This window comes from Micromonospora musae, assembly GCF_003626545.1.
Lineage (GTDB): Bacteria > Actinomycetota > Actinomycetes > Mycobacteriales > Micromonosporaceae > Micromonospora > Micromonospora musae.
Genome location: NZ_RAZS01000003.1, coordinates 573,904 through 802,823, shown reverse-complemented (window position 1 = coordinate 802,823; position 228,920 = coordinate 573,904). Strand labels below are relative to the sequence as shown.

212 protein-coding genes, 1 tRNA gene, 1 pseudogene and 1 riboswitch (2 of these 215 only partly in view) are annotated in these 228,920 nt (G+C 73.0%); of the genes and pseudogenes, 88 read left to right on the top strand and 126 right to left on the bottom strand.

Annotated elements, in window-relative coordinates; translation table 11 throughout:
- Positions 1-45: the beginning of a hypothetical protein gene (locus D7147_RS11765; protein WP_120676616.1), read on the bottom strand. Its footprint begins 1,422 nt before the window's first position; only the first 45 of its 1,467 coding nucleotides appear in the window; it begins with the start codon at positions 43-45; its stop codon lies beyond the left edge, outside the window.
- Positions 46-335: 290 nt separating this feature from the next.
- On the opposite strand from D7147_RS11765, the gene D7147_RS11760 reads away from it, so the two are divergent.
- Positions 336-1,364: an aldo/keto reductase gene (locus tag D7147_RS11760; protein ID WP_120676614.1), complete on the top strand. Its 1,029-nt coding sequence runs from the start codon at positions 336-338 to the stop codon at positions 1,362-1,364.
- 10 nt (positions 1,365-1,374) lie between these two features.
- Here the strand turns inward: D7147_RS11760 and D7147_RS11755 are convergent, their stop codons facing one another.
- From D7147_RS11755 to D7147_RS11745, 3 genes are all read right to left on the bottom strand, one after another.
- Positions 1,375-2,586, bottom strand: a complete 1,212-nt coding sequence (locus D7147_RS11755; protein WP_147437388.1) for a low temperature requirement protein A — start codon at positions 2,584-2,586, stop codon at positions 1,375-1,377.
- A 171-nt stretch (positions 2,587-2,757) separates the two neighbouring features.
- Positions 2,758-4,314: an ArnT family glycosyltransferase gene (locus D7147_RS11750; RefSeq protein ID WP_407663333.1), complete on the bottom strand. Its 1,557-nt coding sequence runs from the start codon at positions 4,312-4,314 to the stop codon at positions 2,758-2,760.
- Between the two features lie 75 nt (positions 4,315-4,389).
- A complete protein-coding gene (locus tag D7147_RS11745) occupies positions 4,390-5,628 on the bottom strand; it encodes an MFS transporter (RefSeq protein WP_120676610.1) in 1,239 nt (412 codons plus the stop codon).
- A gap of 74 nt (positions 5,629-5,702) precedes the next feature.
- Here D7147_RS11745 and D7147_RS11740 point away from each other — a divergent pair, with 74 nt between their 5' ends.
- The 3 genes from D7147_RS11740 to D7147_RS11730 all read left to right on the top strand — a co-directional run bounded on the left by D7147_RS11740 (position 5,703) and on the right by D7147_RS11730 (position 7,332).
- Positions 5,703-6,194: a MarR family winged helix-turn-helix transcriptional regulator gene (locus D7147_RS11740; RefSeq protein ID WP_120676809.1), complete on the top strand. Its 492-nt coding sequence runs from the start codon at positions 5,703-5,705 to the stop codon at positions 6,192-6,194.
- Between the two features lie 57 nt (positions 6,195-6,251).
- A complete protein-coding gene (locus tag D7147_RS11735) occupies positions 6,252-6,767 on the top strand; it encodes a DUF2087 domain-containing protein (protein ID WP_120676807.1) in 516 nt (171 codons plus the stop codon).
- A 139-nt stretch (positions 6,768-6,906) separates the two neighbouring features.
- Positions 6,907-7,332 (top strand): Hsp20/alpha crystallin family protein, encoded by a 426-nt coding sequence (locus D7147_RS11730; protein ID WP_120676608.1) that lies wholly within the window; start codon positions 6,907-6,909, stop codon positions 7,330-7,332.
- A 262-nt stretch (positions 7,333-7,594) separates the two neighbouring features.
- Here the strand turns inward: D7147_RS11730 and D7147_RS11725 are convergent, their stop codons facing one another.
- Positions 7,595-8,578 carry a helix-turn-helix transcriptional regulator gene (locus D7147_RS11725; protein ID WP_120676606.1) on the bottom strand — a complete coding sequence of 328 codons (984 nt, stop codon included), beginning with the start codon at positions 8,576-8,578 and terminating at the stop codon, positions 7,595-7,597.
- 85 nt (positions 8,579-8,663) lie between these two features.
- Between D7147_RS11725 and D7147_RS11720 the strand changes: the two genes are divergently transcribed.
- Positions 8,664-9,662, top strand: a complete 999-nt coding sequence (locus D7147_RS11720) for a tyrosine-type recombinase/integrase (protein WP_120676604.1) — start codon at positions 8,664-8,666, stop codon at positions 9,660-9,662.
- 37 nt (positions 9,663-9,699) lie between these two features.
- On the opposite strand, the gene D7147_RS11715 is transcribed toward D7147_RS11720, so the two are convergent.
- From D7147_RS11715 to D7147_RS11700, 4 genes are read right to left on the bottom strand one after another with little or no spacing between them, the layout of a single operon-like run.
- Entirely contained in the window at positions 9,700-10,071 is a 372-nt protein-coding gene (locus D7147_RS11715) for a VOC family protein (RefSeq protein WP_120676602.1), read from the bottom strand.
- 57 nt (positions 10,072-10,128) lie between these two features.
- Positions 10,129-10,614: a cation:proton antiporter regulatory subunit gene (locus D7147_RS11710; protein ID WP_120676600.1), complete on the bottom strand. Its 486-nt coding sequence runs from the start codon at positions 10,612-10,614 to the stop codon at positions 10,129-10,131.
- On the bottom strand, positions 10,596-12,140 hold the full coding sequence (locus D7147_RS11705; protein WP_120676598.1) for a potassium/proton antiporter: 1,545 nt from the start codon (positions 12,138-12,140) through the stop codon (positions 10,596-10,598). The genes D7147_RS11710 and D7147_RS11705 overlap by 19 nt, the downstream gene beginning before the upstream one ends.
- Before the next feature lie 28 nt (positions 12,141-12,168).
- Positions 12,169-13,461: an ArsB/NhaD family transporter gene (locus tag D7147_RS11700; RefSeq protein ID WP_233563085.1), complete on the bottom strand. Its 1,293-nt coding sequence runs from the start codon at positions 13,459-13,461 to the stop codon at positions 12,169-12,171.
- A 561-nt stretch (positions 13,462-14,022) separates the two neighbouring features.
- Between D7147_RS11700 and D7147_RS11695 the strand changes: the two genes are divergently transcribed.
- Both D7147_RS11695 and D7147_RS11690 read left to right on the top strand, forming a co-directional pair.
- Positions 14,023-14,979: a HAMP domain-containing sensor histidine kinase gene (locus tag D7147_RS11695; RefSeq protein WP_120676594.1), complete on the top strand. Its 957-nt coding sequence runs from the start codon at positions 14,023-14,025 to the stop codon at positions 14,977-14,979.
- Entirely contained in the window at positions 14,976-15,623 is a 648-nt protein-coding gene (locus D7147_RS11690) for a response regulator (protein WP_120676592.1), read from the top strand. The genes D7147_RS11695 and D7147_RS11690 overlap by 4 nt, the downstream gene beginning before the upstream one ends.
- Here the strand turns inward: D7147_RS11690 and D7147_RS11685 are convergent.
- Positions 15,590-16,780: an outer membrane protein assembly factor BamB family protein gene (locus tag D7147_RS11685; protein ID WP_147437387.1), complete on the bottom strand. Its 1,191-nt coding sequence runs from the start codon at positions 16,778-16,780 to the stop codon at positions 15,590-15,592. The genes D7147_RS11690 and D7147_RS11685 overlap by 34 nt on opposite strands.
- 40 nt (positions 16,781-16,820) lie before the next feature.
- Entirely contained in the window at positions 16,821-18,524 is a 1,704-nt protein-coding gene (locus D7147_RS11680) for an acyl-CoA dehydrogenase family protein (protein WP_120676588.1), read from the bottom strand.
- A 113-nt stretch (positions 18,525-18,637) separates the two neighbouring features.
- Here D7147_RS11680 and D7147_RS11675 point away from each other — a divergent pair, with 113 nt between their 5' ends.
- A complete protein-coding gene (locus tag D7147_RS11675; protein ID WP_407663329.1) occupies positions 18,638-19,096 on the top strand; it encodes an Rv0361 family membrane protein in 459 nt (152 codons plus the stop codon).
- Between the two features lie 26 nt (positions 19,097-19,122).
- On the opposite strand, the gene D7147_RS11670 is transcribed toward D7147_RS11675, so the two are convergent.
- The 3 genes from D7147_RS11670 to D7147_RS11660 all read right to left on the bottom strand — a co-directional run bounded on the left by D7147_RS11670 (position 19,123) and on the right by D7147_RS11660 (position 22,089).
- Positions 19,123-19,839: a thymidine kinase gene (locus tag D7147_RS11670; RefSeq protein WP_120676584.1), complete on the bottom strand. Its 717-nt coding sequence runs from the start codon at positions 19,837-19,839 to the stop codon at positions 19,123-19,125.
- Between the two features lie 70 nt (positions 19,840-19,909).
- Complete coding sequence (locus D7147_RS11665) at positions 19,910-21,304, bottom strand: MFS transporter (RefSeq protein WP_120676581.1); 1,395 nt, start codon at positions 21,302-21,304, stop codon at positions 19,910-19,912.
- A gap of 17 nt (positions 21,305-21,321) precedes the next feature.
- Positions 21,322-22,089 (bottom strand): glycerophosphodiester phosphodiesterase, encoded by a 768-nt coding sequence (locus D7147_RS11660; RefSeq protein WP_120676579.1) that lies wholly within the window; start codon positions 22,087-22,089, stop codon positions 21,322-21,324.
- 100 nt (positions 22,090-22,189) lie between these two features.
- Here D7147_RS11660 and D7147_RS11655 point away from each other — a divergent pair, with 100 nt between their 5' ends.
- Entirely contained in the window at positions 22,190-22,645 is a 456-nt protein-coding gene (locus D7147_RS11655; protein WP_233563084.1) for a helix-turn-helix domain-containing protein, read from the top strand.
- Positions 22,638-23,006, top strand: coding sequence for a DUF4180 domain-containing protein (locus tag D7147_RS11650; protein ID WP_120676575.1), 369 nt, complete (start codon positions 22,638-22,640; stop codon positions 23,004-23,006). Before D7147_RS11655 ends, D7147_RS11650 begins: the two co-directional genes overlap by 8 nt.
- A gap of 34 nt (positions 23,007-23,040) precedes the next feature.
- Here D7147_RS11650 and D7147_RS11645 read toward each other — a convergent pair whose 3' ends face one another.
- Together D7147_RS11645 and D7147_RS11640 are read right to left on the bottom strand one after the other, a co-directional pair.
- Positions 23,041-23,625 carry a hypothetical protein gene (locus tag D7147_RS11645; RefSeq protein ID WP_120676573.1) on the bottom strand — a complete coding sequence of 195 codons (585 nt, stop codon included), beginning with the start codon at positions 23,623-23,625 and terminating at the stop codon, positions 23,041-23,043.
- Positions 23,622-24,398, bottom strand: a complete 777-nt coding sequence (locus D7147_RS11640; protein ID WP_120676571.1) for a lysophospholipid acyltransferase family protein — start codon at positions 24,396-24,398, stop codon at positions 23,622-23,624. Before D7147_RS11640 ends, D7147_RS11645 begins: the two co-directional genes overlap by 4 nt.
- 228 nt (positions 24,399-24,626) lie before the next feature.
- On the opposite strand from D7147_RS11640, the gene D7147_RS11635 reads away from it, so the two are divergent.
- The 5 genes from D7147_RS11635 to D7147_RS11615 all read left to right on the top strand — a co-directional run bounded on the left by D7147_RS11635 (position 24,627) and on the right by D7147_RS11615 (position 31,874).
- Positions 24,627-26,042 (top strand): cytochrome ubiquinol oxidase subunit I, encoded by a 1,416-nt coding sequence (locus D7147_RS11635; protein ID WP_120676569.1) that lies wholly within the window; start codon positions 24,627-24,629, stop codon positions 26,040-26,042.
- A gap of 15 nt (positions 26,043-26,057) precedes the next feature.
- Positions 26,058-27,056 carry a cytochrome d ubiquinol oxidase subunit II gene (cydB, locus tag D7147_RS11630; RefSeq protein ID WP_120676566.1) on the top strand — a complete coding sequence of 333 codons (999 nt, stop codon included), beginning with the start codon at positions 26,058-26,060 and terminating at the stop codon, positions 27,054-27,056.
- A gap of 227 nt (positions 27,057-27,283) precedes the next feature.
- Positions 27,284-28,312, top strand: coding sequence for an NAD(P)H-dependent flavin oxidoreductase (locus tag D7147_RS11625; RefSeq protein WP_233563083.1), 1,029 nt, complete (start codon positions 27,284-27,286; stop codon positions 28,310-28,312).
- Between the two features lie 381 nt (positions 28,313-28,693).
- The gene (locus D7147_RS11620; protein ID WP_120676564.1) at positions 28,694-30,931 is read left to right on the top strand and encodes a xanthine dehydrogenase family protein molybdopterin-binding subunit; all 2,238 of its coding nucleotides are present in this window, start codon (positions 28,694-28,696) and stop codon (positions 30,929-30,931) included.
- Positions 30,932-31,028: 97 nt separating this feature from the next.
- The gene (locus tag D7147_RS11615; RefSeq protein ID WP_120676562.1) at positions 31,029-31,874 is read left to right on the top strand and encodes a patatin-like phospholipase family protein; all 846 of its coding nucleotides are present in this window, start codon (positions 31,029-31,031) and stop codon (positions 31,872-31,874) included.
- Positions 31,875-31,946: 72 nt separating this feature from the next.
- Here D7147_RS11615 and D7147_RS11610 read toward each other — a convergent pair whose 3' ends face one another.
- Both D7147_RS11610 and D7147_RS11605 read right to left on the bottom strand, forming a co-directional pair.
- On the bottom strand, positions 31,947-32,648 hold the full coding sequence (locus D7147_RS11610) for a hypothetical protein (protein ID WP_120676560.1): 702 nt from the start codon (positions 32,646-32,648) through the stop codon (positions 31,947-31,949).
- 225 nt (positions 32,649-32,873) lie between these two features.
- Positions 32,874-33,710, bottom strand: coding sequence for a patatin-like phospholipase family protein (locus D7147_RS11605; protein ID WP_120676558.1), 837 nt, complete (start codon positions 33,708-33,710; stop codon positions 32,874-32,876).
- A gap of 75 nt (positions 33,711-33,785) precedes the next feature.
- On the opposite strand from D7147_RS11605, the gene D7147_RS11600 reads away from it, so the two are divergent.
- The gene (locus tag D7147_RS11600; RefSeq protein WP_120676556.1) at positions 33,786-34,514 is read left to right on the top strand and encodes an SDR family oxidoreductase; all 729 of its coding nucleotides are present in this window, start codon (positions 33,786-33,788) and stop codon (positions 34,512-34,514) included.
- A gap of 56 nt (positions 34,515-34,570) precedes the next feature.
- On the opposite strand, the gene D7147_RS33380 is transcribed toward D7147_RS11600, so the two are convergent.
- Together D7147_RS33380 and D7147_RS11595 are read right to left on the bottom strand one after the other, a co-directional pair.
- The gene (locus tag D7147_RS33380) at positions 34,571-34,696 is read right to left on the bottom strand and encodes an MFS transporter small subunit (protein WP_267900760.1); all 126 of its coding nucleotides are present in this window, start codon (positions 34,694-34,696) and stop codon (positions 34,571-34,573) included.
- Positions 34,693-36,114, bottom strand: coding sequence for an OFA family MFS transporter (locus D7147_RS11595; RefSeq protein WP_120676555.1), 1,422 nt, complete (start codon positions 36,112-36,114; stop codon positions 34,693-34,695). Before D7147_RS11595 ends, D7147_RS33380 begins: the two co-directional genes overlap by 4 nt.
- 196 nt (positions 36,115-36,310) lie before the next feature.
- Between D7147_RS11595 and D7147_RS11590 the strand changes: the two genes are divergently transcribed.
- Positions 36,311-37,096, top strand: a complete 786-nt coding sequence (locus D7147_RS11590) for a class I SAM-dependent methyltransferase (protein WP_233563101.1) — start codon at positions 36,311-36,313, stop codon at positions 37,094-37,096.
- Positions 37,097-37,145: 49 nt separating this feature from the next.
- Entirely contained in the window at positions 37,146-38,780 is a 1,635-nt protein-coding gene (locus D7147_RS11585; protein WP_120676551.1) for a beta-N-acetylhexosaminidase, read from the top strand.
- Positions 38,781-38,849: 69 nt separating this feature from the next.
- Here D7147_RS11585 and D7147_RS11580 read toward each other — a convergent pair whose 3' ends face one another.
- From D7147_RS11580 to sigJ, 5 genes are all read right to left on the bottom strand, one after another.
- A complete protein-coding gene (locus D7147_RS11580; RefSeq protein ID WP_147434555.1) occupies positions 38,850-39,707 on the bottom strand; it encodes a hypothetical protein in 858 nt (285 codons plus the stop codon).
- A 361-nt stretch (positions 39,708-40,068) separates the two neighbouring features.
- Positions 40,069-41,070 (bottom strand): hypothetical protein, encoded by a 1,002-nt coding sequence (locus D7147_RS11575; protein ID WP_120676548.1) that lies wholly within the window; start codon positions 41,068-41,070, stop codon positions 40,069-40,071.
- A 210-nt stretch (positions 41,071-41,280) separates the two neighbouring features.
- Positions 41,281-41,739: a carboxymuconolactone decarboxylase family protein gene (locus tag D7147_RS11570; protein ID WP_199734148.1), complete on the bottom strand. Its 459-nt coding sequence runs from the start codon at positions 41,737-41,739 to the stop codon at positions 41,281-41,283.
- A gap of 101 nt (positions 41,740-41,840) precedes the next feature.
- Positions 41,841-42,332, bottom strand: a complete 492-nt coding sequence (locus D7147_RS11565) for a cupin domain-containing protein (RefSeq protein ID WP_120676543.1) — start codon at positions 42,330-42,332, stop codon at positions 41,841-41,843.
- Positions 42,333-42,446: 114 nt separating this feature from the next.
- Complete coding sequence (gene sigJ / locus D7147_RS11560) at positions 42,447-43,337, bottom strand: RNA polymerase sigma factor SigJ (RefSeq protein ID WP_120676541.1); 891 nt, start codon at positions 43,335-43,337, stop codon at positions 42,447-42,449.
- Between the two features lie 374 nt (positions 43,338-43,711).
- Between sigJ and D7147_RS11555 the strand changes: the two genes are divergently transcribed.
- Entirely contained in the window at positions 43,712-44,665 is a 954-nt protein-coding gene (locus D7147_RS11555; RefSeq protein WP_120676539.1) for an NAD(P)-dependent alcohol dehydrogenase, read from the top strand.
- Positions 44,666-44,759: 94 nt separating this feature from the next.
- Here the strand turns inward: D7147_RS11555 and D7147_RS11550 are convergent, their stop codons facing one another.
- A complete protein-coding gene (locus tag D7147_RS11550) occupies positions 44,760-46,304 on the bottom strand; it encodes a M1 family metallopeptidase (RefSeq protein ID WP_158609346.1) in 1,545 nt (514 codons plus the stop codon).
- A 383-nt stretch (positions 46,305-46,687) separates the two neighbouring features.
- The gene (locus D7147_RS11545; protein ID WP_120676535.1) at positions 46,688-47,224 is read right to left on the bottom strand and encodes an AAA family ATPase; all 537 of its coding nucleotides are present in this window, start codon (positions 47,222-47,224) and stop codon (positions 46,688-46,690) included.
- Positions 47,225-47,277: 53 nt separating this feature from the next.
- On the opposite strand from D7147_RS11545, the gene D7147_RS11540 reads away from it, so the two are divergent.
- Positions 47,278-48,309, top strand: coding sequence for a tyrosine-type recombinase/integrase (locus D7147_RS11540; protein ID WP_120676534.1), 1,032 nt, complete (start codon positions 47,278-47,280; stop codon positions 48,307-48,309).
- On the opposite strand, the gene D7147_RS11535 is transcribed toward D7147_RS11540, so the two are convergent.
- From D7147_RS11535 to D7147_RS11525, 3 genes are all read right to left on the bottom strand, one after another.
- Entirely contained in the window at positions 48,268-48,903 is a 636-nt protein-coding gene (locus D7147_RS11535; protein ID WP_120676532.1) for a fasciclin domain-containing protein, read from the bottom strand. The genes D7147_RS11540 and D7147_RS11535 overlap by 42 nt on opposite strands.
- A gap of 81 nt (positions 48,904-48,984) precedes the next feature.
- Positions 48,985-51,081, bottom strand: coding sequence for a M14 family zinc carboxypeptidase (locus D7147_RS11530; RefSeq protein ID WP_120676530.1), 2,097 nt, complete (start codon positions 51,079-51,081; stop codon positions 48,985-48,987).
- 146 nt (positions 51,082-51,227) lie between these two features.
- Positions 51,228-52,013, bottom strand: a complete 786-nt coding sequence (locus tag D7147_RS11525) for an endonuclease/exonuclease/phosphatase family protein (protein ID WP_120676528.1) — start codon at positions 52,011-52,013, stop codon at positions 51,228-51,230.
- 218 nt (positions 52,014-52,231) lie between these two features.
- On the opposite strand from D7147_RS11525, the gene D7147_RS11520 reads away from it, so the two are divergent.
- Both D7147_RS11520 and D7147_RS11515 read left to right on the top strand, forming a co-directional pair.
- Positions 52,232-53,005 (top strand): sulfite exporter TauE/SafE family protein, encoded by a 774-nt coding sequence (locus tag D7147_RS11520; RefSeq protein WP_267900759.1) that lies wholly within the window; start codon positions 52,232-52,234, stop codon positions 53,003-53,005.
- Position 53,006: 1 nt separating this feature from the next.
- Positions 53,007-53,780, top strand: a complete 774-nt coding sequence (locus D7147_RS11515; protein WP_120676526.1) for a GNAT family N-acetyltransferase — start codon at positions 53,007-53,009, stop codon at positions 53,778-53,780.
- A 29-nt stretch (positions 53,781-53,809) separates the two neighbouring features.
- Here the strand turns inward: D7147_RS11515 and def are convergent, their stop codons facing one another.
- Positions 53,810-54,319 (bottom strand): peptide deformylase, encoded by a 510-nt coding sequence (def, locus tag D7147_RS11510; RefSeq protein ID WP_120676525.1) that lies wholly within the window; start codon positions 54,317-54,319, stop codon positions 53,810-53,812.
- A gap of 10 nt (positions 54,320-54,329) precedes the next feature.
- Complete coding sequence (locus D7147_RS11505) at positions 54,330-55,100, bottom strand: TetR/AcrR family transcriptional regulator (RefSeq protein ID WP_120676523.1); 771 nt, start codon at positions 55,098-55,100, stop codon at positions 54,330-54,332.
- Between the two features lie 174 nt (positions 55,101-55,274).
- On the opposite strand from D7147_RS11505, the gene pip reads away from it, so the two are divergent.
- A complete protein-coding gene (gene pip, locus D7147_RS11500) occupies positions 55,275-56,219 on the top strand; it encodes a prolyl aminopeptidase (protein ID WP_120676521.1) in 945 nt (314 codons plus the stop codon).
- 110 nt (positions 56,220-56,329) lie between these two features.
- Here the strand turns inward: pip and D7147_RS11495 are convergent, their stop codons facing one another.
- Positions 56,330-57,499 (bottom strand): chorismate-binding protein, encoded by a 1,170-nt coding sequence (locus D7147_RS11495; protein WP_120676519.1) that lies wholly within the window; start codon positions 57,497-57,499, stop codon positions 56,330-56,332.
- Positions 57,500-57,646: 147 nt separating this feature from the next.
- On the opposite strand from D7147_RS11495, the gene D7147_RS11490 reads away from it, so the two are divergent.
- The gene (locus tag D7147_RS11490; protein ID WP_120676517.1) at positions 57,647-57,847 is read left to right on the top strand and encodes a DUF5999 family protein; all 201 of its coding nucleotides are present in this window, start codon (positions 57,647-57,649) and stop codon (positions 57,845-57,847) included.
- Between the two features lie 115 nt (positions 57,848-57,962).
- Here the strand turns inward: D7147_RS11490 and gcvP are convergent, their stop codons facing one another.
- Positions 57,963-60,782, bottom strand: coding sequence for an aminomethyl-transferring glycine dehydrogenase (gene gcvP / locus D7147_RS11485; protein ID WP_120676515.1), 2,820 nt, complete (start codon positions 60,780-60,782; stop codon positions 57,963-57,965).
- Positions 60,783-60,858: 76 nt separating this feature from the next.
- A riboswitch (glycine riboswitch) is annotated at positions 60,859-60,956 on the bottom strand.
- Between the two features lie 107 nt (positions 60,957-61,063).
- A complete protein-coding gene (locus tag D7147_RS11480) occupies positions 61,064-61,921 on the bottom strand; it encodes an NAD-dependent protein deacetylase (protein ID WP_120676801.1) in 858 nt (285 codons plus the stop codon).
- 66 nt (positions 61,922-61,987) lie between these two features.
- Here D7147_RS11480 and D7147_RS11475 point away from each other — a divergent pair, with 66 nt between their 5' ends.
- Positions 61,988-62,638 (top strand): NAD(P)H-binding protein, encoded by a 651-nt coding sequence (locus tag D7147_RS11475; RefSeq protein ID WP_120676513.1) that lies wholly within the window; start codon positions 61,988-61,990, stop codon positions 62,636-62,638.
- Between the two features lie 16 nt (positions 62,639-62,654).
- Here the strand turns inward: D7147_RS11475 and D7147_RS11470 are convergent, their stop codons facing one another.
- The 15 genes from D7147_RS11470 to D7147_RS11400 all read right to left on the bottom strand — a co-directional run bounded on the left by D7147_RS11470 (position 62,655) and on the right by D7147_RS11400 (position 74,544).
- The gene (locus D7147_RS11470) at positions 62,655-63,338 is read right to left on the bottom strand and encodes a DivIVA domain-containing protein (protein WP_120676511.1); all 684 of its coding nucleotides are present in this window, start codon (positions 63,336-63,338) and stop codon (positions 62,655-62,657) included.
- Between the two features lie 52 nt (positions 63,339-63,390).
- Positions 63,391-64,566: a globin domain-containing protein gene (locus D7147_RS11465; RefSeq protein WP_120676509.1), complete on the bottom strand. Its 1,176-nt coding sequence runs from the start codon at positions 64,564-64,566 to the stop codon at positions 63,391-63,393.
- Between the two features lie 2 nt (positions 64,567-64,568).
- Positions 64,569-64,967: a group I truncated hemoglobin gene (locus tag D7147_RS11460; RefSeq protein WP_120676507.1), complete on the bottom strand. Its 399-nt coding sequence runs from the start codon at positions 64,965-64,967 to the stop codon at positions 64,569-64,571.
- A gap of 581 nt (positions 64,968-65,548) precedes the next feature.
- Positions 65,549-66,145, bottom strand: a complete 597-nt coding sequence (locus D7147_RS11455) for a MerR family transcriptional regulator (RefSeq protein WP_120676505.1) — start codon at positions 66,143-66,145, stop codon at positions 65,549-65,551.
- A gap of 204 nt (positions 66,146-66,349) precedes the next feature.
- The gene (locus tag D7147_RS11450) at positions 66,350-66,814 is read right to left on the bottom strand and encodes a bifunctional nuclease family protein (protein WP_120676503.1); all 465 of its coding nucleotides are present in this window, start codon (positions 66,812-66,814) and stop codon (positions 66,350-66,352) included.
- A gap of 183 nt (positions 66,815-66,997) precedes the next feature.
- Positions 66,998-67,699: a transcriptional regulator FtsR gene (gene ftsR / locus D7147_RS11445; protein ID WP_199716433.1), complete on the bottom strand. Its 702-nt coding sequence runs from the start codon at positions 67,697-67,699 to the stop codon at positions 66,998-67,000.
- Between the two features lie 50 nt (positions 67,700-67,749).
- A complete protein-coding gene (gene odhI / locus D7147_RS11440) occupies positions 67,750-68,202 on the bottom strand; it encodes an oxoglutarate dehydrogenase inhibitor Odhl (protein ID WP_007071101.1) in 453 nt (150 codons plus the stop codon).
- Positions 68,203-68,416: 214 nt separating this feature from the next.
- On the bottom strand, positions 68,417-68,797 hold the full coding sequence (gene gcvH / locus D7147_RS11435; RefSeq protein ID WP_120676499.1) for a glycine cleavage system protein GcvH: 381 nt from the start codon (positions 68,795-68,797) through the stop codon (positions 68,417-68,419).
- A 56-nt stretch (positions 68,798-68,853) separates the two neighbouring features.
- Entirely contained in the window at positions 68,854-69,786 is a 933-nt protein-coding gene (locus D7147_RS11430) for a DUF881 domain-containing protein (RefSeq protein ID WP_120676497.1), read from the bottom strand.
- A 10-nt stretch (positions 69,787-69,796) separates the two neighbouring features.
- Entirely contained in the window at positions 69,797-70,129 is a 333-nt protein-coding gene (locus tag D7147_RS11425; protein ID WP_076471715.1) for a small basic family protein, read from the bottom strand.
- Positions 70,126-71,058: a DUF881 domain-containing protein gene (locus D7147_RS11420; protein ID WP_120676495.1), complete on the bottom strand. Its 933-nt coding sequence runs from the start codon at positions 71,056-71,058 to the stop codon at positions 70,126-70,128. The genes D7147_RS11425 and D7147_RS11420 overlap by 4 nt, the downstream gene beginning before the upstream one ends.
- Positions 71,055-71,684 carry a CDP-alcohol phosphatidyltransferase family protein gene (locus D7147_RS11415; RefSeq protein WP_120676493.1) on the bottom strand — a complete coding sequence of 210 codons (630 nt, stop codon included), beginning with the start codon at positions 71,682-71,684 and terminating at the stop codon, positions 71,055-71,057. The genes D7147_RS11420 and D7147_RS11415 overlap by 4 nt, the downstream gene beginning before the upstream one ends.
- Positions 71,685-72,009: 325 nt before the next feature.
- Positions 72,010-72,480 carry a MarR family winged helix-turn-helix transcriptional regulator gene (locus D7147_RS11410; protein WP_120676491.1) on the bottom strand — a complete coding sequence of 157 codons (471 nt, stop codon included), beginning with the start codon at positions 72,478-72,480 and terminating at the stop codon, positions 72,010-72,012.
- Between the two features lie 49 nt (positions 72,481-72,529).
- The gene (locus tag D7147_RS11405; RefSeq protein WP_120676489.1) at positions 72,530-73,699 is read right to left on the bottom strand and encodes a PP2C family protein-serine/threonine phosphatase; all 1,170 of its coding nucleotides are present in this window, start codon (positions 73,697-73,699) and stop codon (positions 72,530-72,532) included.
- A 98-nt stretch (positions 73,700-73,797) separates the two neighbouring features.
- Complete coding sequence (locus D7147_RS11400; protein WP_120676487.1) at positions 73,798-74,544, bottom strand: SAM-dependent methyltransferase; 747 nt, start codon at positions 74,542-74,544, stop codon at positions 73,798-73,800.
- A gap of 117 nt (positions 74,545-74,661) precedes the next feature.
- On the opposite strand from D7147_RS11400, the gene D7147_RS11395 reads away from it, so the two are divergent.
- From D7147_RS11395 to D7147_RS11385, 3 genes are all read left to right on the top strand, one after another.
- The gene (locus tag D7147_RS11395; RefSeq protein ID WP_120676799.1) at positions 74,662-75,543 is read left to right on the top strand and encodes a universal stress protein; all 882 of its coding nucleotides are present in this window, start codon (positions 74,662-74,664) and stop codon (positions 75,541-75,543) included.
- A 72-nt stretch (positions 75,544-75,615) separates the two neighbouring features.
- Positions 75,616-75,828, top strand: coding sequence for a phosphatidylethanolamine-binding protein (locus D7147_RS11390; protein ID WP_120676485.1), 213 nt, complete (start codon positions 75,616-75,618; stop codon positions 75,826-75,828).
- Positions 75,825-76,289, top strand: coding sequence for a hypothetical protein (locus tag D7147_RS11385; RefSeq protein WP_120676483.1), 465 nt, complete (start codon positions 75,825-75,827; stop codon positions 76,287-76,289). The genes D7147_RS11390 and D7147_RS11385 overlap by 4 nt, the downstream gene beginning before the upstream one ends.
- A gap of 9 nt (positions 76,290-76,298) precedes the next feature.
- Here D7147_RS11385 and D7147_RS11380 read toward each other — a convergent pair whose 3' ends face one another.
- Positions 76,299-76,502: a hypothetical protein gene (locus tag D7147_RS11380; protein ID WP_120676481.1), complete on the bottom strand. Its 204-nt coding sequence runs from the start codon at positions 76,500-76,502 to the stop codon at positions 76,299-76,301.
- Positions 76,503-76,642: 140 nt separating this feature from the next.
- On the opposite strand from D7147_RS11380, the gene D7147_RS11375 reads away from it, so the two are divergent.
- Entirely contained in the window at positions 76,643-77,296 is a 654-nt protein-coding gene (locus D7147_RS11375; protein ID WP_120676797.1) for a hypothetical protein, read from the top strand.
- 6 nt (positions 77,297-77,302) lie between these two features.
- On the opposite strand, the gene D7147_RS11370 is transcribed toward D7147_RS11375, so the two are convergent.
- The 4 genes from D7147_RS11370 to D7147_RS11355 form a co-directional block, all read right to left on the bottom strand.
- Positions 77,303-77,470, bottom strand: a complete 168-nt coding sequence (locus D7147_RS11370) for an amidophosphoribosyltransferase (protein ID WP_187398980.1) — start codon at positions 77,468-77,470, stop codon at positions 77,303-77,305.
- Positions 77,471-77,643: 173 nt separating this feature from the next.
- Complete coding sequence (locus D7147_RS11365) at positions 77,644-78,597, bottom strand: D-2-hydroxyacid dehydrogenase family protein (RefSeq protein WP_120676477.1); 954 nt, start codon at positions 78,595-78,597, stop codon at positions 77,644-77,646.
- 362 nt (positions 78,598-78,959) lie between these two features.
- Positions 78,960-79,937 carry an aldo/keto reductase gene (locus tag D7147_RS11360; protein ID WP_120676475.1) on the bottom strand — a complete coding sequence of 326 codons (978 nt, stop codon included), beginning with the start codon at positions 79,935-79,937 and terminating at the stop codon, positions 78,960-78,962.
- Between the two features lie 70 nt (positions 79,938-80,007).
- Positions 80,008-80,901: an MBL fold metallo-hydrolase gene (locus tag D7147_RS11355; protein WP_120676473.1), complete on the bottom strand. Its 894-nt coding sequence runs from the start codon at positions 80,899-80,901 to the stop codon at positions 80,008-80,010.
- Between the two features lie 109 nt (positions 80,902-81,010).
- Here D7147_RS11355 and D7147_RS11350 point away from each other — a divergent pair, with 109 nt between their 5' ends.
- Positions 81,011-81,436: a MarR family winged helix-turn-helix transcriptional regulator gene (locus D7147_RS11350; protein ID WP_120676471.1), complete on the top strand. Its 426-nt coding sequence runs from the start codon at positions 81,011-81,013 to the stop codon at positions 81,434-81,436.
- 57 nt (positions 81,437-81,493) lie between these two features.
- On the opposite strand, the gene D7147_RS11345 is transcribed toward D7147_RS11350, so the two are convergent.
- The 7 genes from D7147_RS11345 to fdh all read right to left on the bottom strand — a co-directional run bounded on the left by D7147_RS11345 (position 81,494) and on the right by fdh (position 90,401).
- Positions 81,494-81,691 (bottom strand): hypothetical protein, encoded by a 198-nt coding sequence (locus D7147_RS11345; protein ID WP_120331337.1) that lies wholly within the window; start codon positions 81,689-81,691, stop codon positions 81,494-81,496.
- A 49-nt stretch (positions 81,692-81,740) separates the two neighbouring features.
- On the bottom strand, positions 81,741-83,495 hold the full coding sequence (gene selB / locus D7147_RS11340; protein WP_120676470.1) for a selenocysteine-specific translation elongation factor: 1,755 nt from the start codon (positions 83,493-83,495) through the stop codon (positions 81,741-81,743).
- A 1-nt stretch (position 83,496) separates the two neighbouring features.
- A complete protein-coding gene (gene selA / locus D7147_RS11335) occupies positions 83,497-84,801 on the bottom strand; it encodes an L-seryl-tRNA(Sec) selenium transferase (RefSeq protein ID WP_120676468.1) in 1,305 nt (434 codons plus the stop codon).
- Positions 84,802-84,822: 21 nt separating this feature from the next.
- Positions 84,823-84,918 (bottom strand) — tRNA-Sec (locus D7147_RS32415).
- 56 nt (positions 84,919-84,974) lie between these two features.
- Positions 84,975-86,099: an NrfD/PsrC family molybdoenzyme membrane anchor subunit gene (gene nrfD, locus D7147_RS11330; protein WP_120676466.1), complete on the bottom strand. Its 1,125-nt coding sequence runs from the start codon at positions 86,097-86,099 to the stop codon at positions 84,975-84,977.
- Complete coding sequence (locus D7147_RS11325; RefSeq protein ID WP_120676464.1) at positions 86,096-87,142, bottom strand: 4Fe-4S dicluster domain-containing protein; 1,047 nt, start codon at positions 87,140-87,142, stop codon at positions 86,096-86,098. The genes nrfD and D7147_RS11325 overlap by 4 nt, the downstream gene beginning before the upstream one ends.
- On the bottom strand, positions 87,132-90,401 hold the full coding sequence (gene fdh, locus D7147_RS11320) for a formate dehydrogenase (RefSeq protein ID WP_147434557.1): 3,270 nt from the start codon (positions 90,399-90,401) through the stop codon (positions 87,132-87,134). The genes D7147_RS11325 and fdh overlap by 11 nt, the downstream gene beginning before the upstream one ends.
- 189 nt (positions 90,402-90,590) lie before the next feature.
- Between fdh and D7147_RS11310 the strand changes: the two genes are divergently transcribed.
- Both D7147_RS11310 and D7147_RS11305 read left to right on the top strand, forming a co-directional pair.
- Complete coding sequence (locus tag D7147_RS11310) at positions 90,591-90,932, top strand: hypothetical protein (RefSeq protein ID WP_120676458.1); 342 nt, start codon at positions 90,591-90,593, stop codon at positions 90,930-90,932.
- Positions 90,929-91,588, top strand: a complete 660-nt coding sequence (locus tag D7147_RS11305; RefSeq protein ID WP_233563081.1) for a nucleotidyl transferase AbiEii/AbiGii toxin family protein — start codon at positions 90,929-90,931, stop codon at positions 91,586-91,588. Before D7147_RS11310 ends, D7147_RS11305 begins: the two co-directional genes overlap by 4 nt.
- A 170-nt stretch (positions 91,589-91,758) precedes the next feature.
- Here D7147_RS11305 and D7147_RS11300 read toward each other — a convergent pair whose 3' ends face one another.
- A complete protein-coding gene (locus tag D7147_RS11300) occupies positions 91,759-92,661 on the bottom strand; it encodes a glucose 1-dehydrogenase (RefSeq protein ID WP_120676794.1) in 903 nt (300 codons plus the stop codon).
- Between the two features lie 175 nt (positions 92,662-92,836).
- Between D7147_RS11300 and D7147_RS11295 the strand changes: the two genes are divergently transcribed.
- Positions 92,837-94,627: a bifunctional metallophosphatase/5'-nucleotidase gene (locus D7147_RS11295; protein ID WP_120676456.1), complete on the top strand. Its 1,791-nt coding sequence runs from the start codon at positions 92,837-92,839 to the stop codon at positions 94,625-94,627.
- Positions 94,628-94,744: 117 nt separating this feature from the next.
- Here D7147_RS11295 and D7147_RS11290 read toward each other — a convergent pair whose 3' ends face one another.
- Together D7147_RS11290 and D7147_RS11285 are read right to left on the bottom strand one after the other, a co-directional pair.
- On the bottom strand, positions 94,745-94,927 hold the full coding sequence (locus D7147_RS11290; RefSeq protein ID WP_120676454.1) for a hypothetical protein: 183 nt from the start codon (positions 94,925-94,927) through the stop codon (positions 94,745-94,747).
- Positions 94,928-95,227: 300 nt separating this feature from the next.
- Positions 95,228-96,376, bottom strand: coding sequence for a geranylgeranyl reductase family protein (locus D7147_RS11285; RefSeq protein WP_120676452.1), 1,149 nt, complete (start codon positions 96,374-96,376; stop codon positions 95,228-95,230).
- 323 nt (positions 96,377-96,699) lie between these two features.
- Between D7147_RS11285 and D7147_RS11280 the strand changes: the two genes are divergently transcribed.
- Both D7147_RS11280 and D7147_RS11275 read left to right on the top strand, forming a co-directional pair.
- Positions 96,700-96,936: a hypothetical protein gene (locus tag D7147_RS11280; protein ID WP_120676450.1), complete on the top strand. Its 237-nt coding sequence runs from the start codon at positions 96,700-96,702 to the stop codon at positions 96,934-96,936.
- Between the two features lie 83 nt (positions 96,937-97,019).
- On the top strand, positions 97,020-98,462 hold the full coding sequence (locus tag D7147_RS11275; RefSeq protein WP_120676448.1) for an MFS transporter: 1,443 nt from the start codon (positions 97,020-97,022) through the stop codon (positions 98,460-98,462).
- A gap of 142 nt (positions 98,463-98,604) precedes the next feature.
- Here the strand turns inward: D7147_RS11275 and D7147_RS33680 are convergent, their stop codons facing one another.
- From D7147_RS33680 to D7147_RS11245, 5 genes are all read right to left on the bottom strand, one after another.
- Positions 98,605-99,192 carry a MazG-like family protein gene (locus tag D7147_RS33680; protein ID WP_233563080.1) on the bottom strand — a complete coding sequence of 196 codons (588 nt, stop codon included), beginning with the start codon at positions 99,190-99,192 and terminating at the stop codon, positions 98,605-98,607.
- 128 nt (positions 99,193-99,320) lie between these two features.
- Positions 99,321-99,905: a hypothetical protein gene (locus tag D7147_RS11260; RefSeq protein ID WP_120676446.1), complete on the bottom strand. Its 585-nt coding sequence runs from the start codon at positions 99,903-99,905 to the stop codon at positions 99,321-99,323.
- Positions 99,906-100,651: 746 nt separating this feature from the next.
- Entirely contained in the window at positions 100,652-101,356 is a 705-nt protein-coding gene (locus D7147_RS11255) for a hypothetical protein (protein ID WP_120676444.1), read from the bottom strand.
- Positions 101,357-101,943: 587 nt separating this feature from the next.
- Positions 101,944-102,573, bottom strand: a complete 630-nt coding sequence (locus D7147_RS11250) for an MBL fold metallo-hydrolase (RefSeq protein WP_120676442.1) — start codon at positions 102,571-102,573, stop codon at positions 101,944-101,946.
- Positions 102,570-103,658: an S-(hydroxymethyl)mycothiol dehydrogenase gene (locus D7147_RS11245; protein WP_120676440.1), complete on the bottom strand. Its 1,089-nt coding sequence runs from the start codon at positions 103,656-103,658 to the stop codon at positions 102,570-102,572. The genes D7147_RS11250 and D7147_RS11245 overlap by 4 nt, the downstream gene beginning before the upstream one ends.
- A 339-nt stretch (positions 103,659-103,997) precedes the next feature.
- Here D7147_RS11245 and D7147_RS11240 point away from each other — a divergent pair, with 339 nt between their 5' ends.
- A complete protein-coding gene (locus D7147_RS11240) occupies positions 103,998-104,420 on the top strand; it encodes a hypothetical protein (RefSeq protein WP_120676790.1) in 423 nt (140 codons plus the stop codon).
- 45 nt (positions 104,421-104,465) lie between these two features.
- On the opposite strand, the gene D7147_RS11235 is transcribed toward D7147_RS11240, so the two are convergent.
- The 3 genes from D7147_RS11235 to D7147_RS11230 all read right to left on the bottom strand — a co-directional run bounded on the left by D7147_RS11235 (position 104,466) and on the right by D7147_RS11230 (position 108,007).
- Positions 104,466-105,776: an MFS transporter gene (locus D7147_RS11235; protein ID WP_120676438.1), complete on the bottom strand. Its 1,311-nt coding sequence runs from the start codon at positions 105,774-105,776 to the stop codon at positions 104,466-104,468.
- Positions 105,773-105,928 carry a hypothetical protein gene (locus D7147_RS32410; RefSeq protein ID WP_158609345.1) on the bottom strand — a complete coding sequence of 52 codons (156 nt, stop codon included), beginning with the start codon at positions 105,926-105,928 and terminating at the stop codon, positions 105,773-105,775. Before D7147_RS32410 ends, D7147_RS11235 begins: the two co-directional genes overlap by 4 nt.
- 198 nt (positions 105,929-106,126) lie before the next feature.
- Positions 106,127-108,007 carry a Xaa-Pro dipeptidyl-peptidase gene (locus D7147_RS11230; RefSeq protein WP_120676436.1) on the bottom strand — a complete coding sequence of 627 codons (1,881 nt, stop codon included), beginning with the start codon at positions 108,005-108,007 and terminating at the stop codon, positions 106,127-106,129.
- Positions 108,008-108,361: 354 nt separating this feature from the next.
- Here D7147_RS11230 and D7147_RS11225 point away from each other — a divergent pair, with 354 nt between their 5' ends.
- Complete coding sequence (locus D7147_RS11225) at positions 108,362-109,567, top strand: low temperature requirement protein A (RefSeq protein WP_120676434.1); 1,206 nt, start codon at positions 108,362-108,364, stop codon at positions 109,565-109,567.
- A gap of 76 nt (positions 109,568-109,643) precedes the next feature.
- Complete coding sequence (locus D7147_RS11220; protein ID WP_120676432.1) at positions 109,644-111,095, top strand: cryptochrome/photolyase family protein; 1,452 nt, start codon at positions 109,644-109,646, stop codon at positions 111,093-111,095.
- Between the two features lie 65 nt (positions 111,096-111,160).
- Here D7147_RS11220 and D7147_RS11215 read toward each other — a convergent pair whose 3' ends face one another.
- The 3 genes from D7147_RS11215 to D7147_RS11205 are packed head-to-tail and all read right to left on the bottom strand — an operon-like array spanning position 111,161 to position 114,472.
- A complete protein-coding gene (locus D7147_RS11215) occupies positions 111,161-112,060 on the bottom strand; it encodes an alpha/beta fold hydrolase (protein WP_120676430.1) in 900 nt (299 codons plus the stop codon).
- A complete protein-coding gene (locus tag D7147_RS11210; RefSeq protein WP_120676428.1) occupies positions 112,057-112,995 on the bottom strand; it encodes an SDR family NAD(P)-dependent oxidoreductase in 939 nt (312 codons plus the stop codon). The genes D7147_RS11215 and D7147_RS11210 overlap by 4 nt, the downstream gene beginning before the upstream one ends.
- On the bottom strand, positions 112,988-114,472 hold the full coding sequence (locus D7147_RS11205) for a flavin-containing monooxygenase (RefSeq protein ID WP_120676426.1): 1,485 nt from the start codon (positions 114,470-114,472) through the stop codon (positions 112,988-112,990). The genes D7147_RS11210 and D7147_RS11205 overlap by 8 nt, the downstream gene beginning before the upstream one ends.
- Before the next feature lie 108 nt (positions 114,473-114,580).
- Here D7147_RS11205 and D7147_RS11200 point away from each other — a divergent pair, with 108 nt between their 5' ends.
- The gene (locus D7147_RS11200; protein ID WP_120676424.1) at positions 114,581-115,243 is read left to right on the top strand and encodes a TetR/AcrR family transcriptional regulator; all 663 of its coding nucleotides are present in this window, start codon (positions 114,581-114,583) and stop codon (positions 115,241-115,243) included.
- Here D7147_RS11200 and D7147_RS11195 read toward each other — a convergent pair.
- The 3 genes from D7147_RS11195 to D7147_RS11185 are packed head-to-tail and all read right to left on the bottom strand — an operon-like array spanning position 115,213 to position 116,700.
- Complete coding sequence (locus D7147_RS11195) at positions 115,213-115,755, bottom strand: PH domain-containing protein (RefSeq protein ID WP_147434558.1); 543 nt, start codon at positions 115,753-115,755, stop codon at positions 115,213-115,215. The genes D7147_RS11200 and D7147_RS11195 overlap by 31 nt on opposite strands.
- A gap of 10 nt (positions 115,756-115,765) precedes the next feature.
- Positions 115,766-116,227, bottom strand: coding sequence for a hypothetical protein (locus D7147_RS11190; RefSeq protein ID WP_120676420.1), 462 nt, complete (start codon positions 116,225-116,227; stop codon positions 115,766-115,768).
- The gene (locus D7147_RS11185; protein WP_120676418.1) at positions 116,224-116,700 is read right to left on the bottom strand and encodes a hypothetical protein; all 477 of its coding nucleotides are present in this window, start codon (positions 116,698-116,700) and stop codon (positions 116,224-116,226) included. The genes D7147_RS11190 and D7147_RS11185 overlap by 4 nt, the downstream gene beginning before the upstream one ends.
- 44 nt (positions 116,701-116,744) lie before the next feature.
- Here D7147_RS11185 and D7147_RS11180 point away from each other — a divergent pair, with 44 nt between their 5' ends.
- The 6 genes from D7147_RS11180 to D7147_RS11155 all read left to right on the top strand — a co-directional run bounded on the left by D7147_RS11180 (position 116,745) and on the right by D7147_RS11155 (position 124,944).
- Positions 116,745-117,722, top strand: a complete 978-nt coding sequence (locus tag D7147_RS11180; protein ID WP_120676416.1) for a helix-turn-helix transcriptional regulator — start codon at positions 116,745-116,747, stop codon at positions 117,720-117,722.
- 87 nt (positions 117,723-117,809) lie between these two features.
- Entirely contained in the window at positions 117,810-118,436 is a 627-nt protein-coding gene (locus tag D7147_RS11175; protein ID WP_158609344.1) for an ATP-binding cassette domain-containing protein, read from the top strand.
- Positions 118,433-119,710: an ABC transporter substrate-binding protein gene (locus D7147_RS11170; RefSeq protein ID WP_158609343.1), complete on the top strand. Its 1,278-nt coding sequence runs from the start codon at positions 118,433-118,435 to the stop codon at positions 119,708-119,710. The genes D7147_RS11175 and D7147_RS11170 overlap by 4 nt, the downstream gene beginning before the upstream one ends.
- Positions 119,707-121,467, top strand: a complete 1,761-nt coding sequence (locus D7147_RS11165) for an ABC transporter permease (protein ID WP_120676412.1) — start codon at positions 119,707-119,709, stop codon at positions 121,465-121,467. The genes D7147_RS11170 and D7147_RS11165 overlap by 4 nt, the downstream gene beginning before the upstream one ends.
- The gene (locus tag D7147_RS11160; protein WP_120676410.1) at positions 121,464-123,857 is read left to right on the top strand and encodes a tetratricopeptide repeat protein; all 2,394 of its coding nucleotides are present in this window, start codon (positions 121,464-121,466) and stop codon (positions 123,855-123,857) included. The genes D7147_RS11165 and D7147_RS11160 overlap by 4 nt, the downstream gene beginning before the upstream one ends.
- A gap of 274 nt (positions 123,858-124,131) precedes the next feature.
- Positions 124,132-124,944: an alpha/beta fold hydrolase gene (locus D7147_RS11155; protein WP_120676408.1), complete on the top strand. Its 813-nt coding sequence runs from the start codon at positions 124,132-124,134 to the stop codon at positions 124,942-124,944.
- Between the two features lie 100 nt (positions 124,945-125,044).
- Here D7147_RS11155 and D7147_RS11150 read toward each other — a convergent pair whose 3' ends face one another.
- From D7147_RS11150 to pdxR, 3 genes are all read right to left on the bottom strand, one after another.
- Positions 125,045-127,120, bottom strand: a complete 2,076-nt coding sequence (locus D7147_RS11150) for an NPCBM/NEW2 domain-containing protein (RefSeq protein ID WP_120676406.1) — start codon at positions 127,118-127,120, stop codon at positions 125,045-125,047.
- Between the two features lie 190 nt (positions 127,121-127,310).
- Positions 127,311-127,682, bottom strand: a complete 372-nt coding sequence (locus D7147_RS11145) for a nuclear transport factor 2 family protein (RefSeq protein ID WP_120676403.1) — start codon at positions 127,680-127,682, stop codon at positions 127,311-127,313.
- Between the two features lie 156 nt (positions 127,683-127,838).
- Positions 127,839-129,329, bottom strand: a complete 1,491-nt coding sequence (gene pdxR / locus D7147_RS11140; protein WP_120676401.1) for a MocR-like pyridoxine biosynthesis transcription factor PdxR — start codon at positions 129,327-129,329, stop codon at positions 127,839-127,841.
- Positions 129,330-129,402: 73 nt separating this feature from the next.
- On the opposite strand from pdxR, the gene D7147_RS11135 reads away from it, so the two are divergent.
- Both D7147_RS11135 and D7147_RS11130 read left to right on the top strand, forming a co-directional pair.
- A complete protein-coding gene (locus D7147_RS11135; protein ID WP_120676399.1) occupies positions 129,403-130,014 on the top strand; it encodes a LysE family translocator in 612 nt (203 codons plus the stop codon).
- A 9-nt stretch (positions 130,015-130,023) separates the two neighbouring features.
- Positions 130,024-130,806 carry a B3/B4 domain-containing protein gene (locus D7147_RS11130; protein WP_120676397.1) on the top strand — a complete coding sequence of 261 codons (783 nt, stop codon included), beginning with the start codon at positions 130,024-130,026 and terminating at the stop codon, positions 130,804-130,806.
- On the opposite strand, the gene D7147_RS11125 is transcribed toward D7147_RS11130, so the two are convergent.
- The gene (locus tag D7147_RS11125) at positions 130,742-131,344 is read right to left on the bottom strand and encodes an MBL fold metallo-hydrolase (RefSeq protein ID WP_120676395.1); all 603 of its coding nucleotides are present in this window, start codon (positions 131,342-131,344) and stop codon (positions 130,742-130,744) included. The genes D7147_RS11130 and D7147_RS11125 overlap by 65 nt on opposite strands.
- Positions 131,345-131,533: 189 nt before the next feature.
- Between D7147_RS11125 and D7147_RS11120 the strand changes: the two genes are divergently transcribed.
- Entirely contained in the window at positions 131,534-131,962 is a 429-nt protein-coding gene (locus D7147_RS11120) for an archease (protein WP_120676786.1), read from the top strand.
- A 12-nt stretch (positions 131,963-131,974) separates the two neighbouring features.
- Here the strand turns inward: D7147_RS11120 and D7147_RS11115 are convergent, their stop codons facing one another.
- A complete protein-coding gene (locus D7147_RS11115) occupies positions 131,975-133,393 on the bottom strand; it encodes an RtcB family protein (protein ID WP_120676393.1) in 1,419 nt (472 codons plus the stop codon).
- A gap of 121 nt (positions 133,394-133,514) precedes the next feature.
- On the opposite strand from D7147_RS11115, the gene D7147_RS11110 reads away from it, so the two are divergent.
- Entirely contained in the window at positions 133,515-134,330 is an 816-nt protein-coding gene (locus D7147_RS11110; RefSeq protein ID WP_120676391.1) for an SDR family oxidoreductase, read from the top strand.
- A gap of 5 nt (positions 134,331-134,335) precedes the next feature.
- On the opposite strand, the gene D7147_RS11105 is transcribed toward D7147_RS11110, so the two are convergent.
- Positions 134,336-134,941: a hypothetical protein gene (locus D7147_RS11105; protein ID WP_120676389.1), complete on the bottom strand. Its 606-nt coding sequence runs from the start codon at positions 134,939-134,941 to the stop codon at positions 134,336-134,338.
- A gap of 183 nt (positions 134,942-135,124) precedes the next feature.
- Here D7147_RS11105 and D7147_RS11100 point away from each other — a divergent pair, with 183 nt between their 5' ends.
- The 3 genes from D7147_RS11100 (at position 135,125) to D7147_RS11090 (ending at position 137,705) form a co-directional block, all read left to right on the top strand.
- Positions 135,125-136,156, top strand: coding sequence for a DUF5919 domain-containing protein (locus tag D7147_RS11100; RefSeq protein WP_120687686.1), 1,032 nt, complete (start codon positions 135,125-135,127; stop codon positions 136,154-136,156).
- Positions 136,157-136,365: 209 nt separating this feature from the next.
- Entirely contained in the window at positions 136,366-137,262 is an 897-nt protein-coding gene (locus D7147_RS11095; protein WP_120676385.1) for a pentapeptide repeat-containing protein, read from the top strand.
- 206 nt (positions 137,263-137,468) lie between these two features.
- On the top strand, positions 137,469-137,705 hold the full coding sequence (locus D7147_RS11090; RefSeq protein WP_120676383.1) for a preprotein translocase YidC: 237 nt from the start codon (positions 137,469-137,471) through the stop codon (positions 137,703-137,705).
- A 33-nt stretch (positions 137,706-137,738) separates the two neighbouring features.
- Here D7147_RS11090 and rnhA read toward each other — a convergent pair whose 3' ends face one another.
- Genes rnhA through D7147_RS11075 form a run of 3 tightly spaced genes read right to left on the bottom strand, consistent with a single transcriptional unit; the run spans position 137,739 to position 140,001 of the window.
- Complete coding sequence (gene rnhA, locus D7147_RS11085; protein WP_120676381.1) at positions 137,739-138,206, bottom strand: ribonuclease HI; 468 nt, start codon at positions 138,204-138,206, stop codon at positions 137,739-137,741.
- Positions 138,207-138,252: 46 nt separating this feature from the next.
- Positions 138,253-138,708: an ASCH domain-containing protein gene (locus tag D7147_RS11080; protein ID WP_120676379.1), complete on the bottom strand. Its 456-nt coding sequence runs from the start codon at positions 138,706-138,708 to the stop codon at positions 138,253-138,255.
- Positions 138,709-138,759: 51 nt separating this feature from the next.
- The gene (locus D7147_RS11075; RefSeq protein ID WP_120676367.1) at positions 138,760-140,001 is read right to left on the bottom strand and encodes a lycopene cyclase family protein; all 1,242 of its coding nucleotides are present in this window, start codon (positions 139,999-140,001) and stop codon (positions 138,760-138,762) included.
- A gap of 148 nt (positions 140,002-140,149) precedes the next feature.
- Between D7147_RS11075 and D7147_RS11070 the strand changes: the two genes are divergently transcribed.
- The 4 genes from D7147_RS11070 to D7147_RS11055 all read left to right on the top strand — a co-directional run bounded on the left by D7147_RS11070 (position 140,150) and on the right by D7147_RS11055 (position 143,713).
- Entirely contained in the window at positions 140,150-140,974 is an 825-nt protein-coding gene (locus D7147_RS11070; RefSeq protein ID WP_120676365.1) for an ArsR/SmtB family transcription factor, read from the top strand.
- A 303-nt stretch (positions 140,975-141,277) separates the two neighbouring features.
- A complete protein-coding gene (locus D7147_RS11065) occupies positions 141,278-141,763 on the top strand; it encodes a hypothetical protein (RefSeq protein WP_120676363.1) in 486 nt (161 codons plus the stop codon).
- A gap of 84 nt (positions 141,764-141,847) precedes the next feature.
- A complete protein-coding gene (locus tag D7147_RS11060) occupies positions 141,848-142,537 on the top strand; it encodes a class F sortase (RefSeq protein WP_325050646.1) in 690 nt (229 codons plus the stop codon).
- A gap of 114 nt (positions 142,538-142,651) precedes the next feature.
- Entirely contained in the window at positions 142,652-143,713 is a 1,062-nt protein-coding gene (locus D7147_RS11055) for a magnesium and cobalt transport protein CorA (protein WP_120676782.1), read from the top strand.
- Positions 143,714-143,728: 15 nt separating this feature from the next.
- Here the strand turns inward: D7147_RS11055 and D7147_RS11050 are convergent, their stop codons facing one another.
- Positions 143,729-144,436 (bottom strand): MBL fold metallo-hydrolase, encoded by a 708-nt coding sequence (locus tag D7147_RS11050; protein ID WP_120676361.1) that lies wholly within the window; start codon positions 144,434-144,436, stop codon positions 143,729-143,731.
- Between the two features lie 159 nt (positions 144,437-144,595).
- On the opposite strand from D7147_RS11050, the gene D7147_RS11045 reads away from it, so the two are divergent.
- From D7147_RS11045 to D7147_RS11030, 4 genes are all read left to right on the top strand, one after another.
- Positions 144,596-145,363 (top strand): SGNH/GDSL hydrolase family protein, encoded by a 768-nt coding sequence (locus tag D7147_RS11045; RefSeq protein ID WP_120676359.1) that lies wholly within the window; start codon positions 144,596-144,598, stop codon positions 145,361-145,363.
- A gap of 73 nt (positions 145,364-145,436) precedes the next feature.
- Complete coding sequence (locus D7147_RS11040; RefSeq protein ID WP_199734145.1) at positions 145,437-145,856, top strand: YchJ family protein; 420 nt, start codon at positions 145,437-145,439, stop codon at positions 145,854-145,856.
- 208 nt (positions 145,857-146,064) lie between these two features.
- The gene (locus D7147_RS11035) at positions 146,065-146,799 is read left to right on the top strand and encodes a DUF4287 domain-containing protein (protein WP_233563078.1); all 735 of its coding nucleotides are present in this window, start codon (positions 146,065-146,067) and stop codon (positions 146,797-146,799) included.
- The gene (locus D7147_RS11030) at positions 146,796-147,185 is read left to right on the top strand and encodes a VOC family protein (RefSeq protein ID WP_120676355.1); all 390 of its coding nucleotides are present in this window, start codon (positions 146,796-146,798) and stop codon (positions 147,183-147,185) included. Before D7147_RS11035 ends, D7147_RS11030 begins: the two co-directional genes overlap by 4 nt.
- Before the next feature lie 39 nt (positions 147,186-147,224).
- Here the strand turns inward: D7147_RS11030 and D7147_RS11025 are convergent, their stop codons facing one another.
- The 3 genes from D7147_RS11025 to D7147_RS11015 form a co-directional block, all read right to left on the bottom strand.
- Complete coding sequence (locus D7147_RS11025) at positions 147,225-148,508, bottom strand: MFS transporter (RefSeq protein WP_120676353.1); 1,284 nt, start codon at positions 148,506-148,508, stop codon at positions 147,225-147,227.
- A 270-nt stretch (positions 148,509-148,778) separates the two neighbouring features.
- Complete coding sequence (locus D7147_RS11020) at positions 148,779-149,810, bottom strand: mechanosensitive ion channel family protein (protein ID WP_120676351.1); 1,032 nt, start codon at positions 149,808-149,810, stop codon at positions 148,779-148,781.
- 154 nt (positions 149,811-149,964) lie between these two features.
- The gene (locus tag D7147_RS11015; RefSeq protein ID WP_120676349.1) at positions 149,965-150,852 is read right to left on the bottom strand and encodes a slipin family protein; all 888 of its coding nucleotides are present in this window, start codon (positions 150,850-150,852) and stop codon (positions 149,965-149,967) included.
- Between the two features lie 233 nt (positions 150,853-151,085).
- Here D7147_RS11015 and D7147_RS11010 point away from each other — a divergent pair, with 233 nt between their 5' ends.
- The 12 genes from D7147_RS11010 to D7147_RS10955 all read left to right on the top strand — a co-directional run bounded on the left by D7147_RS11010 (position 151,086) and on the right by D7147_RS10955 (position 166,454).
- Positions 151,086-151,778 carry an RraA family protein gene (locus D7147_RS11010; protein WP_120676778.1) on the top strand — a complete coding sequence of 231 codons (693 nt, stop codon included), beginning with the start codon at positions 151,086-151,088 and terminating at the stop codon, positions 151,776-151,778.
- Between the two features lie 130 nt (positions 151,779-151,908).
- Entirely contained in the window at positions 151,909-153,048 is a 1,140-nt protein-coding gene (locus D7147_RS11005; protein WP_120676347.1) for a peptidoglycan recognition protein family protein, read from the top strand.
- 134 nt (positions 153,049-153,182) lie between these two features.
- Positions 153,183-153,596, top strand: a complete 414-nt coding sequence (locus D7147_RS11000; RefSeq protein ID WP_120676345.1) for a VOC family protein — start codon at positions 153,183-153,185, stop codon at positions 153,594-153,596.
- A 94-nt stretch (positions 153,597-153,690) separates the two neighbouring features.
- Positions 153,691-155,268 (top strand): FMN-binding glutamate synthase family protein, encoded by a 1,578-nt coding sequence (locus D7147_RS10995; RefSeq protein ID WP_120676343.1) that lies wholly within the window; start codon positions 153,691-153,693, stop codon positions 155,266-155,268.
- Between the two features lie 79 nt (positions 155,269-155,347).
- Positions 155,348-155,704 carry a hypothetical protein gene (locus D7147_RS10990; protein WP_147437386.1) on the top strand — a complete coding sequence of 119 codons (357 nt, stop codon included), beginning with the start codon at positions 155,348-155,350 and terminating at the stop codon, positions 155,702-155,704.
- 177 nt (positions 155,705-155,881) lie between these two features.
- A complete protein-coding gene (locus D7147_RS10985) occupies positions 155,882-156,406 on the top strand; it encodes a (2Fe-2S)-binding protein (RefSeq protein WP_120676339.1) in 525 nt (174 codons plus the stop codon).
- A 2-nt stretch (positions 156,407-156,408) separates the two neighbouring features.
- The gene (locus D7147_RS10980; protein ID WP_120676337.1) at positions 156,409-157,404 is read left to right on the top strand and encodes an FAD binding domain-containing protein; all 996 of its coding nucleotides are present in this window, start codon (positions 156,409-156,411) and stop codon (positions 157,402-157,404) included.
- On the top strand, positions 157,401-159,608 hold the full coding sequence (locus D7147_RS10975) for a xanthine dehydrogenase family protein molybdopterin-binding subunit (protein WP_120676335.1): 2,208 nt from the start codon (positions 157,401-157,403) through the stop codon (positions 159,606-159,608). Before D7147_RS10980 ends, D7147_RS10975 begins: the two co-directional genes overlap by 4 nt.
- 203 nt (positions 159,609-159,811) lie before the next feature.
- Positions 159,812-160,999, top strand: a complete 1,188-nt coding sequence (gene dinB, locus D7147_RS10970) for a DNA polymerase IV (protein WP_120676776.1) — start codon at positions 159,812-159,814, stop codon at positions 160,997-160,999.
- A 179-nt stretch (positions 161,000-161,178) separates the two neighbouring features.
- Complete coding sequence (locus tag D7147_RS10965; protein WP_120676333.1) at positions 161,179-163,035, top strand: GH39 family glycosyl hydrolase; 1,857 nt, start codon at positions 161,179-161,181, stop codon at positions 163,033-163,035.
- A 3-nt stretch (positions 163,036-163,038) separates the two neighbouring features.
- Positions 163,039-164,925 (top strand): GH39 family glycosyl hydrolase, encoded by a 1,887-nt coding sequence (locus D7147_RS10960; RefSeq protein ID WP_120676331.1) that lies wholly within the window; start codon positions 163,039-163,041, stop codon positions 164,923-164,925.
- Positions 164,922-166,454 (top strand): alpha-amylase family glycosyl hydrolase, encoded by a 1,533-nt coding sequence (locus D7147_RS10955; RefSeq protein ID WP_120676329.1) that lies wholly within the window; start codon positions 164,922-164,924, stop codon positions 166,452-166,454. The genes D7147_RS10960 and D7147_RS10955 overlap by 4 nt, the downstream gene beginning before the upstream one ends.
- Before the next feature lie 115 nt (positions 166,455-166,569).
- On the opposite strand, the gene D7147_RS10950 is transcribed toward D7147_RS10955, so the two are convergent.
- From D7147_RS10950 to D7147_RS10930, 5 genes are all read right to left on the bottom strand, one after another.
- Positions 166,570-168,459, bottom strand: coding sequence for an ABC transporter ATP-binding protein (locus tag D7147_RS10950; RefSeq protein ID WP_120676327.1), 1,890 nt, complete (start codon positions 168,457-168,459; stop codon positions 166,570-166,572).
- A gap of 1 nt (position 168,460) precedes the next feature.
- On the bottom strand, positions 168,461-169,390 hold the full coding sequence (locus D7147_RS10945; protein WP_120676325.1) for an ABC transporter permease: 930 nt from the start codon (positions 169,388-169,390) through the stop codon (positions 168,461-168,463).
- Positions 169,391-169,421: 31 nt separating this feature from the next.
- A complete protein-coding gene (locus tag D7147_RS10940; RefSeq protein ID WP_120676323.1) occupies positions 169,422-170,417 on the bottom strand; it encodes an ABC transporter permease in 996 nt (331 codons plus the stop codon).
- Positions 170,418-170,481: 64 nt separating this feature from the next.
- On the bottom strand, positions 170,482-172,155 hold the full coding sequence (locus D7147_RS10935; protein WP_120676321.1) for an ABC transporter substrate-binding protein: 1,674 nt from the start codon (positions 172,153-172,155) through the stop codon (positions 170,482-170,484).
- Positions 172,152-173,183, bottom strand: a complete 1,032-nt coding sequence (locus D7147_RS10930) for a LacI family DNA-binding transcriptional regulator (RefSeq protein ID WP_120676320.1) — start codon at positions 173,181-173,183, stop codon at positions 172,152-172,154. The genes D7147_RS10935 and D7147_RS10930 overlap by 4 nt, the downstream gene beginning before the upstream one ends.
- Positions 173,184-173,301: 118 nt before the next feature.
- On the opposite strand from D7147_RS10930, the gene D7147_RS10925 reads away from it, so the two are divergent.
- Entirely contained in the window at positions 173,302-175,710 is a 2,409-nt protein-coding gene (locus D7147_RS10925; RefSeq protein ID WP_158609342.1) for a beta-galactosidase, read from the top strand.
- 142 nt (positions 175,711-175,852) lie between these two features.
- On the opposite strand, the gene D7147_RS10920 is transcribed toward D7147_RS10925, so the two are convergent.
- The 3 genes from D7147_RS10920 to D7147_RS10910 form a co-directional block, all read right to left on the bottom strand.
- A complete protein-coding gene (locus D7147_RS10920) occupies positions 175,853-176,629 on the bottom strand; it encodes a nucleotidyltransferase domain-containing protein (protein WP_120676316.1) in 777 nt (258 codons plus the stop codon).
- A gap of 72 nt (positions 176,630-176,701) precedes the next feature.
- Entirely contained in the window at positions 176,702-177,004 is a 303-nt protein-coding gene (locus tag D7147_RS10915; protein WP_120676774.1) for a GNAT family N-acetyltransferase, read from the bottom strand.
- Between the two features lie 74 nt (positions 177,005-177,078).
- Positions 177,079-177,798, bottom strand: coding sequence for a DUF6624 domain-containing protein (locus D7147_RS10910; protein ID WP_120676314.1), 720 nt, complete (start codon positions 177,796-177,798; stop codon positions 177,079-177,081).
- A gap of 154 nt (positions 177,799-177,952) precedes the next feature.
- Here D7147_RS10910 and D7147_RS10905 point away from each other — a divergent pair, with 154 nt between their 5' ends.
- Positions 177,953-178,981, top strand: coding sequence for an aldo/keto reductase family protein (locus tag D7147_RS10905; RefSeq protein WP_120676312.1), 1,029 nt, complete (start codon positions 177,953-177,955; stop codon positions 178,979-178,981).
- Positions 178,982-179,079: 98 nt separating this feature from the next.
- Positions 179,080-180,387, top strand: coding sequence for a glycosyl hydrolase family 18 protein (locus D7147_RS10900; protein WP_120676311.1), 1,308 nt, complete (start codon positions 179,080-179,082; stop codon positions 180,385-180,387).
- On the opposite strand, the gene D7147_RS10895 is transcribed toward D7147_RS10900, so the two are convergent.
- Both D7147_RS10895 and D7147_RS10890 read right to left on the bottom strand, forming a co-directional pair.
- A complete protein-coding gene (locus D7147_RS10895; RefSeq protein WP_120676772.1) occupies positions 180,365-180,886 on the bottom strand; it encodes a molybdenum cofactor biosysynthesis protein in 522 nt (173 codons plus the stop codon). The genes D7147_RS10900 and D7147_RS10895 overlap by 23 nt on opposite strands.
- 118 nt (positions 180,887-181,004) lie before the next feature.
- A complete protein-coding gene (locus D7147_RS10890; protein ID WP_120676308.1) occupies positions 181,005-181,883 on the bottom strand; it encodes an NAD(P)H-binding protein in 879 nt (292 codons plus the stop codon).
- A 106-nt stretch (positions 181,884-181,989) separates the two neighbouring features.
- On the opposite strand from D7147_RS10890, the gene D7147_RS10885 reads away from it, so the two are divergent.
- Positions 181,990-182,412, top strand: a complete 423-nt coding sequence (locus D7147_RS10885; protein ID WP_120676306.1) for a winged helix-turn-helix transcriptional regulator — start codon at positions 181,990-181,992, stop codon at positions 182,410-182,412.
- A 28-nt stretch (positions 182,413-182,440) separates the two neighbouring features.
- Here D7147_RS10885 and D7147_RS10880 read toward each other — a convergent pair whose 3' ends face one another.
- Entirely contained in the window at positions 182,441-183,295 is an 855-nt protein-coding gene (locus D7147_RS10880; RefSeq protein ID WP_147434561.1) for a DMT family transporter, read from the bottom strand.
- A 330-nt stretch (positions 183,296-183,625) separates the two neighbouring features.
- Positions 183,626-184,492: a DMT family protein gene (locus D7147_RS10875; RefSeq protein WP_120676302.1), complete on the bottom strand. Its 867-nt coding sequence runs from the start codon at positions 184,490-184,492 to the stop codon at positions 183,626-183,628.
- Positions 184,493-184,593: 101 nt separating this feature from the next.
- Here D7147_RS10875 and D7147_RS10870 point away from each other — a divergent pair, with 101 nt between their 5' ends.
- Both D7147_RS10870 and D7147_RS10865 read left to right on the top strand, forming a co-directional pair.
- Positions 184,594-187,404, top strand: coding sequence for a wax ester/triacylglycerol synthase domain-containing protein (locus D7147_RS10870; protein WP_120676300.1), 2,811 nt, complete (start codon positions 184,594-184,596; stop codon positions 187,402-187,404).
- Positions 187,395-188,144, top strand: a complete 750-nt coding sequence (locus tag D7147_RS10865) for an SDR family NAD(P)-dependent oxidoreductase (protein ID WP_120676298.1) — start codon at positions 187,395-187,397, stop codon at positions 188,142-188,144. The genes D7147_RS10870 and D7147_RS10865 overlap by 10 nt, the downstream gene beginning before the upstream one ends.
- A gap of 70 nt (positions 188,145-188,214) precedes the next feature.
- Here D7147_RS10865 and hpnH read toward each other — a convergent pair whose 3' ends face one another.
- The 10 genes and pseudogenes from hpnH to D7147_RS10820 all read right to left on the bottom strand — a co-directional run bounded on the left by hpnH (position 188,215) and on the right by D7147_RS10820 (position 199,828).
- On the bottom strand, positions 188,215-189,216 hold the full coding sequence (hpnH, locus tag D7147_RS10860; protein WP_233563099.1) for an adenosyl-hopene transferase HpnH: 1,002 nt from the start codon (positions 189,214-189,216) through the stop codon (positions 188,215-188,217).
- A gap of 2 nt (positions 189,217-189,218) precedes the next feature.
- Positions 189,219-190,148 carry a 4-hydroxy-3-methylbut-2-enyl diphosphate reductase gene (locus D7147_RS33035; RefSeq protein WP_233563098.1) on the bottom strand — a complete coding sequence of 310 codons (930 nt, stop codon included), beginning with the start codon at positions 190,146-190,148 and terminating at the stop codon, positions 189,219-189,221.
- Positions 190,149-190,259: 111 nt separating this feature from the next.
- A pseudogene (locus tag D7147_RS33030) lies at positions 190,260-190,730 on the bottom strand (phosphorylase family protein); the annotation flags it as partial.
- A 47-nt stretch (positions 190,731-190,777) separates the two neighbouring features.
- Positions 190,778-192,727, bottom strand: a complete 1,950-nt coding sequence (shc, locus tag D7147_RS10850; RefSeq protein ID WP_120676292.1) for a squalene--hopene cyclase — start codon at positions 192,725-192,727, stop codon at positions 190,778-190,780.
- Positions 192,727-193,734, bottom strand: a complete 1,008-nt coding sequence (locus D7147_RS10845) for a polyprenyl synthetase family protein (RefSeq protein ID WP_120676290.1) — start codon at positions 193,732-193,734, stop codon at positions 192,727-192,729. The genes shc and D7147_RS10845 overlap by 1 nt, the downstream gene beginning before the upstream one ends.
- The gene (gene hpnE, locus D7147_RS10840; RefSeq protein ID WP_120676770.1) at positions 193,731-195,107 is read right to left on the bottom strand and encodes a hydroxysqualene dehydroxylase HpnE; all 1,377 of its coding nucleotides are present in this window, start codon (positions 195,105-195,107) and stop codon (positions 193,731-193,733) included. Before hpnE ends, D7147_RS10845 begins: the two co-directional genes overlap by 4 nt.
- Positions 195,104-195,976 (bottom strand): presqualene diphosphate synthase HpnD, encoded by an 873-nt coding sequence (hpnD, locus tag D7147_RS10835; RefSeq protein ID WP_120676288.1) that lies wholly within the window; start codon positions 195,974-195,976, stop codon positions 195,104-195,106. Before hpnD ends, hpnE begins: the two co-directional genes overlap by 4 nt.
- Positions 195,973-196,830, bottom strand: coding sequence for a squalene synthase HpnC (gene hpnC / locus D7147_RS10830; RefSeq protein WP_120676286.1), 858 nt, complete (start codon positions 196,828-196,830; stop codon positions 195,973-195,975). Before hpnC ends, hpnD begins: the two co-directional genes overlap by 4 nt.
- 43 nt (positions 196,831-196,873) lie before the next feature.
- Positions 196,874-198,682, bottom strand: a complete 1,809-nt coding sequence (locus D7147_RS10825) for a 1-deoxy-D-xylulose-5-phosphate synthase (RefSeq protein ID WP_120676768.1) — start codon at positions 198,680-198,682, stop codon at positions 196,874-196,876.
- 273 nt (positions 198,683-198,955) lie between these two features.
- Positions 198,956-199,828 carry an NAD(P)-dependent oxidoreductase gene (locus D7147_RS10820; protein WP_158609341.1) on the bottom strand — a complete coding sequence of 291 codons (873 nt, stop codon included), beginning with the start codon at positions 199,826-199,828 and terminating at the stop codon, positions 198,956-198,958.
- A gap of 204 nt (positions 199,829-200,032) precedes the next feature.
- Here D7147_RS10820 and D7147_RS10815 point away from each other — a divergent pair, with 204 nt between their 5' ends.
- A complete protein-coding gene (locus D7147_RS10815) occupies positions 200,033-200,896 on the top strand; it encodes a hypothetical protein (RefSeq protein WP_120676283.1) in 864 nt (287 codons plus the stop codon).
- 57 nt (positions 200,897-200,953) lie between these two features.
- Here the strand turns inward: D7147_RS10815 and D7147_RS10810 are convergent, their stop codons facing one another.
- Positions 200,954-201,661, bottom strand: coding sequence for an HAD family hydrolase (locus D7147_RS10810; protein ID WP_120676281.1), 708 nt, complete (start codon positions 201,659-201,661; stop codon positions 200,954-200,956).
- A 122-nt stretch (positions 201,662-201,783) separates the two neighbouring features.
- Here D7147_RS10810 and D7147_RS10805 point away from each other — a divergent pair, with 122 nt between their 5' ends.
- Together D7147_RS10805 and D7147_RS10800 are read left to right on the top strand one after the other, a co-directional pair.
- Complete coding sequence (locus D7147_RS10805; protein ID WP_120676279.1) at positions 201,784-202,713, top strand: diacylglycerol/lipid kinase family protein; 930 nt, start codon at positions 201,784-201,786, stop codon at positions 202,711-202,713.
- A 92-nt stretch (positions 202,714-202,805) separates the two neighbouring features.
- Complete coding sequence (locus D7147_RS10800) at positions 202,806-204,314, top strand: Nramp family divalent metal transporter (protein WP_120676277.1); 1,509 nt, start codon at positions 202,806-202,808, stop codon at positions 204,312-204,314.
- A 69-nt stretch (positions 204,315-204,383) separates the two neighbouring features.
- On the opposite strand, the gene D7147_RS10795 is transcribed toward D7147_RS10800, so the two are convergent.
- From D7147_RS10795 to aceB, 4 genes are read right to left on the bottom strand one after another with little or no spacing between them, the layout of a single operon-like run.
- A complete protein-coding gene (locus D7147_RS10795) occupies positions 204,384-205,763 on the bottom strand; it encodes a (Fe-S)-binding protein (RefSeq protein ID WP_120676275.1) in 1,380 nt (459 codons plus the stop codon).
- A gap of 2 nt (positions 205,764-205,765) precedes the next feature.
- Positions 205,766-207,022 (bottom strand): FAD-binding oxidoreductase, encoded by a 1,257-nt coding sequence (locus D7147_RS10790; RefSeq protein ID WP_120676273.1) that lies wholly within the window; start codon positions 207,020-207,022, stop codon positions 205,766-205,768.
- Positions 207,022-208,488 carry an FAD-linked oxidase C-terminal domain-containing protein gene (locus D7147_RS10785; RefSeq protein ID WP_120676271.1) on the bottom strand — a complete coding sequence of 489 codons (1,467 nt, stop codon included), beginning with the start codon at positions 208,486-208,488 and terminating at the stop codon, positions 207,022-207,024. The genes D7147_RS10790 and D7147_RS10785 overlap by 1 nt, the downstream gene beginning before the upstream one ends.
- Positions 208,489-208,516: 28 nt before the next feature.
- Positions 208,517-210,100 (bottom strand): malate synthase A, encoded by a 1,584-nt coding sequence (aceB, locus tag D7147_RS10780; protein ID WP_120676269.1) that lies wholly within the window; start codon positions 210,098-210,100, stop codon positions 208,517-208,519.
- 183 nt (positions 210,101-210,283) lie between these two features.
- On the opposite strand from aceB, the gene D7147_RS10775 reads away from it, so the two are divergent.
- Positions 210,284-212,101, top strand: coding sequence for a glycoside hydrolase family 3 protein (locus D7147_RS10775; RefSeq protein WP_120676267.1), 1,818 nt, complete (start codon positions 210,284-210,286; stop codon positions 212,099-212,101).
- A gap of 8 nt (positions 212,102-212,109) precedes the next feature.
- Positions 212,110-213,975: a serine hydrolase domain-containing protein gene (locus tag D7147_RS10770; RefSeq protein WP_120676265.1), complete on the top strand. Its 1,866-nt coding sequence runs from the start codon at positions 212,110-212,112 to the stop codon at positions 213,973-213,975.
- Between the two features lie 33 nt (positions 213,976-214,008).
- Here D7147_RS10770 and D7147_RS33525 read toward each other — a convergent pair whose 3' ends face one another.
- Together D7147_RS33525 and D7147_RS33520 are read right to left on the bottom strand one after the other, a co-directional pair.
- The gene (locus D7147_RS33525) at positions 214,009-214,182 is read right to left on the bottom strand and encodes a hypothetical protein (RefSeq protein ID WP_325050645.1); all 174 of its coding nucleotides are present in this window, start codon (positions 214,180-214,182) and stop codon (positions 214,009-214,011) included.
- A 119-nt stretch (positions 214,183-214,301) separates the two neighbouring features.
- Entirely contained in the window at positions 214,302-214,616 is a 315-nt protein-coding gene (locus D7147_RS33520) for a dihydrofolate reductase family protein (protein ID WP_325050644.1), read from the bottom strand.
- 505 nt (positions 214,617-215,121) lie between these two features.
- Here D7147_RS33520 and D7147_RS10760 point away from each other — a divergent pair.
- Entirely contained in the window at positions 215,122-215,640 is a 519-nt protein-coding gene (locus D7147_RS10760) for a winged helix-turn-helix domain-containing protein (RefSeq protein WP_120676263.1), read from the top strand.
- 299 nt (positions 215,641-215,939) lie between these two features.
- Here the strand turns inward: D7147_RS10760 and D7147_RS10755 are convergent, their stop codons facing one another.
- The gene (locus tag D7147_RS10755) at positions 215,940-220,313 is read right to left on the bottom strand and encodes a S8 family serine peptidase (RefSeq protein WP_233563077.1); all 4,374 of its coding nucleotides are present in this window, start codon (positions 220,311-220,313) and stop codon (positions 215,940-215,942) included.
- 330 nt (positions 220,314-220,643) lie between these two features.
- Here D7147_RS10755 and D7147_RS10750 point away from each other — a divergent pair, with 330 nt between their 5' ends.
- Together D7147_RS10750 and D7147_RS10745 are read left to right on the top strand one after the other, a co-directional pair.
- A complete protein-coding gene (locus D7147_RS10750) occupies positions 220,644-221,195 on the top strand; it encodes a winged helix-turn-helix domain-containing protein (RefSeq protein WP_120676259.1) in 552 nt (183 codons plus the stop codon).
- Positions 221,196-221,553: 358 nt separating this feature from the next.
- Positions 221,554-223,161: a ricin-type beta-trefoil lectin domain protein gene (locus D7147_RS10745; protein ID WP_233563075.1), complete on the top strand. Its 1,608-nt coding sequence runs from the start codon at positions 221,554-221,556 to the stop codon at positions 223,159-223,161.
- A 56-nt stretch (positions 223,162-223,217) separates the two neighbouring features.
- Here the strand turns inward: D7147_RS10745 and D7147_RS10740 are convergent, their stop codons facing one another.
- The 3 genes from D7147_RS10740 to D7147_RS10730 all read right to left on the bottom strand — a co-directional run bounded on the left by D7147_RS10740 (position 223,218) and on the right by D7147_RS10730 (position 224,887).
- Positions 223,218-223,646 carry a hypothetical protein gene (locus D7147_RS10740; RefSeq protein WP_120676257.1) on the bottom strand — a complete coding sequence of 143 codons (429 nt, stop codon included), beginning with the start codon at positions 223,644-223,646 and terminating at the stop codon, positions 223,218-223,220.
- Positions 223,647-223,731: 85 nt separating this feature from the next.
- Positions 223,732-224,100, bottom strand: coding sequence for a MerR family transcriptional regulator (locus tag D7147_RS10735; RefSeq protein WP_120676255.1), 369 nt, complete (start codon positions 224,098-224,100; stop codon positions 223,732-223,734).
- 22 nt (positions 224,101-224,122) lie between these two features.
- A complete protein-coding gene (locus D7147_RS10730) occupies positions 224,123-224,887 on the bottom strand; it encodes an SDR family NAD(P)-dependent oxidoreductase (protein WP_120676253.1) in 765 nt (254 codons plus the stop codon).
- A gap of 171 nt (positions 224,888-225,058) precedes the next feature.
- Between D7147_RS10730 and D7147_RS10725 the strand changes: the two genes are divergently transcribed.
- The gene (locus D7147_RS10725) at positions 225,059-225,949 is read left to right on the top strand and encodes a LysR family transcriptional regulator (protein WP_120676764.1); all 891 of its coding nucleotides are present in this window, start codon (positions 225,059-225,061) and stop codon (positions 225,947-225,949) included.
- Positions 225,950-226,073: 124 nt separating this feature from the next.
- Positions 226,074-228,413, top strand: a complete 2,340-nt coding sequence (locus D7147_RS10720) for an alkaline phosphatase family protein (RefSeq protein ID WP_120676252.1) — start codon at positions 226,074-226,076, stop codon at positions 228,411-228,413.
- Here the strand turns inward: D7147_RS10720 and D7147_RS10715 are convergent.
- A protein-coding gene (locus tag D7147_RS10715; RefSeq protein ID WP_120676250.1) for a DedA family protein crosses the window boundary here: on the bottom strand, positions 228,358-228,920 show its 3' portion. The gene runs 19 nt beyond the window's last position; 563 of the gene's 582 nt are visible here — the last part of the coding sequence; its start codon lies off the right edge, out of view; the stop codon is at positions 228,358-228,360. The two genes, D7147_RS10720 and D7147_RS10715, sit on opposite strands and share 56 nt — an antisense overlap.

Below are 228,920 nucleotides of genomic sequence, written 5' to 3'. Positions count from 1 at the left end.
CTTGCCCCCGGTCACGGGAAAGACCACCCCGGTCGGACCCTCCACGGTCGCTCCTTCCCGTCCCGGCCGTCGCACACCTCCGCGCCACTCTGCCTGATGCCGAGCCGGAGCGCACGGCCGCGTCGATGCGCTCTGCTCGCTAGGGCAGCTCCCTCGGGGCGGTTCGCGCCGCCGACCAGGGCGGGGAGGTCCCGACCGGCCACACGCGACGTTTCGCGCCCGGAGTTCACTGCGCCGTCCCGGCGAGGCCGCGGGAACGGGTCGTACGCCCCGGAGGGTGGGCGCGCGAACTCCGGTGCGAAGATCGGCGCTGTTCCTCGACCGGAAGGAGAGCAATGCGCTACCGGACCCTGGGCGCCACCGGCACGGTGGTGTCGACCCTCTGCCTCGGCACGATGACCTTCGGCTCGGAGACCGACGAGGCGGGCAGCTTCGCCCAGCTGGACCGGTTCGTCGAGGCCGGCGGCACGTTCATCGACACCGCCGACGTCTACTCCGCCGGGATCTCGGAGGAGATCGTCGGTCGGTGGTTGCGGGCGCGGCCCGGCGTGCGCGACCGGGTGGTGCTGGCCACCAAGGGCCGGTTCCCGATGGGTACGGGAGCCAACGACGCCGGCCTGTCCCGGGTGCACCTGACCCGCGCCCTGGACGCGAGCCTGCGGCGGCTCGGGGTGGAGGCCGTCGACCTCTACCAGGCGCACGCCTGGGATCCGCTGACTCCGCTGCCGGAGACGCTGCGCTTCTTCGACGACGCGATCCGCGCCGGCAAGATCCGTTACGCCGGGGTCAGCAACTTCACCGGCTGGCAACTGCAGAAGGCGGCGCTGCTCACCCAGCACCTCAACCTCAACCCGATCGTGACCCTGCAGCCGCAGTACAACCTGCTGGCTCGGGAGATCGAGTTCGAGTTGGTGCCGGTCTGCGAGAACGAGGGCATCGGCATCCTGCCGTGGTCCCCGCTCGGCGGCGGATGGCTGACCGGCAAGTACCGCCGGGACACCCCGCCGACGGGCGCCACCCGGCTCGGCGAGAACCCCGAGCGCGGCGTCGAGGCGTACGCGGGACGCAACGCCGAGGAACGCACCTGGCGGGTGCTCGACGCGGTGCGGCGAATCGCCGACGACCGGGGCGTGTCCATGTCGGCAGTGGCGCTGGCCTGGTTGGCGGCCCGGCCGGCGGTCACCTCGGTGATCCTCGGAGCGCGCACCACCGAGCAGCTGGACGACAACCTCACCGCCGCGGATCTGCTCCTCGACCCGGAGCAGATGCGCCTGTTGGACGAGGCGAGCGCCCCGCCGGTCGGCGACTACCCGTACGGCCTGCCGGGCGTGCAGCAGCGCGGCCGGGACCTGCCGACCGGCTGAGCCGGCCGTTTCACAGCCCGGGGCCGGGCCGGGAGTGCTCGGCCTCGGCCTGGGCCTCGGGGTCGCGGCGTCGCCGCGACCGTGCGACCACGAGGTCGGTGACGACCACGCCGGCGAGCACCGCCACGGCCGCGCCGGCGACCAGCAGCGGGGGCCAGGCCGGGGCGAACGGCATCATGGCGCCCAGCACCGGGATCCAGACCAGCCGGCGCGCGGACGGACCCTCCTGGACCAGGTAGGTGAAGAGGGTCCGTCCGGTGATGAAGAGCACCGGGCCGCCGAGCATCAGCACGACCGCGTGCAGCGGCGTCGTCCCGGTCGGCTGGTGGACGACCCGGTCCGCGCCGGCGGCGACGAGGACCACTCCGACCAGCGTCACCAGGTGGGTGTACGGCGCCAGCCGGGCGGCTCGACCCCGGCGGCGCTTGGTCATCTCCAGGATCGAACCCGACCGGTACACGTAGAGCTGCCAGAGCAGCAGCATCGTCACGAAGGCGATCAGGAAGCCGCCCAGCCGGGAGAGGGCGAAGTCCGAAGAGCTGATCTTCAGGGTGGGCACGAGGATGATGTCGCCGAGCGCCAGGATGACGAACTGCTGGTACCGCTCGCCCAGGTGCTCGGTCACCTTCTCGTACTGGTCGAGTGGCACCCGCCCCAGGAACGGCGTCGGATAGCGTGCCGCCGTCGCCACGTACTCGATGGTCAGGGCGGCGGCCCAGAGCGGCCAGTGCGGCTGGTTGGGCAGCAGCGCCCCGATGATCCACAGGATTCCGGAGACGCTGAACCAGAAGAAGAACCGGGTGGCGCGCTCCTGGGCCTTGTGCCGGTGCCGGTGCAGGATGCCGACCAGGATGATGCCGCGAATCACGTGCGGTGTGACGTACGCCAGGGCGAAGAGCAGTGGGTGCCCGTCGACGGCTCTCGGCACCGTTGCGGCCGTTCCGACGGCACCGAACGCGGTCACCATGAGGATGGCCTGGAGGGGCCGCTGCTCCGGGTCGTAGAAGTCCGTGGTGATCGCGGTGACCGACCAGGTCCACCAGATGGCCATGAACAGCAGGAGCGCGTGTCCGGTGGTGGCCCAGGACTCGCCCTCGGCGATGGTCATCGAGACGAGCGCGATGGCGGCCACGAAGACCACGTCGAAGAGCAGCTCCAGCAGCGTGGCGCGGTTCGACGCGTCCGGCCGGCGCACCAGGCTGGTGGCGCCTCCGGTCGTCATTCCGGCCTCCCGCCCCGTCGCGCCCGGATCGCGGAACTCCCGGCGCCGCCGGGCGCACGGCAGCCGCACGGCGGCGCGGCCGCATCCTGGGAGGAATTATCGATGCGGCCGCGCGGGGTCGTCCCCGGTTCCGGGATTCCGCCGGCCGTCGGGGCTCGGTGGTGTATCCGGTCAGCCGGCGTGGCGTACCTCGGTCTCCCAGATCTGGGCCCACGGCCGCCGCAGCCCGGTGCAGAGCCAGATCGGGCCGCCGTTCTCGTCGTTGTCGACGTCGACCCGTTGGTCTACCCGGCCGGCGAGCGTCACGTTGGTGAACCAGGCGCGCAGCCGGTCGGGGCGTTCCCAGCCGACGGCGATCACCACGTCGGCGTCGGTGGGGGGACGGCCGAAGTCGGCCATGCTGTTGTGGCCGGAGTAGGCCGGCGGCAGTCCCCGGGATGGGCCGTACCGGGCGATCGCGCCCGCCTCGCCGTAGTTCGCGGTCAGGATGACCGCGCGCTGGCGCTGTGGATCGGGCAACGCGCGGTGTACGGCGGCGACGGAGTCGGCGAACTCGGGCCAGCCGATCGTCTCGCCGGCGTCGTAGTTGACGGCGGTCACGAAGCCGGGCAGCCGGTCGGCGGGCAGGGTGGGCAGCAGCAGCACCCCGTTGGGGGCGACGAACAGCAGCGCACCGACGATCAGCAGTACGCGCTTCGGCGTGGTCGCGCCGCGGCGGGCCCAGGCGACGGTGAGTACCGCCCCGGCGGCGGTGAGGACCAGCAGCAGCGGGGCATCGTAGTAGCCCTTGCCTCCGGCGAGCAGCACGACGGCGACCACCACCAGCCAGGCCCAGGCCAGCGTCCGGTAGGCCCGCCACGCCGGCCGGCGCAGCAGGGCGACGAGCCCGGCGATCCAGATCGGCACGGCGTACGGGCTGATGATGACGAACTGGAGGGTGAGCGCGTCGACGCGCCCGCTGTAGGAGCTGTCCCCGTCGGCGATGGCGGCGGCCACGGAGAGCTGCGGGAAGCCGTGCGCGGCCTGCCAGAGCAGCGTGGGCGCGGCGAGCAGCACGGCGAGGCCGGCGGCGGCGAGCACCCACCGGTCGCGCAGCAGCCGGCGCGGCCCGGCGATGGCCACCCCGGCGACGAGCCCGACCGCGAGCAGCGCGGGCAGCAGCTTGTTGAGCATGCCGACGCCGAGGGCCAGCCCGATGCCGATCGTCCACCGAGGGTCGCCGGTGCGCAGCACCCGCACGGCGAACAGCGCCACGACCAGCCAGACGAGCATGTCGACGGTGGTGGTGCTGAGCAGGTGCCCGGTGGCGAGCACCAGCCCGGAGGTGCCGGCGAGCAACGCCGCGAACGCCTGGGCGCCCCGTCCGGCGCCGAACTCGCGGGCGATGGCGGCGACGAGCAGGACGCAGCCGCCGCCGATCAGCGCGGACGGGGTACGCAACGCCACCAGGTTGCCCGGCGCGACCGTGTCGATCAGTCGGGCCAGAGCCGGAACCAGTGGGCCCTGGTCGACGTATCCCCAGTCGAGGTGACGTCCGCACAGCAGGAAGTAGAGCTCGTCGCGGTGGTAGCCGTAGCGGTTGGCGAGGAGCAGCAGCACCACGGTCACCGCGGCGGCGACGAACCAGGGCCCGCGGGCGCGCGGGCCGGGGGCGGGCGGAGCGCCGGACTGGGTGGAGTCGTCGCCACGCGAACGGCTCAGCTCGCTGACGGATTCGGCCACGTCCATATCATGGCGGTCCACGCCTGTCGTGTGCTGTCCCGGTGGCCGTGCGTGTCGTAACGGAACGGCCACGGGACGGCATCACCGAGCGGGCGCGGTGGCGGGAGCGGGTTCCGGTGGCATCGGCGCGGGCCAGTTCAGCCGGCGTACGTCGGGGACCAGCGCGGTGCCGGCGCAGGCCACCAGGACCAGCACACCGGCGACGGCCAGGGGCAGCGGCTCACCCCAATGGCGCGCGGCCAGCGGCGCGAGGAGGTAGCCGAGTGGGGTTGCGCCGAGCGACACCAGCCAGTCGTACGAGGTGACGCGGGCCAGTACCTGCGGTGGGAACTGGCTCTGCACCACGGTCTCCCAGACCGGGTTGAGGAATCCGAGGGCGGCCAGCGCGACGCCGTACGCGACGACGACGGTGGCGGCCGGTGCGGCGACGGCGAGCAGGATCAGCGGCGCGGCGTAGCTGGCCAGGGCCAGATTGGCCGTCAGGACGGGGCGGCGGGGCCGGAACCGGCCGGCGATCAGCGCTCCGGCGACCATGCCGACCGCGCCGGCCTGGAGCATCAGCAGCCAGACTCCTTCGCCACCGAGGCGGTCGACGGCGACGGCCGGGCCGAGGGTGATCAGCACCGCGGCGGCGCCGTTCCACGTTCCGTGGCCGAGCAGGCTGCTCCAGAACCAGGTCCGGGCGCGGACCTCACGCCAGCCGTGCAGCAGGTCGGCGGTGAGCGAGCGGCGCTGCGGCGGCGGGACGTGGCGCACCGCGATGACCGCGAGCAGGGTGGCGCTGACCGCGAAGGAGGCCGCGTCGAGGACGAACGCCCAGCCGGGGCCCGCGGCCCAGATGAGGGCGCCGGCCAGTGCCGGGCCGGCGAGCCGGCTGGCGTTGGCGCTCGCGCCGAGCAGGGCGTTCGCCCGCTGCCGGTGTGCCGCGTCGACGACTCCGGCGACCAGCGGCGACGCGGTGGGCAGGGCGAACGCGGCGGCGGTGCCGCCGACCGCGGACGCGACGGCGAGGTGGGTCAGCGACGGGTCGCCGCCGAGCAGCTCGACGCCGACCACGAGCTGGGTGGCGCACCGGGTGAGGTCGGCGAGGACGGCGACCCGACGGGCGTCGAACCGGTCGGCTGCGACGCCGCCGACGGGGAGCAGGAGGAGCCGGGGGAGCATCGCCGCCGCGAGGACGAGGGCCAGCGCGCTGGTCGAGCCGGTGGCGCGCAGCACGGCGAGGGCGAGCGCGGCGGGGACCACGGCGTCGCCGACGGCGGAGACGGTACGGCCGAGGAAGAGCAGCCGGAAGGCGCGTAGGCGCAGGGGGTGGGTCACCGAGGCAAGATACTTCGACACCGAATATTTCGGCAATGAATATTTTGTTACCGCAGTACTATCGCGCTGTGACGATGCCCGACCGCGCCGACCGGCACGTGCGACGCTGGCTGCCCGTACTGCCCGACCTCGATCCGGACGTGGAGGCCGCGGTGACGCGGATGCAGCTGCTCACCCGGCACCTGCGCGCCGTGAAGGAGCGGGCGCTCGCCGATGTGGACCTGCCGGCGCACGAGTACGACACCCTGCACGCGCTCGCCGGTCGCCAGGGTCGGGCCGCCCCCTCCGAGCTCGCCGAGGACCTCGGCGTCGCACCGGCCTCGATCACCGCTCGCGTGGACTCGCTGGTGCGGCGGGGCTTCGTCGAACGGATCCCCTCCAGCACCGATCGGCGGCGGGTGGACGTGGCGCTCACCGACGCCGGGCGCGCCGCCTGGCGGGGCGCGCTGGACGTCCGAGGCGCCGAGGAGCAGCGGCTGCTCGGCGTGCTCGACCCGGGCGAGCGACGTCTCCTCTCCGACCTGCTGCGCCGCGTCCTGCTCGCCGCCGAGCAGCCGGCCGACTGACCGGCGCGCCAAAAATCGTGTGGCGGGTCACCGGCCACCGCTGGCAGGGTGACCGGCATGACGGCACATGTTCTCGCCGGCGCGCTCGCCGATGACGTACGCCGACGCGTCTTCGCCGCGATCGCGCTGGGCGCGACCGACACGGCCCAGATCGCCGAGCGCGCCGGAGTGCCCGCGCGGGAGGCGGTGACCGCGCTCCGCCGGCTCGCCGCGGCGGGCCTGGTCGTCGACGTCGGTGGCGTGGTCACCCTCGACGAGGCGCGGCTGCGTGAACTGGCCCGCACGCCGCACCCGACCCGCCCCGCGGCGAGTCGTGAGGAGACGGTGCTGCACACCTTCGTCCGCGACGGGGTGCTGGTGGGCCTGCCGGCGCAGCGGGCCCGGCGACGAATCGTGCTTGAACACATCGCGCAGCGGTCGTTCGCGACGGACACCCCGTACCCGGAGAGCGCGGTGAACGATGCCCTGCGCCCGTGGTGCGCCGACGGCGGCTCCGACCATGTCACGCTGCGCCGCTACCTGGTGGACGAGCTGCTGCTCACCCGGCAGCAGGGCGTCTACCACCGACCCTGAGCGGTGATGGTGCGGGCCGTGCGACCCTCTGCTGGCGCAGCGGTTGACGGTGTGGACGGATCGCGGTATCAAAGAAGGCGGAAGTTGAGTCAGGCAGGCTCAACCTGAACCCTTCGGACTGGAGACCGAGGAGACCGACATGCTGATGCGCACCGACCCGTTCCGTGAGATAGACCGGCTCGCCGAGCAGTTCCTCGGCACCACCGCCCGCCCGGCGGTGATGCACATGGACGCCTACCGCGACGGCGACTTCTTCTACGCGGCGTTCGACCTGCCCGGTGTCGACCCGGAGAGCATCGACTGCACGGTGGAGCGCAACGTGTTGACCGTCCGCGCCGAGCGGCGCCGCCCCACCGACGACAAGGTGGAGCTCGTCGCCGCCGAGCGGCCGATGGGGCTCTTCACCCGGCAACTCTTCCTCGGCGACACCCTCGACGCCGACCAGCTCGAGGCGGGCTACGAGAACGGCGTGCTCACGCTGCGGATTCCGGTGGCGGAGCGGGCCAAGCCGCGGCGGGTGCCCGTGGTCTCGCGCGGGGAAGGACACAAGCAGATCAACGCCTGACACAACGCGGGGGCGGGGCGTCCGGTTCGGGCGTTCCGCCCCCGCAGTTCCCCGCCTCCCGGCGCCGAGCATCCGGAGTTCAACTCGCCAGGAACTCCTCGGTCGCGCCGCGGATCGCGGTGACGAACGCGGCCACCGCCGGGTGTCGGCCGTGCCCGTTCGACGCTGACCAGCGGGTCGGCCCGCGCGCGTGCCGGTCAGACGGTTGCGAGCCGCAGGATGTGGGAGGCTCGATCGGCTGGTTCCACCGGGCCTGGTGCCGTCACTGCGGCGGCGCCGGGTAGAGCGCGGCGAGCCGGTGCGCCGTGGCGGTGAACCGCTCGCGCAGCTCCGGTGGGTCGATCACCTCCACCTCGGCGCCGAGCTTGAGCAGCTCGATGTGGCCGTGCTTGACCGACTCGATCGGCACGGTGGTGAGCAGCCATCCGGCGGCGTCCGGTTCGCCGGCCGCCGACCGGGCGGCCCGGCTCATCGCCGGCGGGAAGACGAACGGCATCAGCTCCAGCGCCGCTGCGGTCATCCGGACGCGGGCCTGTGCCCGGTAGACGCCCTGTTCGTAGCGGTCGGCGTGCTCCCGCCAGCAGCGGGCCAGGTCGAATCCGTCCGGCCGGTGCACCGGCTCGTCGAGCGTGACCAGCTCAAGGATCGCCCCGACGCGGTAGGTCCGTACCGCGCCGTCGACGGCGGCGACCAGATACCACCGGCCGGCCTTGAGCACCAGTCCGAACGGGTCGAGGACGCGACTCACCTCTCGCGGCGCCCGCCACCGCCGGTAGCGCACCCGGACCCGGCGGTCCGACCAGACCGCCTCGGCCAGCGCGGGCAGGTGCGGGGTGGGCTCCGGCTCGCGGAACCAGGTCGGCGCGTCCAGGTGGAAGCGTTGCCGGATCCGCCCACCCCGGTCGGAGAGTTCGGCGGGCAGGGCGGCCCGCATCTTCAGCTCGGCGGCGGCGAGCACCGACCCCAGCCCCAGCTCGGCCGCGGGACCGGGCATGCCCGCCAGGAAGAGGGCCTCGACCTCGGCCGGGGTCATCCCGGTCAGCCGGGTGCGGTAGCCGTCGAGCAGCCGGTAACCGCCGGCCGGCCCGCGCTCGGCGTAGACCGGCACCCCGGACGCGCCGAGCGCCTCCACGTCCCGGTAGACGGTCCGCACCGACACCTCCAGCGCGTCGGCCAGCTCCTGCGCCGTCATCCGGCCCCGGGTCTGCAGGAACAGCAGCAGGGACACAAGCCGGCTCGCACGCACCGTCCGACGGTATCCGCCGTCCCCGACAATCTTGTTCGGGCGCGCCTCACCGGCTCACCCATCCGAATCTGAGAACCTTTTTCACATGGTTCTCCCCGAGGCCCCGGCGCTGGCCCGACCGTCGACCAACCCCGCCCTGCCCGCCGGTCCCACGGAGTTCACCGAGGCCTGGCTGCACAACCGTCGACTCTCGGCGCACACCCGCGAGGCGTACCGGCGGGACATCGCCGGCTGGCTCGGCTGGTGCACGGAGCGGGAACTGAATCCGCTGCGGGCGAGCTTCCTGCACGTCAACGAGTACGCCCGGGACCTGGAGAACACCCGCAACGCGCGCACCGGTCGGCCGCTGACCCCGGCCAGCGTGGCCCGCAAGCTCTCCGCCCTCTCCAGCTGGTACGACTTCCTGGCGAAGCTGCGCGCGGTCGACGCGAACCCGGTGGCCGGCGCGGACCGTCCCCGCGTCGACCGGGACCACTCGGCGACGGTCGGGCTCACCCCCGAGGAGGTCGACGCCCTGCTGGCCGCCGCGGAGGCGGAGACCGGCCCCACGGCGTCCCGCAACCGGGCCGCCGTGGCGCTGCTGGCCGATCTCGGCCTGCGGGTGGGCGAACTCGTCTCGCTCGACGTCACCGACCTAGGCGCGGAGCGGGGACACCGCAGCGTGCGGTTCACCGGCAAGGGCGGCCGGCAGCGCCGCCGCGCGCTGACCCCGGGCACCTCCTATGCGGTGGACGACTACCTGGCGCAGCGCGCCGCGGCGACCGGCGTGCCGGTGACGGAGCTGACCGGGCCGCTGCTGGTCACCGGCTCCGGTGGCCGGCTGGACCGGCACGCGGTGTTCCGGCTCGTGCGCCGGCTGGCCCGCGCGGCCGGCATCCCGGCGTGGGCGAAGCTCTCCCCGCACTCGCTGCGGCACGCCTTCGCCACCACGGCCCGCGCCGAGGGGGTGCCGCTGGAGGACGTGCAGGACGCGATGGGGCACGCGGATCCGCGTACCACCCGTCGCTACGACCGGGACCGGCACAACCTCGACCGCGATCCGGCGTACGTCATCTGGGCCGCCCGGTCCCGGCGGCGCGGCTGACCCGGCATCGCGACCGGGTGAGCCGCGCCCGCGGCGGTCAGCCCTGGGGTCGGGGGCAGATGCAGAACGGCTGCCCGATCGGGTCGACGAGCACCACCCACCGCCCGTCGCCGGGCTGGAACTGCGGCTTCGTGGCGCCCGCGGTGACGAACTCCTTCTCGGCCTGGGCGAGGTCGTCGACGTAGACGTCGAGGTGGTAGCGCTTGCCGCTGGTGGTGTCCGGCCAGGATGGCGGCTGGTACGCCTCGACGAGCCCGAAGCCGATGGCCACGCCACCGCCGCTGATCATCGCGTACTCCGGCTGGCTGTGCGTGATCTCCCAACCCAGCACCCGGTGGTAGAAGGCGGCGTGCGCGGCCGGGTCGGAGCTGTCGAGGTTGACCATCGCGAGGTCGGCTTTCACTGTCATGTTCGGCAGCCTGCCGCAGGTACCTGACATCTCCTGTCAGGTACCTGCGGAAGAGGGTCACGGAACTTCCGGGGTGAGTCGGCGGCTCAGCGCGCCGACTCCCTCCGCGGTGCCCGCGACGACCAGGGCGTCGCCGTTGGTGATGCGGTGCTCCGCGCCGGGCGCGGTGGTCGTCCGGCCCGCGGAGAGCACGGCGACCACGGTGACGCCGCGGACGCGCGCGGCCACCTCGCCCAGCGGGCGGCCGACGTACGGCGACGCGGCGGTGACCGGCACGGCGGCCACCGTCAGCGACCCTGCTCCGCGCTCCAGTTCGGGTACGTGCTCGACGGTGGCCACCGGGTGCAGCAGCCCGCCCAGCTCCCGGGCCTCCGCGTCGGTGAGCGCGAGCGACCGCTCCACGGTGTCCGGGTCGCCGGCCGCGTAGAGGAGGAGGTCCCGGCGTCCGCCACGGTGACGTACGACGCCGACGAACTGCCCCTGTGCCGTGCGCAGGGTGTAGCCGACGCCGATGCCGGGCAGCATCACGCGTTCGATGTGCACTGTCGCCTCCTGCCGGTCGGGCTGGTGGGCTCGGGGTCACCGGTCTCGCCGAACCAGCCGGCCAGCCGGCCGCCGCGGGCGACGGCCCGCAGCCGCCGCTCGGTGGCCTCCCGCACCCTCGGGGTGGTGAGCACGACGAGCTGGTCCCCGACTCGCAGCCGGGTGTGCTCGTCGGGCACGAACGTGTCCGGACCGCGCACCACGAGGGTGGTCGCGGCCGGCGGGGGCAGCCGCAGCTCCGGCAGGTACACGCCCTGCAAACGGGATCCGGGCTCGACGGTGACGTGGATCAGGTCGGCGTCCATCGCGTCCAGCGGCGCCAGCTCGACCTGCAGGTCGGGCCCCACGTCGTGCGGGGTGAGCCGCAGCCGCCGCGCCAGCCAGGGCAGCGCCGGCGCCTGGATGACGGTGAAGACGACGACGAGCAGGAACACGATGTTGAACACCCGGTCGCTGCCGGGCGAGCCGGCGACGACCGGAATGGTGGCCAGCACGATCGGCACGGCGCCCCGCAGCCCCGCCCAGGAGAGGAAGACCTGCTCCCGCAGCGGCACGCGGAACGCCGCCAGCGACAGCAGCACCGACGCGGGCCGCGCGAACAGGAGCAGGGCCGCGCCGACCACCAGCGCCGGGACCACGCTCGAGGCGAGCTCGCTCGGCGTGACCAGCAGCCCGAGCATCACGAAGAGCCCGATCTGGGCGATCCAGCCGAGCCCCTCGGCGACCGACCGGGTGGCGCGCCGGTGCGGCAGGCCCGCGTTGCCCAGGACGAGACCGGCCAGGTAGGCGGCGAGGAAGCCGCTGGTCTGCGTCAGCCCGGCGACGGCGTAGGCGAGCACCCCGCAGCCCACGATCGCGATCGGGTGCAGCCCGGAGGTGGGCAGCGTGAGGCGGCGCAGCAGCCACACCCCGGCCGCGCCGACGGCCAGCCCGATCGCCCCACCGGCGGCGAGTTGGAAGATCATGGCGGCGAGCAGCGGCAGCGGCTCGATCGCCTCCAGCCCGGTCGCGCTGAAGGTGAGCACCAGGATGAACGTCGGGGCGTCGTTGAGGCCCGACTCGGCCTCGACGAGGCTGGTCAGCCGCTTGGGTAGCGGTACCGACCGCAGCACCGAGAAGACCGCCGCGGCGTCGGTGGAGGAGACGATCGCGCCGAGCAGCAGCGCCGTCTGCCAGCCGATGTCCAGCAGCAGGTACGCCGCGACCGCGGTGAGCGCCACGCTGACCAGGACGCCCAGGGTGGCCAGCACGGTCGCCGGGGCCAGGACCGGCCGGACGTGCTTGACGTCGGTGGTCAAACCCCCCTCGACCAGGATGACCGCGAGCGCGGCGAGGCCCAGCGCCTGGGCCAGGGCGGCGTCGTCGAACGGCAGGCCGAGCCCGTCCTGGCCCAGCAGCAGACCCACCCCGAGGTACGCCAGCAGCACCGGCATGCCCAGCCGGGTGGCGAGCCGCGCCGCGGTGACGCTGACCAGGACGACGCCGGTGCCGACGGCCAGCACCACGTACAGCTCGGTCAGCGTCACCGTGGCCTCCCTTGCGCCTCCGGCGTCCTCAGGCGAAGTAGCGCAGCCACACGTATCCCCAGGCGATCAGCGTGGTCAGCACCGTGGTGACGATGCCGTACCGGGTGAACTGCCAGAAGCTGATCGGTTGGCCGGCGCGGGCGGCGATGCCCAGCACCACGATGTTCGCGCTGGCCGCGACGGCGGTGCCGTTGCCGCTCAGGTCGGCGCCGAGGGCGAAGGACCACCACAGCGCCTGCCCGGTCTGCGGGTCCGCCCCGGCGACGATGTTCTCCACGATCGGTGCCATCGTCGCCGTGTACGGAATGTTGTCGAAGAACGCGCCGAGCACCGCCGAACCGAAGATGAGGCTTGTCGCTCCGGCGAACCAGCTCTCGCCGACGGCGTCGGTCGCCCACCGCCCGATCTGCTCGATCACCCCGGTCTCGGTGAGACCGGCGACCATGACGAACAGGCCGAGGAAGAACACGAGGGTCGGCCACTCGACCTCCGCCACGTACTTCGCGGTGTCGGCGCGGGTGACGAGGACCATCACGCCGGCGCCGACCAGGGCGATGATCGCCACGCCGACACCGATCACGGTGTGCAGCGCGAAGGCGGCCATCACCAGCACCAGCACGACCAGGCTGCGGGTCAGCATCGCCGGGTCGGTGATCGCGGCGCGGGCGTCCATGTCGCGTACGGCCGCGAACCGCTCCGGGTGGTACTCGAACGACCGGCGGAACATGAACCGCGCCAGTACGAGGAACGCCAGGAACATGAGCAGGGCGACCGGGGCCATGTGCAGCAGGAAGTCGTTGAAGCTCAGCCCGGCGCGGCTGCCGATGATGATGTTCGGCGGGTCACCGATGAGGGTGGAGGCGCCCGCGATGTTCGACGCCAGCACCTCGGCGATCAGGTACGGGACGGCGGAGATGCCGAGCCGGCGGCAGACCGAGATGGTGATCGGCGCGACCAGCATGACCGTCGTGACGTTGTCCAGGACCGGTGAGGCGAGCCCGGTGATCGTCACGAGCAGCACCATCAGCCGGTAGGGCCGGCCCTGCGAGCGTTGCGCCGCCCAGATCGCGAGGAACTCGAAGACGCCGGTTTGTTTGATCACCCCAACGATGATCATCATGCCGAGGAGCAGGAAGATGACGTCCCAGTCGATCCCGGCGTGATGGGAGTAGAAGACCTCCGAGCCCGGCACCAGGCCGAGCAGGGCCATCAGGCCGGCGGCACCCAGCACCACCGCCACCCGATTGATCTTCTCGGTGGCGATGAACAGGAACGCCACCGCGAAGATCACGGTGGCGGCGATTGCGGGCCAGGTACTCACGGGCGCCGACCCGGGGGACCGTGCTCGGCGCCGGGACGCGTCTGCGCGGCTGCGGGCGGACGCGCCGCCGGTACCTGTCGTTTCGATACTGCGATCACGGGGACCTCCGGTGGGGTCGGACCACCAGGGCCCTCCCCGGCGGGCTCGGGACCACCGGGGAGGGCCGTCGGGGTGGCGGCGGGTTACGGACCGGGCGTCACGCCCGGCCTCCTGGTGCAAGTTCATCCGGCCGGGCCGCCGCCCGACATCGGGTCTGACACCCATTTGCCGCCGGTGTTGACCTGCAGATCCGCATTCGGCGAGGCCACGCGGCGCGGCGTCCGGGTGACGGCCCCGTCCGCTGCCCGCCGCAGGTCGTGCCATGCTGGCGGTGCCGGTCGCGTACGGCGAACCGGGCTCGCCGCCGCGCGTGCCCCGCCCGCCGCATTGAATTCGCCGGCACGGGCGAATGGGTGTCGACACGCATTTACACCGGCCCCCGGCGCCGGGAGGGTTGACCGGGATGGTGCCGGAGCGCGAGCGCGGCCCGGCCGACGGCCGGCGGGGGAAGGAGACCTACTGGTGTCGCTGTTCTGGCGGATCTTCCTGCTCAACGCCGCCGTGCTGATCACCGCGACACTGCTGCTGCTCGGCCCGGTCACCGTCTCCACCCCGGTGCTGCTCACCGAGGCGATCGTCCTCACGGTCGGTCTCGCGGCGATGCTGGTCGCCAACGCCGCGCTGCTGCGGGTCGGCCTGGCCCCGCTGCGGCGGCTGGCGCGGGCCATGACCACCATCGACCTGCTCCAGCCCGAGCCGCGCCTGGTCGCCGTCGGTCACGGCGGCACCGCCGAGCTGATCCGCGCGTTCAACGCCATGATCGACCGGCTGGAGGCGGAGCGGGCCGCCAGCGCGGCGGCCGCGCTCTCCGCCCAGGAGGCCGAACGCCGCCGCGTCTCCCAGGAGCTGCACGACGAGGTGGGCCAGACGCTCACGGCGATGCTGCTCGAACTCAAGCAGGTGGCCCGGCACGCCCCGGAACCGATCCGCGCCCAACTCGCCGGGGTGCAGGAGACCACCCGCGACAGCCTCGACGAGATCCGGCGCATCGCCCGGCGCCTGCGCCCCGGGGTGCTGGAGGAGCTGGGGCTGGTCAGCGCCCTGAAGGCGCTCACCAGCGAGGTCACCGGGCACAGCGACCTGGGCGTCGAGCAGCACCTCACCACGGACCTGCCCGCCCTCGGCAACGAGGCCGAGCTGGTCATCTACCGGGTCGCCCAGGAGGCGCTGACCAACACCGTGCGGCACGGCAAGGCCACCGCTGTCGAGCTGTCCCTGGAGCACCCCGGCGGGTCCGTCCGGCTGCGCGTGCGCGACAACGGGCGGGGCATCGGCGGCGCGCCCGAGGGGGCCGGCATCCGCGGCATGCGGGAACGGGCCCTGCTGATCGGCGCGCACCTCAGCGTCGGCCCGGCGCCCGCAGGGGGCACCGAGGTGCGGCTGACCGTACCCGTCGACGGGGCGGTCGACCGCCCGTGACCACCCGCATCCTGCTCGCCGACGACCACGCCCTGGTCCGCCGTGGCGTGCGGCTCATCCTCGACAGCGAACCCGACCTGACCGTGGTGGCGGAGGCGGGCGACGGCGCGGAGGCGGTCAGCCTCGCCGCCGCCGAACGCCCCGACCTGGTCATCCTCGACATCGCCATGCCTCGGATGACCGGCCTGCAGGCCGCTCGGGAGTTGGCCCGGCAGCAGCCGGAGCTGCGCATCCTGATCCTCACCATGTACGACAACGAGCAGTACTTCTTCGAGGCGCTCAAGGCCGGCGCGAACGGGTACGTGCTCAAGTCCGTCGCCGACCGGGATCTGGTGGAGGCCTGCCGGGCCGCCATGCGCGACGAGCCGTTCCTCTACCCCGGCGCGGTCAACGCGTTGATCCGCAACTACCTGGAGCGCAGCGCGCAGGGTGCGGACGCCCCGGCCCGCGCGATAACCGAGCGCGAGGAGGAGATCCTCAAGCTGGTCGCCGAGGGCCACTCCTCGAAGGAGATCGCCCGGCTGCTCTTCATCAGCGTCAAGACGGTCGAGCGGCACCGGGCGAACCTGCTGCAGAAGCTCGGCCTGCGCGACCGGCTCGAACTGACCCGCTACGCGATCCGGGCCGGTCTGATCGAACCGTAGACGGCCCAGACCGTGAGCCGCCCGCCCGGCGTGCGACACGCCAGCGCGCCGGCGACCGCCCGGCAGTCCCGTACGCCCACCGGCAGCACCCCGACCACGACCGGTCCGTCCCGGCCCGCCCGGGCGACCAGTTCGCGCCGGCCGTCCTCGATGGGCCGCAGCAGCAGTGGCGGGCCGCTGTCGTCCCGTCCGCCGGGCACCACCGTCCAGGCGGCGCCGCCCGGCCACGTCCACACCCGCTCCCCGGTGACCGGGTCGAGCGCCCACCGGTCGCGCCCGTCCTGCGCGCAGAGCAGCCCCTGACAGGCGCGGGTCGTCACCTCCCCGCCGTCGATCGGCGCCCGCCAGCGTGCGGTCAGCCCCGGCAGGTCGTAGCCGACCAGTTCGCCGCCGCCGGCCGTGGGGTGACGCAGCACCAGACGGTCCCCGACCACCTGCGGATTGCCGGGCGCGTAGTCGGCGGGCGGCAGCCGCCCCTCGCCGCGCACCGTCGCGTCGCGGACGTCGTACACCCGGGCCAGGCCGTCGTCGCGGACCACCAGCACCGCGCCGGGCATGCCGGGCAGCACCGCCAGCACGGCGGTGGACGGCAACGGCACCGTCCAGCGGGTCGCCCCGGTGGCCGGGTCGACCCCACGCACCGCGCCCTCGATCCGCCGCCCCGGGTCGCTGACGCTACGCACCTCGGTCACCGCCACGGCACCGTCGCCGGCCGGGTACACCCGATCCGTCCGACGCCAACGCGGTGCGCCGGTCTCCGCGGAGCGGGCGGTGGTGCCGCCCGCCCGCCGCGTCGCGTCCCGTTCGGTGACGAGCAGGAGGCCACCGGCGGGCTCGGCGGACCAGCCGGCCGCCGGTGGCACGCTCACCCGCCACCGCGGTGGCCCGTTCGGCGTCGCCGGGTCGTACGCGGTCATCGAGGGCCGGTCGGCGCCGGGCTCGACGACGAGCAGCGACGCGCCTCCGCCGAGCACCACGGAGCGTTCGGGCAGCATCGGTCCAGCCACGGCCGTCAGCCCCGCTGGCGGGGCCGCGCCGCCCAGCAGCGCGCAGAGCAGCAGCAGTGCGCTCACCGGCCACCAGCGAGACGTCGGCGACGTGCGCCGCTCGGTCTGCGGGGCGCCCCGCTCCGCGCCCAACTCGATGACGGACTCCACCGGCACCATCCCCGTCGCTGCGAAAGACCCGAAGCGGCCGTCAGCCGAGCAGCTCCAGGTGGTGGTGGGCGTCGGCGGCGATCTCCTCGTGCCGCAGCCGGCGGCGGGCCCACAGCCGGGCGGCGACCTCGGCCTGCTCGTCGCCCCACGCCGCGTGCTCCACCAGCAGCGCCGTGGTGAGCGCGTGGGCGAGGCGCAGCGCCAGGTCACGCGCCCCGGCGACCGCCGCTGCGGCCTGCGGGTCGGCGGCGACCGCGGCGAGGCGTTCGCGCAGCTCGGCGGTGACGGCGGCGAGCGTGTCGGCCAGCACGGGGGAGAGCGGCCGGGCCAGGTCGGCGGCGGCGTCGAGGCGGCGCAGCAGCGGCGGGCCGGCGTCCTCGCGGCTGACCGCGCGCAGCACGTCCAGGGCGAGCACGTTGGTGGTGCCCTCCCAGATCGGCAGCACCTGCGCGTCGCGCAGCAGCCGGGGTACGCCGGTGTCCTCCACGTAGCCGGCTCCGCCGAAGCTCTCCACGTACTCGGTGGCCGAGCTCACCGCCAGCCGGCCGGTGGCCAGCTTCGCCAGCGGCGCCACGATGCGCAGCTCGGCGGCGGCGGCCGGGTCGGCGCCCACCTCCACCCGGCCGAGCAGCGCGAACGCGTGCCCGGCGAGGACGAACGCGCCGGCCGCGTCGAGCGCGAGGGCGCCGAGGGTGGCCCGGTGCAGCGGGGACGTCGCGAGCGTTCCGCCGGCCACGTGCCGCGCCGAGGCGTACGCCCGCGCGTAGGCCAGCCCGCGGCGCATCCCACCGGCGGCGGCGGCCGCGTTGTGCACCCGGGTCACCACCACCAGGGTCATCGCCCGGACCAGGCCGGGCCGGGTCGGGTCACCCAACGGCAGGGCGTACGCGTCGCGCAGCCCGATCTCGGCGGTCGGCAGCGCCCGCGTACCGAGCTTCTCCTTCAGCCGGTGCACGCTGACCCCCGGCGCCGGGGCGAGCGGCGCGGCGGGACCGGCCAGCGGCGAGTCGGCGGCGTAGCGGGGCACCAGGAACGGGGCGAGCACCCGGCTGCCCCGCCCGGCCCCCTCCGGCCGGGCCAACGCCACCGCCATCGCCGAGTCGGCGGCCGAGCAGAACCACTTCTCCCCGGTCAGCCGCCACGAGCCGTCGGCGGCGGGGCGGCCGATGGTGCTGGACCGGCCCAGGTCGGAGCCGCCCTGCGACTCGGTCATCCACTGCCCGCTGGTGATCGCCGTCTCCGGGTCGGTGGAGAGCAGCCGGGGCAGCCAGGCGTCGCGGACCACCGGGTCGACCTCCGGGAGGCTGAGCAGCGCCGCCGCGCCGTCGGCCATGGCCACCGGGCAGGAGAAGGTGGCCGACTCCGGCCCGTACAGGTGCAGCAGGGCGTGCTGGACGACGCGTGCGGCGGCACCCCAGGTGCCCCGCGCCGACTCCAGGTGGGGCAGCGCCACCACGGCGTGCCGGGCGGCGGCGGCGCGCTGCGCCTGCCAGCCGGGGGACGTGTCGATCCGGTCGACGCGCGCCCCCCACGGGTCGTAACGGACCAGCGTCGGCGGGTGCGCCTCGGCGTCGGCGTGCGCGGCGCGCAGCGGCCCGGTCACGTCGGCGGCCAGGTCGGCGAGCCGGTCCTTGGCGGCGGCGTGCCCCGCGGCGCCGAGCTGCCGTTCCAGCCAGGAACGCAGCAGCGTGTCGCTGCCGTACGGATCGTCGGGGGCGGGTACCGGCTGCACGTAGCGGGTCATGCGCGCTCCTGGCACGGGCGGAGGGTGGTGGCCCGACGGTAGACGATGCGGTGGCGCCGGCGACAGAGGCGAATGCCGCCCGCGGACCCGTTGCGGTTCTCTACCGTCGGGGCGTGGGCGCTGGGCAGTCGTGGAGCAGGCCGGCCCGGCGAAGCCGTCCGATGCGTGCCGGGCTGGTGTTCGCCGGTGTCGGTGTCGTCCTGTGCTGCATCGGGGTGGCCGGCCTCGGGGTGCGCAACCTCCAGGTGGTCACCCAGGCGGCCGGTCCGGTGCGGGAGACCGCCGACGAGTTCCTGCGCGAGGTCGTCCTCGGTGACACCGGCCGCGCCTACGGCCGGCTCTGCGCGGACGCCCGCAAGAAGTGGAGCGAGGGTGGCTTCGAGAGCTGGGTGCGCACCCCGCCGGAGGTCCGGGACTACGAGATCGTGGATGTGTCGGTGACCACCGAGGGTGGCCGCCCGCTCGGCAAGGTGGTCATCGAGTTGACCCGCGCGAGCGGTCTGAGTGAGCAGCGTGAGCTGCCGGTGGTGCAGGAGGACGGTGGCTGGCGGGTCTGCGGTGACCCCCTCTAGGGTCTGCCGGCACCGTCGTCGGCGGGTCAGGGCCGGGGGCCGAGGTCCCCGCTGCGGTAGTGCCGCCGGCACAGCACCTGGTAGCGCACCTCGGCGGTCTCCACGGTGTCGCCGATGACGACCTGCGCGCCCTCGCGGGCCACCCGGCCGTCGACCACCCGCGCGTTGAGCAGCCCTTCCCGTCCGCACCAGCAGAGCACCTCGACCTGGATGCGCGCCACCTCGTCGGCGAGTTCGAAGAGCCGCTGGGCGGCGGGAAAGAGGTGGGAGCGGAAGTCGGTGGCCAGCCCGAACGCGTACACGTCGACGTCGTAGCTGTCGACCAGTTCGGCCATCTGCTCGACGTGCTCGACGGTGTAGAAGCTGGCCTCGTCGCAGATGAGGTAGTCGACGCGGACGCCTTCGTCCCAGCGGCCGCGTACCAGGGCCCGCAGGTCGAGGTCGTCGGTGACCTCGATGGCGGAGTGTGCCAGGCCGATGCGGGTGGTGACCTGCGCACCCATGGACCTGTCGATGCGGGTGGTGACGAGGCCCCGGCGCCCCTGCCGGGCGTGGTTGTAGTTCATCTGCAGCGCCATCGTGGACTTGCCGCAGTCCATGGGTCCCCAGAAGAACTTGAGCGCCGCGGCGTGCAGCGGGCGACCGTTCATGCCGCGCGCCACCGCGCACCCGGCGGGGGCGTCGTCCGGGCCGGTGAAGGGGCGGGCCAGGCAGGTGGGTGCGGCAGCGGCGTCGTCAGTCACGGTCGGGCAGCCTAACCCATCGACCGGCCTGCATCCGGCCGGACGATCATGAACCGCGCGGGCGGGCGTGCTACAGGACCCGGGGCGGCGTGTTCCCGGCGGCCACGATGGCCCGGCGGATCGGCACGGCCAGCAGCAGCAGGAACCCGACCACGAAGAAGATCAGCAGTGAGACCAGCCCCACCCGGTACGAGGACGTCAGCTGGAAGACCAGGCCGAACGCGAGCGGCCCGAGCCAGCTGGTGCCCTTGTCGCTGATCTCGTAGAAGCCGTAGTACTCGCCCTCCTTGCCGGTGGGGATGAGCTGGCTGAACAGTGATCGGCTCAGGGCCTGGCTGCCGCCGAGGACCAGGCCGATCGCGGCGCCGAGAATCATGAACGGCAGCGGCGCCTCGGCGGGCAGCCGGAACGCGGCGATGATCACCGCCGTCCAGAGCACCAGGCTGAGCAGCACCGTCTTCCACGCGCCGACGCGCCGCGCGAGCGCGCCGAGCGACAGCGCCCCGCCGAAGGCGAGGAACTGCACCAGCAGGATGGTGACGATCAGGGTGTCCTGCTCCAGCCGCAGCTCCTCGGTGCCGTACTGGCTGGCGAGGGTGATGACGGTCTGGATGCCGTCGTTGTAGACCAGGAAGGCGAGCAGGAAGAAGAGGGTCAGCGGGTACGCCTTGATCTCCCGCAGGGTGCGGCCGAGCTGCCGGAACCCGTCGGTGAGCACATTGCCGCCCCGGGCCGCGATGGCCGCCGCGGTGGGGTGTTCACGCAGCCAGCGCAGCGGCACCAGGGTGAACACGGCCCACCAAACGCCGGCGGAGACGATCGACCAGCGGGCCAGGTCCAGGGTGCGTTGCGGATTGTCGTCATGGCTGAACATCGTGACCGCGACCAGGTTGAGCGCCAGCAGCAGGCCGCCGCCGAGGTAGCCCAGCGCCCAGCCGCGGCTGGAGATGCCGTCGCGCTCGTCGGGGCCGCCGAGCTGCGGCAGGAAGGAGTTGTAGACCACGATCGCGGCGCCGAAGCTGATGTTGGCGATCAGGAAGAGCGCCCCGCCGAGCAGGTACCGGTCGCCGGTGACGAAGCCCATCGCGATGGTCGCGCCGGCGCCGGTGAAGGCCGCGCCGGCGAGCAGCCGCTTCTTGTGCATCGACCGGTCGGCGATGGCGCCCATCACCGGCAGCACGAAGACGGTGAGGAAGACCGACAGCGAGATGAGGTACGGGTAGTACGAGCCGGCGGCGACCCGGATACCGAGCGGATGCACGTAGCCGTCGCAGCTGTCCGCGCCGAGCTCGCAGCCGGCGGCCAGCTCGGTGACGGTGGTGAGGAACGGACCGAGGAAGACCGTGATGACCGTGGTCTGGAAGGCCGAGTTGGCCCAGTCGTAGGCGTACCAGCCGGTGCGTTCGCGGCGGGTGCTCGCCGGGGGCGGGATGTCGCGCGCCGTGGGGGTCACGGTGTCGGCCATCGGGTCCTCTCGCCGGGTCAGGCGGCCCAGTGGCCGCGGCTGCGGTATACGTCGCGCAGCACGCCGACGTGATCGGTCATGATGCCATCCACACCAAGATCAAGTAAGTCGTGCATCTCGGCGGGTTCGTCGATCGTCCAGACGTGCACCTGCAACCCGATCCGGTGGCAGTAGGCGAGGAATCGCCGATCGACCACCGGGATGCGGCCGTACCGGACGGGGACCTGCGCCGCGACCACTGCCGGGGGCAGCCGCAGCGGCCGCCCGTGCAGCGAGGCCATCCGCAGCCGGGCGACTCCGCGCATGCCGAGGCTGCTGGCGACCTTCGGCCCGGCCAGGGCGCGCAGCCGGGTCAGCCGGGCGTCGCTGAACGAGGCGAGCAGCACCCGGTCGCCGGCCCCGGTGCGGGTGACCGTGTCGACGGTCGGCACGACCCCGCCGTCGGCCTTGACGTCGACGTTGAACCGGACCTCCGGCCAGCCGGCGAGGACCTCGTCGAGGCGGGGTACCACCGCGGCGCCACCGACGCGTACCGAGGCGAGGTCGGCCCAGCGCAGGTCGGCGATGCGGCCCGGCTCGCCGGTCACCCGGCGCAGCGTCGGGTCGTGGAAGATCACCGGCACACCGTCGGCGGTGGCGTGCACATCCGTCTCCACGTACCGGTAGCCGAGCCCGATGGCGCGGGCGAACGCCTCGACGGTGTTCTCGGTCCCGTCGGCCGCGCCGCCGCGGTGCGCGAACGCCAGGGGAGCGGGCGCGTCGAGGTAGGGATGACGCAGGTGCACGATCGGCAGTATGCCGGGCGCGGGTGGCGTTCGGGTGACCGGACGGCATCCCTTCAACGAACTTCCCTATCGCTCCCTATCGTGGCTACTATCGGGAACGATGAGTGATGACATGTACTCGGTCGAGCAGGTTGCTGAGCTGCTCGGCCTGCACGTACGCACCGTGCGCGGCTACATCCGCACCGGCCGTCTGCGTGCGACGCGGATCGGCAAGCAGTACCGGATCTCCCGCGCCGACCTCGACGCGTTGACCGGCCGGCCCGCACCGGGGTCGCCGGCCGGCGCGCCGACGCTGGAGGTGTCCAGCATCGTGCAGGTCGACGGTGTCGACCGGGCGGCGGCCGACCGGCTGGGCACCTTCGTGCTGGCCGGCGTCAACACCCACCACGACCCGGCCCGCCCGCTGCGGGTGCAGACCGTTCACGACGAGGAGCGCCACCGGTTGAAGATCGTGATTCTGGGCGATGCCGCCGGCACCGCCGACCTGCTGCGCCTGGTCGACGCCGTGCTGCACGGCGACAACTTCCTCTCCGCGGGGGAGGCCACCGATGCCTGACGTACTGCAGGAGCGAAACGGCGTGGCCGTCCTGGTCTGCGACCCCGACGGCCCGGTCCTGGCCACCACCGAGGCGGCCCTCGACCTGATCGGCACCGCGGGCTTCGGCGGCGCGGAGTTGGTGGCCGTGCCGGCGGCCCGACTCGACCCGAGTTTCTTCTCCCTCGGCACCCGCTTCGCCGGGGAGATCATGCAGAAGTTCGTCAACTACCGGCTGCGGCTCGCGGTCGTCGGCGACATCTCCGCCCACCTCGCGGCCAGCGGCGCGCTGCGCGCCCTGGTGGCCGAGTCCAACCGGCACGGCCAGGTCTGGTTCGTGCCCGACCTGGCCGCGCTCGACGCCCGGCTCGCCGCCCGCTGACCGTCGAAGCGGGCGCTGCGGCGATTCGACGGCATCAGCTCCAGTCGGTCTGGTAACCGTCGTGGCGTAGCAGCTCCAGCAGTTCGGCGTCGGTGGGCCGGTGCACCCGGTCCAGCGCAGCGCGGAGCACGTCGACCTCGACCGGGTCGGGCCCCTGCACCTCGACCGCCCGCGATCGGTTCGCATCGGTGCGGTAGAGCCCGGTGGAGGGGTCGCTGTTGTCGGTCCGGCGGGTCACGATCAGCGTCTCGCCGCCACCCAGGTCGGTGCAGGTGCGCAACAGTGGCGAGCCGCAGTCGACTCCCTCGGGCAGCCCGGTGCCGGGTTGCGGGACGTGCAGCCCCCACACCACCGGCACGGTACGGCCGTGGCCGACGTCGAGATCGTAGGCGATCTCCAAGCCGCCACGGTGCAGCCAGGCGACGTTGCGCTTGCCGGGACGGGCCACCGCGTCGGGGATCAGCAGCTGCTCCCGCGGCCATGGCGACTGCCGGGTCAAGTCGATCAGGTCACGCTCGTCCTTGGCCCGGTGGTACGCGGTACGTAGCCCGGCGTACCCGGCCCCGCCGAGGACGAGCAGCGCCAGGACGACAAGGGTGAGACGGCGCGGCAGTCTCACCCTTGCCGCCTGCGGCGGTGCGCGCGGCTGGTGTCGACGGGTCTACCGGGGTCGACGTGCCGGGGCCGGTCGGGCTCGTCCGGGCGCAGCGGGACCAGCGCGTCGGTGATGGCGTCGATGATCCGGTCGGTGGCGCGCCGGGCCGCACCGGGTGTCCCCGGGCTCAGCCCGGCGAGGTCGACGGGCTCACCGAAGTGCACCCGGATCACCGGGCGGCGCAGCAGGGCCCGAGCCACGCCTTTCAGCAACCCTCTCGGCGCCCGGTAGGGCAGCACCTCGTGCGAACCCCACTGGGCCACCGGAACGACAGGGGCGCCGCAGGCGAAGGCGAGGCGGGCGGCCCCGGTCTTGCCGCGCTCGGGCCAGAGACCCGGATCCAGGCCGATGCGCCCCTCCGGGTAGACCAGGATCACCGAGCCGGCGGCGACCGCCGCGGCGGCGGCATCGAGCGCCCGGCCGACGGCGGCGGTGCCGCGGTCGACACGGAGGTGTCCGGCGCGGCGCATCAGGGCCCCGATCACCGGCGCGCGGAAGAGTCCGCCGGTGGCCATGATCCGGGGGGCGACCCCGCGGGCCCGGCAGGCGGCGGTGAGCACGATCGGGTCGAAGGGGCTGAGGTGGTTCGCGGCCAGGATCAGCGGCCCCCGCCGCAGCGCCTCGGGCACCGTCCCGCTGACCTCGAGGCGGGCCAGGGGGGCGACGACGCCCCGGGCGAGCAGCTGGGCGGCGCGCCAGAGCGCGGGGGGCTGCCAGGTGGTGCGGGCGGTGTCCATCAGCGGTGAATGCTCCCACGCGCCGGGGTGTCGGTGGGGTGGAGGTCGCCACGTCACCCGCCGGGCGACGGCGAGCCCGCCTTGATCGACAATGGCCTCCTGCGGCCCGGCGAGGGTGACCAGGGTCATCGGTCGCGCGGCGAATCGGGGGCCGGGTCGCCGCCGAATCATCTACGACGGGAAGTAGTATTTACTACGTCCCGTAGTACCGACAGCTGGAGGTTCCCGGTGGACGCGTTGGACGTCGCCCGCTGGCAGTTCGGTGTCACCACCGTCTACCACTTCCTCTTCGTACCGTTGACGATCGGCCTGTCCGTGCTGGTCGCCATCCTCCAGACCATGTGGGTCCGTACCGGCAAGGAGCGGTACCTCAAGCTCACCAAGTTCTACGGCAAGCTCTTCCTGATCAACTTCGCGATGGGTGTGGTCACCGGCATCGTGCAGGAGTTCCAGTTCGGCATGAACTGGAGCGACTACTCCCGCTTCGTCGGCGACGTCTTCGGCGCCCCCCTCGCCATCGAGGCGCTGGTCGCCTTCTTCCTCGAGTCCACCTTCCTCGGGCTGTGGATCTTCGGCTGGGACCGGCTGCCCAAGCGCCTGCACCTGGGCGCCATCTGGGCCGCGGCGATCGGCAGCAACCTGTCCGCGTACTTCATCCTCGCCGCGAACTCGTTCATGCAGAACCCGGTCGGCTACCGGATCAACCCCGACACCGGCCGTGCCGAGCTAACCGACTTCGTCGCGATGCTCACCAACAAGGTCGCGCTGGTCACCTACCCACACACCATCGCCGGCGCGTTCCTGGTGGCCGGCTCACTCATCGTCGCCGTGGCCCTGTGGCACCTCATCCGCAACCGGGACACGACCGACACCCCCACCTACCGCTTCGCCGCCAAGTTCGGCTCCTGGGTCACCCTGATCGCCGCCGCCGGCGTGCTCATCACCGGCGACACCCAAGGCAAGATCATGACCGAGGTGCAGCCGATGAAGATGGCCGCCGCCGAGGGCCTCTACAGCACCGAGAGCCCCGCCTCGTTCTCCGTACTCACCGTCGGCAGCCTCGACGGCAGCCGCGAACTCTTCGCCATCAAGATCCCGTACCTGCTCTCCTACCTCGGCACCGGCGACCTCAACGGCACCGTGCACGGCATCGACGACCTGCAGGCCCAGTACGCCAGCCAGTACGGCCCCGGCAACTACGCGCCCATCATCCCGGTCACCTACTGGAGCTTCCGCTTCATGATCGCCTTCGGGATGACGGCGGCCGCGATCGCCCTGCTGGTGCTCTGGACCCACCGCAAGGGCCGCGCCCCGCGCAGCAAGTGGCTGCTGCGCGCCGGACTGCTCATGCCGCTGCTGCCACTGGCCGCGAACGCCTTCGGCTGGATCTTCACGGAGATGGGCCGCCAGCCGTGGATCGTCTTCGGCGAGATGCTCACCCGCGACGGGGTGTCCCGAAGCGTGTCACTGACCGAGGTGCTCACCTCGTTCACCGCGTTCACCCTGATCTACGCCACCCTCGCCGTGGTCGAGTTCCGACTACTCGTGCGCTACGCCAAGGCCGGCGTCCCCGACCTCACCGAGCAACCCGAGAACGACGACAGCCACGACGACGCCGAGCGCCCGCTCGCGTTCGCCTACTGACCCGGGGAGCGCACCATGGAACTCACCACCATCTGGTTCCTGCTCATCGCCGTGCTCTTCACCGGCTACTTCATCCTGGAGGGCTTCGACTTCGGCGTCGGCATGCTGCTGCCCGTCCTCGGCCGCGACGACCGGGAACGCCGCGTGCTGATCAACACCATCGGCCCGGTCTGGGACGGCAACGAGGTCTGGCTGATCACCGCCGGCGGCGCCATGTTCGCCGCCTTCCCCGAGTGGTACGCCACCATGTTCTCCGGCTTCTACCTGCCGCTGCTGCTGATCCTGCTCGCCCTGATCGCCCGCGGCGTCGCCTTCGAGTACCGGCACAAGCGCCCCGAGCCGTCCTGGAAGCGCCGCTGGGACGCGGCGATCTTCTTCGGCTCACTGGTGCCGGCGCTGCTGTGGGGGGTGGCGTTCGCCAACATCCTGCGCGGCGTACCGCTCTCGGCCGACCACGAGTACGTCGGCGGTCTGCTCGACCTGCTCAACCCGTACGCCCTGCTCGGCGGCGTGACCACCGCCGCGCTCTTCCTCACCCACGGGGCGGTCTTCGTCGCGCTGAAGACCGTCGGCGACATCCGCGAACGCGCCGGGAAGCTCGCCGTGCGGGTGGGCGTCGGCGCGGCCGTGCTGGCGGTGGCGTTCCTGGCCTGGACGCTGAACATCCGCTCCAGCACCACCGCCGTCGCGCTCGCCGCCGCCGCGGCGCTCGCGCTGCTCGGCGGGCTCGCCGCCGCCCGGGCACGGCGGGAGGGCTGGGCGTTCGCCGGCACCGCGGCGGCGATCGGCCTGGCCGTGGCGACCCTCTTCGCGGCGCTCTTCCCGAACGTGCTGCCCTCCACCCTGGACGCGGCCGGCACGCTGACCGCCACCAACGCCGCCTCCACCCCCTACACCCTGAAGATCATGAGCTGGATCGCGGTGGTCTTCACCCCGATCGTGATGGCCTACCAGGGCTGGACGTACTGGGTGTTCCGCAAGCGCATCGGCGTGGCGCACATCCCGCAGCACTGACCACCGCCGGCCCGCCCGTTCCCCGGGGCGGGCCGGCGGTTCCTGCAGCCAGTGCGGTGTCCAGGAACGTTGGCGGTGTCGCGGCGAGGTCCAGGCGGCGGTCCGGCAAGGCGGAGCCTGACCTGGATACCGGTGTTGTATCCAGGTCAGGCTCCAACGCGGCCGGTCGTCGTCTGGGCCCGGCGCGGCCCGGTGAACGTTCCTGGACACCGCACTAAGGTGAGCCGGTGACCGGTGAGCCCTGGACCCGCCTGCTCGAAAGCGCGTCGCCGATCGTCGGCGCGCCGATGGCCGGCGGAGCCAGCACCCCCGCCCTGATCCGGGCCGTCACCGCGGCCGGCGGCTTCGGTTTCCTCCCGGCCGGCTACAAGACCACCGAGGCGCTCGCCGCCGACCTGGCGGCCACCGACACGCCGTGCGGGGTGAACCTCTTCGTGCCCGGGCCACCCGAGATCGACGAGGCCACCTTCCGCGAGTACGCCCGGCGCATCGCCGCCGAAGGTGAGCCGTACGGCCTCGACCTCGCCGACGCGCCGCTCATCCACGACGACGACCACTGGTCCGACAAGATCGACCTACTGGTGCGGCAGCCGGTGCCGGTGGTCAGCTTCACGTTCGGGCTGCCCGACCCGGCTGCGCTGGCCGCGCTGCGTCGCGCCGGCACCCGGACGCTGGTCACCGTCACCTCCGTGGCCGAGGCGCGCGCCGCCCGCGACCTCGACGTCGACGGGCTCATCGCGCAGGGCACCGAGGCCGGCGGGCACAGCGGCGTCCACGACCCCCGCCGGCCGGCCGCGCCGACCTCCACCCGGCCGCTGGTCGCCGACGTGGTCGCCGCCACCGGTCTGCCGGTCCTCGCGGCCGGCGGGGTGGCCGGCCCGGACGACGTCCGCGACCTGATCGAAGCGGGCGCCAGCGCCGTGGTCGTGGGGACCCTGCTGCTGCGCACCGACGAGAGCGGCGCGAACCGGACCCACCGCGACGCCCTCGCCGACCCGGCCCGCGCCAGCACCGTCGTCACCCGCGCCTTCACCGGCCGGCCCGCCCGAGGGCTGCGCAACACGTTCATCGACCGGTACGAGGCGGCCGCGCCGCTCGGCTACCCCGAACTGCACCACCTGACCCGGGGCCTGCGCGCGGCGGCCGCCGCCGCGGGACAGCCGGACCGGGTGCACCTGTGGGCCGGCACCGGCTACCGCAGCGCCACCACCGGCCCCGCGGCCGACGTGATCGACCGCCTCACCTCCGCGCTCTAGCCCGCCCGCGCACGGCCTGCGCGGGTCGGCGGCCGGCGAATCCCGACTCTCCTGCCGCCCTCGAACCGTTCGGCAGCTGATCCGTCGCTTGCCGCACGGCAGCCGCGACGTTATCACCCGATATGTACCCGTTCTCACCTACGCTGGGTGTCACGGAGTTGACAGGGATGATCTGGGCACAACCAGCCGGTGAGCAGAGAGGCGTTTGCGACTGCCCGCCCGCGAGCAGTTGCAGCCCGCCGTCTCGCACGGGACGAACGCATTCAAGATCAAGCTGGCCCGCCGAACGATCGTTCGGGCGCTGGAGACCGTCACCGAGGACGGGTTTGCAGCGGCCCGGCCACATCGGCGGCCAGGTCGGCGCGGGAGAGGGAGGGCGGGATGAGTCCGGCGATCGGTGCCACGCTCAACCGGGTCGACGGTCGGGCCAAGGTCAGCGGTTCGGCGCGCTACACCGCGGAGATCTCACTGCCCGGACTCGCGCACGCTGTGCTGGTCGGGGCCCGGATCGCCAACGGACGGGTCACCCGGATCGACACCGACGCGGCTGTCGGGGCCGCCGGCGTGATCGCCGTGCTGACGCACCTCGACCTGCCCAAGGTCGCGACGCAGCCGAGGCTGTTGCCGTCGCTGTTCGGGCTGGCGGCGCCGGGAGAGAGCTTCTTCCCGATGCAGGACGACGCGGTCCACTACGCGGGGCAGCCGGTCGCCATCGTCCTCGCAAACACGGTCGAACGCGCCGAGCACGCGGCCAGCCTGCTCCGCATCGACTACGCGGAGACGCCGGCCAGCACCGTGCTCGACCAGGTGCGGGAGCAGGCGTACGAGCCGGAAAAAATCTTCGGCGGGCTGGTCCCCGGCCGGAACACCCGCGGCGACGTCGCGGCGGGGCTCCGCGAGGCGGATGTCCAGATCGACCAGACCTACCGCTTCGCCGCCAACCACCAGAACCCGATAGAGGCGTCGGCCACGACCGCCGTGTGGGACGACGTCGGGCGGGTGACACTCTACGACTCGACCCAGGGGCCGACCGCCACCCAGCTCACCGTCGCCACGCTGCTGGGCCTGTCCCCGACCGAGATCAAGGTGATCAGCGAGTTCGTCGGCGGCAGTTTCGGATCCAAGGCGATGGTCTGGCCGCACGCCACGCTGGCGGCGATGGCCGCCCGTCAGATCGGCCGGCCGGTACGGCTCGCGCTCAACCGGGAGCAGATGTTCCATTCCTGCGGCCACCGGGAGGAGCAGGAGCAGCGGATCACCCTCGGTGCCCGGTCGGACGGGCGGCTGCTCGCGTTGCGTCACCACAAACTGGCCATCACCTCGCCCTTCGACGACTGGGCCGAGACGTCGCTGGAATCGCCCGCGATCCTCTATCCGATCCCGAACTACGAGGGCATCTACCGGCTGGCCCGAGGCAACACCATCACACCGACCTTCGTGCGCGGCCCCGGCGAGGCGACCGGAATGTTCGCGTTGGAGAGCGCGATGGACGAACTCGCCCAGCAGCTCGGGATCGACCCGCTCGAGCTGCGCCTGCGCAACCTCGCCGACGTCGACCCGTCCACCGGCCACCCCTGGTCGAGCAACGGGCTGCGGGAGTGCTACCAGCGCGGCGCAGAACTGTTCGGCTGGTCACGACGAGACCACGCCCCGGGTACCCGGCGCGACGGCCACCTGCTGATCGGCACCGGAATGGCCGCCGCCGCGTACCCCCACGTGGCGCCGCCCAGCCCGCAACGCGCCCGGGCCCGGCTCTACAGCGACGGCAGTGCGTTGATCGAGGCGGGTGTCTCCGAGTTCGGCACCGGCGTGATCACCGCGATGACGCAGGTCGGCGCCGACGGCCTCGGGCTGCCGGTGGACCGGGTTCGGTTCGTGGGCGGCAGCAGCGAGATGCCCAACATCGCTGCCGCGGTGGGGTCGGCCGGCGCCGGTGCCGTCAGTGCCGCGGTCCACCTCGCCGCCACGACGCTGCGCGACCAGCTCATCGCCCAGGCGGTCGGCGACGAGAAGTCCCCGTTGCACGGGGCGCATCCTGACGCGGTCACGGTCGAGGACGGCCGGATGCGGCTGCGCGACCGCCCCGACGTCGGCGAGAGCTACGCCGAGATACTGGGCCGCACGTTCACGCCCGATACGGAGGCGATCGGCGTCTGGATGCCGCCGCCGCCGGACCCCGGATACGGCATGCACACTTTCGGTGCGCAGTTCGCCGAGGTCTCCGTGGACGCCGACCTCGGTCTTGTCCGGGTGCGCCGCATGGTCGGGGTCTTCGCTCCTGGCCGGGTCCTCAACCGCAAGACCGCGCACAGCCAGCTGATGGGCGGGATGCTCTGGGGGCTCAGCCAGGCGTTGCTTGAGGCGACGCACATGGATCCGCGTCTCGGCCGCTGGGCCAACCCCAGCTTCAACGACTATCTGGTGCCGGTCAACGCCGACGCGCCCGACGTCGTCGTGGACACCGTCGAGGTGACCGACACGGTGGTCAACCCCCTCGGCGTCAAGGGCGTGGGGGAGATCGGCATCGTCGGTGCCGCCGCGGCGATCGCCAACGCCGTGTACCACGCCACCGGTCGCCGGGTACGCGAGCTGCCGATCACCCTCGAAGATCTCCTCTGACAGACGCAGGCGCCCGGCGGGTCACGGCCGCCCCGGCGCTGGAGACCGCCGCCCTGTCCGCTGATCCGGTGTCGACCCAGGAGAGGGGACGACGGCGATGCGACGGGCACTCGTGCTTGCCGGTGGCGGAGTCGCGGCCATCGCCTGGGAGCTCGGCGTACTGCTCGGCGTTCGGGACGAGGCGCCCAGGCTGGATCCGGACCTGCTGGCCGCAGACGTCATCGTGGGCACCTCCGCCGGGTCCACCGTCGCGGCACAGATCACCAGCGGCGTCGATCTCGCGGCGCTCTACGACCGTCAGCACAGCGAGACGTCCAGCGAGGTCGCGGTGGACGTCGACCTCACGGAGCTGCTCGCGCGGTTCGCGTCGGCGACGGCCGGGGCCAACTCGGCGCCGGAGGCCCGCCGGCGGATCGGCGCGCTGGCCCTGGCCACGCCGACCATCGACGAACCGGTGCGCCGGGCGGCCATCGCGGGCCAACTGCCGTCGCACGTCTGGCCCGACCGACCGGTGCTGGTACCGGCCGTCGACGCCGAGACCGGCGACGTGTCGCTCTTCACCCGTGAGTCCGGCGTGGACCTGGTCGACGCGGTCACCGCGAGCTGTGCCGTGCCGGGAGTGTGGCCACCCGCCACGATCAACGGACGCCGGTACGTCGACGGCAGTGTCCGTTCCGGCAGCAACGCCGACCTCGCGGCCGGCTGCGACCGGGTGCTGGTGCTCACCCCGACGTTGCCCGACGCACCGCAACTTCGGGGCAGCCTCACCGCCGAGATCGAGCGGCTGAACCCGGCGCAGGTACTGGTCTTGTACGCCGACGAGCCGTCGCTCACGGCGTTCGGCACGAACCTGCTCTCCCCGGCCACCCGGCGCCCCGCCGCGCGGGCCGGACGGGCGGTCGGCCGGGACTACGCCGCCGAGGTCACCCGCTTCTGGGCCTGACCGTCGCGCGCAGCTGCGGGTGTACCCGGGAGGACTCTCCCCGGGCACCCGCGGCCGCGCCGACCACGTCGCTCAGTTCGCCTCGCGCAGCTCCGCCAACCGGGCCTCGATCTCCGCCAGCTCGGCGCGCAGCTTCTCCGCCTGCTGCTCCGCCTCGGCGCGCTCGGCCGCGAGGATCTGCTCGACCGCCTCGTGCACCCCCGGCACGTCGACCAGCGCCACCATCCGCAACGCCTCCGCCGGCTTCACCACGTACGGCTTGGCCAGCGCCTTGCTGCCCTGCTGCGCCGCCACCGTCCACTCGCCGTCGGCGTAGGCGAGCGTCACCGTCAACCCGGCCGGCCCCTTCGGCTTCGCCACCTTCGTCGCCCGCCGTGCCGGCTTGGCCGCCTCGACCGTCTCCACCCTCGACTCCTCACGTGGCGCCGGTCGCGGCGCCGGCACCCGGTCCAACACGAACTCCGGCTCCGCCGGCGCGGCGGCCGGCTCCGGTTCCGGCTGCGGTTCCGGCTGCGGCTCGACCGTCTTGCGCCCCGCGCCGCGCGGCGCCACCGCCACGTCGGCGGGGGAGAAGGGCAGCTCGTCGCGGCCGAACCGGACGACGACGAACTCGTCCGACTCGGCCGGATCGGTCAGCTCCACCACCTGACCGACCTGCCCGGCGATCTGCCCCGCCGCGGCGGTGAACACCACCTTCGGCTTACGGCCCGCCGCCAACGCCTCCCGGAAGGCGCGTACGTCGTCTTCGGACAACCCCTGGTCAGCGGCACCCATCAGCAACCTCTCCCGTACACCTGTTTGATTCCTGCCTTGATACCAGCCCACTGCGACAGCGCGAACAGAGGGGACCCACCCGCCCGGGTCGCCTCCACTGTGGACCATGATGATCCGCCCGCTTCGCGGGCCCTCCGTCCCCGCCGAGACCCGCCGTCGGTGGCGTCACCGCACGTCGCGCCGAGGCGCGCCGCGCTCGCCCGAGCCCGTCCGGTCGCGGGCGGGTCAGTCCCGCCAGACGGCCGCCACCTCACCGGCCACCGCGTCGGCCTGCGCCCGGCCGGCCCGCGCCGCCCCGGCCCGGCGCGCCGGATCCAGCACGTTACGCCCGATCGCGGCCCGCGCCGCCGCGTCCGGCGACACCACGGCCACCCGCGCGCCCTGCGACCGCAGCGCCGCCACCTGCGCCGCCAGGCGCGGCATCGGACCGAACGCCGCCGTCGTCGGCGCGAGCACCACCACCCGCCGCGCCCCCACCGCCAGGTCCGCGTTCACCGGTGACCGCATCCCACCGTCGACATAGCGCCGGTCGCCGATCGTCACCGCAGGCCACACCCCGGGCACCGCGCAGCTGGCACCCACCGCGTCCACCAGCGACACCCCGGAGTCGGCGTCGAAGACCACGAACTCACCCGAGCCGGCGTCCACCGCCGTCACCAGCAGCCGCCGCGACGGCCACTCCCGCACCGGCAGCCGAGACTCGATCACCGCACGCCGGGACGCCTCCGACGGGACCCGCGCGGCCAGCGCCATCGCCCCGATCCGCGCCCGCGCCCGCACCGCGTCGCGGGTCCGCGCGCCGGCCCACGCCAGCCGCAGCACCGCCGCCGGCCCGAACCGCGCCGCCACCTCACCCCGCGCCGCGGCGAGCTGCGCCGCGTACGACTCCTGCACCGGCCGGCCCGAGCGCAGCTGCGCGCCGACCACCGACCCCGCCGACGTGCCCACCACGAGATCCGCCTCCGACAGCGGCACCCCGTGCTGCGCCAGCCCGGCCAGCAGCCCCCACTCCCAGGCCACCCCGGTCACCCCGCCGCCGCCCAGCACCAGCGCCCGTTCCATGTGATCATCCCCTCCGTACCGTCCCGCGCCGGCCACGGTAGCGTCGCAGACACCACTGCCGGCAGGGGAGGAACGTTGAACCCGGTCACTGTCATCACCGGCGGCAGCCGCGGTATCGGCGCCGCCACCGCCCGTCGCCTCGCCCTCGCCGGTCACGACATCGCCTTCGCCTACCGGCGTGACCACGACGCGGCGGCCGCCGTCCTCGCCGACATCGAGGCCGCCGGCCGGCGGGGCGTCGCCGTGCCCGCCGACACCACCGACGCCGACGCGGTCACCGCGCTCTTCGATGCCGCGGCCGCCCTCGGTGAGCTCACCGGGCTGGTGAACAACGCCGGTGTGACCAGCCCGATCGGCCCCTTCGTCGACCTCGACCCCGCCGACCTGCGGCGCGTCGTCGACGTCAACCTCATCGGCTACGTGCTCTGCGCCCAGCAGGCGGCCCGCCGGATGGGCCCCGGAGGCGCCGTCGTCAACGTCTCCTCCGCGGCGGCCACCCTCGGCAGCCCGAACGAGTACATCCACTACGCGGCGGTCAAGGCCGCCACCGACACCTTCACCGTCGGGTTGGCCAAGGAGCTCGCCCCCCGCCGGATCCGGGTCAACGCCGTCGCCCCCGGCATCATCCGCACCGACATCCACACCATCTCCGGGGTGCCCGACCGCGCCGACCGCGCCGCCGGTCGGATCCCGCTGGGCCGCGCGGGGGAACCCGACGAGGTTGCCGCCGCCATCGCCTGGCTGCTCGGCCCCGACGCCTCGTACACCACCGGCACGGTGATCCGGGTCTCCGGCGGCCTCTGACCTCGCCCGCCACCACGGGTGGCCCGGGACCGCCCGGCCCCGGACCACCCGTGCGGTCAACTCGTGAACAACTTCGCGGCGGTGATCACCGTCTGCGCGACCCCGTACCCGAGCAGCACCGACACCACCAGCCAGGAGATCCACAGCCGAGCCCGCTGCCCGTGCCCACCGACCTCGTTCATCGCGTGCCACTCCTCTCCGCAACCGCCTGCGCGTCCTGGTCCGGGCCCGCATCCGGGTCCGCTCGTTCGTGGAACCGCTCCGGCACCGGCCGGACCAGCAGGTTCGCGACGAACCCGACGGCCAGCACCCCGACCATCGTGAACAGCGCCGGCCGGTACGCCGCCGCCGTCAACGTGCCCGGCTCGCCCTGCGCGTCGAGGAACCCGTTGACGATCAACGGGCCGGCGACGCCCGCCGCCGACCACGCCGTCAACAGCCGGCCGTGGATGGCGCCCACCTGGAACGTGCCGAACAGGTCACGCAGGTACGCCGGCACGGTGGCGAACCCACCGCCGTAGAACGACAGGATCACGCACGCCAGCAGCACGAACAGCGCCGTCGCCGCGTGCCCCACCACGGCCAGCAGCGTGTACAGCACCATGCCGACCCCCAGGTACAGCAGGTAGATCGGCCGGCGGCCGATCACGTCCGACGTGGAGGACCAGACGAACCGACCCGCCATGTTGAACAGCGACAGCAGACCCACGAAGCCACCCGCCGCGGCGACCGACACCGAGGAGACGCCGCCGTCGCGGAAGAAGTCCTGGATCATCGGGCTCGCCTGCTCGAGGATGCCGATCCCGGCGGTCACATTGCAGAACAACACCACCCACAGCAGCCAGAACGACCTGGTCTTCACCGCGTTCGCCGCGGAGACGTTCGCCGTGGTCACCAGCGGCTTCGCCGCCACCTTCGCCGGGTCGAACCCGGCCGGACGCCACTGCGGCGCCGGCACCCGCACGTTGAACACCCCGAACATCATGATCAGGAAGTAGCCGACGCCGAGCGTGACGAAGAGCCACACCAGCGCGGCCCCGGACGCCGTCGACCCCGCGTTCGACGGGTCGTAACCGCTGTCGTAGAACGACAGCAGCTGCCGGGACAGGGGAGAGGCCACCATCGCCCCGCCACCGAAACCCATGATCGCCAGACCGGTCGCCAGACCCGGCCGGTCCGGGAACCACTTGATCAGCGTGGAGACCGGGGAGATGTAGCCGATGCCCAGACCGATGCCGCCCAGCAGCCCGTACCCCAGGTACAGCAGCCACAACTGCCGCGTCGCGATCCCCAACGAACCGACCAGGAAGCCGGCCGCCCAGAAACACGCCGACACGAACATCGCCTTGCGGGGGCCGTTCGCCTCCACCCACGTGCCCGCCACCGCGGCGGACAGACCCAGCATCACGATCGCGATGCTGAAGATGACCCCGATCGCGGTCTGACTGGTGTCGAAGTGCGCGATGAGGGAGTTCTTGTACACGCTTGTCGCGTAGACCTGCCCGATACAGAGATGGATCGCCAGCGCCGCCGGTGGTATCAGCCAGCGGCTGTAACCCGGCGGCGCGACGGTGTGCCGACGATCGAGTGCGGAGAGCATGCCGCAGCGTCCCTTCGGAAGAAGATGAGATCGCTTCCCTTCATCCCCCCGACGACCGTCCACGGGAAACCGATCATCGCCGGGCGGTCGCTGCGGTGAGCCGAACGGTCGACACACCGGACACCGCCACCCCGGCGACCCTCACTCCACGTCCGTCCACCCGGCCCCGAGCCGTGCCACGATGACGAGCGTGAGCATGCTCTTCGGTCAGGTCGCCGACACCTACGACGACGTACGCCCGGAATACCCCGACGGCATCGCCGAGGTGATCCGCGACTACCACGGCGGCGTCCCGCGGCGCATCGTCGAGGTCGGCGCCGGCACCGGCAAGGGCACCCGCGTCCTGCTCCGCCTCGGCGCGCCGGTCACCTGCCTCGAACCCGACCCGCGAATGGCCGCCCTGCTCACCGCGAACCGGCCCGAGGTGACCGTCCGCGCCGAGACGTTCGAACAGTGGAGAGCACCCGACGGCGGCGTGCCGCTGATCGCCGCCGCCCTCGCCTGGCACTGGCTCGACCCCGCCACCCGCAACCGGCGAGCGCACGACGCGCTCACCCCCGGCGGCACGCTCGCCGTCTTCGCCCACAAGTACGGCTACGCCGACCCCGTCCAGTCCCGCGCCATCGACGCCGCCCTGCGCGCCATCGACCCCGACGTCAAGGACCGGCCCGCCGGCTGGTTCCACCTCGACATCACCGCCAGCGGCCTCTTCACCGACGTACGATCCGACACCGTCGACCGGGACCTGGCCCTCTCCACCGACCGCTACCTGGACCTGGTGCGAACCTTCGGTCCGTTCCGCCAGCACCCCGTCGACCAGCAGGAGCGAGCCCTCACCGCCGTGCGCTCCCTCGTGGACGGCTTCGGCGGTCGCATCGTCCTGCGGCTACGCACCAGCCTGGTACTGGCCCGCCGTCCCCACGACGCCACCCCCGCGACACCACCGAGCCCGCCGGAACAGCGGGGGAGCAACACACGATAAGGAAGGTTTACAGTCCACGGCGGACCCCGGTAGCGTGCGAATCCGATCGATGACCACCGATCACGACGAGCACCAGGAGGTGTCCGTGCGCCACCGCCACACCCTCACCCGGCTCCTCGCCGCAACCGCCCTCGCCCTACCACTGGCCCTGCCCGCAACCCCCGCAGCCGCCGCACCCACCGCAACACCCACCCGTCAACTCGACGACGTGATCCCCGCACCCGTCGAAACCCGCCCCGACCCCCGAGGCACCTTCACCCTCAGCCCGCTGACCGTCATCCGCACCACACCCCACTCGGCCGCCGCCCGCCAGATCGGCAGACAACTCGCCGACACCCTGCGCCCCGCCACCGGCTACCCGCTGCCCGTCCTGCCTGTCCCCGCCACCCCGCTGCCCGAAATCGCCCTGCTCATCGGCGGTGCCGGCAGCCGCGTCGGCCAGGAGGGCTACCAACTCGACGTCACCCGCCACCGCGTGACCATCCGCGCCAACACCCCCGCCGGCCTCTTCGCCGGCACCCAGACCCTGCGCCAACTGCTCCCCGCCCAGATCGAGGCCGCCCAGCGGCAACGCACCACCTGGGCCGTACCCGGCGGACGCATCATCGACTACCCCCGCTTCGCCTACCGCGGCGCCATGCTCGACCTCGCCCGGCACTTCCACACCGTCCCCGAGATCAAGACCTACATCGACCTGCTCAGCCAGTACAAAATCAACTACCTGCACCTGCACCTCAGCGACGACCAGGGCTGGCGCATCCAGATCGACTCCTGGCCGAGACTCACCACCGTCGGCGGCGGCCCTGGCACCGGCGTCGACGGCGTCGGCCCCGGCTACCTCACCAAGGACGACTACAAAGCCGTCACCGCCTACGCCGCCGCCCGGCAGATCACCATCGTCCCCGAGATCGACATGCCCGGGCACACCAACGCCGCCCAGTCCACCTACGCCGAACTGAACTGCGACGGCGTCGCACCGCCACCCCGCACCGACATCGCCGTCGGCTACAGCTCACTCTGCATCGACGACGAACTCACCTACCGCTTCGTCGAAGACGTCATCCGCGAACTCGCCGAGATCACCCCCGGCCCGTACCTGCACGTCGGCGGCGACGAGGCCCACGCCACCACCGACGAGGAGTACGCCACCTTCATGCGGCGCGTACTGCCCCTCGTCAACAAGTACGGCAAACGCGCCTACGGCTGGAACGAGGTCATGCAGGTCGACCCGGCCAGCGACGTCATCGCCCAGTACTGGGGCACCGGCACCACCAACGCCGACCTCGCCGAGGCCGTCGCCCGCGGCAACAAGGTCGTCATGTCACCCGCCAACAAGGCCTACCTCGACATGAAGTACGACCGCAACACCCCGCTCGGCCTCTCCTGGGCCGCCTACATCGAGGTACGCGACGCCTACGACTGGGACCCCGCCCAACGCGTCACCGGCGTCGGTGAGGACGCCCTCCTCGGCGTCGAAGCGCCACTGTGGTCGGAGACCCTGCGCAGCATCGACGACATCGAGTACATGGCCTTCCCGCGGCTACCCGCCATCGCCGAACTCGGCTGGTCGACCGCCGCGAGCCACGACTGGGAGTCCTTCCGCGCCCGACTCGGCGAACAGGCCCCCCGCTGGCGCCTGCAACAGGTCAACTACTACCCGTCCCCGCAGGTGACCTGGTCCTGACCCCACCCACCGCCGCAACGACGGGCGGCCCCCAGGCCCACCGGCCCGGGGGCCGCCCAGCACACTCGCTCAGCAGCCCGTCCACCGCACCGCGGTGACCCGCCCGTCGTTGCGGAAACCCACCACCGTGCCGTCGTCGGCGATCGCCCGCGCACCCACCCCGCGCGCCCCGTCCCGCGGCAACTCCCGGGCCGCAGTGCCCCGCACCACCCAACCCGCGCCGACCGCCACCCCCCGCGCGTTGACGTCGTCGAGCAGCAGAACCTGCCGGGCCAGCGCCGTGTACGTGCCCGTACGCAGGTCCCACCGCACCGCGAACTGGTCACCGTCGACCAGGTCCACCCGGCCGACCGCCCACCGCCCCTCGGCCGCGTCCACCTGCACCGAACGGGCCTGCGGCACACTCAACGCGCCGTAGCCGCCCCCGGGACGCCGCACCCAACCCGTCCAGTCGACCGGGCCGCCCGCCGTACCGACGATGCTGCCGTTGCCGGTGATCCCCGCCGCCATCGCTCCCGCCGGCGCGTCCAGCCGCTCGATCGTCCCCGGCCGCGCCACCGGCCACCGCACCGCGAACGTCGCCTCCGTGGCGCTGTCATAGCCGTAACCCACCACGTCGCCCCGCGCGTTCACCGCGGTAACGAAGACCCCGCCCGGCAACGTCGGCAGCCGGGTGAAGACCCCGTTCCGGTACGTCCACGGCTGGCTCCGGCCCTCCTCCTGCCCGTTGCCGACGACCAGGCCGCGGGAGTTCACGTCCACGACACCCTCACCGAACGGGGACGTGACCGCGCTCAACCGGCCCCGGTCCCAGACCAGCACGACCGACTCGGTGCCCTCCGCCGTCGCCCGCAGACCCCCACCGGCGACGTACCGGCCGCTGCGGTCCACCGCGTACGCCTCGGTGCGCACCAAATCGGCTGGCACCGGCAGCGACTGGATCGTGCAGGGCAGGGTCGGACGGCCGAAGGCGCCGGCCGGGGACGCCGACGCGACGGACACAGCGGCGAGTAGACCGGCGACACCAGCCGCCAGCCGAGCGCGTTCGACGAAACGAGGCATCGATCCTCCAGAGTCCAGGGGTGGGCCCGATGCTCCCACCAGAGGCCCACCCCACGCGCCGGTAGCCGACTGTCGGATCTCGGACGCAACCAGGAGCATCGCGTCAGGCCGCACCGCTCGCCCGGTGGCCGCCCTCGTCGGTGACGATGGTGCGCCGAGCGTGCCGGACGCCCGGCGCACCTTTCCGCTTAAGCCGCTGGCTGGCGACCTACGGCCTCCTGAACGCTCAGCAGCCGGTCCAGCGGACCGGCGTGACCTGACCGTAGGAGTTGCGGAAGCCGACGATGGACCCGTTGTCCGCGATCGCCCGGGTGCCGACGCTCGTCCTCTCCCCGCTGCCCGGCAACACCCGGGAGGTCGCGCCCACGCTGACGCGGTCGCTGCCGACGGCCACCCCGCGGGCGTTCACATCCTCAAGCCACGGCAACTCCGCCGAGAGTTCGCTGTACGACCCGTCCCGGAGGTTCCATCGGATATTGGCCGGGCTCATGCCGCCAAGGTCGGCCTGCCCGACAGCCCACTGACCCGCGGCAGCGGCGGCGAACGCGATCCGGGCACCCGGCACGGTCAGCGGCTCGACCGTGCCATCGGGCCGCCGGAGCCAGGTGGTCCACTCGTCGAAGGCCCCCGCGGTGCCCACGACGGTGCCGTCGTCGTTGATTCCCTCCGCCACCGCATCGGCGGATGCATCGAGCACCTCCACGGTGCCAGGCCGGGCCGCCGGCCACAGCAACGCGACGGTCCCTCCCGTCTGCGGGTCCTGGCCGGTGCCGACGATGTCGCCCGCCCGGTTGATCGCGCTGACCCGGGCACCGCCCGTCGGGGGCAGCGGCAGCGGCTCGACCTTCCCACCGCGATACCGCCACGGCAGACCGGTGCCGTCGCCGTAGCCGTTGCCGATCACCACACCACGGGCGTTGACGTCGGCAACGGTGTCGACGATCGGGGACTCCACCGTGGTGAGCTCGCCCCGCATCCAGATCAGCAGCAGCGGCTGACTGCCGGTGTCGGAGACCCGCAGCCCGGAACCGGCGATGAACCGGCCGGTCGGGTCGATCGCGTCCGCCGTGGCCCGGGAAGCGTCGGCGGGGTACGGCAGCGCGCTGATGCCGCAGAGCGCGGTGGCCCCGTGGGACGCGGCTGCGGCAGGCGTGGCGCCGGCGACCGAGGCGGCCAGCAGACCGGCGGCGGCGCCGGCAACGAGAGTACGTCGAGCGATCCTGTTCATTCTGTCTCCCCGTGTGGGTCGGTTGCCCGTTGTGGACATGCCGTTGACACACCCGGAGCCGGCATCTGGTTGCACCTGTCGGTTCCCCGACCCGCCGACGTGGGGGAGAAGCCACCATCCCGGTACGCAGAACGGGCGCGACAGCGCGCGCTCACCCCAGGTCGCGCGGAGCGACCCGGGGTGAGCGCATGCTGTCACCCACCGCCGACGTCAGTTGCCGACGCGGTACCGGCTGGTGATCGCGACCCGGTTGAAGGCGTTCATCACGGTCACCAGCCAGGCGACAGCCGAGACCTGGTCCGCGGTGAGTACGGCCGCAGCCGCATTGAAATCGTCGTCGCTGACATGGCCCTGCGGCACGAGGGTGATCGCCTCGGCCAGACGCAGAGCGGCCCGGTCGGTCTCGGAGAAGTAGTCGGTCTCCGCCCACGCCGGCAGCACCGCGATCCGGTCAGGGCTCTCACCCTTCTTCAAAGCGGCACGGGTGTGCATGCGCAGGCAGAACGCGCAACCGTTGATCTGGGAGGTGCGCAGTCTCAGCAACTCCACCAGGAGCGGGTCGAGGCCTGCCGCGGCGGCGGCCTCGTCCACCTCCGACGACAGAGCGATGAGGGCCTTGTAGGCCGCCGGGTGCTGCTCGCCGATATTGACACGCTGCATTTCGGTCATGATTCCTTCGATCCGTTCGAGTGATCAGCGCCTCTCGGGCGCCTCTTGGTGGCCCAGAACGCGGCTCCTGCGACGTGACGCCGCCGGCTGCGTGCCCCGCGCTATGGCTTCGGGTCCTCGACCTTGAGCTTGTCCCCGGTGTCGGAGACGAAGACGACCAGGAGCTTGGCCGGCTCGGTCCGGCTGGCGTTCTCGGTGAGGACGTGGTGCGCGCCCGGCCGCTCGAACCAGTTCTCACCCTGCTGGTAGGTGGTCACAGGCTCGTCGTCGAGCTTGCTGCGCACCGTGCCTTCCAGGACGTACGCGTAGACGAACGCCTCGCCGTGCCGGTGCGGCGCCGCGCTCGCGTTCGGCGGAAGTTCGACGACCGCCGAGGTGAACGTCTTGCCCTCCACCCCCGGAAGAGCCTGCTGGAGCAGCGGTTTCAGGGATTCGGCAGGGCGCGCTGACGCCGATGCCGCAGTCGTGGTCGGTCCTCCGGCACGGGCGGGCGGGTCAGAGGCCGAGCAGGCGGTGGCCGTGGTCAGCGCGGCGACAGCCAGCAGACCGGCGGCGACACCGGCGTACCGGCCTCGCACAGTGGTGGCGTGCATACAGGTCCTTAATGGGAGGGGCGACCCGAGCGCCTGGCCGGCTCGCGCGTATTCCTTCGTCGCCCGATTGCGTTCTCATCAGGGAGACGAGGTAGCCCCTCCGGGTGTGACAGCTCAGACGCGCGCGAGTTTGTCCGGGTTCATCACCCTGCGGTACGCGCTGATCAAACCGTCCGTGATCTGCACCGTGTCCACGGACAGGACCCGGCCGTCCCGATGGAACACGAGGGCGAGCTCCCCACCGACCTCGGCGAACTCGATCCGATCCGGGCGCCACAGGCGTCCCGTACGCACCATCACCTCGGCGACGCGCACCCCGCCGCGGATCAGCTTGCGCGCCGCGGACGCCTTGCCGCCGCCGTCGGTGACGTAGACGGCGTCCGGGTGCAGGAGCCGGACCAGGCCGGCCAGATCCCCGGCCTCGTAGGCGGCCCGGAAGACCCGCAGAACACGTTCACGCTCGGCCTTCGACGCCCGCGGCGTGGACTGCTTCGCGCCGGCCACCCGCCGTCGGGCCCGGGAGGCGAGCTGCCGGGCACCGGGGACCGAGACGCCCAGAACCTCGGCGATCCGGCCGAACTCCAGACCGAAGACATCGTGCAGGACGAAGGCCACCCGCTCCGGCGGGCTCAGCTCCTCCATGATCAGCAGCATCGCCGAACTGACGGACTCGTCGACCAGCACCGGCTGCGACGCGTCCGGCCCAGTCAGCAGCGGCTCCGGCAACCACGGCCCGACATAGCTCTCCCGGCGCACCCGCGCACTCTTCAGGATGTCGTACGACCGTCGCGCGGCCACCGTCACCAACCAGGCCCGCAGATCACCGACCGCCCCGAGATCCGCCCCGGCCGCCCGCAGCCACACGTCCTGGGTCACGTCCTCGGCGTCGGCGACACTACCCAGCAGCCGGTAGGCCACCCCGAAGACCGCCGGACGGTGCCGCTCCCACTCGCCTCCGAGCGGGTCCGCCTGCTCCGGCCGTCCGGTCCCGTGCCAGTCGTCCATGCAGCTCGCAGCCTCCTCCAGCTCCCGAATCCAGCGTAACCAGCCGAACTCGCGATCTTCGAAGACAGCTCCGCGGGAGCGAGCCCGCCTCCAACCGTCGCCCCCCCCGGCAACTGAAAGGCCACCTCCGGGCAGCGAACGCGGGGGAGAGGTGCTCAACGGAGGTCGGGAAGCAAATCCCGCCCGCCCTGCGGCACGGCCGACTCCATCGATCCGAATCTGTCCCACCTGGTAGGCGGCGGGCGACGGGGTCGCGTCGCCTCCTTGTCGACCAGCCGCTTGCCCCGCCGTGCTAACTCCGAGACGTAGGCTTTTGGCCCTGTACGCATCGGGTACTGCGGCTGGCCGACTTTCCGAAGGGCTGGTGGTACCAGGTGAGAGCAGTCGTGTACGACCGGTACGGGCCCCCGGACGGGTTGCGGATCGAGAATCTCCCCAAGCCCGTCCCCGCGGCCCGACAGGTGCTCGTCAAGATCGCGGCGACCTCGGTCAATTTGAGCGATTGGGAGACTCTGCAAGGTTCGCCACTGTATTCGCGCATCGGTGGGCTGCGCTCCCCGGCACGCCGGACCCTCGGCTCGGACATCGCCGGATGGGTCGACGCGGTGGGCTCCGCCGTCACTCGGTTCCGACCCGGTGACGAGGTGTACGGCGACAACCTCATGCTCAAGGGCGGTTTCGCCGAGTACGCGATCGCGCCCGAATCGGTCCTGGCCCGCAAGCCCGCCGCCCTGACCTTCGCCGAGGCGTCGGCGATCCCACAGGCGGGCGTGATCGCACAACAGGGCACCGTGGGCGCCGCAGCCGGCAACCGGGTCCTGATCAACGGCGCCGGGGGAGGATCCGGCGCATTCGCGATCCAGCTGGCCAAACGACTCGGCGCCCAGGTAACCGGCGTCGACAACGCGGGCAAGCTCGACTTCATGCGGTCCGTCGGTGCGGACGAGGTGATCGACTACCGCAGCCGGGACTTCACCCGCAGCGGCCCGTACGATCTCATCCTCGATCTGGTCGCGCACCGATCGGTGTTCGCCTACCGCCGGGCACTGGCCCCCGGCGGCCGCTACCGGTGCGTCGGCGGATCGGTCCCGGCGCTGCTGCGCGTCCTGACGATCGGCTCGGTGGCCGGCCGGCTCACCCACCGCCGGCTGGGCGTGCTCGCCGTCCGGGAAGGGCCGACCCACTTCGAACCGGTGGCCGATCTCTGCGTGGCGGGTGACCTCGTCATCCACATCGACCGGGCCTTCACGCTCGACGAGACGCCCGAGGCGTTGGCCCACGTGGGTGAGGGACGCGCCCTTGGAAAGGTCGTCGTGAGCGTCAACTGACCAGCGGACGCAGATTTTCCGCGATCGGCGCCGCGAACAACCGGATCTGCCGATGAGCGGTTGCGTCGGGAGCGGTCGAACAGCGTGTCGGCGATCAGCTGGCCCTCCAGCGGTGGAACACCGGCGCCAGGTCGACCGGGCTGGCCGCCTGCGCCTCGGCGCGGAAGGCGACCGGCGTCGACACGCCGTACCGGTGGGTCGTCGCGTAGTCGCGCAGGAACGCCAGCCACCTGTCCGGACCCATCGTCCGCTCCAGGTCGTGCATCAGACACGACCCGAGAAGGTAGACGACCAGGCTGTAGCCGCCGTTGGCGTTGAAGTAGTCCATCCCACTCGTCACCCTCGCGTCCGGCGACGGCCAGAAGGGATCAGCGCACAGCGGGTTCTCGTCGCCGGTCGCCCGTTGTTTCGCGTACTCGGCGATCGCCTCGTCCAGCCACGGGTCGGCGTACTGGTCGTTGCCGACGAGCCCGTACCACCATTGGTGCGCCAACTCGTGCGCGACCGCAGTGCGGGCCGGATAGGTCACCACGTAGGTGGGGTACTCCATGCTCCCCCAGTCGAAGTGTGACGAGACGAGGTCGACTTCCGGGTACGGGTAGCGACCGAACCAGCCGGCGAAGGTGTCCATGTATTCGACCGCTCCGGCGAGCGTGTCGTCCACCTCCGCCGCGCTCACGTCGTCGGCGAACCACAGCCGGACCAGGACACCGTGGCGGGTCAACGCTTCCCGCTTGCCGAACGGGCCGGCGGCGAATGCGAAGTCCCGGACGCGCTTCGCGGCGATCGTGGTGAGGGTGCGGCCGGGTCTCGCGGGCCTGGCGACCGCGGAACCTGTCGCCGGGATCGCGAGCGCGCGCGGGTGGTCGAGGCGCACGGTCCAGTCGGCGGTCAGCGAGAAGTTGCTTTCCCCGCCGGTGCTGTACGAGTCGAGGTGCCAGCCTTTGCCGTCGTGGACGGCCAGGACCGGCAACGCGTGACCGAGCAGATAGTACGGTCCGTTGTGGCCGAAGCGGGCATCCCGATCGGGTACCGCGATATGGAGGTCGAAGCGCACGAGTGCGGGCTGCCCGGGCCGCAGCGGGTGTGCCATCCGCACCGGCAGGGCCGTGCACCCTACGGCCGGATCGCCCGCCGTGCCGCCGGACAGACGGGTGACGCGCACCGCCGGTGCCGCGCAGCCGTCTTCCCCGTTGCCCCACAGGCGAAGCCAGATCGTGTCCAGCACCACGCCGGTGGTGTTGACGAACCGTACGCTCATGCCGCCGTGCCAACTGCCTCCTGTGTCGTCCGCGGTCAGCCGCACGTCGTAGTTGACAAACCCGGGTCCGCGGGACTCCTGCGGGGAAGCCCGCGGTGCCGTCTGAGTCGGCGCTTGAGCCGACGCCGGGCTGGGTGACACCGACGCGGCCGCCGCCCCCACGAGCAGCAAGAGGGTAAGGGCCCGGGAGAGGTGCCGGTCAGAACGCGAGCGACTCAGCAGCGTCAGGCTCGACATCGATTCTCCCCGTGTCGTCGGCAGACTTCGGTCCATTGACGCTCGTTTGCCATCGCCAGGGTGTCCGCCCCCGTCCGATTTTGCGCGCAGCGGCATATCGATGGGGCCGGTGAACATGAGTGTGGACGTGTCGCGGTTCAACTGGAACGTCTCCGACCCTCGGGCGTCACAGGTGACGCCGCCGGTGCCCACCGCGAACGTGCATCCGGCGCCGCTCGGGGGCGGGGATTTTGACCTCGCGCGTGGGCAGGCGAGAGTGCGGCTGCTCTCCAATCAGGAGTACCGATCAGCCGAGGGGGAGGACAGACAATCCATGCCCGACACGGAGCGTAGGGAATAGGGTCCCCGAGCAGCCCGCGGGTCTCCGCCGTGGCTCAGGTAAGTGAGAAGACTCAGGATGAATGAGAAGGGCAAACAACAACCGTCCACTCGCCGCTCCGGAGGCGCGATCAGGTCCCGGCCCGGACTTGATCGTCCGATTCGATAATGTACATTATGTCAAGTAGTCGGAATTCGACCCTCCCTCAGCAGGGGTCGAGGTGCGCCGCGACGAAGGCGGCGCGCTGTGCCACCGGGGCCGGTGGCACAGCGATCGGCTCGTAGCCGTACTCGGCGTAGACGCGGGCGTGCAGCCGGCCGAACGCCAGCGCTTCGGGCAGGCTGATCCGCCGGGCGGCCGTACGCGTGACGAAGCCGAGCGACCCGACCAGGAACACCGTGCGCTGGTAGATCCGTTCCCGTTCGGCGCGGGCGAGTTCCGCGGCCAGCTCCGGGCCGACCGGGTGCCCCAGATGCTCGGCCAGGGCCAGCGTGCACAGCGGCGAGCGATCGTGCACCTGCACCGGGCCCCGCGTCTCGGCGCTCCGGCGTCGGCGCTGCAGCCGGACGACCGCTGCGACGAATCCCGGCTCGGTCCACGGCTGCGCCACCCCGCGGGCCTGCTCCCCGGCGATCACGTCGGTGGCCGCCTCGTCGACGACCGGATAGCCGCGCTGTCGTAGGGCGCGCGCGATGCTGGTCTTGCCCGCCCCCGGCGCGCCGGTCAGCACGTACCGCCGCATGGTTCCCTCCCCTGGGTTGTCCGGTAATGCGAAATTCATGCATAATATGCCTTATGCATGACAAACAGGATGAATCGGTACAGTCCTGGATCGAGGAGTTCCTGACGGCGCGCGCGACCCGCAAGCCCTCCCCCCACACCCTGGCGGCCTACCGGCGGGATCTCCGCAGCGTCGCGGACCTCGCCGGGGAGACCCTCACCCCTCCCCTCCCCCTCGACGAACTGTCGATCGACGCCCTCTCCCCTCGGCTCATGCGGGCCGCGTTCGCCAAGTTCGCCGCCCCGCGTGCCCCCGCCTCCGTCCACCGCGCCTGGTCCACCTGGAACAACTTCTTCGCGTTCCTGGTCGCCGAGGGGGTCGTACCGGGCAACCCGATGCCGGCGGTCGGGCGCCCGCGCGCGCCGCTCCCCCAGCCGAAGCCACTGCGGGGCGAACAGACCCCGGAGGAGCTGCTGGCCGCCGTCGCCGCGGAGGCGGGGCGGCAGCGCGACCCGTGGCCACAGCGGGATCTGGCGGTGCTCGCGTTGGCGCTCTGCGCCGGGCTGCGCCTGTCGGAGCTGCTCGCGCTGCGCGTGGCGTCGGTGACCGGTCGCGACGGCGAGCGGCGCGTCGAGGTGGCGGGCAAGGGCGGGCGCCCGCGCACGGTGCCGATCGAGGACGCCGTGGACCGGGTGCTCGCCGACTATGTGGAGAGTCGCCGACGCCGGTTCGGGGCGCGCACCGTGCGGCCGGATTCGGCGCTGCTGGTGGATCGGCGGGGTGAGCCGCTGCGCCGGGGTGGGCTGCAGTATCTGGTGGAGTCGTGTTATCGGCGGGCGGGCATCACCGACCGGGTTCCGCGCGGGGCGCGGCTGCACGCGTTGCGGCACACCTTCGCGACGCGGTTGGCGGAGGACGGGGCGGGCGCCGCGGAGATCATGCGGTTGTTGGGGCACGCGTCGTTGACGGCGTCGCAGACGTACATCGAGGTGACTGCGGGTCAGCAGCGGGCGGCGGTGCGGTCCAACCGTACGAACCGGGCGTTGGCCGGTCTGCTGGGTGAGTCAGTGGGCGCGGTGTCCGCTGCCGTCGGCGGTGGTGGGTAGCGGGCCGAGGACGGCGTTGACGAGGTGGATGCGGGCGCCGGCGGCCAGGTAGTCGGCGCAGACGGCGTCGGCGGTGTCGCCGAAGCGGGTGGTGGCGTCGGCGCGGGTGACGGTGAGGGCGGTGCCGTCGACGGTGGTGGTGGTGCCGGCGGCGGCGAGCTCGTCGAGGCTGTGGGTGCCGGCGATGAGATGCGCCTTGAGCAGGGTGCGCAGCTTGTCGTGGTCCTGGGTCATCAGGGTGTCCCAGGTGTCGTCGGAGAACTTCTTGACGAAGGCGTCGTCGGTGGGGGCGAGCAGGGTGAGGCCGTCCTGGTCGAGGTCGGTGAGCAGTCCGCTGGTGCGTAGGGCGGCCTCGAAGGTGGTGAGGGTGGGCATCCAGGTCAGGGCCTGCTCGACGGGGAGGCCGGCGAGGGCCGTGGGGTTGCCGGGTTCGGTGCCGGTGGGCAGGGCCGCGCAGAGTGGTCCGGTGACGGCGACGGCGGCGGTGGCGGGTGCCGGTTCGGAGTGGTCGGTGCAGGCGGTGGTGGCGAGCAGCAGGGCTGCGGCGAGGAGGGCGCCGGCTCGCCGCGGGGTGCGGGTGCGGGGGTTCGACACGTTGGCTCCTCGGGTGTGGGGGGTGGTGTGCCGGCAGGGCGGTGGCGCGTCCGCCCTGCCGGCACGTTCATCGGGTGGGTGTCACAGGGTGGCGCACTGGCCGGCGCGGGGGCCGGTCACGGTGTTGCGGATGTTGAGGTTGGTCGGTGCGGTGGTGTTGCCGGCGCAGGCCAGCGGGCCGGTGACCCGGGTGCCGGCGAGCAGCGGCTGGTTGGTGGTGCGGTTGGCGGAGAGGTCGACCGGGCCGGTGACGTTGAGGTCGATCAGGGAGATCGCGTCGGTGGTGCCGGTGACCCGGAGCGGGCCGGTGATCTTGCTGTTGGCGAGCAGGACGCCGGCGGCGCTGGTGGCGTTGACCGGTCCGGTGATGGTGGTGTCGGTGGCGACGAGCGTCGCGCCGGGGCGGACGGTGACGGGGCCGGTGACGGTGGCGTCGTCCAGGCAGGCGAAGCCGGTGATCGTGAGCGGCCCGGTGTGGCGGCCGGTGCGGGTCGGGTAGACGCGCTCGCCGTCGACGAGGTTCTCCACGCCGACTGCGTCGAGCAGGAGCGGGATCAGGCCTCGTTCGGGCTGGTTGAGGGGGACGTAGTAGCCGTCGGCGGCCTTGACGACCTTCCAGCCGTGGTCGGCGATGCGCTCGGCGGCGGTGGTGACGGCGCCGGTGGGGCCGTCGGTGCGGGGGCCGTGGTACTGCTCCTCGGTGAGCTTGTAGGCGCAGGGGGCGTTGTCGAGGATGAGGTCGGCCGGCGGGGCGTCGATCGGCGGCGGGCTGCTGCCGGGGTGCGGGGCCGGGTGGGCGGCGATGGGTCGGGAGCCGCGGAAGACGAGGCGGCCGGTGTTGGCGGCCTGGAAGGTGATGGCGTCGGCGCGGGCCTGGGTGATGTCGGTCAGCTTGGCGCGGTGGTAGTCGAGGAACTGCTGGAAGGTCCAGAGGGCGGAGAAGGTCTTGCGGCGGCGGTTGTTGGCCGCGTTGCCCTCGTCGGGGCGGGTCTGTCCGCCGGAGCTGCGCAGTTCGAGCAGCGAGTTGACGACGTTCTTGAGGCCGAGGGTGTTGCGGAGGATGGTCTCCTCGCCGAGGCCGACGTTGCCGCCGCCGTCGCAGCCGTAGGGGCAGGGCCACCAGCCGGCTTCGGCGCCTTCGCGGTACATATGGCCTTCGATCATGTCCATGGACTCGTCGAAGATGGGCTGGGCGACGTTCTGGTGGCGCGGGGGCAGCATGGGCAGGTCGCCGGCGCGGGAGTTGCCGTACTCGTGGCCGTCGTAGCCGGCGACGGGCCGGTAGTCGCGGACCATCTTGACGTACGCGGCGGTCTCCGGCTGGCGGATGAGCGAGTAGTCGCGGTTGAGGTCCTGGCCGGTGGAGTTGCCGCGGGTGTTGGCGGCGCGGCCGTCACCGTTGATGGTGGGGACGATCAGGACGGTGGTGTGGCTGAGCAGGTCGGTGACGCGCGGGTCGGTGCTGAAGGCGAGTTGCCGGGCCATGATGAGGCAGGCTTCGCGGTCGCCGGGCTCGTTGCCGTGGACGTTGCAGTTGATGGCCGCGGGTGAGGTGGCGGCGACGGCTTCCGGGGTGGCCGCGGGGGCCGGGTAGCCGATGACGAACATGTTGATCGGCCGGTTCTGGATGGTGCGGCCGATCTCGACGACGCGGACCCGGTCGCTGAGTTCGTCGATGGCGGCGGTGTAGGCGTACTCGTCGGTGTCGCTGGTGTACTGGGCGCCGTGGGTGGTCTCCCACTGGGTGCGCAGCCGCTCGCCGGGGGTGTCGGGGTTGCCCCAGGGGGCGGTGGTGGTGCCGACGACCGCTTCGGAGTAGGGCAGTTCGGTGGTGTCGATGCGGGCGCGTACCCGCCACTGGAACCGGTCGCCGGGGTTGAAGCCGGCGTCGGCGAAGGTGGGTGACTCCTGGTTGATCTGCCGGTTGGGGCGCCAGATCCCGACGATGGTGGGGGTGCCGGTGGGGTTGTCGGCGCTGTCGACGGGGGTGCGTTCGATCTGGTAGTCGGTGGCGCCGTCGACGGGCTGCCAGGCGAGGGTGGTGTAGCCGTCGGCCTGGCGGATGGTGAGGTCGGTGACCTGGTTGGGTTCGGCGGCGTTGGCCGGCCCGGCGATGGTGATGAGGCTGGCGGTGAGGAGTGTGGACAGTGCGATGAGAACAGCGCGGTGGCGTCTCACATGGCCTCCATGGCGATGTACTGGTTGACCGTGTCTGGGTTTGGACCAGCATGATCGTCATGGATTCTCGAATCAACGATCTTGAGGGAATCTTGCGTCTCGATGTGCGGTAAGGGGCCCGCTCCCCTGCTGGCGCTGACGGTTGGTCAGCCGAGGTCGACCAGGAGCGGGCGGTGGTCGGAGATGGTGGACAGCGGGGTGGTGACGGCGGTGACCGGCGGGAGTCGGCGCAGGGCGTGCCGGTCACCGAGGACGTGGTCGAGCTGTACGCGGGGTTCGCCGGCCGGGTAGGTGGGGCGGCGGCCCAGTGGTCGCCAGCCGGAGACGACGCGGACGACGCCCGCGGGCAGGTTGAGGTCGCCGAGCAGGATCCGGGGGGCGGGTAGGGCGCGTAGCGCGCGGACGACCTGGCGGAGTTGGCGCAGGTTCCAGCCGGGCACGAAGGACAGGTGCGTGGCGGCGGCGGTGAGTGGCCCGTACGGGGTGTCGAGGACGGCGGCGAGCACGACGCGGGGTTCGTCGCGGAGCAGGACGAGGCCGGGGCCGCGGCCGGGGCTGGGGACGTGCACGGGTGAGCGTACGGGCGCGGGGGTGAGGCGGGTGACGCGCCATTTGCGGACGGGGTAGCGGCTGATCAGTCCGATGCCGTAGCAGGGTTCGCCGTGTCCGTCGTCGTCGCCGGTGAGGGGGCGGAAGCCTTCGCCGGGGGTGCCGACGAGGGCGCCGGCGAAGCGGTGGTGGGGTGCGTCGAGTGCGCGGGCGGCGATGGCGGTGAGGTCGAGGTTTCCGCTGCGGCTCTGGTCCCGGTCGACTTCCTGCAGGGCGAGCACGTCGGCGTCGAGGGCGGTGACGGCGGCGGTGAGCCGGTCGGGGTCGACGAGCCCGTCGGTCAGTGATCGACCGTGTAGCAGGTTGAACGTGGCCAGGCGCACTCCTGCACCCTACGACGCCGTGGCAGTCTTGCCGGGTGGTCAAGGGTTTGCTGTGTTCGATGTTGGTGTTCGTGGCGGTGGGGGCGCTGGGGTTGTGGGTGCGTCGCCGCCGTGGTCTTTGACCTCCTCGGTGTGGGGTGGCTGCGGCGCGCCGGGTGTGGGTGAGGCTGGACACAGGCGTGGGCGTCGGTGGTGGGTGGCTGGAAACAATGGCGGCCGTGGAGCCCTCGTCGTTGATCACCTTGCTGTCCGCGGCCGCGATGGCCGGCTGGGTGGATGCCGTGGTGGGCGGTGGTGGGCTGCTCCTGTTGCCGGCGTTGCTGGTGGTCGCACCGGGGTTGCCGGTGGCCACGGCGCTGGGTACGAACAAGCTCGCGGCGATCGCCGGTACGGCGACGGCCGCGGCGACGTACGCGCGGCGCACCAAGATTGACTGGACGGTGACGGGGCCCGCTGCCGGGTTGGCGGTGCTCAGCTCCGGGGTGGGTGCGGTGCTGGCCGGTGCGGTGCCGGCGTCGGCGTACCGGCCGGTGGTGCTCGTGGTGTTGCTGTCGGTGGCGTTGTTCGTGGTGCTGCGGCCCCGGTTGGGGGTGGTGTCGCTTCCGCACCGGCGTACTCCGGCCCGGGTGGCCGCGGCGGTGGTGCTCGCCGGTGTCGGCATCGCTCTCTACGACGGGCTGATCGGTCCGGGTACGGGCACGTTCCTGGTGTTGGCGTTCACGGCGCTGGTCGGGGCGGATTTCGTGCACGGGTCGGCGATGGCGAAGGTGGTCAACGCGGGCACGAACCTGGGCGCGCTGGTGGTGTTCGCGGCGACCGGGCACGTGTGGTGGCTGCTGGGGGCGGGGATGGCGGTGTGCAACGTCGTCGGCGCGGCGGTGGGCGCGCGGATGGCGTTGCGTCGTGGGGCCGGGTTCGTGCGGATCGTGTTGCTGGTGGTGGTGTTGGCGCTGGTCGGCAAGCTCGGCTACGACCAGTGGCTGGCCGGCTGAGGTGCCGGTACGCGCCGAACACGACCGGGTGGTGCTGGCCGGGCTGCTCGGCCGGGATCCGGTGCTGCACGCGTATCAGCTCGGTGACCTGGACGACTTCTTCTGGCCGTACACGTCGTGGTTCCGCCGCGGCGACCAGGTGGCGCTGCTGTATCACGGGGTGGAGCCGCCGACGCTGCTCGCGTTCGCCGGGCCGGAGCACGCCGCCGGGTTGGCGGCGCTGCTCGCCGAGCTGGCCCCGCTGCTGCCGGCCCGGTTGTACGCGCACCTCTCCCCCGGTGCGGCGGCGGCGTTGGCGCCCGCGTTCGACCTGGACGGGCCGGCCGCCCACCTGAAGATGGCGTTGACCGATCCGGCGCGCCTGGCCCGGGTCACCCCGGCCGGGGTGCCGCTGGGCGCGGCGGACCTGCCGCAGCTGCGGGCTCTCTACGCACGGGCGTATCCGGGTAACTGGTTCGATCCGCGGATGGTGGAGACCGGGCAGTACGTGGGGATCCGTGACGGTGGCGCGCTGGTCGCCGTGGCCGGGGTGCACGTCTGGTCGCCGGCGTACGGGGTGGCGGCGTTGGGCAATGTCACCACTGATCCTCGGCTGCGGGGTCGTGGTCTGGGCGCGGCGGTGGTGTCCGCGCTCTGCCGGCGGCTGTGCGACAGCGTCGCGCACGTCACGTTGAACGTTCGGGCCGACAACGTGGCGGCGGTGCGGCTGTACGAGCGGTTGGGGTTCACCCGGGTCGCGGACTACGGCGAGTACACGCTGACCGCCCGGCGCTGAGCCGGTGGCGGCGGGCGGTCAGCGGGGGTTCAGCCGCGGCGGCGCGGCGAGTCGAAGCGGCCGGCGCGGATCTCCCGCAGGGCCCGCCGCCGGGTGTCGCCGCTGAGGGTGTCGACGTAGAGCCGGCCGGCGAGGTGGTCGGTCTCGTGTTGCAGGGCGCGGGCGAGGAATCCGCTGCCGGAGATGGTCAGCGGCTCGCCGTGCTGGTCGAAGCCGTGGGCGGTGGCGTGCAGGGCGCGGCGGGTCGGGAAGTACAGGCCGGGGATGGAGAGGCAGCCCTCGTCGTCGACCTCGGTCTCCTCGGAGAGTTCGATCGTCGGGTTGACCAGGTGGCCGCGGTGCCCGTCGGCGTCGTAGACGAACACCTGGGCGTCGACGCCGATCTGCGGGGCGGCGACACCGGCGCGTCCGGGTTCGCCGAGCAGGGTGTCCATCAGGTCGCCGACGAGGGCGCGTAGTTCGGCGTCGAAGCTGGTCACCGGCGCGCACGAGGTGCGCAGCACGGGGTCGCCGATGATCCGGATGGGGCGCATGGTCATGTCGGCAAGATTATCCGGCGGTGCGGCGGCCGCGGATGAGCACCTCGATGCCGTCGAGGATGCGCGCCAGGCCGAACTCGAACGCCCGTACGGGGTCGCCGGCGGCCTGGTACTCCTGGCCGGCGGCCGCGCCGACCCGGGCGGCGAGGGGGAAGCGGTGGGGGTCCATCGCCTTCTCCAGGTAGGGGGCGTGGGCGTGCCACCACTGTTGTTCGGTCAGGCCGGTGCGTTCGGCGGCCTGGGCCTGTTCGACGGCGCCGCGGACGGCGCCGTGGACGAACCCGCCGACGAGGGTGAGCACGGCGTCCATCTCGAGGTCGGTGAGGCCGATGCCGTCCACGGCGCGCAGCTCGCGTTCGTAGCGGGCGATCAGGTTGGGGCCCAGGGGTGGGCGGCTGGTGGCGACCTGCAGCAGCCACGGGTGGCGCAGGTACAGCGCCCAGGTCTGCTGGGCGAGGTCTTCCAGCCGGTCGCGCCAGGTGTCGCCGGTGGGCTCACTGGTGAGGGTCTCGCCATAGGCGGTGTCGAGCATCAGGTCGAGCAGTTCGCCCTTGCCGGGTACGTGCGTGTAGAGCGACATGGTGCCGACGGCGAGGCGTTCGGCGACGCGGCGCATGGACAGCGCGCCGAGCCCTTCGGCGTCGGCCAGGTCGATGGCGGCGCGGATGATCCGCTCGACGCTCAGGTCGGCGCGGCCCTTGCGGCTGGCGGGTTCGCGGGTTCGCCAGAGCAGGGCGAGGCTGCGCGCGGGGTCACCGGTGCCGCTGTACTCCGTGGTCACGTCCGGTGACTCTACCGCCGCCCGGACGTACGCCGTACGGCGCCGGAGGCGGCGGCCTGTGCGGGCGCAGCGCTCGGCGCGCGACGGCGGCCAGGGTGGCCAGGGTGGCCGCAATGACCGGCGTGGAGTGCACACCGCTAACGTAACGCCGCTGTCGTCTCTGGGGAGGGCCGGATGTATCCACTGGTGGAGCCGTACGCCCACGGCATGCTCGACGTCGGCGACGGCCAGCACCTCTACTGGGAGACCTGCGGCAACCCGCAGGGCGTACCGGCGGTGGTGCTGCACGGCGGTCCCGGCTCCGGGGCCACGCCCGGCTGGCGGCGCTACTTCGACCCGGCCCGCTACCGGGTGCTCCTGTTCGACCAGCGGGGCTGCGGACGCAGCCGCCCGGACGCCGCCGACCCGCACGTCGACCTCTCCGTCAACACCACCGCTCACCTGATCGCCGACATCGAACGGCTGCGCGAGCACCTCGACGTGGACCGGTGGCTGGTGCTCGGCGCGTCGTGGGGCTCCACCCTCGCCCTGGCGTACGCCCAGCGTCACCCGGAGCGGGTCAGCGCGATGGTGCTGTTCAGCGTGGTCACCACCAGCCCCGGTGAGGTCGAGTGGATCACGCGGGAGATGGGCCGGATCTTCCCCGCCGAGTGGGCCCGTTTCCGCGACGGCGTGCCGGCGGCCGACCGCGACGGTGACCTGGCCGACGCGTACGCCCGGCTGCTGGCCGACCCCGACCCGGCCGTACGGGAGCGGGCCGCCCGCGACTGGTGCGCCTGGGACGACACCCATGTGCGCACGGTCCCCGGCGCCGGTCCGGACCCCCGCTTCGAGGATCCCGAGTTCCGGATGCGTTCGGCCCGGCTGGTCACCCACTACTGGCGCAACGCCGCGTTCCTGCCCGACGGGCAGCTGCAGCGCGACGCGCACCGGCTGGCAGGGGTGCCCGGGGTGCTGCTGCACGGCCGGTTGGACATCAGCAGCCCGCCGGTCATCGCGTGGCAGCTGGCGCAGGCCTGGCCGGATGCGCGCCTGGAGCTGGTCGAGGCCGCCGGTCACGGCGCCGGACGCGGCATCGGCGAGCGGGTCGTCGCCGCGCTGGACGACTTCGCCCGCTGAGCAACCCACGCTCGACACCGCGACCGCGCGCGGCGGTCGACGCAGGAGCGGCTCGCGCTGCTCCGCAAGGCCGACCTGATCTCCCGGGAACGCAAGGAGGGCGTGCCGGGTCAGCCGGCGAGGGCGGCGCGCACCGGGAGGCTCTTCGCGGCGGCCTCGGCGACCTCCGCCCACGGGTCGCTGTCCCAGGTGATGCCGCCGCCGGCCCACACGTGCAGCCGCTGGCCGTCGGCGGCGGCGGTGCGGATGGTCAGCCCCAGGTCGATCCGGCCGGGGGCCACCCAGCCGAGCGCGCCCATGCCGGCGCCGCGGCCGACGGGTTCCAGGGCGGCGATCTGTTCCAGGGCGGCGCGTTTCGGCGCCCCGGTGACCGACCCGCCGGGGCAGACCGCGCGCAGCAGGTCGGCCAGGCCCAGCCCGTCGGCGACGACCGCGGAGATCGTCGACTCGGCCTGCCACAGGTCGCACCAGCGGCGTACCGCGAAGAGCTGGTCCACCCGCACGCTGCCGGTGCGGGCGACGCGGGCCAGGTCGTTGCGTTCCAGGTCGACGATCATCACGTGTTCGGCGCGTTCCTTCGCGCTGGCCCGCAGCTCCCGCGCGCCGGCGGCGGTGGCCGGGCGGGTGCCCTTGATGGGTCGGGTGACCAGCCGGCCGTCGGTGAGTTCGATGAGCGTCTCCGGGGAAGCGCAGCCGATCGCCCAGCCCGCGCCGGTCAGCGTGCCGCCGTAGCGGGCGCCGGGTAGCGCGCCGAGCCGGGTGAGGGCCGGCAGCGGATCGCCGGTGTAGCGGGCGGCGGCGTGCCCGACCACGTTGACCTGGTAGACGTCGCCGCGGCCGATGGCCTGGCGGACCGCCTCGACGGCTTCGGCGTGCTGCGTCGGGGTCCAGCTCTCCCGCCAGTCGCCGAGCCGCCAGGGTCCGGCGGCCGGCGGCGGTGGTGGTGGCGGTGCGTCGGTGTGGCCGTACACCACCACGGCGATCTCCGGCAGCGCCGGCGAGGGGGTCGGCGCACCGGCCGGCGCGCCGCCGATCAGCGCGCCTGCCGCGGCCGAGACGTAGAGGGCGGCGCCACAGGGACCGTCCGGGTCGTGGTCGGGGGCGGGGCGGGCCAGGTCGTCCAGCGGCAGGCCGTGCGCGGCGAGGAACTCCTGCACGTCGGCGGCGGGGTCACCGCCGTCGCTGGGGCGCCACTGCCAGCGGGCCCGTTCGACCAGGGTACGGCGGCAGCCGGCGGGCGCCGCCGGAACATCGATCGCTGCTACTGAAAGCGTGTCCACGCCGACTGGCCCATTCTTCCTCGTCCGTTCAGCGGATTTCCCGACTCGCCCGCGTGGACCTGCTCGATGCGGACCACTTTCGCTTGGTACTGTGCGTCACTGGTCATGTGAACCATGACACAGTGCCCCCACAGTCCGGAGAACCCGATGTGCCAGCACCAACCCACCTGCCCCTCCGCCGACGCCGTTGATCGGGAAGCCGCCCGGGTCCTCGCCTGCTTCCATGAGCAGGGCTGGAGCCTGCTCTGCAACGGCGTGATCGTCTTCGAGGACACCGGCGAACTGCTCCCCGACGGCAGCTGCATCGCCCCGCACCGCGGCCCCGCCCGACACGCCCTCGTCGCCTGAGCGACCACACAGCGTCACCGCACGTCCGTCGACCAGGCTAGCCCCGATCCGGGGCCGCCGCGGCCGGGTCGACGACGCCGGGGCGGTGCGATCCGACCGCCCCGGCTCGCCGCGATCAGTCCTCGAACGCCTCCGGCGACGGGCACGAGCAGACCAGGTTCCGGTCGCCGTACGCGCCGTCGATGCGCCGCACCGGCGGCCAGTACTTACCGGCCCGGTCCACCCCGGCCGGGTACGCGCCCACCGACCGCGGGTACGGGTGCGGCCACTCGTCACCGGTGACCATCGCCGCGGTGTGCGGCGCGTTGGACAGCGGGTTGTCCCCCGCCGGCCACCGCCCGGCAGCCACCTCGTCGATCTCCGCCCGGATGGCGATCATCGCGTCGCAGAACCGGTCCAGCTCACCCAGGTCCTCGCTCTCGGTGGGCTCCACCATGAGCGTCCCGGCCACCGGGAACGACATCGTGGGCGCGTGGAAGCCGTAGTCGATCAGCCGCTTCGCCACGTCGTCGACGCTTACCCCGGTCGCCTTCGTCAACGGACGCAGGTCGAGGATGCACTCGTGGGCCACCAGGCCCTTGTTGCCGGAGTACAGCACCGGGTAGTGGTTACGCAGCCGCGCCGCCACGTAGTTCGCGGCCAGCACCGCCACCCCGGTGGCCCGCGACAGCCCCTCCGCGCCCATCATCCGCAGGTACGCCCACGGAATCGGCAGGATCCCCGCCGACCCGTACCGGGCCGCCGAGATCGCCGGCGAGCCGTCGGCCCGCTCCCCCGCCGGGTCACCCGGCAGGTACGGGGCCAGGTGCGCGCGCACCGCCACCGGACCCACCCCCGGGCCGCCGCCGCCGTGCGGGATGCAGAACGTCTTGTGCAGGTTCAGGTGCGACACGTCCGCCCCGAACTTCCCCGGCTTCGCGAACCCGACCAGGGCGTTGAGGTTCGCCCCGTCGACGTACACCTGACCGCCCGCGTCGTGGACCTTCGCGCAGAGCTGCGCGATGCCCGTCTCGTACACCCCGTGCGTCGACGGGTACGTCACCATGATCGCGGCGAGCGTCTCCCGATGCTTGTCGATCTTCGCGTCGAGGTCGACCAGGTCGACGTTGCCGTCCTCGTCGCAGGCCACCACGACCACCCGCATCCCGGCCATCACGGCGCTGGCCGCGTTGGTGCCGTGCGCCGACGACGGGATCAGACACACGTCCCGGTGCCCCTCACCCCGGGCCCGGTGGTACGCGCGGATCGCCAGTAGCCCCGCCAGCTCCCCCTGCGAACCGGCGTTGGGCTGCACGCTGACCGCGTCGTAGCCGGTCACCTCGGCCAGCCACCCCTCCAGCTGGCTGATCATCTCCCGGTAGCCGGTGGTCTGCTCCGCCGGCGCGAACGGGTGGATGTGCGCGAACTCGGCCCAGCTGACCGGCTCCATCTCGGTGGTCGCGTTCAGCTTCATCGTGCACGACCCCAGCGGGATCATGCCCCGGTCCAGGGCGTAGTCGAAGTCGGCCAGCCGGCGCAGGTAGCGCAGCATCGCCGTCTCCGAGTGGTGGCTGTTGAACACCGGGTGGGTCAGGAACTCCGAGGTGCGGGCCAGCGCCGCCGGCAGCGCGGCGTCGACGTCCCCGTCGACCCCGGCCACCCCGAACGCCGCCCACACCGCCGCCACGTGCGCGCCGGTGGTCGTCTCGTCGCAGGAGACCCCGACCCGGTCGGCGTCGACCAGCCGCAGGTTCACCCCCCGCTCGGCGGCCGCGGCGACGACCTCGGCGGCCCGGCCGGGCACCGTCGCGGTGACGGTGTCGAAGAACGCGACGTCCGCGACGTCCACCCCGCCGGCGCGCAGGCCGGCCGCGAGCCGGGCCGCCATCTCGTGGGTACGCCGGGCGATGGCCCGCAGCCCGTCCGGGCCGTGGTACACGGCGTACATGCCGGCCATCACGGCGAGCAGCACCTGCGCGGTGCAGATGTTGCTGGTCGCCTTCTCCCGCCGGATGTGCTGCTCCCGGGTCTGCAACGCCAGCCGGTACGCCCGGTTGCCGTCCGCGTCCTTCGACACGCCGACCAGCCGGCCCGGCAGCATCCGCTCCAACCCCGAGCGCACCGCCAGGTAACCGGCGTGCGGGCCACCGAAGCCCATCGGCACACCGAAACGCTGGGTGGTGCCCGCGGCGATGTCCGCGCCGATCTCCCCCGGCGCGCGCAGCAGCGTCAACGCCAGCAGGTCCGCGGCGACGGTCACCACCGCCCCGGCGGCGTGCGCCGCGTCGACCAGCCCCGCGTGGTCGCGCACCGCACCGGACGCCCCCGGGTACTGCAGGTGCAGGCCGAACAGCTCACCCGGCAGGGGTTCGGTCGCCAGGTCCAGCACCCGCACCTCGAGGCCGAGCGGCTCCGCCCGGCTGCTGATCACCGCGATGGTCTGCGGCAGCGCGTCGGCGTCGACCACGTACACGTTGCTCTTGCTCTTCGACGCGCGCCGCGCCAAGGTCATCGCCTCGGCCGCGGCGGTGCCCTCGTCGAGCATCGACGCGTTCGCGGTGGCCAGCCCGGTCAGGTCGGTGACCATGGTCTGGAAGTTCAGCAGCGCCTCCAGCCGGCCCTGGCTGATCTCCGGCTGGTACGGCGTGTACGCCGTGTACCAGGCCGGATCCTCCAGCACGTTACGGCGGATCACACCCGGGGTGTGCGTGCCGTGGTACCCCAGACCGATCATGGAAACGGCGACGGTGTTGCGGGAGGCGAACGCCCGCAGCTCGGCGAGCGCCTCCGCCTCGGTCGCCGGGTCCGGCAGGTCCAGGGTGCCGTGCCAGCGGATCACCTCGGGGATCGCCGCGTCCATCAACTCGTCGATGGAGCTGTGGCCGACGGTCTCCAACATCCGGCGCTCGTCGTCCGGGCCGGGGCCGATGTGACGGGTGGCGAACTCTGCGGTCATGGGCTGCGCTCCCGGGGGGCGAGGTCGAACAGGTCGGCCTCCCCCTCTGTCGCGCCCCGTGCAGCGCTCCACAGTGCCTGCCCACGAGGTCCTTTTGCCTGAGAGGTTCCGGGGAGGATTTGCCCCTTCGGCGCCGCCCGGGTACAGCTGGGCGGTCTCTCCCCCGTGGGTGTTACCGGCATGGTCAACGCTACCAGCGCTCGGGTTTCCGCCAGATTTCGTACCCCGGCCACGTGATCTTGCGCGCGGGTCCGGCCGGTGCCGTCCCGCGCGGGCGGGCCTCAGCCGGCGGCCACCGGCGTGACCGGCGTCACCGCCGCCGCGCCGACCGCCCGATCGGCCAGCGCGGGCAGCACGCGACCCAACGCCGCGTCCACGGTCAACGACGCGTACGCGTCCCCGCGGGTGGCCCCCTGGTTGACGATCACCACGGGGATGCCGAGCTTCGCCGCCCGCAGCACGAACCGCCGCCCCGACATCACCGTCAGTGACGAACCCAGCACCAGCAGCAGCCGGGCCCGCTCCACCAGGGCGAAGCAGCTCGCCACCCGCGGCGCCGGCACCGTCTCCCCGAAGAACACCACGTCCGGCTTCAACGTCCCCCCGCCGCAGACCGTGCAGTCCACCACGTGGAACCCGGCCTCCTGCGCGTCGTCGAGCTCCACGTCACCGTCGGGGTTCACCGCCGCGACCCGCGCCGCGAAATCCGGATTCGCCTCCCGCAGCCGCCGGTCCAGCTCCTCCCGCGAGACCCGGTTGCCGCAGTCCAGGCAGACCACCACGTCCAGACGACCGTGCAGCTCCACCACCTCGCGGCTGCCCGCCGCCGTGTGCAACCCGTCCACGTTCTGCGTGATCACCGCGTCGACCAGGCCGCCGTGCTGCAACCGGGCCACCGCCCGATGCCCGTCGTTCGGCCACGCGCGGGCCATCAGCCGCCACCCCACGTGGCTGCGCGCCCAGTAGCGGCGCCGCGCCAGCGGATCCCCCGTGAACGTCTGATACGTCATCGGGGTGTGCCGGCGCGCCGCCCCGCTGGGCCCCCGGTAGTCCGGGATCCCCGACTCGGTCGACAGCCCCGCCCCGCTCAACACCACGACACCGCCGCCGCTGACCCGCTCGACCAGCGCGTCGATCATCTCCGTCACGCCTCCATGCTGCCTCAGCGTCCACCGCCGCGCCCACCGGCGGCTAGGTTGGAAGGCATGCGCGTCGTCATCGCCGGAGGACACGGGAAGATCGCCCGCCTGCTGGAACGGGAACTCACCGACCGCGGCGACCACGCCGCCGGTCTGATCCGCGACCCCGACCAGTCCGCCGCGCTGACCGCGGCCGGCGCCCAGCCGATCATCTGCGACCTGGAACACGCGGACGTCACCGAGGTCGCCGGGCACCTCGCCGGCGCCGACGCGGTGGTGTTCGCCGCCGGCGCCGGGCCGGGCAGCGGTGCCGCCCGCAAGGACACCGTCGACCGGGCCGCCGCCGTCCTGCTCGCCGACGCCGCGCAGCAGGCCGGCGTCCGCCGCTACCTACTGGTCTCCTCGATGGGCGTGGAAGGTGAGCCGCGGCCCGGCACCGACGCGGTGTTCGCCGCCTACCTGCGGGCCAAGAAAGCCGCCGAGGACGACCTCGCCGCCCGAGACCTGGACTGGACGGTGCTGCGACCCGGCCGACTCACCGACGAGCGGCCCACCGGGCGGGTCACCCTGGCCCGGCGGGTGCCCTCCGGCGCGGTCACCCGCGCCGACGTCGCCGGCGTCCTGGTCGCGCTGCTGCACACCCCGGCCACCGCCGGGGCGATCCTGGAACTCGTCGCCGGCGACACCCCGATCGCCGAGGCGGTGACCGCAGGCTGACCGGCGACGCCGCCGGTCAGCGCTGGTGGTGTCGCGGCAACGCGGTCTGCTGCGCCCCGGCCGCCACGGCCTGCCCGACCAGGCGGTCGACGGTCCGCGCCAACTGCTCACTGCCGTCGTCGAGATGCCGCGCCGCCGCCTGCATGTGCGAGATCATCATCTCGCCGAAGATCCGCAGCGCCTCTCGCGTCGCCACGGAGTCGTCGAAGCTCGGCCCGGCGTTGCTGCGGTACTCGTTCACGGCCCGCTCCGCCTCCTGCCTCGCCTCCTCCACTGCGGCCTGCATGTAGCTCTCGTACTGGGTACGGGCGTACTCGGCGACCCGACGCGCGTAGTCGTGCGCCTGCGCGATGATCTGCTCCGCCTCCCGCTGCGCCGCGGAGAGGAGGTTCACCTCCTTCGCCGCCGGCATCGGAGTCGCCGTGTTCTTGCTCGGGATCACCCCGTGCCGGTGCAACTCCACCCGGTCGTTGAGCCGCTCGTTCTCCGCGCGGAGGGTCGCGAGCTGCGCCGACAACAGGTCGAGCTCGTCGGCGACCTGCATCCGGAACCGGTCCACGTCGGTGTTGTCGTAGCCGCGGCGGGTGAACGACGCCGAGGAGAACTCCCAGCGGCGCACCCGGTCGGCAGTCATCCGCACCTGGACACCGCCGGACACCTGCTGCATCCCGTCGTACCTGCTGATCGGGGTCGCGCTCACCGCACTGACCTTTCGTTAGCGGCCACGGCCGGCACGAGTCGACTCCTCGCGCTCACCGGGCACCTCGGGAGTTGTCAGGCGCGGACGCATCCAGCGCCGTCCGCCACGCCGGCCCGTACCAGTGCTTGCCGAGCCCCTCGTGGTGCAGCTGCCCCGCGTGGTAGCCGGCCCGAGTCAACGTCTGAACGGAGTGACCGACCATCTCGTCGGAACCGCACACGTACACGTGCCGGGACCGCCAGTCACCGTCGGCCAGCGCCCGATCCGCCGCGTGCACGAACTCGCCAGGCCGCTGCGGGTCCGCACCGACCACGTACGTCACCGTCAACCACGGGAACGACGCGGCCAGTTTCTCGATCGCATCCGTGTCGTAGAACTCCAGCCGCGACCGGGCCCCCACGTACAGGTCGACCCGGCGGCCGGAGCCCTCCGCGGCGACCTGCTCCACGATCGACTTCACCGGCGCCCAGCCGGTGCCGCCGGCCAGCAGCAGCAGGTCACTGGCCCCGGCCGAGCGCAACGTCAGCTGGTCGCCCACCGGCGAGGCCAAGTGCAGGTGGTCACCCACCGCCAACCCGTACACCAGGCGGGACGAGACCACGCCGCCGGGCGCGGCCCGCACGTGCAGCTCCAACGTGCCGTCCTGCCGCGGCGCGTTCGCCGGCGAGTAGTACCGCCACGACCGCACCGCCGGGTGCGACACCCCGATCGACTGCCCGGGCATGAACGGCAGCAGGTACTGCGGACGCAACGTCAGCACCGCCACGTCGAACGCCCGCCGCTCGTGCGCCACGACCTCGGCCACCCACCACGGCGGGGCCACCGCCTCCGCCGCCTGCGCGGCGTCGATCATCACCTGCGACACCAGCCCGTACGCGCCCGCCCAGTCCTGGGCCAGCTCGTCGGTCCACTGCTCGCCCAGGAAGTGCTGCAACGTGGCCAGCAGCGCCTCACCGACGGCCGGGTAGTGCTCGGGGCGCACCGCGAACTTCCGGTGGTCGGCGCCGAGGTCCTGCAGGAACCCGACGAGCCGGTCGACCTGGTCGACGTTGGTCACGATGTGCGCCAACGCGGTGACCAGCCGATCCCGCTGACCGGCCATGTTCGTGGGGAACATCTGCCGGGTCTCGGGATGGTTCAGGAACAACGCCGAGTAGAAGTAGAGCGGCACCTGGTCGCCGTGCGCGGCGACCAGGGACCAGCTCTGCTTGAGCCGTGCGACGTCCACGTTCAGGCGCCCGGACGGTTCCCGGTGGCCACCACCTGGTCCTGCACCTCACCGAGCACCGTACGCACGTGCGCCAGCACGTCGGCCGGCACCCCGAGCTGCGTCAGCACCTCGGTCAGGTGGGCACCCACCTTCGCGTAGTGCGCGACGGGGATGTTCATCGGCTGGTGCGCCTCGGCCAGGCCGCGGCCGGTGTACTCGTTCGGACCGCCGAGGACCACGGTCAGCATCAGCGCCAGGTGCCGGCGCTGGCCGGTCATGTCCACGTCGGTGAAGTAGCCGGCGAGCTCCGGGTCGGCGAGGACCCGGTCGTAGAACAGCTCGACAGCGGCCTTCACCGAGCTGGCACCGCCGATCCGCTGGTAGTGCGAGACGGGGGTGGTCTCTGACGTAACCGTCACGGTCTTTCCTTCCGAAGTGGAGGGGTGGCGCGAGGGGCAGGCGGTCCGCCGGCGCGACGGGTGACGCCCGGTGGGGCGACACCCGTATCCGGGCCAACCGCGTCAGGGACCATAGCGCGTCAAGCCGTTCCGGTCATGGCCCCCCTATCAAATTCCTGACACTGTCCACCACGGGCAGTGACGAAAACCGCTACCTCATGATCAACCAGAGGCGACTGTGACAGCACCCTCCGTGACCGGCATGCGCCGGCCGTCCACAACAGAACCCGCCGACAAACCCGCCCCCCACAGCCGCTTTACCCCCGCTGACCACCGCAGACGGCAGCTGCCCGATCGCCTGACCAGGATCATCCATCCCGCCACAACGGGCTCCACCGCCCGTACGACCAACCCCGCCGAACGGCCGACCACCCGACCCCGCCCACACCCATCTATACGCAGAGTCACCATGAAAATTGCAACAACCATCGGCGCGTCGCACACACCCAACGTCACAGAGCCCACCGGCCCAGCCCCGGCGGACACGAAAAAGGCGGGCGCGTCACCCGACGCACCCGCCACGAACCCGCAGCAGAACCCGCTCAGCCCGCCTGTCGACGCGCCCGCCGAGCCGCCAACTCGTCCCCCACCGACTCCGGCGCCACCGCCGGCTCACCGGCCTCCGCAGCCTCCGCGGCCGGCTCCGCCGGCAGATGCGACAGCGAACCCTGGATCTCCTTGAACGCACCACCGATCGCGATGCCGAACACCCCCTGGCCACCCTGCAACAGGTCGACCACCTCTTCCGGGGACCGGCACTCATAGACCGTCGTACCGTCCGAGATCAACGTGATCCCCGCCAGGTCCTCGACACCCCGCGAACGCAGCGCCTCGATCGCCTTACGGATGTTCTGCAACGACACCCCGGCATCCAACAGCCGCTTCACGACCTTCAACACCACCAGGTCGCGGAACGAGTACAACCGCTGCGTACCGGAGCCCGACGCGTCCCGAACACTCGGCACCACCAGACCCGTACGCGCCCAGTAATCCAACTGCCGGTAACTGATACCCACCGCGTGGCAGGCCGTCACACCCCGATAACCCACCGAACCGTCACTATCCGTCGCCGACCACGGCGACGCCACACCCGGCTCGTCCAGCTCCGTACCCGGATCAGAATTCCGCGGCTCGTGCATCCGGACAACCTCCCCGCCCGTGCGGTGCCGCGTCGTTTCCGGGACGCGACCCCTCGACACGGAAACCCTATAGCGACAATCCGGGGTCACCGCGCAGAAACCGTCGCGACACGCCGCGCAGCCAGATAGAAGATCACCACACGAAGCGTGACGTCACCCACCGTGACGTCCGCAGCCGGCGAGCCACAACCGCCCGCCAACCACTCAGCCCGCGAAATCCTCCGGACGCACCTGCTCCAGGAACTCGCGGAACTTCTCCACCTCGTCCTCCTGCTCATCCGGGATCACGATCCCCGCCTCACTGAGGACCTGCTCGGCACAACGAATGGGAGCCCCCACCCGCAACGCCAACGCAATGGAATCGCTCGGCCGGGCCGACACCCGCACCCCGTCCCCGATCAACAGATCGGCGAAGAACACGTTGTCCTTCAACTCAGTGATCTCCACCGCACGCAACGGCGCCTCAAGCGCCGCCAACACATCCCGCAGAAGATCATGCGTCAACGGTCGAGCCGGCTTCACACCCTGCTGCTCGTAAGCGATCGCCGTCGCCTCGACCGCGCCGATCCAAATCGGCAGATAGCGGTCCCCCTCGACCTCCCTGAGCAGGACGATCGGCTGGTTACTGGGCAGCTCCACCCGAACCCCGACCACGCTCAGCTCGCGCACCGCCGCCTCCGTGTCGTTGTCACCTACGCCGCACCGCGCCCTTCCCTGCACGGTACACGGACCGCGACACGGCCGTCCCACGCGCTACCCGCACCACGCCCGCGCCAGAAAGGGGTTACCCCAGCAAGCCTACGACACGCTTCCCGAGAGAGATCTTTCCGCACACCGCCCCGACAACCGGCATCACCGGCCCAACGTCGAACGCAACCCGACCCGCACCAACGCCGCATGCAACTGCTGCGACAACGCCACCAACTCCCGCGCCGTCTCCGCAGCCCGCGCCCGCGCCGCCGGATCACTCTGCCGCACCAACGGCGCCACCAACTGCGCGAACAAACCGACCTCCCGGTCCGCCGCCGTCCGATAACCCCGCAGATGCCGCGGCTCCAAGCCGTACGCCGCCAGACCCGCCACCGCCCCAGCGATGATCAACGCGTCCCCGTCGTACCAACCCGGCGGATCAGACACCACCACACCGAGCCGCTCCAACTCCGCCAGCGTCGACTCGTCCAACCCACTACGAGCCAGCAGATCCGACCGGCCGAGCCGCACCTCCGACGACTCGACCGGCTCATCCGCCTCCCGACCCGGCACCTCACCACCCGGGCCGACCGCCACCAACGTCGGCCGCGACCGACCCGGCACCGCACCACCGGCATCCCACTCGGCCAGCTGCTCCCGAATCACCCGCAACGGCAGATACTGATCCCGCTGCGCGGTCAACACGAACCGCAACCGCGCCACATCGTCCCAGCTGAACTTCCGGTAACCAGCCGCCGTACGCTGCGGCTCGACCAGCCCCTCAGCCTCGAGGAAACGCAACTTCGAAATCGTGACGTCGGGGAAATCCACCCGCAACTGACCCAGCACCTCACCGATGCTCATCAGCGGCTGGGACCGGGCCGCCCCCGGTGACGTGGAGGCCGCAGGCTCGTTCACCCCCGGCCGGCCTCCTCCTCCGGACGCGGACCGGCGATGAACACCACCCGGAACTTCCCGATCTGAACCTCGTCACCATTGCTCAACGTGGCCGCCTCGACCCGCTCCCGGTTCACGTAGGTGCCGTTCAGGCTCCCCACATCACGAACCGTGAACGTCCCACCATCCCGGTGGAACTCCGCGTGCCGCCGCGACACCGTCACGTCGTCGAGGAAGATGTCACTGTCAGGGTGCCGGCCGCTGGTCGTCACATCGTGATCCAACAGGAACCGGGCCCCGGCGTTCGGACCACGACGGACCACCAGCAGCGCCATCCCGGGCGGCAACGAACCGGACATCCGGCTCGGCACCACATCGGTGTCCGGCCCCTCCAGCACTTCGTCGAGCGAACCGAGATTGAGCGTCGAAGTGACGTCGAGCGGGGGGAACTCGTCGTCTGGGCGCGTCATGGGACCACCTCACGGATCTGTTCGGTCGGCGTCGGGTAATGGCGGGTCTGGCCGCCGGGCAGTCGCACACCCGGCGGCTGGCTCCCCGTGCCCGGGAAGGCAATTCCGCAACGCTCAACTATTGGGTTCTCGGTCGACTGGGCGAGCCTAGCCAGCGCCGAAAAGCAGGGCAACCGGACGCGCGGACTCAACAAGCGCACCGGATCAAGCTCACTCAGCTCTCGGTCAACTCGCGGTACGCGCCCGCAGTAAGCAGCCCGTCCACCGCAGTCGGATCATCCGGCGTGATCTCCACCAACCAACCCGCACCGTACGGGTCAGTGTTGATCACCTCCGGGGTGTCGCCGAGCGCCTCGTTGCGCGCGGCCACCGTACCGCTCACCGGGGAGTAGATCTCCGACACGCTCTTCGTCGACTCGATCTCACCCAGCGACTCACCGGCCGCCACCACCGCCCCCGCATCAGGCAGCTGAACGAACACGATGTCACCGAGCGCGTCCTGCGCGAAGTGCGTGATGCCGACCCGGACCACTCCGGTGCCGTCACCCGCCACCCACTCGTGCTCGGCGGTGTATCGCAGGTCATCAGGAATCACAGACGCGTCCTTCATCCATCGCGCCACGGGCACCCGCCCGCAGCGGCCACGCCCGGTCAGGAAACCGGACGGGCGTGTTCCAGCTTGATCGGCGCGTGCAGCGCCGAAACCTCGGCAGCCTCACGATCCTCAACGATCACGTTACCGCCGTCACCCTGGACCGACGCGACCACCCCACCAGGAATGTTCAACGCCGTACGCATCGTCGCCGGATCACCGATCACCGTGATCGTGAACGGACCCGTCAACCGCCGCCCGTCCACCACCAACGAACCGTTCTCCCCGTCCAGGAAGTACGTCGACGCGATGATCCGCACCGAGGCCCGATCCCCACCGGAGATCTGCATCGCCTCCCCGCCGGCGCCCCGCAACTCCTGCACCGCGTCCAACACCCGCGTCGCGGAGATCGGCTTCGCACCCGACTCGAACCGCACCGCCAGACCAGGACCCGTCGCCGGCAACGTACCCGCCAGGATCCCCAGCTCGTCCGCCCGCCGCGTCGCCTCGTCCAACGCCGCCTGCCGACCCTGCTCACCCGAGCGCAACTGCCGCTGACTCTCCTCCAGCCCGGCGATGTCCTGCCGCAACCGGTTCTCCCGAGCGTCCAGATCCGACAGGATCCGCACCAGGTCCTCCTGACGCGTCACACCCGCCGTCGGATCCGTCGACGTCGTCCGCAACTGCACCACCAGGGTGAACCCCAGCAACGCCAACAACGCGGCGATCATCACACTCGCCGTCGACACCCGCGACCGGCCCGCACCGGCCGGAGCCGCCGCACCGTCATCCGGCGACACCGCCGCCGCGCCCTCAGCGGGCTCCACCCCGGCCCCGTCCTCAGCCGGCTCCGTACGCGGAACCAGCGGACTCAACTCGTCCGGATCCGGCGCGTCCGGCCGCGGATCCGGCTCACCACCCGGCCCCGCCGGACGCTCCGGATCCGCCGGCTTCGGCCAACCCGTACCCGTCTCGGTCTGCTCCTCGCTCATCGCTTAGAACCTACGCCCGGAACAGGTGCCGGCGGATCGCCGCCACGTTCCCGAAAATTCGCACCCCGAGCACGACCACCACACCAGTCGACAACTGACCACCCACGCCCAACTGGTCACCCAGATACACGATCAAGGCCGCCACCAACACGTTCGAGATGAACGACACCACGAACTGCTTGTCATCGAAGATCCGGTCGAGCTTCGCCCGCACCCCACCGAAGACCGCGTCCAACGCGGCCACCACCGCGATCGGCAGGTACGGCTGCAACGCCGCGGGCACACTGGGGTCGAGCCACACCCCGAGAACCACACCGGCGAGCAACGCCAGCACCGCGATCATCGACCACCTCCGGAGGGGCTGGGAGACGTCCCTGAGTCGGTCGACCCGGGACCGGCGGACCGGTCACCCGACGGCGAGGCGTTCGGGCTGTCCGATGGTTCCGCGTAGCGTAGCTGCGGCTCAGGAGCGGCCGGCAGAGTGAGGTCGTCGGCCTCGCGGACCCCGAACGACAGCCCCGTCTTCTCGGCCACCTCCCGCATCAACGCGGCGTTGCGGCTCTGCTCGAAACGGCGCTTCATCGACCCCGGCCCGATCGCCGACACCTCGTACGGCCCGGTCACCGGACGGAAATCGACCAGGATCGCCTCACCCGCCGAACGGATCGTCGACGTCGCCGTCAACCGCTGCCCGTTGATCGAGATCGCCTCCGCGCCCGCGCTCCACAGGGCGTTCGCCACCCCCTGCAGATCGCTGTAGAGCACCCGCGGCGGACCCGCGCCCGCACCGGTCACCGCGTCCGCGTCACCAGGCGCGTCCGCCAACCGGACCACCACCCCGTCACCACGAACCCGGCCCAACCCGGTACCCGCCTCCAGGTCACGCAGCCGCGCCGCGGCCGAACCGCTCAGCGCCGCGTCCCGCTGCCGGCCGACCTCCTCGCGCAGCTCGTCGGCGCGCGCGGACAACTCGTCGGTCTCCCGCTCCCGCTCCTTGACCTGCGTCACCAGACCCGAACGCGCCTGGCTGCGCCCCGGCTCGTCCTCCATCGTCTGCCGGTACGCCACCGCCAGCAGGAAGCCGAGCACCACCAGCACCACCACGGTCACCGTCCGGGCCGATCGGCTGTGCCACCTCGACGGCGGATCGACCCGACGGCGCTGCGCCGCGGCCGCGTACCCCGGCTCCAACGGATTACGGAACAGCTCGGTCAGGAAGTCCGGCGCGTAGACGCGGGACGGGCGTTCCCGTTCGTCCCGGCGCACGCTCACGCCGCCGCTCCCGCGCCGCGCGCCGCGCGGACCAGCCGGGCGGCCTGGATCACGTACATGGCGCCGGCCACCCAATACAGCGCCAGGCCCCACCACGCCAGCCCCCAGCCGAGGGCACCGGCCACGTCGGCGGCCCCGGGGACGGCGGCGGCGAGCAGCAGGGTCGGGAACGCGGCGAGCAGGATGAAGGTGGCGGTCTTACCGACGTAGTGCACCGGCGGGGGGCCGTACCCGAACCGGCGCAACACCCCCAGCGAACCGAGCAGCAGCAACTCCCGCGCGAGCAACGCGGCGGTGAACTGCCACGGCACCACCTCGCGGGCGGTGAACCCGGCCAGTGTGGCGAGGATGTAGAGCCGGTCGGCGAGCGGGTCGAGCAACTCCCCCAGCCGGCTCACCTGGCCCAGCCGGCGGGCCACCCAGCCGTCGACCCAGTCGGTGGTGCCGCCGACCGCGAGGACCACGAGCGCGGCGACGTCGGCGTGCGCGCCGAGCAGCAGATAGAGGAAGACGGGCACGCCGATCAGCCGCAGGAAACTGATCAGGTTGGGCACGGTGAGCACTCGTCCGGTGGCCGTGCCGCCGGAGGCTCCTGGTTGCCCTGCCTCAGCCGGCCGACGCGACACCGAACCTCCTTGACGACACGCCCCGGCACCCGGCCGAGGTCGGGCGCTGCGGAGGACGTGCGCGTTGTCGGGCCGGCTACCGCCGGCGCCCTCTGCCGGCCCCGTCGAACGGGACCTTCGCCTGAAGTCGGCCCGCGATCGGTGATCGCGGGCCGAGTGAACTGCGCTGCCACTATATCGGGCTGCTCGCCCGGTCCGACCGCCGTGACTGTCGGCGCTTCGGTTCGTTTCGGTGTGGCGCGTGCCACCACCCGTAAGGCATCCTAGGACACTAGGGGTGGATCGGGCACCCGTTCGGTCGCCGCACCGCCCGCGCCGACGCGGCTCAGGCCGTCCGTACCGTCGCATCCTTCTGCTGCTCGCCCGCCTGGAGCACCGCCGCCTGCTCGAAGGCCAGCAGGCCGAGCAGCAGCTCGCTCTGGGCCCGCACCGGCATCCGGTCGAGCACGGCCTGCACCGCCCGGTGCCGCCGCTCGGTCAGCTCGCGCAGCACCTCCTCTCCCGCGGCGGTGGGCAGCAGACGCACCTCGCGGCGGTCCCGGGGGTCCGCCGCCCGGCGGAGCAGTCCGGTCGCCTCCAACCGGTCACAGAGCCGACTCGCCGACGACGGCACCACGTCCAGCAGCTCGGCCAGGCGGTTGACGTTCGTCTCCGACCTGGCGCAGATCAGCGACAGCACGCGCAGCTGCGTCGGGGAGACCGAGAGCCGGTGCCGGGAGGCGGCGGTGTCCAGCACGTCGACGAGCGCTTCGGCGGCCGCGTCGATCGCCGCGGCGAGATTCGGAGGTCGCTCCATCCGATGTCCCCTGCCATCGTCCCGCTCGCGGCCCGGCCGCGACGGTGCCTCATCCGGCGTCCCGGCCGCGGACACCGTGCCAGTCCAGGCAGACCACGACGGCGTCGTCGCGCAGATCGCTGTCCGCGTGGTAGGCGTGCAGTTCGCGCATCACCGTACCAACTGCCTCGGTCGCCGGCTGCAACCGTGTGGAGCGCATCGCCCGCGCCATCGCGCGCTCGCCGTACGGTTCGCCGCCGGTCGGGCGGGCCGCCCAGACACCGTCGCTGACCACGAAGAGGCGGTCACCAGGGAGCAGCGCGAACTCCTGCAGGTCGTAGCGGGCCTCGGCGAACATGCCCAGCGGCAGCTGCTGGTCCAGCGCGATCGGCTCCACCGTGCCGCCCCGCAACCGCAGTACGTGCGGCGATCCGGCATCCACCGCCCGCACCTCCCCCGTGGCCGCGTCGAGTTCGAGCAGAAGGGTCGAGACGTACCGCCGTCCGCGGTGCTGGTAGTGCAGCGTGTCCGAGGCGAGCTCGGCCTGCTCCGCCAGGCCGCCACCCGAGCGGCGGGCGTTGCGCATCGCGTTGACCGTGGTCACGGTCATCAGCGACGCGGCCAGCCCGGTGCCGTCGCCGTTGAGCACCGTGACGGTCAACCGATCACCGTCCAGGGACCAGTCGAAGTGGTCACCCCCCACGGTGTACGCGGGCTCGAGCTGACCGGCGAGGTGGAACGCGGGGTGCGTGACGCTGCGCCCGGGAAGCAGCTCCCACTGCAGCTCCGCCGCCATGCTCAGCCGTTCGCGTCGGCGTGCCCGGCGGTAGCGGTCCGTCTCCCGGTCGGCGGCGCGCAGCGCCACCGCCAGCGCGCCGGCGATGTCGACGGCCCGCTCCTCGACCTCCGGGCCGGGCGCGCCGGGCAGCTCGATCACGAGCACGCCCACCCGGTCCCCCCACACCGACATCGGCAGGAACACCCGGCACCCGCCCTCGTCGGCGGCGAGGACCGGCCGCTGACTGCTGAAGCAGCGCTGCGCCGCCGCCTCGCCGGCCACGGAGGAGCCGAGCTCCTGGTCGAGCACCGGCCAGAGACCGTTGATCCGGTAGTCGGCGATGAGCACCTCGGTGCGGCTGGCGCCCAGCACGGCGCGGATCGCTTGGTCGGCGGCCTCCACCAGCTGGTCCGGCGGGGCCGCCCGCAGGGCGCGTGACACCGGATCGGGGCCGTCCACCATGGTTGTTCCTCCGGAAAATTTGCTATGGGGCAAGCATCATACGGAGAGCCCACAGCAGCCGGGCGGCCCGGTGGCCCGTCCCGGCGGAGGGAACGTCCTCAGTGGTCCCCGCGTACCGCGACGGCGCCGTAGAAGGCGTCGGGAACCGACGCCGGCCTGCCCTCGGGCCGCCAGTCGCCGACCGCCACGACGCCGTCCTCGGTGGGCGTCCAGCGGCCGAGCAACGCGGGGAAGTCGGCGGGCGGACGCATCCGGAACGCCGGGCCCATCATCGCCAGCGCCTCGGGGTGGCCGGCCAGCTCCTCGCTGTCGAAGTCGACGGCGAGGCAGCTGCCCGGTGCCGCCGCCGCGTAGAGCTCGTCGAGCGTCCGGGCCAACGTCTCGTCGTCGAGGAACGCGGCGAGGCCGAGGAACACCACCCCCACCGGTCTCCTCCCCCACCCCGGCACGAACCGGTGCAGCTGGGCCGGATCGATCGTGCCGATGTCGGTGGCGTCGCCGTACCCGTAGCCGGCCCGGTCGCTGCCGGCGAGGATGCGCTGCCCCAACCGGATGGTGACCGGGTCGACGTCGGTGTAGAGGACCGTCGCCTCCGCCGCCACCTCGTGCACGTTGCCCATGGTCGGCACCCCGGCCCCGAAGACCAGGAAGCCGTCCACGCCGCGCGCGGCGATCGCCCGCACGGACCGGCCGAGGAAGGCCCGCAGCTCGCGGAAGATCTGCGCGCACGGCCCGTACGCCTGCTCGAAGGCGCCGGCCGCGGCCACGTCGACCGGGAAGTGGTGGTCCCCGCCGAGCCAGAAGTCGATCATGCGCCCGGTGCTCGGCTGATCGGGTTCAACCATCGATGACGCTCCCTCCCGCGGTCGTCGCCAGCGTACCGATCGGGCGTCCTGCGCGGTATCGCTCCGCCACCACCACGCCGGCCGGAATACTGACCGGCAGGGGGCGGGAGGTGCATGGTGAACTCGTCGGACGGCGCGGCGGTCGTCGTCGGCGTGGACGGTTCCGAGCCGGCGCTGCACGCCGTGCGCCTCGCCGCCGCCGACGCCGCCCGCCGGCAACGACCGCTGCGGGTGGTCCACGGGTTCATCTGGCCCCTGCTGCACGTACCACTCAACGCGCCGGCCGGCGCCCCACCCGGCGGCGGACTGCGCGACCAGGCGAAGCAGATCGTCGCGGCGGCGGTCGCCGAGGCCGAGACGACCGCACCGGACGTCCGCGTCTCCGGCGAGATCATCGACGGCGAGGCCGCCGCGGTGCTGCTCGGTGAGACGACCACCGCCGCGATGATCGTCCTCGGCGACCGCGGGCTCGGCGGGTTCTCCGCCCTGGTGGTGGGCTCGGTGGCGATCCAGGTCGCCTCGTACGCCGACTGTCCGGTGCTGGTGGCCCGCGGCGCGCCGCGCTCCGTCGGGCCGGTGGTGGTCGGAGTGGACGGTTCCGAGCTCTCCACCCTCGCGCTCGACTTCGCCGCCGACGCCGCCGACGCCCGGCGGACCGACCTGCTGGCGCTGCACGCCTACCGGCACCCCACCTCCAGCGGCCCCGGCGACATGCAGCCCCTCGTGTACGACCAGGGGCTGCTGCACAGCGAGCAGGAGCAGGTGCTCGCCGATTCGGTCGCCGGTCTCACCGAGCGGTACCCGGGGCTGCGCGTCACCCGGCGGGCGGTACGTGCCCGTCCGGGCCGGGCCCTCACCGACGCCTCCCGAACCGCCCAGCTGGTCGTGGTGGGTGGGCAGGGGCGCGGTGAGTTCACCGGGTTGCTGCTGGGATCGGTGAGTCAGTCGGTGCTGCACCACGCGGACTGCCCCGTCGCCGTGGTACGCGCCCCGCACTGAAGCACGGTTGCCGGCCACGGCAACGGGTAAGCGTCGCGGAGCCATCGGCGACAGCGACCGGAGGAGGCAGCGATGCCAGGACCACGGCCCGGCAGTAACGCGTACGACAAACAGCGCGCGCGGATCCGCAACGCGATCGACAACTCCGGGCGGCGCACGTCCGACGGTCGCGCGGACGAGGTCGCGAACCGGATCCTCCAGGAGGACCGGGGGCAGCGGGGCGTGATCCGCGGCGAACGGGTCTACGGGCCCAAGGGCGAACGCGAGCCGGGCGACCCGAAGTGAGGACGAGCGAGCTGACCGACGGCGCCATCGCCGGCGCCGTCGGCAGCACCGTCCTGAACGTGGTGACCTACCTCGACATGGCACTGCGCGGCCGCCCGGCGAGCAGCACGCCGGAGCAGGTGGTGGACCGGGTGGTGGGCGCCACCCACCTCAGCCTGGGCTCGCAGGACCTGGCGGGGAACCGCCGGGCCGGGCTCGGGCCGCTGCTCGGCTACGCGACGGGCGTGGCCGCCGGCGTCGGCTTCGCGCTGGTGACGCGCGGGCGCCGCACCCCTGTCACCTGGGCCAGCGGCCTGCTCGGCGCCGGCGTGATGGCCATGACGGACGGGTCGATCACCGTCCTGAAAGTGTCCGACCCCCGCACCTGGCGGCGCTCCGACTGGCTCGCCGACATCGTTCCGCACCTGGCGTACGGACTGGCGGCCGCAGCCACCTGGAACCGGCTGCGACCGCCCACGTAGGTCGGGTTGTCAGCCCTTGGCGTCGCTCTCGTCCTCGGCCAGCTCACCGCTCGGGCCGTACGGCGAGGCCTGCCCCTTCGGCACCGGCCGCCCCTCGTCGCCCCGCGACGATCCACGGTTGAGGGGGTGGCCGGTCGGCTGCGGGCCCTTGTTGTCCTGGCTCGTCGCGCCCCTGGCGTTGCGGCGGAACTCCTGCTGCTGTGGATTGACCACCGGTCTCTCCTTCCGGCTGGACGGCTCACGGCGTCGACCGCCTCCGCGCTGGGTTACCCGCCGCCGCCAGCGGCATTCGCCGACCGAACGGCGGGCGGTCGCGGGTGCTAGTCGGCCGGCGCAGCGGGTACACCCGCACCGTGGGCGACGAACGGAAGACGACCCGGGTCCTGCTGGACCGAAGCGGACGCACCTACGCCGAGGAGGCCGGCATCCCGCTCGCCGACCGGCCGGCGCCGCTGTACCAGTTGCTCGTGCTCGCCACCCTGCTGAGCACCCGCATCCGGGCCTCGGTGGCGGTGGCCGCCGCCCGGGAACTCTTCGCGGCCGGCTATCGCACCCCGCAGGCGATGGAGCGGGCGAGCTGGCAGCAGCGCGTCGACGCGCTCGGCCGGGGCCACTACCGCCGCTACGACGAGCGGACCGCCACCATGCTCGGCAACGGCGCGCAGCTCTGCCTGGACCGGTGGCGCGGCGACCTGCGGCGGCTGCGCGGCGAGGCGAACGGCGAGCCGGCCGCGCTGCGCCGGCTGCTCACCGAGTTTCCCGGGATCGGACCCACCGGGGCGGACATCTTCCTGCGCGAGGCGCAGGCGGTCTGGGGCGATCTGCGCCCCTTCGCCGACCGGCGGGCACTCGCCGGGGCGAAGCGCGTCGGGCTGCCCACCTCGGCGGAGAAGCTCGCCGGGCTGGTCCGCGGCCCCGACTTCGGCCGGCTCGCCTCGGCCCTGGTGCGGGTGGCGCTCGACAAGGACTCCGCCGACGAGGTCAACCGGGCGGCGCGCGCCCGGTGACCCGTCCTACTTGGCGGCCGGTTTCGGCTTGGTCAGGTGCCACACCAGCAGCGAGGCGAGCAGGGCGAGCAGCACCAGCCCGCCGGTGAGCCCGCGGCCCTCCTCCGGGTCCCGGCCCGAGGTGCCGAAGTAGATCACCGCGAGCCCCGCGAGCACGGTCACAAACGTCCGCAACCCTCGGTCCTTCACAAGTCGGACGATACGGACGACCGGCGCCGGCCGGAGGCGAAACCCTACGTCATTCCCCCGTTCGGGGGGTGCGGCACTTGAGGCCAGTTCGATCTTTAGTGGCTCCGCCAGGTCCGGCGACAGTGGCCGGGGCATGGCTGAGCCACTGCCGGAGTGAGTCAGGCCAACACTCGGATCGGACTGCCGTCGAGGAAGGCGCCGATGTCGTCCACCGCCTCACGGAAGAACATCGCGTAGTTCCGATCGCTGACGTAGCCGAGGTGCGGCGTGGCGAGCACGTTCGGCAGCGTACGGAACTCGTGGCCGACGGGCAGCGGCTCCTTGTCGAACACGTCGAGGCCGGCCCCCGCGATGCGCCCCTCGCGCAGCGCGGCCGCCAGGGCGGACTGGTCGACGATGGCGGCCCGCGAGGTGTTGATCAGGTAAGCGGTGGGCTTCATCAGGGCCAGCTCCCGCGCGCCGACGAGCCCGCGCGTGCGGTCGCCGAGCACGAGGTGAACGGAGATCACGTCGGAATCGGCGAGCAGGCCGTCCAGGCCGGGGGCCAACCGCGCGCCGGCCGTTTCGGCTCGCTCCCGCGTCAGGTTCTGGCTCCAGGCCAGCACGTCCATGCCGAACGCCCGCCCGACCGCGGCCACCTGCGACCCGATCCTGCCCAGGCCGAGCAGCCCGAGGGTACGTCCGTGCAGGTCGGTGCCGACGGTGTGCTGCCAGGGCCCGTCAGCGCGCAGCGCGGTCGCCTCGGGCACCAGCTGGCGGGCCAGGCCGAGCAACAGCGCCCACGTCAACTCGACCGTCGAGGTCCAGCCGCCGCCTGTGCCGCACACCGTGACGCCGTGTGCCCGGGCCGCCTCCAGGTCGATGGCGGCGTTGCTCATGCCGGTCGTGACGAGCAGCCGCAGGTTGGGCAGCTGGTCGAACACCTCGGCGGGGAACGGCGTGCGTTCCCTCATGGCGACCACGATCTCGTAGTCGTAGATGGCCGCCACGAGCTCGTCGGTGCTGGTGAACGGCTCGCGGAAGCTGGTCGTCCGGACCCGGGCCCAGTCCGCCAGCCCGAGTGCCACCCCCTGGTAGTCGTCGAGGACGGCGCAGCGAGGATCAGTTGACATGACGAACAATTCTGCCTTCCAGGTGAATGAGGTGCTCAGCCACGGAGCTGACGGAGCGCATCCAATACTCTCGACCTCGTCTTCGATGCCCCGACCGACGTGATCCGGCACGCGGTGCTGGCCCGGACACGCCCTGCCACATCTGCTCAGCACTGGCACGCCAAGATTTGGCGGCCTCGGGCCGGTGGTGCGCAGCGTGCAGGCGCGATCGCGTATCTGCACGCTGCGCACCGGACCGCTCGACGAGGTCTTCGCCCGGCTCGACAGGCTAGGAACATTGTCGTTCAGAGCTTCTGACAGGGTTCCGATCGTGTGCGAGCAACAAGGGCGCGCCGGTCAGTTGCGGTCAGCGCCGGCTGGGGTCAGCGCTCCAGCAGGCGCAGGGCGGCTTCGTCGTGAGTTTCGCCGACAGCGGGCGGAAGGTTGTCGAGCTTCTCGATCTGCTCGGCGGTCAGCTCCACGGCGTCGGCGGCGCTGTTCTCCTCCACGCGTGCCACGCGCTTGGTGCCGGGGATGGGGGCGATGTCGTCGCCCCTGGTCAGCAGCCAGGCCAGTGCGATCTGCGCCGGGGTGGCACCCGCTTCGGCGGCGATCGCTTCGACCTCGTCCACGAGGCGCAGGTTGCGCTGGAAGTTCTCGCCGGTGAAGCGCGGGTTCTTCTTACGCAGGTCGGTCTCGTCGAAGCCACTGGTCGAGCGGATCTGCCCGGTGAGGAATCCACGCCCCAGCGGCGAGTAGGGCACGAAACCGATGTTCAGCTCGCGCAGCAGGGGCAGCACCGTCGCCTCCGGGTGCCGGGTCCACAGGGAGTACTCCGACTGCACGGCGGCGATCGGATGCACGGCGTGGGCCCGGCGAATCGTCTCCGGTCCGGCCTCGGACAGGCCGATGTGGCGGATCTTGCCTTCGGCGATCAGCTCGGCCAGCGCCCCGATGGTGTCCTCGATGGGCGTGTTCGGGTCGACTCGGTGCTGGTAGTACAGGTCGATGTAGTCGGTGCCCAGCCGCTTGAGCGAGCCGTCGACGGCGGTGCGGATGTTGGCCGGGCTGCTGTCGAGCTGACCCGGCTCGCCGCCCGTGTGCGAGATCATGCCGAACTTCGTCGCCACCACGGCCTGCTCCCGGCGGCCCTTGAGCGCCTTTCCGAGGAGCTCCTCGTTGAGGTACGGGCCGTAGACCTCGGCGGTGTCCAGGAAGGTGGCGCCCAGCTCCAGGGCCCGGTGGATGGCGCGGATCGACTCGGCGTCGTCGGTGCCGGCTCCGGTGTAGGCGTAGGACATCGACACCAGGCCCAGACCGATACGGGAGACGTCCAGGTCCCCCAGCTTTATGTGTTTCATGGCAGTTCTCCGTTACTAGGAATTCGAGCGACTTGCGGTCCGATGGTCGTGGCCGCAGCGGGTGGAACCGTCAGGCGACGGGAATCCAGGTGAACCGGCCGTCGGGGCGCCGCTCGGCGCGGCCGAAGACCACGTCGGCGAAGTGGTTGCCGTAGCCGATGGTGTCGGGGCGGCTCAGCTCCTCGACCAGGCGGTGGCGGTACTCGGCCGCATCGGCCGTGTCGTGGTCGATCCCACAGCCCCATTCGGGGTGGGTGACCTGGACCGGCGCGTGCATCGCGTCGCCGAACGCGATGAGCCGCCGGCCGCCGCCGGTGATGGTGTAGGTGGTGTGGCCGACGGTGTGACCGATCGAGAACGAGGCCCGTACGCCGGGGAAGATCTCCTCGCCGTCCTGGACCGTACGGACGAAGGGTGCGAAGGCGGCCAGGCGTTCCTCAGTCGCCCCGGCCCCGGCGGCCAGGTCGCGCCGCTCCCACTCGGGTGCCGCGACGAAGTGCGGGGCGTGCGCGAACGGCGGCGCATCGCTGCCGGGCTCGTTGCTCCACGCCCAGCCGAGGTGGTCGAGGTGCAGGTGGGTGATGGCGACGGCCTCGATGTCGCGCGGCTCACGGCCCAGCCGCCGCAGACCGTTCAGCAGCTCGCCGCCGTGGATGCCGCCCAGCATGGGGTTGGCCGGGTCGTCGGGGTGGGACTCGGGTCCGAAGCCGGTGTCGATGAGCAACGCCCGGTCACCCTGCTCAACCAGCAGTCCACCGACGGCTGCGGGCAGGAAGCCGCCGTCGTCGAGATGATCGGGATTGGCCGACCAGTCGGCGGCGGTGGCGTCGGGCAGCCAGCCGTGCGGCTTGCACAGGGCCAGCCCGTCCGGAACGTAGGTGATCTTCAGTTCGCCCAGCTGGAGCGAACGGACGCGCGGTGCGCTCGTCAGCCGTGCCCGGTCGAATTCGGATGTTGCGGTCATATGGCCCTACCTCGTGTTCGATGAGGTGCCGCCAGCCGGCGACAGGAGCCAAACGTTAAAGCTAGAACAACTCTAGCTGCAACTATTTGAGTTGTAGTAAACTCGTCACATGGCCGACGAGCGCGAGACCCGCCCCCAAGCTGACCGCCAGCTGTGCGGACTGGTCAGAGATCTGGCCAGCCAGATCGAGGCCCACCTGCGGACCCGAGCGGCCACCCTCGGTCTGACCCCGACACAGGCCACCGCGCTGTGCGAGCTGACCCACCCCATGACCCTGCGCGAACTCGCCGACAGGATGAGCTGCGAGCCTTCCAACATCACCTTCGTCGCCGATCGCCTCGAAGGGCAGGGCTACCTGGAACGGCATCCACACCCCGACGACCGCCGTGCCAAGCAACTCCTCCTGACCCCCGAGGGCTCCGAACTCCGCGGACGCCTCGTCGAGTTGCTCTCCAAGGACTCCCCGCTGGCGCCGCTGGCCACCGAAGAGCAGGACGGACTGCGGCACCTCCTCACCCGCGCCCTCATCCGCTGACCCGTTCCGACGGGCAGCCGTGAGATAGGGACGGGTTCTCCGGAACAGGACGCCGGCTCAGTCGCTCTCCAGGTCGTCCAGCGAGATCGCGTGGGTCATCAGCCACCGCGCCAACGCCGACATCCCGAACAACCACAGCGGCGCGGACTCGGTGGTGCCGTTGGTCGCGAAGATGGCGAACCGCAGATCCGGCGCCCGATACGCCTCGATCCGCCACTTGTGCTGCTTGTCCCGCCAGACCGCGGAAGGGTCCATGGCGTCACCGTAGGTGACGGGCGGACACCCGCACGGCCGGATGACCGGCTCAGCCCACGACGATCCGGGCGTCGTCGGGCAACCGCCGGGTGGCACCCCGGCGATCCAGCAGCTCCAGCAGCGGCACCGCGACCCGCCGGGTCGTCTCCAGCGCCTGCCGCGCCGCGGAGAGAGTGAACGGCTGGGGCAGACCGGCCAGCACCCGTACCGCGTCGTCGAGCACATCGGGCAGCAGCACCACGTTCTCCGCCAGGCGCAGCAGCGCGCCGGCGCGGACCGCCGCCCCGATCTCCCGGGGCCCCAACCCCAGATCGGCCAGGCGGTCGGCCTCCGGCGCCTGGAACGGGCGGTGGCCGTACTCGGCGCGGATGCGCTGCACCGCCCGGGCCACCGGCGCGGGCAGCACGTCGACGGCCGCCGCGGTGACCCGCCCGCCCACCAACCGCAGCGGCGGCCGGACCAGCGCCTCCACCAACGCCCGATCCGGCAGGGCGAGCCGCTGCCGCAGCACCTCCACGGGCGCGCCCGGCTCCAACGGGTGTTCCCGGCCGTGCCGCGCCACCTCCTGCACCAGCCGGACGCCGAGGCCCCGCCAGTGCTCCGGGTCGGCCAGCCAGTCACCAGCGACCAGGGGCACGTCGACCGGCACCCCCATCCGGGTCAGGTCGGCGGCCCGGGCCAGCAGGCGTCGCCGCAGCTCCCCCGCGAGGTCGGCCCGGCCGTCCAGTCCGGCCAGGACGGCCGCGCGAGCCACGGCCGCGCCCCGGCGGACCAGCGGCGGGGGCGCCACGTCGAGCACGGTCACCCCGCCCGCCACGTGGTGGCGGCCCGGGTCGCGCAGCAGCGCCCGATCACCGATGAGCAGCGGCAGCGGCCGGGCCAGCCGCAGCCGGACGGTGTCCGCACCGAGCGGCCGGACCCGCACCGGCACCGCGGCCGAGCCGACGTGCAGGGTGAGGGTGCTCGGCAACTGCGCGGCCTCGTCGCCGGCGACCCGGACGTCCACCACCTCGGTGCGGTGGAACCGGCCCGGACTGAGCAGGGCGTCGCCGCGCGTCAACCGGTCCCGCGCGGTGCCGCGCAGGTTCACCGCCACCCGGGCCACCGCGGTGACCTCGGTGGCGGGCGCCCCGAGCATCTGCAGGCCGCGGACCCGCACCGTCTCGCCGGTTCCGGCGAGCTCCAACTCGTCACCGACACGCAGCCGGCCCGCGCCCAGCGTGCCAGTGACCACGGTGCCGCTGCCCCGGATCGTGAAGCTGCGATCCACCCAGAGCCGCACCGGGCCGCCGTCGCCCGGGGCCGGTAGCCGCGCGGTGAGCCGATCCAGAGCCGCCCGCAGCTGCGGCAGGCCCGCCCCGGTCAGGCCGCTGACCGCGACCGCCTCCACCGCCCCCAGCGAGGTCGCGGCGATCTCCGCGCGGGCCTGGGCCATCGCCGGACCCGGATCGGCCAGGTCCGCGCGGGTCACCGCCAGCAGGCCGTACGGCACGCCGAGGGCGTGCAACGCCGCCAGGTGCTCCGCGGACTGGGGCATCCACCCCTCGTCGGCGGCGACCACCATCAGCGCCGCCGGCGCCGGCCCCACCCCGGCGAGCATGTTCGGCACGAACCGCTCATGCCCGGGCACGTCGACGAACGCGACGGTGCCGCCGGAGGGCAGCGTCGTCCAGGCGAACCCCAGGTCGATGGTCATGCCCCGACGGCGTTCCTCCGCCCACCGGTCGGGCTCCATCCCCGTCAACGCCCGGACCAGCGTGGACTTGCCGTGGTCGACGTGCCCCGCGGTGGCCACCACCCACACGTCAGTCGTCCTCCGGCACGGCCAGCACCGCCGCGCGTACCGCCTCGTCGGCCTCCGGCGGCACGCAGCGCAGATCCAGCAGCAGCCGTCCCCGCACCACCCGGCCGAGCACCGGCGGCTCGCCCGTACGCAGCGGCACCGCATACCACTCGGGCAGGCTCAACGCCCACGACTCCAACTCCACGCCGGGCGCGCCCCCGCCGCCGACCACCGCCACCGACGGCACCACCTCGGCCTTGCGGCCCTCCACGCCGAGCCGCTCCCGCAGCCGCTCGACCCGCGCCCGCAGCGCACCGGGATCGGCGTGCAGGGCGGCCCGGGTCGGCGTGTCGAGCCGGTGCAGGGTGGCTGCCAGCGCCGCCAGGGTCAGCTTGTCCACCCGCAACGCCCGGGCCAGCGGATGCCGGCGCAGCCGCTCGACCAGCTCGACGTCGCCGAGCAGCAGCCCGGCCTGCGGCCCGCCGAGCAGCTTGTCACCGCTCGCGGTCACCAGGTGCGCGCCGGCGCGCAGCGTGCTGGCGGCGTCCGGCTCGTCCGGCAGCAGCGGGTCCGGGACCAGCAACCCGGAACCGATGTCGGCGACCACCGGCGCACCGAGGCCCACCAGCTCACGTACGCCGACCGCGGAGGTGAAGCCGGTGACCCGGAAGTTCGACGGGTGCACCTTGAGCACGAACCCGGTGCGCGGGCCGACCACGGCGGCGTAGTCGGCGAGGGTGGTGCGGTTCGTGGTGCCCACCTCGCGTAGTCGGGCACCCGTGCTGACCAGCAGGTCCGGCAGGCGGAACCCATCGCCGATCTCGACCAGCTCGCCCCGGCTGACCACGATCTCCCGGTCGGCGGCGAGCGCGGTCGCCGCGAGCACGAGCGCGGCGGCGCCGTTGTTCACCACGTGCACGGCGGCAGCCGCGGGCACCGCGGCGGCCAGCGCGGCCAGCGCGTCCCGGCCCCGGCGGGCCCGCCGGCCGGTCGCCAGATCCAGCTCGACGTCGGTGTGCCCGGCCGCGGCGACCAGCGCGTCGACGGCCGGCCGGGACAGCGCCGCCCGGCCCAGATTGGTGTGCAGCACCACCCCGGTGGCGTTGAGCACCGCCCGGGGCGTCGGCGCCGGCAACGCCGCGACGGCCACGTCGCGCACCTCGTCGGGGCGGATCTCCCCCCGCCGGGCACGGTCCTGCGCGGCGGTCACCGCGGCCTTCACCCGATCGCGGCCGAGCACGGCCGTCGCGGCGACCAGCCCGGGGTCGGCGAGCAGCACGTCGGTGCGGGGCACGCGGCGGCGCGGGTCGGTCTGCCCGTCGCGCATCACGTCATCCCCCACAGTGGTTGGCGGAAGCGGACGGGAATCGAACCCGCCTGGCCCGGGTCCCGGACCACACCGGTTTTGAAGACCGGGAGGGGCACCAGCCGCCTGAACGCCTCCACGGAGCATTTGACCACAAGGGCCACGCCGCCGTGCGCGGAGGTCGAAAAGTCTTCTCAGTCGCCGGTCCCGGCGGCGGCCTGCCGCCGACGTTCCAGCCGCTCCCGCTGCGGCACCACCGTGTACCTGGCGTCGCGGGACGAGGCGACGCCGGCGTGGAAGACACCGAAGCGGGTGGCGAGCGAGGCGGCCAGCAGCGCGGCGCCGGAGATCGCCGATACCAGCCGGCTGCGGCGGCCCACCAGCGCGCCGGCGGCACCCGCTACCGTGAGCGCACGGGCGGCGCTCATCAACCGGCCCGGCCGGCCGCTACGGTACGGCTCGGAGAGCAGGCCGAGCCCGGTCTCCACCCGGTGCGCCGCGGCGAGTTCGAGGGCCGCGCCGACCACCGCCATCCGGCGGGCCGGAGCGGCCTGCTCCGGCGGCGCGCCGATCAGCCCCACCGCGGCACCGCTGGCCAGCGCGCTGCCCGCGAAGAGGAACGGCAACTCCCGGTACGCCTCGTGCCACGACGGCACCGCGGTGTCGGAGAGCAGCACGGCGGTGTAGGTGGCCAGCGCCGGCGCGGTCGCCGCCGCAGCCAGCCCCGCCACCTGCCCGACCGGCGGCAGCACCCGCCGGGCCAGCCCGGACACCCCCCGCTCGGGCAGCAGCGGCGCCGCCTCCGCGACCGCGGCTGCGCCGGCGGCCGGACCGAACGCGGCGAGGATCCAGGTGCCCACCGACATCGGCGAGGTCAGCTTCGCCACCCGCAGCATGTGGTGGAACCGGGCCGGACGTCCCAGGTCCTCGATCAGGAAACCGGTGCTGGCCGCGACCGCGGCGAGCGCGGTGACCCGGCCCGCCCGGCGCAGCGCCGGCCGGTCGGTGAGCTGGCCGCCCGCCGCGAGCAACGACGCACCGGCCGCCAACCCGCCGGTGAACAGGTACGCGGCGATGGCCCAGTCCCAGACCGGCGGCTTGAGCACCGGCCGGCCGTAGTACGAGGTGAACTCGGCCTCGGGAACCCGCAGCTCCTCCCCGCCGCCACGGCGGCGCCCGCCGCGGCGACCCGAAGCGGCCGTGAGACCGGCGTCGCTCTGGCCGGAGAGCTGCCCTCCGGGCGCGCCGGAGCGGCCCCCGTCGAGCCGATCACGGAACCGGCGGAACCGGTCGCCGACCGGCTGGTGCTCCGAACTCACGAGGAACCTCCGACGAACGCGGCCACGGCGGCCGCCGCCACGGCCAGCGCCGCCAGGCCGGCCTTCTTCCACATCTTCGGCAGGTCCCGGGTGGTGACCACCGGATCCGGCGGCAACCCGTACACCTCCGGCTCGTCGAGCAGCAGGAAGAACGCGCCGTCGCCGCCGACCCCGTCGGCCGGGTCGTGACCGTAGAGCCGCGCCTCCGGCACACCCCGCTCGTGCAGGGTGGCGACCCGGGCCGCGGCCCGCTCGCGCAGCTCCTCCAGCGGCCCGTACTGGATCGACTCCGTCGGGCAGGCCTGCGCGCACGCCGGGGTCTTCCCGACGCCGATCCGGTCATAGCAGAGCGTGCACTTCCACGCGCGCCCGTCGTCCTGGCGCCGGTCGATCACGCCGTACGGGCAGGCGGAGATGCAGTAGCCGCAGCCGTTGCAGATGTCCTCCTGCACCACCACGGTGCCGAACTCGGTACGGAACAGCGAGCCGGTCGGGCAGACGTCCAGGCAGGCGGCGTGCGTGCAGTGCTTGCACACGTCGGACATCATCAGCCAGCGGAAGTCGGAGCGGCTCTCCGGCCCGGTGGCCCGACCCGGCGGCTGCGTACCGGGCATGCCGAGGAACTCGGGGCCGGCCGCCATCCGGGCCGCCGCCTCCGGCGAACCGGTCGGCTCTCCGGGCTCCGTGCCGACCGGGTTGCCGGTGGTCGCGCCGACCGCCGCCGACGACGGGCTGGTGCTGCCGTCGGTCGGGTTACCGGCGAACGGCGGCGTACGGTGCCCGGCCGGTCGGGGCTGCTCGACGAACGCGACGTGCCGCCACGAATTGGCGGTCAACGCACCGGTGTTGTCGTACGACATGCCGAGCAGGTCCAGGCCCGAGGTGGGCACGTCGTTCCACTCCTTGCACGCCACCTCGCACGCCTTGCAGCCGATGCAGACGCTGGTGTCGGTGAAGAAGCCCATCCGGGGCGGCGCGTCGGACCAACCGGCCTCCGGCGCCGGGTCGAGCGGACCGGCGAGACTGTTCGGATCAGGAAGCATCAGACGTCCCCGGGTCGGGCGGAGTGACCACCGGCGCGTGCCGGTCCGGGCTCATGAAGGCCCGCCGCTGATAGTCCTCGACCATCTCACGCAGGGCCCGGCCGGTGGGCCGGCGGCCGGGCCGGACGTCACAGGTGCCCACCTTGCTCTCCTGGATCAGCACGTTCGGATCGAGGGTGATCCCGATCAGGTCGTTGGCCGAGTCACCGGTGACCAGCCCCTCGTAGCCGAAGTGGTACGGCAGCCACACCTGGTGGATCACCCGTCCCTCCACGCGCAGTGGCGTGAGCCGGTCGGTGACCAGCACCTTCGCCTCGATGGCCGCGCGGCCCGTGATCAGGTGCGCCCAGCCCAGATGCGTCAGCCCCACCTCGGCGGCCAGCTCCGGCGAGACCTCCACGAACATCTCCGGCTGCAACTCCGCGAGCGGACGCACCATCCGGCTCATCCCACCCGCGGTGTGGTGCTCGGTGAGCCGGCTGACCGTGAACACGTACGGGAAGATCTGGGCCTGTTCCTCGGGCGGGCTCGGGTTCACCGAGTTGATCGCATCCGGGTACACCTTGCGGCTCGGGTTCGCCTGCTGCCGGTAGAGCGGGTTGCGCATCGGCGACTCCGCCGGCTCGTAGTGCGTCGGCAAGGGCCCGTCGACGACCCCGCTGGGCGCGTAGAGCCAGGCCTTGCCGTCGGCCTGCATGACGAACGGGTCGTCACCGGCGATCCCCTCGGGGCCGGACGTGCCCGCCTTCGGCCGGTACGACGGCGGCTTCGTCTTCTCGAAGTCCGGCACGTCGTAGCCGGTCCACTCGCCCTTCTCCTCGTCCCACCAGATGTACTTCTTCCGCTCGCTCCACGGGCGCCCGTCAGGGTCGGCCGAGGCGCGGTTGTAGAGGGTGCGCCGGTTCGACGGCCACGCCCAGCCCCACTCGCCGGCCACCCAGTTCTGCTCGTGCCGGGACTTGCGGCGGGCCGCCTGGTTCACCCCGTCGGCGTAGACGCCGCTGTAGATCCAGCAGCCCACCGCGGTGGAGCCGTCGGCGCGCGCCTCGGTGAAGCCGCCCAGGGGGCGGCCGGTGGCCACGTCGAACCCGTTGATCTCACGCAGCACCGCCTCGGCGCTCGGCTCCGCGAGCGGGCCCTGCGTCGGGTAGTCCCAGGCCAGGTCGAGCAGCGCGCGGTCGCGGCGCTTCTCCGACCTGGCCAGCTTCTCCCGCAGCTTGCGCCCCAGGTGGTAGAAGAACCACAGCTCGGAGCGGGCGTCGCCCGGCGGCTCCACGGCCTTCTCGCGCCACTGGAGCATCCGCTGCGTCTGGGTGAAGGTGCCCTCCTTCTCCACGTGGGACGCGGCGGGCAGGAAGAAGACCTCGGTGCGGCACTGCTCCGGCGTGATCTCGCCGGTCTCCACCTCCGGGCCGTTACGCCAGAACGTGGCGCTCTCGATCATGAACAGGTCGCGGACCACGAGCCAGTCCAGGTTGGCCATGCCGAGCCGCTGCGCCCGCCCGTGCGCCGACCCGACGGCCGGGTTCTGCCCGAGCAGGAAGTAGCCCTTCACCTTGCCGTCGATCATGTTCAGCACCTGCTGGTAGGTGCCGTGGTCGCCGGTCATCCGCGGCATGTAGCCATAGCAGAAGTCGTTCTCCGGCGTCGCCGCGTCCCCCCAGTAGGCCTTCAACAGGCTGGCGCAGTACGCCCGCGCGTTGCCCCAGAAGCCCTTCTGCCCCGGGTGGTGGATGCTGTCCGCCCACTCGTCGAACGTCGGGTGCTTGGCGTGGTGCGGCATCGGCAGATAACCCGGCAGCAGGTTGAACAGCGTCGGGATGTCGGTCGAGCCCTGGATGCTCGCGTGCCCGCGCAGCGCCATCACGCCGCCACCGGGACGGCCGATGTTGCCCAGCAACGTCTGGATGATCGCGCCCGTGCGGATGTACTGCACACCGACGCTGTGCTGCGTCCACCCCACCGAGTAGACCAACGCCCCGGTGCGTTCCCGCCCCGAGTTCTCCGTCCAGGCGCGGGCCAGTTCGAGGAACTTCTCCTGCGGGATGCCGCAGACCCGCTCCACCATCTCCGGCGTGTAGCGGGCGTAGTGCCGCTTCAGGATCTGGTAGACGCAGCGTGGATGCTGCAACGACTCGTCCCGCAGGACCTGCCCCGGGATCGGCATGCCGTGCGACTCGTGACGCAGCCCCGCCGCGGTGTCCCGCTCGTCGCTGGTGTCCATCGAGCCGGACTCGCCCTCCTGCCCCGCGTACTGCCAGCTGGTCTGGTCGTACGCGCCGGTCTCCGGGTTGAACCCGGAGAAGAGGCCGTCGCCCTCCTCGGCGTCGACGAACTCCTCACTGATGATCGTCGCCGCGTTGGTGTACGACAGCACGTACTCCCGGAAGTCCAGCCCGTTCTCCAGGATGTAGCGCACGACGCCACCGAGCAGCGCGATGTCGGTGCCCGCCCGGATCGGCAGGTACGTGTCGGCGAGCGCGCTGGTGCGCGTGAACCGCGGGTCGACGTGGAAGACCTTGGCCCCCCGCCGCTTCGCCTCCATCACCCACTGGAAGCCCACCGGGTGGGCCTCGGCCATGTTCGAGCCCTGGATGACGATGACGTCAGCGTTGGCGAGGTTCTGCTGGAAGTCCGTCGCGCCACCGCGACCGAAGCTGGTCCCCAGACCGGGGACGGTGGCGGAGTGTCAAATCCGCGCCTGGTTCTCGATCTGGAGCGCCCCCATCGCCGTGAACAGCTTCTTGATGAGGTAGTTCTCCTCGTTGTCCAGCGTCGCCCCGCCGAGGCTGGAGATGCCCAGCGTGCGGTTGAGTGGCCGGCCCTCGCTGTCGACGTCCTCCCAGGTCTCCTCGCGCGCGGCGAGCACCCGGTCGGCGATCATGTCGAGCGCGACGTCGAGCTCCAGGTCTTCCCACTCCGTCGCGTACGGCCGGCGGTAACGGACCTTCGTCTGCCGCAGCGGGCTGGTCACCAGACTCTTGCTGGCGGCGCCCTTGGGGCAGAGCCGGCCCCGGGAGATCGGGCTGTCCTCGTCGCCCTCGATCTGGGTGACCTGCCCGTCCTTGACGTAGACCCGCTGACCGCAGCCGACGGCGCAGTAGGGGCAGACCGAACGGGCCATGCTGTCGGCCGTCTCCGTACGGGCGGTCAGCTCCGCCGTGCGGGGCGACTGCGCGGCCGCGCCTCGGCCCAACGGGTCGGTGCCGGTGAGCTGCCGGTAGACCGGCCAACCCTCGATGAAGGTCCGGATACCCACTGCGACACCCCCTTCCGAACGCCGAGGCCGACTCCATGAACACTAGGCCAGCCGACGCGCCCGCGCGACCCGAGTCGGCGGAGAACCCCCGCGCGGAACCGGGTACGAACCGCCCGAGAAGGCCCTCTCCAGCACCGAACTCCGTGGTGGAGAGGTGGCCCCCGACGCCGGTCGGGTTACCCTGACAGCATGCAGGGCGCCTCCCCCACCGCGACCGGCGTGGTCCACCTGACCCGCCCGGGCCGCCCTGCCGTGGTCACCCGCACCCTCACCGAGTTGACCGGCCCCACCCGTGGCCTCGTCGAACTGCCGGTACGGCTGATGTGGAACGCCGAACGCACCTTCGACCTCGGCGACCCCGACCAGCTGCTCTGGCTCTACGAGAACGTGCTGCGCGAGACGACCCGAGCCGAAGACCTCCGCCGGCTCGTCAACGGCCGCACGCTGCGCCGGGTGTGGCGCCTGCTCAACCTCCCCCGCGCCGTACGCCAGGCCTGGGAGAGCCGCCACCAGACGCTGCGCACGGCGTGACCACCGCGCACCTGCACGACTTCTACCGCGAGGTGGCCCGGGTGGCGCTCACCGCGGCGGGCCCGCACCGGTTCGTCCTCGGTGGCGGGGTGGCCTGGGCCGCCCACGGGCTCGTCGCCCGCCCCACCGAGGACGTGGATCTGTTCGCCGACGTCGAGGGCGCCGCCGCGGCCGCCGCCGCCGGTGTGCGTACCGCCCTCGAGGAGGCCGGCTTCGCCGTCGACGACGCCGACCCGGACAGCGACCTCGCCGACCTCTTCGACGGCTACGACCGGGACCTGAAGGACTTCGTGGTGAGCCGCGACGGCCGGCAGATCCGGCTGAGCCTGGCCCGGCTCGACCGCCACCGCAGCCCGGTGGTCATGGACCTCGGCCCGGTGATGGACGTCCACGACCTGATGGCCAACAAGATCGCGGCGTTGGTCAACCGGCGGGAGGTCCGCGACTACATCGACGTCTCCGCCGCCCTCGAGCACTACGGCGTGACCGAACTGCTCGAACTCGCCCGGCAGGTCGACCCGGCGCTGGACCCGGAGGACGTCCGCGCCGCCGGCCGCTACCTGGACCGCATCCCCGAACAGCGCTTCGCCCGCTACGGACTGGACGCCACCGCGGTCGCCCTGGTCCGCGACCGGCTCCGCGCCTGGCCCCGCTGAGAGACTGTCGGGAAACCCCCGGGGCGAGCGAGGCGGAGTCCAGGCGCCGATCCGGCAAGGCGGAGAGTCGTCCGGATACCGGTGTTGTATCCGGACGACTCTCCAACGCCGCCGGTCGTCGGCTGGGCCCGCCGCAGCCGCCGCAGGGTTTCCCGACAGTCTCTGAACGCTCAGGTGATCGGGCGACCACCGGTGACGCCGAGGACCTCCCCGGTGACGAAGCTCGACTCCTGGGAGGCGAGGAAGACGTACGCGGGGGCCAGCTCCGCGGGCTGCCCCGGTCGCCCGAGCGGCGAGTTCTGGCCGAACGACTCCACCGCCTCCTGCGGCATGGTGGCCGGGATCAGCGGCGTCCAGACCGCGCCCGGCGCGACCGCGTTCACCCGGATCCCCCGGTCGGCCAGATCCGCGGCGAGCGCCTTGGTGAAGTTCGCGATCCCCGCCTTGGTCGTCGCGTAGTCCAGCAGCTGCGGCGACGGCTCGGCGGCCTGGATCGACGACGTGTTGATGATCGCCGACCCCTCCGGCAGGTGCGGAACCGCCGCCTTGCAGAGCCAGAACATCGCGTAGAGGTTCGTCTTCATCACCCGGTCGAACTGCTCGGTGCTGATCCCGAGAATGCCCTTGTCCTGGGACATCTGGTAACCCGCCACGTTCACCAGCAGGTCCAGGCCGCCGAGCTCGGCCACCGCCCGATCCACCAGTTCCCGGCAGTGCCGCTCCTCGGTGAGGTCGCCCCGGACGGCCAGCCCCCGGCGTCCCGCCTCCTCGATCAGGGCGACCGTGTCCCGCGCGTCCGCGTCCTCCTCCGTACCGAGGTACCCGATCAGCACGTCGGCGCCCTCGCGGGCGAACGCGATCGCGACCGCCCGGCCGATGCCCGAGTCGCCGCCGGTGATGAGGGCCCGCTTGCCGGCGAGCCGGTCGCTGCCCCGGTACGACTGCTCGCCGTGGTCCGGGCGGGGAACCATCCCGGCGGTGGAGCCCGGCGGCGACTGCTGCTGCTTCGGCTGCCCCGACCGCTGCCCGTACTGGCTGGTCGGGTCCTGCCGGGTGTACTGGTCGTCACTCACCGACGTCTCCTCGCGTACCTGATCGGAACCGGTCCCCGGCACCCCTACCCCCGGCGTCGGGGCGGAAACGGTCCCGAGCGGTGACGCCCGGGGCCGTTGTGACAGGAGTGACCAGCTCTGGTTATGGTGCGCTCGGCGCCGATCATGCGCGCCCCCTCCGATGGAAAGGCATGTCATGACCTCTCCCTCCGGCCCCTCGCGCCGGCAGGTGCTCGCGGTCGCGGCCGCGGCGGCCGCCGCCCCGCTGATCGCGGCCACGCCCGCCCGGGCCACCGGCGCGCACCACCCGCGCACCTGGGACCTCACTCTCCTGGGCACGTCGGACACCCACGGCAACGTCTACAACTGGGACTACTACCGCGACGCCGAGTACGACGACAGCAAGCAGAACGACATCGGCGTCGCGAAGCTCGCCACCCTGATCAACCAGATCCGGGCCGAGCGGCGCGGCAAGGCCACCCTCGTGCTCGACGCCGGCGACACCATCCAGGGCACTCCCCTCGCCACCTTCTACGCCAAGCAGGAGCCGATCACCAGCACCGGCGAGAAGCACCCGATGGCGCGGGCGATGAACATCATCGACTACGACGCCGTGACGCTCGGCAACCACGAGTTCAACTACGGCCTGCCGTTGCTGGACCTGTGGATCCGCCAGCTCGGCTTCCCGGCGCTGGCCGCCAACGCCGTCAACGCGCGGACCGGCAAGCCGGCCTTCACGCCGTACGTCATCAAGAAGGTCTCCCTGGGCTTCGCGGCGCCGACGCTGCGGGTCGGCATCCTCGGCCTGACCAACCCCGGCGTGGCGATCTGGGACCGGGGCAACGTCGAGGGGAAGCTGCGCTTCGACGACATGATCGCCACGGCGGCGAAGTACGTGCCGATCATGCGCCAGCGCGGCGCCGACATCATCCTGATCTCGGCGCACGGCGGTGACAGCGGCACCTCCAGCTACGGGCCGGAGCTGCCGAACGAGAACCCGGTCGCCCTCATCGCCGAGCAGGTGCCCGGCATCGACGCGATCCTCTTCGGACACGCACACAACGAGGTCGTCCAGCGCTTCGTGACCAACAAGCAGACCGGCCGGCAGGTCCTGCTCTCCGAGCCCTCCAAGTGGGGCCAGCGCCTCACCCGGATGGACTTCAACCTGGCCCGCGAGCACGGCCGCTGGGCGATCACCCGCTCCTCCGCCACGATGCTGAACACCAACACGGTGGTGGAGGACCCGAAGGTCCTCGCCGCCGTGCGGGCGCAGCACAAGAAGACCGTGGCGTACGTCAACCAGGTCGTGGCGCGGGCCACGGTGGAGATGTCCACCGTGGAGTCGCGGTACAAGGACACCCCGATCCTCGACTTCATCAACCACGTCCAGGCCGAGACGGTCACCACGGCGCTGGCCGGCACGCAGTACGCCGACCTGCCGGTGCTCTCCCAGGCCTCGCCGTTCAGCCGCACCGCGGTCTTCCCGGCCGGCGACGTGAAGATCCGCGACGTGGCGGGGCTCTACGTCTTCGACAACACCCTCGAGGCGGTCGTGCTCACCGGCGCGGAGGTGCGCGCGTACCTGGAGTACTCGGCGAAGTACTTCGTCACCCTCGCACCCGGCGCCCCGGTCGACCCCGAGCAGATCAGCGACCCGTCGGTGCCGGACTACAACTACGACGCGCTCTCCGGCGTCGACTACGACATCGACATCGCCAAGCCGGTGGGCCAGCGGATCACCCGACTGGTGCTGGCCGGCACGGACACCCCGGTGGCCGACGACGCCCAGTTCGTCGTGGCGGTGAACAACTACCGGCGCAGCGGCGGCGGGAACTTCCCCGGCATCGTCAAAACCCAGGTCTACAACGAGCAGCAGGAGATCCGCCAGCTGCTCATCGACTGGGCACAGGCGAAGGGGACGATCGACCCGGCCGACTTCTTCCAGCCGAACTGGCGCCTCGTGCGCGAGGGCGTGCCGGTGTTCTGACCGGAACCGTGCCGACGGGCCGCGGGCGATCTTCGCCTGCGGCCCGTCCGCGTCTTCCGCTCCTGAGCCGCGGCGCGACGCCGGATCACGCTCCCCCGGCCAACGGGTCGGGGCGGTTCAGCCGTGGCGCAGGTCCCAGCGCTCGGGGGCGTTCTCCGGCGCGCCGCGTGCCGGGTCGGTCTCGGTCAGCTCGATCCGATCCTCGGGACGGACCGCCGGCGGCAGCTCGCCGAAGCGCGCGTGTCGGAGGAAGGCGCACTCGTCGTCGGTGAACCGCGGCTCCTCGTTGGTGTCGCTCATTCGGCCACCTCCTTGGCTAGGCCCATTCTCGCCCTGCTCCCCGCCGACGGGGTTCGGCCATCCGTCCGGAGTCCGCCGGCCTGCCGCCCCTGTGTGCCGATACCGGCGTCACATCGCGTAGGGCATCCTAGGATCCTGGGTGGTGAGAAAGGACGGTGCACCCAGCAGCACCTCGACCGGCATCGGGCCCGGCTTTCGCCCTCGGCTCACCGGCCGTCCTGGACGTAAGCGTCGGGGCGCACCCGACACGCGGTCAGGACGCCCGCAGGCGGCGCCGGAGGGGTCGCACCCGGCGGGCCGTCAGGAAGTCGGCACGCGGCGGCGGGAGGCCGGGATCCGGTCCAGCACGGCCAGCAACGCCCGCACCTCGCGCCGGGCCAGCGTCTCGTCGAAGCTCGCCCGGCCCTGGCAGAACCGCACGAACATCCGCCAGCCCGGAGGTGTCGCCACCAGCCCGTGGAAGAGCTCCGGCCGGCGCGAGAAGAGGTCGAGCAGCCGGTAACCGGCGCGCATCGACGGCACCAACCGCTCCCCGACCGCCCGCTCGTAGCCGGCCAGATCCCCCTCGGCGACCGCCGCGCCGGCGAACTCGCCCGAGCGCAGCGCGTAGCTGATCCCCTCCCGGCTCCACGGTTCGAGCAGACCGGCGGCGTCCCCGACGACCAGCACCCGGCCCTGGCGCAGCGGAGAATCGTCCGCCCGGCAGCGGGTCAGGTGCCCGGAGTCGTGCGCCGCCGGGGCGTCGGCCAGACCGAGCCGGTCGACGAAACGACGCAGGTACTCCCGGGTCCGCTCCCCCTCGCCCCGGGCCGCGATCACCCCGACCGTGAGCCGGTCGTCCTTCGGGAAGACCCAGGCGTACGACCCGGGCAGCGGGCCCCAGTCGAGCAGGACCTGCCCGCGCCAGCGCTCCTGCTGCTCCGGCGGCACCTCCAGCTCCACCTCCAGCCCCAGGTCCACCTGCCGGTACCGGACCCCGACGTGCCGGGCGGTCACCCCGGAGGAGCCGTCCGCCCCGATCACCGTCCGGGCCCGCACGGTCGTACCGTCGGCCAGCCGCAGGCTCACGCCGTCCGGGTCCTGTTCGACGGCGCGGACCGGCGCGCGTTCGCGGACCTCCGCCCCGGCGGCCACGGCGGCCGCGCGCAGCCGGTCGTCGAACTCCTCACGGCGCACCATCGTCACCAGGGGCGCCCGGTGCCGGCGGGTGAAGCCGCGCCGCCCGTCCCAGGTGAACGTCACCCGGTCCACCCGGTCGTGCGCGGGCACCTCGATCCGATCCCGCACGGCCGCCAACGACGTGCCGATGAGGCCACCACCGCAGGTCTTGTAACGCGGGTGCGTCGCCCGCTCGAGAACCAGGGTCCGTACGCCCGCGCGGGCGGCGGCGTACGCGGCGGAGAGCCCCGCGGGGCCGGCGCCGACCACGGCGAGATCCCAGACGATCACGGGAGCAGCCTAGGGCACGCGTCGGCGATCCGGCCCGGAGGCCGCGCCGGGTCGGGCCGCGCCAAGCCCGGTCGGTCCGGGCCGGGCCGGGTCGCGTCCAGGCCGGGCCGCGCGGGTCCCGCCGAGCCATCTTCGCCATGGGGCAACTCGTCGGGTCGGGCCGCGCGGATCGGGCTGCGCGGGTCGCGTCGGGGCCACGCCGCGCCGGGCTGGGCCGAACGGGGGTCAACCCCCGATCGGGTGGGCATCTTCACGCGGCCAGGGGGTAACCGGCGCAGCGCAACCGCCTGCACGGAGGCGGACGCGAGCACGAGGAGGAAGCGATGCAGCGGGTGCAACTGTCGGACGTCGAGCAGCGGGTGTACCAGGCGGTCACCGCGCTGGAGGCCCGTGGCCAGGTACCGTACCCCGATCTGATCGGCGAGGAAGCCGGGCTGAGCGCTGAGGAGCTGAACGCTCCGCTGCACCTGCTCACCGAGAAGGGGCTGCTGCACCGGGAGGACTCGCCGATGGCCGGGCTGGACTTCGGCCCAAGGTTCTGCGCGCGCCAAATGGCGTGAGGAAGCGCGTCGCGCGACGATTTGTCCTGCGGTGGCCGGGGTAGCGGTCAGGAGTGCATGATCGACGGTCAACGGAGGGCACGATGAGCGCGGCGGGTAACAAGCCGGCCGACCTCGACCCGGCGGAGAACCGGCGACGCTGGCGGGCTCTCGGAGTCGGCCTCGTCGCCGCCTTCATGACGCTGCTCGACGTCAGCATCGTGAACGTGGCCGTACCCTCGCTGGACCGGGCGCTGCACGCCTCCCCCAGCGATCTGCAGTGGGTGCTCTCCGGGTACGCGCTCACCTTCGGGCTCGCGCTCGTGCCGGCCGGCCGCTTCGGCGACGCCCGGGGTCGACGCAACGCGTTCGTCTTCGGCATCGCGTTGTTCACCATCACCAGCGCGCTCGCCGGGCTCGCCCCCTCCCCTACCTGGCTGGTCATCGCCCGACTCCTCCAGGGCGCCGCCGCCGGCATCGTCAACCCGCAGGTCACCGGCGTCATCCAGGAGATGTTCCACGGGCCCGAACGGGCCCGACCGTTCGGGTTGCTCGGCGCGACCATCGGGATCTCCACCGCCGTCGGGCCGCTGCTCGGCGGTCTGCTCATCGCGCTCGGCGGCGAAAGTCACGGCTGGCGGTACGTCTTCTTCGTGAACGTGCCGGTCGGCATCGTCGCCGTGATCCTGGGCTGGCGGCTGCTGCCCAGCCGGCCGAAGGAGCACGTGGACCGGCGCCGGCTCGATCCGGTCGGGGTGATCCTGCTCGGCGTCGGAGTGCTGCTGGTGCTCCTGCCGCTGGTGCAGGAGCAGCAGTGGCGGACGCCGTGGAAGTGGGTGCTGATCCCCGCCGGCCTGCTGATCCTGCTCGTCTTCGCGCTCTGGGAGCACCGCTACGCCCGGACCCGGCAACCGCTCTTCGATCTGCGGCTGTTCCGGTTCCGGTCGTACACCCTCGGCTCGCTGATCGCCCTGATCTACTTCGGTGGGTTCACCGCGATCTTCTTCATCTTCACGCTCTTCCTGCAGAACGGGCGCGGGTACAGCGCCCTCATCTCGGGCCTGGCCGTCACCCCGTTCGCGCTCGGCTCGGCGGCGGCCTCGGCCGCCGGCGGCCGGTTCGTCAACCGGGTGGGCCGGCCGTTGGTCGCCGTCGGGCTGCTCGGCGTCGTGCTCGGCCTCGCCGGGACGTGGCTGGCGCTGCGCCTCTTCCCGGACCTGCCGGCGCCCTGGGTGACCGCGCCGCCGCTACTGCTCGCCGGGATCGGCAGCGGTCTGGTGATCGCCCCCAACCAGACGCTCACCCTCGCCCAGGTGCCCGTGCCCCAGGCCGGCAGTGGAGCGGGCATGCTCCAGACCGGACAGCGGATCGGGTCGGCCGCCGGTATCGCGGCGGTCGGCTCGGCGTTCTTCGCCTCGCTGGCCAGCAACCACGGCGACTTCACCACCGCGTTCGAACACTCGCTCCTGGTCGCCACCGTGATCATCGCGCTCGGGCTGATCGCCGCGCTGATCGACGTCCTGCTCAACCGGCGTCACCGACATTGACCCGTTCGGATTCTGCCCAGGCCGGAGCCGTCGAGAAGCCTGCTCCCCGGCTCGGTTCGCGACCGACTGCTCGGCAGTCTGGCCGCCGCGGCTGGCGGGGTGCCCGCGGCGCCGTGGGTCTCGAGCCGTGGCCGGCGAGGGGTCAGGACGGCAGCCGGTCGGCGGGGGCGATCCGGGCGTGCACCTTGTCGGCGCAGCCGTCGAGCACCGTACGCGCATCCAGGCCGAGGCTCTCGATGGCGACCAGCGCGGTGAAGGCGACGTCGGCGAGTTCCGCGGCGACGTCGTCGCGGGTGTGCGTCACGCCCTTGCGTGGGTTCTGCCCGAGCAGCCCGATCCACGCGCCCGCCACCTCACCGGCCTCCTCGGTGAGCTTGAGGACGCGGCAGGTGAGTTCGGCGTCCCCGGTGCCGTTCGCCGCGTCCAGCCAGAGGCGGAAGGCCCGCGCCGTGGCCCAGACCCGGCCGTCACCCGCCGCGGCGGCGTCGACCGGGGCGGCGTCTGTCAGGGCGGCGTCGACCGGGGCGGTATCGGCCGGGGCGGCGTCGGCCAGGGCGGCGTCGGCCAGGGCGGCGTCGGCCAGGGCGGCCTTGATCGGGGCGGCATCGGCCGGGGCGGCGTCGGTCGGAGGAAGGCCGCTCTCCAGCGAGGAGTCGCCGCTCTCCGGCGAGGAGCCGGTCGCGGAAGAGCCGTCGGCCGCGAAGGCGTGCGGGGCGGGGTGTGCGGTCACGCGCCCAGTGAACCGGACGGCCTTCGGAGGCCGGTCCCCGGGGCGGTCGCGGGGACGCCGCTGGCCGGCACCCGTGGGTGGGTACCGGCCAGCGGTCAGATCCTGCTCTGCGGTTGTGTGGTGGGGCGTCAGCTGTTCCAGTACTGGCCCACCAGATCGGCGGCCTGCTGCTCCCACTGCGCGTACGCATCCGGGAACGCCGACACCTGCACCGTCTGCGCGGCCTCGGTCAACGGCATGTCCTGCCACCCGTCAACCTGCTTCAAACCCTTCAAGAACGCCATCGTCGAGTACTCCGGATCCGTGATCTGCTCCGGCGTACCCCAACCCGAACTCGGACGCTGCTGGAACAGACCCAACGAGTCATGATCATTGGCGTCACCCAGATGACCCAGGTTCTCCAACTTCGACTCCTGCAGGCTCGTCGCGATCGAGATGACCGCGGCCCGCTCGTCCATGTTCGACTTCTTCGTCGCAGCGATGATCGCCTTCACGTTCGCGACCTGCTCATCATCCAGGTCGATGCGCGACTGCACACCCTGCGTACCGTGCGGAATCAGCTTCGCCGAATCCACACCCGAGGACTGGACCACCGCAACCGGCCGCGCATCCACCGAATGAGCGTGGTGCGCCGCGATCGGACCACCGACCACACCACCAGCGAACGCCAGACCAGCAAGACCAAGCACACCCTTACGCATCAACATGTTCATGACCAAAGCTCCTTCGGGGGTGTGACCCACGCGCGCACAAGGGGGGGGGACGGCACGCACAGGCCAGCGCCACAACCGGCGCTTCGCCAGACAAGGGGAAAAAGTCTCTGACCCGACCACAACACTCGGGGGTCGTGGAACCGGGAGGGGAACCGGCGACCAGGACAAAGGTCGGGGGACCTCACCGCGCCGGAACCGCATTCAACGACCGGCGGCCCGCCATCATTCCCGGGAGCCGTGCCGCACCGGCCCGCTCAGATGAGCTGCCAGCCTGCTACCTCGGCCGTCGCGGATACTCAACGCCCCCGACCCCGCCACGATTCCGCCCCCAGGGTGCCACCGGTCACACCCCATACCCACCCAAACCACCCACCAACCCACAACCACACCCCGACCCGGCCTCCCATAAATCGGACAACCGGCCCGATTCACCCCACCCAGAGCGGTGATCCACACGAGCTCCATGAAGTCGCGGCATCCACCAGCCGGGACACCCCGCCATCAAGGAAACCGAGTCGATCAACCGCGAACGCACACGACGGAGGCGCGACGTCGCCCCGGAGACTCCCCGGCCACCGGCGAGACCCGCCCAAGGTCCACTCAAGGTCCATGAAGTCGCCGCATCCACGCACGCCGGACAGCCCGCCATCACGGAAGCCGAGTCGACCAACCTCCGAAGAGGGGCCGACCCGGATAGACGAGACCGGCCGGCCCCTAAAGGGACCGGCCGGTCTGCGATTTCACACTCAGCCGTACTGCTGGACGATGTCCGCCGCCTGGTCCTCCCACTGCGCGTACGCGAACGGGTAGGCCGAGACCTGGACGGTCTGCGCGGCCTGGGTCAGCGGCAGGTTCTGCCACCCGTCCACGTTCTTCAGCGCGGTGAAGAACGCCGTCGCCGCGTAGTCCGGGTCGGTGATCTGGTCGGGGGTGCCCCAACCGGACGACGGGCGCTGCTGGAACAGGCCCTGCGAGTCGTGGTCGTTGTACGCGCCGAGGTGGCCGAGGTTGTACAGCTTCGACTCCTGCAGCGATGTCGCGACGCCGATCACCGCACCACGCTCACCGACACCGCTCTTCTTGGCGGCCTTGATGATCGCCTTGGCGTTGTCGAGCTGCGCGTCGTCCAGGGGGATACGCGACTGAGCGCCCTGGACGCCGTACGGCACCAGCTCGTCGCGGCTCGGGTGCCCGGCGGGCAGCCTGCCGTCGCGGGAGCCGGTGGTCAGGCCGGACTCGGTGCCGCCGTGCCCATCCGTGCCGTTCGTGCCGGTGGCGTAGTCGATGGCGGCGATGGCAGCCTCGTGGGGCCCGATGGTGACGGGGGCGGCGACCGCGGTCGGCCCGACCGCGAGGCCGCCGAGGACGGCGATGCCTGCCACGCTCAGCGCGGCCTTCTGATGAGAGTCCTTCGCGATGGCCGGGAGCCATCGAGTGAAGTCGAACTTCACGATGGTTGCCCTTTCGATCATGCGAAGCGCTCCGGGGTGAGCACTCCTTGGGGGATGTCCGCACCGGAAGTGGTTTCGGCTCGGGCGGTACGGGGGACACAACCAGGTTGGCGTGTCGGTCATTCCGGATACGCCCCTGCCGAGGGTGGCTGCGGAACTCGTCACCCCGCGGAATACCGACAGCCCGCTCGGTCGACGGACGGACGGCGCGCGGGGGCGAGATCGATCCAGCGACCGCGATCACCACGGCCGCGGTGATCGGGACGCCTCGCGGTGTGCTCGGGCAGGGCGGCGCTGGACCGCTCACAGGCGACGTTCGCGGGGATACGCGCCACGCGGGCGCCGACCGCGCGGCCGGGCCCCGGGTGCACGAGGTCGGCCCGCGGACGCAAGGTCAACCCGGAGAGGCGAGATCGGCCCGCGGACGCAAGCCGCGCCGGGGACGCAAGGTCACCCCCGGTGCACGAGGTCGGCCCGGGGACGCGGGTTCGGTCACCGCCCCGGAGCTACGGCGCCCGCTCGACCTGATCGTCAGCGGCCGCCCGGCGCGACAGGGTCCGCGCGGTGCCTCTCGGCGGGGCCGGCGGTCAGTGGCCCCGGGCGATCCACTCGTCGAGGTGCGGCGCCTCGGCGCCGACAGTCGTGTCGGCGCCATGTCCGGTGTGCACCACCGTCTCCGGCGGCAGGGTGAGCAGCCGAGTCCGGATCGACTCGATGATGAGGTCGAAGTCGCTGTAGGAGCGGCCGGTGGCACCCGGCCCACCGGCGAAGAGCGTGTCGCCGGTGAAGACCGCACCCAGTTCGGGTGCGTGGAAACTGCACGCGCCCGGACTGTGCCCCGGAGTGTGCAGCACCGTCAGCGCGGCACCACCCACCTCGATGCGCTCTCCGTGCCGCAGTTCGCCACCGGGCGGCAGATCCGGGTGGGTCAGGTCCCAGAGGACCCGGTCGTCGGGGTGCAGCAACACCGGCGCGCCGGTGGCCCGGGCCAGTGCCGGAGCGACCCGGACGTGGTCGTCGTGGGCGTGGGTGGCGAGGATCGCCCGAACCCGACGCTCCCCCACCAGCCGCAGGATCGCCTCCACGTCGTGCGGCGCGTCCAGCACGACGCACTCGGTGTCGTCCCCGAGCACCCACACGTTGTTGTCCACGTCGAACGTCTGCCCGTCCAAGGTGAACGTGCCGGTGGTGACCGTGTGATCGAGCCGGGCCGTCACGGCAGGACCACCACCGAGCGCAGCACGTCACCGTGGTGCATCCGCTCGAACGCCTGCTCCACCTGGTCTAGGGCGATCTCCTCGGTGACGAACGCGTCGAGGTCGAGGCGCCCCTGCAGGTAGAGCTCGGTCAGCATGGGGAAGTCGCGGCTGGGCAGGCAGTCGCCGTACCAGCTGGACTTGAGCGCGCCGCCCCGGCCGAAGACGTCGAGCAGCGGCACCTCGAGGGTCATCTCCGGGGTCGGTACGCCGACCAGCACCACCGTGCCGGCGAGGTCGCGACCGTAGAACGCCTGCTTCCAGGTCTCCGGGCGGCCCACCGCGTCGATCACCACGTCGGCGCCGAAGCCGCCGGTGGCAGCGCGGATCGCCTCGACCGGGTCCTGCGCGCTGGCGTCGACGGTGTGCGTGGCGCCGAACTTGCGTGCCCAGTCGAGCTTGCGGGCGTCGGTGTCGATGGCGATGATCGTCGTCGCGCCGGCCAGCGCCGCGCCGGCGACCGCAGCGTCGCCGACGCCGCCGCAGCCGATCACCGCCACCGCGTCGCCCCGGGTGACCCCGCCGGTGTTCATGGCCGCGCCGAGGCCGGCCATGACCCCACAGCCGAGCAGTCCCACGGCGGCCGGACGCGCTGCCGGGTCGACCTTGGTGCACTGTCCGGCGTGCACCAACGTCTTCTCCGCGAACGCGCCGATGCCCAGGGCCGGGCTGAGCACGGTGCCATCGGTGAGGGTCATCTTCTGCGACGCGTTGTGGGTGGCGAAGCAGTACCAGGGGCGGCCGCGGCGGCAGGCGCGGCAGACACCGCAGACCGCGCGCCAGTTCAGGATGACGAAGTCACCGGGCTCGACTCCGGTGACGCCCTCGCCGACCTCCTCGACGATGCCGGCCGCCTCGTGCCCGAGCAGGAACGGGTAGTCGTCGTTGATGCCGCCCTCGCGGTAGTGCAGGTCGGTGTGGCAGACCCCGCAGGACTGGATCCGGACGATCGCCTCACCAGGCCCCGGGTCCGGCACCACGATCGTGGTGACCTCGACCGGCGCGCCCTTGCTGCGGGAGATGACTCCCCGGACCTCCTGGCTCACGCTCTTCCTCCTGGTCGCGGCGGTGGTGGGGGGCCGCAGGGCGCGACACGGTGGACGGGCCCGGCTCCCGGCCCGGCACGCACCGCGGCCGGTCTGCGGGGGCACCGGCGGTCGATACCCGGTGAACCTATCGCGATCTTCCCGTTCGGCCTAGGGGTCGTACCCGGGCGTACCGGGCGGCCGTTCAGCCCCGCGGGCGCGGCGGGTGTGCCGGCGGTTCGGGACCCTCGCCGCCGGACGGGGTGGGATCGACCGCGCCGCCGGACGAGGCCGTCAGGTTAGCCCGCCCGATCGCAGGGTAGGCGGTGGCACGATCCGGCCCTCACCGCAGGAGTGATCATGAAGCTGGTTCACTTGCCGCTACGCGCCGCGATCGGCGTGTTCATGCTCAACTCGGGGCTGACGAAGCGGGGCATGGAGGGAGAGGCGGCGCAGGCGACGCATGCCATGGCCGTCGGCGCCATTCCGCAACTGCGGCAGATTCCGCCGAACCGGTTCGCGAAGCTGCTCTCGTACAGCGAGGCGACGCTGGGGACCGCACTGCTCGCCCCGTTCGTCCCGTCGGCGCTGGTCGGGCTCGGGCTCGCCGCCTTCGGCGCCGGGCTCGTGCAGCTCTACCTGAAGACACCCGGGCTACGGCAGCCGGGCAGCATGCGTCCCACCGAGGCCGGCACGCCGATCGCCAAGGATTTCTGGCTGGTCGGTGCGGGCCTGACCCTCGTCCTCGACGACCTCACTCATCGCAAGAGGCTGGGCCGCTGAGGCCTCCCGCCGCGGCTCCCGTCGGACCGCGAGGACAGGGACCGGTCACTCCCCCGCCGCGACCGCCACGGCGGGGTCGCGACGCGCGGCCGCTTCGGTGGCGAGTCGACGGCGGGTCGCGTTGCGGTGCCGGAACACCTGTACCGCGCCGAACGACCAGAGCAGGTACTGCAGCGCGAAGGCCCACCGGAACGCCGTGAGGTCGGGGCTGTCGAGCCCGGCCGGGGTGGCGAGGTCGAGCACCACTCCGACGGCGAGCACCAGCACGATCGACGCGACGAAGCCGCCGACGTTGACGATGCCGGTGGCGCTGCCGATGCGGCTGACCGGATTGAACGTGCGCGCGTAGTCGAAGCCGATGATCGAGGCGGGACCGTTGAGCGCCAGCACCAGCACCAGCGCCACCAGCAGCCAGTGCGGCGCCGGCCCGGGCCAGGCGAGCACCACGGCCCAGGCCGTCGCGGTCGCGCCCACGACGGCGAAGACCAGCACCGAGCGACGGTACGGGTGCCGGGCGCACAGCTGCGCGAGCACCGGCCCGACCAGCAGGCCGGCCACCGTCATCAGGGTGAGCAGAGAGGCCGCCGTGGTGGGTGTCAGGCCCTGCCCCTGAACCAGGAACGGGTAGCCCCAGAGCAGCGCGAAGACCGAGCCGGAGAACTGGGTGACGAAGTGCGTCCAGAGTCCGAGCCGGGTGCCGGGCTGGGCCCAGGCGGCGGCGAGCTCCCGGCGGACGTCGGCGAGTCGGGGCGGCGGACCGGCGAGGCTGTCCCGGTGCGGCGTGTCCCGTACGGCGACGAGCACCAGGAACACGACGCTGGTGCCGAGCGCCGCGGCGACGAGGAAGGCCGGGGTCCAGCCGAAGTGGTGCAGCAGCGCCACCAGCGGCACGGCGCCGAGGACGGCGCCGAGCTGCCCGAAGGTGCCGGTGAGCTGCACGATGAGCGGGTTGGTGCGGCCGGGGAACCAGAAGGTCACCAGGCGCAGCACGCTGATGAACGTCATGGCGTCGCCGAGGCCGACGAGGACCCGGGCGGCCACGGCGAGGCGTACGTCGGTGGCGAGGGCGAAGCAGAGCTGCCCGGCGACCATCAGCGCGCCGCCGGTGACCAGCAGCTTGCGTGAGCCGAAGCGGTCGAGGAGGACCCCGACCGGAACCTGCATCGCGGCGTAGACGGCGAGTTGGGCGACGGAGAAGGTCGCCAACGCGGAGGCGTTGATGTCGAAGCGGTGGGCGGCGTCGACCCCGGTGACGCCGAGGGAGCTGCGGTGGAAGACCGCGGCGACGTACGCGGCGAGGGCCACGCCCCAGACCAGTACGGCCGTCCGGCGGCGGGCGGGAACGGCGGCGCTCACCGCGGTGTCCGCGGCACGGCGGCCGGGTCGACGTCGGTGGCCGGGGCGGCCCGTCGGTGTCCGGAAGCCCAACGGGCGCCGTCGGCCGCGGTGCCGGCGCGGCGCTCCCGGGTCCGCTCGGCGAGGTGCGGCTCGGCGGAGGGACACTTCATGTGCCCATCCTCGGCCGGGCTCCGGGCCTGCCCGGGCCCGGTCGGCGGCAACGTGGCGTGCACCACCGGCCGTCCCGGACCGCGGTCGCCCGGTGTGGTGGAAACGATCCGGAGATGCGGGTGGGGCAGCCCGTGACGGACTGCCCCACCCTGGTCGGTACCTCCGGTCGCCGGATCGTCGTCCGGCCGCCGGTCGGCTCAGAAGCCGAGCACGCCCCGCCCGCCGACGACGGGCAGCCGCAGTTCGCTGTCGTTCGGCGCGACCCGCAGCTTCGTGCCGCCATTCGGCAGCAGGGTGTACTCCTGGTCGCTGGAGAAGACGACCACGCCGATGCGGTGACCCGCCGGGAAGATGTAGTCCTTCGGCTCCAGGGTCCACCGGAGGTCGTACAGCTTGCCCTGCTTGAGCGGCTCGGTGCGGGCCGCGCTCTTGCGGTTCTGCGGGTCCATCCAGCCCCGGGTCACCACGGTCGGCGCGGCGGTCGAGCCGGCCGGACCGTAGTCGACCAGGTAGGTGGTGAGGTTCGCGTCCGGCTTGTTGTCGATCGCCATCCGCAGCCGCATCTCCGGTCGGCCGGAGATGCGGACATCCTCATCGAGCGCCGGGGAGAGGTACGCGAGGCGGTTCGGGCTCGCGGTGTCCGGACCGGCCACCAGGGTGTCCGGGTGAATGGTGCGGCCCTCGTCGACGAAGCGCTGCTCGACCTTGCCCTTCGGCTGCCTGCCCGTGGTGAGCGTGCCGGGCGCGGTGGCGTCGGTGGCGGCGAGCTTCACCGCGACCTCGCGGGCGGCCGGGTCGGGCCAGTTGGCGTACGTGGTGTAGACCCGGTCCTCCCGCTGCAACACCGCGGTCGGCTCGTCCATGATCCCGTTGCGGACGTTCCACAGCCAGTAGTCGAACCAGCGGTTCTCGGTCTGCTTGTACGTCCAGGTGCGGCCGTCGGGCAGGGTCACCGACGCGTTGCTGCCGGGGCCGCCGTGCCCGCCCTGGTGCAGCCAGATCTTGCGCGGGACGTCGCGCTTGGCCAGCTGGTCCCACCAGCCGGCGAAGTGCTCGGTCTTCACGTTCCAGTCGTTGAGCCCGTGCACGACGAAGACGCTGGCCTGCACGTTGCGCGCGTCGAGGTAGTCGCGGTCCGACCAGAACTTGGTGTAGTCGCCGGTTACCCGGTCCTGCTCCTCGGTGAGCTTCGCGATCTCGTCGGCGCACTGTCCCTCGGCGCGGGTCTGCCCGGCCGTGAACTGGGCGAGGATGTCGGTGTCCTCGCCCTGGTAGGTGCCGGGCGCGACGACCAGGCCGTTGGCCCGGTAGTAGTCGTACCAGCTGCTGATGGCGGAGACCGGCACGATGGTCTTGAGGCCCTTGACCCCGGTCGTGGCGACCTGGTTGGGCAGGGTGCCGTTGTAGGAGACGCCGGTCATGCCGACCGCGCCGGTGGTCCAACCGGCGGTGACCGGGGCGCCGCTCGCGTCGTACCCCTTGGCCCGTCCGTTCAGCCAGTCGATGACCGCCTTGGTGCCGAGCGTCTCGGCCTGGTCGCCGCTGGTCGGGCAACCGTCGGAGTCGGCGGTGCCGACGCTCTGGCCGAGCACGACGGCGTAGCCACGGGGCACGTAGTAGTCGTCGAGCGAGCCGGGCAGGTTCGCCTTCGCCTCCGCGCGCTGGACGCCCAGGTCGAGCGCACGCAGGCCGGAGCGGTGGGTCTGGCCGTTCTGCGGCAGGTCGTCGACGAGCACGCTCGGGTACGGCACGTCGCCCCAGGTGTCCTTACGGTACGGGCTGTGCTCGAAGATGACCGGGACCTTCATCCCCTGGGTGGCGGTCTCCCGGGGCCGGGAGATGTCGATCGCCACCCGGTCGCGGTGCCCGTCGTGGTCGGTGTCGACCGGGGTCTGCACGTACACCCGCTCCTCGATCGCGTCGGCGAGCGAGAAGACGGGCTGGGTCATGCCGTCACTGACGACGATGCCGGGCGGCGGGGTGGTGGGCCGCGCCGCGGCGCTCGCCGGGGCGGCGCTCAGGAGCAGCGCGCCGGACACGCCGACGCCGAGTAGCAGTAAATGGGGAGATCGACGCACTCGCGTCTCCTTCGGTCGGGCTGACGGCCGGGTTCGGCCAGGGGTGGATGCCGAAGATCCATTCACCCCCATGCTAGGTACGGTCGGCGCTCCCGTCGATGACCATCAATCAGCCGAAATCGGTTCCACCCGGGCAGGCCGGTGCGGTGCGGCAGCCCGTCGAGGTCCACTTCGCACCACCTCCGGTCCGGCCGAGCCGGGCGAGGCATAATCGGGTCCACGCCACGGCCGGTCAGCACGTCACCGCCGAGCCGGCGGAGCGTGTCGTCGCCGGCGCGGCAGGGACGCGAACCTGGCCCGCGCCGACGGGACTGCTCGCTATCGTGTGGACGACGGCCGGCCCGAGGAGCGCGTGTGACCCAGACCCGCTCCGCACGCCCGTGGTACCGGCGGATGACGGGGCGGCGACGGGACGAGCCGCACCGCACCTCGACGCCGCTGGAGCTCTTCTTCGACCTCTGCTTCGTGGTGGCGGTGGCGCAGGCCGCCGACAACCTGCACCACGCCCTGTCGGAGGGGCACATCGGCCTCGCGGCCGGGCACTACTTCATGGTCTTCTTCGCCATCTGGTGGGCGTGGATGAACTTCACCTGGTTCGCCTCCGCGTACGACACCGACGACGACGTCTACCGGATCACGACGTTGGTGGAGATCGCCGGCGCGTTGATCCTGGCGTCGGGGGTGCCGCGGGCGTTCACCGAGGGCGACTTCGCCACCATCACGTTCGGATACGTGGTGATGCGGCTCGCCACGATCGTGCACTGGTCCCGGGCCGCGGCCGGCGACCCGGCGCACCGTCCCGCCGCCCTCCGGTACGCCGGCGGCGTGTTCGTGGTGCAGCTCGGCTGGCTGCTGCGGCTGATGCTGCCCGACAGCTGGCAGATCGCCGCCTTCCTGGTGCTGGTCATCGCCGAACTGCTGGTGCCGGCGTTGGCGGAGCGGCCGGGAATGACCCCCTGGCATCCGCGGCACATCGTCGAGCGGTACGGCCTGTTCACCCTGATCGTGCTCGGCGAGGTGGTGCTGGTGACCTCCGTGGCGATCCAGACCGGGATCGACGCCGGCGAACATCAACTCTGGTCCCTCGCCGCAGCCGGCACGGTGATCGTGTTCGCGCTCTGGTGGCTCTACTTCGACCGGCCGGTGGAGATGCCGGACCAACTGCGCCAGGCACTGTTCTGGGGATACGGCCACTACCTGATCTTCGCCTCGGTCGCCGCGGTCGGCGCCGGCCTGGCGGTGGAGGTGGACCACGAAAGCGACAATCCGCACATCTCCCAGCTGACCGCCGGGTACGCGGTGGCCATGCCGGTGGCGGTCTACGTGATGACCCTCTGGGCACTGCACGTGCGCCGCCGACAGCACCGCTGGCTGACCGCCACCTTCCTGGCGACGGCCGCCCTGGTGCTGCTCACCCCGCTCGGGCCGGCACCGGCGCACTTCGTGGCGGTCCTGCTCTTCTGCCTGGTGGTGGTCACCGTGCTGGTCCGGCGGCTGAGCACGGCGCCGGAGAGCACCGCCCCGGACGCCGCCGCCGGTCCGGCCGGCGTTCACGGGTGAGTCGGTCAGCCGAACGCGACGACCCGTACGCATCCGGTATGGGACACAGCCGCGCTCAAGTAGGCAGAATTGGCTCATGTCTTGCCGTCGATGGCTGCTCGCCGACCAGCTCGGGCCCCACTTCCTCGACGACTCCGACCAACCGGTGCTGCTCATCGAGGCGCGGGAGCTGTTCCGGCGGCGACCGATGCACCGGCAGAAGGCTCACCTGATCCTCTCCGCGCTGCGGCACCGCGCCGCCGAACTGGGCGACCGCGGGCTCCTGCTGCGTACCGGCACGTTCCGGGAGGCGTTCGACCAGCTCGCCGAGCCGGTCGAGGTCTGCCATCCACACTCGCGGGCGGCGATGCGCTTCGCACGATCCGTGCCCGGCCTGGCGATACTGCCGGCCCGCGGGTTCATCACCAGCCCGACGGAGTTCGCGGCCTGGGCCGAGCGGCAGCGTGGCCCGCTGCGGCTGGACGATTTCCACCGGCACGCCCTGCGCCGCCACGAGGTGCTCTCCGCCCCGGCCGAGAGTGCGTCGACCCACCGTCCACCCCGCTCGACCGACGCGACCCGGCCGGTGCCGCCGCCACCGCCGGTCGTCGAGGACGAGATCGACGCGCAGGTGCGCCACGACCTCGACCGGTGGGCGGCCGACGGGGTCCGGTTCATGGGCCGGGACGGCCCGCGCCGCTTCCCGGCCACGAACACCGAGGCGCAGGCGAGGCTCGCGCACTTCCTGCGCCACCGGCTCCCCGAGTACGACCGGTACGCCGAGGTGATGAGCGCGCACGACCCGCTGCTGGCGCACAGTGGCCTCTCCTCGTCGTTCAACCTCGGTCTGCTGGACCCGCGACCGGCCGTCCGGGCGGCGGAACAGGCGTGGCACGATCGGCTGGCCCCGCGGGCGGCGGTGGAGTCGTTCATTCGTGGCCTGCTCGGCTGGCGGGAGTTCCTCTGGCAGCTCTACTGGTACGTCGAGCCCCGACCTCTGGGCGAAGGTTGGCTGGCCGCCACCGAGCCGATGCCGCAGTGGTTCGCCGAGCTGGACGCGGACGCGGTCGAGGCGCGCTGCCTCGCCGACGTGCTGGCCACGGTGCGGGACACGGCGTTCACCCACCACGTGCCGCGGCTGCTGGTGCTCGGCAACTACGCGCTGCAACGCGGCTGGCGGCCGGCCGAGCTGGTCGACTGGTTCCAGCGCTCGTTCGTCGACGGTGCGGACTGGGTGATGAACGCGACGGTGCTCGGAATGAGCCACCACGCCGAGTCGCCGCCGGTGGAGACCCGTCCGTACGCGGTGGACGGCACGTACATCGACGAGATCAGCGACTACTGCGTCGGGTGCCGCTACTCGCCGGAGCGGGCGCTCGGTGACCTGGCCTGCCCGTACAGCGGCGGGTTCGAGATGTTCCTGCACCGCAACCGGGCTCGGCTGGTCGACGACCCCCGGCTCGCCGCGGAGCTGGCCTGCCGCAACGAGCCGGAGCACCGGGACGCGGTGCTGGCCCAGGAGGAGAAGCGGGGCAGCACCGCGCCCTGAGCGGGTGCTTGAGAAGGCCATGCCCTACTGCGCCGGGCGAGCCTCCTCGAACACCAGCTGACCGTTCAGCTGCCCGCGTCGGGGGCGGGCCCGGTGGTGGTCGTCGGCCGGCCGCCGGTGGGCACGGAGACGCCCCAGAAGTCGAGCAGAAGCCGGTGGAACTCCTCGGCCCGCTCGATCTGCGGCAGGTGCCCGCAGTCGGGGAAGAGATGGGTGCGCGCCTTCGGCAGCGCGGCGCGGGCGGCCTCGATGTGGGCCGCCGGCAGGACCCGGTCCCGCTCACCCCAGACCACCAGAGTGGGCACGTCCAGCTCGGCCATCCGGGCGAGCAGGTCCTGCCGCCACTGCTGGCGGACGCCCTGGTACTGGCCGAGGCTGCGGGCGGTCGCCAGCAGCACCCGGGCGGTGTAGGGCAGGCGCGCGGCCTCCAGGGCGTACGTGATCCGCTCCGCGGTGGCGAACGCCGGGTCGTGGAAGAGCGCCAGCTCCGTCCGGCGGGCGGCCGCCCGACTCGGCACCAGCATCGCCCGGCCGAGCGGCCGCAGCGTGAGCAGCCGCAGCGCGAGGGACACCTCCCGGCCGAAACCGGCGCTGCCGACCAGCGCGAGGCTCCCGACCCGGTGACGTTCGGTGACGGCCAGCTGCATGGCGATCGCCCCGCCGAGCGAGCTGCCGACGAGGTGCGCCGGCCGGTGCACGCCCACCGCGTCGAGGTACCGACCGACGAACCGGGCCAGCGACGGCAGGTTGTAGGGGTCGACCATCGGGAGTGACCCGCCGTAGCCGGGAAGGTCGACGCTGTGCACCCGGAACCGCTCGGCGAGCAGCTCGTGCTGCGCGGCGAAGTCGCGCATGCTCCGGCCGATGCCGTGCAGCAGCACCACCGGTTCGCCGACGCCGTCGATCCGGTGCCGTACCCGCCGGCCGGCGACGGTGACGTGCCGCGGCCGCTCTGCCGTGGTCATGTCGCCTCCCTCGTGTTCTCGCCCGCGGGTTGGTCGACCCGGCGCTGGGCGGGCACACCAGACGCCGGTGACGTGGGAGGCGGCGACCCGCCCGACCGGGCCGGCGCGGCGACCCGGCGCAGACCGAGGGCGAGGACCCGGCCGTACGAGGCGGGCGCGAGCCGGGCCAGCAGGTCGGGCAGCTTCGCGGACCAGCCGATCAGCACCCGGCCGCGCCGGCGCGCCACGGCGCGCAGGATCACCTCGGCGGCGGTGGCCGGCGCGATGGTGAGCAGCTTCTCGAACTGACGCAGGCCGCGCTCGTGCTCGGTGACGTCGACGCCGCTGCCGACTCGGGCGTTGGCGGCGATGCGGGTGTTGATCCCGCCCGGGTGAACCGAGGTGACGCCGATGCCGTCGTCGACGAGCTCGTGACGCAGCGCCTCGGTGAAGCCGCGGACGGCGAACTTGCTCGCCGCGTACGCGGCCTGCCCGGCGGGGGCGATCAGGCCGAAGAGGCTGGAGACGTTCACCAGGTGCGCGCCGGGCTCGGCCTTGAGCGCGGGCAGCAGTCGGTGGGTCAGCCGCACCACCGCCCGGAAGTTGATGTCGACGACCCAGCTGAACTCCTCGAGGGTCACCTGGTCGAAGCGGCCGCCGAGGGCGACCCCGGCGTTGTTGATCAGCAGCCGGACGCGGGGGTGCCGTCGCCGGATCTCGGCGGCGACCCGGTCCGTGGCCGCGGCGTCGGCCAAGTCGACGACATGGGTGTCGATCTCCAGGTCGGGGTGGGCGGCGTGGAGGGCGGCGGCCACGGCGTCGAGACGTTCGGCGTCCCGGTCGAGCAGGACGAGGTGGCTGCCGCGTCGGGCCAGCCCGTCAGCCAGCGCCGCGCCGATACCGCTCGCGGCGCCGGTGAGCACGGCCGTACCGGCGGCGAAGTCGAAGCTACGCACGCGTCACGCTCCTCTCCGGACTGCCCGCGCGGGAGAACCGCACGCCCTCGTCGTCGAGCCGGCCGTGCCGCAGCAGCAGCACGTCCCGGGGGTAGTTCTGGTACAGCCGCCAGGGCGCGGAGCGGCCCTGCTTGGGCAACGCGTCCAGGCTACGCAGCACGTACCCCGAGCGGAGGTCGATCAGCGGCACCCGGTCGTCGTCCGGCGGCGGCTGCGGGGTGACGATCTGCTGCCCGGTGCGGTCCAGGTGCCGCAGCAGCCGGCAGAGGTAGGTGGCCACCAGGTCGGCCTTCAGCGTCCAGGAGGCGTTGGTGTAGCCGATCGTCATGACGAGGTTCGGCACCCCGGAGAGCATCATGCCCTTGTAGGCGACGGTCCTCGCGAGGTCGACAGCGGTGCCGTCCACCCGCAGCGTCAGGCCGCCGAGGGCGAGCAGGTTCAGGCCGGTGGCGGTGACCACGATGTCGGCGGGCAGCTCCTCGCCGGAGGACAACCGGATCCCGCGCTCGGTGAACGTGTCGACGGTGTCGGTGACCACCGAGGCCCGGCCGGAGCGGACGGCGGCGAAGAGGTCCCCGTCGGGCACGACGCAGAGCCGCTGGTCCCACGGGTCGTAGCGGGGCGAGAAGTGCCGGTCGACGTCGTAGCCGGGCGGTAGGTGACCGCGGGCGGCCCGCCGCAGCACCCTCCGCATGAGGGCGGGCGCTCGCCGGCTGAGCTGGAAGTTGGCGGTGGCGAGCAGGACGTTCTTCCAGCGGACCACCGGATAGACGGCCCTGGCGGGCAACCAGCGCCGTAGCGCGTCGGCGAGCCGGTCCCGGGAGGGCAGCGCGACGATGTAGGTCGGTGAGCGCTGGAGCATGGTCACGTGCTCTGCCCGGTCGGCCATCGCCGGCACCAGGGTGACCGCGGTGGCGCCGCTGCCGATCACGACGACGCGCCGGCCGGTGTGGTCGAGGTCGGCCGGCCACTGTTGCGGGTGGACCAGCCGTCCCGCGTAGCGCTCGACGCCGGGCAGCTGCGGGGTGTAGCCGGCGTCGTAGCGGTAGTAGCCGGCGCAGACGTGCAGGAACCCACAGGTCAGCACCGTCGTCTCGGCGGTGTCGTCGCGCTGGACGTGTACCGTCCAACGCGCCGTGACGCTGTCCCATTCGGCGCTGACCACCCGGTGCCGGAACCGGATGTGGCGCTCGACGTCGTACTCGCGGGCGGTGTCGCGGACGTACTCGCGGATCGAGTCGCCGTCGGCGATCGCCTTCGGGTTCGTCCAGGGTTTGAAGGAGTAGCCGAGGGTGAACATGTCCGAGTCGGACCGGACGCCCGGATAGCGGAACAGGTCCCAGGTGCCGCCGATGGCGTCGCGGGCCTCCAGCACCGCGTACGTCTTGTCGGGACAGTCGCGTCGCAGCTGGCAGGCGGCGCCCACACCGGACAGCCCGGCGCCGACGATGAGCACGTCGACGTGATCGCAGGCCATGGCAGCTCCCCGGGGCGGTGGACCGGACCCTATCCATCGGCGTCGACGCCGGTCAACACCCTGTCAACAATCTCGACACCCTGTCGAAACCCGCTAGCATCGACGACCATGACGACCGCCCGCGCCGCCGCCGGGACCGCCAGCACGCGCGGCCGACGGGTCGGCCGTCGCTCCGGCGACCAGCGTGAGCTGGCGATCCTCGCCACCGCGGAGCGGCTGATGACCGGCCGGCCGTTCGCCGAGATCTCCATCGACGACCTGGCTCGCGGCGCCGGCATCTCCCGCCCCGCCTTCTACTTCTACTTCCCGTCCAAGGACGCCGTGCTGCTGACCCTGCTCGACCGGGTCACCGAAGAGGCCGACGCGGCGGCCGGCACCGTGCTGGACCGGGTCGCCGAGGACCCGCGAACGCGCTGGCGGGAGCTGATCAGCCGGTTCCACGACACGTTCCGCGCCCACCGGGCCGTCGTGCTGGCCTGCGCGCAGGCGCGCACCACCAACCCCGAGGTACGCGAACTCTGGGCGGCGGTGCTGGAGCGCTGGGTACGGTGCACCGAGACGGCGATCGAGGCCGAGCGGCGGCGCGGCGCGGCCCCGGACGGGCTGCCCGCCCGGGACCTCGCAGTCGCGCTGAACTCGATGAACGAGCGGGTCACCTACGCGACGCTCGCCGGAGACGGGCCGGCCGTGGCCGAGGCGGACGTGGTCGACGTACTGCTCGACGTCTGGCTCTCCGCGATCTACCGCAGCACCACTCCGCCGTCCGCCTGAGCCGGGACGCGGCCGCGAACGTCGGCCAGCTCGGCGTCGAGGCGGTTCAGCAACCGCTCGAAGTCCGACTCGGAGAGCACCGGTCCGACCTCCTTGCGCCACCCCATCGCCCGGGACCGGCGCTGGACCGGTGTCTCGAACGCACCGTCGACGGTCAGCACCCAAACCGCCTGGCGGATCGTCGGCTCGCCGAGGAGTAACGCGCGACGGGCCACGAACCCCGTCACCTTCTCCCACGGCAGCGTCCGGGTGCGAAAGACGTGCCGCAGCCGGACGCCGCGCTCACCGACGTACACCCCGGCCTGATGCAGCCGGGCCGCGAACGTCAGCCAGACGCCCATGAGAGCCATCGCGCCCGCTATGCCCAGCGCGGTGACCACGTCGACTCCACCGGCCAGCGCTTCCCCGCCGTTTACCAGAAGCAGCACAGCGAACACGGTCCCGACCAGAAGGAACAGGCTGGTGACCACCTGCCGCCCCCGCCACGGGTCCATCCGGATCCATCTCCGCACGGCCGAGAGACTAGTCGAGCGACGCTCGGGTGAACTCCATGATCCAGTTGGTCTCCCAGGTGCGCCCGCCGTCGGTGGAGAACGCCTGCTCCCAGCGGGCGGAGGTCGCGGTGATCTCCGACCAGATGAACCGGCACCGGATCGGCCGGCCCTCGTCGACGTCGTCGGCGTAGAAGGTGCCGACGCCGTCGACGAACCGGCCGACCAACGGCGGCGTCTCCACCACTCCTTTGGCGCTGTTCATCCAGTAGATGGACCACTCACCGCTGGCCGGGTTGAACGTCCGTACCGTCGCGCCGGAGAAGTCCTTGGTGGGGAAGGTGATCTCGTCGAAGCTGCCGGCGCCGTCGAAGAACCGGCGAGCCACCTTCACGCTCGGGAACTCGTCCCACTCGTCGGAGCCGACGTGCCGCTTGGTCAGCCGCCGGTTGACGATGTCCCAGGTGCCGACGAGGAAGTCGAAGTCGTTCATCGGACGCCCACCGGCCCCTCGGCGCGCGTGTCGGTCAGGTACGCCTCGACGTCCGGTCGCTGCGGCGCGAGCACGTGCCGGATCCACGCGGCCCGCTCGTGCTCCAGCACGCCGAGCTCCCAGACGCAGCCCATCGCCGGTCGGTTCAGCGGGACGAAGTGGGTCGGGTCCTCGTCCGGGCAGCCCAGCACCGGCTGGCCGGCCACGGCGCTGCGCACCTCGATCACGTTGTCCCAGGTCCAGCAGTACGCCAGCAGGTAGGCGCCGGTGTCCGCGCCCCGGTGCAGCACCACCCAGCCGGCGGGCGGGGTGCCGTCCGGCTCCGGCAGCAGGGTCGGCAGCACCTCGTACGCGGCCTTCTCCACCTCCGGCTCGATCGGTCGCTCGGGTTGGTCGACGTGGTAGCGCTTGAGCTGCCGGCCGGCGACCGTGATCGGCCCCGGCACCTGAAGGTTCTTGTCGCGAAATGCCATGCCGGGACGGTAGAAGCACTCTCCTGACAACTAGTGTCAGTGGAATGCGGGCCAGTCGACTCGTCTCCCTGCTGTTGCTGTTGCAGGCGCGCGGCCGGCTGACCGCCACTCAGCTCGCCGAGCGGCTGGAGGTCTCCGTCCGGACCATCTACCGGGACGTGGAGTCGCTGCACGCCGCCGGCGTTCCGCTCTACGGCGAGGCCGGGCACGCCGGCGGCTACCAGCTGGTCGACGGATGGCGGACCAGGTTGACCGGGCTGACCGCCGAGGAGGCGGACCGGCTCTTCCTGACCGGACTGCCCGGACCGGCCGACGAGCTGGGCGACGGCGCGGTGGTGGCCGCGCTCCAACTCAAGCTGCACGCCGCGCTGCCGCCCCCGCTGCGTGAGCGGGCCACCCTGCTCCAGCAGCGATTCCACCTCGACACCCACGGCTGGTACGCCGACGGTGACGCGTCACCACACCTGACGTCCACCGCCGACGCGGTCTGGCGGCAGCGACGCGTCGAGGTCCGCTACCGCAGCTGGAACGGCGAGGTGACCCGCGTCCTGGAGCCGTACGGGCTGGTCCTGAAAGCCGGCCGCTGGTACGTGGTGGCCGGCCGGCCGGAGCGCGCCACCCCGGCCACCTACCGGGTCAACCAGATCCTCGCGCTGACCCCGCTCGACGAGGGGTTCGACCGGCCCGCCGACTTCGACCTGCCGGCCTGGTGGCGCACGCACGTACGCGAGTTCCGGGCCCGGCTGCACCGGGACGAGGCGACCGTGCGGCTCTCCCCCGCCGGCCGGAAGCGGCTGGGCGAGATCGCCAACGACGTGGTGGTCGCCGCGGTGGATGCCAGCGCGGGGCCACCGGACGGGAACGGCTGGACGACCGCCGTACTGCCGATCGAATCGCTCACCCACGCGCACGGCGACCTGCTGCGCCTCGGCGCCGAGGTGGAGGTGCTCGCGCCGGCGGAGCTGCGCGACCGGCTGGCCGCCACCGCCTCGGAACTGGCCCGGATCTACCAGCCGACCTGATCACGACTCCAGCATGGAGCGTGGCGGCGGACATCGATCACCGGCGTGATGTGCCACCCTGGGAGAGGGACGACGACGTCACCGGAGGTGAGAGTCACGCTACGGCTACGCGCGCTGATTCCCGTACCGGACACCGGGCCGGTGACCCTCGAGGTGCCGGCGGGCCGTACGGCCGCCCTGGTGGCGCCGCCCCGCCTCGGCACCGCGGTCGCCCGCGTGCTCGCCGGGCTCGCGCCGCCCCGGGACGGGCGGATCCTGGTGGGCGAGCGGGACGTCACCGACCTACCGCCGCCACGCCGGCAGATCGGCTACGTGCCGGCCGGCGGGGCGCTGCTGCCGCAGCTGACCGTACGCCGCAACATCGAGTACGGGCAGCGCAAGCGGGAACGGGTCCGGGAGATGGCCGACGACTGGACGGCGACCGTCGTCGAACGCCTGGAGCTGGCACCCACCCTCGCCCTGCTGCCGCACGTGCTCTCCGACGCCCAGCGGTTCCGCGTGGCGTTGGCGCGGGCCGCCGCCTGCCTGCCCGAGGTGCTCGTCATCGACCTGCCGTCCGGGCTGGCAGACGGCGGTCGCCTCGACGACCTGCTCCCCCGGCTCTCCCCGGCGGACGCGCCCGGCGTGTCCGTGCTCGTCTGCACCACCGACCCGGCCACGTTGGCGCAGATCCCCACCCGGGTACGGCTCGACCCCGAGGCGGGCCGACGGTGACGGCGTCGGGGCGGACGAGCCGTCGCACGCTGCTGCGGGCCACCGCGGCCGGCGCCGCGACGATCGCGACGGGTTGCTCCGACGGTGGTCGGGCCGTGCAGGTGGCGGTGGTCTGGAGCGGCGGGGAGCTCGCGCCCTTCCGCGCCGTGGTGGCCGGGTACCACGACCCGGTGCACGTGGTCAGCGCCGGCAACGACATCGACGCGTTCCTGCGGGCCCGGCAGCTCGCGGGCACCAGCCCCGACGTGGCGATCCTGCCCCGCCCGGGCCTGGTCACCGAGTACGCCCGGCGGGGCTGGCTCAGCCCACTGACCCCGGCGCCCGGGCACACGGTGCCCGACGGCCTCACCAGGCTGCTCCACGCTGACGGGCGGCCCTACGGCGTCTGGGTGAAGGCCGCGCACAAGTCTCTCTTCTGGTGCCTGCCCTCGGTGCTGCCGCAGCCACCGGCCACCTGGGACGAGCTGGTCGCGCTCACCCGTCGGCTCGCTACCCGGGCCCGAAGCGGCGACGGCCCGGCCCCGCTGGCGGTCGGCGCCGCCGACGGCTGGGTCCTCACCGACTGGTTCGAGAACGTGCTCGCCGACGTGGCGCCCGACGGGTACGACGCGCTCGCGGGGCCGCGGGGCGACTGGCAGGGCCGGCCGGTGCGCGACGCGTTGGACCGGCTCGCCGAGATCTGGAGCATCGACGGCGCGTTCCCCGGTGGCGGTCGCCGGGCGCTGCTCACCCAGTACGAGGAGTCGGTCATCCAGGTGGTGCACACCCGCCGGGCGGTGACGGTCTTCGAGGGTGACTTCGCCGACGGTGTGGCCCGACGCTTCCGGCGCGGGGCGGAGGAGCCGTCGACCTTCCGCTTCCCCGGCACCCGGCCCGGCGAGGGCCCCCTCATCGTCGGTGGTGACGCCGCCGTCGCGTTCGCCGGCGCCCAGAGCGGAGTCGAGCTGGTCCGCTGGCTCACCGACGCCACCGTCTTCCGGCCCTGGCTGCGCGCGGGCGGCTACCTGTCACCGGACGTCGCCGTGCCCCTCGCCGACTACGCCGACCCGCTGCGTGAGCGACTGGCCCGGGAGATGCGTACCGCCGGAACCGTACGGTTCGACCTCTCCGACCGCCTGCCCGGCCCGTTCACCGGCACCGACGGGGTCGGCATCTGGCGGATCATGCAGGACTTCTTCTCCGACGTGACCGACGGCGTACCGGCCGCCGAGGCGATCCGGCGGAGCACCAAGCTGCTCTCCGCGGCGGCGCGCGGCGCCGGTGGTGGCCGATGAGCGGGCTGCCCGTGCTCGGCGAACCGGTCGTGCTCGACGACGTCGGGCCGCCCCGCCGCGGTCGGGCGTACCCGGCGGCGCGCGCCTCCACCGCCCTGCTGCTACCCGCCGCGCTGCTCCTCGGCGGCCTGGTGCTCTGGCCGGTGCTGCGGACCCTGCACGCCAGCGTCACCAGCGACGGCCGTTGGGTCGGCGCCGCGCACTTCAAGGCCGTGCTGGCCGCGCCCGGCACCGGCGCGGTGGTCGGTCGTACAGTGCTGTGGGCGCTGCTCGTGCCGGCCGTGGTGACCGGGCTCGGTTACCTGCTCGCCGTCGCCTCCCGCCGCTCCGAGGAGGGCCGGCTGGTCCGGCTGATCCTGGTGGTGCCGACCGCGCTGCCGCTCGTGGTCACCGGCGTGACGTTCCGCCTGATGTACGACCCGGACCCGTCCCGGGGACTGGCCACCCTGGTCGCCGCGCGGCTGACCGGGCGCGGCGGCGACGACGTGCCGCAGCTGCTCGGTCCGGGCCTGGTCACCGTGGCGCTGATGTCCGCCTTCGTGTGGGCGTGGGTGGGCCTGGCGATGCTGGTGTTCCGGGCCGCCCTGGACCGGCTGCCGTCGAGCCTCGCCGACGCGGTCCGCGCGTACGGCGGAACCCGCCGGCACGTGCTCTGGGACGCGCAGTGGCGTCCGCTGCTGCTGCGTACGGTCGCGGTGGTCTTCGCCCTCGTGGCGCTCGGCACCAGCCGTACCTTCGACCTGATCCTGGTGATGGCGCCCGGGTCGGTGCGGGACGAGGCGGCGGTGCTCGCCCTGCGGGTCTGGCAGACCTCCGGCGGCACCACCACCGGCGAGGGCGCGGCGCTCGGCGTGATCTGGCTGGCGGCGGTCGCCGCCGGCATGCTGGTGGCGGCGCTCTTCATCCGGCAGGCGTGGCCGCCCCCGCGGGCCGCCGAACCGGACCCGGTGGCGGCTCCGCCGCCACGGCTGTTCCGGCTGCTCGCCGCCGGCGCCGCCGCGGCCTGGCTGGTACCGCTCGCGGCCCTGGTGGCGACGTCGCTGCACGGGCCGGTGGACGCCGCGGCGCGCAGCTGGTGGTCGGCGCCGCCGAGCCTCGCCTCCTACCGCGAGGTGCTCACCGGTTCGGAGCTGTGGCGGTCGCTGGGCTTCACGTTGCTGCTGGCCGCCGGGGTCACCGCCACGGTGCTGGTCGTCGCGCTGCTCGCCGCGTACCCGCTGGCCGGGCTGACCGGGCCGGCCGCGCAGGTGACCGGCCTGCTGCTGATGATCGCCGTCGTCGTGCCGGTGCAGGTGATCGCCGGGCCGGTCAACGAGGTGCTCGGGGTGGCGCTCTCCTCCGGCACCGCCCGTGGTCTGGTGCTGGTGCACGTGGCGCTGGGGGTGCCGTTCGCGGTGCTGGTGCTGCGCAACGCGTTCGCGGACCTGCCGACCGGTCGGATGCGCGCCGCCCAGCTGGGTGGCCGGCACTGGTGGGGCACGCTGCGCCGGCTGGCCCGGCACTGCCGCCCGGCGATCGTCGCGGTGTCGGTGCTGGAGTTCGTGCAGGTCTGGAACGACCTGGTGGTCGGGCTGCTCTTCAGCGGCCCGGACTCGGCTCCGCTCGGGCTGTTCCTGGCCGGGCAGACTCGCGGTTTCGTGGCCAACAGCGGCGCGCTGGCGGCCGGCTCGGTGCTCGCCTCGACGCTGCCGGTGCTGCTGGTCGTGCTCGCCCGGCGGCATCTCGTCGCCGGCCTCGTCTCCGGTGGTGTCCGGTGACCGGCCCGACCGGTCGCGAGGGCGGACGACCGCCCCGCTGGCCGTTCCTGGTGGCGGTCAGCACGGTGGTCGGCGGCGTGATCGTCAACCTGGCCAGCAACCTCCTCTCCGAGCTGGCCGCCGGCATCCTCGGCCCGGCGAGCCTCGCCCTGGTGATCAGCGGCGGGCTCGGCTGGGTGGTGTTCGACGTACGCCGCCGCCGGGCCGGGCGGCTCGACCGGCCGGAGTCCGGGGAGGCCGTCTCGGCCCCGAGCGGCGCGCCGACCCTGCCGCCGGAGCGGATGAACGGTTGGCCGTCGCCGGGACGAATGCCCGGTTGGGACGCCGCTGTGGACGACGTCACCGAGCTGCTCGGGCGCGAGCAGGCAGTGGCCGTACGGGGGCGGCGGGCTGTGGGCACGTCGGCGTGCGCGATCCAGGCCGCCAACCGCTGCCGCGGCGACTTTCCGGACGGGCAGTACTACCTCGACCTGCGCCCCGGTGGGCGGCCCCGCTCGGCAAGGCAGGTGCTCACCGCGCTGGCCCGCATCCTGGGCACACCGCCGCCGACCTCCGGCCGCGCGCAGGCGCTCGCCGAAGCGGCCGACGCGCTGCGCCGGCACCTCGACGGCCGGCGGATCCTGGTGGTGCTCGACAACGTCGACCGCCCCGAGCAGGTGCGTCCGCTGCTGCCGCCGACCACCCGCACCTGCCGGCTGCTGCTCGCCGGCGGGCCGGCGCTGATCGGTCTCCAGGGTGTGGCGGAGCGCTGGATCAACGAGCCCGACGTCGACGACGCCGTCGAGATCTTCGCGGCGGGGGGCGCGGCCGCCCCCGCCGCCCGCAACCGTCGCGTCGACCCGCGCACCGACCCGCTCGTGCGGGACATCGTGGAGATCTGCGGACGGCAACCCCGGGCGGTACGCGCGCTGGGCTACCGGGCGGCGCAGCACAGCTGGCGGCACGCGGACGTGCTCGACGCGCTGCAGCGGGCGGTACGGACACCGCCGCACCAGCGCATCGCACTCGCCCCGGCCGCCCGGCTGCTCACCGAGGCCGACGCCGCGTACCGGGCGCTCTCCGCCGAGGCCCGCCGGCTCTACCGGCTGATGTCGCTCACCCCGGCCCCGGTGGATCGGGCGACGATCGCGGCGCTGGCCGCCCGCCGCCCCGAGCAGGTGGCCACGCTCCTGGACGAGCTGACCGCCACCGCGTTCGTCCGGGGCCGCGACGGCGACCGCTATGAGATCCGCCCGCCGCTGGCCGGGTACGCCCGGCTGCATCTGCGCGACGGTGAACCGCTCCGCCGGCGCGTCGCCGCGCAGGCCCGGCTCACCCGGCACCTGGCGAAGCACGCCGAGCGGCACGCCGCCGGCCTCGCCGCGCTCGGGTCACCGCCGGACCGGGAGTGGACGCTGCCGCTGGACGAGGACCCGTACGGCTGGTTCGACCTGCACCAGGAGCTGCTGCTGGCGGTGGTGCGGGTGCCTGCCGGCGCGGCCGAGACGCTGCCGCGCCGGGTCCGCCGCTGGTGGTTCCGGCTCGCCGTGGCGCTCTGCGGCTGGCTGGCGCACGCCGAGCGGCTCGACGAGTGGGAGCAGGTCTGCACCACGGTGCTGGCCACGCCCACCGCCGAGGACCGGCCCGAGGTCTCCGGCTGGGCACACAACGAGTTGGGCGCGCTGCACCGGCGTCGGCACGATCCGCACGGCGCCGTCGCCGTGCTGCACCTGGCGGTCACCGAGCGCGGCCGGCGGGCCACCGCCCAGGCCCGGATGAACCTCGGGATCGCCCTGCTCGACCTGGGGCAGCTCGACGACGCGGTGGACCACCTGGCCCGATCGCGGCGGCACCGCTCCGGCTCGGACCGGGCCGGACTCGCGCTGACCGACCTGGCGCTGGGCGCCGCCCGGCTGGCCCGGGGTGAGTGGGACGGCGCGCACCGCCACCTGGTCCGGGCGGCGAACACGTTCAGCGCGCTCGGCGACGCACGCGGCTACGCGGCCGCGTTGACCAACCTGGTGCTGGTGCACGCCGGCCTCGGTGAGCACCTGGACGCGGCGCAGGCGTGGCGTGCGGCGCTGCGCGAGTACGACTCGGTCAACGACCCGACCGGTCGGGCCGCGGCGCTGCTCAACGCCGGCGCTGCGCTGCTGACCGCAGCTCCGGGGCAGGCCCGTCAGGCGTACGACTGGCTGGCCGAGAGCCGCCGGCTACGCGAGGGCAGCCGGCTGACCGCCGGGCTGGGCCGCACCCTGCTCTACCTCGGCGACGCGGCGGCGGCCCTGGACGATCCGGACGAGGCCCGCCGGCACTGGGTCGACGCGGTGGGGATCTGCGAGGCGGTCGGGGACACCGCCGGTCAGACGGCCGCCGATGCCCGTCTGAACAGCCCCGTCCACGAATCCTGACCCACCACCCGCCCCGCCCCGCCGCGCCCGCCCCGCCCCGCCCCGCCAAGAGCTGCGCGCTTTCAGAGAAAGTGCTGTCTCAACACGCGCCGAGGCAACACTTTCTCTGAAAGTGCACCGCGCCGAGCCGAGCGGGGGGTGGCGGCGACTTTGATGATCGTCGTCGTGGCGGGCCGCGCGGGGGTTGATCGGTCTGGATCTGGATAGGATCGAACGATTTGTGACTTCGGCTCGGCGGGGGCTTGGCGACCCCGGCGGCGAGATGGGAGATGAGATGGGCGACGCGCAGCGGCGGTTCGGTGGCCTCGCCGCCGACAGCCACGGGGCCGACGGCGGCCGCCCGCCGTTGGTGCTGGTGCACGGCCTGACGTACGACCGGACCCAGTGGGGGCCGACCCTGCGCGAACTGGCCGCGCTCGATCCGGGCCGGCGGGTGCTCGTGCTCGACCTGCCCGGACACGGTGAGTCCCCGGGACGCGAGTCGTACCAGACCGCTGACGTCGCGGACGTGGTGCATGCGGCGGTGACCGAGGCCGGCCTGGACCGGCCGGTGCTGGTGGGCCACTCGCTCGGCGGGGCGTTGGCCACGATCTACGCCGCCCGCCACCCGACCCGCGGGGTGGTGAACGTGGACCAGCCGCTGCTGCTGGGCCCCTTCGGTGAGCTGCTGCGCCGCAACGAGCCGCTGCTGCGCAGCCCCGAGTACCTGCGGCTCTGGGAGTCGCTGCTGGCCGGGATGGGGATCGACCAGTTGCCGCCGGCCGCGCAGGAGATGGTCCGTACGGCCACCACTCCCCGCCAGGAGCTGCTGCTCGGGTACTGGGGCGAGATCCTGGTGACGGCGGACGAGGCGTTCACCGCGCAGCGGGTACGGGAGCTGGAGCGGATCCGGTCGCTCGGCGTTCCGTACCACTACGTGGCGGGCAGTGAGCCGCCGCCGCCGTACCGGCAGTGGTTGGAGTCGGTGCTGCCCAACGTGATCATCGACGTCCTGCCCGGCGGGAGCCACTTCCCGCACCTGTCGCACCCGGCCGAGCTCGCCCGGATCATCGCCGACGTCGGCAGCGGCCCGTCGGGCGATCGCTGATCCACGCGGCTTTCCCTCACGTCGGCCCCCGTGACGAGGCCGAACGGAGGACGGCGGCGCACCCGGATGATTACGTCACCCGGGTGCGCCGGCATCCGCCTCAGCAGGTGACGGTCAGGCCCGCCCAGTCGGCGCGGTCGTTGTAACCGCCGTCGCCGGCGTCACCGACCACCAGGTCGAGCACCCGGACGCCGGTCAGGTCGACGTCGACCTGGTGCACCGCGTCCCGGGTCACCACGCCGCTGTCGTACAGCACCTTGCCGTCGCCGACGACCTGGAAGGTGGCGGTGCCACCGTCCGGGCCGACGTTGTTGACCGCGTCGTCGATGCCGACGACGGCGGCGAGCCGGCCGCACTGGTCACCGACGTAGTAGCGGACCGTGGACGGGGAGGCGACACCGAGGCCGGTCGGGTAGACCTGGCCGAGCATCTTGATCGGCGATCCGCCGCCGACGCTCTGGTCGACGGTCGGGCTCATCCAGCCGCTGGTGGCGCTGATCCAGGTGTGGTGCGACAGCAGGGCCTCGCCGTCGGGCGGCACCGGCGCGACCACCAGGGTCGCGGCCGTACGCTGCCGCAGCCGGCCGTGGCCGAGCACGTCGTACGAGGTGGTGGCGGTCAGCGTGGCGGTGCCGGGGCTCGCCGTGGCCGGCAGGGTCACCGCGAAGCCGAGCGTGGCGCTGCCACCGGGGATCAGCAGCTTCGGCGCCCGGCCGAGCGCCCGGACCTGCCAGCCGTCCGGCGTGCTCAGCGTGACCTGCGGGGTGAAGACGGGCAGCAGGCCGTCGTTGCGGACGGCGACCTGGACTGTCGCCTCATCCCCGCCGGCGAGCACCGGTGCGGTGCCCTCGGGCAGCGCGTCGCCGCCGACCCTCGTCACCTGCGGAAGCCCGGCGGTGACGTGCGGGACGCCCGGCAGGCCGTGCGCCTTCGCGACGCGGAACAGCGCCGCGCCGTGGGCGGGGACGGCCGCGCTGATGGTGCCGGCGCTCTCGGTGACCTGGTCGGTCCAGGCGTTCCTGAGGGTGAACCGGCTCCCGCTCAGGCCGACGGCCGACGCCTTCGCGGTGAGGGTCTTCGAGCTCTCGCCGCGGTTGAGCAGCAGCACGGCCCGGTCACCGTTGGCGAGGCGCTTCACCCACGTCTCGGTGGTGCCGGCGGGGCCGACGCGGACGGCCTGCACGGCCGCCGGGTCCTGGTTGATGGCGAGCGCGTCGGCGTCGGTGAGGATGTCGACGGAGGTCTGGCCGAGCTTACGGATGTCGCTGCCGACGATCAGCGGCGCGGCGGCCACCGACCAGAGCGACATCTGGGTGCGGAACTCCTCGTCGCTCATGCCGAGCTCGGGGGCGAGGTAGTCCGGGTCGTTGAAGCGGCCCGGCCCGGCGACCTCGGGGTGCCGCGCGTTCGCGTCGTAGTTGCGCAGCACGTCCTTGAACTTGATGTCGCCGACGAAGCCGACGTCGGTGTACGTCCGCCAGGACTGCGCGATCTCCGGGGCGTACGTCCACGAGTACGTGGACTGCTGCTCCTCCGGGTAGTTGCCCCAGTCGGGCGAGGTCACCGGGTTGCAGAGGTTGAAGATGATCGGACGACCGCTGGCGTTGTTCCGCAGCGCCCGGGCGAACTCGGTGTAGGCGGTCTTCGGGTCCAGGTCGGCGGCGATGCCGCAGAGGAAGTCCACCTTGACCGCGTCGAACTCCAGGGCGGCGAAGTGGTCGGCGTCGCGCTGGTAGTAGCCGCCGCCGCTGCCGAGCCCGCACTTGCCCGGGATGTACGGCCCGGCGTCGGTGTAGATGCCGGCCCGCAGACCCTTGGAGTGGATGTAGTCGACCAGGGGCTTCAGACCGTTGGGGAAGCGGGTCCGGTCGGCTTGGAGGTCACCGGCGGCGGTGCGCGGCTCCGGGTCCTGCCAGCCGCCGTCGAGCCAGACGATGTCGTAGCCGGCCTTGGCCATGCCGCGGGCGACCAGGGCGTCGGCGACTTCGCGTACCGACTGCTCGGAGAAGTTGCCGCCGAGTCCGAAGTAGGTGTTCCAGCCCTGGTAGGGGGTGGGGCTCAGCACCTGCTGGGGTGCCGGCCGCGCGCCGGTGGCCGGGGCGGCCTGGGCGGGCGCGGGTACGACCAGCAGGCCCGCCGCGAGGGCGAGCAGGCCCGTGAGGGCGTGTCGTTTCACATCGGATTCCTTTGCTCCCGGGGGTGGACGGACGCCCCGAGATCCTCCATCCGGTTGCGAAGACGTGTCAATAATATTTCGTAAATTACGAGTACTGGTTTCGCGCGTGCTCCTCGCCGACGCCCCGGCGGATCAGTCGGAGGGTGGCTCCGGCCCCCACGGCCGCCGACGGCCGTCGGGCCGGGCGCGTTCAGGCGTCGGGATGGTCGACGATGGCGCCGGACGAGTAGTGGATCGTCTGCGCCACCAGCAGCCCGTCCCGGACGACGTAGGTGTCCACCCCGTCGTGCAGGGCGATGTCGCCGGCGGAGCACCGGCCGGACCAGACGAGCATCCCCACGTCGCCGTCGACGAGCACCTGCCGGTACTGGTAATCCCCGTCCTGGACGTAGGTGCGCAGGATGGCGGCGAGATGCCGTACGCCGTCGTGGCCATGGTGGACGCCCTCGGCCGAGAGCAGGCGGACGGCGGGGTGGTAGTTCTCCCGGAGGTCGCCCTCGAGGTCTCCCCGCATGCGACGGCGCAGGTGGTCCAGCACGACATCGCGGGTGGTGCGAATCATGTGCCTCTCCTGTCCGACTCGTCCGGGATCCTCGCGCCGGTCTACCCGGCAGAGGCTGCGGGCACACGCGCGGGGACAGGCGGGCCGGTCGGCGAGGCCGACCTGACGGAGCCCCCGGCGGTCCGGTGCCGGTGTCCGGGCGCTGCCGTCGCGGTCTCAGGAGGTGCGCGGTCGACGCAGCGCGGCGGCGATCGTGGCGATGCCCTCCTCGATGTCGCTCGCGGTGTTGGCGGCGTAGCCGAGCACGAGGCCCGGCCGGCTCGCCCGCTGGCAGTGCCACGACAGCGGCTGCACCTTCACCCCGCGTTCGAGGGCGGCGACCGCCAACGACGTGTCCGTGACGTCACCGTCCAGGGTGACCAGCAGGTGCAGGCCGGCGGATGCCCCGTGCACGGTCGCGCCGGGCAGGTGCCGGCCGATGGCGGCGACCATCGCGTCGCGGCGGCGGACGTGGCGACGCCGGAGCAGCCGCAGCTGCCGCTCCAGCGCGCCGGAGTTCATCAGTTCGGCGAGCACCAGCTGCGGCAGCACCGAGGTGCCGAGATCCGCGTTGCGCTTGGCCGCGACCACGGCGTCCCGGTGCCGGGCGGGGACGAGCAGCCAGCCCACCCGCAGCGCGGGGGCGAGCAGCTTGGAGACGCTGCCGGCGTAGCCGACGTGCTCCGGCAGCAAGCCGCGTAGCGCCGGCACCGGCGGGCGGTCGTAGCGGTGCTCGGCGTCGTAGTCGTCCTCGACGATCAGGCCGCCGTCGCGCGCCCAGGCGATGAGCCGGCGACGCCGCTCGCCGTCGAGCACCACGCCGGTGGGGAACTGGTGGGCCGGGGTGAGCATCACGGCGCGGGCGCCGGTGGCGACCAGCTCGTCGACCCGCAGCCCGGCCGCGTCGACGGTGACCGGCGGAGTGGCCATGCCCCAGTTGTTCAGATGCTGCCGGACCCCCAGCGACCCCGGCTCCTCCACGGCGATCCGGTCGACGCCGTCGCGGCGCAGCGCCTGGGCGAGCAGACCGAGCGCCTGGGAGACGCCGGCGGTGACGATCACCTCGGCCGGTTCGACGGCGATGCCCCGGTTGCGCGCCAGCCAGGTGGCGACCGCGGCGCGCAGCGCCGGCGCGCCGCACGGGTCGCCGTAGCCGAAGTCGGACGCGGCGAGCCGCCGCAGCACGGTCCGCTCGGCGCGCAGCCAGTCCGCGCGGGGAAAGGCGGCCAGATCGGGTACGCCCGGGGTCAGGTCGATGCGCGCCGGTGCCGTGCGTACCGCGTCGAAGATGTCGCTGCCCGGATCGGGCGGGAAGAGCGTGGCCGGGACCGGCGCGGCGGCCGGGGCCGGCCGAGCGGGCGGCAGCGGCGGCGGCGCGGCCACGACCACGGTGCCGGCCCGCCCATAGCCGGCTACCCGGCCCTCCTCCCCCAGCCGCTGGTACGCCTCGGTCACCACCCCCCGGGACACGCCGAGGTCGGCGGCGAGCACCCGCGACGCGGGGAGCCGGGCGCCGACGGCGATCCGCCCGTCGGCGATCGCGGCGCGCAGCCGCTCGGCGAGCCAGGCCGCGCGCCCGCCCGACGGCGCCTCGGTGACGTCCAGGTGCAGGAAGTCCGACCCCGCGGTTATGGACCCCTCGGACGGCTGCGGTTTGGCCCTGCCCATCGGTCCATCGTGGCAGCACTGTGAGGGGTGGCGGCCACGGGGTCGCCGCGTATCCGCGCACGGAGGGATCGTCGTGAACGTCGCTTTCCTGCTCACCACGCTCGTCGTGGTCGTCACACCGGGCACCGGGGTGATCTACACGGTCTCGGCCGGCCTCTCCCGGGGCGCTCGAGCCGGCCTGGTCGCCGCGGTCGGCTGCACCCTGGGCACGGTGCCGCACCTGCTCGCCGCCGTCACCGGGCTCGCCGCGCTGCTGTCGGCCAGCGCCACGGCCTTCCACGCCGTGAAGTACGTCGGCGTGGCGTACCTGCTCTACGTCGCCTGGGCGACCCTCCGCGACCGGGACGCTTTCACCCCGGCGGCGGAGCCGACGCCCCGATCGGCGCTGCGGGTGATCGTCACCGCCGTGCTCGTGAACCTGCTCAACCCCAAGCCGACGCTCTTCTTCGTCGCGTTCCTGCCGCAGTTCGTCGACCCGACGGGCCCAGCGGCCACGCGGGGCATGCTCGCGGCCGGCGGGGTCTTCATGCTGCTCACGCTCGTGGTGTTCGCCGGCTACGGGACAGCTGCCGCCGCGGTGCGCGACCGGGTGCTGTCCCGGCCCCGGGTCACCGCCTGGCTGCGCCGCGCCGTCGCCGGCACGTTCGTGGCGCTCGGCGTCTCCCTCTTCCTCGGCGACCGGTAGGAGGAACCCGTGCGGTTCGAGCACTCCGCGCCGGTACGGGCGGCCTTCCCGGGGCTCGTCGCGGGCGTCCTGGTCGCCACCGGCATCACCCCGGACGTGTCCGCGGGGCCCCGGGTGGCGGCGTTCACCGGCCAGGCCCGGACCCGGCTGTCGGCCGGCTCCGAGGCCGGTTTCCCCGAGATCCAGGCGTGGCGGCGGGCGTTCGCCGCGATGGGCGTGAAGCCCACGCAGTACCGGTGCGCCGCCGAGGCGTTGCTGCGACGGCTGCGGATCGACGGGAACCTGCCCCGGCTGCATCCGCTGGTGGACCTCTGCAACGCGGTCTCGGTGGCGTACGCCGTCCCGGTCGCGGCACTGGACCTGGACCGCATCACCGGGGACCTGACCGTGCGGCACGCGCACGGCGACGAGGAGTACCTGACGTTCGCCGGCGGTGTCGAGCGGCCGGAGCCCGGCGAGATCGTCTTCGCCGACGCGGCGGGACGGGCCCACGCGCGCCGGTGGACCAACCGGCAGAGCGGCTGGTCGGCGGTGCGGGCGGAGACGTCTCGCGTGCTCGTCGTCGTGGAGGGGCTGCACAGCACGGCCGACGCCGATGTCACCGATCTGCTCGACACGCTGCGGACGGAGGTGGCCGTACTCTGGTCGCCGCCGGCCGCCCACGCCCTGCTGACCGGGGCCCGACCGGCGTTCGAGGTTCCGTCGGTCGCGCTGCCGCCCCAGGAAGTCAGGCGGTCTCCTCCGGCGCCAGGTGGCGGTAGCCGGGAACGGTCTCGGCCAGCCAGCCGGTGACACTGGCCAGGCCGCGCTCGTTGAGCTGCGCGTCGTGGATGGTGTACGTGTGCCGCGCGCCGACCGCCTGCGCGAACGCGATCGCCTCGCCCAGCCGCAGCCACGACGCCTGCCCAGGGATCAGCAGCGTGCGCACCGGCTCCTGCGGCACGTGCAGCGAGTCCCCCGGGTGGTAGACGTCGTCGTCGACCAGGTAGCCGAGGTTGACGCAGTCCGGCTGCCTGTCGTGGATCACGGCGTGCCGGCCACCGACCGCGGTCACCGGGAAGCCGGCGGCGACGAACCGCTGCCCGGCCCGGACCGGGATCACCGGCAGCGGGGCCAGGTCGGGCAGGTGGGCGCCCTCCGGGGCGTACACCGGCACGCCGAGGCCGGCCAGGCGGAGCACGTCGACGTGGTCGCTGTGTTCGTGGGTCACGAGGACGGCGTCCGCGCCGGCCAGGGCGCGCGGTTCACTCCACGTGCCGGGGTCTACGACCAGCACGCCGCCGTCGTGCTCCAGCCGCACGCAGGAGTGGGTGTACTTGGTGATCCGCATCCGGCGACGGTAACCCCCGCCTCCGCCGGGCAGGTGCGCGCGAACGCGGCCGGTCGCAGCGGTTGATCGACTCGGGGTCCTTGGTATCGGGGTGTCCGGGTCGCGCGGATGCCCCGACATCAAGGAAACCGAGTTGACCATGAGGAGATTCGGGCTGGTGATCAACGGTGGCGACGGATGATCGGGGGCATGGAGCAGCCAGCGCAGCGCGGGCACCGGTGCGTGCCGCACACCGCCGACGTCCGGCTCGAGGCGTGGGCGCGCAACCGGGAGGAGTGCGTGGCCGAGGCGGTCACGGCGCTGGTCGAGACCTTCACCGACACCGCCGGGGCGCGGCCCGGCCCGGATCGGGAGTACGAGGCAGCGCCCGCGCACGACGAGGACCTGCTGGTGAGCGTCCTCGACGAGGTGATCTTCCGGATGGAGACGGCGGACGAGCTGCCGCTGACCACCGAGGTGACCGACGACGGCCGCGGCGGCCTGCGGGTGCGCTGGCGGGTGACGCCTACCGACGCGGTCGAGCTGATCGGCGCGGTCCCGAAGGCGGTCTCCCTGCACGAGCTGCGGTTCGGCCCCGACGACGCGGGCTGGTCCTGCGCGGTGACCCTCGACGTGTGACCGCCGGGGCGCTCAGCCCTTGACCACGCCGATCGGCACCAGCCGGGCGACCTTCCGGCACAGCCCCGCGCCCTCGGCGGCCTCGATGACCGCCGTGATGTCCTTGTACGCCGCGGGCATCTCCTCGGCCAGCCCGCGACGGGACGCGCCGCGTACCGCGATGTCCTGCTCCTCCAACTGCCGGCGGGGGTCCGACCCGCGCTCGGCCTTGACCGCCTGTTTGCGGCTCTGCACCCGCCCCGCACCGTGGCAGGTGGAGGCGAAGGCCGGCGAGCCGGGAACCCCGGTCAGCACGTACGAGCCGGTGCCCATCGAACCGGGGATCAACACCGGCTGGCCGACGTCGCGCAGGTCGGCGGGGAGGTCCTCGTGGCCGGGCGGCAGCGCCCGCGTCGCGCCCTTGCGGTGTACGCAGAGGCTGCGCCGCACCCCGTCGACCTCGTGGTTCTCGATCTTCGCCAGGTTGTGCGAGATGTCGTAGACGAGGTCCAGGTTCCGGCCGGTCTGCTGGGCGAAGACCTGGCGGGCGGCGTCGGTGAGCAGCTGCCGGTTGGCGCGGGCGTAGTTGGCCGCGGCCGCCATCGCGCCCAGGTAGGCGCGCCCCTCGTGCGACGAGACCGGGGCGCAGGCCAGCTGCCGGTCCGGCACCTCGATGCCGTACCGGGTCATCACCTTCTCCATGCCCCGGACGTAATCGGTGCAGATCTGGTGGCCCAGCCCCCGCGATCCGCAGTGGATCATCACGCAGAGCTGCCCTTTGTGCAGGCCGAAGGCGGCGGCCACCCGGTCGTCGTACACCTCCTCGACCGCCTGCACCTCGAGGAAGTGGTTGCCGGAGCCGAGGCTGCCGACCTGGCGGGCGCCCCGCTCCACCGCCCGCTCACTGACCTGCTGCGGGTTCGCGTCGTCGACGGCGCCGTAGTCCTCGCAGCGCGCCAGGTCCCGCTCGACGCCGAAGCCGCGCTCGACGGCGTACCGGGAACCGCCGCGCAGCACGCCGTCGAGCTCCGCGCGGTCCGTGAGGTGCCAGACCGCGCCCTTGCCCATTCCTCGCGGCGTCGACGCGGAGAGCCCGTCCATGAGGGCGTCCAGGCGCGGCCCGAGCTCCGCGCGGTCGAGGTCGGCGGCGAGCAGCCGCACACCGCAGGAGATGTCGAAGCCCACCCCGCCGGGGGAGACCACGCCGCCGTGCTCCACGTCCGTCGCGGCCACGCCGCCGATCGGGAACCCGTAGCCCCAGTGCACGTCCGGCATGGCGTACGAGGCCTCGACGATGCCGGGCAGGGTGGCCACGTTCGCCACCTGTTCGAGTGCCTTGTCCGCACCGGCGTCGGGCAGCAGCGACGGGCTCGCGAAGACCACGCCCGGCACCCGCATCGGATCCTGCCGGTCGACCCGGAACCGGTACGGCGACTCCTGCACCACCTGCATTCGACGCGCCTACCCGCCGTCGCCGGCCCTACACGTACGGCCGAGCAGCGGGCGGCGCCGCCGGAACCGGCGGATGACCGGGGCGCGGTTGCGTCCGCACCGGTCCGGGTAGTGAGCCGCCATGCCCGCACGTTTCGAGGAGTACCCCCGCATCGCGATCGTCACCGGCGCGGACTCCGGCATCGGCAAGGCCTGCGCGGTGGCGCTCGCCGAGGCCGGTTTCGACCTCGGCATCACCTGGTACGGCGACCCGGACGGCGCGTCGCGTACCGCCGCCGAGGTGCGCGACGCCGGACGCGTCTGCGAGGTCGCGGAGCTGGACCTGACGCGGCTGCCGGAGGCGGCCGGCGTCGTCGACGAGCTGGCCGACCGGCTGGGCGGCATCGGGGTACTGGTCAACAACGCCGGCACCGGGGCGTCGGTGCCGTTCGTCGAGACCGGCTGGCAGCAGTGGCGGGAGGTGCTCGCGGTCGACCTGGACGGCCCCTTCCTCTGCGGGCAGCGGGCCGCCCGGCGGATGCGCGCCGCCGGCGCCGGGGGACGGATCATCAACATCACCAGCGTGCACGAACACGCGCCGCGGGTCGGCTCGGCCGCGTACTGCGCGGCGAAGGGCGGGTTGGGGCTGCTCACCAAGGTGATGGCGCAGGAGTTGGCGCCCGACGGCATCACCGTCAACGCGGTCGCGCCGGGTGAGATCTCCACCCCGATGACCGGGCAGGAGGACGTCGACCCGTTCACCCAGGATCGCCCGGGCGTGCCGGTGGGCCGGCCGGGCGACGCGCGGGAGGTCGCCGCCGTGGTCGCGCTGCTCGCCTCCCCCGCCGCCGCCTACGTCACCGGCGCGTCCTGGCCGGTCGACGGCGGAATGCTGATGATGGGCCCACAGGCGAACGCGCTCACCTCGCACGACTGGCGACGGGTGGACCCGGCCTGAGCGGGCTAGACCTGCGCCGTGGAGGAGCGCTCGACGTGACCGAACTGGGCGGCGAAGGCCAGCAGCGCCACCCCGGCGCCGACTCCGATGGCGGGCCCGGTGGAGAGCCCCGCGAGCCCGGTCAGCAAGGTCACCCCCAGCCCCGCCAGCAGCGCGTTCACCGCGCCCACCAGCAGCGCCGTGGTGAGCAGCAGCTGGGCCCGGCCCGGCCGGTTGCCGACCGCCGCCCAGGTGGCCCGCGCCGCACCGCCACCGGAGACCGCGTCGAGGAAGAAGTCGTGCCCGCCGGCGAACCGCTCGTGGTAATACGCCCGGATGCGCTGCATCCGTTCGAGGTCCACCTCGTTCTCGACCATGTTCTGCACGAGCCGCAGGAACGTGAGCAGCCCGGTGATCACGAGGGTGGGGAGCACCGCCCCGAGGTACGGAGGGATCAACGCGTCGTTGCCGGAGACGAAGCCGAGTCCGATCAGCGCGGCGGAGAGCAGCGACAGGAAGATCGTGGCCCGGCCGACGGACTCGGTGACGGTCGCGCTGCGCGAGGTCTGCAGCACGAAGTGCTCGGTGGTGAGGGCGGTGAGCAGCGCCTGCTCACGTTCCTTGTCGTCCATGCCGCCTCACCGTCCGTGATTGACCAGCCGGGCATCGTCACGATATGAGTTCCGGGACCGCACTCATCGGCGAATGCGGCGGATCCGAAGGGGACAGCGGCCGGCAGAGCGCGCACGTATCCTGCCGTCGTCCCGAAGTGATCGCCGGACGCCACGGCGGCGACCGGCCCGGAAGGAGGCCGGATGCGCCGGGCGGGCGGCTGGCGGTCAGGGCGTACGCCTCGGCAGCGGCGGGCCTTCGTGGTCGGCGGCGGGCTGTTGGCCACCGCCGTGGTGATGCTGCTGGCCGCCTGGCGGAGCAGCGGTTTCCTCAGCGACCTGTTGCTCAACCTCGGGGCCAGCGTGGTGCTCGCGGCGATCTCCTACGTCATCTTCGATCCGCTCTTCGAGGAGGCCCGCAAGGCCCGGGTGCAGGAGCACCTGAGCTTCGACCAGGAAGCGTTCGTGGCGCGCCTGGACAGGTGTCGGCGGGTGCGGATCCTCGACACCTGGACGATCCTGCTGGACGATCAGCACCGGCAGGCGACCCTGGCCGCGGTCGAGGCGGCGCTGCGTAACGGCGCGGAGGTGAACCTGCTCCTGCTCGACCCGGACTGCACGGCGGCGCAGCAACGCTCCGAGGAGTTGGAGCGGCAGGGCGTCGACGTCCCCGGCCACATCCGGGCCAACCTTCGACACCTGATGGCCCTGCGCCGCAAGCTCGGCGAGAACGAACGGTTCCAGGTGCGCGTCTACGACGCGTCGCCGTCGATCCAGCTCTACCAGTGGGACGGGCGCTCCCTGATCTCGTTCTTCCCCGTCGGCAAGCTGTCGTTCAACGTTCCCCAGCTCGAGGTCGACATGGGCAGCCCGTTGGGTGGTTTCGTACACGCCCGGTTCGAGGAGCTGTGGGACCACGACCAGGCGACCGTGCCGCTGGAGCGGTACGACCGGCTGACGGTGACGCTGGGCGACGAGAGCTCCGACTACCTCCGGGCGGAGATGGCGTACGTGGAGGTCGACGGCGAGCACTACATCGACTGCGAACGGTCGCGACCGAACCTGTCGCTCACCGCCCGGGTGCCGATGCCGCCGCGTACGCCCGGGTCGACGCCTCGGGTGTTCACGCTGGTGGAGCCGGTGGACGAGGAACGCGCCCCGGTGACCCGACGCTTCGACGAGAAGTACGGGCCGGCCCGGGCCGAGCGCACGATCCTGCGCCTCGCCCCGCAGTAGCCCGGCGGTCCTCCCCTCCCCCACCGGTGCGACCGTCACCCGCACCCGTGCGGGCGCGCCGCACCCCGCTGCGGCCCGGCGCGCGCGGTGGCCGCCGGAGTGGCGGGCGACCCGGCCGGTGACCGGACGCCGCCCGGCGGGACAATGGGTACGCGTCCGCGCGGCCCGCGTCGGCGCGAACCGGTCGAAGCGGCAGGAGAACGGTCAGCGTGGCGGAGAACCCACGGTCGGCGGATACGGGGCGGGAGGCGCTGCGCGCCGACTGCACCCGCTGCTTCGGCCTCTGCTGCGTCGTTCCGGCCTTCGCCGCGTCGGCCGACTTCGCCATCGACAAGCCGGCCGGTCAGCCCTGCCCCAACCTGCGTCCGGACCACCGCTGCGGGATCCACACCGACCTGCGGGGTCGGGGCTTCCCCGGCTGCACCGTCTTCGACTGCTTCGGCGCCGGGCAGCAGGTCGCCCAGGTGACCTTCGGCGGGCGGGACTGGCGGGCGGAGCCGGACTCCGCGCAGCTCATGTTCGACACGTTCGCGGTGATGCGTCCGCTGCACGAGCTGCTCTGGTATCTGACGGAGGCGCTGGCCCTGCAGCCGCCGGCCGGGCTGCGCGCGGAGCTCGACCGGGCCCGCACCGAGACCGTCGGGCTCACCGAGGGCAGCCCCCAGGAGCTGCTGGCCCTGGACGTCGGCGCGCACCGCGACCGGGTCAACGTGCTGCTGTCCCGGGCCGGCGACGCCGCCCGGTCCCGGGGCGGGCGCCCCGGCGCGGACCGCCGGGGCGCGCAGCTGTTCGGGGCGGACCTGCGCGGCGTCGACCTGCGCCGCGCCAACCTCCGCGGGGCGCTGCTGATCGGCGCCGACCTGCGTGGGGTGGACCTGCACCTGGCCGACCTGACCGGGGCCGATCTGCGCGGCGCGGACGTACGGGGCAGTGATCTGACCGAGGTGCTCTTCCTGCACCAGTCCCAGCTCGACGCCGCGCGCGGCGACACCCGTACCCGGCTGCCGGCGGGGCTGGTGCGGCCGGCGCACTGGACGGCTCTCGCGGTCACGCCGCTGCCGCGTACGCCCCGGCCGGCCCGACCCGCCCGGCGCGGTCGCCGCTGATCGAGCCGGCGGGCCATGCACGGCCCCGTCCGATACCGCCGCCCCACAGGAGGGCGGTACGGCCGCCGTCGGCGCCTGACAGGAGGGCGGGGGCGGCGCAAGGCGCCCGCCCCGGTGCTCGCGTGACGCCGAGGCGAGCGACGTTTCGCCCAATTGCGCTCGGGTAGCCACAGCTGATCGGAGGACGGTATCGACGGGAGGCGACCGTGGGCTTCAGAAGCCGCCAAAGTGAGCAGCCGGTCGATCCGGAGCACGCCGAGGACGAGGCCGGCCAGACGCCACTGGTCCAGGTCGAGGCGGACACCGAGGTCCCGGCCCCGGACGACACCGACGTACGGCCGGACGTGGTCACCGAGGACGACGGCTCGGGGGTGGCCGGCGGCTCCTCCGGCAGCAGCAGCGGCGGGTCGAACATGCCGGGGCACCCGGACGCAGCCCGCTGACCGCCCACGGCCCCGTTCCGCGACGAGGGCGGGCTACCGGGCGGGCACCGCCGCGCGGGCCTCGGTCATGCCCCGGTTGGCCAGCGCGTCGGCGCGCTCGTTCTCCGGGTGGCCGTTGTGCCCCTTCACCCACAGCCAGGTGATCTGGTGCCGGGCGCAGGCCGCCTCCAGCCGCTGCCACAGGTCGGCGTTCTTGACCGGCTGCTTCGCCGCGGTCTTCCAGCCGTTGCGCTTCCAGGAGGCGAGCCAGCTGGTGATGCCGTTGCGTACGTAGGTGCTGTCGGTGTTCAGCTCGACGGCGGACGGCCGGGTCAGGCTCTCCAACGCCTGGATGGCGGCCATCAGCTCCATCCGGTTGTTGGTGGTGGGGGTCGCCTCGCCGCCGCAGAGCTCCCGCTCGTGCTCGCCGTAGCGCAGCACGGCACCCCAGCCGCCCGGTCCCGGGTTACCGCTGCACGCGCCGTCGGTCCAGATCTGCACCACTCTGCCGCTTTCCACCATGCCGGCAACCTACCGGGCGTACCGAGCCGCGACCCGCGCCGGGGCGTCAGCCGTCGACGGGTGTCTCGGCGCCGGAGGCGGAGTCGACGGTGCTCACCAGCCGGAATCGTTCGGCGACGACCAGCGTGTCGTCGTCGACGGTGAAGTCGGGGTCGCCGAGTTCGGCGCGCACCTCGGGGCTGTGCCAGAACTGCTCGTGCCCGGCCCGCCACTCGGCCACCGACTCGTCGCCCTCGCCCTCGTCGAGCGCGTGTTGCAGGTCGACGTCCGCGAGCCGCACCACCCGGACCTCGGTCAGCTCGATCACCGCGACCGGCCGCTCGGCCGAGTCGATCACGACTGACCGCTGGCCGGCGCGGGGCAGCGGCTCGCCCTCGCGCTCGTAGCCGAGGAGCAGGCCGGTGGTCGAGGTCTTGGCCCCGGCGAGGATCGCCGCCACCAGCTGGTCGCGCAGTGGGCCGGGGAACGCGAACTCGGCCCGGGGAAGATCGTCGAGTTCCATCCGGGCGAGGATAGCGGCGGCGGGGCCGGGCCGGTGTCCCCGCCGTCGCGATCAGGGCTCGGGTCGGCGCACGCTCTCGGTCACCGGGGGTGGCACGGGCGGCCCGGGTCGGGGCGGTCGGAGCCGGTCGCGCAGCCGGTGGGTGGAATCCCCGGCGGTGGCGCTGATCATCGGCAGCAGCCGGGTGGAGGCCATCAGGGCGATCTCCTCGGCCGGGGTGGTGGTGCCGTCGAGGAATCGCAGCACCCGCTCGGCCGGGTTGCGATCGAAGAGCCGGGCGAAGAACTCGGCGCCGCCCACCGAACCGCGGTCCAGGGCGCGCAGCGCGACCGCGTCCATCCAGCGGTGCCGGCGGGGGTACGCGGGCCGCGGCACCGGCGGCCGGCCCTCGGCGAGGGCCCGGGCCACCTGCTCCGCCTGGCGGCGCATCGCGGCGAAGGTGAAGCCGGTGGAGGGTCGGGTGGCGCCGCCGGCGGTGCCGAGCCGGACGACCCGGGGCGACGGACGGGCGTCGAACGGGGCGTCGGTCATGGGGATCACCCCGTTCTCCACCTCCCGCACGGTCAGCCGGCCCGGGTCGAGGCCGAGCAGGTCCCGGTAGCCGTCGAGGGCGGCGTCGTAGCCGGCGCCGGTGAGCTGGGTGGGTGAGAACTCGGTGTACTCGACGAGGGCGTACCGGTCGCTGACCGGCAGCAGGTAGCCGAAGGAGACGCCGCGGGCGGGTTGCCGGGTGCGGAAGTCCATCAGCACCGCCCGGTCCGGGTCGAAGACCGGGTGCTGCGCCGCCAGCCACCAGCCGCGGAAGTGCTGCAACCAGGTCGTACGGCCGGGGCGTGCGGGTGGTCTCGGCCGGGAGTCGAGCACCCAGCGGGCCCGAACGGCCGGCCCGTCATCGGCGGTGCGGACCAGGACCTGCTCTCCGTCGTCGTGCACGGTCTGCACGGGGGCGACCACCCGGGTGACGCCGAGTCGGTGTTCCGCGGTGGCGGCCCGTTCGTAGACGGCGGCGGAGCGGAGCATCGCGTACCGCAGCGGGGCGAGGTCTAGCACCCGGCGCGCGGCGGGCGTGACCACCTCGACCTGCCGCCAGCTCGCGCTCAGCAGCGGGTCGAGGTCGCCGTCCGGCCGGTCCCAGAACGCCCACGTCCGGTCCTGGCCGCGCCGGTGCACCGGGTCGATGACGGTCACCCGCAGGCCCCGTACGCCGTGCCGGTCGAGGGCGGCGAGGACGAGGGAGGCCGCGCCACCGCCGCCGAGCAGGGCGAGGTCCACGTCGGCCGGTGCGGAGTGCATCGGTCCACGCTGTCACATCACGCCGGCGCGGACGTCGGGTGTGGTCGGGGTGGCGGCCGCCGGCCGGGCTCGGGGTCGACCTTGTTGACAGGCAGCCGTACGGTTGCCTAATCTGATTGGCAACCGTACGGCTGCCCTTGGAGGTGCGGTGGACGCGGTGTTCCGAGCGCTCGCCGACGCGAGCCGCCGGCGGCTGCTCGACAGCCTCAACGCCCGCAACGGGCAGACCCTGCGCGAACTCTGCGCGGGGCTGGACATGACCCGACAGTCGGTGAGCAAGCACCTCGCGGTGCTCGAGGCCGCCGAACTGGTCACCAGCGTCCGGCGAGGGCGCGAGAAGCTGCACCACCTCAACGCGGCACCGATAACCGCGATCGCGGACCGGTGGATCAGCCGCTACGACCGTCAGCGGGCCGAGGCGCTCGCCGACCTGCGCACAGCATTGGAGGCTTCGCCCGTGGAGAGTCCCACCTTCGTCTACACCACCTACATCGACGCCACCCCGGAACGGCTCTGGGCCGCGCTCACGGAACCGGCCTTCACCCGCCGCTACTGGGGTGGCGTCGCCCTGCAGTCCGACTGGCAGGTCGGCTCCCCGGTGCTCTGGCAGGACGCGCCGGGCGAGGAGCTCCGCGACCTCGGCCAGCGGGTGCTGGTCGCCGAGCCGCACCGGCGGCTGTCGTACAGCTGGCACGGCTTCCAACCGGAGCACGCCGAGCACTTCGGCTGGTCCGCGGCGGAGCTGGCCGCCCGGCTCGGCGAGCGCCGGTCGCGGGTCACCTTCGAGATCGAGCCGCACGGCGCTGCGGTGCGGCTGACCGTGATCCACGACGACTTCTCCCCCGACAGTGAGATGCACCGGGCGATCAGCGGGCAGCTCGACGGCAGCGGCGGCTGGCCGGAGCTGCTGGCCGGCCTCAAGACGCTGCTGGAGACGGGCCGGCCCCTCCCGGAGCCGACCCGGGCCGGCTGAGCACACGGCGGGCTCGGCCGGGACCGGCCGGGACCGCCTGCCCGGCTCGGCGCGGGCCGCCGACCGGGCGAGACCTCGCCTTCGACCCAGGCGGAGCGTCGGGCGCCCACCCGGGCGTGCCCGACGTTTCCGCAGCTCACCCCGCTCTCGGGTGGACACGTGACGGTAACGGGGATTTCTCATTTTCACCGGATCGAGGGGCCAACCGCCCTAGTGTGGGGACACCGGTGCTAGTCGCGGAGTTGGCCACCCGAACGACGTCCCGCCACCTGCTCAGCGGACGAAGAGTGAGGGAAGACGCGTATGAAACCGAAGAAAGTCATCCTGTCGGCGGTGGCCGGCCTCGGCCTCGGCGTACTGCTGCTGCCGGGCTTGGCGCTCGCGGACACCGTCGTGTCACCGGCCACCACTCCGGTGGGTGGCACGGTCGTGCTCACCGCGACGACCTGCGACCCGAACTCCGGTGACGCGCTCTTCCGCGTCACCGGCCCGAACCGCGACGAGAACGTGCGCTCCACCACGGTCGCCCCGGGCGGCGGTCTGAGCGCCGAACTGTTCACCGCCGGGTTCACCCTCGGCACCTACACGGTCACCGCCACCTGCGGCGACGGCACCGTGCAGAGCAGCACGCAGTTCACCGTCACCCCGATCGGCGGCGCACCCGCCGGCTCCGGGGGCCGTGGCGACGGCACCGGCGCGCTCGCCGCGGGCGGCACACTGCTCGGCGCGGCCGCGGTCGGCACCGTCCTGCTGCTGCGCCGCCGGCGCGCCGCGTCCACTCTGGCCTGACCTGACGCACCATCCCTGTTGCGGGGCCCGTGCCGGCGACGAGCCGGGACGGGCCCGGCGAGGATCAGGCACGGAGGTGACCACGTGTGGCGTCGAGGAACATCCGGACCGTCCGGCACGCCCACCGCGCCCACCGGATCGCGTGGACGCCGCGGGTGGCCCGGTCTGGCCACCATCTCCACCGTCGCCGTCGTGGCCCTGCTCGGCGTCACCGGCGTCGGCCTGGTCACCGCCGGGCTGACCGCCCCACCGCCCCGGCCGCCGCAGCCGGACATCGCCGCGCCGGTGGCGAGCCGACCGGCGCCGGTCCTGCCTCCGCTGCCGCAGTCCGCGCCCACGCTCGTACGGATCCCCGCGATCGGCGTCCGCGCCGAGATCGTTCCGATCGGCGCGGACGCCACCGGCGTGCTGGAGGTGCCGCCCCTGGACCGGCCCGCTCTGGCCGGCTGGTACCGCCACGGAGTCAGCCCCGGCGAGGCCGGCAACGCCGTGCTCGTCGGGCACGTCGACTCCCCCACCGGCCCCGCGGTCTTCTTCCACCTCGGCCGGCTACGGCCCGGTGACACCGTCCGGGTCAGCCGGGCCGACGCGCGCGTGGCGACGTTCACCGTCGACCGGGTCAGCAACTACGCCAAGGACAGCTTCCCCACCGACCAGGTCTACGGCCCGGCCGAGTCGTCCGGACTCCGCCTGCTCACCTGCGGCGGACGGTTCGACGAGCAGACCGGCGAGTACGTCGACAACGTCGTCGTGTTCGCGACCCGCACCGGCTGACGCCGAGCCACAGTCACCCCCGATCCACGTTCGCGTACCGTAGGCCGGCGTTCGGCGATGCGGAGGTGAGCGGTGGACCCGGTGCGGCTCCGGTCCGGTTCGGGACTCTCCACCCTGCTGCGACGGCTGCTGCGCCGGCAGCCCGCCGAACTCCTCGACCCGGCCTCGCGCGTCAACCCCGATGCCGTGGTCGACTGTGCGATCTACGTCAACGGTGAACGCCGCCCGGGCCGCCCCCACTACACCGACGCGTACGACCGCTGCCGGCGCGACCGCGACGCGTTCGTCTGGCTGGGACTGCACGAGCCCGACGCGGAGGTGATGACGGCGGTCGGCCGGGTCTTCGGCCTGGACGAGCTGACCGTCGCGCAGGCACTCGCCGACGGGCACCGACCCGCGGTGCAGCGGCACGGCGACGTGGTGCTGCTGGTGCTGCGCACCGCCGGTTACGTCGAGCACGCCGAGTTGACCGAGGACTCCGAGGTGATCGACACCGGGGACGTCATGGTGTTCCTCGGTGACCGGTTCGCCATCACGGTCCGGCACGGGGCGACCGGCGCGCTGGCTCCCGTACGGGCCGAGATCGAGCGGCGGCCGGCGCTGCTCGCGGAGGGACCGTGGGCGGTGGCCTACGCGGTCTGCTCCCGGATGGTGGAGCTGTACCTGGAGATCGCCGGACACCTCGAACGGGACCTGGAGCGGGCGGAGGAGAGCCTCTTCGCCCGGAACCGCGCCGCGAACATCCAGAACCTCTACCAGCTCAAGCGGGAGGTGGTCGAGTTCAAGCGGGCGGTACTGCCGCTGCAGGCGCCACTGCGCACCCTGCTCGAGGACGACCCGGCCAACCCGCCGCGCGGCCTGCACCGCTGGTTCCTCGACGTCGACGGCCGCCTCGCCCGGGCGGTGGACCGGGTCGCCACCTACGACGACCTGCTCACCTCGATCGTGCAGTCCCGGCTCGCGCAGCTGGCGGTCGAGCAGAACAACGACATGCGCAAGATCGCCGCCTGGGCGGCCATCGCCGCCGCGCAGACCGGCATCGCCGGGATCTACGGCATGAACTTCACCCACATGCCGGAGCTCGGCTGGCGCTACGGGTACTGGGGCGTGCTCGGCGCGATGGCGCTCGCCGCGCTGACCCTGTACCGCCTCTTCCGCCGTTCCGGCTGGCTCTGAGGGCGGTACCCCGCCTCACCGCTGCCGCAGGAAGGCGCGGATCCGCTCGCGGGGATTGTCGGTGAGCTCCGCGCCGTGCGTGAACGCCGCCACGTCGTACTCCAGCTCGGCGAGGACGTGCGCGGTCTCCTGGGTCATCCGGAAGTCGGTGCAGAGGACCTTGATCGGCCACCGGAGGCCGACCACGTTGAAGAGCGCGTCGCCGGTGATCAGCACCCCGGTGGGCTCGTGCAGCAGGGAGACGTGCCCCGGGGAGTGCCCCGGCGTGTGCACGACGCGCAGGCCCCCGCCGACCGGCAGCACGTCGCCGTCCGCGAGGGGCTGGGCCACGTCGACGGCGGGGAAGCTGCCCCCGCCGAACCGGGAGAAGAGCCGGCCACCGGTCACCCGCGGGTCCCGGGGCGGGGCGTGACCCGCCTGGGCGTACTCGACGTCGGCGGCGTGCACGACGACCGGCGCGTCGGTGCGGCGGGCCAGCTCGGCGGCGCCGCCGGCGTGGTCCGGGTGGGCGTGGGTGAGCACGATCCGGGTGACGTCGCCGGGGGTCTTACCGATCGCCGCCAGGCCGCGCACGATCCGGGCCGGCGCCCGCTTCAACCCGCAGTCGACGAGCGTGACGCTGCCGTCGTCGTCAACCAGGGCGTAGGAGTTGACCAACGCGCGGCCGGCCGTGGGTATCCGCCACAGGCCAGGGGCGAGCGGAACTGCGGGAGGGTGCGCCATGCGCGCGAGCCTAGAAGGCTTGGTCAACGCGCGCATGCCGCCGGGGCGCGGCGGTATCGGCAGCGCAGCCGCCGGGTGGCGGTATTGGCGGCGCAGCCGCGGTCCGGCGGTGGGGCGGCGCAGCCGCCGTGCGCTCGCGCCGCTAGCCTCGCCGATGTGATGTGGCACCGGTACGTCGCGATCGGCGACAGCACCACCGAAGGTCTGGACGACCCGGACGGCGCGGGCGGCTATCGGGGCTGGGCCGACCGCTTCGCGCTAGCGGTGGCCCGGGCGCAGGGCGGGCTGGAGTACGCCAACCTGGCGATCCGGGGGCGGACCACGGCGCGGATCCGGGCCGAGCAGCTGCCCACGGCGCTCGAGCTCGCCCCGGACCTGGCGACCGTGGTGGCCGGGATGAACGACGTCCTGCGCCCGTCGTTCGACGTCGAACGGGTCGCCGAGGACGTCGGCGCCATGCAGCAGGCGCTGGTCGAGCAGGGCGCCACGGTGCTCACCTTCACCCTGCCCGACCCGGTGCCGGTGATGCCGGCCGCACGGCCGCTGCGTGGCCGGGTGGGCGCCCTGAACGCGGCGCTGCGCAAGGTCACCGCGGAAACCGGGGCCACCCTGCTGGACCTCGGCGCCCATCCGGTCTCCTCCGACCCACGGCTGTGGAGCGACGACCGGCTGCACGCCAACGGCGCCGGGCATGAACGGATCGCGGCGGCGCTGGCGCACACCGCGGGGCTGCCGGGCAGCGACGATTCGTGGTCACGTCCGCTGGTCGCCGCTCCGCGGCGTCCGCAGCACGAGGTGATCCGCGCCGAGCTGACCTGGACGCGTCGGCACCTGCTGCCCTGGCTGGCCCGGCACCTGCGCGGCAGCTCGTCCGGCGAGGGGCGGCTGGCCAAGCGCCCGGTGCCGCTGCCGGTCGAGCTGGACTGAGCCCCGGCGGCGTCCCGGCGCTCACCCGGCGGCACCCCGTCGGCGCCGGCGGCGGGTAGGGCAGGATGGTCCGGTGGCAAAGCGTGGAAACCGCCGACGCGCGGCGGACGACGGCGAGCTGACCTGCCCCTGCGGGTCCGGCCGGTCGTACGCACGATGCTGCCGCCCCCTGCACCGCGGCGAGGCCGACGCGCCGACCGCCGAGACGCTGATGCGCTCCCGGTTCAGCGCCTTCGCCGTCGGCGACGCGGGCTACCTGCTGCACAGCTGGGACGAGCGCACCCGGCCGGCCCGGCTCGACCTCGACCCCGGCCAGCGGTGGCTCCGGCTGGAGATCGTCGACACCGACCGGGGTGGGCTGCTCGACAACACCGGCACCGTCGAGTTCCGCGCCTACCACCGCAGCGGCGGGCAGACCGCGGTGCTGGCCGAGCGCAGCCGCTTCGTCCGAGCCGACGGCCGCTGGGTCTACCTCGACGCCGAGCAGGACTGACCCGGCGCGAAGCGCCGGCATACGCCCTTCGTCGCGCTAGTATGAGCGCGGCGTAGTCCTGCGCCCCACCTCCCTCCCGGTGCTCACGCCACCGGCCTCGCGGAGGCAAAGGGGGCTCCGAGCCCTCGGGACGCGACACATGCCCCACTGTGGCGGGGCCGGCGGGAGCGTGGGTCCCTGCGGTCACGCCGTTGCCAGGGAGCATGTGATGACCAGCCAGAAATCCTTCAAGTCCCGGATCCGCACTCGGATGGACAAGACCGGCGAGAGCTACACCATTGCCCGCCGGCAGCTGCTCGCCCGCTCGCGCGGCGTTGATCCCGAGCCCGTCGACCCGCCCGCTGCGGGCGCGGAGCCCGCTGGCGCTGTGCCGGGCGCGGCGGCACAGACCGAGCGGATCGCCGACGCGCTGCTGCGCGACCGCACCGGCCGCGGTTGGGACGAGTGGTTCGCGCTGCTCGACGCGGCGGAGGCCACCACCCTTAGCCACACCGAGATCGCCCGCTGGTTGGTCGGCACCCACGAGATGCCCGGCTGGTGGGCGCAGACCGTGACCGTCGGCTACGAGCAGGCCCGGGGGCTGCGGGCGCCCGGGCAGGGGCGCGACGGCACCTACACGGCGGGCGCCACCCGTACCGTCGCCGTGCCGGTGGACCGGCTCTTCGCGGCGTTCGCCGACCCGACCCTGCGCGCCCGCTGGCTGCCCGACGCCGAGGTGCGGCTGCGTACGGCGACGGCACCGAGGACGTTCCGGGCGGACTGGGCCGGGGGCCCCACCCGGATCGTGGCCGGTTTCGAGGCGATCGGCGAGACCCGGTCACGCGTGGCCCTGCAACACGAGAAACTGACCGGTGCGGAGCAGGCGACGGAGTTCAAGGCGTACTGGCGGGACCGACTCGGCACGCTGAAGCAGCTCCTCGAGGCGGACGGAGACGCACGGTGACCATCACGACCTTCATCAACCTGCCGGTACGGGACCTGGCCACGTCCGCCGAGTTCTTCCGCTCGATCGGCTTCACCGGCGCCCAGCCCTCGCCCGACCGCACCAGCATCATGCTGAGCCTCAACGAGACGACCCAGCTGATCCTGCACATCGACTCCGCCTTCGCCGAGTACACCGAGGTGGGGATCACCGACACCGAGACCAGCCGGGAGGTGATCGTCGGGCTCGCCGCGGAGAGCCACGAGCAGGTCGACGAGCTGGTCGACCGGGCCGCGGCGGCCGGCGGCAACGTCCTCGGCCCGGGTCGGGAGACCGGCCAGCTCTACATGCGTGGTTTCCGCGACCTCGACGGCCACCAGTGGTCGTTCGTGCACGTGGCCGGTTGACCGAGCAGGGCCGGCGTGGGCCGGCCGGCCCACGCCCGCTCAGGGCCCGCTCCGGCCGACCGGCTCGATCATCGGCTGCCCGCGCCGGCCCGTATGCCGGCCCCGGCCGGCGGCACCCATCAGCAGCGCCAACGCCAGATATGGCGACGCGGCCACCGCGAACGCGACCGCGTTGCCGGCCGCCGTGGCGACGAGACCGTACCCGACGTACACCGCGATGATCGTGACGTCGGTGGCCATGCCGGCGAGCGAGGTGACGGTGGCCCGGCTCGGGCCGGCGATGCGGGCCTGCAGCCGGGCGTCGGCCAGCACGGTGGCGAGTTGGAACGCGCCGAACGCGGCCGCGACCAGGACGAACCCGGCCGGATGCGCGGTCAGCGCGCCGCCGGCCAGGGCCAGCGCGGCGATGCCCAGCAGGGCCGCGTACCCGCGGGCGCCGAGCCGCTCACCGGCCGGCGCGAGGAGCCCGCCGACGGTCATCCCGATCCAGATCAGCAGGAGCAGCAGCGGCACCGTCGCGACGCCGACGCCGGTGTCCCGGGCCAGCAGCGGGGTGTACTCGTCGAGTGCCCCCCACCCGGCGGCCACCGCCGCCACCAGCAGCAGGGCGCGTCGCACGGTGGGCACCGCCCGCGCCTCGGCCAGCCCTGCGCGCAGGCTCGCCGTCCAGCCCAGCTCGGCGTCCGGCTCGGCCGCGTCGGCGCCGGCCGGCTGCGCGTCGGGTCGCCCGGAGCGGTCACGGTGCTCCGGGAAGCGGGTGGCGACGGCGGCGGCGAGCAGGCAGGCGAGGATGCTGGCCGCGCCGACGGCCAGGTATCCGCCGACGATCAGCACCGGCCCGGCCAGCAGGCTCGCGGCGAGCGCACCGAGCACCCCGGCGGTCTTGGCCCGGCCGGTGATCCGGGCGTACCGGCCGGCCGCGCCACACCGGTCCAGCTCGGTGTAGACCAGCGCCTCCAGCGCCCCGGAGCTGAGCGCCGCACCGGCGCCCCAGAGCAGGAAGCCGAGCGCGAACGCCGGGTACGAGGGCAGCACCACCCAGAGCGCGTAGCCGCCCGCGGTGACCAGCGGGGCGAGGCAGAGCAGCAGTCGGCGGGAGTGCGCGTCGGCCAGGGCGCCCGAGGGCACCTCCAGCAGGATGGCGCTGGCCGACCAGACGACGAAGAGCGAGGAGATCTGCCCTACCGAGAGCCCGGTGTCGGTGAAGAGCAGCGCGTAGAGCGGATACAGCAGGACCAGGTCGGTGAGGAACGCGTACCCGTAGAGGGTCGCCGTCAGGCGGCGGACCGCGCGGTCGGGCACGCGCGTGGAGGTGACGGTCATGGAGGCCTTCCCGTGGGAGCGGAGCGGACGCCTGAGGTGCGGCGTCCGCGGCGGCCCACGGCTACGGCCGTCAGCGGTGCATCAATGTCGCCAGGTCATGCCCGCGATGCTAGTGGGCGTCGCCCCCACCGGGCCAGGGTTCGCGGCATCCGGGTGGCGCGCGGTGGCCCTGCGCTCGATCGGAGCGCGGCGCGGGGCGGGCGGCCTCCGGCGGGCCGGGCACCGCGAAGGGGTGGGGCCGCACGGCCCCACCCCTTCCGCGTCGACGGGTCAGTGCTGGTCCGGCCGGGGTGGCGCGGGTGGGATGACCATGGTGGTCTCGCTCTCGTCCGTGCTCCGCTGCCCGGGAATCGGGGTGCCGCCGGGCGGGGTCGGCTGGGTGGCGTCCGGGTCGTCGGCGCGCGGCACGACCTGGGTGGCGTCCGGATCCGCCGGCCGGCTGACCACCTGGGTGGCGTCGGGGTCGGCGGGTCGGGTGACCACCTGGGTGGCGTCGGGGTCGGCGGGTCGGGTCGCCCCGGTGGCGTCCGGAGCCGCGCCGGCCGGGCTCGGCGACTCGTCCGCCACGGCCGGGCTCGGCGGCTCGGCCGCCGCGGCGGAGCGCCGGTCGGCCCGGTAGGCGCGGGCGTGCGTGGCGATCGAGTGGGACTCCTGCTCCGCGCGGGTCAGCCACGCCTCCCAGCGGCTCTGCATCGGGCGGACCAGGCCGCCACCGACGCCCACGACGAGGATCCCGCCGACGGTGGCCAGCACGGCGACGAGCACGGGGGTGGTGACCGTGGTGGCCACGCCGATCTGGTTGAGCGCCGCGATGGCGCCCAGGCCGAGGAGGAAGACGTACGCGATGGTGGCCAGCACCCGGCCGTAGGAGAGGCCGCCGAGGGCGCTGCCGACGATGTCCTTGACGGCGCTGGCGATCGCGGCGGCGACCACCACGATGACGATGGCCACGAAGGCGCGCGGCAGCCAGGCGATCACCCCGGCGATCAGGTCCGAGACGGGGTTCGGTCCCCAGATGCCGAAGGCCAGCTGGAGGGTGACCAGCAGCAGCCCGTACTGGACGAGTTTCGCGACGATGTCGCTGGCGTCGTAGCGGGATCGGTCCAGCACGCGCCGCAGGCCGCCGCGTTCGACGGCACGGTCGAAGCCGACCCGTTCGAGGATCCGGTTCACGATCTTCAAGGCGGCCTTGGCGACGAACCAGCCGACCACCAGGATCGCCAGGAAGGCGACCGCCTTGGGCACGAACAGCATCACCGAGCGGAAGGCGTCGCCCACCGCGTCGCCGACGTTGTCTCTCATCCGAGGTCCTCCACGCGGGTAGGTCGAGACGTTCCGTCCCCACCTACCCGGCGGCCGCCCCGCGTCAAACGTGCCACGTCGGGTCCGGCGATCCATCCGAAGTGGATCGGATCGCCGTTGCGACCTGTCGATCGAGCCGAGCGTGGTTGCCGGGTCAGGGCCGCCCGCTGTGGCCGTCGTCCTCGGCGGCGCCGGCCACGTTCTCGGTGAGCGGCCCGAGGTCCGCCCGCTCGGAAGGCGCGCCGAGCGGCGGCATCGCGGAGGCCGGTCCGCCCGGCGATCCGGTGAACTTGTCGAAGAAGCGCAGCAACTCGACCGGGAACGGCATCACGAGCGTGCTGTTCTTCTCGGCCGCGACGTCCACCACGGTCTGCAACAGCCGCAGTTGGTAGGCGCCGGGCGTCGCCGCCATCGCCCGGGACGCGTCGGCGAGCCGGCGCGAGGCCTGGAATTCGCCGTCGGCGGCGATGACCCGGGCACGCCGCTCCCGCTCCGCCTCCGCCTGCCGGGACATCGAGCGCTTCATGCCCTCCGGCAGCGAGACGTCCTTGACCTCGACGCGTTCGATGAGCAGCCCCCACGGCTTCTCCGTCGGCGCGTCGATGACCGACTTCAGCTCGGCGTTGATCCGGTCCCGGTCGCCGAGCAGCGTGTCGAGGTCGGCCTTGCCGATCACCGAACGCATCGCGGTCTGCGCGACCTGGAGCACGGCCGCGGGGTAGTCGCGGATGTTGACCAGCGCCTTGACCGGGTCGACCACCCGGTAGTAGACGACGGCGTCCACGGTGAGCGTGACGTTGTCCCGGGTGATCGCGCCCTGCGGCGGCACGCCGATCACGGTGGTCTGCATGCTGACCCGCACCATCCGGTCGGCGATCGGGATGATCAGGTGCAGGCCGGGCTGCCGGACCTGCTCCAGCACCCGGCCGAAGCGGAAGACGATGCCGCGCTGGTACTGCTGGACCATCCGGAGGCTGAGCGCCAGCACGATCAGCACCACCACGACCACGATGACCACGGCGATCACCACACCGGCTCCCACGGCACCTCCGAATCCCGAACCGTCCGCACGTCGCGGAACCCGCGCGTACCCACTGTCGCGGCCGTCAGTCCTGCCAACCCCGGCGCAGCGGCGGCAAGCCCCCGCCGGCGGCGGCGTTCGGGCGGGCGCGGGGGCGATCGTCAGGGCGGGCCGCGCGCTCGGAATTGGATCTCGCTGCGCCGCGGTTCGGTCTCCCTACGATGGCGTCCCCGCCGAGCCGTCCGGAGGACGTCATGCTGGAGCACTTCGCCGACCTGTCCACACCGCTGCTGGCGGATGCGTGCGTACGCCTGGGGGTGCCGCTGCGGGTCGCCCCGGCCGGTGTCCGGCCGCTGCTCGCCGGCCAGCGGGTCGCCGGGCGGGTGTTGCCCGCGCGGCACTACGGCAGTGTGGACGTCTTCCTGGAGGCATACGGCCACGCGGCGACCGGGGACGTGCTCGTGGTCGACAACGGCGGCCGTACGGACGAGGCGTGCGTCGGCGACCTGACGGTGCTGGAGGCCGCCACGGCGGAGGTGGCCGGCCTGGTGGTGTGGGGGCTGCACCGGGACACCGCGGAGCTGGCCGAGATCGGGCTGCCGGTGTTCAGCTACGGCAGCTCTCCGGCGGGCCCGGTCCGGGTGGACGAGCGGAAGCCGGCGGCGTTGACGAGCGCCCGCGTCGGCGCGCACGAGGTGGGTCGGGGCGACCTGGTCTTCGGTGACGACGACGGGGTGCTCTTCGTGGCCGCCGACCGCGCCGAGAAGGTGCTCGCGGCCGCAGCGCGGATCCGGCAGGTCGAGCGGGAGCAGGCGGCGCGGATCCGGGCGGGTGAGACGCTGCGCCGGCAGACCGGCTTCGACGAGTACCTGGCGCGCCGGGTTGTCGATCCGGCGTACACGTTCCGACGCCACCTGCGTCGCGTCGGTGGGGCGATCGAGGAGTGAGCCTCGGCTGCGGGCAGCCGCCTCGGCCCGACCCCTAGCGCAGCGCCGGGTGCGGCAATATCCTCCACATGACGCGCGGCCGTTGGAGCTACTTTTCACAACCCCCGGGCCCGGCCGCAGAGGAGCTGTCATGCACGTCAACCATTCCGAACTGGACCGCCGTACGCTGCTGCGGGCCGGCCTCGGCGCCGCCACGGTCGCGGTCGTCGGGAGCGAGCTCGCCTTCCCGGCCGCGGCGCGGGCGACCCCGGGCGCGGGCACGGACCTCGACTGGATCATCGGCTGCGCCGAGTGGGGGGCGCGCCCACCGGCCGACCCGCTGTCGATCAGCGCCACCGCGACCAACAAGATCATCGTGCACCACATGGCCTTCCCCAACGTCACCGACTACTCGCAGGCGCAGGCCGTCAAGCTGGCGAAGGACTGCCAGGACCTGCACATGGACGGCAACGGCTGGTCCGACACCGGACAGCACTTCACGGTGAGCCGCGGCGGGTACGTGCTGGAGGGCCGCACCGGAAGCCTGGAGCGCCTCCAGGCCGGCGACCGGCAGATGATCGCCGCGCACTGCCCCGGTGAGAACGGTCGGGCCATCGGGATCGAGAACGAGGGCACCTACGTCACCGAGACGCCGCCGCAGGCGCTGCTCGACTCGCTGGTCAAGCTCTGCGCCACCATCTGCCGGCAGTACGGCCTGCAGGCGCACGACATCTTCGGCCACTGGGACTTCCGCAACACGCAGTGCCCGGGAGCGGCGTTCTACCGGCAGTTCCCGATGCTGCGGCGCCGGGTCTTCGCCGAGCTCGACACCCGCCTCGCCGACGTGCCGGCCCGCCGCTGGCCGGACCTGTGGCGCTTCGTCGGCTCGCCGTCGGTGCAGGTGGTGCAGTACCTGCTCGCCCACCGCGGCTACGCCGTCCCGATCAACAGCGTCTTCGACGCGGCGACGGTGGCGGCCGTGCAGGACTGGCAGTACCGCAACGGCATCCCGGTGGACGTCGACGCCACGCTCACCCCGCAGACCTGGGAGACCCTCGTCCCCGAGCTGGACAAGCACGCCAGCGGTCTTCCGGTCAGCGCCGTGCAGTTCATCTTGAACGTCAAGGGGTACGCCGACGTCACGGTGACCGGCGAGTACGACTTCGCGACCCGCAAGGCGGTGCAGGACCTGCAGGGCGTGCACGGGCTGCCGCGCAACGGCAAGGTGGACGTCAGCACCTGGTGCGCCATCGTCGGCGGCGTGGTGCGACAGTCCTTCAAGCACCACTGAGTCCGGCCGTCGCTCCGGTGGGGGGCGGTCGGCACCCGACCGCTCCCCCGCCTGGCGCGAAACGCGGCCGCGCCTCGTTGTCCCGCCCCTCGTGAGCTGCGACGATGACGCAGGTCACGACCAAGGAGGGTGCTGTGGCGTCTCGACTCAACCCGTACCTCAACTTCCCGGGCAACGCCCGCGAGGCCATCGAGTTCTACCGACAGGTCTTCGGCGGCTCGCTGTACGTGAGCACGTTCGGCGAGTTCGGCAACGCCGCGCCGGGCACCGAGGACCAGATCATGCACGCCATGTTGGACACCGATCGGGGCTTCACGCTGATGGTGTCGGACCTCCCACCCGGCATGCAACACGAGCCGGGGAACAACATCAGCGTGAGCCTCAGCGGCGACGACGCCGACGAGCTGCGCGGCTACTGGGAGCGGCTCAGCGAGGGCGGCGTGGTGGCGATGCCGCTGGAGAAGCAGATGTGGGGCGACGAGTTCGGCATGTGCGTCGACCGCTTCGGCATCCAGTGGATGGTGGACATCATGCCGAAGCAGGGCTGACTCCCCGCCTCGGCTGTCGCCCGGCGACGGTGGCGCGTGGCGACGGTGGCGGCCCGGCGGTTTGCGTCGGCCCGATCCCGGAAAGAGTGCGGGCATGACGTGGGCACGCCGAGTCGTACCCGCGGCGGCGGCCGCCGCGATCGCGGCCCTCGCCGCCCGGGACCTCACCCAACGCGATCACGCGCTGCTGCGTAACTTCCCGGTGCTGGGCCGGGCCCGGTACCTGCTGGAGGCGATCGGGCCCGAGCTACGCCAGTACATCGTGGCCGGCAACAACGAGGAGCGGCCCTTCACCCGCGACCAGCGCCGCTGGGTGTACGCGTCGGCGAAGCAGCAGAACAACTACTTCGGCTTCGGCACGGACAACGACATCGAGTACACCCCCGGCTATCCGATCATCAAGCATCGGACCTTCGGTCGAGCGGTCCCCCCGTCCGCGCCGAACGCCGGGCACGACGTGCGGCTGCCCTGCGCCAAGGTGCTCGGCGCGGCGCGTGGCCGCAGCGGCGCGTTCCGGCCCGGGTCGGTCGTGAACATCTCCGGGATGAGCTTCGGATCGCTCTCCGGCAACGCGGTCGCGGCGTTGAACCGGGGTGCGGCCCTGGCCGGTTGCCTGCAGAACACCGGCGAGGGCGGTCTGTCGCCGTACCACCGCAACGGCGGTGAACTGGTTTTCCAGATCGGTACGGCCTACTTCGGCTGCCGGGACGAGCGCGGGCGGTTCAGCCTGGCCCGGCTGCGGGACCTGGTCGCCGCAGCGCCCGTGCGGGCGCTGGAGATCAAGCTCAGCCAGGGGGCGAAGCCGAGCCTCGGCGGGTTGCTGCCGGGCGCCAAGGTCTCCGCGGAGATCGCCGCCACCCGGGGAGTACCCGTGGGGCGGGACTGCGTGAGCCCGTCCCGGCACGCGGAGTTCTCCGACTGCGACAGTCTGCTGGACTGGGTGGAGCTGCTCGCCGCCGAGACCGGGCTGCCGGTCGGTATCAAGTCCGCCGTCGGTGACCTGGGTTTCTGGCACGAGCTGACCGACCTGATGCGGGACACCGGCCGGGGCGTCGACTTCGTGACCGTCGACGGTGGCGAGGGCGGCACGGGCGCCGCGCCACTGATCTTCACCGACTCCGTCTCGCTCCCCTTCCAGCAGGGCTTCTCCCGGGTCTACTCCCTCTTCGCCGAGCGGGGGCTGCACGAGCAGGTGGTCTTCGTCGGCGCGGGCAAGCTCGGCCTGCCCGACAACGCGGTGGTCGCGTTCGCGCTCGGCTGCGACCTGGTGAACGTCGGCCGGGAGGCGATGCTGGCGATCGGCTGCATCCAGGCGCAGAAGTGCCACACCGACACCTGCCCGACCGGCGTCGCCACCCAGAACGCGTGGCTGGCCCGCGGCCTGGACCCGGCACGCAAGTCGGTACGGGCGGCGAACTACCTCCGGACCCTGCGCCGCGACCTGATGAAGGTCGCCGAGGCGTGCGGAGTGGAGCATCCCGGGCTGATCGGCACCGACTCGGTGGAGTTCCTGGACGGCCGCACCGGCTCCACCCCGCTGCACGAGGTCTACGGATACCAGCCGGGATGGGGGCTCCCCTCCGCCGACGACCGGGCGGAGCTCGTCCGCCTGATGTCCGGCGAGGCCCCGCAGGGCGGCAGCGCCCCGCCGTCGCCGACCGCGGTGAGCTGACCGCCCTGCCGGCATCTCGAATCGTTCCGTCCCGCTCTGATCTACCGCTGGGTGACGAGAGTGTTGCATTCTGGTTGCCATGGGAGAGGTATTGCCGATGCCCAGCCTCGGTGACCTGTTCGCCGACACGCGGGGCGAGGACCGGACGATGCGGGTCAGCTATCACCCGGAGCGGGAGGCCGTGGTGCTCTCACTGTGGAGCGGCGGGGTCTGCCGGGCCTCGTTCCGGATGCCCACCGGCGACCTGCCGCGCCTGCTGGCGCTGTTGGGTGGGGTCGTCGCGGGCGGCACACCGCCGGCCGGAACCCTGCCCGACCGGACGGACCCCCGGACCCCACCGGTGGAGCGCACCGCGATCGTCGAGCAGACCCGTGGAACGACCGGCGCGGCGCAGCGTGGCGTGCTGCCGATCGCACCGGCGCCCCGGGTCGCCTGACCGACGCGGCGCACCCCGCCGTCCGCTCCACGATCCGGTGGGCGGGTGCCGGCGCTCGTCGCCGAGCGCCCCGGCTCATCCCCAACGGACTTGGTGGATCCCTGCCTCCCCGCCCCGGCAAACCGGAGAAGATGGCCGAAACAGGGCGACCGGCGGAAGGCTGGGGACGGAGGGCTGATGGGCCAGGACTCCCGGAACGCGCGGGCGGCGCAGCCGGCGGCCGGTGACGCCGGCACCGTTCGGGTGACGCTGACCGTGAACGGAGCCGACCACGAGCTGCTGATCGACAGCCGCGTCACGCTGCTCGACGCCCTGCGCGACGAACTCGCGTTGACCGGCACCAAGAAGGGGTGCGACCAGGGCGCCTGCGGCGCGTGCACCGTACTCGTCGACGGACGACGGGTGCTGTCCTGCCTGACCCTGGCCGCCCAGTGCGACCGACGGCAGGTGGCCACCATCGAAGGACTCTCGTCGGACGGGCGACTCCACCCGCTCCAGGAGGCGTTCCTGCGCCACGACGGGTTCCAGTGCGGCTACTGCACGCCGGGGCAGATCATGTCGGCCGTCGCCCTGCTACACGAGGGACGGACCGGCTCCGACGACGAGATCCGCGAGTTCATGAGCGGCAACATCTGCCGCTGCGGGGCGTACCCGAACATCGTCGCGGCGATCCGTGAGGTCGCCCGGCAGGGAGCGCGGTAGGCGTGCGGGCCTTCGAGTACGTGCGGGCGGACGACATCGGCGCGGCCGTGGCGCTGGTGAGCGGCGACCCGGCCGCCCAGTACCTCGCCGGCGGGACCACGCAGGTGGACCTGATGCTCAAGGACGGCATCCTCGAACCCGAGCGGGTCGTCGACATCACCCGGTTGCCGCTACGCGGGATCACCGCCGACGACCGGACCCTCCGGGTCGGCGCGCTGACCACCATGGAGGAGCTGGCCGCCGACCCCACCGTCGCCGAACGGCTGCCGTTCGTCCGGACCGCCCTGCTGGCGGGAGCCTCGACCCAGCTGCGCAACATGGCCACCATCGGCGGGAACCTGCTGCAACGTACCCGCTGCCGCTACTTCCGGGACCCGGGCGTGCCGGACTGCAACAAGCGCACCCCGTCGTCGGGCTGCGCCGCCATCACGGGCGCGGGCGCACGCATGCACGCCATCCTCGGCGCCGGCGAGACCTGCATCGCGCTGCACGCCTCCGACCTGTGCGTACCGCTCGTGGCGCTCGACACGGTGGTGCGGGTACGCGGAACCGACGGCGAACGCCGGATACCGCTGACCGAGTTCTACCTCCTCCCCGGCGACCGTCCGGACCTCGAGACCGTGCTGCGCCACGGTGACCTCGTCACCGCGATCGAAATCCCGCTGCCGCCGGCGGCCATCCGTTCCGGCTACCTCAAGGTGCGGGACCGGGCCTCCTACGAGTTCGCCCTCGTCTCGGTCGCCGCCGCGCTGACCGTCGAGGACGGGACCATCACCGAGGCGCGGCTCGGCCTCGGCGGGGTCGGCACGATCCCCTGGCGCGCCCGGGCGGCCGAGCAGGTCCTCACCGGCGCGCCGGCGACCGTCGAGACCTACCGGGCAGCGGCGGAGGCGGAGCTGCGCGCCCCCTTCACAGTGCCGGGGACGGCGTTCAAACCCGAGCTGGCCCGACGGACGATCGTGCGCGCCCTGGAGGAGCTGGGAGGTGACCGGACGTGACCCTGACCCGTCCTGTGGTCGTCGGCGCCGGCGTGGACCGGGTCGACGGGCCGCTCAAGGTGGCGGGCGCCGCCGCGTACTCCTCGGACATCACCCTTCCCGGCATGGTGCACGTCGCACTGGTCCGCAGCACGATCGCCGCCGGGCGGATCACCCGGCTCGACACCGGCGCGGCCGAGCAGCTGCCCGGCGTGCTGGCCGTCCTCTCCCACCACAACGCGCCCCGGCTGGCCGCCGGGCCGACGAACAACCTGGGACCGACGCCGCCACCGCCGCTGCAGGACGATCGGATCCGGCACCACGGCCAGTACCTGGCGGCGGTGGTCGCCGAGAAGCCGTACCAGGCGGCCGCGGCGGCCCGCGCCGTCACCGTCGAGTACGAGCGCACCGAGCCCGTGTTGAGGATCGAGGACCCGGCCGGGGAGCTGCGGACCGACCCGTTCGGGATGGACGCGACGCGGGGCGACGCCGCCGGTGCGCTGGCCGCCGCCGAGGTCGTGCACGAGGCCACGTACGTCACCGCGGAGAACACCAACAATCCGCTCGGGCTCTTCGCGACGGTGGCGCAGTGGAGCGGTGGCCGCCTCACCGTGCACGACGCCACCCAGTGGACCTCGAACACCTGCCAGACCCTCGCCCAGATGTTCGAGGTGCCCGAGTCGGCGGTGCGCGTCTACGCGAAGTACGTCGGCGGGGCGTTCGGTTCCGGACTCCGGGTGTGGCCGCACGTGGTCCTCGCGGTGCTGGCCGCGCGCACGGTCGGTCGGCCGGTGAAGCTGGTGCTCTCTCGCCCGGAGATGTTCACCGGCATCGGGCACCGGCCGAACACGGTGCAGCAGCTCCGGATCGGCGCCGCCCGCGACGGCGGCTTCGTGGCGATCGAGCACGAGGCCCTCCAGACCGTCGCCATGGACGACGAGAACCTGGAGCCGGTCGCCGCTTCCAGCGCCAGCGCGTACGCCTGCCCGAACGTGGCCACCCGCGACCGGCAGCGGCGGCTCAACATCCCCTGCCCCGGGTCGATGCGGGCGCCCGGCGAGGCGCAGGCCAACTTCGCGCTGGAGTCGGCGATCGACGAGCTCTCCTACCTGCTCGACCTGGACCCGCTCGACCTGCGGCTGCGCAACTACGCGCAGGTGCAGCCCCAGTTCGGTCTGCCCTGGTCGAGCAAGGCCCTGCGGGAGTGCTACCAGGTGGGCGCGGAGCGGTTCGGCTGGTCCCGCCGCGACCGGCGGATCGGGGCGATGCGGGACGGTCGGTGGCTCGTCGGCTACGGCATGGCCGGGGTGAGCTACCTGTGGTGGCAGGTGCACTGCGAGGCCCGCGCGACGATCGGCAGCGACGGCACGGGCTACGTCCGCAGCGCCGCCACGGACATCGGCACCGGCACGTACACCGTGATGCGGCAGCTCTCGGCCGAGCTGCTCGGGCTCGAGCTGGACCAGGTGCGCTTCGACCTCGGCGACTCGAACCTGCCCTGGTCGCCGCAGGCCGGCGGGTCCGGGCTGACCGGGGCACTGGGGAACGCCGTGCACGCCGCCTGCCGGGAACTCATCAGGACGTTCCTGAGGACCGTCGTGAACGACTCGGCGTCGCCGCTGCGGGGCTGCACCATCGACGACGTCGCCGTGAGCGGCGGACGGATCCACCACCGGGCCGACGGCAAGCTGGGCGAGAGCTTCGTGGCCATCCTGGCCCGGCACGGGCTGGACGAGTTGACCGCCGACGGCGTCAGCGACCCACCGGACCCGCAGGAGGTCGGCATGGCGCCGGCCGGCGCGTTCGCGGCGAAGTTCGTCGAGGTGCACGTCGACCCGGACCTCGGCCTGCTGCGGGTGCCGCGGATCGTCTCCGTCGTCGACGGCGGCCGGATCCTCAACGAGAAGCTGGCCCGCAGCCAGATCATCGGCGCCACGGTCGGCGGCGTCGGCCAGGCGATCCTCGAGGAGACCGTCACCGACCCCCGGACCGGCCGCATCGCGAACGCCAACCTCGGCGACTACCTGGTGGCCGTGAACGCGGACATCGGCGAGATCGACGTCACCTTCGTCGGCGAGCCGGATCAGCTGACACCGCTCGGCACCAAGGGGGTCGGCGAGGTCGGCCTGCCGGGCACGGCCGCGGCGGTCGCGAACGCCGTCTACCACGCGACCGGGAAGCGGATCCGCTCCCTGCCCATCACGATCGACGAGCTGCTCGGTTAGCCCCGGTCTCGGTGAGCGAGCCCGACCGCGCCGGCCCCGGCGGCGGTCCGGTCGGGCGAGCCGACCGGAACAGGCTCCGACCCGCGACGCCCCCCGTCGCGGCGCCGCGGGTCGCCCGTCACGACTGTCGCCGCACCGGGTCGACGGGCAGCCGTAACCGCAGGTCAGTGACGGGGTCGCGACGGCTGTGCGAACATGTGTTCGTGTCATCCGGGGCCACGATCCTGCACGCCGACCTGGACGCGTTCTACGCCTCCGTCGAGCAGCGGGACGACCCACGGCTGCGGGGTCGACCGGTGATCGTCGGCGGCGGGGTGGTGCTCGCCGCCAGCTACGAGGCGAAGGCGCGTGGCGTCCGCAGCGCCATGGCCGGGCGGCAGGCCCGCCGGCTCTGCCCGGACGCCGTCGTCGTGCCGCCCCGGATGGCGGCGTACACGGCGGCCAGCCGGGCGGTGTTCGAGATCTTCCGGCGGACCACGCCGCTGGTGGAGGGGATCTCGGTCGACGAGGCGTTCCTCGACGTCGGCGGTCTGCGACGGCTGGTCGGAGCGCCGGCCGAGATCGCGGCGCGGCTGCGCCGGGAGGTCCGCGACGGCGTCGGCCTGCCCATCACGGTGGGCGTGGCGCGGACGAAGTTCCTCGCCAAGGTCGCCAGCGGGGTGGCCAAGCCCGACGGCCTGCTCGTCGTGCCGCCGGACGGGGAGCTGGCGTTCCTGCACCCGCTGCCGGTGGAGCGGCTGTGGGGGGTGGGACCGGTCACCGCGGCGAAGCTGCGCGAACGGCGGGTCCGCACGGTCGGCGAGGTGGCCCGGCTCGGCGAGGCGGCGCTGGTCTCCCTGCTCGGCGCCGGCGCCGGGCGGCACCTGCACGCGCTCGCCCACAACCGTGACCCGCGTCCGGTGCAGGTGGGTCGTCGGCGGGGCTCGATGGGTGCGCAGCACGCGCTGGGGCGGGGAGCGCACGCGCCGCAGGAGCTGGAGGCCATCGTCGCGGGGCTGGTCGACCGCGTCACCCGGCGGATGCGCGCGGCCCGGCGCAGCGGTCGGACGGTCGTGCTGCGGCTGCGCTTCGGCGACTACACCCGGGCGACCCGGTCGCACACCCTCGCGAAGGCGACCGACGACACCCGGGTGGTGCTCGACGCCGTTCGAGCCCTGCTGCGGGCGGCGCTGCCGGAGATCGCGCGCCGTGGCGTCACGCTGGTGGGCGTCGCCGTGGGCAACCTGGACGACGCCCCGGTCCAGCCGCCGCTGCCGTTCGACCGCGATCCGGGCGCGGACCTCGACGCGGCCGTGGACGCGGTCCGGGACCGGTTCGGCGCGGCGGCGCTCACCCGGGCGGTGCTGCTCGGCCGGGACGACGACCCGCAGATGCCTCGCCTGCCGGACTGAAACCCGGCCCGCCGTCCGGAAGGGATCAATGCGGCGCCAGCCCGTCGAGGGACCGACCCACGGCGGCGACCGAACCCGATCAGCGCTCGGGAAAAAGTGCCTGGTGCGGGGGCGCGACCGCCACAGAAACCGGTTACAGTGCTCGGACCGGAATACCCGACACACCAGGAGGTGCCCCGGTGACGAGCACCAGCGACCACCCACCGGCCGATGCCCGATCCGACTGGGAGGCGCGAATCGCCCTGCGCAGCGACGAGACCGGCACCACGGACGGCACACCCGTCCTCGCCCCACCGCCGGGGCTGACCGCCCTCGCCGGGGTCGGCCACGTCCGCCTCGCCTGGTCGCCGGTGCCCGGCGCGGTCGGATACCTCGTACACCGGGCACCCGTCGCCGACGGCGTCGTCTCCGGCGAGCTGACCCCGGTCGACCACCTCGGCGGCGACGTCCTCTCCGTGCCGGACACCTGGTACGTCGACACCACGGGCGAGCTGGGCCGGCCGTACGCGTACGCGGTGGCCGCCGTACCCGAGGTCACCGTCACCGGCCCGCTCTGCACGCCGGTGGCCTGCGCGTCGCTGCCCCTCACCGACAGCGTCCCGACCGTGGAGCTGGCCGTCGACGCCGCCGCGACCGGGGCGTCGCTGCCGCGCCCGTGGCAGCCGATGATCGGCAGCGAGCGGCTCTCCCAACTGCTCTGCACCGACACCTCGGGCGGGCGGGAGATCGGCGCCGAGCTGCTGGCCGCGCTGCGCCGGATCCGGGACGAGGTCGGCGTCGAGACGGTGCGGGCGCACTCGATCCTCCACGACGATCTGGGCGTCTACCGCGAGGTCGACGGCGTACCGGTGCTCGACTTCACCGGCGTCGACCGGGTCTACGACCTGCTGCTCGCCACCGGTCTGCGGCCGGTGGTGGAGATCGGCTTCATGCCCCGCGACCTGGCCAGCGATCCCGAGCGGACCGTCTTCCAGTACCGCGGCGTCATCTCCCCGCCGAAGGACTGGGACCGCTGGGCGGAGCTGGTCCGCGCCCTGGTCGCGCACCTGCTCGACCGGTACGGCGAGGAGGTGCTGGGCTGGGACTTCGAGGTGTGGAACGAGGCCAACCTGGAGGTGTTCTGGTCGGGCACCCGCGACGAGTGGATGCGGTTGTACGACGTGACCGCCCGGGCGGTCAAGGACGTCGACCCGCGCATCCCGGTCGGCGGGCCCTCCTCGGCCGCCGCCGGATGGGTGGACGCGCTACTCGGCCACGCCCGCCGCTCGGGCGCGCCCGTCGACTTCGTCTCCACTCACACCTACGGCAGCCCGCCGCTGGACCTGCGCCCCACCCTGGCGCGGTTCGGCTTCCCGGAGGCCCGGATCCTCTGGACCGAGTGGGGCGTCACCCCCACCCACTTCCACCCGGTCAACGACGGCACCTCCGCGGCGACGTTCCTGCTCTCCGGCATGCGCTCGGCCGCCGGCCGGGTCGACGCCCTGTCGTACTGGGTGGCCAGCGACCACTTCGAGGAGCTGGGTCGCCCGCCACGGCTGCTGCACGGCGGCTTCGGTCTGATCACCGTCGGCGGCATCGCCAAGCCCCGCTACCACGCGCTGCGGATGCTGAGCCGGCTCGGCGAGACCGAGCTGCCGGTGCGGGCCGGCGGCGACGGCGCGGAGGGGCTGGTGCAGAGCTGGGCCAGCCGGCGCGCCGACGGCGGTCTCGCGATCCTCGTCTGGGCGCACACCCTGGACCAGTCCAAGCGGGACGGCGACGCCGCCCTGGCCCGGCGACTCCGCCTCGTCGTGGAGGGCGCGGCCGGCCTGACGGTCACCGTCACCCGCCTCGACCGGGAGCACGGCGACATCACCACCCTCGCCGGGCGACTCGGCATCACCGAGTGGCCCGCCGACGAGCAGTGGGACGCGCTGCGCGCCGTCGACGAGCTGGCGACGGAGAAGGTCGAGTCCGGCACCGAGGGCGGCGCGGCGGTAGTGGAGCTGCACCTTCCGCAGCCGGGCGCGGTCCTGATCGAGGTCGCCGGAGGCTGACCGGTGTCCAGCACTGCTCGGCCGCCGGCCACCGCCGCCGGAACCGGCGGGGAGCGCGCGGAGGCGGCCACGGCCCCGGAGAGCGATCCGGCCGACCCACGCGCGGCCGGAGCGGCCGCCCGGACGATCAGCCGGGGCGGCGGGATCCGGGTGCACGCCGGGCGCGGACAGGTCGACGTCGACTGGGATGCCGCGCCCGGCGCCGCCGGATACCTGGTGCACCGCGCCGACGGTGACGGCCCGTACCGGGTGGTCGACCATCGAGGCGGTGACCTGCTCGCGGTTCCCGGCCCGCCGTACGCCGACACCACCGTCGAGCCGGGACGGACCGTGCGGTACGCGGTGCGTCCGGTGTACGACCCGGACCGTCCCGACGAGGCGCCGCTCGGGCGGGAGTCGGCACCGGTCGCGGCGCGTGACGACGGCGACGCCGTGGTCGAGGTCGCGGTGGACGTCGCCCGAGCGGCTGGGCCGGTGCACCGGCCGTGGCGGGACATGATCGGCTCCGAGCACCTGAGCCTGCTGCTCGGCACCGACCGGGTGGGCGGCGAGCCGATGGGTGCCGGGCTGGCGGCGGCGCTGTCGCGGGTGCACCGCGAGCTGGGCGTACGGCGGGTACGCGCGCACGGCATCCTCGGCGACGACCTGGGCGTCTACCGCGAGGAGGACGGACGCCCGGTGCACGACTTCAGCGGCGTCGACGCGGTGCTGGACTCGCTCGCCCCGACCGGCCTGCGGCCGGTGCTGGAGCTGTCGTTCGTGCCCCGGGCGCTGGCCCGCGACCCGTCGCGGGTCGTCACCGCGGCCGGCGTGTCCAGCCCGCCGAGGGACTGGGACCGGTGGGCGAGGCTCGTCGGCGACCTGGTCCGGCACCTGCGGGCCCGGGTCGGCGACGCCGAGCTGCGCCGATGGGCGGTCGAGGTGTGGAACGAACCGGACCTGGAGTGCTTCTGGACCGGTACCGGCGAGGAGTACCTGCGGATGTACGACGTGACCGCCCGGGCGGTACGCGAAGCCTGCCCGGGCCTTCCGGTCGGCGGGCCGGCGACCGCGGCCACGAAGTGGATCGAACCGTTCCTCGACCACGTCGACGCCTCCGGCGCGCCGCTGGACTTCCTCTCCACCCACGTCTACGGCAGCCCGCCGCTGGACCTGCGCCCGGCACTCGAACGGCACGGACGCGACGGCACGCCGCTGCTCTGGACCGAGTGGGGCCCCTCCCCCACCCACTTCGCGCCGGTCAACGACTCGGTGCTCTCGGCCGCGTTCCTGGCGACCGGGATGCGGGCGGCGGCCGGTCGGGTGGACGCGCTCGCCTGCTGGGTGGCGAGCGACCACTTCGAGGAGCTGGGCCGGCCACCCGCGCTGGTGCACGGCGGGTTCGGGCTGCTCTCCGTCGGCAACCTCGCCAAGCCCCGCTTCTGGGCGCTGTGGATGCTGGAGCAGCTCGGTGCGGCGGAGCTGCCCGCACGGATCACCGGAGACGGCGCCGACACCCTCGTGCGGGCCTGGCCGTCGATCGACCCGGAGACCGGCCGGGTGGCCGTCGTGGTCTGGAACGGCACCCTCGACCAGGGCGTACTCGGCCGGCCGGAGCAGCGCCGCCGGCTGGAGCGGACCGTTCGGATCCGGCTCGGCGGGCTGGGGCGCGGAGCGTACCTGCTGCGCCACCGCAGGGTGGACGACGAGACGTCGAATCTGACCGCCACCGCGCGCCGGCTCGGCGTCGACGGTTGGCCCACCGAGGAGCAGTGGCGGGTGCTGCGCGCCAGGGACACGCTCGCCGACGCGTCGCCGCCGGTGACCGTCACCCCGGACGACGGCCGGCTGACGCTGTCGTCGACCCTGCCCATGCCATCGCTCTCCCTGTTGGAGTTGACTCCCCGATGACCGGACCCTGGTGGCGCGAGGCCGTCACCTACGAGGTGTACGTACGCTCGTTCACCGACTCCGACGGCGACGGGCTCGGTGACCTGCCGGGCGTACGCTCGCGCCTGCCGTACCTGGCCGGGCTCGGCGTGGACGCGGTCTGGGTGACGCCCTTCTACCCCAGCCCCGATTCCGACGCCGGTTACGACGTCAGCGACCACCGCGACGTGGACCCGCGACTCGGCACCCTCGCCGACGTCGACGGCCTGATCGCCGACGCCCACCGGCTCGACCTGCGGGTGCTGGTCGACCTGGTGCTCAACCACGTCTCCAGCGCGCATCCGTGGTTCGTCGCCGCCCGTGCCGCCGGGCCCGGCTCGGCGGAGCGCGCCCGGTTCCACGTACGGGCCGGGCGCGGACCGGAGGGCGTGCAGCCGCCGACGAACTGGCCCTCGATCTTCGGTGGTCCGGCGTGGACGCCGTTCGGCGACGGCGAGTGGTACCTGCACCTGTTCGACGCCGAGCAGCCGGATCTGCGGCACGACCACCCGGACGTCGCCGCCGACACGCTCGCCACGCTCCGGTTCTGGCTGGACCGCGGGGTGGACGGGGTGCGGTTCGACGCCGCCGGCTCGCTGTCGAAGGATCCGGCGTACCCCGACCTGCCGGACGGTTGGCGGCCGGGCGACCCGGCCCCGTTCAGCGACCGGGAAGAGGTGCACGAGATCTACCGCCGGTGGGCGCGGGAGCTGGCCTCGTACCCGGGCGACCGGCTCGGGGTGGCGGAGACGTGGGGTGGGCCGGAGCTGCTCGCCCCGTACCTGCGCCCCGACGAGCTGGGGCAGGCCTTCGCCATGGACCCGCTCTACTGGCCACTGCGGGCGCAGCTGTGGCGCGACGGCGTCGACGCCCTGCTCGCCGCCACCGGCCGGCACGGCCGGTTGCCGACCTGGGTGCACGGCAGCCACGACGTCCGGCGGGCCGCCGAACGGTGGGGGCCGCACGGCGCCCGGGCGGTGCTGCTGCTGATGCTGGCGCTGCCCGGCGCGGTGTACCTGTACGCCGGGGACGAGCTCGGCCTGCCGGAGGTGACGCTCGCCGACGAGGCGATCCGGGATCCGGTGTTCCGCCGGTCCGGTGGCGCCGACCGGGGCCGCGACGGCGCCCGGATCCCGCTGCCGTGGACCGCCGGCGGCGCGCCGTACGGTTTCGGGCCGGCCGGGTCGACGCCGTGGCTGCCGCAGCCCGCCGACTGGGGCAGGTACGCGGTGGACGGGCAGCGCGACGACCGGAGCTCGACGTTGGCGCTGACCCGGACGGCGCTGCCGCTGCGCGACGTCTGGTGGCGGGGCCGGCCGGCCGAGCTGACCTGGCGGGACGCGCCGGCCGAGTGCCTGGCCTTCCGGCGCGGGCAGCACGGCCCGACCTGCCTGGTCAACCTCGGCGACGCGCCGGTCGACTGGCGCCCGTACGGAAGGCGGCTGCTGCTGGCCAGCGCACCGGCGGCGGAGGAGAAGCTCCCCGCCCGGTCGACCGCCTGGCTGGCGTGACGAGCGGGCCCACCCCGATCGGGTCGGGGTGGGCCCGCTGCGCACGTCGGGCCGAGGAACCGGCGCCGGGCCCCCGGCCGCCCGACGCCGACTCCCCGGCCGCGCGCCGTCGGACTCAGGCCGACGGCGACGCCTGGCGGCCGGTGGCCTTCGCGAACGGGTTGGGGATCGAGTCGAGCAGCAGCCGCGTGTAGTCGTCGCGGGCCGCTCCGATCACCTCCCGCGTCGGTCCGCTCTCGACCACTCTCCCCTGGTTGAGGACCAGCACCTCGTCGGCGAGGAGCCGGGCGCTGAGCAGGTCGTGGGTGATGTAGAGCATCGCCAGCCGGTGTTCCCGGACCAGGTCGCCGAGCAGTTCGAGGATCTCGGCGCGGATCGACACGTCCAGCATGGAGATCGGCTCGTCGGCGATCAGCACCCGCGGTTCGGGCGCGAGCGCCCGGGCGGTCACCACGCGTTGCCGTTGCCCGCCGGAGAGCTGGTGCGGCAGCTTGTCGAGGAACTGCCCCGCCGGCGCGAGACCGACGCTCTCCAGCAGCTGCGCGGCGCGCTCCCGGGCCGCCACGCCACCGAGGCCGGCGAAGTTGGCCAGCGGCCGGGAGAGGGCGTACGCGATGGTGCGGGTCGGGTTCAGCGCGCTGAACGGATCCTGGAAGATCATCTGTACGTGCCGCCGGTAGTCGCGCAGGGCCCGGCCGCGCAGCCGGTCGACCCGGAGGTCTGGGCCGTCGCCACCGGTGAACCGGACCTCGCCGGTGCTCGGCCGTTCCACCCCGGTGATCAGCCGCGCGAGCGTCGACTTGCCGCTGCCGCTCTGCCCCACCAGCGCGGTGACCGTGCCGGGGCGCAGCGTGAAGGAGGCGTCCCGGACCGCCTCGACGCTGCTCGTGCGCAGCCCACGCCGGCTGGTGTACCGCTTGCTCACCCGCTCGACGGTGAGCACTGGCGCGGCGTCGGCCGGGTCGGCCGGCCGGTGGAGGCCGGCGGTCGCCGGGAAGTGGCTGCCGAGCGCGGTGGCGGCCTCGGCGGTGCCGAGGGTGACGACGGGCAGCCGGTCCTCCTGGGCCACCAGGCAACGGACCAGCCCGCCCCGGTCCGGCAGCAGGTCCGGGTGGGTGGTGCGGCAGGCGTCCTCGGCGTGCGGGCAGCGGGCGGTGAAGAGGCAGCCGGCGTGCGGGCGGGACAGGTCCGGCGGCCGGCCCGGGATGTAGCTGACCCGCACCTCGGGCAGCCGCGGGTCGGCGTACGAGCCGAGCAGCCCGCGGGTGTACGGGTGGCGGGGCTCGCGGAGCACCTCGCCCGCGGGGCGGTCCTCGACGATCTCGCCGCCGTACATCACCATCACCCGGTCGGCCATCTCCAGGACGGTGCCCAGGTCGTGGCTGACGAAGAGGACGGCGAAGCCGAGCTCGCGCCGCAGCTCGGCGAGGCGGGTGAGGATGCTGCGCTGCACCACCACGTCGAGACCGGTGGTGGGCTCGTCGAGCAGGACCAGCTTGGGACGGAGGGCGAGCGCGAGGGCGAGGGCGACCCGCTGCTTCATGCCGCCGGAGAGCTCGTGCGGGTACGCCCGCAGCACCCGCCGGTCGAGCGCGACCAGTTCGAGCAGCTCGGTGGCGCGGGCGGTGACGTCGCCGGGCACCTTGTGCGCGGCGAAGGTGTCGGCGAACTGGGCCTCCACCCGGATGACCGGATTGAGCGAGTTCATGCTGCTCTGGAAGACGGTGGAGAGGTCCACCCAGCGCAGCTCGCGCAGCCGTTCCTCGTCGGCCTCGGTCAGGTCGACGCCGTCGAAGGTGACCCGGCCGCCGGTGATGTGCGCGGGCGGGCTGAGCAGGCGCAGCACGGCGTTGCCGAGCGTCGACTTGCCGCAGCCGGACTCGCCGAGCAGGCCGACGAACTCGCCGTCGGCGATGCGGAACGAGACGTCGTGCACCGCGCGGTTGGCCGGCTGGTCGCGGGGGGTGTAGGTGACGGAGAGGTGGTCCACCTCGAGCAGAGCCATGTCAGTCCTCCCGGAGGTGGGGGTTGCTGAGCGCGTCGATCCCGAAGTTGATCAGCGTGAAGGAGGTGATCAGCAGCGAGAGCGCGAGGCCGGGGGCGATCAGCCAGGCCCACTGGCCGGTGAGCATCGCGCCGCCGAGGCTGGCCTGGTTGAGCATCGCGCCCCAGCTGACGGTCAGCGGATCGCCGAGGCCGAGGAAGGCCAGGCCCGCCTCGCCGCCGATGGCGGCGAGCGCCGCGCCCATGAAGCCGACCACGATGAGCGAGGTCATGTTCGGCACGATCTCCCGGGCGATGATCCGGGCGGTGCCGTCGCCGGCGAACCGGGCGGCGGTCACGTAGTCGCGGGTGCGCAGCGTGATGACCTGCGAGCGTTTGATGCGGGCGCCGTACGCCCAGCCGGTCACGCTGATCACCACGATGATCAGCCAGATTCCGCGCACCGGGGCGTACGCGGCGAGCGTCACCATCAGCGGCAACGCGGGCACGACCAGGCCCAGGTTGATGAGGAAGGAGAGCACCTCGTCGACCCAACCGCCGACGAACCCCGCGGTCAGGCCGATGACCAGCCCGATCAGGGTGGAGAGCACCCCGGCCGCGAGGCCGACGAGCATGGAGGTGCGGGCCCCGACGACCAGTTGGGACAGGACGTCCTCGCCCTGGGCCGTGGTGCCCAGCCAGTGGCTGCCGGTGGGCCCGAGCGAGGTGGGAAAGGCGTCCTCGTGGGGGTCGTACGGGGCGAGAAGCGGCGCGAAGACCGCGAGCAGCACGAACGCGGCGAGCATCAGCAGGCCGATACGGCACTTGCGGTTGCGCCAGAGGATGACGAACCAGCCGGGCAGGCGGGTGGTCCGGGCGACCGCGGTGGCGGCGGCCTGGACGCCTTCGGTGTCCGTGCCGGGCGCCGGCACGGCGGGGGCGGGGGTGCTCACGCGGCCTCACCCCGCTCGTCGAGGCCGATTCTCATGCCGATTCCACCTTTCGCACCCGGGGGTCGAGGAACCCGTAGAGCAGGTCGGCCAGGAAGTTCGCCACCAGCACGCCGATCGTGGTGAACAGGAAGATGGCCTGCATCAGCGGGTAGTCGCGGCTGGAGACCGACTCGAGCAGCAGCCGACCCATGCCGGGGTAGTTGAAGACCGTCTCCACCAGCACGGTGCCGCCGAGGATGCCGCCGAGCGCGATGGCGAAGCCGGTGACGTTGGGCAGGATCGCGATGCGCGCCCCGTAGGTGAGGGCGATGCGACGCCGGGGCAGGCCGCGGGCCACGGCCAGCCGGGTGTGGTCCTCACCGAGGCTCTGCACCATGTTGTTGCGCATTCCGATGATCCAGCCGATCGGACCGGTGATCAGCAGCGCGACCGCCGGCAGCACGCTGTGCTGGAAGGCGTCGGAGATGAACAGCCAGCTCCAGCCCGGTGAGCTGCCACCGCCGTAGCCGCCCCGCTCGGGGAACCAGTGCAGGGTGATGGCGAAGACGTAGACGAGCAGCAGGGCTAGCCAGAAGAACGGCAGCGTGCCGAGGAAGGTCGAGCCGAGGGTGATGACCGAGTCGACCCGGCTGTTGCGCCGGTACGCGGCCCAGGTGCCGAGCAGCGTGCCGACGACGAACGAGATGATCTGGGTGACCCCGACGAGGATCACCGTCCACGGCAGCGCCTGCCCGATCATGTGCGTCACGCTGTACGGGAAGTAGGTGTACGAGATTCCGAAGTCGCCGTGCAGCACCGCGCCGAGGTACTGCACGTACTGGTCGAAGAGGTTCCCGTCGGGTGTGCCGAGCATGACCCGGATGGCCTGCACCTGGGCCGGGTCGACGCTCTCGCTCTGCCCGGCCAGCCGGGACACGATCGCCTCGGCGGGGTCCCCGGGCTGCAGGCGCGGGATCAGGAAGTTCAGCGTGACGGCCGCCCACAGGGTGCCGAGGAAGAAGACGAAGCGTCTGAGGAAGTAGGCCACGAGTACCGGTCCCTTCTCCGCCGACGGGCCGGCCGGCGCCGCGGATGCGCCGGCCGGCGGTCGACTACTTGGCGTCGGCCCCGGTGGGCTTGAGGTTCGTGATGATCAGCAGGTTGTCGCTGGGCGCGGCGTACGCGTTCTCCTCGCTCGGCCAGCCGACCGCCTTGGCCGTGCGGTACTGGAACCACTTGGCGCCGTACCAGAGCGGGATCACCGGCACCTGCTCCACCATGACCTTCGCCAGGTCGGCGACGGCGGCCTTCTGCGCCGCGTCGTCGGTGGCGGTGCGCAGCGTGTCGATCAGCTGGTCGGTGTGCGGGTCGTTCCAGCGGACGAAGTTGCTGACCGCCTTCTTGCCGATCGGCGCGGACTGGTCGCTGGCCAGCGGCTCCTGGAAGTTGCGGAACATGTTGCAGCTTCCGCCGTGCACACCGAGCACCATGTCGTAGTTGCCGATCGCGCGATCGTTCTCGTACGCCTCGGGGGTGGGGGTCTCCGCCCGGACGGTGAAGCCGAGCGCGGTCAGGTTCGACACGATGATCCGCTGCGCCTGCACCCAGTCGGTCCAGGAGCCGGGCACCCGGAAGCTGAACGTGATCGGCTTGCCGTCCTTGCCGACGCGCTTGCCGTCGCCGTTGCGGGGGTAGCCGGCGGCGGTCAGGTCGGCGTCGGCCTTCGCCTGGTCGTAGCCGATGACGCCCTGGTCGGCGAGGTCCTTCGGCAGCCAGTCGGCCTGGCCGGGCACCACCAGTCCGGTCTGGCTGGCCGGCTTGACGTAGCCGAGCTGCGCCTTGTCGACGATCTCCTGCCGGTTGAACCCGGGCAGCAGGGCCTTGCGGAAGGCGGTGTCGTCGAACGGCGCCTTGGTGAGGTTCATGTAGACGCTGATGGAGCCACCGGAGGGGTACCAGTACTTGTTGTGCGCCGGATCCCGGTCGACGTACGCCTTCTTGATGTCCGGCACGAACATCGCGTTGGTGTCGTACTCGCCGCGGCTGAGCTTGAGCTGGTCGATCTGGCCGCCACCGTCGGCCTTGTGGAACCGCAGCTCGTCGACCATGATCTTGTCGGCCTGCCAGTAGTCGGCATTGCGGCCGAGCGTGAGCTGCTGGGGGTTGAACGCCTTGACGGTGAACGGTCCGGTGCCGACGGGCTTCTCGGCGTTGGTGAAGGTGACCGGGTCGGCCACGGTGGACCAGACGTGCTTCGGCACGATCTTGATCTCGCTGAAGAGCGTGAACGCCGCGGCGCCGGGCTGCACGAACCGCATGGTGACGGTGTGCGGGTCGGTCGACTCGACGGCACTCAGGTAGCGCCAGACACCCTTGACGTCGAGCGCCTTGTGCTGCTTGAGCAGGTCGTAGGTGAAGGTCACGTCGTCGGCGGTGAACGGCTTGCCGTCGTTCCACTGCACGCCGTCGCGCAGCTTCCACACCAACGTCTGCGGGTCGGTCCAGCTCCACTCGGTGGCCAGCCAGGGCTTCGCCTGACAGCCGTAGTTGTCGTACGCGACGAGCTGCTCGAAGAGGTACTCGGTGGCGCCGAGCCGGCTGGCGTCGAGGTACGGGTTGTAGTTGGCCTGCGGGTTGCTGCCGCCGCCGAAGTCGCCGTAGTCGAGGTACGCGATGCGGCCCTCGGTGCCGGGCCCGGACTGCTGTTCGGTGCCGGTGCAGCCGGCGGCGGTCAGGACGACGGCGGCCGCGACCGCGGCGATCCGGGCGAGTCTCGATCGTTTCACTTGCCGGTACCTCCAGTGGGGGGCTCCGCCGGGCAGCCGCAGCTGCGGCGCACGACGAACTCGGTGGGGAGGACGACGCTGTCGAACGCCGCGCCGGGGGCATCGACGGCGTTGAGGATCAGCCGGGCGGCCTCGGCGGCCAGTTCCCGGACCGGCTGCCGCACGGTGGTGAGCGGCGGCGAGACGAGCGCGGCCATCGGCGCGTCGTCGAAGCCGGTGATGACGAGGTCTTCCGGCACTCGCAGGCCCCGGCCCAGCGCCCCGACGAGGACGCCGAGCGCGAGCTCGTCGTTGGCGCAGACGACGGCCTGCGGGGCCGGGGTGCCGCCGCCGAGCAGCCGCTCGGTGGCGAGCACGCCGTCGTGCTGCTGCATGGCGAGGCGCAGCGGCTCCGTCGGCGGCGCGAGGTCCAGCTCCCGGTACGCCTCCTGGAAGCCGGCCCATCGCTGGCTGACGTCCGGCGAGCCGTCTGGGCTGCCCACGAAGACGAGGTCCCGCAGGCCGTGGTCGACCAGCAGGTGCCGGGTCAGCATCGTCATGGCGGGGGCGTTGTCGACGCCGACCGAGGGCACCGTCTCCGGTCCCCGGCCGGCGAGCACGACGACCGGGACCAGCTCGGCGAGGCGCAGCAGCGCCGGTTCGGTGATGGTGCCGCCGACGACCGCGATGCCGTCGACCCGTCGGGCCATCTCCAGCGCCTGATCGTCGGAGTCCTCGCGCAGGTGGGTGCAGAGGATGTGCACGCTGGCCCGGGCCGGCACGGCCTCCGACTCGAAGCCCTGGATCAGCTCGGTGAAGTAGGGACCAGAGAGACCGGGGAAGACCAGGCCCAGCGCACCGTGCCGGCGCGCGGCGAGCGCCCGGCCGAGGTGGTCCGGCCGGTAGCCGTACTTCTCGATCGCCTCGAGGACGCGCCGGCGCATCTCCTCCGACACCTGGCCGGTGCCGTTGGAGACCCGGGAGACCGTGGCGACCGAGACTCCGGCCAGCCGGGCGATCTCCCGAACCGTGACCCGACTATTGCCCATGTCTCCCTCGATCCGTAACGTGCGGTTAACAGAAACCGGTTTCAGGCACCATAAGCAGGCGCCCGCCGGAGCACAAGAGGGCCGCCTGAAGATCCGCCGAGAGGAAGAGTCAGACCGCATGCCGCGAGTTCTTCTCCACGACCGCAGGATCGTCGTCGACGGTCGACCCCGCCTGCTCCTCGCCGGGGAGGTGCACTACTTCCGACTGCCCCGGGCGGCGTGGGCGGACCGGCTCGACCGGCTCCGCGAGTGCGGCGGCGACACCGTCGCCACCTACGTGCCGTGGCTCTGGCACGAGCTGCCCGACGGCGAGGTGGACCTCACGGGGCGTACCCACGAACAACGGGACCTCGCCGGCTTCCTGGACCTGGCCCACGAACGGGGCCTCTACGCGGTGGTCCGCCCCGGGCCGTTCATCATGGCCGAGATCAAGAACGAGGGGATCCCCTACCGGGTGTACGACGAGCACCCGCACCTGCTGCCCACCACCTGGGAGGGCCGGTCCATCACCACCCGCACCGTCGACTACCTCGCCCCGGAGTTCCTGGCCGCCGCCGAGGGGTGGTACGCCGAGGTGATGCCGGTGATCGCCGAGCGGCTCGCCGACCGCGGCGGGCCGGTGATCGGCGTCCAGCTCGACAACGAGATCGGGATGCTCTCCTGGGTCACCAACTCCCCCGACCTCACCGACGTCGTCTGTGAGGACCTGCGGCGCTGGGCGGTCGAGCGGTACGGCAAGGAGACCGCGGCGCAGCGCGTCGGCGCCGACCCGGGCGACCCGCAGGCGTGGGCGGCGGCGCTGCGCAGCCCGGCCGAGGCGAGATCGTTGACGCTCCACGACGACCTGGGCCGCTACATGCGCGACCGGTACCGGCGGTACGTGGTCGCGCTGCGCGAGTCTGCCGAACGGCACGGCGTGACCGGGGTGCCGTTCCTGATCAACGTGCACGGCACCGGCGGCGGGCGGGGCCGCACCTTCCCGATCGGCATCAGCCAGCTCTTCGAGGCGTACCGGGGGCAGCCGCAGCTCACCTCCGGCTCCGACTACTACCTCGGTGACCTCACCGTCACCAACGTCGCCGACCTGTACGCGGGCAACGCGTTCCTGGCCGCGGTGCATGACGCCGACCAGCCGCCGACGTCGCTGGAGTTCGAGGCCGGCAACGGCGACTACGGCCAGGACCTCTCCACGCTCTACCCGCCCGAGGCGATCGAGCTGAAGGCCCGGCTCTGCGTGGCGCAGGGCAACCGGCTGCTCAACCTCTACCTCTTCGCCGGTGGCTACAACCCGCCCCTGGCCGAGCCGGTCGGTGACGGCAACGACCGGATCGCGTTCACCGGGGAACGGCACGGCTTCGCCGCGTCGGTCGACCCCGAGGGACGGCTCAACCCCACCTACGCGGCGGCCCGGCGCGCCCTGCACGCCGTACGCGGGGTCGCCGACCTGCTCGCCGACTCCGACGAGGAGAACGACGGGCTGGCGCTGGGCTTCGTGCCCGACCACTACCTGACCGAGTACCACCACCCGGCGTCGGCGTCACGCGCCGCGCAGATCGCCGACCTGGAGCGCTTCCGGGGCCTCGGGCCCCGCGACGTGCTGGCCCGGGCGCTGCTGCTCGCCGGCTACTCCTTCCCCGCCGTCGACCTCCAGTCGCCGCTGCCCACGGGTACGCCGCCGGTGATCGCGCTGGCCAGCGCCGCCACGCTCGGCCGGGAGGTGCAGCAGCGGCTGGTCGAGCACCTGCACGCCGGGGGTCGCCTGCTGCTGCACGGCGTGCTGCCGGAACGGGACCACGACGGCGACCCCTGCACCGTGCTCGCCGACGCGCTCGGCCTGACCGTCACCGGGCGCGTCGACGACGGACCGCACTCCTTCCCGTCGGTGGTCGGGCACGGCTGGGCGGCGGGCCGGGCCGAGGCGCGGGTCGGCTACGCCCAGCGGCTGGCCGGCGAGACGGCCCAGCCGGTCCTCACCGAGGTGGCCTCCGGCGAGCCATGCGCGGTGGAGGTGACGGTCGGCGCGGGCCGGGCTCTGGTGATCGCCGCCGACATCCCCTGCGACCTGGACTTCTGGCGTACGGCGGTGGAGCGGCTCGGTGCCCGCCCCCGCCTCGCCCCGGACGCCGACGGGCCCGGGCTGGTGCTCACCTCGACCGTGGACCGGGCCGGGCAGCGGCTGCTGCACCTGATCAACGTGGCCCCGTCGGCCGTCACCGTCTCGCTCGGGTGGCACGGTGCGGCGCTGCTGGGCGGGCGTCGGCTGCGGGTGCCCGCCCGCACCGGCCTCATCCTGCCGCACGGGCTTCGGGTCGGCGCCGCCACGCTGCTGGAGACGACGTGCGAGCTGGTCGGCCGAGACGGGGACTCCGTGCTGCTGCGCCCCACCCAGGGCGACGACGAGGTGGTGCTCGCCACCGACCGTCCGGTGACCGTCAGCCGCGGCACCGTGCACACCGCCGACGGTCGAGTCACCGTCCGCCTACCTGGCACCCCCGACGAAACCCCGATCCGCCTAACCGTCGCCTAGCCCCCCACCCCCCCACCCCCTCCCTCTCCCCGCCTGCACCCGGTGATCATGAAGTTATTGCTGCGACACGCCGTGCCGGACGGCGACAACTTCATGATCACCGGGGCGGAGGCGGGTGGGAGGGGGCAGGTGGGGGTGGGGGTTAGGGGGTTTGGGTGATCTCGTCGAGGACTCGTTGCTGGAAGGCGCGGGCCTGCGGGCCGCTCGGCGGTGGGCCGCCGCGCCGGGCCGCGATGGCGCGCTCGATCACCGGCGTCGCCTCGTCCCCGTCGGCGATCAGCCGCTGCCCGGCCTCGGACTTCGCCAGCCACCGGCCGTGCCGGACGCGCACCAGGGAGCGGCAGGCGCCGAGCACGGCGTCCTCGGCGCCGGGCGCCGGCTCGTCACCGGGCGGGGTCGGCAGGGCCAGCCACCAGCCGAGCGCGTCGACGAGCAGGCGGCGCAGGTCGGCGGGGCTCACGTCGGCGAACACCTCAGCCGCCGGGGCACCGAGCAGCGGGTACCCGCACTGGCGCAGGATGCTGCGGTCCAGCGCGTACCAGAAGTGCCCGTCCGCGACCGGTCGATCCGCCGGGGCGTAGGTGGCCCGGAACGGCATCCGCGCCCCGGTGTTCAGCTCCACTTCGAACCCGGGCTCCGGGGTGCCGGACGCGGCGACCGACCGGCGGTACGTGACCAGTTCCAGCCCGCGTGCCGGGCAGGGCAGCGCCTCGTGCCGCAGGCCGGCCACCAGCGCGCGCTTGGTCTGCTCGGGCAGCGGGTCGGCGCAGAGCAGCGCCACGTCGATGTCGCTGCGGCCGGGCTGGTACGCGTCGAGCCCGACCGAACCGGCGGCGTAGGCGCCGATCAGGTTGTCGCCCAGCACCGCGCGGGCCACCGCCAGCAGGTCGTCGAGGTAGCGTCGAACGTCCGTGTCCATCCGGCTATCTGAACCGATCGACGGGGATCGACCGGAGTCGGGCGGCGCCCATCGGGTGCGGGCCCGGCAGAGCTACTTGACCTTGCGGGTGGTGCGGACCACGATCTGCTCGTACTCCGGGTGCCGGGTCAGCCACTTGGCGATGAACGGGCAGATCGGCACGACGGTGCGCCCCTTGGCCCGGGCGTCGTCCATCACGGCCCGGGCGAGCGTCGAGCCGACGCCCTCGCCCTCGAACTCGGGGTCGACCTCGGTGTGGGTGTACGCGATGATCGTGCCGGTCAGCTGGTAGGTGACGACGCCGGCGAGGTCGCCGGTCTCGTTCCGCGCCTCGAAGCGGTCACGCTCGGGCACGTCGGTCACGGTGAACTGCATGGCACGAGTGTCCCAGGCCGCCGTGGACCGGTGGCGGGCGACCGCCGACGGCGCGACCGGCGCCACTGCCGCGCTCAGCCGTCGTCCTCGGCGCAGACGGCGGCCAGCTCGGCGAGGTAGGTGGCGAACGGGGGAAGGCCGGCGGTCGCGCGCCGGGCGTCGAGGCCCGCTTGGTCGTGGATCGGCGTCGCCGGCACCGGACCGTCCGGACCGCAGCGGACCTGCGTGCCGTACGTCTGTGGCTCGCCCCTGGCCGCCGCGACCCGGTCTTCGAGGTATGCCAGGTTGCCGGGCGAGGCCTGACCCACGGCGACGGCGCTGCGGAGCAGCTCGACGGCCTGCTGCTGGAAGGCGGGGTCGAGGTCGGAGTGCTGGGCGATGGTCCAGGCGGCGTCCTCGCCGTCCGCACCGACCAGGTCGATGGTCGGCCAGCCGTGCTCGGCGATGATCTCCTTCAACCGGGCGGTGCGGGTCTGGTCGCTCTCGGCGACCGGCTCCCCGTTGCGCTCGGCCTGGTCGCGCCGGAACATGCCGATCAACTCGTCGTGCAGCGCCTTGTCGAACCGGGCGGGCGAGCGGGTCGCCGCCGGAGCGGACCCGGACGACGGGTGGGCCGGCGCGGACGGTGCGGCGGCGGAGGTGGCCGTGCCGCCGGGCGAGCCGGAGGGCGCGGCCGGCCCGGACGCGTCGGTGCAGGCCATGAGTCCCGCGAGCGCGCTCAGGAGGAGGACGCCCTTGCGCGCTTGCGCAGGCAGCCGCCGTCGCGCAGGCGCGTCGGTCCGGGTGAACCGCATATCCACAGTGTCCCAGGCTTTTCCGGCACGCGCCGGACACGGCCGGCGAGTGGGGCGAGCAGCAACGCGGCGGCGGTCCGGACGGCCGCGCCCTGTCCCGGTAAGGAGTGGCAGGGCATGGACAGATTACGATGCGATGCTAGGGTCGACGCTCGTGGAGCATCGTCGCCTGGGCCGCAGCGGCCTCTACGTCAGTGAGATCACGTACGGCAACTGGCTCACCCACGGCGAGCTGGTCGACCGGGAGGCGGCCGTGGCCTGCGTAGGCGCGGCGCTGGACGCGGGCATCACCACGTTCGACACGGCCGACGTCTACGCCCAGGGCGCCGCCGAGCGGGTGCTGGGCGAGGCGTTGCGCGCGGTGCGCCGGGAGTCGGTGGAGATCGCGACGAAGGTCTGCCTGCCCGTCGGGGACGGAGCCAACGACCGGGGGCTGTCCCGCAAACACGTCATGGAGTCGTGCCACGCCTCGCTGCGCCGGCTCGGCACCGACTACGTGGACGTCTACCAGGCGCACCGCTTCGACGAGGCGACTCCGCTGGACGAGACCCTCGTCGCCTTCGACGACCTCGTACGCCAGGGCAAGGTGCGGTACCTGGGGGTGTCGGAGTGGACGGCCGCGCAGATCGGGTCGGCGCTCGCCCTGGCCGACCAGCTCGGGCTGCGCAGCCGGATCGTCTCCAACCAGCCGCAGTACAACATGCTCTGGCGGGTGATCGAGCCCGAGGTGCTGCCGTTGTGCCGGCGTGAGGGGATCGGTCAGTTCGTCTTCCAGCCGTTGGCCCAGGGTGTGCTCACCGGCAAGTACCGCCCGGGCGAGCAGGTGCCGGCGGGCTCCCGGGCGGCGAGCGGCGGACGGGCTCCCCGGTTCATCCGCCGGGTGCTCGGCGACTCGCTCCTGGCCCGGGTGCAGCGGCTGCGGCCGGTGGCCGAGGAGGTCGGGACCTCGATGGCCCAGCTGGCGATCGCGTGGACCCTGCAGCAGGAGGGCGTCAGTTCGGCGATCATCGGCGCGTCCCGGCCGGAGCAGGTGACCGAGAACGCGGGCGCGGCCGGGCTCCGGTTGGAGGCGAGCGTCCTGGCGCGAATCGACGAGGTGCTGGGCGACCTGATCGACCTCGACCCGAGCAAGACCGCCCAGATGATGGCGGTGAAGCCGGAGTGGGCCCGGTCGTCCGGGTGACGGGCCCGGTCCTGGTGAGGCGGCCCGTCCCGCGCCCGGACATCGACACTTAACAAAGTTAACTGATAGCCTCCCGTCAATCGATGAGGAGGCATGTCATGCGACTTCGACGCAGGGTGCCCGCGCTGCTGGCCGGCGCGGCGCTGGTCGCCGCCATCGCGGCGCTGCCGGCCACCAACGGATTCGCCACCACCACGCAGGCCGCGGCCGCGGCCTGCTCGGCGCCGCAGTGGGCGGAGGGGATGAACTACCCGGCGGGCAGCCGGGTCACCTACACGAGCCGGACGTACCAGGCTCTGGTCACCCACACCCCGCCGGCGGGCGCCGGTTGGAACCCGGCCGGCACCCCGGCACTCTGGACGGACCTCGGCGCCTGTGACGGCAATCCCTCGCCGCCGCCGACCGTGCCGCCCACACCCACCCCGACGCCGACCGTTCCGCCGGGTTCGACCACCTGCGCAGTGAAGTCGAAGCCGGCCGGCAAGGTGCTCCAGGGGTACTGGGAGAACTGGGACGGGGCCGCCAACGGAGTCCACCCGCCGCTGGGCTGGATCCCGATCACCGACTCGCGGATCCGTACCCACGGCTACAACGTGATCAACGCGGCGTTCCCGGTGATCCGCCCCGACGGCACGGTGCTCTGGGAGGACGGCATGGACGCCACCGTGAAGGTGGCGACGCCCGCCGAGATGTGCCAGGCCAAGGCCGCCGGGCTGACCATCCTGATGTCGATCGGCGGCGCCACCGCCGGCATCGACCTCAGCTCCAGCGTCGTCGCCGACCGGTTCGTCGCCACCATCGTGCCGATTCTGAAGCGGTACAACTTCGACGGCATCGACATCGACATCGAGACCGGGCTGACCGGCAGCGGCAACATCAACCAGCTCTCCACCTCGCAGGCGAACCTGATCCGCATCATCGACGGGGTGCTCGCCCAGATGCCGGCCAACTTCGGCCTGACGATGGCGCCGGAGACCGCGTACGTCACCGGCGGCAGCGTCGTCTACGGGTCGATCTGGGGCGCGTACCTGCCGATCGTCAAGCGGTACGCCGACAACGGGCGGCTCTGGTGGCTGAACATGCAGTACTACAACGGCAGCATGTACGGCTGCGCCGGCGACTCGTACCCGGCGGGCACCGTGGAGGGCTTCACCAAGCAGACCGACTGCCTCAACACCGGGCTGGTCGTGCAGGGCACCACCATCCGCGTTCCGTACGACAAGCAGGTCCCCGGGCTGCCGGCCCAGCCGGGTGCGGGCGGCGGCCACCTGGCGCCGGCCGCGGTGGCCCAGGCGTGGAACACCTACGGCGGCGCGCTCAAGGGCCTGATGACCTGGTCGCTGAACTGGGACGGCAGCAAGGGCTGGACGTTCGGCGACAACGTCAGGACGCTTCAGGGGCGCTGACCGACGGCGTCTCGATCGTCACCTGCACCGGGCCGACCCGCAGGACGCCGTCGGTGAGCGGCGTGCACCGCACGCCGCCCCGACGGCGCAACGCCTTCCAGGCGCCCGGGCCGATCGTCACGTCCATCCACGCGCACGGGTTCGCCGGCCGGTTGACCCGCAACCGGACCGGGCCGGCGCCGGAGTCCAGCACCAGCACCGCCCCGACGAGCTCGTCGACGGCGATGCCGGCGGTGAGCACGTTGCGGCGGACCTGCCGCAGGTCGGCGCCGGCCGGCAGCGACTCCTGCGCGATCAGGGTCACGCTCGCCTCCCGGTGCGCGGGGCGGCCGAAGTACCGGTCCCCCACGATTCCCAGACCGGCCCGGAGGCGCACCTCCTCGACCAGCTCACCCTCCACAGCGGGGGCCGGACCGTCGGCGGGCCGGCCGACGTACCGGTGCACGGGCGAGGCGAGCAGTTGCACGATCCGCGGTGCCTGCGGAGGCTGATGCGTCACGAGTTGCCGACCCTTCCGTCCGTCGTCGAGGAGTACCGCCACGCCACCCGCCCGACGGTAGCCGCCCGGCCGGGAATCCGGCCGGCCTGTCGCGCCGCCGCACCCGGAACGGAACGGTTCAGGAGGCGAGCTCGGCCAGCGCCGCCGCGACCGTCTCGGCCATCGGCGTCGTCGGGCGGCCGATGAGCCGGGACAGGTCTCCGGGCGTACCGGCCAGCGCGCCCCGGTTGATGGCCTCGTCCACGTCGACGAAGATCTCGGCGAGCGCGTCGGGCAGACCGGCGCCGGTCATCATCGCCTTCTGCTCCTGCGGCGGGACGTAGCTGTGCACGACCTTGGTCCCGCTCAGCCGGGTGATCACCTCCGCGAACTCTCCGAACGTCCAGGCGTGGTCGCCGCTCAGCTCGTACGCCGCGTTCAGGTGACCGTCCGAGGTCAGCACGGCGGCCGCGGCGGCGGCGTAGTCGCCGCGTGACGCGGTGGCGATGCGGCTCTCCCCGTGGACGCTGTTGACGATCGCGCCCCGGGCCAGGATGCTGGCCAGGTCACCGGTGAACATCGGGGCGTCGCTGTACCAGTTGTTGCGCAGGAAGGTGTACGGCAGGCCGGTGGCGAGGATCAGCTCCTCGGTCGTGCGGTGCTCCCCGGCGAGCAGGAAGTCCGCCTTGGGTCCGCCGAACACGCCGACGTACGCCAGCTGGGCGACGCCGGCCGCGGCCGCGGCGTCGATGACCGCCGCGTGCTGCGCGGTGCGCCTGCCGACGTCGCTGGCGGAGATCAACAGCACCCGGTCCCCGGGCTGGAACGCGCCCGCGAAGGTCTCGGGCCGGTCGTAGTCGGCCACGTGCAGCCGGACGCCCCGGGCGACCAGGTCGGCCGCCTTCTCCGCGCTGCGGGCCACGGCGGTGATCTGGTCGGCCGGCACGCCGGTGGCGAGCAGGTCGGCGATGACCAGCCGGCCCAGCTGTCCGGTGGCGCCGGTGATGGCGATGCTCATTGCACTCTTCTTCCAGGTCGGATGGGTGACGGCCGGATGGCCGGCGCTAACGCTACGACCGGTACTGCCGTTTCCGTAAGTACCCACCTTCGAGTAAGGTACTGACATGGACGTAAGTGGTGGTTTCGTGCTGGACGAGGAAGTGACCCTGCGTGGGTGCGTTTCGTCGTCGCCGGATGTGAACCGGGTCGGCTGCCCCTCCCGCCCGGTGCTCGAGCACGTCACCAGCCGATGGGGTGTGCTGGTCCTGGCTTCGCTGCGCGAACGGTCCTACCGGTTCAGCGAGCTGCGCCGCCGGGTGGGCGGGGTGAGCGAGAAGATGCTCGCGCAGACGCTCCAGACCCTCCAGCGCGACGGCTTCGTGCACCGCGACGCCCAACCGGTCATCCCACCCCGGGTCGACTACTCGCTGACTCCGATGGGGCGGGAGGTCGCCGACCAGGTGTGGACGCTGACCCGGTGGGTGGAGGGTCGGCTCGGCGACGTCTTCGCGGCCCGCGCGGCCTACGACGCCGATCGGGCGGCCTGACGCGCCGCGCCCCGGCCACACCGGCGGGCTAACCCCCCTTCACGTGCGGTGCGCGTCGGGCCAGCATGACGACCGCCAGGATCACCACGACGAGCGCGAGCGCCTGCCCCAGGGCCGCCTGCACGCCGCCCCGGATCGACTCGTCCAGCCAGATCAACCCGACGAGGATCGCCACCAGCGGGTCGGTGACGGTGATCGCGGCCAGCGCCGGCGCGCCCAGCGGACCGGCCTGGTAGGCGTTCTGGCTGAGCAGCACCCCGAACGGCCCGAGCACGGCGACGGCGTACGCCTGCCACTGCGTGAACACCTGTAGCGGGCTCTCCTGCAGGTGGAAGGCGAGGCTGCTGACGAGGCCGGCGGTGACGCCGTAACAGATGCCCGCCGCGATCGCCAGGGGCATCGGTCGCCAGCGTCGCTCGAGCCGCACCGCGGCCAGCAGGCAGAGCCCGATCGAGACCACGACGGCCACCCCGAGCAGCAGCGCTGACCAGAACGAGTCCAGCCCGCGCCCCTGGCCCCGGCCGGGCTCGGCGATCACCAGGAAGGCCGCGAGCCCGAACAGGCAGAGGGTGGACTCCAGCAGGATCGTCCGGTCGGGGCGGTCGTGTTGGAACGCCGCGAAGAGCAGGACGTACCAGACGAGCCCGGTGACCAGCAGCGGCTGCACCAGGATCAGCGGGATCAGGCTGAGGGCGGCCACCTGGAGGGCGAACGCCAGCACCGCGAGCACCACCGACCAGCGCCAGCTGGGCAGCCGGACCAGATGGACCAGGAGGGTGGGGCGTCCGGCCGGCTCCTCCGGAACCTGCCGTCCGGCGCGGAACTGCAGCACGCCCGAGGCGCCGAAGGCCGCGGCGGCGGCCAGTGCGATGGGCACGCCCACCAGCATCTCCGTCGTAGCGTTCACCGCACGCCAACCGGGCCGGTCACATGTGCCTCCCCCAGGGCGGTCCTCCGCTTCCCGTCACCACCGTCGAAGGCCGGATCTCTCCGGGCGGCGCCTCGACCCGGTGGGACTCGGAGCGCCGACGGTGGCCCGGCGCGGGTTCCCGGGGCGGTCGGAGATAAACGGCTGCGGCCTCCGCCCGGGTGGCCACCCCGGCAGTGCTCGGTAATCGCCCTAAGAGTACGCAAATGGCGATTAAGCTGATGATTGTTCCGAAGGGGCGCCATCGCGCCCCTCCGTCGCGTACCGCTGGGAGCATCCGACATGTCAGCGACCGGGCGTCTCGCTCCGCTCCGGCCCGCAGTCGTCCGGCTCGATCTGCGGCTGGGCGTGGCGGGCCAGCGCGACCGCGCCGGCGACCGCGAGCACGAAACCCAGGATCGCCACCGGCGTGAAGCCGGGCCGGACCCGATCGCCGAGCAGCAGCCAGCCGGTCACCGCCGGCGCCACCGTCTGCCCGACGACGGACGACGCCGAGGCGACCGTCACCGAGCCACGTTGCAGCGCGGTCGCGTAGAGCAGCACACCGGTCAGACCGGCGAGCACCACGGCGTACGACGCGGGATTGCCGACCACGTCGCCGACGCTCTCGACCTTCGCGAGCAGGCGCGCACCGAGCGCCGCCGACCCGAAGGAGAGCCCGGCCAACAGGCCGGGCACCGCGGGACCGCACATCTTCGGGCTGCCCAGGTACGCCACGCCCCCCAGCACGATCACCAGGGCGAGCAGCCACCAGCCGGCCGCGCCGGGCACCGTGCCCGGCGGCCCCGCCTTCGCGGAGAGCACGAGCAGCACCAGCCCGGCGATCACACCGAGGATCGCCAGCCAGTCCCGCACCGTCAGGTGCAGACGCAGCACGAGCATGGCGATGATCGCCACCATGCCGAGGTTGGCGGCCCCCACCGCCTGCACCGCGAAGACCGGCAGGATCCGCAGGGCGGTGAAGGTCAGCAGGGAGGACGCCCCGTCCAGCACCAGACCCGCCGCGTACGGGCCGTTGCGCACCAACCGGAACAGCAGTCGCGGGTCGACGTGCGCGGTGGCGGCCAGCCGGCGGGCCCCGACCGACTGCACGATCGCAGCCGTGGCACTGCACAACGCGGCGATGATCGCCAGCAGGAAGCCCAGAGCCATGTCACGATCCCGGTCTCGACGGCGCCGGACGGGGCCGGCGAAGGTACCTGCGCATACCCGTCTTCGCGCAGGTATCGCACGCCGAGCGCGGCGGGTGCGGCGTGAGTGCCGCGGGCGGCCCGGCCGCCCGGCGCGTCCTCGTCGTCTCGGCCGACATCGGCGGCGGGCACGACGCCACCGGGCGAGCGCTGGAGGAGCGGATCCAGGCGATCTGGCCGGGCAGCCGGGTCAGCTGGGTGGACACCCTCGACGTCATGGGCGCCGGCGTGGGTCGCAGCTTCCGGCGCATCTACGTGACGAATGTGGGCGTGACGCCCTGGTTGTACGAGTTCTTCTGGGCCTCGCTGTGGCGTTTCCACTGGTTCGCCGGCACCGCCAAGTGGTTCACCGGTTCGTGGGCCGGGCGCCGGCTCGCCCCGGTCGTCGACGCCTTCGATCCGGACCTGATCGTCTCCACGTACCCGCTGGGCAGCGCCGGACTGGCGTGGCTGCGTCGCCACCGCGGGCTCGGCGTCCCGATCGGCGCGTGGATCTCCGACTTCGCGCCCCACCCCTTCTGGGTCTACCCCGAGCTCGACCTGAACCTGGTGGTGCATCGGGCGGCGGTGCCGTTCGCCGCGGTCTCCGCGTCGGGCACCACGTTGGGGGTCTGCGCGCCACCGGTGCTCGACTCGTTCCGCCCTGGCGACCGGGTGGAGGCCGCCCGCCGCTGCGACCTCGACCCGGACCGGGCCGCGGTCGTGGTCGCCTGCGGGTCGTACGGCTTCGGCGCGGTCGAGGAGGCCATCCAGGCGCTGGTCGGCGTCGGTGATCCGATCCAGGTGGTCGCCGTCTGCGGACGCAACGAGCGGCTCGCCGCCCGGCTCGAGGCGTTGAACGTCCCGGCGGGTCGGCTGGTGGTGCGGCGCTGGGTCGACGACATGCCGACGCTGTTGCAGGCCGCCCGGCTGCTGGTGACCAACGCCGGCGGGGCCACCGCGCTCGAGGCGCTGGCCACCGGAACCCCGATCGTGATGTACCGGCCGATCGCCGCGCACGGGGCCGCGAACGCGGCGCTGATGGCGGCCGCCGGGCTCGCGGAGACCGCGCACACCCCGCAGACGCTCGTCGCCGGGGTCCGCACCCGGCTCCGCCAGCCGCCGCGCCCGATCGAGGTCCCACCCGACGGTCGGCTGCCGGACCTCGGCCTGCCGGCGGTCGCCGAGTCACCGGGCCCGGTACGCGTCCCCGCCGCGGCTCTCGACGGGGAGTTCGCCCTCGTCTCCGGGGCCGACGAAGGAGGTTCCCCGGGCGCCGGCTCCGCGCCGGCCGGCGGCACGGGCGACCCCGGCGCCGCGCGGGACACGCGCCCGACCGGGCCGGACGGGGACGCCCCGCAGGTCCACCACGGCCAGCCGGCGACCGCACGCCGGCCGAGTTGGCCCCTGCGCCCGCAGGACGCCTTCTTCCTGCACGTCCAGACCGCCAGCGAGGCCCAACAGATCGGGACGGTGCTGGAGCTGGGGCCCCGCGCCGAAGGGCAACCCGTCACCCGGGAGCAGTTGACCGCGCTGGTGGCCCGGCGGCTGCCGGCGATCCCGACCCTGCGTCGCCGACCGGTGGAGCGGGGCCGATGGCGCCGTCCCGGCTGGGTGATCGACCGTCTCGTCGACCCGGCCGCGCACCTGGACGAGGTACACGTGGCGGCCGGCGACGACGGGCAGGCGGCCGTGGACCGCTTCTGGTCCGAGCCGCTACCCACCGACCGGCCACCCTGGCGGATGCTGCTGGTCAGCGGCCTGCCGGACGGACACACGCGACTCGCCGTCAAGCTGCACCACTGCCTCGGCGACGGCATCTCCGTGATCGCCGTGGTGCGGCGGCTGCTGGACACCGTGGAGGCGCCACCGAGCCGCTTCCGCCGCAACGCGCCGCCCGCCGCACCCCGGGTCGCCGCCGCGAGGCAGGCCCCGGTCGGGTTCGACCAGGCGCGGGAGGCGGCCCGCCGCCTCGGCCGGACCGCACGCGGCCTGGCCCGGCTCGCCACCCGGGGGGCCGCGCCGCGCACCCCGCTCAACCGTCGGATCGACTCGCCGCGACGGCGCCTCATCAACCTGAGCCTGCCCGCCGCCGACGTGCTGCGGGCCGCCCGCGCCTGCGGCGCCCATCCGAGCGAACTGATGCTGGCGCTCGCCGCCGGTGCGCTCGGGGCGGCGCACCCGGCCCCGGTGCCGGCACGGCTGCGGGTGATGTTCGCCGTCTCCCGCGACGCGCGGCGGCGCGCGCCCACCCAGGGCAACTGGACCGGGGCGGTCGGCCTCGACCTCCCGTTGGGCCCGATGCCGGCGCCGCAGCGGGTCGCCGCGGTACGCCGGACCCTGCGCGCCGCGCTGAACAGCGGCGAAGCGGAGGCCGCGGGCATGGTGATGCGGATGATGGGCGCGCTGCCCGCACCGGTGCACGCGGCCCTGGCCCGGCGCTTCTACACCAGCCGTCGCCTCAACGTGGTCGTCTCCTACATGCCGACCTCCTTCCCGCTGAAGGTGATGGCCGAGGCCCCGGTACGAGCCGCGGCTCCCGTCGTCGCGCTCGCCGAGGACGTGCACATCGGCATCGCCGTGCTGCGCAGCGGCGCGAGCTTCGAGGTCGGGGTGATCCTCAACGCCGCCTTCGTCGAGGTCGGCGACGCCACCGTCGCGGCCCTGCGGCGCGGCCTCGCCGAGCTGCTCGCCGACGCGGATGCCGGTACGACCGGCGGCGCCCGGGCCGGTGACGGCGCGGCGGCTCACGAGGTCCCCGTCGGGGGCTCCGGGGCGGAGCGGGGCTGGCGCGAGACGATCCGAAGCGACGAGGCGAGCGGCCCGGCGACGGGTGGCCGGGTCGACCGGACGGTGTCGGGAGCCGGCCCACCCGGAGTGCCACGATGCGCCTGAACGGCGCGGTGGTGCTGGTGACCGGCGCGTCGTCGGGGATCGGGTCGGCGGTGGTGCGTCAGCTCACCCAGGCCGGAAGTCACGTCGTCGCGGCCGGTCGTGACCCCGAGCGGCTGGACCGGCTCGCCGCGGAGACCGGCGCCACTCCCCTCGTGGCCGACCTGAGTCGCCCGAACGCCGGTCGGGAGCTGGCCGAGCGGGCCCTGGCCCGGTTCACCCGGGTGGATGTTCTGGTCAACAACGCCGGCGTCGGCTGGGCGGGGCCCTTCAACGGAATGGCCGACTCGCTCGCCGACGAGCTGCTCGCGGTGAACCTGCGGGCGCCGATGGAGCTGACCCGGGCGTTGCTGCCCGGCATGTGCCACCGCGGCGGACACCTGGTCTTCGTCGGCTCGATCGCCGGTCGGCTCGGGGTGAACGGGGAGGCCGTCTACGCGGCCACCAAGGCCGGGCTGGACGCCTTCGCGGCCAGCCTGCGGATGGAGCTCGCCTGTCGCCGGGTCGCGGTGAGCACGGTGGTCCCCGGGGTCGTGGACACCCCGTTCTTCGTACGCCGGGGACAGCCGTACCGGCGACGCCGGCCCCGCCCGCTGCCGCCGGACCGGGTCGCCGCCGCCCTCACCGAGGCGATCGCCAAGGACCGGGCCGAGGTCTACGTGCCGGGCTGGCTTCGCCTGCCGGTCGCGATCCGCGGACTGTTGCCGGCGCTGTACCGCCGGCTCGCGACCCGCTTCGGCTGAACGGTCCCGCCGGCGCCGCCGCGAGCAGGGGCGGGTGGTCCCCGCCGTGCCCGTCGCGGCGAGCGCCGGCTCAGGTGGTCGACTTGACCGCCCGGATCGACTCCTTCAGCGACGACATGGTGGCCAGCACGGCTGTCGGCTCGTATCCGCAGTGCGCCATGCAGTTCGCGCAGCGCGAGTCGCGGCCCCGGCCGTAGCTGTCCCAGTCGGTCGTCTCCAGCAGCTCCTGGTAGCTCTCGGCGTACCCGTCGGAGAGCAGGTAGCAGGGCCGTTGCCAGCCCAGCAGCGAGTACGACGGGATCGCCCACGCCGTGCACGGGAAGTCCACCTTCCCCTCCAGGAAGTCCAGGAAGAGTGGCGAGTGGTTGAGTCGCCAACGGGCGCGACGACCAGCGGCGAAGGCCTTGCGGAACAGCTCCCGGGTCTCCGTGACCCCGAGGAAGTGCTCCTGGTCGGGCGCCTTCTCGTACGCGTACGCCGGGGCGAGCATCATCTCGTCGACCTTCAGGTCGTCGTTGAGGTAGTCGAGCACCTCGATGACGGTCTGCGGCGTGTCGGTGTTGAAGATGGTGGTGTTCGTGGTGACCCGGAAGCCACGACGTTTGGCGTCGCGGACCGCCTCCACCGCGACGTCGAAGACACCGTCCTTGCACACCGCCGCGTCGTGCCGTTCGCGCAGCCCGTCGATGTGCACGGTGAACGCGAAGTAGGGCGACGGCGTGAACTTCTCGATCTTCTTGGGCAGCAGCATCGCGTTGGTGCAGAGGAAGACGAACTTCTTCCGGCGCACCAGCTCGGCGACCAGCTTGTCGATCTCCGGGTGCATGAGCGGCTCCCCGCCGGCGATGGAGATCATCGGCGCGCCGCACTCCTCCACCGCGGCGAGCGCCTGCTCCACCGGCATCCGGCGCTTGAGCAGGCTCGCCGGCTGTTGGATCTTGCCGCAGCCCGCGCACTTCAGGTTGCAGGCGAACAGCGGCTCCAGTTCCAACAGCAACGGGAACCGCTCGCGCCGGCGAATCTTCTGTTCGGCCAGGTATCGCGCGATACGCAGGCTCTGACGCAACGGCATACTCACGGCTGGCGTACCTCCTTCGGCAGGGTGAAAACCACGTCCTCCACGGCTGCGGTGTGTTCGCTCACCTCCCTCGCCCCGAGTGCGGTGAGCGCGGCGACGACCTCGTCGACCAGTCCGGGCGGCGCCGACGCGCCGGCCGTGACGCCGACGGTCCGCGCGCCGGCGAGCCAGCGCAGGTCGACGTCGCTCACGTCGTCCACCAGGTGGGCCCGAGCGCCGGCGCGTTCGGCGACCTCCACCAGGCGGCGGGAGTTCGAGGAGTTCGTCGAGCCGACCACGAGCACCAGGTCGGCCCGGGCCGCCACGGCGGTGATGGCCTGTTGCCGGTTCGTGGTGGCGTAGCAGATGTCGTCGGAGCCCGGACCGACGAGCGCCGGGAAACGCCGCCGCAGCGCGTCGATGATGCCCGCCGCCTCGTCCACCGCGAGGGTGGTCTGCACCAGGTAGGACACCCGCTGCGGATCGTCTACCTGCACCGTCTCGGCCGCGGCCGGATCCGGCACCAGCCGGATCCGGTCGGGCGCCTCCCCCAGCGTGCCGTCGGTCTCCTCGTGGCCGTCGTGCCCGATCAGCAGCACCGTGTCACCCCGTCCGGCGAACCGGCGCGCCTCGGCGTGCACCTTGGTCACCAGCGGACACGTCGCGTCGATCACCGGCAGCCGCCGGTCGGCGGCCTCCTGCCGTACGGCGGGTGCCACGCCGTGCGCGGAGAAGACGGTGAGCGCCCCGTCGGGCACCTCGTCGAGCTCCTCGACGAAGATCGCCCCCTGGGCACGCAGGTCGGCCACCACCCGGGCGTTGTGCACGATCTGCTTGCGGACGTAGACGGGTGGGCCGTGCCGGCGCAGCGCCTGCTCCACCACCGCGATCGCGCGCTCCACCCCGGCGCAGAACGACCGGGGCGAGGCCAGCAGCAGCTCGTGCATGCTGCCGGCGGCCACGGCCCACTCGGTGAGGCCGGTGGCCACCACGGGCAGCACCCGCAGCGCGGCACGGACCCGACGCAGCACCGCCGGGCGGTAGAGCGAACCGGCCGCCGTGTCGGCGACCACCCGCACGCAGGCCGTCGGGCGGCCCGTGCAGCCGGCCAGCAGCCACGCCGACTCGAGATCGGCCACGAGCGCGCCGGTCGCGGCCAGCCGCTCCCGGACGGCCCCGTCGACCAGCCGGTCGGTGCTGACCACCGGACCGACGTGCACCCGCAGCCCGTGCCGGCGCAGCGCGGCGGCGAGCAGGTCGGCGTCGGGCATCCGCACCTCCCCCGCCGGGGCGTCGACGGCCAGCGGGTCGGCGCGTACCACGTCGGCCACCACCACGTCGCCGGTGGCGAGGTCCGGGGAGAGCGCCCCACCGATCCCGGCGACCGCGACGGGGGCCGTCCCGGCCGGACGGCGGGCCGCGACGGACCGGGCGCGACGCGGCCCGATGCCGGTGCGGCGGAGCGTGAGCCGGTCCAGCGGGTCGCGGTCACCCAGCCCACGCCGCAGCGCCGACAGCTCCGGTCGCATGGGCGCGTAGAGCGTCCACGTGGGAGCGTCCGGGACGCTGGGGCGGATCACCGGGTCACCGTGGCCTCGAGGTCGCCGGCCCCGGTGTCCAGGATCCGGCCGAGCGCGCTGATCGGGAAGACCAGCCGGTACAGCCCGTAGTTGATGTAGAAGTCGCCGGGGAAGCCGGTGCCGGTGAAGTGCGGCTCGTCCCAGCCCCCGTCGGGTCGCTGCGTCTGCACCAGCCAGCGCACCGCGCGCAGCGCCGGCTCGCCGGTGCCGTGGCCGGCGGCGTGCAACGCCAGCAGCGCCCAGGCGGTCTGCGACGCGGTGGACTCGCCCCGACCGACCCAGGACGGGTCCCGGTAGGAGCGCAGGTCCTCGCCCCAGCCGCCGTCGGCGCCCTGGTGCGCCAGCAGCCAGTCCACCGCTCGCCGGATCGCCGGGTGCCGGCGCGGCACCCCGGCGGCCACCAGGGCGGGCACCACCGCGCCGGTGCCGTACACGTGGTTGGCGCCCCACCGCCCGAACCAGGACCCGTCCGGCTCCTGGGCGCGCAGCAGCCAGTGCACGCCGCGGCGCACCGGCAGGGTGCCGGCGTAGTTCTCGGCGACGAGCGCCTCGACGACGTGCGCGGTCACGTCCGCGCTGGGCGGGTCGGTGACCTCACCGAAGTCGCAGAACGGCAGGTCGGCGAGGAGCTTGCGGGTGTTGTCCGCGTCGAAGGCGGCCCAGCCGCCGTCGCGGCACTGCATGCCGAGCATCCATCGGGTCGCGCGCAGCACAGCGGGCTCGACCGGCACGCCGGTACGCCGCAGCGCCATGATCACTTCGGCGGTGTCGTCGGTGTCGGCGTACCCGTCGTTGTGGAACTCGAAGGCCCACCCGCCGGGCGGGGTGTTCGGCCGGCGTACCGCCCAGTCGCCGCGTACCCGGATCTCCTCGTCCAGCATCCACCGGCCGGCCCGCTCCAGCGCGGGATGCCCGGCGGGCAGGCCGGCGTCGGCCAGCGCCGTGACGGCGAGCGCGGTGTCCCACACCGGCGACTGGCAGGCCTCCAGCCAGCGCACCGGCCCGTCCGGGGTGCGGGTGCGGATCGTGAACCGCTCCAGACCCTCCAGTCCGGCGCGCAGCACCGGGTGGTCCAGCGGGTAGCCGAGCAGGTTCAACGCCATCAGCGAGTAGACCCAGGGCGGTTGGATGCCGCCCCACGAGCCGTCGGCCTCCTGCCGCGCCACGATCCACTCGGCGGCCCGGCGCAGGGCGTGCCGGCGCACCGGCCCGCGGGCGATCCGCTCGTAGGAGCCGGCGAGACGGTCCAGCCGGTGCAGCAGTCCGGGGCGGGTGCCGAGTCGGGGCGGTCGCGGGGGCGGGGCCGAGGTACGCAGCTCGTCCACGCCGAAGCCGAGCGAGCGCACCGGGCGCAGGGCCCGGACGATGGAGAGCGGAACGATCGTCTGCCGCGCCCAGCAGGCGAAGTCGTAGACGTTGAACGGCATCCAGGACGGCAGCAGCACCAGCTCCGGTGGGACGGCCGGCAGCCGCGACCACGGCCAGTGACCGAACATGGCGAGCCAGAAGCGGGTGAAGACGCGGCTGGCCGCCAGCCCGCCGTGGGCCCGGACGAACGCGGCGGCCGCCGTCATGTGCCCCGCCTCCACCGTGTCCCCCGCGAGGCGCAGCGCCACGTACGCCTCGATCGTCGTGGAGAGGTCACCCGGGCCGCCGTGGAAGGTCGCCCAGGAGCCGTCGGGGAGCTGCTGGGAACGGATCCAGCGCGCCGTCTCGTCGGTCTGCTCCGCGGTACGGATGCCGAGGAACTGCCGCAGCATCAGATCCTCGGCGTCCATGGTGACGTTGGTGGCGAGGTCGCCCTTCCACCAGCCCTCGTCGTCCTGGAGTCCGAGCAGGTGCTCCCGGGCGCGGCGCAGCGCCTCCCGGGCACCGTCGAGCGGGTCGGGGCCGGCGGGTGGCGCCGGGTCGACGGTGGCGGTCTTCGCGGAGAGCAGCTCGGTCATCAGTGGTCCCGTCCGGTGATGAAGTCGGCCACCTCGGTCAGCTCGGCCCGTACGTCCTCGGGCAGCGACAGGGCGTCGAGTTCGGCGCGGGCCGCCTCGGTCTCCTGCCAGGCCCGCTGCTGGGTCCACTCGCGGGCGCCGGTCGCCTCGACCAGCTCCGTGGCCCGGGCGACGTCCGCGTCGGTGAGCGCCGCCGGCGAGCGGTACAGGTCGGCGAGGGCCAGCGCGGCGGGGTCGCCGCCGGAGAGCGCCCGGACGACCGGGACGCTGCGCTTGCGGGCGCGCAGGTCCGAGCCGACCGGCTTGCCGGTGCGGCGCGGGTCGCCCCAGATGCCGAGCACGTCGTCCACGAGCTGGAAGGCGAGACCGAGGTGGAAACCGAACCGGGACAGCCCGTCGACCAGTCCGGGCGGGCCGCCGCAGAGCAGCGCCCCGAGCGCGCACGACCCGGCCAGCAGGGAGGCGGTCTTGTCGCCGACCATGGTCAGGCACTCGTCGAGGGTGACGTCGTCGCGCCGTTCGAAGCTGAGGTCGGCCATCTGTCCGGCGATCAGCGCGCGGACGTCCCGGGCGAGCCGCCGCGCGGCGGGCTCACCTCCGGCCACCTCGATCAGCGCCTCGTAGGCCAGCCCGATGAGCGCGTCCCCGGCGAGGATCGCCGGGCCGACGCCGAAGACCGTCCAGGCGGTGGGCCGGTGGCGGCGTTCGGTGTCGCCGTCCATCACGTCGTCGTGCAGCAGCGAGAAGTTGTGCGCGAGCTCGACCGCCGCGGCCGCCGGCACACCCGCCTCCGGGGTGGCCCCCGCGGCCCGCGCCGACACCAGCGCCAGCGCCGGACGCAGGCCCTTGCCCTGGCTGGCCGCCGGCGACCCGTCGGCGTCCCAGTAACCGAGCTGGTAGCCGGCGACCAGCCGGCTGCCCGGGTCCAGACGGTCCAGCAGCGCCCGGATCGCCGGCTCCACGTACGTCTGGATCTGGTCGGTGCTGCGGCTGCGTACAACGGTCATCGTGCGGCCTCCGTATGGTGTCGGGGCCGGGACGCGAGCTGTCGGGCGAGGATGTCGGCGGCCGTCTCGCCGCTGCGCACCGCGCCCTCCATCGTGTCCGGCCATCCGGTGTCGGTCCATGCGCCCGCCAGTACCAGTCCGGGCAGGCGGGTGTCCGCCGCGGGCCGGTACGCGCGGGTGCCGGGAGTCTGCCGGAAGGTGGCTCGCGGTTCCCGGGTGACGAACGCGTCGCGTACCGGGGTGCGCCGCGCGGCGGGGAGGAGTTCGGCGAGCGCCTCGCGTTGGGCGGCCACCAGCTCGGCGGAGGGGCGGTCGATCTCGGCGTCGGCGGCCGAGAGTGAGACCACGAGGTGCTGCTCGTCGCCGGCGTCCGGGCTCGACCGGTCGAAGATCCACTGTGCCGGCGACTCCACTGCGGCGGCCATGGTCAGCCGGGTCACCCGGTGCGCGTAGCGCAGGTGCACGTTGACGATGGGCGCGGCACCGAGACGGTTCCACTCGGCGGCGGCCGGGGCGGCGGCCGGTGGGACCAACGCGGCGGCGATGTGGTGCGGCACGGCGAGCACGACGCCGTCGGCGGCGAGCTCACCGCCGTCCACGCCGAGCCGGAACCCGGCCGGCTCCGGGTGGATCCACCGCACCCGGGAACGTAGGCGTACCCGGGCGCCGAGCCCGTCCAGGACCCGCCGGGCGGCGACGGAGTGCAGCTCGGTCAGGGGAACCAGGGGGCGGCCGATGTCACCGGCGTCGGCGGTCTCCAGCAGGCCGGTGCGGAAGACCCGGGCGGCGAGCGCCAGCGACGCCTGCGTGCTGGGCAGGTTGAGGGCGGCCACGGTGATCAGGTCCCAGAGCCGGCGCACCAGCCGTGGTGTCTGGCCGTGGGCGGCGAGCCAGTCACCGAAGCTGTGCCGGTCGGTGCCCGGCGAGTCCGGATCGACGTGGCGCAGCGCGGCGCAGGCCCGTACGGCGGCGAGCCGTTCGGCGGGGCTGAGCAGCCGGTAGCCGGCCAGGGCGGGCAGCAGGTGCGCGGGCGCGGGCAGGTTGCGCCGGGACAGCACGTGCGGCGCGTGTCCCGGCAGCAGCACCGGCACCTCGAACCGGCGCTGCAGCTGGGTGCCGGCGGTGGTGCCGAGCCGTTCCAGCAGATCCCGGTAGGCGTGGTAGCAGCGCAGGAAGACATGCTGGCCGGTATCGACGGTCAGCCCCTCGCGGCGGAACGAGTAGGTGGCACCGCCGAGTTCGGCGCGGCTCTCCAGCAGGGTCACCGGCAGGCCGAGGTCGGCGAGGCGGATCGCCGCGGTGATTCCGGCCAGCCCACCGCCGACGACGCACACCCCGCCGCTCTCCGGCGGCGTCCCGAGCTGCCCGGTCATCCGGTGCGCCCGACGAGTGCGCGCGCGGCCACCCACGCCTTCTCCCGACCGGGCAGCGACACCCGGGTACGGGTGACCGCGAGCGGGTCGGCGGCGATCCGGGCGAGCAGGCGACGGTAGATGCCGGCCATGGCCGCGGTGCAGGCGGCGCTGCGCCGGTCGAGCAGCGGCAGGAGCCGCAGCCCGTCGTCGTACCAGCGGGCGGCGCGGGCCGCCTCGAAGCGGACCAGCTCCGCCAGTCGCTCCGGCGGGTCGGTGAACCCGGTGCCGCCCAGCTCCAGCGTGCAGCCGAACCGGCGCAGGTCCTCGGCAGGCAGGTAGATCCGCCCGTGGGCGCGGTCCTCCACCAGGTCGCGCAGGATGTTGGTCAGCTGCAGGGCGACGCCGAGCGCGTCGGCCAGTCGGGCCGCCGGCTCCGGCTGGGCGGCGCCGAAGACGCCGAGCGACAGCCGGCCGATCGAGCCGGCCACGCAGCGGCAGTACCAGACCAGACCGTCGAAGGTGTCGTACCGGCGGCCGACGACGTCCGCCACGCATCCGTCGATCAGCTCGTCGAAGGCGGCGAGGGGGATCGGCATGCGGGTCGCGGCGTGCCCGAGCGCGGTGAGCACCGGGTCTCCGCCGCGGTCGGTGGGGAGCCGGCGCAGCGCGGCGCGGGTCTCCGCCAGCTGGTAGAGCTTCTCGTCCCGGGGCAGGTCACCGTCGCCGAGGTCGTCGATGCGCCGGGCGGCGGCGTAGATGGCGGAGAGCGCCCGGCGCTTCACCGGGGGCAGCAGCCGGATGCCGTACGCGAAGTTGGCCGCCTGGCTGCGGGTGATCTCCTCGCAGCGACGGTAGGCGTCCTCGACGGCGCTGGTCGTCGCGGTCATCCGGCGCTCCGTACGGTGGCGGCCAGCCAGCGGCGCAGCACCCGCCGCCGGTCCGGGCGGACCGCGTCGCGCAGCGGGTCGTGGTCGGCCGCCGCGAGCGCGTCGAGGGTGGCCCGGCCGCCGGCCAGGTACCCGCCGACGGCGAGGCGGGCCCAGCCGTGCAGCGCGGACACGAGTGGGGCGCCGGCGTCGAGCCAGGCGCGGGCCCGCTCCGCCTCGAAGGCGATCAGCTCGCGGAGCGGCCGGGTCGCGGCCGGACGGCTGAGGTCCTCCTCGGTCACACCGAAGCGCTCCATGTCCTCCCCCGGCAGGTACACGCGGCCGCGCCGGTGGTCCTCGGCGACGTCCTGAAGGTGCTCGACGATCTGCAGGGCGGTGCAGACCCGGTCGGAGAGTTCGCGTTGCGCCCGCCCGGCCTGCCCGAACACGTGCAGCACCAGCTCCCCCACCGGGTTCGCGGAGAGCGTGCAGTACTCGACGAGCTGCGCGAAGGTGGCGTACCGGGTGACCCGCTGGTCGACCCGGTTCGCCTCGATGAGCCGGATCAACACGTCGACGGGCAGCCGGCATCCGGTGATGGTGGGCGCGAGGGCGCGTACCACCGGGTGGTGCACCGCCCGGCCGGTGTCCAGGGCGCGCAGCTCGGCCTCGATCCGGTCCAGTTCGGTGGTCGGGTCCACCCCCGGCGCCTGCGGCTCGTCGCCGAGGTCGTCGACGTGGCGGGCGTACCCGTAGACGGCCAGCAGGTGGCGGCGGTACCGGTCCGGCAGCACCCGCAGCGCGACCGGGAAGTTCTCCTCCGCCCGGGCCTGGGCGAGCCGGTGCACGGCGGGCACGACGACCTGCTGGCTCATCCCTGGTCTCCTCTCTCTCGGGCGGGGGTCCGGCGGTGGCGGGTCATCCGTGCAGTGCGGTCAGCGACGACTGCGACCGGTCCCGCGGGTCGAGGCCGGCGGGCAGGGTCGAGATCTGGTGCAGGACGGCGGCGCAGATGCCGGACGGGTCGAGGCCGTGCTCGGCGAGCAGACCGGCGCGCTCGCCGTGGGGGATGAAGGACGTCGGCAGGCCGAGGGCCCGTACCGGGGCGCCGACCCCCGCGTCGGCGAGGGCCAGCGCGACGCTGCTGCCGATGCCGCCGTCCCGGATTCCGTCCTCGACGGTGACGACCAGCGCGTGCTCGTCGGCGAGGGCAGTCAAGGCCGGGTTCACCGGGCGGACCCAGCGGGGGTCCACCACCGTGCACTCGACGCCCGCCTCGGCGAGCAGGTCGGCGGCGCGCAGGGTGGACGCGGCCATCGCTCCGACGGCGACCAGCAGGACGGGCGCGGCGGTCGCGGTGCGCAGCACGTCCACTCCGCCGCTGCGGTAGAGGGCGGGGATCTCGTCGTCGACACGGGCCTTCGGGAAGCGCAGCAGGGTGGGTCCGTCCTGGTGGGCGACGGCCTCCCGCAGCTCCTCGCGCAGCGTCGTCTCGTCCCGGGGTGCGGCGACCCGCAGCCCGGGCACGGCGCCGAGCAGCGCGAGGTCCCACATGCCGTGGTGGCTGGGGCCGTCCGGGCCGGTGATGCCCGCCCGGTCGAGCACCAGGGTGACCGGCAGCCGGTGCAGGGCCACGTCGAGCAGGACCTGGTCGACGGCGCGGTTGAGGAAGGTGGCGTAGATCGCCACGACGGGGTGCTTGCCGCCGAAGGCGAGCCCGGCCGCCGAGGTGACGGCGTGCTGCTCGGCGATTCCGACGTCGACGGTCCGGTCGGGGTAGCGCTCGCCGAAGGCGGCCAGCCCGGTGGGGCCGAGCATCGCCGCGGAGACGGCGACCACGTCGGGGTCGCTCGCGCCGATGGCGACGAGTTCGTCGGAGAGGGCGTCGGTCCAGGTGCGGCCCGGCATGCTCGCCGGTCGGCCGGTGAGCGGGTCGATCACTCCGACGGAGTGCAGGCGATCGGCTTCGTCGGTCTCGCTGGGTCGGTGCCCGTACCCCTTGCGGGTGACGCAGTGGACCACGACCGACTGGTCGGCGGCGCGGGCCTTCTGCAGGGCGGCTTCGACCTGGTGCACGTCGTGGCCGTCGATCGGGCCGAGGTAGCTGAGGCCGAGCGACTCGAACAGGCCCGGTCCGGCCTCGCCGCCGTGTCGTCCGCCGAGGTGGTCGGCGAGACCGCCGACGGTCGGGGCGTACGAGCGGCCGTTGTCGTTGAGTACGACCACCACCCGGCCCGGCGACGTGGCGAGGTTGTTCAGCGCCTCCCAGGCGAGTCCGCCGGTGAGGGCGCCGTCGCCGATGACGGCCACCACGGCCCGTTCGGTGCGGTCGAGGGCGTACGCGCGGGCCAGCCCCTCGGCGTACGAGAGGGCGGTCGAGGCGTGTGAGTTCTCCACCAGGTCGTGCGGGGATTCGGCGCGCCGGGGGTAGCCGGAGAGGCCGCCGCGACCACGCAGTCCGGTGAAGCGGTCCCGCCGGCCGGTGACCAGCTTGTGGACGTAGGACTGGTGTCCGGTGTCGAAGATGATCCGGTCGCGCGGGGAGCGGAAGACCCGGTGCAGGGCCAGGGTCAGCTCGACCACGCCGAGGTTGGGTCCGAGGTGACCGCCCCGCCGGCAGACCGCGTCCACGAGGAACGCCCGGATCTCGGTGGCGAGCAGCCGGAGCTGGTCGCCGGTGAGCCGGTCGAGGTCTGCGGGCTCGTTGACATCGTCAAGCAGGGACATCATCTCTCCGTCCGGGCACGCGACTCCGCGGCGACACCGTCTGGCGCACCGGCCGACGGGGTGGCCGTCGGCGTGGGTCGTGCTGCGACGCTCGTCCACCGCACTTCACGGTCTGCGGTGGCCCGCGCCGCGGGTGCTGCGGTTAGGGCCAGGGACAACGGGCCGCTTCGAACCTGCGCAAAATCACCTTAACCCTACGGATCTGACCTACCGCCTGAAATCAGTTCGAATACCTCGACCAAGCGGGGCGGCACCCGGGTCGGCGGCGCCGGTTCAGCGCTCGATCGCGCGGGTGACCACCGTGAGGTCCTCGTCGCCGAGACCCTGCTCCACCACCTGCTGCCACCAGGCGGCCAGGCGCTCGGCCACGGTCAGCCGCGCCACGTCGTCGACGTCGGCCAACGCGAGCCGCACGTCCTTGAGCGCCAGCCGGAGCGGGTACTGCGGCGAGTAGTCGTCGCGGCCGATCCGCTCCAGCTTCTCGCTCGCCCACGGGGCGACGACGGGATTACCGCGGAGCGCGTCGATCAACACCGCCCGGTCCAGCCCGAACGCCCGGCCGAGCGCGAGCGACTCGGCGATGCCCTCGTTGACGAAGGCGAGCAGCAGGTTGGTCACCAGCTTCATCCGCGAACCCGCGCCGACCGGCCCGAGCCAGACGGTACGCTGCCCCACCGCGTCGAAGACCGGGGCGACCCGGTCCCGGACCTCCTCGGGGCCGGAGGCGAACACGGCCAGCTTCCCCTGCTCGGCCGGGCCCCGGCTGCCGGACACCGGGGCGTCCAGCAGGACGACCCCGGGACGTTCCTCGGCCACCAGGGCGGCGATCCGTTCGGTGCCCGCCACCCCGATGGTGCTCATCTGCGCCCAGATCGCGCCGTCCGGCAGCGCCGCGAGCATGCCCCGGTCGGTGGCGATCGAGAGCACCGCGTCCGTGTCGGTGACCATCGTGACCACGATGTCCGCGTCCCGGACCGCCTCCGGCGGAGTGTCGGCGACCTGCGCCCCCTGCCCGCCGAGGGCCCGGGCCGGCTCCGGGCTACGGTTCCAGACGGTGGTGGGCAGGCCGGCGTGGAGGATCCGGGTGGCCATCAGCCGGCCCATTCCGCCCAGTCCGAGTACGGCCACCCGCTGCGTCTGCGCCATTTCGCACACCTCCCCCGGCAGCGTACGGGCGGTGACCTGCGGTGATGGCGGGAACGCCGAGGCTGCGCCCGCCGCGCGCGACCCGCCGTTGGTGGTGAATTGGCGACGCGTCGGGTCGCCGCCAGACGCACGCGCGGACCTAGAATCGACGCTGATCATTCGCGGCGCCGGGCCGCGGGTGCCACGGCGAAGGCGGTGCGGGCCATGCAGCCGGACGAGCTGACCGCGTTGTTCGAACGGGCGCGGACCCTGTCGCAGCAGCAGCACACCTGGGCCGAGGCGGATCGGGTGTGGGGCGAGGTGATCGACGCCTACCGGGCCGCGCTGCGGAGCTCCGGGCCGGTGAACCGCCGCGACCAGCAGCAGCTGGCCCGGGCGCTGTGGCGACGCGGCATGCTGGCCGCCGCCCGGGGAGACCTGACCGCGAGCACGACGCTCGGCCAGGAGGCCGTCGTCGCCTTCGCCGAGGTCCACGACGCGGTGCGGCGAGAGGAGCCGAGTGCGACCGGCCCGCGCCGGGATGAGGCCCTCGCGGAGATGATCGTCGCCCTGCTGGATCTCGGAGAGAGCGCCTTCGCCGCCGGCCAGTCCGCGACCCGCCTCGCCCTGATCGGTCGGGCGCTGGAGGTGGGACTGCACACGGCCGGCCCACCGCCCGGAGCGGGACCGAAGACCCGCGAGGCGATGGGCACCGCCTACCACAATCACGCGAACGCGCTGGTGCACCGCGCCCTCACCGGCGATCCGACCGGCGACGACGCGCGGGAGGCGGCGCTCGCCGCGTCCCGGGCCGCCGAGCTGCGCCAGGCTCTCGCCGACCCGAGCCGCCCCCTGAGCATGTGGGAGCTGGCGAACACGTACGCGGTCTACGCGCAGTGCCTGGCGCTCATCGGCGACTTCGATCGAGCCCGGACGGTGCTGCAGTTGGGTACGGAGCTGGCGAACCTTCTCGGCCCGGCCGGGGTGGAGATCGTCGCGAAGCTGCGGGTGGCGGCCGACATGGTGCAGTTGCGACAGCCGGAGGCGGCCGACGGCGAGCGACGCCGATGGGGTTGGCGACGGCGCTGACCGGCAACTGTGGCGCGCCGCCCGAGCACGCGGGCGGCGCCGGCCGGCTCGCGGCGGTCAGTGGCCCCCGCTGCCCACCGGTTCTCCGGCGGCCCGGCCCCCGCCCGCCCCGCCCAGCAGGGCGGGCAGGTCACCGAGGCCGCCGATGACGGGGCCGTTCCAACTCGGGTCGGTGTCCTTGTGCTCGGTGGTCCGCAGCGCCGTCATGCCCGCCGCCTCCGCACCGTCCAGTTCGCCGTCCGCCCCGTCGCCGACGAAGACGCACGCCGCGGGCTCTACGCCGAGCCGGGCGGCGGTGCGCCGGTAGATTTCGGGATCGGGTTTGGCGAGCCCGACCTCGCAGGAGAAGACCACGACGTCGAAGCGCGACGCCAACCGGCTCCGCGGCCAGGCCGCCGCGCTCTCGGCGGTGGCGTTGCTGAGCAGAGCCAGCCGGTGACCCTCGGCGCGCAGCCTGTCGAGCACGGTGAGCGTGGCGTCCGTGGCCGTGTCGAGAGTGCGGCGCGCGAACGACCGACGGAGGGTCGCCGCCCGCGACACCTGCGCATCGGTCGGGTCGTGGCCGAGTCGTCGGGCGAGGACCCGGATCGTCTCCTCGACACCCCAGCCGACCAACCGCTCCCGCCAGCTGGCGTGGTACGCGGCGACGAGGGCGAGCGGCGGCACCTCGATCGCGACGGCCATCTCGCCGATCATCCGATCGCGCTCGTCGTCGGCGCCATCGAGCAGCGTGTGGAAGAGATCGAAGACGAGCGGGCGGCGCATCGGGTCATGATAGGGGCGGTTCAGGAGCCCGTTCGCGCTGACCCACGACCCCGTCCCGCCGCCGGCCGATGCCCGTGCTTTCGGCGACGACGACGGTCCACTGCGGATATTCTCGGGGCCTGATGCGGACCAAGAGCGAGCTGGGCGAGGCCATCCGGCGCGACCGTCGGGCGGCGCTCGTCGTCAACGCCCACTCCCGTCGAGGCCGCCACCAGTACGAACGGGCCTGCGGCCTGCTCGCGGCGGCCGGTTTCCACCTGCTCGCCAACCACCCGGTGGAGCAGGTCGGCCGGCTCGAGTCGACTCTCGCCGAGGTCGCGGAGCTCGAACCGGACCTGCTCATCGCCGGTGGCGGCGACGGCACCCTCAGCGCCGCGGCGCGTCTGCTCGCGCACCGCGACATCGCGCTCGGGTTGTTGCCGCTGGGCACCACCAACAACTTCGCCCGGACGTTGGGCATCCCGCTCCGGCTCGACCAGGCCGTCGACGTGCTCGTCGGCGGGACGGTGGTCGACGTCGACCTCGGTATCGCCGACGGCACCCCGTTCACCAACCACGTCGGCGTCGGACTCTCCGCCGACATCATGCTCACCACGCCACCGCGGCTGAAGCGACTCACCGGTCGGGTCGCGTATCCGCTCACCGCCCTGGCCCTGCTCACCCGGCATCGGCCGCTGCGGGCCACCATCCGGGCGGCCGGGGGCGAGCGCACATACGTCACCCGCCAGCTGTACGTGGCCAACGGCGGGTTCCACGCGGGACGGCCGATCACCGCGGACGCGGACGCCGACGATCGGCTGCTGGTGGCGTACCCGGTGGGCGGCGAGAGTCGAAGTGGGCTGCTGCGGGACACCGTGCGCAACGCCACGACCGGGCACCGTCGCACCCTGCACGACGAGCCGTTCCTCGCCGTCGGGGAGCTGTGGCTGGAGACCGATCGGCCCGCGGCGGTCGAGGTCGACGGTGAGCTGCTCGGCCGTACGCCGATCCGGATCGGGTTGGCCGCGAACGCGCTGCGGGTGATGGCGCCGGCCGGCACTGTCGACCGTTGATCCGCGCTGCCGCGGTCGAAAGGTTATTGCCAACGCATTAATGAGGCATGACGATTGACGGTCAGGGGGGCCCTTCCCAAAGGAGGTTCTTCATGACCGAAGTGACTGAGGCCCCGGACGTCCGCAGCTATCCGTTGGGAAAGAGTCGTCCACCGCTCGCCATCGCCGATCTTCCCGAGCCGGAGCAGGTTTTCGGCGTACGCAAGCTCGGTCTTCCCCAGTTGTTCAAGTACGCGCTGGGCCCGAGCCTGATCGCGCTCGGAATCTCGATCGGCAGCGGCGAATGGCTGCTCGGCCCGCAGGCGGTGGGGCAGTTCGGTTTCGTCGGCGTCGGCTGGGTCATCCTCATCTCCGCCGTCCTCCAGACGTTCTACAACGTCGAATCGTCCCGGTACGTGATGGCCACGGGTGAGGCGCCGGTCGTCGGCTGGGGGCGGGTCCCGCCCGGCTACCTGCTCTGGGTGCCGGTGGGGGTGTTCCTGGTCATCTTCGCGTTCATCGCGGGCGGTTGGGCCGCGTCCGCCGGTCAGGGTCTCTACGCGCTGGTGCACGGCGAGATACCGCCGGCCGGGGCCGAGGAGCCCCGACTGTGGGCGATCGCCCTGCTCGTGGTGGTCTTCCTGATGACCGCGGCGGCCCGGCGGATCAGCCGCACCCTGGAGCTGGCCAACTGGGTGATGGTGGGGACCATCCTGGTGGCGCTGCTCTTCATCGCGCTACTCGTGGTGCCCGGCAGCCTGTGGTGGGAGGGCATCCGCGGGTTCTTCACCCCCGCGGCTCCGCCGGAGGGCATCACGGCGACGCAGCTGGGCGGGCTCGCCGGTTTCACCGCCCTGGCCTCGGGTCTGAACTGGTACGTGATGGGCCACTACCGGGACAAGGGCTACGGCATGGGCTACCACACCGGCTACATCTCGGGGCTGCGCGGTGACGGGCGGCAGCTGCTCGCCAGCGGCGTCACCTTCCCCGACGACCCGGCGAACGCCGCCCGCTGGAAGCGGTGGTACCGGCTGCTGCTCACCGACATGTGGGGCATCTTCTTCGTCGGCGCCATGCTCGGCATGCTGCTGCCCACCATCCTGATGGCCCAGGCGGTGCAGCTCTCCGGTGAGGCGCCCACCACGGCGACCGTGCCGACGTTCGTGGCGAGCGCGCTCGAGCCGGAGTACGGCCGGGGCATGTTCTACTTCATGCTGGTGATCGGCGTGCTGATCCTGTTCAGCACGCAGCTCGGGATCTTCGAGGGCATGGTGCGGGTGACCACGGACGCCGCCCACGCCACCAGCCCCCGGCTGCGACGCCTGATCGAGGGCGATCCACGCCGGTTCTACTACCCGTTCATGCTCCTGCTGCTGGTGATCATCGCGGTCGTCCTGCACCTGGCGCTGCCGGTCAGCCTGGTGCAGTGGTCGGCGAACATGTCGAATCTCGGGGCGCTGATCTTCCCGTTCATGCTGATCTACCTGAACCGCCGGCTGCCGCGCGCCGCACGTCCCCGGATCTGGCATTACGTATTGTTGATCATTAATGTGATCTTCTTCGGGTTCTTCTTCGTCAACTTCATCGCCGACTTCCTCGGAGATCCGCTCGTCACCTTCTGATCGGCGGACCGGTCGGAGTCTGGAGAAGGGTCCCTCGCTCAGCGCTTCCGCGATGAGCGAGGGACCCGTTCACCGCAACAGATCATCGACCGGGCGGGCGCGGATCGAGGCGTCCAGGACCTGGGCGGTGTGCGCCACGGCGAGGTCACCGCCCTGCCGCCGCACCGCGGCGGCGATCTGCATGAGGCAGCCGGGATTCGCGGTGACGAGCAGCTCCGCGCCGGTGGCGAGCACGTCGTGGGCCTTGCGTTCGCCCAGCTGCCCGGCCGGCTCCGGATTGAGCACGTTCCACACCCCGGCCGACCCGCAGCAGATCTCCGGATCGGCGATCTCGCGCAGCGCGAGCCGCGGCACGGCGCGCAGTAGTTCGCGCGGCTGCGCCCGCACGCCCTGCGCGTGCGCCAGGTGGCAGGCATCGTGGTAGGCCACCGTCACCGGCAGCGGGTGGCGCGGGGCCACCGATCCCAGCTCCACGAGCAGCTCGCAGAGGTCACGCACCGCACCGGCGAACGATGCGGCCCGCTCGGCGTACGCCGGGTCGTCGGCGAGCAGCTCGCCGTACTCCTTCAAGGCGGAGCCGCAGCCCGCCGCGTTGACCACGAAGTAGTCGATTCCGGCGGAGTCGAAGGCGTCGACCAGCGCCCGGGCGAAGCGCTGCGCCTCGGCGCGCCGGCCGTTGTGGACGCTGAGTGCGCCGCAGCAGCCCTGCCGCTCGGGGAGGATCAGCACGTCGCACCCCTCGGCGGCGAGCACCCGGGCGGTGGCGGCGTTCACCTCCGGGAAGAAGGTGTGCTGCACGCAGCCGGTGAGCATGCCGACCGTGGCCCGGCGCGGTCCCCGCGCGGCGATCCGCTCCGGCAGGCGGCCGGCCGCTCCGATCCGGGGGGCCAGCGAGTCCAGGGCGGCGAGCTGCGGGGCCAGGCGCGGCAGCAGGCCGGTGCGGCCGACGAGCCGGCGCAGGCCGCTGGCCTGGTACGCCCGCAGCGGGCCACGCAGCAGGCGCAGCCGCCGCGGGTAGGGGAAGAGCGCGAAGACGGCGGCGCGCAGCACCCGTTCGCGGCGGGGCCGGCGGTGCCGCCGCTCCACCTGCTGGCGGGTGTCCTCGATGAGCCGGTCGTAGCGCACCCCGGACGGACAGGCGGTGACGCAGGCCATGCAGCCGAGACAGCGGTCGACGTGGGCGACCATGGACGGGGTCAGCGGCTCGCCGTCGAGTCCCTGCTTCATCAGGTGGATGCGTCCGCGCGGGGAGTCCATCTCCTCCCCCCACAGCACGTAGGTGGGGCAGGTGGGCAGGCAGAAGCCGCAGTGCACGCAGTCGTCGACCAGGTCCCGCCGGGGTGGGTGGTCGTCGTCGAAGGCCGCCTCGCCCGGTGCGGGGGCGACCGGCCCCAACACGTCGCGGGGCACGCCGTGCGGTAGGCCACGCTGGGCGGGAACGTCGCTCATCGTCAGATCCCTCCCACGAAGCGTCCGGGCGCGAAGCGGGCCTCCGGATCGAACTGCGCCTTGACCCGGCGCATCAGGTCGAGCCCCTCGACGGGTCCCCACAGGTCGACCCGCTCCCCCACGGCGAGCGGCGCGGTCAGCACCACGACGTGCCCGCCGACCGCCGCCGTTTCGGCCCGCAGCTCGGTGACGATCGCCGCCACCGCCTCGGGCGCGGTGCCGGCGGGCAGCGCGCCGTAGAGCACGCCGGTGCCGGCCGAGCCGCGGACGGTCAGCGGCACCCGGTGCCGGCGGGCCGCGTCGGCGGCGGCCGCGAGCAGCCGTGGAACGCCGGAGAGTGCGGCGGTGAGCTTCAGACCGACGTCTCCGGATCGCCACGGGTAGGACGACCACCACGGGGGCGGCTGCTCGGTGACGGTGGCCCCGCCGAGCAGCGCCCGGGCGGCGGTGGCCCGCTCCCGGACACCCCGGGCCGTGCCTTCGAGCAGAACGGCCGTCTCGGTGCCGCCGCCGGGCGCCGCGTCCACCTCCAGGGCGCTCGGCGCCAACTGCGACGCGAGGACGGCGGCGACGCGGCTGCCGGCTTCGGCGGCGTCGCTGCTCCGGCAGCTCAGGAAGGCCCGCGCGGTCGGCAGCGGGTGCAGCCGGAAGGCGCACTCGGTGACCAGGCCGAGCGTCCCGTACGCCCCGGTGAAGAGCTTGCCGAGGTCGTAGCCGGCCACGTTCTTCACCACCTTGCCGCCGGCGCGGGCCAGCACCCCGTCCGGCCGCACCACGGTGATCCCGATCAGCAGGTCGCGGACCGTGCCGTAGCGCATCCGGCGGGGTCCGCTGGTGTTCGTGGCGACCACGCCGCCGACGGTTGCCGCCGCGCCGGGCGGCAGCGGCGTGTCGAGGGCGAGTTGCTGGCCGGCGGGGGCCAGCTTCGCCTGGAGTTCCGCCACCGGGGTGCCGGCCCGGACGACGACGATGAGGTCCCCGGCCGCGTGTTCCACGACGCCGGTGAGCCGGCGGGTGTGCAGCAGCAGGTCCAGGCGGCGCGGTGGGCCGCCCCAGTCCTGTTTGGTGCCGGCGCCGCGCACGACCACGGCCAGGTTCCGGGCGGCGGCCACCCGCAGCAGCGCGGCCGCCTCCTCGGTGGAGCCGGGGGCCGCGACGTACCGGGGCGCGACGCCGGCCACTGCGTCACCGTCCCCGGCGGGACGCACCGCGTCACCGTCGGTCGCCGCCGCGAGGTCGGCGAGGACGTCGTCGGGCATCAGAACACCTCCGCGAGACCGGCCTCCTGCAGCGGGTGGGCGCCCCTGCGCCGGCCGGGCACCTCGCCGCAGAGCCGGGGGGTGGGAAAGACCTTGCCCGGGTTGGCGAGGCCACGCGGGTCGAAGGCGCAGCGCAGCAGCTGCATCGTGTCGAGGTCGTCCGCGCTGTACATGCGCGGCATGTGGCCGACCTTGTCCATGCCGACGCCGTGCTCGCCGGTGATGGAGCCGCCGTGCGCGATGCAGATGTCGAGGATCGCGCCGGAGACCTCCTCGGCCTGCTCGGCCTGGCCCGGCACGGCGTCGTCGAAGAGGACCAGCGGGTGCAGGTTGCCGTCGCCCGCGTGGAAGACGTTCGCGACCCGGACGCCGCGCTGCGCGGAGATCTCCGCGATGCGGCGCAGCACCTCGGGCAGCGCGGTACGCGGAATGACCCCGTCCTGGACGATGTAGTCCGGGCTGATCCGGCCGACCGCCGCGAAGGCGGACTTGCGGCCCTTCCAGATGAGAGCCCGTTCGGCGTCGTCGGCCGCGACCCGGATCTCCCCCGCGCCGTGCTCGCGGCAGAGCCGCTCCACGTCGGTGAAGTGCGCGTCGACCTCGGCGGCCGGGCCGTCCAGCTCGACGATCAGCACGGCGCCGGCACCGGCCGGGTAGCCGCAGCGTACCGCCGCCTCGGCGGCCTCGATGGCGAGCGCGTCCATCATCTCGATGGCCGCCGGCAGCACGCCGGCCGCGATGATCGCCGAGGTCGCCGCGCCGGCCTGGTCGGTGCCGGCGAAGCCGGCCAGCAACGTACGCACCGACTCCGGCGAGCGGGTGAGCCGCACGGTGACCTCGGTGGTGATGCCGAGCGTTCCCTCCGAGCCGACGAAGGCGCCGAGCAGGTCGTAGCCGGGCGCGTCGGGAGCCGGGCCGCCGAGCCGGACCAGGTCGCCGTCGGGGGTGACCACCTCCAGGCCGGTGACGTGGTTGGTGGTGAAGCCGTACTTCAGGCAGTGCGCCCCGCCGGAGTTCTCCGCCACGTTGCCGCCGATCGAGCAGACCTGCTGGCTCGACGGGTCCGGTGCGTAGTAGTAGCCGAACGGCGCCGCGGCCCGGCTGACGTGGAGGTTGATGACGCCGGGTTCGACGACGGCCCGCTCGTCCTCCGCCCGAACGGCCCGGATCGCGCGCATCTGGGAGGTGACGATGAGCACCCCCTCGGCGTGCGGCAACGCCCCGCCGGAGAGGCCGGTGCCCGAGCCGCGGGCCACGAACGGCACGCCGGCGTCGACGCAGGCGCGGACCGTCGCCGCGCACTCGGCGGCGGTGCGCGGCAGCGCCACGAGGGCGGGGACCACCCGGTACTGGGCGAGCCCGTCGCACTCGTAGGTGCGCAGCTCCTGCCGATCGCTGATGACCTGGGCGTCGCCGAGCACGGGTCGTAGCGCCGTGGCGAGGGTGCTGATGTCCGTCGTGGTCATCGCCGAACTCCCGTCACGGCCGCAGGGGTCAGGGCATTCGCTCGTACGCGGGCAGAGTGAGGAAGTCCGTGAAGTCGTCGGCCACGGCGACCTCCAGGAACAGGTCCCGGGCCGCCGCCCAGTCGGCCGGGTCGCCGGGGAGTTTCGCCAGCTCCTCGTCGGCGAGCCGGTCGATCAGCTCGCGGTCGACCTTCTCGCCGGTGTCGTCGAGGGTGATGCCGTTGTGCAGCCACTGCCAGACCTGGGAGCGGGAGATCTCGGCGGTGGCGGCGTCCTCCATGAGGTGGAAGATGGCCACCGCGCCGGTGCCGCGCAGCCAGCTCGCGAGGTACTGCACGCCGACGCTTATCGCGTTGCGCAGCCCCGCCTCGGTCTGCCGACCGGGGGTGCCGGCCACGTCGAGGAGTTGGGCGGCGCTGACCTGGACGTCCTCGCGGGTGCGGTCGCGCTGGTTCGGCCGGTCGCCCAGTACGGCGTCGAAGACCTCACGGCAGATCGGCACGAGGTCGGGGTGGGCCACCCAGGAGCCGTCGAACCCGTCGCCCGCCTCGCGGGTCTTGTCCTCGCGTACCTTCGCCAGCGCCGTCTCGTTGACCTGCGGGTCGCGGCGGCTCGGAATGAACGCGGCCATGCCCCCGACGGCGTGCGCGCCGCGCCGGTGACAGGTACGCACCAGCAGTTCGGTGTAGGCGCGCATGAACGGGGCCGTCATCGTCACCGCGTTGCGGTCGGGCAGCAGGAAGTCCCGGCCCCGGGTGCGGAAGGTCTTGATGACGCTGAACATGAAGTCCCAGCGGCCGGCGTTGAGGCCCGCGGAGTGTTCGCGCAGTTCGTAGAGGATCTCGTCCATCTCGAACGCCGCCGGGTAGGTCTCGATGAGCACGGTGGCTCGGATGGTGCCGCGGGGCAGGTCGAGCCGTTCCTGGGCGAGCAGGAAGACGTCGTTCCAGAGCCGCGCCTCCAGGTGGCTCTCCATCTTGGGCAGGTAGAAGTAGGGCCCGCTGCCCCGGTCGAGTTGCCGACGCGCGCAGTGGAAGAGGTAGAGGCCGAAGTCGACGAGGCTGGCCGAGCTGCGTTCGTCGTCGACGAGGAGGTGCTTCTCGCTCAGGTGCCAGCCGCGCGGCCGGACCACGATGGTGGCCAACTCGCCGTCGTGCAGGGCGTAGCGCCGGCCGTCCGGACCGGTGTGGGTGAGTGTGCCGTCGATCGCGTCGCGCAGGTTGAGCTGGCCACCGATCACGTTCTCCCACAGTGGTGTGTTCGCGTCCTCCAGGTCGGCGAGCCACACCTTCGCACCCGAGTTCAGGGCGTTGATGGTCATCTTCGGATCGGTGGGCCCGGTGATCTCCACCCGGCGGTCGACGAGGCCGGGCGCGGGCGGGGCGACCCGCCAGTCGCCGTCGCGGACCTCGCGGGTCTCGGGCAGGAAGCCCAGCAGCCCACCGTCGGCCAGGGCGGCGACGCGTGCGGCGCGTACGGCGAGCAGCTCGCGACGGCGGGGGTCGAACGCCCGGTGCAGCTCGGCCAGGAAGGCGAGCGCGGGCGGGGTGAGGATCTGGTCGTAGCGGTCGTGCCAGGGGCCGGTGACCTCGACACCTTCGGGCAGCTGCATGGTGCGCTCCTCGCCGTGGCGGGTGGCAGGAATCGATCCACGGGAATTGCTGCCGTCGACTCTAGTGGTACCGGCGGTGATCCGCGAGGGGTCCGCACGCCGTCCCCGCATGTAGCAAACCTTCTTGACGATTCATCGACGTGTAGCTAAGTTTCGGCCATCCGGACTGAGAGGTCGTCGTCGATGAAGACCCGTCTCGCCATCGCTTCCGTCGTGGTCGCCGTCCTGGGTGCCACCGCCGCCCCGCTGCCCGGTCTCGCCGCCGCCCCACCGGCGTCGGCGCCCGCCGGGGAGCACGGCTGGGTCACCTCGACGCTGCGGCACATGAGCCTCGAGCAGAAGGTCGGCCAACTCTTCGCCACCTACGTCTACGGCGGCGACGCCGTCGAGCCCAGCGCCGCCGACCGGGCCGCCAACCTCGCCGCCTTCGGGGTCGAGACCCCGGCCGAGGTGGTCGAGAGGTTCGACCTGGGCGGCGTCTGCTACTTCTCCTGGTCGCACAACCTGGACAGTCCGCGCCAGATCGCCACGCTCTCCAACGGCCTGCAACGGGCGGCGCTCGGCGACGGGCGCAAGGGCCGGGTGCCGTTGCTCATCTCCACCGACCAGGAGCAGGGCGTGGTGCTGCGAATGCCCGCGCCCGCCGCGCAGTTCCCCGGCGCGATGGCCCTGGGCGCGACCCGGTCGCCACAGGCCGCGCGCACCGCAGCCGAGATCACCGGGCGGGAGCTGCGCGCGGTCGGCATCCGCCAGCCGTACGCGCCGATCGCCGACGTCAACGTCAACCCGGCGAACCCGGTGATCGGCGTCCGCTCCTTCGGCTCCGACGCCGGGCTGGTGGCCGAGCTCACCGGGGCGCAGGTCACCGGATTCCAGGACGACGCCGGGGTGACCGCGGTCGCGAAGCACTTCCCCGGCCACGGCGACACCGCCACCGACAGCCACACCGGCCTGCCCGTGATCAATCACACCCGTGCGGAGTGGGATCGGATCGACGCGCCGCCGTTCCGGCGAGCGATCCGGGAGGGCGTCGAGTCGATCATGACGGCGCACATCGTGGTCCCCGCGCTCGACCCCTCCGGTGACCCGGCCACGCTCTCGCCGCGCATCCTCACCGGCGTACTCCGGGGCGAGCTCGGCTTCCGCGGCGTCGTCGTCACCGACGCGCTCAACATGGCGGCCGTCCGGGAACGCTACGGCGACGAGCGGGTCCCGGTGCTCGCGCTCAAGGCCGGTGCGGACCAGCTGCTCATGCCGCCGGACCTGCGGCTGGCCCGGGACGCGGTGCTGAGCGCGGTCGCCACCGGCGAACTCACCGAGCGGCGCGTCGACGAGTCGGTCCGCCGCATCCTCACCCTGAAGTACCGGCAGGGACTCGCGCACTCCCCCCTGGTCGACGTGGAGAAGGCGGTACGCACCGTCGGCGCGCCCGCGCACCTCGCCGCCGTCGCCCGCGTCACCGACCCGAGCCTCACGGCGGTGCGCAACGACGCGGGGCTGCTGCCGCTGCGTCGAGCCGACCGGTCGGTGCTGGTCACCGGCTGGAACACCGCCGCGTTCGCGCCGATCGAGACCGTCGCCGCCGGGTTCGCCGCTCGCGGAGCCCGGGCCACCGCACGGCCCGCGACCCTGCCGTCGGACGCGGTGATCGCCGCGACGGCAGCCGAGGCGGCCGGGCACGACCTCACCGTCGTGCTGGTGAACAAGGCGTGGGACACCACGGTCACCGATCCGCGGGGCAGTCAGCAGCGACTCGTCGCGGCGCTGCTCGCGACGGGCAGACCGGTGATCGTGGTGGCCGTCCGGGACCCGTACGACGTGGCGTACCTGCCGGGCGTCGACACCTACCTGGCCACGTACTCGTACACCCGGGCGGCGATGGACGCGCTGGTCCGCGCGCTGCACGGCGAGCTGTCCCCACGCGGACGGCTGCCCGTCACGATCCCGACGGCCGACGGGTCGAGCGTCCTGCACCCGTACGGCCACGGGCTGAGCTGGTAGGAGGGGCCATGTCGCACAGCAGATCGCGAGCCGCCCGGCTGCGGGCGGTCACGCTCGGGCTGACCGCGGCCGTCGTGGCGGCGGCCCTGCCGTCGCACGCCGCCATCGCCGCGCCGAGCACCGCCGACGCAGCGATGGTCGGACCCGACGGTGGCTCCGCCCTCGTCCGGCCACCGGTCGGCTCGGAGCCGCCGACCGTGACACCGGCTGACATCCGGTTCCGGCAGGACCGGCTGCGCCGCGGCGGCGCGCGCGAGGTCGGGCTGCTGCCCGAGCAGGTGGCGCGGATCCCCGCCGACCTCGCCGCGTACCTGGAACCGACGCCGGATCATCCGGGGCATCCCGCCTACGCCGGCGCCGTCGTGCTGGCGGCGAAGGACGGCGTGATCGTGCAGCACGCGGCGGTGGGCACCGCGGTCCGGTACGGCGCGGTGGGCGCGCCGCCGGACCTGCCCGGCGTGGAGCTCCCCGCCGACCAGCAGATCCCGATGCGCGAGGACACGATCTTCGACCTGGCGTCGGTGTCGAAGCTCTTCACCACGATCGTGGTGATGCGGCAGGTGGAACGGGGACGGGTCGTGCTGGACGCCCCGGTCGCCCGCTACGTCCCCGAGTTCGCGGCCGGCGGCAAGGCCGAGGTGACCGTCCGGATGCTGCTCACCCACACCTCCGGACTGCCCGCGTTCGTGCCGCTGTGGAGCAGCTACCCGACGCCGGCCGAGCGGCTCGCCGCCGCCCTCGCCACGCCCCTCGCCGCGGGCGCGACCCCCGGCAGCCGGTACGTCTACTCCGACCTCGGGCTGATCGCGCTGGGCGTGCTGGCCGAACGGGTCACCGGCCGACCCCTGGCCGACCTGGTCCGCGACGGTGTCACCGCACCGCTGGGCATGACCGACACGGGCTACAACCCGGCGCCGCGACTGCGCACCCGGATCGCGGCGACCGAGTACCAGCCGTACGCCGGACGCGGCATGGTCTGGGGTGAGGTGCACGACGAGAACGCCTGGTCGCTCGGCGGGGTGGCCGGCCACGCCGGGGTCTTCTCGACCGCGGCGGACCTGGCGGTGCTCTGCCAGGCGCTGCTCAACGGCGGCGAGTACCGGGGCCGGCGGATCCTACGACCGGAGACGGTCCGCACCATGCTGGTCAACTACAACGCCGGGCTCGAGACGGCCTATCCCGAGAGCGACCGCGGGCTCGGCTTCGAGCTGAACAAGCACTGGTACATGATGGGCCTCTCCTCCCCCGTCACGTTCGGGCACACCGGCTTCACCGGCACATCGCTGGTGGTGGATCCGCTCTCCCACTCCTTCGTGATCCTGCTGAGCAACCGGGTGCACCCCGACCGCGGCTGGGGCAGCAACAACGTGGCCCGGCGCGCCGTCGCGCGGGACCTCGCGGAGGCGATGCCGGTGCGGCCCCGTTCCCGCGAGGCGTGGCGCGCGGATCCACGGGACGCCGCGACCGTCACGCTGACCGCGCCGCTGCGCCGGCCGGCGCGCGGCGGCACGGCGAGTTTCTCGTTCTGGTACGACACCGAGCCGCGCTTCGACAGCGCACGGGTGGAGGTCTCCACCGACGGCGGCGCCACCTGGAATCCGCTGCGGCTGCTGTTCAGCCAGGGCGGGAGACGTTGGAGCAGCGACGGCACCGTTACCGGCTACGGCGGCCGGGTGTGGTGGCAGGTGACGGCCGAGCTACCCGAGCGCGCCACCCACCTTCGCTGGAGCAGCAGCACCGACGTCTCGAGCCAGGGCCGAGGCGTCTACGTCGACCGGATCGTCGCGGTGGACCGGGACGGGCCGCTGCTGCACGGTGAGGGCGGCGACGCCGGGCGGATCGTCGCCGACGGCTGGTCGCCGGCGCGCAGCTGAACCGGGCAGGGGTACGGGCTCCGCGCGCCGTCGTCAGTGGGCGGAGCCCTGCCCTGCCCGGGCCAGCTGACGCTTGGCCTCTTCGTAGCCGGCCGGCGCGGCCGGGGCGGACGGCGCGTGGACGAGGTTCAGCACTCCGGTGCTGAAGGCCTGCGACGTGAGCAGCGCGAGCGGGATCGAGGGTTCGCCCTCGTCGAAGAGCCGCATCCCCTTGCGTACGGCGATCGGGTTGCCAGCAGGTGCTGTTCGTTCAGGAGGCCGGCGGCGAGGATCGGACGGACGACGGAGACCGAGCCGCTCATGCCGATGTGCCCGCTCCCGGGCGGCTACTTCAACGCGGTGACCGCCTCGACGAGTCCACCGGCGAGCTGCTCCGAGTTGCGCCAGGCGAAGTCGAGTCGCCGGTTCGACACCACGACCTTGCGGAGGTCACCGCGAGTCTTGGCGAAGTCGGCGTCCTCTCCGCCGGCCGCCTCGCGCTGCGGCCAGGCGCCCGCGAAGCTGTCGTACGTCTTGCGGCCGAGGAGCATGGTGTCCGCGCCGGCGAGCGTGGTGCCGACGGCCGCACCCATCTCGTCGTTGTAGTAGGGGAAGTGCCACTGGTCGGGCGCCTCCACGACACCGTCGAGCGCGACGAACATACCCGCGGCGATCAGTTCGACAGCGTCAATACCTCAATCAATCACCGGCCCTATCCAGGGACCCCAGAAATGGAGACGCGCCGGGCCGGTGCGGATCCCCGCGAACTGGAGGACGCTGACCTTCGTCCGAGTTCAACCGATTATTAAGCCGGCGGCTGAGTCGATGGCCGACGCCAGGGTGGAGAATGCGAATGCGCCCGATCCTGGAAATTCGGCCTTCAGGCGATGGCGTGAAGCTGACGTACTGGCAGGTAGCCCTACCCGACGCCCCCAGACCAGACGGAACCAGGCCATAAAGGGAAAAGGGTTCCTGTCAAAACCCGGTCACCGTGTCATGAACATGACAATGCCGAGTTCGCGGGCCCTGACCATCAATTTATGGATGCCGACGTGCAAATATTCTTAACCGAACCGAGATAAAGCCCGGCTAGGGTCACTGCGCAGATTGATCTGCGTCAAACAGAAACCATCCGGGTATCAGTGGGGAACCGGAAGAGGTGCGGAAATGCGGGGGATCCCGGTTGCATCCATGGTCATAGGTATTGCTTCCTCGCCGGCCGCGCGTCGGCAACTCGCACAACTACTCGGCGGCACCGAGGCGTTCCTGATCGTCTCGAGCGTCGATCAGGCGAGGGAGTTTCTCGGCGCGGCCGAGACGCCGACCGCCGAGACGACCGTTGAAACGATGCAAACCATGACAGTAGACGTCGCACCCGCGACGGTGGCGTCGCCGGCGACGCCGGCCCTGGTCATCGACTCGGATCGACGGGTGGCCCGTTGGCTGGATCGCGAGATCGAGCTGACGCGGCTGGAGCACGACCTGCTGCTCTGCCTGATGGGCGCGCCCGGACGGGTCTGGACCTACGAGCGGCTGCATCTGAAGGTCTGGGGCAACAAGCACCTCGGGCGCGGCTCCGACATGCATTCGGTGGTGCGCAGGATACGACGCAAGCTCGCCACCCTGGACGCCTCGGCGACGATCGACTCCGTCCGCGGGGTGGGCTTCCGGCTCGCGTCCGCCTGACCCGACCGGCCGATCCCGCCGGATCCGGCGGGATCGGCGGGCCCGGTGGGTCGGCGGGCGCGGCGGGCGCGGGCGGGGTCGGCGGGGTCGTCGGGGTCGGCGGGCGCAGCCTGCCCGGTGGGTGGCGGGCGCGGTGGCTTCGGCCCTGGGGCCGGAGGGACGCGGCGACAGCTGAGAACCGAGCCGTCGGCCCACGCCGATCCACGGCGGCCCCCGTACGGCCGCGTCGCCCGACGAAGAAGGGTCCGGCCCGCCTGGTGAACCAGGCGGGCCGGACGTCGTGCGTCAGCGCTCAGGCGTCAGCACTTGGTGGGAGACAGTGCGAAGTCCTCCACCGTGGGGGTGGTGGGGTTGATCTTCGTAGCACGGGTCTGGGGCTTCCAGCCGTCCTTCGCGACGATCATGGTCAGCGGGTTGTTCCGCTTGTCGAGCCAGTAGGCGTACTTACCCTCGGCGTTCGTGGAGAGGGTGAGCGAGCTCGCCCACGAGTCGACCTGGACAGTCACGCCGTTCAGCGGAGAACCGCCGCCCTGGCAGCTGTTCCCGGTGACCGTACCCATCAGCTTGCCCCAGGTCTTCGGGGCCTTCGCGTTCATCGCCACGGTCACCGGAGCCACCGTGTACGGGGTGTTCTCCTTGATGGTGACCTGACCGGTGTAGGTGCCCGGCTGGTCGACGTTCGCCGTCATTCCGACGGTGACCGTCACCTTCTCGCCCGGCGCCAGGGTGACCTCGGACTTGTCGATCGTCAGCCAGCTGACGTCGGCGCCGCCGACGGCGCACTCCTCGAAGCCGGGGAGCACCTCGCTCTCCCGGGTGGAGGTGAAGCCACCGGAGGAGCCACCGACCTTGTAGAAGCCGCACGCCGCACCACCGCGGTACCGCGGAGCGTTGGCGTTCGGCAGGTTCGACCACGACTCGGTGCTCGGGTCGTAGGCGAAACCGGCGTTGGTGACGGCGCCGCCCTGGACACCACCGACGACCAGCAGCTTGCCGTTGGCGACGGCGAACGAGCTGGCCCACTGGTCGGCCGGCGCGTCAGCGATCGGGCTCCAGGTGTTGGCGCCCGGGTCGAAGGCGTAGCTGGTCTTGTAGGCGCTGGCACCGTCGTTGCCGCCGGTGCAGTAGATCACGCCGTCGATCCCGCCGCAGGAGGCGAACGCCACCGACTTCGGGTACTCGGGCAGGGTCTCCCAGCTGTCGCCGCCCGGGTCGTACCGGACGACGCTGCTCGACATCGGCGTGCAGGCCGAGGTCGTGCAGCCGCCGATGGCGTAGAGCTTGCCGTCGACGATGGCCTGAGCGGCCCCGGCACGCGGCGCCGGGTTGTCGGCCAGCTGGGCCCAGGCGTCGGCGCCCGGGTCGTACGCCCAGGTGGTGCCGGACGGGCCGGCAGCCGCCCAGCCGCCGGTCGCGATGATCTTCCCGTCGAGGACGCCCACCGTCATGGCGTTGCGCGCCTCGGGAAGGTCGGCGATCGCCGACCAGGCCTGCGCGATCGGGTCGTACGCGTAGTTCTTCGTGGTGGACGCGGAGCCGTCACCACCACCGATCGAGTAGACCTTGCCGTCGAGGTTCACCACCCGGTTGTCCATGATGTTGGCCGGGTAGGCGGGCAGGTTCGTCCACGGGTCGGCCTGGGGGCCGGCCGAGGTGGCCGCCGTCGACGACTTGCCGGAGGCGGCGGCGGCGAACGAGGTCGCCACCTTCAGCCGCTGCTCGGGCGCACCCTCGGCGCCGAGCACCTGCTGCTGGCTCACCCGCGACCCGTCGGCCTTGAGCAGCTCGAAGCCGGCGTCACGCTCACCGAACCCGACCTCCACCGGCGCCTCGCCGGTGTTGGTCACGGTGAACGTCTTGCTGGCCTTGCCGCTGGGCATCTGGACGTCAGCGCTCAGCGTGCCCGGGGTGACGGCGAGCTGACCGGCCTTGAGCTGGAAGTTCGCGGCGGTCGCCCAGTCGGCCTGGACGTCGACGTTCTTGCTCTGGCTGACGTAGTTGCCGGCCGTCGCGGTGAACTTGTGGGTGCCGGTCAGCGAGGAGAACATCCAGTAGAAGCCGTCCTCGAGACCGGTGTCGTCCGGAGTCGCCACCGTGGTGGCCTTCTCCGCCGGCTTGTCGACGCTGGTGACCGTGGCGCCGTTGACGTAGCCGCTGGTGTTCTTGTCACGCACGTGGCCGAAGACCAGCGCGCCGTCGACCGGCTCGCAGGTGACCTCGCTGCCGATCAGCACGTTGTCGACCTGCCACCACCACTCGTACGAGGCGTCGTAGTAGTGGAACCGCACGCGGACCTGCGACTGACCCGCGGCCTGCGGGATCGCGACCTCGGTCACCCGCGGCCCGGAGACGTCCTCCTTCTGCTTGAGCACGTTCGTCCAGGTCGTGCCGCCGTCGACGCTGAGGTCGACGTCGGCGGTCTCCGGCCCGAGCCAGTTGAAGTCCTGGTTGAACCGGATGACCGGAGCGGCCACGTCGCTCAGGTCGACGACCGGGCTGACCAGGGAGGTGTCCTGCTGCCCGCCGCCGCCGAAGCGGTCGCTGTCGACGATGGCGAAGCCGCCGGTGCCACCGCTCAGGTTGCCCCGGTTGGCCTCGTCGGCGAAGGACCAGACCTGGCCGTTGCCCAGGTGGTCCACGACCTCCCAGCCGCTCGGTGTGCCCGTGCCGGTGAAGGTCTCGAACTCACCGTCGGAGCCGTAGGTGTAGCCGGGCGCGGTCTCGCACGCGTCCGACTTCGCCGGCACGGCGACGTTGGCGGTGACGTTGCGCGCGGCGACGACGACCTCCTTCGTCACCGTCTCGTAGCCCGGGTACACCGACTCGACCTTCAGGCTGTAGGTCGACCCGGCCGGGACCTTGAGGCTGTAGCGGCCGTTGGCGGGCGCGGTGTAGTCGGAGAGACCCGACGGACCCACGACCGTCACCTTGGCGTAGAGCGGCCAGCCGTGGCCCGAGCCGTCGGTGACGGTACCGCTGATGTTGACGCTGGGCACGGCGTCGAGCGCGACGTTGAGCGTGGTGGTCGCGTTCGGGGTGATCGTCGCCGGGACCGTCTTCTGGCCGTAGCCGAACGCCGAGACGACGGCCTGGTAGTCACCGACCGGGAGCAGCGACGAGAACTTCCCGTCCGCGCCGGTGGTGAGCTGCCGGTCGGCCGGGCCGCTCAGGACGACCGAGGCGCCCGCGAGCGGAGCACCGCTGCCGGCGTCGGTGACGGTGCCGGTGACGGTGCCGGTGTCGCCGATCGGCGCGTTGCCGAGCAGCGCGAGCGCGTCGAGACGGCCCTCACCCCAGACGTTGTTGTCGTCCGCGGTGCCACCGCACTGCGCGTCGTTGGTGTCGACGGCGGTGTTGTCGAGCAGTCCGCGGGTCGCGTCGACCTCACCGACCAGCCCGGGCGCCGCCGACCAGAGCAGCGCGATCGCGCCCGCGAGGTGCGGGGCCGCCATCGAGGTGCCGCTGATGCTCGCGTAGCCGTTGCCCGGCACGCTGGACCGGACGTTCACGCCGGGAGCCGAGATGTTCGGCTTGATCCCGCCGTTCTGCCCCGGACCACGCGCCGAGAAGCCGGCGATGTTGTTGTTGATGTCGTACGCGCCGGCCGAGTAGTTGCTCTCCAGGCTGCCCGGGGAGCCGCTGCTCTGACAGCTGGGGCCGCTGTTGCCGTTGGAGAAGACGCCGAAGATGCCCGACGCCGTCCAGGCCAGCGTCACGTCCTCCATGAACGGGTCGTTCGACGGAAGGATCGTGCCCCAGGAGTTGTTGACGATGTTCGGCCGCTTGGTGATGTCGCCGTTCTCGCCGTTCAGGTCGGTCGGCTCGAGCATCCACTGGCCGGAGTTGACCAGCGCGGCGTCGCTGGGGCAGCAGCCGTTGGCCGCGATCCACTTGACGCCGGGGGCGACACCGATCTGGTTCGCCCCGCCGTCGGAGCCGGCCATCGTGCCCATGGTGTGGCTGCCGTGGCCGTCGCCGTCGCAGGGGGCGGCGCCGCAGGTGCCGGCCGCGTCGAACCAGTTGTAGTTGTGGTCGAAGGTGCCGTCGCCGTTGTTGCCCCGGTAGGAGCCCACCAGCGCCGGGTGGTCGAACTGGACGCCGGTGTCGATGTTGGCGATGGTGATGCCCTCACCGGTGACGCCGTACTGGGACCAGACGTCGTCGGCGTTGATGTTGGCGATGCCCCACTCGATGGCGTTGACAGCCTTCTCGCTGTCGCCCTTGGTGGTCTTGGGGATCTCGTAGGCGACCGGAGCGTAGAGGGCTTCGACCTCGGAGTGCGCGGCCATCTTCTGCGCCAGCCCGAGCGAGCCGCCGCTGACCCGGATCGCGTTGGTGGCCCAGAAGGTCTGGTACTTCGCGCCCGTGCTGTTGAGCTCGGCCTTGACCTTGGACTGGCTCTCCTCGGCGGTCTTCTTGAGCGCGGCCACCACCTCGGCGCCCCGCTTGTTCCAGTCCTTGTTCTTGCTGGCCTGGCTCAGGTCCGCCCGGTTCTTGAAACGGATCCAGAAGTCGCTCTCGGCCTTGCCCTCGAGCTGCTTCGAGAGTTCCGGACGGATCTTGTCCGCCGGGGAGGGCGCGCCGGCGCCGAAGCCGCCTGATGCGGCCTGGGCGCCCGATCCCGTGGCGGCGAGGGCGGTCGCGACGAGAACCGTCGCCGCGCCCGCACTCACCAGGGATCTGGCGACGCTCGTCCAATGTGGACGTCTAAACATTCGGTGCTGCCTCCTTCAGGACGACCCAGGGGGTTGAATGGGCCATGGTGAAGGTGCAGGCGATCGTCTCCCGTTGGATACCGGTTCGGACGATCCCCTCCAAGCCCCCCCATGCACCGCGCGGGTCACGCCGGTTGCCCGGTTGGACACTATGATCGAGATGAACGGACGATCAAGCACATGCGGTGAGCAAGTTGTCACTAAGAGCTTGCTGACCAGGGTTTGATGCCTGCCGATAATTGTCACGATCAAGATCGATGTGGGCAGAGACTGCCCGCCAGTCCCCGGATGGGTGCGGTGGCCGAGGTCGACGAGAGTGCTGTGCCGGACGGGCCTGATCCGGCCGAGGAGCTTTATCCGCTGGTCATCGCGGTGGCGCCGTCGCCTGCCGAGCGGCTGCGGCTCGCCGAGCGCCTCGACGGCATCGCACCACTGCTGCTGGTGGCCGATGTCGACGAACTGCGTCGGTTGATCGCGATCCCGGGTCAACTGCCCGGCCCGGCGCCGGCCGATCCGCCCGATCCGGCCGACGACGCGTTGCTCATCGACTCGGCCCGGTCCACCGCGCGCTACGGCGACCGGGAGGTCGCCCTCACCCGGCTTGAGCACGATCTGCTGACCTGCCTCAAAGCCGAGCCGGTCCGGGTGTGGAGCTACGCCGAGCTGCACCGGTCGGTCTGGCGCGACGAGGGGCTGGAGCGGCGAGCGGACGTGCAGTCACTGGTCAAGCGACTGCGGCGCAAGCTCGGCGAGCTGGGCACCGGGGTCACCATCGACGCGGTACGCGGCGTCGGCCTCCGGCTGACCGACCACCGGCGACCACGGGTCGGTGGCGGCTGACGCTGCCTGTTTCAGGCAGCTTCACGTACGGGGTGCGCGCATCACTCCCCGCGAAGACCGCTGGGGACGCAGCCACCCTCGCCGCGAGCGGCGGTGAGTGCTTCCGCAGGTGGCAGCGGGCGCACCTCGTCGTAACCCCGCAGGACGCCATCGACGCCCGGCATGCCGGACAACGGCATTGATATCGATAAGTTCACATGTAATGATTAACACAGTTAACAGTTCGATCGGCCGTTCCGGCCGCGCGCCTGCCACCGACCGGGCCGGTCAATCCCCACGCCACCATCCGGTTTCCAGCGCGCCGGCCAACGGCGGATTTGCCCCGGATGTGCCGCATCGCGGTGGGAAGGATCATGACATGGCGCGACGATCAGCCGAGGCTCCACCCCGTCGGCTCCGCACCCGGTTGGCCGCCGCGCTCGCCGCGGTGACGCTCGCGGTGCCGGCGGGCCTGACGGTCGGCACACCAGCGGCCTCCGCGGCCACCGTCGGTTCCATCACCGGATACGGCGGCAAGTGCCTCGACGTGGCCGGCGCCGCCTCCGCCAACGGCACCCAGGTGCAGCTCTGGAGCTGCAACGGCAGCGCCGCGCAACAGTGGACCGTCGCGGACGACGGCACCATCCGGGCGCTCGGCAAGTGCCTCGACGTCGCCGCGGGCACCGCCAACGGCACCAAGGTGCAGATCTACGACTGCAACGGCACCGGTGCGCAGCTCTGGTCCGCCAACGGCACGCAGCTGGTCAACGCCGGCTCGGGCAAGTGCGCGGACGCGACCGGGCCCAGCTCCGCCGACGGCACACCGGTGCAGATCTGGACCTGCACCGGCGCCGCGAACCAGAGCTGGACGCTGCCCGGCGGCGGCACGACCCCGCCCCCCTCCGGGGACTTCACCCACCCGGGCGTCATGGTCAGTCGCGGGCAACTCGACTTCGTCCGGGGCCGGGTACAGGCCGGCGCGCAGCCCTGGACCTCGGCGTTCAACCAGATGATGAGCAGCCGCTACGCCTCGCTCTCCCGTACCCCGGCACCGCGCCCGGTCGTCGAGTGCGGCTCCTACTCGAACCCGAACAACGGCTGCACCGACGAGCGCGAGGACGCGATCGCCGCATACACCGACGCGCTCGCCTGGTACATCACCGGCGACAGCCGGTACGCGCAGAAGGCCATCCAGATCATGGACGCCTGGTCGGCGACGATCACCTCACACACCGGCAGCAACGCCCCGCTGCAGACCGGCTGGGCCGGCTCGGTCTGGCCGCGCGCCGCGGAGATCATCAGGTACACGTACAGCAGCTGGCCCAACGTGAACCGCTTCTCCACCATGCTGCGCAACGTCTACCTGCCGGTGGTCCGCAACGGCTCCGGCAGCAACGGAAACTGGGAGCTGACCATGATGGAGGCCGCGGTCGGCATCTCGGTCTTCCTGGAGGACCGGTCCGCCTACAACGCGGCGGTCACCCGGTTCCTCAACCGGACCCGCGCCTTCATCTACCTGCCCAGCGACGGCCCGCTGCCGTACACCGTCCCGGGCAGCGGCCTGGACACCCCCGCCGAGATCATCGGCTACTGGCACGACCAGTCCACCTTCGTGGCCGGCCTCGCCCAGGAGACCTGCCGCGACTTCACCCACACCGGGTACGGCATCTCGGCGATCTCGCACGTCGCGGAGACCTCCCGGATCCAGGGCCAGGACCTCTACCCGCAGGTCGGTGAGCGGCTCCGGCACGCCCTCGGCTTCCACTCGCGCTACCAGCTCGGCGAGGCGCCGCCGTCCTGGCTCTGCGACGGCAGCCTCACCCGCGGGCTCGGCCCGATCACCGAGGTGGGCTACAACGCCCTGGCCAACCGCCTGGGCAACGCGATGACCAACACCCAGACCCTCACGCTGCAGCAGCGCCCCGCCGGCACCAACAACCTCTTCGTCGCCTGGGAGACCCTGACCCACGCCGACAACCTGAACTGATCCGTACGCCGTGGGCCGTCGCCGGGCTTCCGGTGGCGGCCCACGTCGCACCGCGCTCACCGCTGCGGCCCGCCCAGCCGGGCGAGGCCCTCGGTTACGACGGCGCGCAGCAGGTCGCCGTACTCGCCGGACGGCAGGACGGGCAGGTGTTCGCGGGCCCGTGCGAATGCCTCCCGCGCGCGGTCGGGATCACCGAGCCGCTCGTACGCGAGCGCCACGCCGACGTGCAGCGACGGGTAGAAGGCGGCCACCCGCTCGTCACCGACCTTGTCGGCGCGGGCGAGCGCCTCCCGGTTCCAGCGCAGGATCTCCTCGGGGTCGTCCTGCTGGCGGGCCAGGTAGTGCGCCGCCACGCAGGCCTCGTAGTCGTCGCCGCTCCCGTCCCACGCCCGCCGGAAGAGCGTACGCGCGTCCGCCGGACGCCCCTCGGCCTCGGCGCGCATGCCGTCCTGGCAGAGCCGCAACACCGGATTGTCGAGATCCATCGCCCACTCCCTCACCTCGCTCGGTGATCGAGATCGTGCGGGCTCGACCGGCTCGAGGGTCAAACCCGGCGGGGACCGGTCGTGATCAGCACGACGGAGCGCTGTCGCCAACCGCGTCCCGCAGACCGCGCGCGAGATTGTCCCGGGCCGCGCTGAGCACGCGGATCCGCTCGTCGAGCACGGCGAGCCTGCGCCGGGCGAGCGCGACCATGGCCGGCGCAGGCGCGGCGGTGCGCAGGTCGCCGTCCAGGCAACGGCGGAAATGCGCGACGTCGTCCAGGGTCAGCCCGGTGGCGAGCAGATGACGGATGTTGCGCACCCGCACCACCGCCTCCGGGCCGTACTCGCGGTAGCCGTTGGACGCGCGCCGGGACTGCAGCAACTCCAGGCCCTCGTAGAACCGCAGGGTCCTGGTCGACACCCCGCTGACCCGGGCCAGTTCGCCGATCCGCACGGGCGTGACGCTACCCGGGCGGTCAGGCGACGACCGCTCCACCGTCGACGGTAATGACCACGCCGGTCGTGTAGGCCGCCTCCGGCCGGGCCAACTGGGTGACCCAGAAGGCGACCTCCTCCGGCTGACCGATACGCCCGAGCGGGACGTGTGCGATCAGGGCCTTTCGCAGCGCCTCCGCCTGCCCGGCGTCCAGACCCTGGTGTTGCGCGATCGGCGTGGCGATGGGGCCGGGCGCGACCGCCGCGACGCGGACTCCGTGCGGCGCGAACTGGACGGCCCAGGTGCGGGTGAGCGTCTCCAACGCGGCCTTCAACGCCACGTACAGCCCGCCGCCTGGCATCGGCCACCCGCGCTGACCGATGGCCGTGCTCACGTTGACCACCACACCGTGCTGCGTGGCCAGCTGCGGCAGGGCCGCCTGGGCGAGGTACATCGGGGCGAGCAGGTTCGTGGCGACCATCTGCCCGGCGGCGTGCCGACCGCTCGCATCGTCACCCGGCGTCTCCCGGACGACGGCGGCGTTGTTCACCAGCACGTCGACCCGACCGAAGTGCTCCAGGGCCGAACCGACGATCTTCTCGGCGGCGCCCGGGGCGGCGACGTCGGCGACGAGTGCGCGTACCCCCGGCAGCCCCTGCGCCGTCTCGGCGAGCCGGGACGCGGTGCGACCCACGACGAGCACCTGGGCGCCCTGGGTGGCGAAGGCACGGGCCGTCGCCCGTCCGATGCCGGTGCCACCGCCCGTGACGATCACTGTCTTGCCGTCGAACTGGGAACCCGTCATGGCACCCGACGGTAGACATTGACCCGTACGTCAAGGTCAAGTTCACCCCGGCACCGGCGAGTCGGCCTCCCCGGAGTCCGGGCGCCGGGCGGGCCGGTCGTGGTGCGGCGCGGCGCGCAAGACCAGCTGCGGCGGCAGGCCCGGCCGCCGGCGTGTGTGATCCTGGGCGGCGTGGAACTCAGGCATCTGGAGTACTTCGTCGCGGTCGCGACGGAGCGCAGCTTCACCCGGGCGGCGAAGCGGCTGCACGTCGTGCAGTCGGCGGTCTCCGCCGCGATCTCCGCGCTGGAGCGGGAGCTGGGCGCGCCGCTGTTCGCGCGCAGCGCCCAGCGGGTGGAGCTGACCGACGCCGGCGAGGCCCTGCTGCCGCAGGCGCGCGCCACCCTCGACGCGGCGCAGGCCGCCCGGGACGCGGTGCACGAGGTCGGCCAGGAGCTGCGCGGGACGGTGGTCGTCGGGTGCCTGACCGGCGTCGGCGGGATCGACTTCGCGGGCCTCTTCGGCGATTTCCACACCCGTCACCCGCGGGTCGCGCTGCACCTGCGGGCGGCGACCTGGAACGGCTCGGCCGGGCTGGCCCGGTCGCTGGTCGACGGTGAGATCGACGTGGCGTTCCTCGGGGTGAGCCCCCGGCCCTTCCCGAACCTCGAGACGCGGATGCTGGTGCCGGTGCCCCAGGTGCTCGTGGTCCCCGCCGGGCACCGGCTGGCCGAGCGGGACAGCGTCGTGCTGGCGGACGTGGCCGAGGAGTCGTTCATCGACTACCCCGTCGGCTACGCCAACCGGACGACCAACGACCTCGCGTTCGGCGCGGCCGGCCTGGAGCGCCACATCGCCATGGAGGTGGCGGACGTCACCGTCGCCGCCGAGTTCGTCCGGCACGGGCTGGGGGTGGCGATCCTGCCCGTACGCAACGTGCCGCCCGGGCCCGAGGTGAAGGCGCTGCCGGTCACCGACCAGTCGCTGGAGTGGGCGCTGCACGCGGCGACGGCCACCGGACGGCGGGTGAGCGCGGCGGCGAGCACCCTGCTCGGGATGGTGGACGGCCACCTCGAGCGTTGAACCTGTAGGCCCGCCGACGCACGGCGGGTGTGTGCGGTCGCGCCGGACGGCCGACACTCGTACGCGTTGTGACCCACTCCGCACCGGAGGATCTTGATAGCTCAGATGTGGCATCGTGGCCAGGATGAAGCCGCAGGTGGATGCCGGTAAGCGCCATCGGCTGCCCGAACCCGTCCGGGTAGCCCTGCGGGTGCTCCGCGGCTACCGGCCTACCGTCGCACGGGCGCGCGCGCTGGTGCGCAGCATGGCGACCTCGTTCGTGGTGCTCGGCACCACGCTCTGGCTGCTGCCCGGGGTCACCGCGAGCGGCCTGGTCGCGATGCTCTGGCTGGTCGCGCTCGTGACGGCCGTCGGGGCGGTGCTGCGCCCGCTGCTGCTCGCCCTGGCCACCGCGCTGGGCGGGCTCGGCGCGCTCGCCATCGGCGTGGGCGTACAGGCGGTCGTCATGTACGTGGCGCTGCGGCTCGATCCCGAGGCGCACGTGGCCGGTTTCGCGGTCGCGTTCGTCGCCGCGTGGGTCGCCGTGGCGCTGGCCGCGATCGTGAACTGGCTCGCCGACGCCGGCACGGACGACACCTTCGTCAGCGAGACGCTGCGGCTGATGACCCGGGTACGCCGGGCGGCGGGCCGCCGGCAGCACCCCACCCGGCGCTGGTGGCGGCGAAGCCCCCCGGAGTCGCCGACGGACGGGCGCGCGGCTGACGGGCTGCTCATCATCCAGCTCGACGGCGTGGCCGCGCCCCTGGTGCAGTGGGCCGTACGGGCCGGCAACCTGCCGACGATCGGCCGCTGGTTGCGCTCGCACAGCCACCGGATGACCCGCTGGCACACCGGGCTGCCGGCCACCACCCCGGCGGCCCAGGCCGGGCTGCTCCACGGAGACGTCCGGCACGTGCCGGCCTACCGGTGGTACGAGAAGGCGACAGGTGACGGCACGCCCGGGCGTCTCGTGGTGACCAGCCGGCCCCGGGACGCCGCCGAGATCGAACGACGCCTCTCCACCGGCGGCGGCCTGCTGCGCGACGGTGGGGTGAGCATCAGCACCGCCTTCTCCGGCGACGCGACGACCAGCCTGCTCACCGTCAGCCGGGCCGGGCTGCCCGGGCGCTCCACCCCGGGCTACGCGGCGTTCATGACCAGCCCGTACGGCTTCGCCCGCGCCGTCGTGCTCAGCGCCGGGCAGGTGCTGCGCGAGCTGCACGAGGCCCGCCGCCAGCGGGTGCGCGGTGTGCAGCCGCGCGGTGAGCGGCGCGGCTCGTACCTGGCGCTACGCCCCCTGGCCAGCCTGCTCAACGACCTGAACGTCTCGCTCATCGCCGAGCAGATGGCCCGCGGCGCGCCGGTGATCTTCTGCGACTTCGTCGACTACGACGAGGTGGCCCACCACGCCGGCCCGGCCCGGCCGGAGGCGATGGCGGCGCTCGAGGCGCTCGACCACACGCTCGGCATCCTGGAACGGCTGGCCGCCGAGGCGGCCCGCAACTACCACATCGTCGTGCTCAGCGACCACGGCCAGAGCCAGGGCGCCACCTTCCGCCAGCGGTACGGCGAGTCCCTCAGCCAGGTGGTGGCCCGGCTCGCGACGAAGCCGGCCCCCTCGCCCGGCGACGGCCGCCCGGGGCCCGCCGGGACGAGCGTCGAGGCGGCCGGCCGGGTGGAGCAGTGGGGGCGGGTCAACACGCTGCTCACCGAGGTGGCGGGGCGCGGCGGGGTCACCGCCGCGGCGACCCGCGCCGCCGTGCGCTCCGGCCCGGACGGGGAGGTGAGCCTCGGGCCGGCGGACCGCGAGGAGGCGGCCACCCGCACCGACCCGGAGACCGTGGTGGTGGCCTCCGGCAACCTCGCCATGATCTACCTCGCCCAGCACCCGGGGCGGCTGACCCGCGAACGCATCGACGCCGTCGCACCGGAGCTGATCGACGGGCTGGCCGCGCACCCCGGCGTCGGGCTGGTCGTCGTCGACTCGGCCGCCGGGCCGCTGGCGATCGGTCCCCGTGGCCGGCACCGGCTGCGCGACGGGCACGTCGAGGGCGACGACCCGCTGGCGCCGTACGGGGCACGGGCCCGGCGGGACCTGCTGCGGCACCAGACGATGGAGCACGTCGGCGATCTGGTGGTGATCAGCGCGGTCGATCCCAGCCTGGAGGAGGTGGCGGCCTTCGAGGAGCTGGTGGGCTGCCACGGCGGGCTGGGCGGCTGGCAGACCGAGGCGCTGCTCGTCCACCCGGCCGGCTGGTCCCAGGAGGGCGAGCTGGTCGGCCCGGACGCCGTGCACCGGCAGCTGCTCGGGTGGCTGGAGCAGCTGGGACTGCGTCGCCCCGCCGACGACGCCCCGGCCCGGCACGATGATCCTCCGGCCGGCGCCGACCGGCCGATCGTCCCCGAGCAGCCCGGCGTGCCGCTGCCCGTCAGGGCCGTGCCGGCGGAGGTTCCGGCGCCGTCCGGCGTCGGCCCAGCCAGCTGAGCCCCTGACTGACCAGGACGACGAGCAGGATCGCGGCGACCACGCTCTGCCACGGCTCCGGGAAGATCGCCCGGCCGACGACCCCGATCGCGGCGTAGAGCACGGACCAGGCGAGGCTCGCCGGCGCGTTGGCGACGGCGAAGCGCCGCCAGGTCAACCCCGCCACCGCACCGGCGAGCAGCACCGGCACCCGCCCACCGGGGATCAGCCGGGACACCAGGAGCAGCGAGACGCGTCCCTCGCGGACCCGGGCGGCCAGCCGGTCGAACCGCTGCGGCTCCCGCAGCAGCCGCAGGCGCCGGGCGATCCGCTCGCCGCCCCAGAGGAGCACCAGGTAGGTGGCGAGATCACCGACGTACGCGCCGAGCGCACCGGCGGCCACCACGAAGACCACGGTCAGCGGTTGCTGGTGGGCGGCGAGCGCGGCCGCGCCGCTGACCGCCGCACCAGTCGGCACCACCGGAACGAGGGAGCCGAAGAGCACCACCAGGATCAGCCAACCCAGCG

Excerpts from the sequence above, each read along its gene's own strand:
- D7147_RS11760 (WP_120676614.1), top strand. The coding sequence starts at position 336 with ATGCGCTACCGGACCCTGGGCGCCACCGGCACGGTGGTGTCGACCCTC.
- D7147_RS11755 (WP_147437388.1), bottom strand. The coding sequence starts at position 2,586 with ATGACGACCGGAGGCGCCACCAGCCTGGTGCGCCGGCCGGACGCGTCG.
- D7147_RS11750 (WP_407663333.1), bottom strand. The coding sequence starts at position 4,314 with ATGGACGTGGCCGAATCCGTCAGCGAGCTGAGCCGTTCGCGTGGCGAC.
- D7147_RS11740 (WP_120676809.1), top strand. The coding sequence starts at position 5,703 with ATGCCCGACCGCGCCGACCGGCACGTGCGACGCTGGCTGCCCGTACTG.
- D7147_RS11735 (WP_120676807.1), top strand. The coding sequence starts at position 6,252 with ATGACGGCACATGTTCTCGCCGGCGCGCTCGCCGATGACGTACGCCGA.
- D7147_RS11730 (WP_120676608.1), top strand. The coding sequence starts at position 6,907 with ATGCTGATGCGCACCGACCCGTTCCGTGAGATAGACCGGCTCGCCGAG.
- D7147_RS11720 (WP_120676604.1), top strand. The coding sequence starts at position 8,664 with ATGGTTCTCCCCGAGGCCCCGGCGCTGGCCCGACCGTCGACCAACCCC.
- D7147_RS11715 (WP_120676602.1), bottom strand. The coding sequence starts at position 10,071 with ATGACAGTGAAAGCCGACCTCGCGATGGTCAACCTCGACAGCTCCGAC.
- D7147_RS11680 (WP_120676588.1), bottom strand. The coding sequence starts at position 18,524 with ATGACCCGCTACGTGCAGCCGGTACCCGCCCCCGACGATCCGTACGGC.
- D7147_RS11665 (WP_120676581.1), bottom strand. The coding sequence starts at position 21,304 with ATGGCCGACACCGTGACCCCCACGGCGCGCGACATCCCGCCCCCGGCG.
- D7147_RS11655 (WP_233563084.1), top strand. The coding sequence starts at position 22,190 with ATGAGTGATGACATGTACTCGGTCGAGCAGGTTGCTGAGCTGCTCGGC.
- D7147_RS11650 (WP_120676575.1), top strand. The coding sequence starts at position 22,638 with ATGCCTGACGTACTGCAGGAGCGAAACGGCGTGGCCGTCCTGGTCTGC.
- D7147_RS11640 (WP_120676571.1), bottom strand. The coding sequence starts at position 24,398 with ATGGACACCGCCCGCACCACCTGGCAGCCCCCCGCGCTCTGGCGCGCC.
- cydB (WP_120676566.1), top strand. The coding sequence starts at position 26,058 with ATGGAACTCACCACCATCTGGTTCCTGCTCATCGCCGTGCTCTTCACC.
- D7147_RS11620 (WP_120676564.1), top strand. The coding sequence starts at position 28,694 with ATGAGTCCGGCGATCGGTGCCACGCTCAACCGGGTCGACGGTCGGGCC.
- D7147_RS11615 (WP_120676562.1), top strand. The coding sequence starts at position 31,029 with ATGCGACGGGCACTCGTGCTTGCCGGTGGCGGAGTCGCGGCCATCGCC.
- D7147_RS11610 (WP_120676560.1), bottom strand. The coding sequence starts at position 32,648 with ATGGGTGCCGCTGACCAGGGGTTGTCCGAAGACGACGTACGCGCCTTC.
- D7147_RS11605 (WP_120676558.1), bottom strand. The coding sequence starts at position 33,710 with ATGGAACGGGCGCTGGTGCTGGGCGGCGGCGGGGTGACCGGGGTGGCC.
- D7147_RS33380 (WP_267900760.1), bottom strand. The coding sequence starts at position 34,696 with ATGAACGAGGTCGGTGGGCACGGGCAGCGGGCTCGGCTGTGGATCTCC.
- D7147_RS11595 (WP_120676555.1), bottom strand. The coding sequence starts at position 36,114 with ATGCTCTCCGCACTCGATCGTCGGCACACCGTCGCGCCGCCGGGTTAC.
- D7147_RS11590 (WP_233563101.1), top strand. The coding sequence starts at position 36,311 with ATGCTCTTCGGTCAGGTCGCCGACACCTACGACGACGTACGCCCGGAA.
- D7147_RS11585 (WP_120676551.1), top strand. The coding sequence starts at position 37,146 with ATGACCACCGATCACGACGAGCACCAGGAGGTGTCCGTGCGCCACCGC.
- D7147_RS11575 (WP_120676548.1), bottom strand. The coding sequence starts at position 41,070 with ATGAACAGGATCGCTCGACGTACTCTCGTTGCCGGCGCCGCCGCCGGT.
- D7147_RS11570 (WP_199734148.1), bottom strand. The coding sequence starts at position 41,739 with ATGACCGAAATGCAGCGTGTCAATATCGGCGAGCAGCACCCGGCGGCC.
- D7147_RS11565 (WP_120676543.1), bottom strand. The coding sequence starts at position 42,332 with ATGCACGCCACCACTGTGCGAGGCCGGTACGCCGGTGTCGCCGCCGGT.
- sigJ (WP_120676541.1), bottom strand. The coding sequence starts at position 43,337 with ATGGACGACTGGCACGGGACCGGACGGCCGGAGCAGGCGGACCCGCTC.
- D7147_RS11545 (WP_120676535.1), bottom strand. The coding sequence starts at position 47,224 with ATGCGGCGGTACGTGCTGACCGGCGCGCCGGGGGCGGGCAAGACCAGC.
- D7147_RS11540 (WP_120676534.1), top strand. The coding sequence starts at position 47,278 with ATGCATGACAAACAGGATGAATCGGTACAGTCCTGGATCGAGGAGTTC.
- def (WP_120676525.1), bottom strand. The coding sequence starts at position 54,319 with ATGACCATGCGCCCCATCCGGATCATCGGCGACCCCGTGCTGCGCACC.
- pip (WP_120676521.1), top strand. The coding sequence starts at position 55,275 with ATGTATCCACTGGTGGAGCCGTACGCCCACGGCATGCTCGACGTCGGC.
- D7147_RS11490 (WP_120676517.1), top strand. The coding sequence starts at position 57,647 with ATGTGCCAGCACCAACCCACCTGCCCCTCCGCCGACGCCGTTGATCGG.
- gcvP (WP_120676515.1), bottom strand. The coding sequence starts at position 60,782 with ATGACCGCAGAGTTCGCCACCCGTCACATCGGCCCCGGCCCGGACGAC.
- D7147_RS11480 (WP_120676801.1), bottom strand. The coding sequence starts at position 61,921 with ATGATCGACGCGCTGGTCGAGCGGGTCAGCGGCGGCGGTGTCGTGGTG.
- D7147_RS11475 (WP_120676513.1), top strand. The coding sequence starts at position 61,988 with ATGCGCGTCGTCATCGCCGGAGGACACGGGAAGATCGCCCGCCTGCTG.
- D7147_RS11455 (WP_120676505.1), bottom strand. The coding sequence starts at position 66,145 with ATGCACGAGCCGCGGAATTCTGATCCGGGTACGGAGCTGGACGAGCCG.
- ftsR (WP_199716433.1), bottom strand. The coding sequence starts at position 67,699 with ATGAGCATCGGTGAGGTGCTGGGTCAGTTGCGGGTGGATTTCCCCGAC.
- odhI (WP_007071101.1), bottom strand. The coding sequence starts at position 68,202 with ATGACGCGCCCAGACGACGAGTTCCCCCCGCTCGACGTCACTTCGACG.
- D7147_RS11430 (WP_120676497.1), bottom strand. The coding sequence starts at position 69,786 with ATGAGCGAGGAGCAGACCGAGACGGGTACGGGTTGGCCGAAGCCGGCG.
- D7147_RS11425 (WP_076471715.1), bottom strand. The coding sequence starts at position 70,129 with ATGATCGCGGTGCTGGCGTTGCTCGCCGGTGTGGTTCTCGGGGTGTGG.
- D7147_RS11410 (WP_120676491.1), bottom strand. The coding sequence starts at position 72,480 with ATGGAGCGACCTCCGAATCTCGCCGCGGCGATCGACGCGGCCGCCGAA.
- D7147_RS11405 (WP_120676489.1), bottom strand. The coding sequence starts at position 73,699 with ATGGTGGACGGCCCCGATCCGGTGTCACGCGCCCTGCGGGCGGCCCCG.
- D7147_RS11400 (WP_120676487.1), bottom strand. The coding sequence starts at position 74,544 with ATGGTTGAACCCGATCAGCCGAGCACCGGGCGCATGATCGACTTCTGG.
- D7147_RS11390 (WP_120676485.1), top strand. The coding sequence starts at position 75,616 with ATGCCAGGACCACGGCCCGGCAGTAACGCGTACGACAAACAGCGCGCG.
- D7147_RS11365 (WP_120676477.1), bottom strand. The coding sequence starts at position 78,597 with ATGTCAACTGATCCTCGCTGCGCCGTCCTCGACGACTACCAGGGGGTG.
- D7147_RS11360 (WP_120676475.1), bottom strand. The coding sequence starts at position 79,937 with ATGAAACACATAAAGCTGGGGGACCTGGACGTCTCCCGTATCGGTCTG.
- D7147_RS11355 (WP_120676473.1), bottom strand. The coding sequence starts at position 80,901 with ATGACCGCAACATCCGAATTCGACCGGGCACGGCTGACGAGCGCACCG.
- D7147_RS11350 (WP_120676471.1), top strand. The coding sequence starts at position 81,011 with ATGGCCGACGAGCGCGAGACCCGCCCCCAAGCTGACCGCCAGCTGTGC.
- D7147_RS11345 (WP_120331337.1), bottom strand. The coding sequence starts at position 81,691 with ATGGACCCTTCCGCGGTCTGGCGGGACAAGCAGCACAAGTGGCGGATC.
- selA (WP_120676468.1), bottom strand. The coding sequence starts at position 84,801 with ATGCGCGACGGGCAGACCGACCCGCGCCGCCGCGTGCCCCGCACCGAC.
- D7147_RS11325 (WP_120676464.1), bottom strand. The coding sequence starts at position 87,142 with ATGCTTCCTGATCCGAACAGTCTCGCCGGTCCGCTCGACCCGGCGCCG.
- D7147_RS11310 (WP_120676458.1), top strand. The coding sequence starts at position 90,591 with ATGCAGGGCGCCTCCCCCACCGCGACCGGCGTGGTCCACCTGACCCGC.
- D7147_RS11295 (WP_120676456.1), top strand. The coding sequence starts at position 92,837 with ATGACCTCTCCCTCCGGCCCCTCGCGCCGGCAGGTGCTCGCGGTCGCG.
- D7147_RS11290 (WP_120676454.1), bottom strand. The coding sequence starts at position 94,927 with ATGAGCGACACCAACGAGGAGCCGCGGTTCACCGACGACGAGTGCGCC.
- D7147_RS11280 (WP_120676450.1), top strand. The coding sequence starts at position 96,700 with ATGCAGCGGGTGCAACTGTCGGACGTCGAGCAGCGGGTGTACCAGGCG.
- D7147_RS11275 (WP_120676448.1), top strand. The coding sequence starts at position 97,020 with ATGAGCGCGGCGGGTAACAAGCCGGCCGACCTCGACCCGGCGGAGAAC.
- D7147_RS11260 (WP_120676446.1), bottom strand. The coding sequence starts at position 99,905 with ATGAACATGTTGATGCGTAAGGGTGTGCTTGGTCTTGCTGGTCTGGCG.
- D7147_RS11240 (WP_120676790.1), top strand. The coding sequence starts at position 103,998 with ATGAAGCTGGTTCACTTGCCGCTACGCGCCGCGATCGGCGTGTTCATG.
- D7147_RS32410 (WP_158609345.1), bottom strand. The coding sequence starts at position 105,928 with ATGAAGTGTCCCTCCGCCGAGCCGCACCTCGCCGAGCGGACCCGGGAG.
- D7147_RS11220 (WP_120676432.1), top strand. The coding sequence starts at position 109,644 with ATGTCTTGCCGTCGATGGCTGCTCGCCGACCAGCTCGGGCCCCACTTC.
- D7147_RS11215 (WP_120676430.1), bottom strand. The coding sequence starts at position 112,060 with ATGACCACGGCAGAGCGGCCGCGGCACGTCACCGTCGCCGGCCGGCGG.
- D7147_RS11205 (WP_120676426.1), bottom strand. The coding sequence starts at position 114,472 with ATGGCCTGCGATCACGTCGACGTGCTCATCGTCGGCGCCGGGCTGTCC.
- D7147_RS11200 (WP_120676424.1), top strand. The coding sequence starts at position 114,581 with ATGACGACCGCCCGCGCCGCCGCCGGGACCGCCAGCACGCGCGGCCGA.
- D7147_RS11190 (WP_120676420.1), bottom strand. The coding sequence starts at position 116,227 with ATGAACGACTTCGACTTCCTCGTCGGCACCTGGGACATCGTCAACCGG.
- D7147_RS11185 (WP_120676418.1), bottom strand. The coding sequence starts at position 116,700 with ATGGCATTTCGCGACAAGAACCTTCAGGTGCCGGGGCCGATCACGGTC.
- D7147_RS11180 (WP_120676416.1), top strand. The coding sequence starts at position 116,745 with ATGCGGGCCAGTCGACTCGTCTCCCTGCTGTTGCTGTTGCAGGCGCGC.
- D7147_RS11165 (WP_120676412.1), top strand. The coding sequence starts at position 119,707 with ATGAGCGGGCTGCCCGTGCTCGGCGAACCGGTCGTGCTCGACGACGTC.
- D7147_RS11155 (WP_120676408.1), top strand. The coding sequence starts at position 124,132 with ATGGGCGACGCGCAGCGGCGGTTCGGTGGCCTCGCCGCCGACAGCCAC.
- D7147_RS11145 (WP_120676403.1), bottom strand. The coding sequence starts at position 127,682 with ATGATTCGCACCACCCGCGATGTCGTGCTGGACCACCTGCGCCGTCGC.
- pdxR (WP_120676401.1), bottom strand. The coding sequence starts at position 129,329 with ATGGGCAGGGCCAAACCGCAGCCGTCCGAGGGGTCCATAACCGCGGGG.
- D7147_RS11125 (WP_120676395.1), bottom strand. The coding sequence starts at position 131,344 with ATGCGGATCACCAAGTACACCCACTCCTGCGTGCGGCTGGAGCACGAC.
- D7147_RS11120 (WP_120676786.1), top strand. The coding sequence starts at position 131,534 with ATGGAGCAGCCAGCGCAGCGCGGGCACCGGTGCGTGCCGCACACCGCC.
- D7147_RS11115 (WP_120676393.1), bottom strand. The coding sequence starts at position 133,393 with ATGCAGGTGGTGCAGGAGTCGCCGTACCGGTTCCGGGTCGACCGGCAG.
- D7147_RS11110 (WP_120676391.1), top strand. The coding sequence starts at position 133,515 with ATGCCCGCACGTTTCGAGGAGTACCCCCGCATCGCGATCGTCACCGGC.
- D7147_RS11105 (WP_120676389.1), bottom strand. The coding sequence starts at position 134,941 with ATGGACGACAAGGAACGTGAGCAGGCGCTGCTCACCGCCCTCACCACC.
- D7147_RS11100 (WP_120687686.1), top strand. The coding sequence starts at position 135,125 with ATGCGCCGGGCGGGCGGCTGGCGGTCAGGGCGTACGCCTCGGCAGCGG.
- rnhA (WP_120676381.1), bottom strand. The coding sequence starts at position 138,206 with ATGGTGGAAAGCGGCAGAGTGGTGCAGATCTGGACCGACGGCGCGTGC.
- D7147_RS11080 (WP_120676379.1), bottom strand. The coding sequence starts at position 138,708 with ATGGAACTCGACGATCTTCCCCGGGCCGAGTTCGCGTTCCCCGGCCCA.
- D7147_RS11075 (WP_120676367.1), bottom strand. The coding sequence starts at position 140,001 with ATGCACTCCGCACCGGCCGACGTGGACCTCGCCCTGCTCGGCGGCGGT.
- D7147_RS11065 (WP_120676363.1), top strand. The coding sequence starts at position 141,278 with ATGAAACCGAAGAAAGTCATCCTGTCGGCGGTGGCCGGCCTCGGCCTC.
- D7147_RS11050 (WP_120676361.1), bottom strand. The coding sequence starts at position 144,436 with ATGGCGCACCCTCCCGCAGTTCCGCTCGCCCCTGGCCTGTGGCGGATA.
- D7147_RS11045 (WP_120676359.1), top strand. The coding sequence starts at position 144,596 with ATGTGGCACCGGTACGTCGCGATCGGCGACAGCACCACCGAAGGTCTG.
- D7147_RS11035 (WP_233563078.1), top strand. The coding sequence starts at position 146,065 with ATGACCAGCCAGAAATCCTTCAAGTCCCGGATCCGCACTCGGATGGAC.
- D7147_RS11025 (WP_120676353.1), bottom strand. The coding sequence starts at position 148,508 with ATGACCGTCACCTCCACGCGCGTGCCCGACCGCGCGGTCCGCCGCCTG.
- D7147_RS11020 (WP_120676351.1), bottom strand. The coding sequence starts at position 149,810 with ATGAGAGACAACGTCGGCGACGCGGTGGGCGACGCCTTCCGCTCGGTG.
- D7147_RS11010 (WP_120676778.1), top strand. The coding sequence starts at position 151,086 with ATGCTGGAGCACTTCGCCGACCTGTCCACACCGCTGCTGGCGGATGCG.
- D7147_RS11005 (WP_120676347.1), top strand. The coding sequence starts at position 151,909 with ATGCACGTCAACCATTCCGAACTGGACCGCCGTACGCTGCTGCGGGCC.
- D7147_RS10995 (WP_120676343.1), top strand. The coding sequence starts at position 153,691 with ATGACGTGGGCACGCCGAGTCGTACCCGCGGCGGCGGCCGCCGCGATC.
- D7147_RS10990 (WP_147437386.1), top strand. The coding sequence starts at position 155,348 with ATGGGAGAGGTATTGCCGATGCCCAGCCTCGGTGACCTGTTCGCCGAC.
- D7147_RS10985 (WP_120676339.1), top strand. The coding sequence starts at position 155,882 with ATGGGCCAGGACTCCCGGAACGCGCGGGCGGCGCAGCCGGCGGCCGGT.
- D7147_RS10955 (WP_120676329.1), top strand. The coding sequence starts at position 164,922 with ATGACCGGACCCTGGTGGCGCGAGGCCGTCACCTACGAGGTGTACGTA.
- D7147_RS10950 (WP_120676327.1), bottom strand. The coding sequence starts at position 168,459 with ATGGCTCTGCTCGAGGTGGACCACCTCTCCGTCACCTACACCCCCCGC.
- D7147_RS10930 (WP_120676320.1), bottom strand. The coding sequence starts at position 173,183 with ATGGGCAATAGTCGGGTCACGGTTCGGGAGATCGCCCGGCTGGCCGGA.
- D7147_RS10925 (WP_158609342.1), top strand. The coding sequence starts at position 173,302 with ATGCCGCGAGTTCTTCTCCACGACCGCAGGATCGTCGTCGACGGTCGA.
- D7147_RS10920 (WP_120676316.1), bottom strand. The coding sequence starts at position 176,629 with ATGGACACGGACGTTCGACGCTACCTCGACGACCTGCTGGCGGTGGCC.
- D7147_RS10915 (WP_120676774.1), bottom strand. The coding sequence starts at position 177,004 with ATGCAGTTCACCGTGACCGACGTGCCCGAGCGTGACCGCTTCGAGGCG.
- D7147_RS10910 (WP_120676314.1), bottom strand. The coding sequence starts at position 177,798 with ATGCGGTTCACCCGGACCGACGCGCCTGCGCGACGGCGGCTGCCTGCG.
- D7147_RS10900 (WP_120676311.1), top strand. The coding sequence starts at position 179,080 with ATGCGACTTCGACGCAGGGTGCCCGCGCTGCTGGCCGGCGCGGCGCTG.
- D7147_RS10890 (WP_120676308.1), bottom strand. The coding sequence starts at position 181,883 with ATGAGCATCGCCATCACCGGCGCCACCGGACAGCTGGGCCGGCTGGTC.
- D7147_RS10885 (WP_120676306.1), top strand. The coding sequence starts at position 181,990 with ATGGACGTAAGTGGTGGTTTCGTGCTGGACGAGGAAGTGACCCTGCGT.
- D7147_RS10875 (WP_120676302.1), bottom strand. The coding sequence starts at position 184,492 with ATGGCTCTGGGCTTCCTGCTGGCGATCATCGCCGCGTTGTGCAGTGCC.
- D7147_RS10865 (WP_120676298.1), top strand. The coding sequence starts at position 187,395 with ATGCGCCTGAACGGCGCGGTGGTGCTGGTGACCGGCGCGTCGTCGGGG.
- hpnH (WP_233563099.1), bottom strand. The coding sequence starts at position 189,216 with ATGCCGTTGCGTCAGAGCCTGCGTATCGCGCGATACCTGGCCGAACAG.
- D7147_RS33035 (WP_233563098.1), bottom strand. The coding sequence starts at position 190,148 with ATGCACGAGCTGCTGCTGGCCTCGCCCCGGTCGTTCTGCGCCGGGGTG.
- shc (WP_120676292.1), bottom strand. The coding sequence starts at position 192,727 with ATGACCGAGCTGCTCTCCGCGAAGACCGCCACCGTCGACCCGGCGCCA.
- D7147_RS10845 (WP_120676290.1), bottom strand. The coding sequence starts at position 193,734 with ATGACCGTTGTACGCAGCCGCAGCACCGACCAGATCCAGACGTACGTG.
- hpnE (WP_120676770.1), bottom strand. The coding sequence starts at position 195,107 with ATGACCGGGCAGCTCGGGACGCCGCCGGAGAGCGGCGGGGTGTGCGTC.
- hpnD (WP_120676288.1), bottom strand. The coding sequence starts at position 195,976 with ATGACCGCGACGACCAGCGCCGTCGAGGACGCCTACCGTCGCTGCGAG.
- hpnC (WP_120676286.1), bottom strand. The coding sequence starts at position 196,830 with ATGAGCCAGCAGGTCGTCGTGCCCGCCGTGCACCGGCTCGCCCAGGCC.
- D7147_RS10825 (WP_120676768.1), bottom strand. The coding sequence starts at position 198,682 with ATGTCCCTGCTTGACGATGTCAACGAGCCCGCAGACCTCGACCGGCTC.
- D7147_RS10820 (WP_158609341.1), bottom strand. The coding sequence starts at position 199,828 with ATGGCGCAGACGCAGCGGGTGGCCGTACTCGGACTGGGCGGAATGGGC.
- D7147_RS10815 (WP_120676283.1), top strand. The coding sequence starts at position 200,033 with ATGCAGCCGGACGAGCTGACCGCGTTGTTCGAACGGGCGCGGACCCTG.
- D7147_RS10810 (WP_120676281.1), bottom strand. The coding sequence starts at position 201,661 with ATGCGCCGCCCGCTCGTCTTCGATCTCTTCCACACGCTGCTCGATGGC.
- D7147_RS10805 (WP_120676279.1), top strand. The coding sequence starts at position 201,784 with ATGCGGACCAAGAGCGAGCTGGGCGAGGCCATCCGGCGCGACCGTCGG.
- D7147_RS10800 (WP_120676277.1), top strand. The coding sequence starts at position 202,806 with ATGACCGAAGTGACTGAGGCCCCGGACGTCCGCAGCTATCCGTTGGGA.
- D7147_RS10795 (WP_120676275.1), bottom strand. The coding sequence starts at position 205,763 with ATGAGCGACGTTCCCGCCCAGCGTGGCCTACCGCACGGCGTGCCCCGC.
- D7147_RS10790 (WP_120676273.1), bottom strand. The coding sequence starts at position 207,022 with ATGCCCGACGACGTCCTCGCCGACCTCGCGGCGGCGACCGACGGTGAC.
- D7147_RS10785 (WP_120676271.1), bottom strand. The coding sequence starts at position 208,488 with ATGACCACGACGGACATCAGCACCCTCGCCACGGCGCTACGACCCGTG.
- aceB (WP_120676269.1), bottom strand. The coding sequence starts at position 210,100 with ATGCAGCTGCCCGAAGGTGTCGAGGTCACCGGCCCCTGGCACGACCGC.
- D7147_RS10775 (WP_120676267.1), top strand. The coding sequence starts at position 210,284 with ATGAAGACCCGTCTCGCCATCGCTTCCGTCGTGGTCGCCGTCCTGGGT.
- D7147_RS10770 (WP_120676265.1), top strand. The coding sequence starts at position 212,110 with ATGTCGCACAGCAGATCGCGAGCCGCCCGGCTGCGGGCGGTCACGCTC.
- D7147_RS33525 (WP_325050645.1), bottom strand. The coding sequence starts at position 214,182 with ATGCGGCTCTTCGACGAGGGCGAACCCTCGATCCCGCTCGCGCTGCTC.
- D7147_RS33520 (WP_325050644.1), bottom strand. The coding sequence starts at position 214,616 with ATGTTCGTCGCGCTCGACGGTGTCGTGGAGGCGCCCGACCAGTGGCAC.
- D7147_RS10760 (WP_120676263.1), top strand. The coding sequence starts at position 215,122 with ATGCGGGGGATCCCGGTTGCATCCATGGTCATAGGTATTGCTTCCTCG.
- D7147_RS10750 (WP_120676259.1), top strand. The coding sequence starts at position 220,644 with ATGGGTGCGGTGGCCGAGGTCGACGAGAGTGCTGTGCCGGACGGGCCT.
- D7147_RS10745 (WP_233563075.1), top strand. The coding sequence starts at position 221,554 with ATGGCGCGACGATCAGCCGAGGCTCCACCCCGTCGGCTCCGCACCCGG.
- D7147_RS10740 (WP_120676257.1), bottom strand. The coding sequence starts at position 223,646 with ATGGATCTCGACAATCCGGTGTTGCGGCTCTGCCAGGACGGCATGCGC.
- D7147_RS10730 (WP_120676253.1), bottom strand. The coding sequence starts at position 224,887 with ATGACGGGTTCCCAGTTCGACGGCAAGACAGTGATCGTCACGGGCGGT.
- D7147_RS10720 (WP_120676252.1), top strand. The coding sequence starts at position 226,074 with ATGAAGCCGCAGGTGGATGCCGGTAAGCGCCATCGGCTGCCCGAACCC.